This window comes from Stutzerimonas sp. C6.4V, assembly GCF_058536345.1.
This window is the reverse complement of sequence record NZ_JBZUBM010000001.1, coordinates 1-229,825: the sequence shown is the minus strand read 5'-3', so window position 1 is coordinate 229,825 and position 229,825 is coordinate 1. Positions and strand designations below refer to the sequence as shown.

Sequence of the window (229,825 nt, the reverse complement as noted above, 5' to 3'; positions counted from 1 at the left end):
CGTTCTCCGGCAGGTAACCGAGCTGACGGCGTACCTCAGGGTCGGCGGGCTGACGGCCCAGCACGCGCACCCGACCTTCGCTCGGCGCGAGCAGGCCGAGAATCAACTTCATGCTGGTGGTCTTGCCGGCGCCGTTATGGCCGAACAGGCCCAGCACCTCGCCTTCACCCAGCTTCAGGTCTAGATCGTGGAGTACGGTCATGCTGCCGTAACGCTGGTTCACGCCCTGGATTTCGACAGCGCTCATGGCGTTGGCTCCTGCGTTTTGCTTATCGATGGTTTGGCTGACGGCTTCATCAGCGGGTGGCTGTCCTGCACGCCGGGCGACTTGATGACCGGAAAGGCCCGTTGAACCCAGCGCAACACCTCGATGCTCGGACTGTTCATCAACAGCCTTACCTGTGGATAGAGCCATAGCAGCCGGTCAACGTTGTCGTTTGGCTCATACGCCACATCGCCCAGGCCGTCGCTATTGCGATCCCAGCCAAGGTAGTCGCTCCAATAGTTGCCACGACCATCTATCGACCACTCCTGGGTGCGGTTGGCGACGTACTTGACCTGCTGCCTGTTGTCGATGAAGGCGTTGCCCGCGATGCGGTTGTCTTCCGAGCCAGCGGTCAGGTGAATGCCCAGCGCGCTTTTCTCGAAACGGTTGCCCTCGATGGTGTTGAACAGGGAGTTGTAGATGAACAGCGCCTTGCCCTCGGCACCCGAGATCATGCTGTCGCCGGTCGAGCCGCTGCGCACGTCGCTGACCAGGTTGTCGCGGATGGTCGAGTAGGTGATGTAGTTCATCAGGATGCCGTAGTTCTCATCCCCTTCGGAGCGGTTGCCGATAACCTCCAGCTTGCGGCTCTGCATCAGCGCATAACCGGTGCGGGTGCGGCGGGTGACGTTGCCGACCACGCTATTGTCGTTGGCGAACATGTAGTGCACCCCGTAACGCAGGTCCTCCAGCACGTTGCCTTCGATGTGATTGCCGTTGGAAGTATCGATGTAGATGCCGTCGCGGGTGTTGCGCACCTGGTTGTCGATGATGCGCGCGCCACTCACGGCGTAGAGATGGATGCCGTTGCCGCGGTCCTGGGAACGAATGCTCGTGTCGCCTTCGATCCTGTTGCCGATCAGGCTCACCTCTTTGGAGCCGTCGACCCAGACGCCGAAACCGGCGCCACGCAGCTGGTTGTCGCGAATCACCACGCGCTGCGCCTTCGGCTGGATAAAGATGGCGGCGTTCATCGCGGTGAGATCGCGCCCCCAGTCGAGCACTGTGCAGCCCTCGACCGTGACATCCGACGCCTCGATCAACAGACCATTGCCCTCGCCCTGCGCCTGCAACACGGCGCCGGGCTCGCAGATCAGCTGCATGGGCTGGTCGATGCTGAACTGGCCGGTGTATTCGCCGGCAGGCAGGCGCCAGCGGTTGCCCTCTTCCGCCTCGAGCGGCAGGGTCGAAATGGATTGCGGGGCCGCCATGACCACCCCGCAGAACAGGGCCAGCAGCAGCGCTGCCAGCGGTTGAAACCTTGATATCGCCTGAGATCTGAGCACTGCGTTGTTCCTCTTCAGCTTCCAGGCAGGTGAAAGGCGGGAGCGATCGCTCCCGCCCGGTGGCGTCACGCCGGTTCGACCAACATGCGGCCGACCATTTCCATGTGCAGCGCGTGGCAGAACCAGCTGCAGTAGTACCAATGCAGGCCGGGCTTATCGGCCGTAAAGGTGATGGATGAGGTCTGCTGCGGGCTGATTTCCATGCTCGCGCCGTGGTTGGTCATGACGAACCCGTGGGACACGTCCTCGATCTGGTCGATGTTGGTGATGGTCACTGTGACTTCGTCGCCCTGCTTGACCGTGAACTCGGTCAGCCCGTAGGTCGGCGCCATCGAGGTCATGTACACCCGTACCTTGTTGCCGTCACGGATGACCTTGTTGTCGGTCTCCAGATTGATGCCATCCTTTTTCGCGCGCTCTACGGTTGGGGCAAAGAACGGATCGTTGCGGTCCCAGATCTTCTTCGGCTTGATCTGGTCGCGACGCGCCAGGATGCAATCGTGGGGTTCGGCGTAGGTCGGGCCGTCGTGCACCAGCTTCATTTCCTCTCCGGAGATGTCGATCAGCTGGTCGTTTTCCGGATGCAGCGGGCCGGTCGGCAGGAAGCGGTCCTTGGAGAACTTGCACAGCGCCACCAGCCACTTGCCATCGGCTTCGCTGGTTTCGGTCAGGGAGGCATGCAGGTGACCCGGCTGGTACTGCACATCCAGCTTCTGCCTGATGTAGTTGACCTTCTCGCCCTTGTAGGCGCGCACCGCATCGGCCATGTTCCACTTCACCACCTGGCTGTCGATGAACAGCGTGGTGTAGGCGTTGCCGCGGCCGTCGAAGGTGGTGTGCAGCGGGCCAAGGCCCAGCTCAGGCTCGGCGGCGACTACGTCACGCGGGTCCTTCAGCTTGCCGTCGAATAGGTCATCGAGCTTGGCGATCTCGATCATGGTCACGGTCGGCGACAGCTTGCCGGCGGAGATGAAGTACTTGCCGTCGGATGAGGTGTTGCAGCCGTGCGGGTTCTTTGGCACCGGAATGTAGCGGGTGAATTCGGACCCGGCGCGACCATCGACTACCGGCACTTTCGAGTCACCAATGGTGGTGAACTTGCCGGCCTTGATCGCCGCCTCGATGCGCGGGATGTTGTAGACCACCACCCAGTCGCGCTCGTTGCGCATCATGCCGCCCAGGTCATAGGCCTTCTCCGAGTTGTAGCAGGTGGAGGCGGCGTACTTGCCGGAATAGTCGGCGTCGGTGTTATCCAGGTTGCCATCGACGATGACCTGGAAGGCCATTTCCATCTTCTCGGCGTCGATGACGTTGAACATGGTGTAGCTGTTCTCGGCCTGGAGATCGAATGTGGTGCCATCGTTCGGATGCGGGATGACGAATTCGGCGTTGGCGAACACGTACTTGGTGTGCGGCACCTTCTGCAAGCGCAAGCCGTGGATGGCCTGGACGTTAGGAATGGTGAGCATCTTGTCGCACTTCATGATGTCGAGGCGGATGCGCGCGACGCGGCTGTTGGCCTTGTCGTTGATGAACAGGTACTTGCCGTCGTACTTGCCGTCGGTCATCGAGATGTGCGGGTGATGGCAGTCGCCGTTCAGGAACTTGGCGCTGTCGCCCATGATGTGACGGCTTTCGTTAGTCAGGCCCCAGCCGGTGGCCGAATCCACGTTGAACACCGGGATGCGCATCAGCTCGCGCATCGAGGGGATGCCGATCACGCGCACTTCGCCCTGGTGGCCGCCGCTCCAGAAGCCGTAGTAGTCGTCCAGCTCCCCCGGCGCGACATGTATCTTCTGCTGCGCATCCTTGACCGCTGCCGCCCAGCTCTCGCGAGTCATGACCGCTCCGCCGAATGCGGTGGCAGCCACGGCGGCGCCGGTCAGGGCGCTGGCACCGAGGAAGCCGCGGCGACTCAGGCCGCCCTTCGCCAGTGCTTGCGGGTTCTTGGTTTCTTTGTCGCTCATGTGATTGCTCCTTGTGGACAACATCAGTCAGTCAAACGATCGGTTGCGAGCGCTCGCGGTCAGGCGTATCGCTCTGTGGGTCCATTAGCTGCACCACCGGGATCAGCGCAGGGCCGGCCGGGGCTTTCTTGCCGCGCTTGGCGCGCTTGTTCTTCACGATCAGCGGCGGGCACTTGTTTTCGTTGTGATAGGTCATCTGGCAGTCGAGGCAGTAGTGGCACTCGTTGTGATTGATGTGCCCATCGGGATGGATTGCCTGCACTTCGCATTCGTTGGCGCACACCTGGCAGGGGTTGCCGCACTCCTTGCGCCGCTTGAGCCAGTCGAACAGGCGGAAGCGGCCTGTGATCGCCAGCCCCGCGCCCAGCGGGCAGACGTAGCGGCAGTACACCTTGCGGGTGAAGATGTTGATCGCCAGCAGGAACACGGCGTAGGCCACGAACCACCACTGGCGGTCGAACTTGAGGGTGATGGCGGTCTTGAACGGCTCCACTTCGGCGGCCTTCTCGGCCATCGTCATGGATTCCAGTGAGATGCCGAACAGCACCAGCAGCACGATGTACTTGATCGCCCAGAGCCGCTCATGGACCGCGAAGGGCACCTCGTACTGGCGGATCCTGAGCTTGCGCGCGGCCTCGTTGATCAGCTCCTGCAGCGCACCGAAGGGGCACAGCCAGCCGCAGAAGACCCCGCGCCCCCAGAGCAGGATGCTGGCCGCGGTGAAGGTCCAGAGAATGAAGATCACCGGGTCGGTGAGGAACAGCTCCCAGCGGAAGTCCTGCACCAGCGCATGCACGAAGGTCAGCACGTTGACCACCGACAGCTGGCCCAGGGCATACCAGCCGATGAACACGACAGTGAAGATCAGGTAGCCGTGGCGCAGCTTCTTCAGGAAGTTGGGGTGCTGGGTGAGCTTGTCCTGCATGAAGAGGATGACGGTCAGCAGAAGCAGCGCGGCGAGGATGACGCCAATCTGGAAGCTCTGCTGGTACCAGATGGTGACCCACATCGGCCGGTTGGCTTCCTCGATGGCAGCCAGCTCCTCAGCGGTCGGTTGCGGCCGCTCGATGTAGTCTTCGGGCATCTGGTAGGGCAGCTCGAAGCTGGTAAAAATGCCGCTGATAGGGCCGGTCTGGCGGCGCACCAGCAATTCCAGGGTCCAGACCGAGCCGGGGTCGAAGGCCGCGTGCTCACGAACGATGAATATCGCCATTTCGCTGAAGTCCGGCATGCCTTCGGCGTACACGTCGTCCAGGCGCTGGAAGTCCATGTCGCGAAAGCTGATGACGTTGCCGAACTGGCGCAACTGCACCCGATCGAAGATGCCACCACGCACGTAGCCCGACCCCTTGAACGAGTATTCACCACTGGCCATCACTGCGACGGCGTGCTCGCCTGGCTTGAGCGCCCCCATCAGGACGGCGTAGTGATCGTCGCCAAGTAGGGTCCGTCCGATGGTGGGCGGGTTCAGGTGGGTGGCGTAGAGATCGATAAAGGTCTCGCCGGCTTCTTCCGGTGAAGCTTCGTCAACGCCCTCGGCTTCGGTGCCTTTGAAGGCCTGGTTGATATCGCCCTTGGTCAGGTGCAGGCGGCGAATCGCGCCATTGCCGGTCAGCTCGTTCCAGTTGGCGGGCTCGTAGTAATCCTCACGAACGGTGGCAGGCTTTTGCGCCGCACCGGCCTTGTCTTCAACCAGCCCGAGCGAGACCGCTACATCGTGGGCGGCGCGCATGACGATCTCATTGACCACCATGACGGTGACGGTAGCCCCGGTGACCGCGTCGATGGTGACCGCCTTTTCGTCGCTGGAACGGCCGACCACGACCCGCTGATCGACCTTGATGCCCTGATATTTAGCGGTGAACGCGTGCAGCTGCTCGACCGGAATGCCCACCAGCAGGATCGGCTCATGATGCTCAAGCACATAGGCATCGACGATCACGCCCTTGGGATCGAGCAGCACCTGCAGGTTGATCGGCTTGCCGGAATAGGCAGGAATATCCACCACGTTGATGGTCTGGAAGGCATAGCCCAGCACGTCGTCGTTCTTGGAAAGCGTGCGGACCTGATAGGCGCCCGCTGGGGCCGACACCTCTGCGCCGGGGAAGAACTGATCGATGCGTTGCTGCTCGAGCGGGTACTCCTTGGCCTGCAGGGCAAAGACACCGAGCACCAGAGTCAGCAGCAGGATAAAGCCATGTCCCCAGGTGCGCTTGATGCCAGCTGCGAGAGAGAAAGGGGACTTCATAACCAACCTACTGCATCCGCTGAATGTGGAGCCGATGGTAGGGAGGGGACCGGGGCGTTCCCTTGACAACTATCAAGTTTGATCGCAGCAGTAATATCAATAGGCCATGCCGCACCCAATGCATGCCAATGCCCCTTCGCCAGGTCGGCTGGCGGTGCCTGGCATGGCTCAAGCGCCACAGCGCGGCGAACGCTGCGCCGTGGCAGTCAGGAATGGGAGCGGACCTGTGGTGATCTGCCTGTCATAGACGGTCAGGCCGCGTTTCACGCGGCCTGACGAAAACCCACAGTGATTTTTAAAGCAGTCCTACCCCAGCCGTCTCGGCGGGGTCAGATAGGCGGCCGTTGCGCCACGCCTGGCTTCGCTGGCCTTGATTTCCATCTTCGCGATGCTGCGCAGATGAACCTGGTCGGGGCCGTCGGCAAAGCGCAGGGCACGCCCGCCGGTCCACATGTCCGCCAGCGGTGTGTCAGGTGTCAGGCCCATCGCGCCGTAAGCCTGCATGGCTCGATCGGCCACGTTGGTGAGCATTTTCGGGACCAGCGCCTTGATCATCGAGATTTCCTTTCGCGCCGCCTTGGCGCCTACTTCATCGATCATCCAGGCGGTCTTGAGCACCAGCAGGCGCGCCTGTTCGATCTCGATGCGCGACTCGGCAATCCAGTCGCCGATGTTCGAGTATTGCTGCAGATACTTGCCAAATGCCTTGCGTTCCTGGCAGCGCTCGACCATCAGTTCCAGCGCCAGCTCGGCCATGCCGATCGAGCGCATGCAGTGATGAATACGACCCGGCCCGAGTCGCGCCTGGGCCATCATGAAACCATCGCCCTCCTTGCCCAGCAGATTGACCACCGGCACCCGCACGTTCCGCAGTACCAGCTCGCTGTGCCCTTCCGGCGCGAGGTGATTCATCACCGGAATGTTACGTACCAGCTCGACGCCGGGCGTGTTAAACGGCACCAAAATCATGCTCTGCTGCTGGTGGGTCTCCGCGTCCGGGTCGGTCTTACCCATGACGATCAAGAGCTTGCAGTTGGGGTGCGAGGCGTTGGTGATAAACCACTTGCGACCATTGATCAGGTAGTCATCGCCATCACGGCGGATCAGCGTCTGGATATTGGTGGCGTCGGAGGACGGAACGTCCGGTTCGGTCATGGCAAAGGCCGAGCGGATCTCGCCTTCAAGCAAGGGCTTCAACCAGCGCTCGCGCTGCTCCGGCGTGGCGAACAGGTGCAGCAGCTCCATATTCCCCGTATCCGGCGCGTTGCAGTTGAACACCTCCGAGGCCCAATGTACGCGGCCCATGATCTCGGCCAGCGGGGCGTACTCGAGGTTGCTCAGGCCCATGCCCGGCTCATCTTCGCGTAGAGACGGCAGGAACAGATTCCACAAGCCTTCGGAACGCGCCAGGGCCTTCAGGTCTTCCATGAACGACACGGGATAGTGCCCGGCCGCCACCTCCTCATGCCTGGCGCCTACCCGCGGCACGATGTACTGGTCCATGAAGGCGAGCAGTTGCTGACGCAGCGCTTCTACGCGCGGGCTGTAGGCGAAATGCATGATGGGCCTCGGCTGAACGGACTGGGCTGGATGCGCGCAAGATAGCCTGCGGCAGGCGCCGGGCAAACCACCCTCATGCCGATGAATCAGCCACAATCAGCAGGCCATCGAAACCCCCGCCGGTTGACCGGGATCATCGCCAGCAACGCGCCAATGGACTAGGCGCGGGCAACGGGCAATGGGACGCTACCAGTGGATGTAGAACATCCCCTTTGCCAGCAGCACGATGCCAACCATCTGCAGGAAGATTGCCCAATGGATGCGCCGATAGCGCGCCGGGGTCATCCGACCCGAGCGCAGCAGCATCGCAACCATGCCAAAGGTGAAGAACACGGCAATCGCCAGCAGAATCTTCAACGAGAGCAAGGCCCCGAAACTGCTGGCGAAGGGGTTCGCCAGCGCCTGGCGGTGATACCAGGCCAGGCCGATGCCGGCGCCGTAGACGAACACCACGACCCAATGCAGAACCACGCGCAAACGGGCGCCGACCGCCTTGTCAACCTTGGCCATCAGCGCCGGCTCCATCTGCTGGCGCACCCGGCTGAGCACGGCTACCTCGACGAACAACGTTCCGATAAAGAAAATCGCCGCCAGCAGATGGGTGACATGCAACAGGGAATAACTCATCTCCAGTCCTCTACAAAACGGTGATCCGCACAGCGGCGGTTGCGCCACAACGAGGCCATTGAGCTCGATGGGTCAATGGGCGCAGAGGTGCGAGTCGCGCCCCGGCTGATTCGGGCAGCTTGCCACGCTTGGTCGCACAGGCAAACCAGGCAAACCAGGCAAGCCGGAGCGACATGCTGCTGCCTGGCAACGACTCGCAGCGCCGGGCCCCAGCCGCAGGAAGCGCGGCTATGGTTCAATGCGATCGATAGAGTTCCGCCAGGAGGCCCCCATGCAGGTCGAACTGATCGAAATACGCGACCACCTGAGTCGTTTCGCCCCTTTCGACGGTCTGCCGGACGATACCCTCGACGAAATAGCCCGTCAGATCGAAGTCGGCTACTTCAAGGCCGGCAGTGAAATTCTTCGCTATGGAGAACCGATCCAGGACCTGCACTACATCCGCAGCGGCGCCGTGGATATCTACCGGCGCAACGGTGAACTGTACAACCGCCTGTCCGAAGGTGAGGTGTTTGGCCAGTTCGGCCTGCTGCGCGGCCACAAGGTGCGACTGCCGGCGCAGGCGATCGAGGACAGCCTGATCTACTTCATTCCCGGAGCACTGTTCGAGCAGCTGTGCGAGGCAAATGATGCCTTCGCCGACTTCGTCGAGGCCGAAGGTCAATCACGCCTGAAAGCGGAGGAACCCCAGGGAAAGGCCAGCGAGCTGATGAAGATCAAGGTGCGCAAGCTGGTCACCCGGCGCACCGTGAGCGTGCCGCTGGGCACCAGCGTGCAGGAGGCCGCCCAAGTGATGAGCGAGCATGGCGTGTCCTCGCTGGTGATCTTCGGCCCGCCCGCCGATGCCGCCCAGGCCTCACAGGGACTGGTCATGGCCGGCATTACCACCGACCGCGACCTGCGAATACGGGTACTGGCTGAAGGCCTGCCGCTGGACACACCCGTGGATCAGGTGATGTCGCCCAACCCGATCACCATCCAGGCCGACGACTCGGTTTTCGAAGCGATGCTGTGCATGTTACGCAACAACATTCATCATCTTCCGGTAGTGCATCGTCAGCGCCCGGTGGGGGTAATCAACCTCTCGGACATCATCAAGTATGAGTCGCAGAGCAGCCTTTATCTGGTCAACAGCATCTTCAACAAACAGTCAGTGGCCGAGCTGCAGGCCTTGCTGCCAGATCTGCGCGCGACCTTCCTGCGCATGGTCAACGAAGAAGCGACCGCACACATGATCGGCAGCGCCATGGCCGGAATCGGCCGCAGCCTGACCCATCGCCTGCTGGAGCTGGCGGAGCAGCGGCTGGGCCCTCCCCCAGTGCCTTACTGCTACATGGTGCTGGGATCGATGGCACGTGACGAGCAACTGATCGTCACCGACCAGGACAATGCGCTGGTGATCGACAACCGCTTTGACCCGCGAATCCATGATGAGTATTTCCGCCAATTGGCAAGCTTTGTCAGCGACGGTCTGGCGGCGTGTGGCTACACCTACTGCAAAGGCGGGATCATGGGCAGCAATCCCAAATGGCGCCAGCCGTTACGGGTCTGGCGAAGCTATTTCACCCAATGGATAGAGCAGCCCAACCCGGAAACCCTGCTCAACGCCTGCATCTTCTTCGACCTGGACAGCGTCTACGGCGAGACCGAGCTGGTGGAGAACCTCAAGGATCTGATCGCGCAGAAAGCCAGCAGCAACCCGTTGTTTCTCGCCAACCTGGCACGCAATGCGCTCAATCGCACGCCGCCGCTGGGCTTTTTCCGCACCTTCGTGATGGAGAAGGATGGCCAGCAGAACAACATCATCAACCTCAAGGGTCGAGGCACCGCGCCACTGACCGATCTAATCCGAGTGCACGCTCTCGCCGCTGGCTCGAAGGCCCAGAACTCACTGGAGCGTCTGGATGCCATCGCCGCAACCAAGCTGCTGACCGAAGATGCCATCGCCCAGTTGCGAAATGCCCTGGAGTTCCTTTCCATCGTGCGCATTCGCCACCAGGCCATGGACATACTCGAAGGGCGCGAACCGGATAACTACATAGAACCGGAAAAGATTTCCTCCAACGAGCGGCACAACCTCAAATCGGCCTTCCAGGTGTTGAGCAATGCGCAGCAGTTCCTGCGTTTCCGCTACCCGGGTCAGCTGCAGAACCGACCACTATGAGGCGAAACAGGCCTTTGGCAGCACCGGACTGGCCGGCCGTCTTTGCCCAGCTGGCGCAGACGGCGCGTGATCCGCGCCTGGTACGGTTTTACCAGGCCGGCACGGTTAGCGCCGACACGCCGCTAGAGCAGGCGCCATTGCTGGCCCTCGATGTCGAAACCACTGGTCTCGATAGCCGCAAGGACTCGATCGTCAGCGTTGGCCTGGTGCCGTTCGACCTGCACCGCATCCGCTGTCGCGAGGCCAGTTACTGGGTAGTCAAGCCGATTTGCGAGCTAAGCAGCCAATCGGTCACCTTTCACCACATTACCCACTCGGATGTCAGCGATGCGCCCCGCCTGGCCAGCGTGCTCAACGAGCTGCTCACGATCATGGCCGGCAAAATCATAGTGGTGCACTACCGTAACATCGAACGGATGTTTCTCGACCAGGCGGTGCGTCACCTGCTCGGGGAAGGATTGCAATTTCCTGTGATCGACACCATGCAGCTGGAAGCCCGTCTGCATCCGCGCAGGCACCGGCCTGGCTGGCTGCGGCAGATGCTGGGCAGACAACAACCGGTATCCATACGCCTTGCCGACAGCCGTCTGCGCTATGGTTTGCCGTTGTATCAAGCCCACCATGCGCTGACCGATGCCCTGGCTACCGCCGAGCTGCTACAAGCGCAATCGGCCCAGCACTACCCACCCGCTACGGCAGTGGGCGATCTCTGGAATTGAAAAGGCGCGACCGCTAACGGCCGCGCCTCGTTCGATAGCCTGCCAGGCTGATGGTTGGTTGCGGCGCTGCCGATGACGGCATACGCCCCAACCATCAGAGCATGCGCCTAACCCACCCTACCGCGGCTCGCTCATCAAGCCTTTGACGATGGACACGCAGCCCACCAGCAGCACGATGGTGAATGGCAGGCCGGTGGACACCGCCATGGCCTGTAGCGCAACCAGGCCGCCGCCAAGCAGCAGCGAAATCGCTACCACGCCCTGCAGGATCGCCCAGAAGGCCCGCTGTGGCACCGGCGCGTTGACCTTACCGCCAGCGGTGATGGTGTCGATCACCAGGGAACCGGAGTCCGATGAAGTCACGAAGAACACCACGACCAGCAGAATGCCGACAAAGGAGCTGATCTGCGCCAGCGGCAACTCGCCGAGCATGGCGAACAGCTTCAGCTCCAGCGCCGCATCCTGCGCGCCGGTAAACCCATCGGTGACGAACTGGCCGAGGGCGGTGCCACCGAAGGCTGTCATCCACAGCACCGAAACCAGCGAAGGCACCAGCAGCACGGCGATCAGGAATTCACGCACGGTACGGCCACGGCTGACACGGGCGATGAACATGCCAACGAAGGGTGACCAGCTGATCCACCAGGCCCAGTAGAACGCGGTCCATCCCTGGCTGAAGTTCGCGTCCTCACGGCCGATCGGGTTGGACAATGCCGGCAGGTTAGCCAGGTAGCTGCCCAGGTTGCTGAAAAAGCCGGTGAGGATCGCCACGGTCGGCCCAACGATGATGATGAACAACAGCAGCAACAGGGCCAGAACCATATTGATTTCAGAGAGGCGCTTGACTCCCTTGTCCAGCCCCGCCAGCACCGACATCAGCGCGATTACCGTGATACCGATGACCAGCAGGACCTTGCTGACGTCGGTGTTGGGCATGCCGAACAGGACCTCGAGCCCACCCGCAGCTTGCTGAGCCCCCAGGCCAAGCGAGGTGGCCAAGCCAAACAGCGTCGCGAATACCGCAAGGATATCGATGATGTGCCCAGGCCAGCCCCAGACCCGCTCACCCAATAATGGGTAGAAGATCGAGCGAATGCTCAATGGCAAGCCCTTGTTGAAGGAGAACAGCGCCAGGGCCAGGGCCACGATGGCGTAGATCGCCCAGGGATGAAGGCCCCAGTGGAAGATGGTCGCGGCCATACTCAGGCTCGCAGCAGCCTGAGCATCACCGGCGGCTGCGCCCAGGGGAGCCCAGTCGGTACGCACACCATTCTCTACCGTGGTGCCGCCCATTGCCGTGGAGAAGTGCGACATGGGTTCCGCAACACCGTAGAACATCAGACCGATCCCCATGCCCGCAGCGAACAGCATGGAAAACCATCCCGTGTAGGAATAGTCCGGCGTCGCCTCCCTGCCGCCCAGGCGCACCCTGCCCAGAGGTGACAGAATCAGGCCCACGCACAGCAGAACGAAAATGTTCGCTGCACCCAGGAAGAACCAGGCGAGATTCGTGGTTAACCAGTCGCGAATAGCAGTAAACAGCGGCTCGACATCGCTGCGCAGGGCGAGCGTGATGATCACGAACAGGACGATGGTTACCGCTGAGATGCTGAAAACCTTGCTGTGAATATCGAGAAACTTGCGTTTGATGTTGTCCTGACCGATGACATAGTCGGTGTCGATCAGATTGGCCGCCCCTGTTGGGGCGGGGATACTCTCCACGGAATTTTCCGCGTGTTTTTTCCCAGGGTTATTTGCCACCTGTTGTTCTCCTTGTTATTCGCTGACGGATCTAAACACTGGCAGCAGGACGGTCGACCGGTTAAAACCGGGCGACTTCCGCTCTGCTTGATGATCCTAACAGCCAAGTTTCAAGGCACGCAGGTCAGGGACCGGCATCGACAATCTCACGCCCGTCACTATTGCGAACCGGGACTTGACGACCTGCGGACCCTTTGTTGCGGGGATTTACGCTGACTGCGGCTTACAGGAGGAACAAATAACGACGTGGCCAAGTCACGCGGGTACGAACATCAGCCGCAGCCGGGATGGAGTTTTGTGCCGCCTCGGCAGTGGCCAGCTAGCTAGACATCCCGTGGGGCGAGCTGAAAAGGCAGTTCGGCAGCGCTTGGAATGTGAGCACTGCTCTCGACCGTGGCCGAACGGCTTGGTCGAAGCAGGCGCGACGCGGCCTTGATCTCTTGCCGCCTGACAAGTCAGCGATCAGTGTCATGACGCCGGGATCAGCCCCAGCGCCACTGCGACAGTCGGGCGGGCGAAGGGGGGGTTAGCGTTTGCGATTGACCGTGAGTGCGGCACGAATGACGTCAGCACCGATTTCCGACTCATAGGACTGCCATACAGGCATCATCCTTTCGCGCCACGCCTGACGCTGTTCCGGTGTGAGAGTAATCAGCTTGCTGGTGCCGCTGGCCGCGATTCGATCACGGTCGCGCTGGTTCAGTGCTGCGGCTTCCCTGTTCACCGCCTCGGTGACCTCCATCACGATACCTTCGAGTTCCGAGCGCACCGCGAACGGCATGCTCATCCAGAACTTCGAGGTGGTCACCAGCATGTAGTTGAGCACGCCGTGGTTGCTCTCGGTAATGAAGGGCTGGACCGTATTCATCTTCTGGCTGGCGATGTTCGACCAGGGGTTTTCAGCCCCTTGCACCGTACCGTTCTGCAGGGACTTGTAGACGTCGGCAAATGGCAGTCGTACCGCCTGGGCGCCCACGGCACCGAACTGGGCTTCGAGCACAGCAGAGGGCTGGATACGAAACGCCAGCCCAGCGGCATCTTCCGGCTTGACCAGCGCGCGAGTGGCTGAAAGCTGCTTCAGGCCATTGTTCCAATAGGCCAGGCCATAGATTCCGGAATCAGCCATGGAGCGCAGCAGCTCGCGACTCATCTCACGCTTCTGGAACCGCTGCACCGCCGCTTCGTCATCGAAGAGGAACGGAAGGTCGAATACCTGAAGCTTCCTGGTGTACTTGTCGAATTTCGACAGCGATGGGGCAAGCATCTGTACCTTGCCGTCCAGCAACGCCTGCATCTCATCGGCGTCGCCCACTAGCGTCGAGTTCGGATAGACCTCGACTTTCACTTTGCCAGCAAGGCGCTCCTGAACCAGTTTCTGAAACATCAGGGCGCCCTTCCCCTTGGGCGTATCGTCGGCCACCACGTGCGCAAACTTGATGACGATAGGCTCGTCTTCGGCCGCCAGGGCCGGCGAGCTCAACCAATAAAGGGCTGCGACCAGCGCAGCGATACAAGGCTTGTACATCTGACCCCCAAACGGAGAACCGAAAGCGCCTCGTGAGCGCCTTTCGAGAGATTGATCGATGATATGGAAGGCTCACGCAACGGCGTGAACCTTCCACCAGTTCGAGTTAGCCAGAACATTCCGACTGCGGCGGTCGGTGGCTGGCCTTTATTGAAATGAGGTTGACTCGGAGCCGTACGCCGGAGCCGATGCCAACCCCGAGGAAGTCTTCGTGATCACCGAGAGGGGCACAAGGCTGGAAAACCCCAACCAGGTCTCAAAACGGCACATTGTCGAACGCGCAAGCCATGCGCTCTCGCCCCCGGATCTGCCTGCCATGTGAGGGTGCTCCGCATGGCACCGGAGCAGAAGATCATCATCGGCGGTTGACGGTCAGCGCCGCACGCATCACATCGGCGCCGATTTCCGCTTCGAACGTTTTCCAGACCGGCCGCATCTTGTCGCGCCAGGCCTGGCGCTGCTCCGGGGTGAGCGTGACCAGAGTGCTGCCACTGGCAAGGATGCGTTCGCGTTCGCGCTGATTGATCGCAGCCGCTTCGGCGTTAACCGCCTGGGTGACTTCGAGCAGGATGTTGTCAAGCTCCGAACGCACCGCGAAGGGGATGCCCGCCCAGAACTTGGCGTTGGTCACCAGCATGTAGTTGAGCACCCCATGATTGGTCTCCGTCACGTAGCTCCGACTGGCCCCGGCATACTGGCTGCGGATGTTCGACCATGGCCCCTCTGTGCCCTGTACCGTGCCGTTCTGCATGGCCTTGGCCACCTCGGCGAACGGTAAGCGTACGGGCTTGGCACCCACTGCGGTGAACTGGGCTTCAAGCACTGGCGAAGGCTGGATGCGAAACGCGAGCCCTGCCGCGTCGGCCGGATTGCGCAGCGGCTGGCTAGCCGTCAACTGCTTGAGACCGTTATTCCAGTAGGCCAGTCCGTAGATGCCGCGACTAGCCATCGATCGCAGCAGCTCCCGGCTTGTCTCGCGCTTCTGGAAGCGCGCCACTGCAGCCTCGTCATCGAACAGGAACGGCAGGTCGAAGACTTCCAGCTTTGGCGAGTAGTCAGTGAACTTGGACAGCGACGGCGCCAGCATCTGCACCTTGTTGTCCAACAACGCCTGGATCTCATCGGCGTCGCCAACCAGCGTCGAGTTCGGGTAGACCTCGACTTCCACCGTGCCCGCCAGGCGTTCACGTACCAGCTTCTGGAACAGCAGGGCGCCCTTGCCCTTGGGGGTGTCCTCCGCCACTACGTGGGCGAACTTGATGATGATGGGTTGCGCGGCGTTCGCCAGTGGCGTGAACAACAGCAACAACGCAGCACATGGCACAACGATGAAAGACTTGAACATTTTTACCCCCACGGGAAACAGGCTCGATGCGACACCTTGTGAGCATCGTTCGAGTGGTGAATTGCGATTCGGTATGGTTCAGCCGGCACCTGGTATGGCGCGCCTGAAGAGGTACAGCGAGGTGACCACGGCTCGGTGACGCAAGTCACTGGCTGGTCTTTATTGGAATGGCGGTGACCCATCAGTGCGGGTTAGCCCTGACGGGTCAAAAGCGCGGGCAGTGTTGGCCATCGGCGGCTCTGGCACAAGGCTTGAAGGGCAAACCAGCTCTCAAAACAGCGCATTGCGCTCATCGGATAAGCCGAACTTTCAAACCGGGCCTCATTTCTACTGGGGACGTCCTCGACCGATCCTACCTGCCATGAACGATATCCCGACCCAGCAGAGCCCGAATACCACTGTGATCGACTGCCTGATCGTCGGAGGAGGCCCAGGCGGGCTTACCGCTGCGCTCTATCTCGCCCGGTTCCGCCGCAGCTGCCTGGTGGTGGACGCCGGCTCCAGCCGCGCTTCATGGATTCCGCGTTCGCATAACTATCCGGGGTTCCCGCCTGGCATCAACGGCAACGAGCTTTTGGCTCGCTTGCGCGAACAGGCCAGCGGTTACGGCGCGCGCCTGGAGCATGGGCGTATCGAGCAGATAGAACCCCACGCAGAAGGCTTCAGCGCACGTTACGGCGACAGCATATGCGTGACCCGGCGGATCATCCTGGCCACGGGCATCGAAGACACCCTGCCCGACATGCCCGATGTGGCGCAGGCCATCGGCGATGGCAAGGTCAGGCTCTGCGCGATCTGTGACGGTTACGAAGTGGACGGTCACAATGTCGCGGTCTACGGCGAGGCGGAAAACGCGATCAGCCACGCAGTGTTTCTGCGTACCTTCACCGACCGCGTGACCGTGGTCGTGCATGGCGAGCCCAACGCCTGCGACCAGGCCATCGCCCTGGCCGAACACTATGCGATCCGCGTGATCAGCGACCGTGTCGAGTCCCTGCACCCCTGCGAAACCGGCATCGAACTGCTGACCTGCGGTGGCGAACGGCACCACTTCGACATCATCTATCCCAACCTGGGGGCGCGCTTTCGCTCGGAGCTGGCGGTGCAGCTGGGCCTGGATTGTGACGAATGCGGCGGCATATGGGCCGACGACCACCTGCAGACGTCGATGCGCGGCTTGTACGCCATCGGCGATGTAACCATGGGCCTGAAGCAGATAAGCGTTGCCATCGGGCAAGCTGCACAAGCGGCCACCGCTGTGCACAACAGCCTTGAAGCCAACCCCTGGGGTGGCTCGGTAGCAGGCACGGTGCGATAGCCCGGCACTGACCGAGCGGAGACAGGCCAACTCGCCAGACAAACGCGACGAGGCCGCCATGCAATAGACGTGAACCGAGCGCGTGCCGGTCTCACCTGAGCTAGAGCGGTAATCCCCAACGCAAAGCTTTATCATCCATTCAGTGGTGTCATGGCCGAAGGGTGAATTCCCCCGTCCGGATTGCTGTCATCTTCTTACCGCCGAGCGGATAGTCTTCAAACGCCGAGGAATCAATGAGCACCAGCCCTGAGCCGTCCACACCCAAGAACCTGCCCCTGGCCCGGAGTAGGCTGCGGTTTCCTGTGGTTGGGATCGGTGCCTCGGCAGGCGGCCTCAAGGCGTTGCTGGCTTTTTTTGAAAACATGCCAGCCGATTGCGGCATGGCGTTTGTGGTCATCATGCATCTCTCGCCAAAGCATGAAAGCAACGCCGACAAGATTCTGCAAAAAGTCACCCGCATGCCTGTCCTGCAGGTCACACGGCCCGTACCTATCGAGCGGAAGCATGTCTATGTGATTCCACCGGCGATGGACCTGTCGATGAACGATGGCTATCTGCGCCTGCAGCAACCCGAGCGTGAGCGCGGCGCTCTGGTCGCCATCGACTTGTTCTTCCGCACGCTGGCCGACGTACATCACAACCACGCCGTGGGTGTCGTGCTAACCGGCACGGGGTCGGATGGCTCGGTCGGGCTTTCGCGCATCAAGGAGCAGGGCGGGGTCACCCTGGCTCAGGCACCGGATGACGCCGAATACGACTCGATGCCGCGCAGCGCCATCGAAACAGACATGGTCGATATCGTTTTGCCGGTCGCGGATATGCCGCAAAAGCTGGTAGAGCTGCGTCATAACCTGGAGGTGTTGCTGGCGCGGCAGTACCCGGTCGTGTCTGCAGGCGATAGCGAACAAGCCGGAGAGGCGCAGGGCGAGGTCGAATACGCTCAGGCCCATGCACAGTCCAAACCGAACGAGCTGGCGCTGCGCGAAATTCTCGCAGCGCTGCGAGCCCGCACCGGTCACGACTTTCGCCACTACAAGCAAGCCACGGTCCTGCGTCGCATCGAACGCCGGATGCAGGTCAACGCGCTGCGTGACATGCCCAGCTATGCACGGCATCTGCAAAATCATCCCGAAGAGACCCCTGCACTGCTCGCCGACATGCTCATCGGCGTGACCAACTTCTTTCGCGACCGCGAGGCGTTCGAAGCACTGGAGCGCGACATCCTCCCTTCGCTGTACGAGCAGAAGCTGAATAGCGACGACAAATCCGTGCGTGTCTGGGCTGCGGCGTGCTCGACCGGCGAAGAAGCCTACTCTCTGGCCATGCTGCTGGCCGATCAGGCCGGGGTCAGCGGCGTCAAGGGTGAAGTCCTGTTACAGGTGTTTGCCACCGATATCGACGACCGCGCGCTGGAAACTGCCCGCGCCGGACTCTACTCCGAGGCCATCGTCACCGATGTGCCTCCAGCACGGCTGCGGCAGTATTTCGTCAAGGAACAGAATCATTACCGGATGCAGAAGGACCTGCGCGAGCGGATTCTGTTTGCCCGTCACAACCTCCTGCGCGACCCTCCGTTTTCTCGGCTCGATCTGATTTCCTGCCGCAATCTGATGATCTACCTGGATCGCGACATCCAGATCGAAGTGCTGCGCATGTTTCACTTCGCCCTCAATCCAGGCGGCTACCTGTTCCTCGGCAGCTCGGAAACTGCCGATGCGTGCAGCCAGCTGTTCACGCCGGTGGACAAGAAAAACCGCATTTATCGGGCCAAGGAAGTGTCCAGCTCCTTGCGTCGCCCGCCTGCGGGTCCGTATCAGGGTTTCACGCTAGCCCCAGCCAGCCGCCCGCCCTTCAGCGAACCCTCCAGGCGCAACCGGAAGTTCTCCTTTGCTGACGTACATCAGCGCGCGCTCGAGCAGTACGCACCGCCCAGCGTCATCGTCAACCACGACGCTGAAATCGTGCACATGTCGGATCGGGCCGGTAACTTCCTGCGCTATGTGGGTGGCGAACCCTCGCTGAACCTGACCACGCTGGTGCACCCGCAGCTGCGTCTTGAGCTGCGCACGGCGCTCTATCAGGCCACGCACACCGGGAAAAGCGTGGAAGCACGGCGGGTGCGCCTGGAACGGGACGACCGCAGCTTTTACGTGAACATGGTGGTGCGTCCGTTTCGTGATAACGAAGCCGGCAGCGACTACATGCTGGTGATCTTCGACGAGGTCGAGGCCTGTATGGACCCCAGCACGCTGGCAGATCCAGACACCAAGGACAGTGTGCTGACCCAGCTCGAGGCGGAACTGCAGCAGACCAAGGAACGCTTGCAGATCACCATGGAGCATTCGGAGACCAGCACGGAGGAATTGCGGGCCTCCAACGAGGAACTGCAGGCCATCAATGAAGAGCTGCGCTCGGCCACCGAAGAGCTGGAAACCAGCAAGGAAGAGCTGCAGTCGATCAACGAGGAACTGACCACGGTCAACTTCGAGCTCAAGGCCAAGGTCGATGAGACCAGCAAGATCAACGATGACCTGCAGAACCTGATTTCCTCCACCGACATCGCCACGGTCTTTGTCGACCGCAAGATGCGCATCAAATGGTTCACGCCCCGCGCCCAGGACATCTTCAACGTGATCGGCAACGACGCCGGCCGGTCGCTGTTCGACATCACCCATCGCCTGGACTACCCGCAACTGCATACCGATGCCGCCAAGGCGTTCGAGGAGCTTCGCCTGGTCGAGCGCGAGATTGGCTCCAAGGGCGCCAATCGCTGGTATCTTGCGCGTTTCCTGCCCTACCGCACCCTGGACGACCGTATCCAGGGCGCCGTATTGACCTTCATCGACATCACTGACCGGCGCCGTGCCGAAGACCAGCTGCGTGCCGGTGAAGCCCATATGAAGCTCCTGGCGCAGAGCACCAAGGGCTACGCAATCATTACGCTGGACCGCGACGGCTACATCACCACCTGGAACACCGGCGCCGAGCACATCTTTGGCTACACCGAAAAGGAAGCCATCGGCCAGCACGTCGAAATGATCTACAACGAAGAAGACCGAAAGGCCGGTGTGCCGGAAGCCGAGCGCAAGCGTGCGCTGCAGCAGGGACAGGCAACCGATGAGCGCTGGCACTTGCGCAAGGATGGTTCGGCGTGTTTCTTCAGCGGCCTGGTCAACCCGCTGGTCGACAGCGATGGCAAGGTCACGGGCTTTGCCAAGATTGCCCGCGACCTCACCGAGGACCGTCAGCGCAACGCCGAGCAACAGAGCGAGCTGGCCAGCATCCAGGCCGCCAACATCCAGAAGGACCAGTTCTTCGCCGTGCTCTCCCATGAGCTCAAGCATCCGCTGAACCTGATCCAGCTGAACACGGATCTGGTCGCTCGATCCCAGGCTGCGAAGAATTTTCCAACCCTGCGCAAGGCCACCCAGTCGATCCAGAACGCGGTTCGCAGCCAGTCGCGGATCATCGACGACCTGATGGATGTGTCGCGCATTCGTACCGGCAAGCTCAAGCTGCAGTTTTCTACACTGCAGTATCAGGACGTACTGCGCGGCATCGAGGCCGTGTTTGCACCCCTGGCCCAGGCCGAGAACGTGACGTTCGAGGTTTACAAGCCAGAGCAGCCGATCTACGTCTTTGCCGATCCGACGCGGCTCGACCAGATGATCTGGAACCTGCTGAATAATGCCTGGAAATTCACCAAGGGCGGCGAGCACATCTGTCTCCAACTCGAACGCGAGGGAGACCTTGCGCGCCTCGACGTCATCGATACCGGCGAGGGCATCAGCGCCGACTTCCTGCCCAAGGTCTTCGACATGTTCGGCCAGGCCGAAATGCAGCACGCCCAACGCTCCAAACATGGACTGGGCATTGGTCTCGCGCTGGTCAAGCAGCTGGTCGAAGCGCACCACGGCCGCATCGAAGCCTTCTCCGAGGGCATTGGTCGTGGTGCGCGGTTCAGTATCTGGCTGCCTATCCATCTGCAGACCGAAATGGAGCTCAGCGGGCTGGTCGAGAGCAGCGAGGACGGCGGCCTCTCGGGTATCCGGATTCTGCTGGTGGATGACTCACCGGACATCCTCGAAACCATGTCCGAGCTTCTGCAAAGCGAAGGTGCCGAAGTGACCACCGCCGACGGTGGCGCACGGGGCATCGAACTGGCCCGGCAGGCTTCATTCGACGTGATCGTTTCGGACATCGGCATGCCTGAGATCGACGGCCACAAGATGATGACCGCGATCCGCCATAATGGACTGAACATGACCACGCCAAGCATTGCCCTGACCGGATACGGCACCCTGCGCGATGTGGAGAAGGCCAAAAGCGCCGGATTTACCCTTCACCTGCGTAAACCCATCGACCTGCAGGCGCTGATCGATGCGGTGACGCAAGCGGTGCAATAGCTTGTTGCGGGTTCCCACGTTCAGCCGTGGGCACCCTCTCCGACCTGATCGACGCAGTCGGCAGGCTCGCTGTTCGGCGCCAGATCAGCCTTCCTTCCCTATCCCGTACCCCCGCAGCTTGTTGGCCACGGTGGTGTGCGAAACGCCAAGCCGTTTGCCCAGCAGCCGGCTGCTGGGATGGCGTTGATACAACTCCTGCAGCACGGCCTTTTCGAAGCGGCCGACGATACTGTCCAGATCGCCGTCCAGCGAGAAGCCACCCAACGGCTGCGGTGAACCGTAGTCCGGCAGGCGGATATGCTCGGGCTTGATCACCCCGCCCTCGCACAGCGAAACCGCCTGGAACAGGGTGTTCTCCAGCTGCCTGACGTTGCCCGGCCAGTGATAGCCGGCCAGCCGCTCGAGGGCTGCCGATGACAGGCTCGGCAAGGCGCAGCCGATCTGCCGGCTGGCCTGGTCGAGAAAGTGCAGCGCCAGCGGCTCCAGCCCGTCCAGGCATTCACGCAGCGGCGGAATGTGCAGCGACAGCACGTTGAGGCGGTGATACAGATCCTGGCGAAACTCGCCCCTGGCGCAGAGTTCGGACAGATCCAGCTGCGTGGCGCAGATCACCCGCACATCCAGGTAGACCTCCTCATCGCTGCCGACCCTGCGAAAGCAGCCATCCTGCAGAAAGCGTACGAGCTTGGCCTGCAACCGCGTGCTCATCTCCCCCACACCGTCGAGAAACAGCGTGCCGCCGGCGGTCAGCTCGAGCAGGCCAAGCTTGCCTTCGGGCCGCGCGCCTTCGAACGCGCCAGGGCCGTAGCCGAACAGCTCCGTCTCGGCCATGGATTCCGGCAGGCCCGCGCAATTGAGCGCCATGAACGGCGATTGCCCGCGCGGGCTGGACAGGTGACAGGCGCGCGCCAGCAATTCCTTACCAGTACCGGTCTCGCCCTCGATCAGCAACGGCGCATCCAGCGGCGCCATGCGGCGTGCCTCGCGGACCACCGCAGCCATCACTTTCGAACTCTGGAAGATGCTGTCGAAGCCGCGCAGCTCCTGCTTGCGCACGTTGTAGATACGCTCGCCCACCCGATCGGCGCGATGCAGCGTGAGCACCGCACCGGCCAGGGCTTCGCTGTCATCGTGCTCCGACTGCAGCGGCGCAATGTCTGCAAGAAAGATGTCGCCCTTGACCGTCACGCGCAGGCCATTGATCCGCGCCTTATTTCTGCGCACCAGCTCCGGCAGGTCGAAATCCTCGGCGTAGCGCGACAGGCTCATGCCCGGCACCTCATCCACGCGAACCCCGAGCAACTGCGCCGCGGAACGGTTGGCCGCGACGATGGCGCCAGCCATGTCGATGGACAGCACCGGAAATTCCAGCGCGCCGAGCAACGCATTGAGCTCCAGCGAATGCCGTTCGCTGGGCATCAGCCCAACCTTGCGCACCTCGAACACGCCTTGCAGCGCCTCGATCTTCGGTCGCAAGGCCTGTAGCTGCAGGTTCATCAGGTTGGGGCAATGCAGGTACACAGCGTTGCCATGCTCGCCGCCCACTTCGCCACGCGCCACGTTGATGCCGTAGGCGACCAGCAGTTCGAGCATGTCACGGAGGATGCCAATGCGGTTCTGGCAGTGAATCTTGATACGCATGCAAGGGTGCCTTTGGCTTGTTGTTATAAGCGGCGCCGGGGATTTCTGCGAAGCGCCGTTGATTTTCGTCAAGATTATTTGACAGACACGACGGCGAGCAAGGCGATATTTGCCCTATGGCGCCGCATCGTAATCATTTCGTTACGCAAGAAAGGTATCTGGTCGCACCCTTCAAGCTGGCTACAGCCTCGCCAAGGCATGAAAGCCGAGGTCAGATGAGGCATCCATAACAACAAGACTCAGGCGGCCGCCCCGCTCAGGAGGTCAGATGAAAGCCACCAAATACGTTGCTCGCGAGCCGGATGCGTACGGTCACATCCACTACCCGGACAGTGAACACGCGGTTTGGCAAACGCTGATCGAACGCCAGCTGAAACTGCTCGACGGCCGCGCATGCCAGGAATACCTGGATGGAATCGAGCAGCTCTCCCTGCCCCACGACCGCATCCCCCAGCTGGGCGAAATCAACCGCGTGCTGGATGCGACCACCGGCTGGCAGGTCGCCCGGGTCCCAGCGCTGATTCCGTTCCAGACCTTCTTCGAGCTGCTGGCGAGCAAACGCTTTCCCGTCGCCACCTTTATCCGCACCCCGCAAGAACTGGACTACCTGCAGGAACCAGACATCTTCCACGAGATCTTCGGCCACTGCCCGCTGCTGACCAACCCCTGGTTTGCCGAGTTCACCCACACCTACGGCCAGCTCGGCCTCAAGGCGACCAAGGAAGAGCGCGTCTACCTGGCGCGACTGTACTGGATGACCATCGAGTTCGGTCTGGTGGAGACTTCAGCCGGTCGGCGCATCTATGGTGGCGGCATCCTCTCCTCGCCGAAGGAGACGCTTTACAGCCTTTCAGACGAACCCGAGCACCACGCATTCGACGTTGTCGAAGCCATGCGCACCCCTTATCGCATCGACATCCTGCAGCCGGTGTACTTCGTCCTGCCCGAGCTCAAGCGGCTGTTCGATGTGGCGCATGAAGACATCATGGCCCACGTCCGCACCGCCATGAACCTCGGCCTGCACCAGCCAAAGTTTCCGCCGAAAGCGGCGTAGGGTGGAAGACTGCGAAGCATCTTCCACGCGTGGGTTCGTCCCCAACGACGTCTCCCGGCGGCGCGGGTTGTTTCGACCGTTTGGTGGATGAGCCTCTGGCGTCATCCACCCTACGTTGCTCGGCAACGCGGCGGACCGAACCCCACGCGTGGACAAGCCTGCGGCGTTGTCCACCCTACGCTGCTCAACTCATATGCCCATCAACACAAGGACCCAACCATGACCGCCCTCACCCAAGCCCACTGCGAAGCCTGCCGCGCCGACGCGCCCAAGGTCTCCGATGACGAACTGGCCGAGCTGATCAAGCAGATCCCGGACTGGAACATCGAGACCCGCGACGGCCACATGGAGCTGGAGAAGGTCTTCCTGTTCAAGAACTTCAAGCACGCCCTGGCCTTCACCAATGCAGTCGGCGAGATCGCCGAAGCCGAGGGTCATCACCCGGGCCTGCTCACCGAATGGGGCAAGGTCACCGTGACCTGGTGGAGCCACTCGATCAAAGGGCTGCACCGCAACGACTTCATCATGGCCGCGCGTACCGACGAGGTTGCGAAAACCGCCGAGGGCCGCAAGTGAAACACTTCGCTGATGTCGCGCGGGTTCCAGGCGATCCGATTCTCGGCCTGCTGGATGCCTATCGCGCCGATCCCAATCCGGCCAAGCTCGACTTGGGCGTAGGCGTGTACAAGGACGCCTTGGGCCTGACGCCGATCCCCAAGGCGGTGAAGCTGGCCGAGCAGCGATTGATCGACAGCGAGCAGACCAAGAGCTACATCGGCGGGCATGGTGATCCGCTGTTCGGTGAGCAGCTGCTGAAACTGGTGCTCGGCGAGGGCTCGCCAGCGCTGGTCGCAAACCGAGCCGGCTGCACCCAGACCCCGGGCGGCACCGGCGCCCTTCGGCTGGTCGGCGACTTCATCGCCAAGTGCCTGCCGGGTCGCAGCCTCTGGCTCAGCGATCCGACCTGGCCGATCCACGAAACCCTGTTCGCCGCCGCCCGCTTGAAGGTCGAGCACTACCCCTATGTCGATGCGCAGAACCGCCTCGACGTGCCGGGCATGCTCGCCGCGCTGGAGCAGATTCCGTCGGGCGACGTGGTGCTGCTGCACGCCTGCTGCCACAACCCCACCGGCTATGACCTCAGTCAGAATGACTGGCGCCAGGTGCTGGAGATCGTGCGTCAGCGCGAGCTGTTGCCGCTGTTCGATTTCGCTTACCAGGGCTTCGGCGATGGACTGGACGCAGACGCCTGGGCGGTACGGCTGTTTGTCGAAGCGCTGCCGGAAGTGCTGATCACCAGTTCCTGTTCGAAGAACTTCGGCCTGTATCGCGAGCGCACCGGCGCGCTGATCGTGGTAGCCGCCGACGGTGAATCGCTGATCGACGTGCGCAGCCAGTTCGCCTCGGTGGCGCGCAACCTCTGGTCCACGCCGCCTTCGCATGGCGCGGCCGTTGTGGCGACGATCCTGGCCAACCCCGAGCTGCGTCAGCTCTGGCAGCAAGAGGTCGCCGCCAAACGCGAGCGCATCGCCGGGCTTCGTCAGGGGCTGGTGGAGGCGCTGGCGCCTCATGGCCTGGCCGAGCGTTTTGCACACATTGCCCGGCAGCGCGGCATGTTCTCCTACACGGGGCTGACCGCCGAGCAGGTGCTGCGTCTGCGGCGTGAGGATGCGGTCTATCTGGTGGAAAGCGGACGGGCGAACATCGCCGGACTGGACGCCGCACGACTCGACCAGCTGGCCGCCTCGATCGCCCGAGTCGTGGCCTGAGCTACCGACATCAGGGGCTGGGTCTATCCCGCCCCGTCTCCCATCTGACCAAACAACAACTTCAGGGTGCGCCCAGGTCGCGGTCTGTCGCGCGCTGGGGCGACCTCAAGCTGAAGCTGCCGCAGCAACCTGGCCAGCGATAGAAAGACGCCGTGGCCGCGATGTGCAGAATCCATTGGTCTCCCCCCTTTCCTTGAAGGCCAAATGCGCGTGCCAACCTCGCGCGGGCCTGATGTCGAGGCCAGGCACAGGTCCCGCTTTTTGCCACCGCGTAGTGGAACTCGACCTCACCGGCCCTGTCATAGCACTATGACATCACCCATCGAGTCAGCTGTCTCCAATCTGCATCCGCATCCGAAACGGGTGACCAGCTGGTCAGGTGACCAACGGGCTGCAACTTGAGCCAGACGAGCCGCTATCTTCAGTAACAGGTTTCGAACGAGCCCCCCGATGAATCATTGCAATGCCGCCAGCAACCCTGCTCCGAATCAATACGCCTGTCACTCCGCCAACGAGCATGGAGCCTGCCCGAGCTGTGCCAGTGGCGAGCGCCTGGGATTTCGCTTCAGCTACGCTTACCAGCCGATTGTCGATCTCGCCAGCCGAGAGATATTCGCCCACGAAGCACTGGTGCGTGGCGTCAACGGTGAACCGGCGCCGAGCGTGCTGTCGCAGGTAACCGAAGAAAACCGCTTTCGCTTCGATCAGGCCTGCCGGGTCAAGGCCATCAAGACTGCCGCCAGGCTTGGGATGCAGAGCAAGCTGTCCATCAATTTCCTGCCCAACGCCATCTACCGCCCGGAGCTGTGCATTCGCTCGACCCTCGAGGCAGCACGCGCCCATGACTTTCCCATCGAGCAGATCATCTTCGAGACCGTCGAAGGCGAGCGCATCAGCGATGCCAAATGGCTGACCGAAGTTTTTCGGGAATACAAACGCATCGGCTTTCTCACCGCGATCGATGATTTTGGTGCCGGTTTTGCCGGGCTCAACCTGCTCGCTGACTTCCAGCCCGACCTGATCAAGCTGGACATGGACCTGATCCGAGGCATTGATCAGAGCCACCCGCGCCAGGCGATCGTCCGGGGGACCGTCGGGATGTGCAGGGAGCTTGGCATCAAGATCATCGCCGAAGGTGTGGAAACCCCGGACGAGTGCAGCGCCCTGCATGACCTGGGGATCAGCCTGATGCAGGGCTACCTGTTCAGCAAACCGCTGTTCGAAGCCTGCAGCCAGGCCAGCGCCCTGCCCTGGGCGGACGGACTGCCGAGCTGAGCGACGCTCAGCGGCATCGCATAGCCCGCCTTGCGCCTCCTCCTGTCATCCTCGCGTCGCCTGCCCTGACGCGTCGCACCCAGCGGTCAGGCGTTGCGCCCGGCCAGCGCCGGAAGCACCCGAGGCCGCAGGCCCTCGCCGAGGATGGTCAGCACGCCGATCGCACCGGCAATCCAGTACCAGCGCACCAGCGGGTCGAAGCCCAGCCAGCCTAGGGCATGCAGGAAGACCATGGTGATCAGAACCGGGCAGACGTAGCGGACCATGAACAGCCACAGCGCATAGCCCAGCGGTGGAAGATCCAGCTCGTCACGCATGATCTCGCTGCGCAGGGCATAGCCGGCAAAGATCACGATGAAGATCCCTCCCAGCGGCATCATCCAGCGCGAGGTCAGGTAGTCGAGCCAGTCGAAGAAGTTCTTGCCCAGCGGCGTCCAGCCGGCCATCAGGTTGAACGAGAGCATCGCCAGCAGGCTGATCACCAGCAGCACCGCACCGGCGCCAATGGCGGCCTTGAGGCGGCTGATGCCGTGCTTTTCGTTGAGGTAGGCGACGGTGGCTTCGATCATGGAAATGGCCGAAGTCAGCGCAGCGATCGATACCATGGCAAAGAACAGCGTGCCGAAGACGGTGCCGAACGGCATCTGCCCGAAGGCCAACGGCAGGCTCATGAAGATCAAACCAGGGCCCGCGGTCGGGTCCATGCCGTTGGCAAAGATGATCGGGAAGATTGCCAGCCCCGCCAGCAGCGCCACGCACGTATCGGCAATCGCGACCATGAAAGTGGTCCGCGCGATGGATTGTCCGTCAGGGATGTAAGAGCCGTAGGTCAGAATCGCCCCGGAGGCCAGGCTGAGGGTGAAGAACGCGTGGCCCAGTGCGGCCAGTAGCGCTTCACCGGTGAGCTTGGAGGTGTCGAAACTGAACAGGAAGGCGAAGCCCTGATCGAAGCCGCCGCTGGTGACGGCATAGCCGACCAGGATCAGCAGCATCACCGCCAGGCCCGGCATCATCCAGCGCACCGCGCTTTCGATGCCCGCTTGGACACCCTTGGCCACGATCCACAGCGTCAGCAGCGCCACCAGTACGCTCCAGCCACCGAGCTGCCAGGGATTGGCGTTGTGCGCCTCGAACACCTGTGCCAGTCCATCCACCGAGCTGGCTGCCAGCGAGCCGTCGAGCATTTTCACCGTATAGGCGAACGCCCAGCCGGCCACGACCACGTAGAAGCAAAGAATCAGGAAGCCGGCCGCCATGGCCATGCCGCCGACGCCTTTCCAGAGCGGGCTGCTGCCGTTTTCGCGGACCGCTCGCCCGATCGCATCGATGGGGCTGCCACGGCCGCGACGGCCGATGGCGATCTCGGTCATCATCACCGGAATACCAATGGCGAGGATGCACGCCAGGTACATCAATACGAAGGCGCCGCCGCCGTATTCACCGGTGATGTAGGGAAATTTCCAGATGTTGCCCAAGCCGACTGCAGAGCCGGTCGCGGCGAGGATAAAGCCCCAGCGGGAGAGCCAGAGGTTCTTGGGTTTTTCACGGGTCATGCGTCACCTGTTTGTTGTTATCTGTGACGGAATCGAACCCGCCGCGCTCGTGACGCGACGGAGTGGCAAGGCGGATAAACCTTTATTGAGCGTCGGGCTGCACCTCCGGAGCTGCGTTGGCAAAAGCTTCGAGGGATTCGCACTGCTCGGTCATCTGCAGAATGCGCGGGTACTGGCTTAGGTCACAGGCAAAACGGCGCGCATTGTATACCTGCGGAATCAGGCATGCCTCCAGATAGCCCGGCCGTCTGCCGAGTGACAGCTTGCCATCGAACGTGGCCAACCCCTCTTCGACGCTAGCGAGGCCAGTGTGAATCCAATGCTGGATCCACTGCTGCTTCGCCTCATCCTCGATGCCCAGCGGGCAGCTGAGGTACTGCAATACGCGCAGGTTGTTCAGCGGGTGCAGGTCGCAGGCAATATGAAGCGCCAATGAGCGCACCCGCGCGCGGTCGGCCGGATCGTCCGGCAGCAAAGCCGGAAGCGGAAAGACCTCCTCCAGGTATTCGACAATCGCCAGCGATTGGCTGATGCGCTCGTCGCCGTCCACCAGCAAAGGCACCAGCCCCTGCGGATTGAGTGCCTTGTAGTCGGCCGAACGCTGCTGGCCGCCGTCCTTGACCAGATGCACGGGCAGGTTCTCGAAGGCGAGGCCTTTGAGGTTCAACGCGATGCGTACCCGGTAGGCGGCGCTGGATCGCCAGTAACCGTAGAGCTTGAGCGGGGATGAGCCAGCTGTTTCGTTTATCTCGGTGCCGTTCATGGCGCTCCCTGATTCTTCTTATCTAGACCGCAGCGGTTATCACAAACCACCCAGCGGTACCCTACAAGCCCGCGATCAGGCGGACAGCATCCATATTCAAAGGGCAGACGGAAGGTTTTCGTTACAGCCTCTGGACCAGCGTGGACACATGCACCTTTCCTTGAGTTGCGTAACGAAAAGCTGCCAAGCATGTGCGACGTAGCGCCGCACCGCGTACCCAAGGGGTAGATCCGATGGCCCGGATCGTGAAGCACAACAAGTAACCGGCGAGCGCCCAACGAGCCGCCTATTCGGATGGCAAGGGCGAAGCCGCTTCTTGCTAGGCATGCAGACGCTGCTCGGCAGGCTGCACCCTGTTGCCGGTCTGCAGGCGCTCCTGCGCCAAACGATCGGCGACGATCGAAGTGGACTCGCCACTGCTGGCAGCCCGCTCGAAGATTTCGCGAAGGGTTTCTGCGATGCCTCTGATGTGCGCATCGCTTTGCGCCGCGCTGCCACCGACGCGCTGGTAGTAGACGTCAATGATGCCGCCGGCATTGATCGCATAATCCGGCGCGTAAAGGTGGTTGCGACGCTGCAACTCGACGCCGATCTCCGGGCTGGCCAGCTGGTTGTTCGCCGCCCCGGCGATCACCGGCGCACGCAGCGTCTGCAGGGTTTCCGCGTTGAGGATGCCGCCCATGGCGCAGGGCGCGAACACGTCCACGTCCAGGCCATAGATGTCGTGCGGGCGCACCGCGTTGGCACCCAGCTCCTCCATGGCCTGACGCACGTTGTCATCGAAAATGTCGCAGACCCACAGCTCGGCACCGGCCTGTTTCAAGTGCCGGGCCAGCCCCAGACCGACATGCCCAACGCCCTGGATCGCAACCTTCAGGCCAGTCAGGTCATCGCGACCAAGACGCTGACGCACCGCCTCGCGCAGACCGACGAATACACCAAGCGCGGTGGACGGTGAGGGATCGCCGCTGGCGATGCTGCCGTCCAGCGTGGTGCGCGGCGTCGCACCGATGACGTGGCGGGTGCGCTGGGCGAACGCCTGCATTTCCGGCTCGCCGGTGCCCGAATCGGCCGCCGTAATGTAGCGCCCGCCGAGGCTGTCAACGAAATCGCCCATGGCATGCAGCAGCGCCTGGCTCTTGCCGGTATGCGGGTCACCAATGATCACTGCCTTGCCGCCGCCGAGCTTGAGCCGGGCCAGGGAAGACTTCAGCGTCATGCCGCGAGACAGACGCAGCACATCGCGCAGGGCGTCGTCGTCACTGGCGTAGGGGAACATCCGACAGCCGCCCAGCGCCGGGCCGAGCGTAGTGTCGTGGATGGCGATGATGGCGCGCAGCCCTGATGCCTTGTCGTGGCAGAAGACCACCTGTTCGTGATCATCGAAATCAGGATGGGTGAAGACGGACATGTGCGGATTCCTCTGTTCTTGTTCTGATCGAGAGCCTGCTGCGCAGGCTCCTTTAATGTTCTGCGCTGCGTATGGGGCAGCTTTTGTTAGGGTGACCGGGCGGCCACCCTACAAATCTCGCGAAGCGCTTTGCAGCAGCCTACGCCGCCGGCTCGAACAGCCGCACGGTCTGCACCTCGTCGCCGCGGGTCAGTTGCTCCTTGAGCAACTTCTCCTGCTGGCGCGCCTTGGCGATGGAGCGCTCCTTCACCGGGCCGTAGCCGCGGATCTGTTCCGGAAGCGCGGCAATAGCCACCGCGGTGCGGTAGTTGCTCGGCTTGAGTTGCGCCAGCAGCCAGTCGAGGTTGCGTTCGTATTCGCTGATCAGCTCGCGCTCCACACGACGGTCATAGCCGTAGCCGAAGACGTCCAAGGGCGTGCCGCGCAGGAACTTCAGCTTGGCCAGCACGTTGAAGGCGTTCAGCACCCAAGGCCCGAGTTCACGCTTGCGCGGCTCGCTAGTGGTGCTGTCGCGCTTGGCCAGCCAGGCCGGTGCCAGGTGGAACTGCAGCTTGTAGTCGCCTTCGAACTGCGCCTCGAGCTGCTGGCGAAACTCCGGTTCGCTGTACAGCCGCGCCACTTCGTACTCGTCTTTATAGGCAAGAAGCTTGAAGTAGTAGCGCGCTACGGCCTTGGACAGCGCCAGGTCATCAGCGGTATCCACCGCCCGTACGCGCTCGACCATCGAGCGATAGCGCTTGGCATAGGCCGCGTTCTGGTACTTGGTAAGGAAGTCCACCCGCCAGTCGACGATCTCTTCCAGGGTCTGGCAAATCGGTTGGACCGTTTCAGCCGGTCGTGCCAGCTTTTCGACCGCCTCGCGCTCCAGTGCCGCACGACGGCCCCAGCGGAACGCTTGCTGGTTCAGCTCTGCGGCGACGCCGTTGATGCTGATGGCCTTTTCGATGGCCTCGGCGGACAGCGGCAACAACCCCTGCTGATAGGCAAAGCCCAGCAGGAACAGGTTGGTGGCGATGCTATCGCCCAGCAGTCGAGTGGCCAGGAAGGTCGCGTCGATGAAGTGGGTTTTCTCGGCGCCCACCGCATCCATCAGCGCTTCGCGCATGGCCTTGCCCGGTACCTGGGCATCAGGGTTGCGGGTGAATTCGGCAGTTGCCGATTCGTGGCTGTTGACCACCGCGTGACTGATCTGATCGTTGAGGCGGGTCAGGGAATCTTCGCCGGCAGCCACCACCAGATCGCAGCCCAGCAGCAGATCGGTTTCGCCGGCGGCAATGCGCACGGCATAGATATCGTCCTGCCTGGCGGCGATACGGATGTGCGTCACCACCGGGCCGAACTTCTGCGCCAGCCCGGCCTGGTCGAGCACGGTGCAGCCCTTGCCTTCCAGATGCGCGGCCATGCCCAGCAGCGCGCCGAGGGTGGTCACGCCGCTGCCGCCAACACCTGGGATCAGCACGTTCCAGGGGCGATCCAGTGTCGGATGCTGCGGTTCGGGCAGCTGGTCGTCGGCGATGCCACCGGCCATGGCCTCCGGTTTGCGCAGCCCGCCTCCGTGCACCGTGACAAAGCTCGGGCAGAAGCCTTCGACGCAGGAGAAATCCTTGTTGCAGGCGTTCTGGTCGATCTCGCGCTTGCGCCCCAGCTCGGTTTCCAGCGGCATGACGGCCAGGCAGTTGGACTTCTCGCTACAGTCGCCGCAGCCCTCGCACACCGCGGGGTTGATGAAGGCGCGCTTGGCCGGGTCTGCCAGCTTGCCGCGCTTGCGCCGACGACGCTTTTCGGTGGCGCAGGTCTGATCATAGATGATCACCGAGACACCCTTGAATTCGCGCAGCTCGCGCTGCACGGCATCCAGGTCGCGGCGGTGATGGAAGCTGGTGATCGGCGCGAAGGTATCGCGGGTCGGGTACTTGTCCGGCTCATCGCTGACCAGGGCGATGCGTTTGACGCCCTCATCGGCCACCTGACGGCTGAGCTGATCCACGCGCAGCTCGCCGTCGATGGGCTGGCCACCGGTCATGGCCACGGCATCGTTGTAGAGAATCTTGAAGGTGATGTTGACGCCGGCTGCCACTGCCGCACGCACCGCGAGGCTGCCGGAGTGGAAGTAGGTGCCATCGCCCAGGTTCTGGAATATGTGCGGGGTGTCGGTGAACGGCGCCTGGCCGATCCAGTTGACGCCCTCGCCGCCCATCTGGGTAAAGGTCTCGGTGCGCCGGTCCATCCACTGCACCATGTAGTGACAGCCGATGCCGGCCGAGGCGCGGCTGCCTTCCGGTACCTTGGTCGAGCTGTTGTGCGGGCAGCCGGAGCAGTAATGCGGCGTGCGCACGGTGTCGTAGCTGCGTGCGGCCAGCGCTTTTTCCTTCGCTGACAGAAACGCCAGGCGCGCCTGGATGCTGTCGCTGGTGTAGATCGGCGCGAGGCGCTTGGCGATCACTCGCGCGATCATCGCTGGGGTCAGCTCGCTTAGGTTCGGCAGCAGCGAGGTGCCGTGTTCATCAAACTCGCCGACTACCCTTGGGCGCTTGCTGACGGGCCAGTTGTAGAGCTGTCCGGTGAGCTGGTCCTCGATGATGCTGCGCTTCTCCTCGACCACCAGAATCTCGTCCAGCCCCTGGGCGAACTCGTGCACCGAGACCGGCTCCAACGGCCAGCTCATGCCGACTTTGAGCACGCGCAGACCGACCGAGGCGCACAGCGCTTCGTCGAGACCGAGATCATCCAGCGCCTGACGCACGTCGAGATAGGACTTGCCGGTGGTGATGATGCCCAAACGAGGGTTCGGCGAATCGAGCATCACCTGGTTCAGGTTATTGGCCCGGGCGAAGGCGCGTGCGGCGTAAATTTTGTAGAGGTTGAGACGTTTTTCCTGTGCCAATGGCGGGTCCGGCCAGCGGATGTGCACGCCGTCTTCGGGCAGTTCGAAGTCATCGGGAATGCGCGTCTTGACGCGTAGCGGATCGACTTCCACCACGGCGGAGGAGTCGACGTTTTCGGCGATGGTCTTGAGCGCCACCCAGCAACCGGAATAGCGCGACAGCTCCCAGCCGATGATGCCGTAATCGAGGATTTCCTGGACGTTGGCCGGGTTCAGCACCGGGATCGAGGCGGCAATGAACGCATGTTCACTCTGGTGCGGCAATGTCGATGATTTGCAGCCGTGATCGTCACCGGCCAGCAGCAGGACGCCGCCATGGGGCGAGACGCCCGCGGCGTTGCCGTGCTTGAACACATCACCGGAACGGTCGACGCCCGGCCCCTTGCCGTACCACATGGCGAACACGCCGTCGTACTTGGCACCGGGGAACAGGTTGGTCTGCTGACTGCCCCAGACTGCCGTAGCCGCCAGTTCCTCGTTGAGGCCCGGCTGGAAATGGATGGCGTTCTGCTTGAGGAAATCGCGCGCTTCCCAGAGGCTCTTGTCCAGCATGCCAAGCGGCGAGCCGCGGTAGCCGGAGATAAAGCAACCGGTATTCAGGTTCTGAGCCTGGTCGCGCTGATGCTGCAGCATGGGCAGGCGGGTCAGCGCCTGGGTGCCGGTGAGGTACAGATGTCCGGTTGCGAGCCGGTACTTGTCATCCAGGCGGATCTCGGCCAGTGACATGTGGCGCTCCTGTTTGTTTTTATCGGAGTCTGGACAGCGTTGTTCACTGTCCGCCTAACAGGTCGTGGGCAGCCGCACGTAAAAGCCGTCCCACGCCAGCGAGCGGCAGGGGATCACCCCACCGTTGCGCGTTGGATAAAAGTCTGGCCGTGACAGGGAGAGATTTTCTTTCTACTTTTGCGGTGTAAGTGCGATCCCGTGCATGATCCATCCACCAACAACAACAAAAAGAGCACAACCATGCAGACCCCGTTGAGCAGCATCGATCGCAAGATCCTGCTGCTGCTGCAACACAACGCCGACCTGTCCGCCGCCGAGATCGCGGAAAAGGTCAAGCTGTCGCAATCGCCGTGCTGGCGCCGCATCCATCGCATGCAGGAAGAAGGGCTGATCGAGCGCAAGGTCGCGCTGCTCAATCCGAAGAAGCTCGGGCTGAACATGACGGTATTCGTCAACATCAAGTTGTCCGCTCACGGACGCAGCAACCTCGACGAATTCGAGCGCGCCGTTGTCGGTTATCCCGAAGTGCTGGAATGCCACACCATGGCCGGCGAATCGGATTACCTGCTCAAGGTGGTAGCCAAAGACATCGATACCTATGAACGCTTCCTGCGCGACCAGCTCCTGCAAAGACCGCACGTGCAGGAGGCGCATTCGCATATCGCGATGAGCGAGGTGAAGCGGACGACGGAGCTGCCGCTGGATTGAGCCTTCAGACCGGGGCCGAGGCAGGCGGTGGATAAGGCGGAGCCGTTATCCACCCTACCGACGCAGTGCCGTGAACGTAGGGTGGAAAACGGCCACAGCCTTTTCCACCGGCGATCCATCGGTCGATGACGGAGTCACAAGGCCGCAGCGGCACGATCGATTATTCGCCCGGTATCCCCCGAACCCGCTCGCCTATTTCAATCGCGTTGCGTTCGAACCAACCCTGATTGACCTCCAACGCATAACGGGCCGGCTCCTGCGAGCAGCGAATCGATGTGTCCAAAGGTTGCAGATCGATAATGTCGACGATGCGCCCCTCCTCGTCCATGAAGGCCGCCGACAGCGGTAGCGGCGTGTTCTTCATCCACAGGCAGTGGCGGCGAAAGTCATCGAAGCGAAACAGCATGCCGTGGTCTGCCGGCATCTCGGTGCGCTCCATCAGGCCGCGCTCACGCTCAGCGGGAGAGCGGGCGTACTCGGCCACGACCCTGGCGCCTCCAATTTGAAGTTCCAGCAGCGGCTCGCTGGCATGGACGCTGGCTGGCCCGACCAAGAAGACGAGAAATGGCAACAAAGCGGTACGCATCGATGTTTGGACTCTGTGGGTCAAGGGCAGCGTGACAAGTCGGCGAAGCATACAACGCCGGCTTGTCATTCGTTGTCCGCCGGCGCTTCGACCGCGACCTGATCGCTGTCGCCGTAGCGCTTCTGACATCGCTCGCAATAGAAAGCGCGGCGCTTGCTGCGACCCAGCGACTTGGCCTTGACGAAGGGAATCCTGCAGCGCGGACAGGTGGATTTGGTATGCGCGAGCCAGTGCGCTTTAAGCGTGCCCTCGCGCTTCCACTGCAGGAACTCGAAACTGTAGGTCCTGACCTCACGCGTCAGCTCCCTGAGCTTGGGCGCGGGCAGATCGCCGATCAGCGACAGCGGATGGATGCGGGCGCGAAACAGCACTTCGTTCTTGATGATGTTGCCGGAGCCGGAAAACAGCGTCTGATCCAGCAGCGCATCGCAGGCCAGCAGCCGGGGCCGTGCACGCAGCTTCTTGAGCGTGGTGCGGTTGTCCCACGCATCGCTCATGACATCCGCGCCCCAGTCATACGCCTCGTCCAGCGGGCCTTCGATGAATTGCACCGAGCAGCCATAGAAATTCAGCTCACCATTGGGAAATCCCAGGCTCAGCCGAGGCGTCGACTCCTTGCGCTCGTTGATCCGGTAGCTGCCGAACAGCAGCAGATGAATGCGCAGCGAGACGTTGTCCAGCTCGATCAGGAAGTGCTTGCCCCAGCTGCGAAACGACCGAACCCTCTGGTCCACCAACAGCACCTTGTCGAGCGTGGCACTGCCTTCCGCGCGCTCGATGGGCTTGCCCGTGAACTCGGCGACTTCTTCACGAAGGATGACGATCGAAGGACCTTCAGGCATGGCGATAGGGCTTCAGCTGGACTGTTTCCATATCGACTGGAAGCTGCCGCGATGGTGCGATCAGCGTTACCAATCCAGCTGCAGGCGACTCTCGAAACGGCGCAGCTCGCCGCTCAGCGGATCCGTAAACGCCAGCCCGCGCGCCAGCAGCTTGAGCGGCCGCGAGTAGTCATCCTGCTCGCGCCGGCCGCGGTCGATCAGCTCGGGATAGAAAGGATCGTTACAGATGCCGGCGCCCAGCGAAGCCATCTGCAGGCGCAGCTGATGCTTGCGGCCGGTGACCGGATAGAGCGCATAGCGCCATAACGCATCGCGACGTTCGAGCACCTCGATGCGCGTCTCGCTGTTGGGTTCGCCGTCGCCCCTTTTCATCAGGAAAAAGGGTTCGCCATCGACCATGTGGAGGCGCTCATCGCGGGGAAAATCCAGTTCGGGCAACGCCGGGCAGATCGCTTCGTAGCGCTTGTCGATCTTGCGTTGGCGAAACAGCGCCTGGTAAAGACCGCGGCTGGCTGGATTGGTCGAGAACAGCACCAAGCCGGCGGTCAGTCGATCGATGCGATGGATTGGCACCAGACTGGCGTTGCCAACACGCTTGCTCAGGCGTGCCAGCAGGGTCTCGTTGACGTATTCCCCAGCCGGCATCACCGGCAGAAAGTGCGGCTTGTCCGCCACTAGCAGGTGATCGTCGAGATGCAGGATCCGCTCCTCGAACGGGATCGGCTTCTCGTCCGGCACCTCGCGGAAGTAATGGACCTTCAACCCGACCTGATAGGGATGCTCAGCTGCGAGCGGCTGGCCGTGAGCGTCAAGCACACGACCTCGCGCGAAGCGATCGACCCAGGTGTCGCGACCGATCGCCTGGAAGTGCGCGCACAGACAATCGAGTACTGTCGCCCAGTCGCCTTGGGGCAGGTGCAGGGTGCTGCGGGCATTGGCGGGCGCCATACAAGACAAATCCCGTGGCAAAGCGGAGCGCGATGATACCTGAGCTCGGCGCGCCTATGGCTCCCCCGGACAGAGGAGCCAGTCCGCCGAGCGCATCTGCGCTGGATCAGTCGATTTCGTCGAGGGTGATCTTTCCGGTCTTGCCTTCCATCTGGAATTCATACTTCTTGCCGTCTGCCTTCAAGCCTTTTCCTTCCCAGCTCTTGTCGTCCGCTTCAAGGCTGTGCAGCTCGGTATAGCCGGCGGCCTTGGCCTTTTCGACGGCCTGACCGAAGGTGATCCAGTCGGCGCCGGGCGAATCCGCCAGAGCAACGCTACTGGCGGAGCCCAGAACGGCGATGGCAAGGGCGGCAGTCAGTTTCTTGTGATACATGGTCGATCCTCTTGATGAATGAACGTCGGGCGTATGACAGCCCTGTTACATACGAGCGACTTCGTTCATCCAGGGTTCACCCGATTCGTCTGCAAAGCGGCTTTCAGCGCTTCTCGATGGAGACCAGCGCCGCTTCGTCGCCCTCGCTTTGAAAACTGATGCGTACCTCGTCACCGACCGACAGGCCTTCGAGCTGCTCACGGCGGGCCTGGAACTCCATGGTCGCTGCCGGCCAGCGCAGCGCCGGCACCGCGTCGTGATCGATGGTGACCACCCCCTCGTCACGGTCTATCACTTCGATCCGGCCGCTCGCATGCACAACGGGCTCGGACGCAACCTCAGTGGCCGGGCCGCCATTGATCGAGGGTGAGCCGGCCGAGGTCGGCGGTTTCAGCAGGTCTTGCGCGAAGACCGGTTGGACGAGCAGTGACAGGGTAAGGGTGACGCAATGGAGCAGCTTCATGGCAGGCCTCCGGAACCGGTGGACGTACCTCGTATTGGACAATCCCTGCGCAGCAAATGCTGGTGAGCGCGTAGATTTGTACCGGTGTGCGCCGTTCAGGTTCGTGTAAGCCAGGGGCCGTAACCTGTGAATCGTCGAAACCCAAACAGGAAAACGAAACCATGAAAACACTGACCACCCTGATCACTGCCGCCACCCTCGCCCTTGGCGCCAACCTGGCCATGGCCCGCGACCTTGGGCCGGACGAAGCACTGAAGCTGCGTGACGCGGGCACCATCCAGTCCTTCGAAAAGCTCAACGAAGCCGCGTTGGCCAAGCATCCAGGCGCCACGGTAGAGGAAACCGAGCTGGAAGAAGAATACGGACGACATGTCTATCAGCTTGAATTGCGCGACAGCAAAGGTGTGCAATGGGACATGGAGCTGGACGCCAAGACCGGCGAAGTGCTCAAGGACCATCAGGACGACTAATGCGGCCCGCCACTCTTCTCCTCCTTCCGCTCGCTCTGCTGCTCGTCGCCACCCCGGCGGCGAGCCGTGACCTGGACCAGGACGAAGCCCTGCGGCTGCGCCACGAGGGATTGATCCAGCCATTGGAAACCCTTCTGCGGGGCGCCCTGGAGCGTTATCCAGGTGCCCGGCTGCTGGAGGCGGAACTGGAAGAAGAGGATGGCCTCTACGTCTACGAGATCGAATTGATCACCGTCGACGGCGTTGCCCGGGAAATCGAGCTCGACGCCCACGACGGCCGTGTACTGAAGGACGAAGAAGACTGATGCGCCTGCTGCTGGTGGAAGACAACGTCTCTCTGGCCGACGAACTGGTTGCGGGCCTCAGCCGTCACGGCTATGCCACCGACTGGCTGGCCGATGGCCGCGACGCCGATTACCAGGGCAGCAGCGAACCCTACGACCTCATCGTTCTCGACCTCGGTCTGCCCGGCAAACCGGGGCTCGAGGTGTTGCGCGCCTGGCGTGAGCGCGGTCTGGCCACACCGGTGCTGATCCTGACTGCGCGCGACTCCTGGGCCGAACGCATCGAGGGCCTGAAGGCCGGTGCCGACGACTACCTGACCAAACCCTTCCACCCGGAAGAATTGCTCTTGCGTATCCAGGGGCTGCTGCGCCGTGCCCATGGCGTGGCCAATAACCTGCTGCTGGAGGCGGGCGGCCTGACCCTGGACGAGGCCCGTCAGCGTTGCAACAAGGACGGCCAGGACATCGAACTCACCGCCGGCGAGTTCCGCCTGCTGCGCTATTTCATGCTGCATCCAGGCCAGCTGCTGTCGAAGACCCAGCTGGCCGAACACCTGTATGACGGCGAGACCGAGCGCGACTCCAATGTCATCGAAGTGCAGGTGAATCGGCTGCGCGGCAAGCTCGGCCGCAGCCTCATCGAAACTCGCCGCGGCCAGGGCTATCGTTTCGGCGGCGCGTCTTGAAGTCGATCCAGCGCAGCCTCAGCCTGGGGTTGATCGCCGTACTGCTACTGGTCAGCCTGTTGCTGGTGCAGACCAGCCTCTGGCTGTTCGAGGCGGGACTGCGCCAGAGCCTGGAAACCGATCTGCGCCAAGAAACCGAAGGCCTGCTGATCGCCGTTGTAAAGGGACAGGATGGTTTCAAGCTGGATTCAGGACGGCTGAACCCTCGCTACCAGCGGCCTTTTTCCGGTCACTACTTCCGGATCGACCTGCCCGAGCGCAACTGGCGCTCGCGATCGCTGTGGGACACCGAGCCCGAGTGGCCCCTCGCCAGTGGCCTGAGCGCAGAGCTGGCCGACGGTCCGCAGGATCAACGCCTGCTGATGTACCGCGCTGAATACCGTCGCGACGGGCAGCGCATCGACATCAGTGTCGCCCGCGACTACACACCTATCCTCAAGAGCTTCGACCAGGTCCGTCTGGGCGGCCTCGGCCTGGTGGGCGTGGTGCTGCTGATGTTTCTGCTGTTGCAACGCTATGCGGTGAAGCTTGCGCTGCGGCCGCTGGAGCGGGCTCGCCAGCAGATCTCCCAGCTGCAGCAGGGCCAGCGCCAGCAGCTGGACATCCAGGTGCCGCTGGAGCTCGAACCCCTGGTGGAGCAGATCAACCACCTCCTGGCGCATACGGACGACACGCTCAAGCGTTCACGTCATGCCCTGGGCAACCTTGGCCACGCCTTGAAAACGCCGTTGGCGGTGCTCGGCAGCCTCGCCCAGCGCGACGAAATTGCCGCACACCCGGCGCTGCGGGCGGCTCTTTGCGAGCAGCTTGGCCAGATCCAGCAACGCGTCTCACGCGAACTGGGGCGCGCACGCCTGGCTGGTGATGTGCTGCCAGGCGGTTATTTCGACTGTGCGGATGAATTGCCACCGCTGTTCGAGACGCTGCGGATGATCCATCGCCGTGAGCTCGACCTGAGCTGGCATACCCACGAGAACTGCCGGTTGCCATGGGATCGCGAAGACATGCTCGAATTGCTCGGCAACCTGCTCGACAACGCCTGCAAGTGGGCAGGCTCGAAGGTGCGGCTGACGATCGAGCCGACAATCTACGGCTATCTGATCCTGGTTGAAGATGACGGCCCGGGCATCCCGGCGGATTGCCGTGAAGCGGTACTGGAGCGTGGTGCTCGGCTCGACGAGCGCGCCGAAGGGCATGGGCTGGGGCTCGGGATCGTGCGGGATATCCTGGCAGCCTGGAACGGCAGTCTGAAGCTGGACGACAGCGCCCTCGGCGGGCTGCAGGTCAGCGTTCGCCTATCGGCGCCAAAGTGGGCCGGTGGCTCGAAGGGGGCAGACAGTCAGGCAGGGTGATGCGAGAGGTGACCTGTTACTGAGCGCGGGCCAGTTCGTTGCGCATGTCTTCGAGAATGGTCTCGACCAGCAGGCCGTTCTCCACATGGCGGCCAGCAACCATACGAGTGGCTTCGGTGCCATTGATCGGATAACCGACGCGCACCACCAGGTAACCATCGTCCTGTGGCTCTACGCGGGTTTTATAATCGGCCGGAAAGTTGTCGGCCAGGTGACGGGACAGGGTTTTCATCAAACGTCTCATGCGCTGGGTCTGTGACAAAGACCCAGCAGGGCGCCCGGTGATTCATACCGCTCATCGGATGACCGCTCATCAACGACAAACTGTAACCCTGCGCTGCTCTTTCCGCCTCATCGCTGGCTGTCATTACCGTATGCCAGCCACGCCAGAACTCCCATCCCGGCAAAGGCCGCCACGGAAACTAGCAACGCATTCAGTAACAGGCTCATAAGGCGTTTCCTCGTTCCGCTCGCTTGAACTAAGGCCCGAATATATGTAGCTTCGCGCGACACGTCGAGCGAGCCGATAGTGGCCCGTAAAGTTTCCAAGCAGATGAGGCATGCATGAAACGCAAGCAATCGATCAGTCATATCCGTTGGGATCTGGCGCTGCGCTACCGCCTGATCGAGACGATCGCCTGGTGGGAAGGCCGCCTGACCACGGGCCACCTGATGCAGAGCTTCGGCATCAGCCGGCAGCAGGCCTCAAAGGACATCAACACCTACCTGAACGAGCATGCGCCGAAAAACCTTACATATGACCGCCATCTGAAAGGCTACAAGCCGAGCAAAGGGTTCGAGCCGCTATTCATCGACGGCAGCGCCAGCGCCTACCTGCACCTGCTGGACCAGAACCGCGACCGCGCCCCGCACATCGAAGGCCTAGCATTGGCCTACGCGCACACCGAGGTGTTGCACATGCCCGACCGCAGCATCCGACCCGAGGTGCTGCGACCGATCCTAAAAGCCTGCCGCGAAGGGCTGCGGCTGGAAACCGAATACGTCTCCCTCGCCCACCCGGATGTGGAAATTCGCGTGATGGCGCCGCATACCCTGGTGTTTACCGGCACCCGTTGGCACGTGCGCGCCTACTGCGAGAAAAATCGCGGCTTCCGCGACTTCGTCCTCAGCCGCTTTCGCGGCGAGCCGGACCTGATGGATGAAAGCGATAACACGCAGGACAAGGACGAGGCCTGGAACACGCCGGTGGATGTGGTCATCGAGCCGGATGCGCGGCTCAGTGCAGAGCAGAAGGCAATCATCGAAACCGATTACGGCATGCAGGATGGCGAGCTGCGCATCGCCACCCGCGGGGCCTTGGTGCAGTACGTGTTGCAGCGCTACCAGATCGATCCGAATACGGTGCAGGCGAATGCCGCGGCGCAGCAGATTCAGGTGAGGAATCTGCAGGGGTTGAAGGGGTGGTTGTACGCATGAGGCTTAGACGGAACCTGGCCACTCGCAGGAGCGAGATTGCGCACGATCAGGTGCAGGCGCAGACCTGCATGCGCGACGCCGCGCTTTCCTCGGCCCGACCTGCAGTTTGCGCCTTGGATGGCGCGTCACTTTTTCTTGTGTGGACAAGAAGAAGTAACCAAAAAGAAGGCCACCCCTGCATCCGGGTTTTGCTTCGCAAAACTCCCCTCACTCCGGCGCTGCTCCGGGTGTCGTCGCGAAGGGACATCCATGCCGACGGCGGCCCCGACCCATCACTCCTCGCTCGGCATCCATGCCTCGCGTCCCCCCACGCAACGTCTACGCTCGGCCTCCTGAAGGGGACCTGGGCCCGAGTCGTCTGCAAGCTTCTTAATTGCAAAGACCATGAAGCGCTTCGCTCATTTGTGAGCAAAAAAACTATAGGGCGACACCGAACGCCCCTTTCAGGAGGCCGAATGGAATCGCTGCGCAGAGGGGCGAGCGGCATGGATGCCGCGAGAGCCGTGAAGGGCCATGGATGGCCCTTGCGCGGCGACCCTCGGAGCAGCGATGGAATGAGGGAAGTCGAGCGCAGCGAGACCCGGATGCAGGGGCAAGACCTTTTGGTTCCTTTTGGGGCGACTGCCAAAAGGGACTCGCCCAGCAGGGCGAAACCAATGCCTCAACCCACATCGCCAATAGGCTACACCCCGCGAATCCTCGGCCAAAAAGCTTCGCAAGCAAGAACGCTGCGCCTCCCTCGCGGCTATAAAAGCACCTTGCAAACTCTGCGCTCAGACTCACATCCAGTCGCGCCCCGTCGCGACACCAACGAAGAAAACTCCCTCGTATGCGCCTGATCCACACCTCCGACTGGCACCTCGGCCAGACCCTCCACGGCCAGGACCGCGACCACGAACACACCCAGTTCCTCGCCTGGCTGCTCGACCAGCTCAGCCTGCATCAGCCCGACGCCCTGCTCATCGCCGGCGATATCTTCGACACGGTCAACCCGCCATTAAAAGCTCAGGAACGCCTCTACGACTTCATCGTTCGCGCCCACGAAAAGCTCCCGCAGCTGGACATCGTGATGATCGCCGGCAACCACGATTCCGGCGGGCGCATCGAACTGCCCGGGCCGCTGATGAAGCGACTCAACGCCCATGCCATCGGTCGCATCAGCTGGATCGCGGAAAACCAGCTCGACCACAAGCGCCTGCTGGTCCCGCTGCACGATGCCAAGGGCGAAGTTGCGGGCTGGTGCCTGGCCCTGCCCTTTCTGCGCCCGGCGGAAGTCACTGGCGGTGAGGCCGGTGAGGACTACATGGCCGGCATCCGCCACGTCCATCAACACCTGATCGCCGCCGCCGAAGCCCAACGCCAGCCGGGCCAGGCGCTGATCGCCATGAGCCACGCGCATATGGCCGGCGGAGCGGTATCGGAGGATTCGGAGCGCAACATCGTCATCGGCAATGCCGAGGCGTTGCCGGCCAGCCTTTTCCCAGAGCCCATCGCCTACGTCGCCCTCGGCCACCTGCACAAGCCGCAGAAGGTCGCCGGGCAGGAGCGCATCCGCTACAGCGGGTCACCCTTGCCGCTTTCGTTCGGCGAGATCAGCTATCCGCATCAGGTGCTGCTGGTCGGCTTCGAGGGCGACCGGCTCGACACCGTCGAAGCGCTGCCCGTGCCCCGCGCCGTGGAGATGATCCGCATCGGCCGCGCGCCGCTGGCGGAGGTGATCGGCCAACTCGAGGCCCTGCCCCCGGTCGGCCTGTTCGCCGAACACCTGCCCTGGCTGGAAGTGCGCGTGCAGCTCGACGAACCCCTGCCGGACCTGCGCCAGCGCATAGAAACCGCCATTTCCGGCAAGGCCTGCCGGCTGGTGCGCATCGCCAGTGAATACGCCGGCAAGCGCGGCGAGGCCGAATCGGAGGTACTGCTCGGCCTCGACCAGATCACCCCGCAGGAACTCTTTGCCCGCGCCTGGGAAGCCCAGTTCGGCAACCCGCCCGACGAACAGGCACTGGATGACTTCGCCAGCCTCCTGCAGGACGTCGAGCTTGCCGGCGAAGGAGACACGAAATGAATATCCTCGCCATCCGGCTGAAAAACCTCGCCTCGCTCGCCGGCGAACAGGTCATTGACTTCACCGCCGAACCCCTGGCCAGCGCCGGCCTGTTTGCTATCACGGGACCTACAGGTGCCGGCAAGAGCACCATTCTCGATGCGCTGTGCCTGGCACTGTTCGGCAGTACGCCACGGCTCGATGGCGCCTCGCTGCTTAGCAAGGTGCCGGATGGCAGCGACGAGATCGGCAGCGGCGACGAGCGCAACCTGCTGCGCCGCGGCTGTGGCAGCGGCTACGCGGAGGTGGATTTCGTTGGCGTCGACGGCCATAGCTACCGCGCCCGCTGGGAGGTCAAGCGCGCCCGGGAAAAGATCGACGGTCGCCTGCAAGCCAGCAGCCAAAGCCTGCTCGATCTGGACAGCAATCAGCTCCTGGCCAGCGGCAAGAAGCGCGAGTTCAGGGAGCTGCTCGAAGCCAAGCTGGGCCTGACCCTGCCGCAGTTCACCCGCGCCGTGTTGCTGGCGCAAAGCGAGTTCTCGGCGTTTCTCAAGGCCGACGACAACGACCGCGGCACCCTGCTGGAAAAGCTCACCGATACCGGTCTCTACAGCCGCCTCGGCCAGGCCGCCTTCGAAGCAGCCAAGCGCGCCCGCGAAGCACTCGCCACGCTGCAACAACAGGCTGGCGGTGTGCAGCCCCTTGAACCCGAAGCGCGCCAATCGCTGGAAGCCCAGCACCAGACGCAACTGGCCGAGCTCAAGGCGCTGCAGCAGCAGCTCGAGACGCTGAAACAGCAGAGTCAATGGTTACAGGACCTGGCCCGCTTGCAAGGCGAGCTCGACAGCGCGAGGCAGCAGCTGACCGACGCTGAAACCGAACACGAAAACCTGGCCGATGCCCGCCGCATTCTCGGGCTGTTCGAACTGCTGGCACCGCAACGGCATCGTTTCTTGCGCGAGGGGGAACTGGCGCCGCTGCTGGCGAAGGTTGAAGAGAACCTGGCTCGCCATGGTCGCGAGCACAGCGCGGTGCAGCAGCGCCTCGACGAGCTGGAGCAGCTCTGCAAGGCATCGACCGAGGCGTTGAAGGCGGCCGAGCAGGCGCTCAAATCGGCCGAGCCTCAGCTGGCTCAGGCGCGCCGCGAAGAGGAACGCCTGAGCGATCTGGCCACAGACCTGAGTGACGCGCGCCGGCAAGCCGAACAGGCCGAGGCCGCGAGCAAGTCCGGCGAACAGACCCTCGCGCAACTGCGACAGCAACAGGAACAGGCCGCCACCCAACTGGCGTCCCTGACCGAAGGGCTTGCCCGCAGCGCCGAGCTGCATCCGTTATGCGCGGCCTGGAATGGCTACCGGCCGCGCCTGCAACAGGCCGTGCAGATAGCCGCTCGCTTGCAAAAGGGCCGTCTGGAACTCCCCGCCCTGGAAACTGCGGCCAAGACCGCCGAGGCCGCACAGCTACAGGCGCGCCAGGCGCTGGACGCGCTGCAGGCCAGGATCGGCGGTGAAACGAGCCTGGCCGATCAGCTTGCGCAACTGAACACAGGGCTCGACGCCTGGCGTGAAGCCCAGCGCGAAGCCGAAACCCTGCTCGGGTTCTGGTCTCGCCATCAGCAGCTAACAGATCAGCAGCGGACGTTACGCGATGAACGGAGCCGCCAGCAGCAGGAACTCGACGCCCTGACGCAGGCAGGCAAGCTCGCTCGCAGCGAGCGGGACGACGCGGAAAAGGCGCTCAAGGTGGTGCAAGCCCTGCTGGAGCGCCAGCGTCTGGCCCGCAGCGCCAATGTCGAGGCCTTGCGCGCGGCGCTGGTCCCCGGCGAGCCATGCAGCGTCTGTGGCAGCCTCGAGCACCCCTGGCATGACGGCAAGGCGCTGCTCGCTGCCCTCGACCAGGGCGATGAGCGCGAAGCCGAGCAGGCCCAGCTGCTGCTGAAAAGTCACGACGAAAAACTCCAGGCGCTGCGCGACCAGCACATCGCCCTGAGCACGGGCATCAAACAGAACGAGCAACGACAAGCCGAGATCACCGACGAGCTGGCAACGCTGGAGGCGCAACTGGCCGCCCTGCCCCTCTATGCCGAGCTGCTGAAGGAGCCGGAAACAGGGCGCCAATTCTGGCTGGACAGGAAACTCGCCACACTCAAAACCGAGATCACCACGGCCAACGCCCGCCAGCGCGAGCTGCTGGCGCTGCAGCAGCGCAGCGAAGCTCTGCAGACCGCTTGGCAAAGTGCACGCGACGCCTGCGTCCAGGCGACTCAGGCCCTTACCGGACAGCGCGACGCCATCAGCCGCGACGAGGAGCGCCTGGATGAAGAACTGGCCGAGTTCGGCAGTCTGTTGCCCGCCACCCTGCTCAGCCAGTGGCGCGAGGCACCGGCGGCAACCTTTATGCAGCTCGACAGCCAGGTCGAGGCGCGGCGCCAGCAGATCGAGCAACAAACAGAGGTCGCTGAGGAGCAGCAACAGCGCCAGAGCGCACTGGAACGTGAGCAGCTGCAGCAACAGAATCGTCTCGATCAGCACAAGGCGTGCGCCGCCCGCCTCAGTGAACTCGAAGCTCGCGAACTGGCCTGTCGCCAGAGCCTGCGTGACAGCCTGGGTGAGCAGCCCAGCGCCCAAGGCTGGCAGCAGCAGTTAGAGATCGCCATCCAGAACGCTCGTCAGCAACAGGCCGACATCGACCGGCAGCTGAACGAAGCGCGCGTCGAGCTCACTCGCCTCGCGGGCGAGCAGCAGAACTGCGCCGGGCGCCGCGACGAGCTGCTGGCCGAACGCAAATCCCTTGGCGAAGAGCTCAACGCCTGGCGCGCCGCCCATCCCGACCTGGACGATGCGACCCTGACGCAGTTGCTGCAACTGGACGACGCCTTGCTCGCTGAAGCCCGCGAGCGGCTGCGCGCCAACACCGAACAGCTCGCCCGCAGCCGTGAGCGGCTGGACGGCTGCACGCAGCGGCTGGCCGCGCACCAGGCCGGGCAACCCGATGCGCCGGATGGCGAAACCCTGAAGCGCCAGTACGCGGAGCAGGAAGTCAGCTGCAACGCGGCCGAGCAACGCTGCGCCGAAACCCGCGCCGCGCTGCTCGACGACGACCGCAGGCGCAACCAGAGCCAGTCCCTGCTCCAGCAGATCGCCGAGGCGACGACGGAAAGCCAGCGCTGGGGTCGTCTCGCGGCGCTGATCGGTTCCAGCGACGGTGGCGCCTTCCGCAAGATCGCCCAGGCCTACAACCTCGACCTCCTGGTGCAGCACGCCAACGTGCAGCTGCGCCAGCTGGCCCGGCGCTATCGGCTCAAGCGCGGCGGGAGCCCGCTGGGGTTGCTGGTGATGGACACGGAAATGGGCGACGAGCTGCGCTCGGTGCATTCACTGTCGGGTGGCGAGACCTTTCTCGTCTCGCTGGCGCTGGCACTGGGGCTGGCCTCCATGGCCTCGAGCAAACTGAAGATCGAGTCGCTGTTCATCGACGAAGGCTTCGGCAGTCTCGATCCGGAGTCGTTGCAAATCGCCATGGATGCGCTGGACTCGCTGCAGGCCCAGGGCCGCAAGGTGGCGGTGATCTCACACGTGGCGGAAATGCACGAGCGCATTCCGGTGCAGATACAGGTGCAGCGACAGGGCAACGGTCAGAGCGGGCTGAGGATCATCGGCGCGGCAGGGTTCTAAGCCAGGGGGCAAGCACGACATCGGCTGCCGTGCTTGCCCTGCCATCAGCCCATTGCGGCCCCGTAGCGCCGCTGTACTTCCGGCCAGTTGATCACCTGGTAGAACGCGTTGATGTATTCCGGCCGGCGGTTCTGGTAGCGCAGGTAATAGGCGTGTTCCCAGACGTCCAGTCCGAGGATCGGCGTGTTGCCGTTCATCAGGGGGCTGTCCTGATTGCCGGTGTGTTCCACGACCAGCTTCTTTTCAGGTGTGACACTGAGCCAGGCCCAGCCACTGCCGAAGCGCGACACGGCCGCTTTGGTAAAGGCTTCCTTGAATTTATCGAAGCCGCCCAGCTGCTCAACGATGGCCTTGGCGAGCTCGCCTTCCGGCGTTCCGCCGGCGTTGACGGCCATGACTGTCCAGAACAGCGAGTGGTTGGCGTGACCGCCACCCTGGTTGATCACCGCAGCCTGCTTATCGGACGGCAGCTGCTGGATCATCGTCAGCAGTTTTTCTACCGGAATCTCAGCCCACTCGGTGCCTTCCAGTGCCGCGTTGAGGTTGTTGATGTAGGTTTGGTGGTGCTTGGTGTGGTGGATTTCCATGGTCTGGGCGTCGATATGAGGCTCCAGCGCGTCGTAGGCATAGGGAAGCTCGGGAAGGGTGTGGGGCATGTCAGTGAACTCCGTGAAATGGGCTTTCATGCAGGAGCGCCTGCTGTTGCAGCATTGATACAGGCTGGTTGGCGCTGCGCTTGAGCACGCGGCGGATGCGCGGGGTGTCGCCATGGGCGGTGGTGAACTGCAAAAGCTCGACATAGCTATGCCGGCTGTGCCGTAGGCAAGCCTCGCGTAGCTCTGCTTGGAGGCGCAGATCCATGAGGCACTTGAGCAGGTGCTCATGGATGGCGCAGAGGTATTCGGCGCTCTCCTCCGGCTGTTTCAACCGCAGGTGCACATCGGCAAGGTTGTGGTGGGAGATGACATAGGCAGCGACCGCTTCATCGGCGTCGTGCCAACGCTCGAACAGCACCCGGCTTAGCGCCAGCGCCTGCAGATAATGCTCTCGGGCATCGATGTATTCGCCTTGGCTGAAAAGCCGGTTGGCCAGTTCGATGGTCCGTTTCCAGTGCTCCATGATGGATCTCCTTGAAGCGAGGCTTCAGCGGATGGGAGGTGCACAACAGGCAAAGCGCAGCGGAGAAGGACGCGCCGAACGCCTTGCGCTAATGAGTTTAATTATCATTTAGCGAAGGGGCGGGCAAGCATTCTCTCTATCGCACCGACAGACGTGCAGCGCCACAGGACAGCTCCGGGCTACTTGAAAGACATGCAGTCGCTAGGTCGGCGCTGAAGCGAAGCGAGGCGAGAAGGCTCAACGCTGAACCGAGAGTGATACCAGGCAGCGGGTTCGCTTGGCAGGATGCATTGGAAGCGAACCGGCAGACGCCGCTTGTGGCCACGCCGCCGGGATTCGCACGAGAGAGGGTGTCACGGGCGCGCCGCTTGTGGCCGTACGCCTGCCGGACCGATACGGATCAGCCACGAGCGGGGCGAGCTTACGAACTCAAGCTTTCAGTCAGCTGTCGACCCTTCACGCCTAGCCGAGTCATCAGCATGAGCCAGACCACGATCTCCGAGCAGCTGCATGCCATGCATGAGCAAGGCTTCGTTCTGCTGCGCCAGGTCCTGCAGCCGCAGCAGATCGAGGTCGTCCGCGCCGCCATCGATCGCCTCGAACCCATTCACTGGGACTACCAGGGACTGGTGGACGACCATTACAAATGCGTCTTCAACCGGGACCCGTTCTGGCTGCCCCTGCTCGATCCTCCTGGTGTGATCGAGTTGGCCGAAGCCTGTCTTGGAAGGGATTGCCACCTGATCGGCCAGACCGCCTGGCGCAGCCATCCGGGCTTCGTTGGCGGCGAGCTGCATGCCGATTACCTCGTCATGGAGCTGCCCGAGCACCTGTTGGCGGATTCCGCTTTCAAGCTGCCGATGCAGATCTGCACGGCACATATCTACCTCGACCGGATCGATTCCGACCTCTGCCCTACCCTGGTGATACCCGGCAGCCACCGGGCCGGCCGCAAACCGCGCCCGGGTGAAACCCACTGGCAGGGCCACGAGCCACATCCGGTGCTCTGCGAAGCCGGTGACGTGCTGCTGTTTCGCAGCGACCTCTGGCACGCAGGCAGCCGCAACCGCACGGTCGACCGCAGCCGTTATCTGCTGCAGGTGCACTACGGGCGGCGGATGGTGGCGCAGAAGTTTTCGCCCTATCTGCAGTGGCAGTTCAACCCGGACGTCATCGCCGCCGCCACGCCAAGGCAGCGTCGTCTGCTCGGTGAACACGAGGCGTCGGAGTACGACTGATCATGGCTCTCGGGTAGCGATCGGCCCTGCTCGCGTCTTCTCCGCACCTTCCGGGGTGGGCTGTTGTGCACTTTCGAGATCAATCGATGCCAGGCCGACCGAACCCTCGCGCTTCCCCCCCTTCTAAGCAGTCATCGACTAGAGGAGGTTGCCATGACCAAACTACCCTTCACTGCGCTCGGCTTTGCGCTCCTGGCCCCGGCCGTGTTCGCCCAGACGCCGAAGCCAGAGGTGATCACCCATCTCAATGGGCTGGACATTGAAGTCAGCGCCATGGGTGTACCGACCTCGACAACCGAAGCCGGCGGTGAACTGGTCGGGATACGTGCCGTCAAGGTCATGAACAACACAGGCGATACGGTGACCTGCGAATTTCACGTGCCTGCCGATGCGCGCGCGGACACCTCCGCCCCGCCCGTCTTTTCCGTAAGCCCCAATACCCAGCGCGTGGAGCGCGTGCCTGGCAATTACTCGCCGGACCAGCCGTTCGCTGAACTGACCTGCCGCGGAGCCGCCGAGAGCGTTGGCACCCCGACGGTCATCCCTTCCAGCGAGCCGGATGCCGAGCCCGCCGCCGATACCCAGCCTCACACTGAATCCGCCACCGAGACGGGCACCGGCATTCCTGCCGACTCGACGCGTTCGCGAGAAGGCAACAGCCGCGATCGGTGACTCAACCCTATACCTGGCCCGGCCTGCCGAGGTCCGGGCTTTTAACGCCGTTCCTCTCGAATGAACGGAATCCCCAATGCGCCAGGCTGGGTGCCGGTGACATTCCTGCCGCTGGCGACCCAGATCATCACGGCAAGCGTCACCGCGTAAGGGGTCATCAGCACGAAGTACTGCGGCAGGCGCACCCCGGCGGCGGCCAGTTGCGGGATCAACGCTTCGATACAGCCGAACAGCAGCGCACCAGCCAACGCCTTCCAAGGCGACCACCGGGCGAAGATCACCAACGCCACGGCAATCCAGCCGCGGCCGCCGGTCATGTCGGCGATCCACAGCTTGGTACTGAGCACCGAAATATAGCCGCCCGCCAGTCCGATCAGCGCTGAACCGGCCAGGATGGCGGCCAGCCGATAACCGAGCACGGAAATGCCCGCCGCATCCGCCGCCTGCGGATTCTCTCCAACGGCGCGCATCCGCAGGCCAGTGGTGGTCCGTGTCAGAAAGGCGACCACGGCGAGAAAGATCAGCGGCGTCATGAACACCAGCGGGTTCTGCACGAAGAGCTTGCCCAGCAGTGGCAGCTCCGACAGCGGCCAGAGCTCAATGGCGCCCAGCCCCTTCACCGGCTTGTTGGTCCAGTCCAGCAGCGTGCCTAGCAAGCCGGTCAGCCCCTGGCAGAAGAACACCAGCGCCAGGCCGGCGATGACCTGATTGATGCGCAGCATCAGCACCATCAGCGCGAACAGCAGCGACACCACCGCCGCCGCGCCCATGGCCAGCAGGAGCGATATCCCCGGCATGCCATAGGCCAACTGCGCGCCGATCCCGGCCAGGGCACCGACGAGCATCAGTCCCTCGGCACCGAGGGCCAGCACGCCAGCACGTTCGGTGAGGATCAAGCCCAGCGCCGCGAGGGCGAAGGGCACGGCGAAGTCCGGCGTGTTGCCGAGCCAGTTGGCGATCATGTCCATCAGCTTTCGCCTCCCTGAACGCGGCGGATACGGTGGCGGATAAAGAAATCCGAGGAGGCGACGCAGATCACCAGGATCGCCTGGATCAGCTGCACCATGGAAAAGGGGATCTGGTAGAACACCTGCAGGCTGCGTCCGGCAACGAACAGCATCGCCATCAAGAGCGCCACCACCAGTGCAGCCACCGGGTTGTTGCGGGCGAGAAAGGCGATGAGGATGCCGGAGAAGCCGTAGCCCTGGTAGAACGACTGGGTCAACCGCCCCTCCTGCCCGGCCGTGACGAGAAACCCGGCGATCCCGGCCATGGCGCCGGAAACCAGCACCGTGCCGATGATCATCTTCTGCACCGGCACGCCCACCGCGCCGGCCACTCGCGGGTTGGCATCGACAAAGCGCAGGTACAGCCCGGCGCGGGAGATGCCGAGAAACCACAGCGCCAGCAGCGCGACGATCACCGCCAGCGGCACCGCCGCACTGAAGCCCTCGAACAATTCGGGCAAGCGCTCGAACGACTGGAACTGCGGCGAATAGGGGAACGAGCTCCTCGGGTCCTTCCAGCTGCCGTACAGTAGGTGCAGCAGGAAGTTGATCGCCAGGTAATTGAGCATCAGCGTCGAGATGATCTCGTTGACCTTCAGCCGCAGCTTGAGCAACACCGGCGCCAGCGCCCAGGCGAGGCCGCAGAAGATGGCCGCTACCAGCATCAACGGCAGACGCAGCGCCGGAGGGCCAACCTCGAACAGCGAGATCGCCGTGGCACCGATGGCGCCCCAGATCATCTGGCCCTCCAGCCCGAGGTTCCAGAACTTGGCGCGAAACGCCATGCAGCCGGCCAGACCGACCAGGATCATCGGCGAAGCCTGAAACAGCACGGCGGTCAGACTCTGCGCATCGAATACCGTGAGAATGACGAACTCGTTGAGCAGCTCGCCGACCGGTACGCCAGCGGCGACGAGGATCGCGGCGGAAATGCCCAACCCCAGCAACAGCGCGAGGCCGATGATCACAGCCTGCCAATGCCAGGCCAGTTGCTGGCGGATCTCCAGGGCGTAGCGTCGCGACAGCAGCGGCGGCTTGGGCTGCTTCGCGGCCTGCGTAGCCTGCTCGAGCATCACCGGGCGTACCTGCTCATTCATGTCTTGCCCCTTCGGTAGTGAGTTCTCCATGACTGACCATGGCCCTGCCGATGGCCTGGCGATCCGCTGGCCTGTCGAATTCGGCGACGATGCGTCCGCCGCTCATCACGCCGATGCGATCGGCCAGGGCCAGCACCTCATCGAGGTCTTCGCTGATTACCAGCACCGCTGCGCCGGCCTCGCGGGCGGCGCGCAGGCGGGCATGCACCGCGGCGGTGGCGCGCACGTCGAGGCCGCGGCTGGGGCTGTGCACCAGCACCAGCTGCGGGTCGCGGGAGAACTCCCGGGCGATCACCAGCTTCTGCGCGTTACCGCCGGAGAGCAGCGCGGCCTTCTGTTTCAGCGAGCGCACGCCCTGCACATCGAAACCCGCGACTGCCTCGGCAGCCTCCGCCTCCAGACGCTTACGCCGCAGCTTGAAGAAGGAGCCGTAGCGCCCGCTATGGACCTGGCCGACACCGAAGTTCTCGGCTACCGAAAGCTCCCCCGCCAGCGCGGCGCCGTAGCGATCCGCCGGGATTGCGGCGATGCGCAGCTCGCGCCGTTGCTCGGCGCTGGCCCGGCGCAGATCGCCGAAGCCGGTTAGCTCCAGCGTGCCATCGCAGGGCTCGGGCAGACCCATCAGCACGTTGGCCAGTTCGCTCTGGCCGTTGCCGCCGACGCCGGCGATGCCGTAGATCTCGCCGGCTCGCAGGCTCAGGTTCACGCCATTGAGCACGCCCTGGCCGCCCGCGCCAGACGACCTGAGGTCACGCACCTGCAACCGCACCTCGCCCGGTATCGCCGGCTGGTACTCGCTGGCCGGCGCGGATTCGCCCACGGTTAGGCGCACCAGCTCGGGCACCGAGACCGTCCGCGGGTCGAGGGTCTGGATGGTACGACCGCCCCGCATCACGGTGACGCGGTCGGCAAAGCGTTTCACGTCGCTCATCTTGTGGGTGACCAGGATCACCGCCGCGCCCTGGCGGGCAAAGGTGCGCACCGTTTCTAGCAGGCGCTCGGCTTCCCCATCGGTCAGTACCGCCGTCGGCTCGTCGAGGATCAGGATGCGCGCACCGGCCAGCAGCACCTTGAGAATCTCCACCCGCTGCTGCTCGGCCACCGAAAGCGACTCGGTGATCTTGCGCGGGTCGATGCTGAAACCCAGCTCGGCCGCCTTGTCGCTGATCCGCTGCTCCAAAGCCGCCAGACGCTGGCGATGGCTGCCCGAGAAGGCGTGGTTGCCCGGCCCCTCGGGCAGCGCCAGCTGGATGTTCTCGGCCACGGTGAAGGGCTTCACCAGCTTGAAGTGCTGATGAACCATGCCGATGTGGTAGCGGCTGGCATCCCGCGGGCCGCTGAGCCGCACCGCATTGTCGTTGATCAACAGCGATCCGCTCTTCGGTGCGTAGAGGCCGGCGGCGATGTTCATCAGCGACGACTTGCCTGCGCCGTTCTCACCGAGCAGCGCGTGCACCTCGCCCCATTTGGCGGTGAAGTCCGCCTGGGACAGGGCCATGAAGCCGTCGAACGACTTGCTGACCCCGGAAAGCTGGATCGCGTTGAGGTTGCTCATTGCTGGGTGGTCACTCCCTTGACGAACCAGTCCATCTGCCACAGCGCTGGGTCGGCCATCACCTCACCGGCGGCGATGCGCTCGGTGCCGTCACGGTCGAGCATCGGGCCGGCGTAGATCTGCATCTCGCCTTTGAGCAGCGCTTCGCGGGCGGCCATGATCTTCGCCTTGTCCGCTTCGGAGACCGCCGGGCCACAGCAGGCTGCATCGGTACCGCCTTCGGCCATGGACAGCAGCGCGCCGTTCTCCGGCGGCGTCCAGTTGCCGGCGCTGATCTTCTTCAGCTCCGGCGCGAGGAACTTGTCCCACACCCAGACCGACGAGCAGACGGTGGCGTCCGGGGCAAATTCGCGCATGTCGCGGTGGTGACCGGTCCCATGCACACCGCGCTCCTGGGCGACGATCTGCGGCGTCGGGCTGTCGACGTGCTGGCCGAGCACGTCGGCGCCGGCATCGATCAGCGCCATCGCCGCAGCGCGCTCCTTGACCGGATCGTTCCAGGCGCCGGTGTAGACCACGGTGACGGTGGCGTCGGGGTTGATCTGCTGAGCGCCGAGGGCGAAGGCGTTGACCGTCCAGTTCACCTGACCGAAGGGGTTGGCCGCGACAAAGCCGAGCTTGCCGGTCTTCGACGCCGCGCCGGCAGCCATGCCGCACAGATACTGGCTCTCGTAGGTGCGGCCGTAGAAGGATTCGAGGTTGGCGCTATTGGTGGTGCCCGAGCCGTTGAGGAAGGCCACGTCCGGGTACTTGGCGGCCAGCTCCTTGAAGGTGTCGGAATAGCCGAAGGCGGTGCCGATGATGACGTTGGCGCCGCGCTGGATCAGCCGGTCCACTGCCGGGCGGATCGAGGAAGCGTTCTCCGGCACGCTTTCGACGTACTGGATCTTGGTGTCCAGCTCGGTTTCGAGCTTCTGCCGCGCCTCGTCGAAGGCCTGGGTCCAGCCACCGTCATTGCGTGGGCTAATGTAGAGCATGGCGATCTTCGCCGGTTTATCGAGGGTCAGCCCTTCCTGCGCCGAAGCGACGCCAACAGTCGTTGCCAGGCCGAGAGCCACCGCCGCACACAAGGTCCGTTTCATCTTTTTGAGCATTTCTGGTCTTCCTGAGGTTGGCACGTCAAAGCATGTGGTTGATGCGAAACACGTTGTCTTCCGGGTCCAGCAGCACCGCCTGATACCAGTGGTAATAGGTCTCGTAGGGCGCCTTGATCAGCCGCGCGCCCATGGCGACGGCGATGGGTACCAGCCGCTCGACCTCGTCTTTCGAATCGACGTCGATGTTCAGCAGGAACTTGCAGCCGCGGGTGTCGGCGAATTCGTCCAGCTGCAGCAGCTCGTAGGCTTCCGGCGCGTTGAAGCCGATGCAGCTCTTGCCGGTATCCAGCCCGCGAAAGATCGGCGAGGCGATTTCGGGAATGTTCCTGAAGCCGAACAGCTCGCGGTAGAAGCCGCTCAGCGCCTCGATGTCCCGGGCGAAGACGTTGACGTAGGACAGCGTGCTCATGCGACCTCCAGGCCTTTGCCGAAGGTGGTCTGCTTGACGAACTTGGAGAGCAGGTTGTCGCCGGAGGTGACCGGCGCATGACGTGGCGGATTGGTCGCGCTGCAGCAGCCCGGCAGGCATTCGATCAAGGCGTCGTAGTTGGGCTGGTGGAAGAACACCAGTGACTGCCGTCCGTTGTCGGCAGGGCTGTCGGCCGGCGGGTTGACCACCCGATGCAGCGTGGAAATCCACTGGTCGTTGGTCCACTGCATCATCAGGTCGCCGATGTTCACGGCGAAGCCGCCCTCCACGTAGGGCACGTCCACCCACTCGCCCTGGCGGTTGCGCGCCTGCAGGCCGCCGAGGGCGTTGTCCGGCTTGACGATGGTCAGGCTGCCGTAATCGGTGTGGGCACCGGCGCGCATCTGCCCCGGCTCCACCGCGCCCTTCAGGTCCGGGTAGCTGAGGCTGCGGAACATGCTGATGTGCTTGTCGATCTTGTCGTCGAAGAAGGTCTCCGGCAGATCCAGCGCCAGGGCGAAGATGCGCATCAGCGACTGCGCCAGCGTGCTCATGGCGGCGAAGTACTCGCGATAGGCCTGTTCGAAGCCCGCGATGCCGCTGGGCCAGACGTTCGGTGCGAAATGTGGGCCGGCGGCGGTGCAGCGGTAGTAGGGCTCGTCCGGTACGTCGCTGGGGCCGATGGAAAACGACTCCTTCAGGTCACCCGGGGCCGCCTCTTCGAGCGAATAGGACAGGCTCTCCTCGGCCACCGCGCTGTAGCCGCGCACCATGTCCGGGCTGGGCCGGTCGACCTTGCGCTTCTCGGCCAGCGGCAGGGCGAAGAACTGCCGTGTCAGCCGCGACACCCGCTCGACCAATTCGGTAGGAATCTGATGGTTGGTAATGACCAGAAAGCCGATGTCGCGACAGGCCTGGTCCACGGCGCGGGCGACCTGCAGCTTGCCCTCCGGCGTGCCGGCGAAATACGGCGCCAGGTCGATGATGGGAACGTATTGCAGAGTCATGGGTGACGCACTCCTCTGACGCAAGGCGGGTAACGAGCGCGTCGCCGATAGCGCGGGCGCTTCTTTGTATGCGTGACGCCGCCGCCCGCGTGCACGCCGGGCGACGGGGAGAAGAGAGCAGAAAGCGTGCCACTCAGCCGATTCGCTTAAGGATCAGAGACTTAGCTTTTTCGACGGATACAAATGGATCAAATGGTCCGGTTCGGAGCACTTGGTTTGTGCGCATGGCACGAAAAGCGGGCGCCATGGCGTCAGGTCACGATCAGGCCGCATGCGTCTTCCGACCCACCAGCAATCGATTATTGATAATAGTTATCAATTGGCTATAGCATCTGCCCCTCTGTTCGAAGCCCTCAAAGGAAATGCCTCAATGCGTCGACTTCTCGTGCCTGTGCTGTCGCTACAGGCGCTCGCCGCCACCGCTTACGCCGCTGAACAACCGGAACCAAACGACGAGCCCATCGCGCTTGAACAGATGGAAGTCACCGCCACTGGGGCCGAGCGCGGCGATGGGCCGGTAGACGGCTATCGAGCAACCCGCTCGGTCAGCGCGACGCGCACCGACACGCCGATTCACGAAATTCCGCAGTCGATCAGCGTGGTGCCGGGACAGGTAGTAACAGACATTGGCGCAACCCGGCTGGAGGACGCGCTGGATTACGCCGGCGGCGTAGAGCGGGGCAATAACTTCGGCGGCCAGGGCCTGACCGAATTTCTGGTCCGCGGCTTCAGCTCACAGGAGTTCTACCGCAACGGATTCGCTATCAACCGCGGCTACCCCAACATGCCGGACGCCGCCACCCTGGAGCGCATCGAAGTGCTGCGCGGCCCGGCTTCGATGCTGTATGGGCGCGGTGACCCCGGCGGCACCTTCAACATCGTCAGCAAGCAACCACAGGTTGAACAACGGACCGTACTGGGGACCCAGTTCAACACCGAAGGGCTGCGTCGCGGCACGCTGGACACCACCGGCGCCCTGGACGAGCAGGCCGAATTCACCTATCGCCTGAACCTGGTGGCCGAAGGCGCCGACAGCTTCCGCGACCATGTCGAAAGCGAGCGCTACAACATCGCCCCGGTGCTGCGCTGGGATCTCAGCGATGCTACGGCGATCATTCTGGAGGGCGACTACCTGCACAACCGTCACCCACTCGACCGCGGCGTGACGCGTTACGCCGGCCAGCAAGGCCAGCTGCCGCGTGACCGCTTCCTCGGGGAAGAAAGCGCCGGCAAGTTTACCAACGAAAACGCCATGACCCAGCTGCGGATCGAGCACTTGCTGAATGATCAGTGGACGCTGCGCGGCGGCGTGCAATACCTCGACGGCAGCCTGGATGGCGGCGCGGTCGAGAACAACGGACTGGCCGCTGACGGCCGCACCGTAGGCCGTAATTACAGTGAACGCTGGCTGGAATGGAACGACTTCGCCCTCCAGGCCAATGCCGAAGGCCGCTTCAGCGCGCTGGGCTTCATGCATACGCTGCTGACCGGCGTCGAGTACGACGATTTCAACTACAACTCACGAATTGATCGTTCCGCTGCCGGCAACGGCGCCTTCCCGCTCGACATCTACGAACCGGTCTACGGTCAGCCGCTGCCAGCCATCACCCGCACCACCACCTTCGACGACGAGGACCTGAAATCCTATGCGTTTTATATGCAGGACCAGGTCGAGCTGACCGAGCGTCTCACCCTGCAACTGGGTGCGCGTCTGGAGCGCTTCGAGCAGAACTACATCAACAAGCTATCGCCCGCCGGCAGCTGGGACCAGGCGCATAACGCCGTCTCGCCGCGCATCGGCGCCATCTACGACCTGACCGAAGCGCTGGCCGTCTACGCCAACGCCTCCCGCTCGTTCAAGCCCAACCGTGGCGCCGACCGCAGCAGCCAGGCATTCGACCCCGAGGAAGGTGTCGCCTACGAGACAGGCATCAAGTACGAGCTGCCGGAACACAACCTGAGCGTGACGGCCGCGCTGTTCCACATCACCAAGGAAAACGTGCTGACGGCTGACCCGGCCAACGTTGGCTCGCAGTCCTTCCAGGTGGCCGCAGGCGAGGTCCGCAGCCGCGGCTTCGACCTCAGTATCGCCGGTAACATCACGCCGCAATGGCGCGTGATCGGCGGCTACGCCTACGTTGACGCCGAAGTCACCGAAAGCAACAGCGCCGCCATGCTAGTAGGCAGTCGCCTGGCCAACGTGCCGGAGCACAGCTTCAACCTGCTGGACACCTACGAGTTCGACAACGGCGCGCTGGACGGGCTGGGCCTCGGAGTCGGCGTGAAGTACGTCAGTTCGCGCAAGGGCAGCACCTCGAACACCGCTTTCGACATGGGCGCCTACACCGTGGTTGATCTGCTGGCCTACTACCCGCTCACCGACCGCGTTCGCCTCAACCTCAACCTCGACAACGTCTTTGACGAGGAATACGACGAGCGCGCCTGGGGCAATATCTGGGCCTATCCAGGTGCTCCCCGCACGCTGCAGGCCGGTATCTCCATCGAGTTGTAACCACCCGCCGTCTCTCGGAAAGCGGACTGCCGCTTTCCGAGACGACACAAGGCCCGCCTCTCCCCTTGCCGATGGCGCTCAGCGCGCATTATTAATCGCAGGAGAGGCCGCTCTATCCGCCATGCAGCCACCGCGGCGCCATTGCGGGAACGCCAGCCCGAATTCAGCCTCGCTGTATACGATCAAGCGGGCTCAGTACGGCCAGGCCACATCGATTTAGCACACCCGCAGTCCCGCAGTCGCAAGGCCTCCATCAAGCGAAGCCCGGCTCCATACAGGAGTTGAGTGACAAGGCCGACCTCACCCTCAAGCAGGCTGAGGGTCTTCTGCACTTCTTGAATAGACAGCACGACCGGCAGGTGCGCGGGTTTCTTGGCGCGCACCACCTCGCCAAGCCAGGGTGAATCCTGTTTGAGCACCTGCTTATAAAGAAACAGCAGCGCAGCAAGCGCTTGGTTCTGCGTAGAAGCAGAAACGTCGCCGCGAACCGCAAGGTCAGAAAGAAAAACTTCGACTTCCGCAGCCCCATCTCAAGCGGGTGCTTATAGTTTTGAAACCGTACGTAGAGCTTGATCCACTCGCAATAGACACGTTCAGTTCTAATCGGGTAGTGTTTCAGCCTGATCTGATCGCGAACCTGATCGAGCAATCGCGGCTTTCCGTCCATGGTGTATAACTCCCTTATACCGTCATCATCCCTTTGGAAGGCCCACCCTAGACAAGGAAAGCAACTGTGGCAAGGAACGTTGTCCACCAGTCCCGTCCGGCGTCTTATACACCACTTGGTGTCTAATTATAGTTATGTACTCATCTGGCAACGGAGTAGCCATTGAAAATTTATTACGTCGACGCTGAAAATATCGGCCTCAGTATGCTGGATGAGCCAACAATCTCCATACTTGATAGAGTTTTCGTTTTCAAATTCAGAAAGCCTAAAATCTGCATGCAGTAATGCGCTATTAACCTGTGTAAGCGGTTATCCTTCGGGGCAAAATCAAGCAGATTTCTACATAATTGCTCATCTATCAAACGTTTTATCGCATCTCTCAAAACATGAGAAAAAAGCAATAGAGTTCAAGCTTTGCTCCAAAGACCAAAATCTTTGGAAAGCATTTGAATTTCAATGTTCACTTGCCGGCGTGAAATCTAGCGCGCCACATATCGCCATAGAAATCGAGCCAAATAACGTTGTAGTCGCAATTGACACATCCATTGAGACAAAAATTCTCAAGCTAATGTCTCAACCCATCACGTCAATTGAAATACAACATAAGCTCAAGGTCCCGCAGTCCGAGTTCACAACATCATTCAATCAGCTTATAAAAACTGGCAAAATCAAACGTCAGGAAAACTCAAAAAAACATTGGCTACGAGTTAAGGGCACATAACAAATGGCTCAAACCGTTCGCTTCGCTCACTGGGACGGGCTAAAGCCCGCCCCTTAACCAAACGCTAGGTGTCAATCACGAAATGGATCTCAATGACCTCGCAATAAACTACTATCACGACTCTCTTGTTCTCGCTCAAAAGGCGATGTTCTCTGGGATTATCGTGTCAGGTATTGCATATCTGTCTGCCATTATCGGCATAGGTAAAGCCTCTTATACCATCCCCTTTATTGGTATCGAAGTTGAGTCATTGAGCTATTTTTCAATCTCACTTTTGTGCTTATATTTTGCATGCGGCATGTTGTGCTTGCACGGCATGAATAAAGCGCTCTACAACTGGGAATTAATTTCGGATCACGAACTTTCCTCACGCCTTCTTCATACGCCTAACATATTAATGTCGAGCATCATATTTAAAGCATTGTTATATGGCTCACTATTTACTGTCGGCTCAAGCCTGTCAGCTCAAATTCTTAGCATATCTGGCTGGAAGGTGTACCTGGTAGGCAGCATCGTTTGCTTCCCTTATTTTTACGCGCTAAGGCTTCAATCATATTTCGAAAAGCCGGCACGAACCAAATCCGCGGACAACCCTAACTAGTGGTTGAAGTCGCTCGCTGCGCTCACTCGAGAAGGGCTAAACGGCCCCTTAACCAAACGTTAGACATCGGGAGTACTCATGATTCCTGCACCGTCGATTAAATCTATCCAAGCCGCACTCGACCGGGGCCTTGGTATCAAGGTACGTCGCGTGACCAAGCGGGTACCGCAGATAAATTTCGGTTTGATTGTTGCTGGTCGGCCACCACCACCTCAGTACAAGACCGAATTGATTGAAGAAAGAACTGAACAATGGTCAAAGCTTGTCGGCTTGCTCTTCTGCATGCCGACTAGTAAGCCCGGGAGGGACGAAATTCTTCCCAATCTTGACTATTTCCACCATCGCTCAGCACTTTTCGTTGACTTTTTTTGCATCGGCTATGGTACGGAACCTAACGGTGATGCAGACCGCAGCAGTCCCCGACCCGCAGCCATCGTCGATAATGCACAGTGGAGGTTCACTCCGTCCGAATTCAATGCCTGCCGAGCAGAGATTGAGAGTCACACGAAATGGCGGTTTAGTGGAGAAACCGATCTTCTCCTTGCCGTCGCGAGGAAGCCAAAAAACGGGGGTGCGACTCTCGACTATTCGTCAGTCATAGCCTGCAATCTCGAGGAGATGATCCGTGACAACGCGATACCGAGCGTGCGCGGCTTCTTTGAGAAGATCTTTCAGTTCGGCGAACAATACAAGGGCGCGGACCCAGTTTGGGAGCTGAGCGACCAATTCGGGCTAGCGGGCGGCGGGAAACTTCTTGAGGAGAGCGTGCTTTCACTCTTGCCGGAAGTTGTCAAGAAGCAATACAAGGCCACAAAGCACCTTGCAATCTCCGACGTATCGCGCTGAAGTCTAACATTCCCGTCCAGAGGGACGCTCCGCCAGCAAGCTTCGCTTGCTTTATCCGCGCCCCCGGGCTTGCACATTAGATGCATGAAATGAAGAAGCGTCTCGAGGGCCCTTTGGGTTAAAGAACATGGCTTTTTCCGCTGGGATTTTACGTATCCACCAAAGCTATAACGGGTTGCGCCATGCCTAACTAGTGGTGCAAACCGTTCGCTACGCTCACTGGGCCGGGCCAAAGCCCGCCCTTTAACCAAACGTTAGGGATGCTTTGAAGTAGCCCTGTAATTCCGGCCAACTTCAGCCCCCTCCGATTTTGAAAGCGATATACCGTTCAAGAAATGATCAGATCGCTCGCTTATATCTGAGCTTTAGCCGCCGCGAGCTTCTCCGGACAGCGATTTATTGCACTACAGGCGCACCTCTCCTGTATCCGCCAGTAAATGCCGGCGCGCCATCCACAGGTTCGACCGGGCCAACAGCGTCACCGAGGCTGTGCTGATGCGGTCCGATTCACTTCCCTGTGAACAAGCGACTCGTCGAAACGAGTGAACTTCCCCCCCAGCGGCATGATCCCCTTTTAAGCACAGTCAGAGCGATCCGGACTGCCAGCGCATTCGCGCCGGGCATCAGGTCCGGGTCGCCCAGCGATGAGGATGCTTCCGTGACCGTTATCACCCACAGCACGCACCACACCACACACAGTATTTCCCGTCATGTACCAAACCCGATTCACGCAACGTTGCTTGGGGGAACCGTTCCGCTGTTTCTTGGCGGCCTGTTAAGCGATATCGCGTATTTCCAGACCTATGAGATTCAGTGGACCAACTTCGCGTCCTGGCTGATCGCCGGGGGACTGGTCTTCTGCGGGTTGGCCATCCTGTTCGCGCTGGTCAACCTGGTTAAAGCCACCCATAAGAAAGGGCGGCCGCTGATCTATCTGTTGCTCCTGGCCGCTAGCTGGGTGCTGGGCTTTTTGAATGCGCTCGTGCACGCCAGAGATGCCTGGGCGAGCATGCCATCAGGCCTGATCCTTTCGGTGATCGTGACCCTCTTGGCCTGTGCGGCGACCTGGATCGGCTTTAGCAATCTGCGCGCTGGAGGTGAAGCATGAAATACGCAGGCCCACTAAGCGCCCTGAGCGTGGCGTTGTTATTGAGCGCATGCGGCGGCGCGGATCAGGATATCGCGTTGGTAAAAGGTGAAAACCCCAAACTCGACGAGCCTCAGCGGGGGCTGCTGCCCAGCATGACGATTGCCGACCCGGTCGGCTGGGGTGACAAAACGCCAACGGTCCCCGAGGGATTCACGGTAAGCGCAATCGCGACCGACCTGCAGATCCCGCGGCAAACCCTCGTGCTGCCGAACGGGGACATCATCGTGGCCGAAGGCAAAGGCGGCAACGCGCCCAAGCTGAAACCGAAGGATGTCATCGCCGGCTACATCAAGGCAAAGGGCAACAGCTCGGTCAAAAGCGGTAACCGTCTGACCTTGCTTCGCGATGCCGATGGTGACGGCGTGTACGAACTGCAGAAGGTCTTTGCGGACGACCTTAACGCGCCGTATGGCCTGGCGCTGGCTAACGGGAACATCTACGTGGCCAACCAGGACTCGCTGGTGCGCTTCGAGTATCAGGAAGGTCAGACCGAGGCCAGTGGCGAGCCGGTAAAGGTCACCGACCTGCCGTCGCAGATCAACCATCACTGGACCAAGGCGTTGACGGTCAGCCCGGATGGGCGCTTCCTGTATGTCGGCATCGGCTCGAACAGCAACATCACCGAGCGCGGAATGGAGGCTGAAGTCGACCGGGCGATGATCTGGCAGATCGACGCAGAAACCGGCGCGCACAAGCCCTACGCAACGGGCCTGCGCAACCCAACGGCACTGACGATACGTCCCGACACGGACCAGCTATGGGCGGTGGTGAACGAGCGGGACGAACTTGGTCCGAATCTGGTCCCTGACTACCTCACCTCGGTACAAGAAGGCGGCTTCTATGGCTGGCCCTACAGTTACTGGGGGCAACATGTCGACGAGCGCGTTCGGCCGCAGAACCCCGATCTGGTCGCCGCCGCGATCAAACCGGACTATGCGCTGGGCCCACACGTCGCAGCGCTCGGCGTGGATTTCTCCTCGCCTGTGATGGGCGAGCAGTTTGCCGAGGGCGTTTTCGTTGGCGAGCATGGCAGCTGGAATCGCGAGAATCCGTCCGGCTATCAGGTGGTCTTCGTCCCGTTCAGAAACGGAAAACCTTCGGGCGAGCCGGTTGATTTCGTGACTGGCTTCCGCACCGCCGAAGGGACGCACGGCCGCCCGGTGGGTGTGACGGTCGACCCGCGCGGTGCTCTCATCGTGGCTGACGACCTGGCCAACATCGTATGGCGGGTGACCCGAACGCAGTAAGGCCACCGGGTGATACGTCCAGCATCAGAGCCCTGATCGCGAGGCCCCACCGCAGGTGCGCTGGGGCCCGACTTTTGGAGAAAAAAAGATGGTGATGAAGCGACTCTCCCTGCACCTCGTCAGCGCCATGGCCCTGGGTACGGCTTCGCTCGCAACCGCTGCGCCTGACGCCGTTGAACAGGATCAATGGCCGTTCACCGCAACGCCACGCGCCAGTTTCTCCGAGCCCTGGGCCATGACCTTTCTGCCGGACGGGACGGCATTGGTCACGGAAAAGCGCGGCGTGCTCAAGCATGTCGACATAGCGACGGGAAAGGCGAAGGAGATCGATGGCGTGCCGGAGGTTGCCTACGGCGGCCAGGGCGGGCTGGGTGATGTGATCTTTCACCCGGACTATGCACAAAACAAACGGATTTATCTCAGCTATGCAGAGAGGGGCAAAGGCGGCGATCGCGGTGCTGCGGTCGCTCAGGCGACGCTTTCTCTGAATGGCAACGGCGGCTCGCTTTCCGATGTGCAGGTAATCTGGCGGCAAGAGCCCAAGGTGTCTGGCGGCGGGCATTACGGCCATCGCCTCGCATTCGGGCCGGACGGCAAGCTGTGGATCTCGTCCGGCGAGCGGCAGAAGTTCAAGCCTGCACAGGACATGGACGCCAACCTGGGCAAGATCATCCGTCTGAACGAGGACGGCAGTGTGCCGCAAGACAATCCCTTCGCGGACCAGGGAGGCGTAACGGCACAGATCTGGTCGCTGGGCCACCGCAACCCGCTCGGGATCGCCTTCGATGCGCAGGGCCGCCTGTGGGAACAGGAAATGGGCCCCGAAGGCGGCGACGAATTCAACCTGATCCAGAAAGGCGGCAATTACGGGTATCCGGAAGTCTCCAACGGCAATCACTACGGCGGAAGCCCCATCCCGGATCACAGCACACGCCCGGAATTCATCGAGCCCAAAATAAGCTGGAACCCGGTCATCTCCCCTGCCGGCCTGATCATCTACAACGGCGACCGCTTTGCCGACTGGAAAGGAAATGCGTTCGTTGGTGGGCTGTCGTCCGAGGCCCTGGTTCGCATCACCCTGAACGGCGAAGAAGCCAGCGAGGCCGCACGCTATGACATGGGTGCGCGCATCCGCGAAGTCGAACAAGGTCCCGATGGCAGCATCTGGCTGCTGGAAGACGGGGATGGCGGACGCTTGCTGGAGCTTAAGCCGAAATAGGCTGATGCATCGGCTGGCTGCGTGCGGCAAGGCGCAGCCAGACCGGGACTGCATCGGGACTGGTGAGGCAGGTGCCCCGCCCCTCGGGCCTTTCCCCTCGCCTATCCATCAAAGGATTGAATCGCCGCAACAAGCGCAACCCCGTCACGGTCTCGTAACACACCCGGCCTAGCGTGCTTTGGCTAACCCCAATCCCCGAAGCCGAGGCCCGCATGAAAGCTCCGACCCGCCTGACCCGCACCGCGCTCTCCACCGCGTTGACACTGGCCCTGCTGCCGCTGGCCTCGCAGGCCGCTCCCTCTCGTGCTGCGGAGTATTTCGAGCGGGTCGCGACCTTTCCGGTGTACCGCAACCTGGGCGCCGATGAAGACGCTTCAAAGCAGACAGTCGCCGAAATCACTGCCGTCAGCCGCGATGGCCGCACGCTGATCTACACCGACAGCCCCGGCAAGCGGATTGGCCTGGTGGACATTCGCGACCCGAAATCGCCCGAGCCGGCCGGATTCGTCCAGCTCGAAGGCGAGCCGACCTCAGTCGCCGTGCATCAGCACTACGTACTCGTCGCGGTGAACACCTCGCTCAGCTTTGCCCAGCCCGACGGCGTGCTGGCGGTGTTCGATATCCGCAACCCCGCGCAGCCCAAGCGCGTCGCCACGCTGCCCATGGGCGGCCAGCCGGACTCCATCGCCATCAGCCCGAGGGGGCGCTATGCCGCGGTAGCCATCGAGAACGAGCGTGACGAGGACCTGAACGACGGCTTGATTCCGCAGCTGCCTGCCGGTTTCCTGCGCATCGTCGATCTCAAGGGTCAGCCATCGCGCTGGAGCACACGCGACGTGGACCTGACCGGCCTGGCCGAGGTCGCGCCAAACGATCCTGAGCCTGAATACGTCAGCATCAACGACCAGGACGTCGCTGCCGTCACCCTGCAGGAAAACAACCACATCGTGCTGGTCGATTTGCGCCGTGGCAGCGTGCTGCGCCATTTCAGCGCCGGCCAGGTCGATCTGGACGGCGTGGACGTGGAAGAGAACGACCGCATCGAGCCGGTAGGCGTGCTCACGAGTAAACGCCGCGAGCCGGATGCGATCGCCTGGGTTGGCCCGCTGCTGGCGACCGCAAACGAGGGTGACTACGAGGACGTCAACGGCGAGGAAGGCGGCAGCCGCAGCTTCACGCTGTTCGACTTCAACGGCCGTGTCTGGTACGAAGCCGGCGCCTCGATGGAACACGCCTTCATCCGCGCCGGGCACTACCCGGAAAGCCGCTCGGAAAACAAGGGCATCGAGCCTGAGGGCATCGCCTCGGCTAGCTTCCGCAAGCAGGACTTCCTGTTCGTCGGCAGCGAGCGCGGCAATGCCGTAGCCGTCTACGACGTGGCCCGGCCATGGGCACCGGTCATGCACCAGTTGCTGCCGGCCGGAATGGGGCCGGAAGGCATCCTGCCGATCCCAGCGCGCAATCTGCTAGTGGTCAGCAGTGAGGAAGATTCAGCCGAAGACGGCTATCGCTCGACGATCTCGATCTATCAGTACGGGGCTAAAACCTCGTCGTACCCGGAGATCCGTTCCACCGACAGTGCCCTGATCCCGTGGGGCGCATTGAGCGGCATGGTCGCGGACCGTACGCAGGCCAACCGTCTCTATGCCGTGCCGGACAGCTACTACAAGGCCTCGCGCATCTTCAAGATCGACACGAGCAAAACACCGGCAATCATCGATGGACTGACCGAACTGCGCAAAGCCGGCGAGACCGTCATCTATGACCTGGAAGGTATCGCCCAGGCCGCAAATGGGGACTTCTGGCTGGCATCGGAAGGCAACGGCAAGACCAGGCCGAACCTGCTGATACGGGCCAACGCCACCGGTGAGGTGCTTCAGGAATACACCCTACCTGCCAATGTCGCGACGCAGCAGACCAGCAGCGGTTTCGAAGGCGTCTCGGTGGTCGGCGAAGGCGCCAGCACTCGCGTGTACGTCGTGTTCCAGCGCGAGTGGAAGAACGATCCGGCCGGCAAGGCGCGCATCGGCGTGCTGGATCCGGAGAGCGGCGAGTGGGGCTTCTACCATTACCCGCTCGACCCGGCGGTCGAAGGCGGCTGGGTCGGGCTGTCCGAACTCACCTCGCTCGGCAGTGGCCAGTTCCTGGTCATCGAGCGAGACAACCAGCAGGGGCCAGCCGCCGAGGTCAAGCGCCTATACCGCATCGACCTGAGTGGCCTGCAGCCCGCCACCGAAGGCCAGACATTCCCGCTGGTGACCAAGCGCCTGGAACGCGACCTGCTGCCGAAGCTGAAGAGCACCGGCGGCTGGGTACTGGACAAGGTCGAAGGCGCCGCGGTGGACAAGCAAGGCCGCCTGTTCATCGTGACCGACAACGATGGCGTGGAAGACGCCAGCGGCGAGACGCGCTTCATGCGGCTCGGGACGGTCAAGCGCTAGGTCACCTACGGGCCGAAAGGCTCCAGAACCAGCCTTGCCTGCGCGCGCCTGCGAGCAGGCAAGCGCAGCGCTTGTGCGCCATGGGCAATCAGAAGCTCAGCCCTGGCACCCGCCGAGATCGCAACCCGCGACCTCACCCAACCCACACAGTATGGGGCGAACCGACCCCCTACTCAGGCTGGTAGCTGCCCGGTACCGGCGCGAAGGACACACCGAAGCGATTCCACGCGTTGATGGTCGCGATGGCCAGTGTGAGATTGGTGAGCTGGGCCTCGGAAAAGTACTGGCGCACCTCCTCGAACAGCTGTTGCGAAACGCCCTGGGGCAGCAGCGTATTGGCCTCGGCCCACGCCAGCGCGGCACGTTCGCGATCGCTGAAGAACGGCGTCTCCCGCCAGGCGCTCAGCGCGTAGATGCGTTGTTCGCTCTCGCCCAGTGCACGGGCGTCTTTGGTGTGCATGTCGATGCAGAAGGCGCACTGATTGATCTGCGAGATGCGAATCTTCACCAGTTCCATCAGCGGTTTGTCGATGCCCTCCTCGGTTCGACTCTGGCGCGCCAGACAGGTCTCGAGCCCCATCATCGCCTTGATGACCTCGGGTGCGGCGGCTTGATAGTTCATGCGCATGATCGTCACTCCTCTGTTTGATGTGGAGCCAAGGCTACGCACCCGCCAACCTGCGCTATTGTAGATTTTCGACATCTTCGTACGCCGACCACCATGTCTTCATTGCACGAGCGCCTGCCGCGCCTCCAGGGCTTCATCGCACGGCCTCCCACCCCTGCGCTGGCCGCTCACGTCCAGCGGTTCTGGTGGATCGATGGCGACATCGCCGGTGCTCAGGATGCACAGCTGTTGCACCCGGACGGTGGCAGCGGCGTGATCTTCAATTTCGCCGACCCACCGATCTTCGATGGCAGCACCTATCGCCCCCGCGCCATCGTTGCAGGGCCGCAGCTTGCCAGCGCGCGCTTGCAGCTGGTCGGTCGGGTAGAGCTGATGGGCGTGCGCTTTCGCCCCGGTATGGGCGCTGCTTTCTTCGGTGCGGGCCTGGATGAACTGGAAGGCTTCCACGGCTTCGACTGGCCCGGTTCGGAGTTGTCGGGTCTGGTGGATCAGCTCGCCGGACTCGATTGGTTCGCCCAGCAGGCGCTGGTAGAAGAGGTGCTGCTGAGGCGTTTGGGCGGCGCCCTTGAACGTCGCACGCCGGTGCAACAGATGCTGGAGCGGATCGCCGCCAGCGGTGGCCGTGCGCGGCTCAGCGATATGCTCGAGACCTTGCCACTGGGGCAGCGCCAACTGGAGCGGCTGTTTCGCTACCAGGTGGGGCTTACGCCCAAGCAGTACAGCCGCATCCAGCGAGTCGCGCTGGGGCGCCAGGAGCTGCGCTCCGACGAGACGCTGCTGAACACCGCGCTGGCATGCGGCTACAGCGACCAGGCCCACTTCATTCACGATTTCAAAGGCGTCGTCGGTATGACGCCGGGGCAGTATCGGTTACGGATCAAGAGCAGCCGATCACCTGGCTGATCCAGCGCCATGGCCACAGGGTGGGTTTTCTCCCTGGCTCCTGACGCCCAGCACCAGGTCCCTTCACGCATCTGGCTTGGCTCATAGCTGTTCAAGCAGAAGAATGAGCCACTCGCGCTTTTTCAACGACCTTCCATTCGCCGTCAGCGCGGCCGAACTCCGTCGAGTATCAACGCCTGCAGGCTCGCCAGCGCTTCTTCGAAAAACGCAGGGTCATCGAGCGTCTTGCCGGCCACGGCCTGGATCTGCACGCGGAAGTCGGCGTAGTGCTGGGTGGTCGCCCAGAGGGAAAAGATAAGGTGATGTGGTTCGATCGGGGCCAGCTTTCCGGCGTCGATCCAGCCCTGGATCACCTCGACCTTGGCCTCGACAAGTTGCCGCAGGGGTTCTTCCAGCTCGCCAAGCATGAGCGGCGCACCCTGCATGATTTCCATGCAGAACAGCCGCGACTCGGCCGGATGGTCCCGAGAAAGCTCGAGCTTGGCGCGCAGGTAGCCCTTGATCGCCTCGACCGGGTCCTGGTCGGCAGTAAACGCCTGCAACGGCCGCAGCCAGACCTCGAGGAGCTGGCGTAGCACGCTGACGTAGAGCTCTTCCTTGTTGCCGAAGTAGTACAACAGATTGGTCTTGGACACATCGGCCTGGGTTGCGATCTGATCCAGGCTGGTGCCATGCAGGCCAAAGCGGGAGAAGAGGCCAAGGGCTGCATCGATGATGCTGGTCCGCTTGCTTTCGATCATGCGCGTACGGCGATCGACTGCGCTGGCGCTGGGTTCGCGGGTGGCGCCTTTCAGCTTGGCGGTCTTGCTGGCGGTCAGGCGCCGGCGTGGTGGTGTCGGGGTCTGGTCTGTCACTGCGTTACCGAACGGGCTCAAACGGGTCGCTACTGTAGCGCGCGGCGCAGCAACTATGCGAATGGGCTACCAACGGGCGACTGCGCATTTATTGCGCGCAGCCTGTGCATCACGCACAAACCAGGTGCTCCGATTCGGACCAAATGGTCCACATGCATCCAATAGAATCCGCTAACCATCTGAATCTAATTAGAAAACATGGGTTGGCCTGCATCCTGCTAAAGCTCCACTGACAGCCCGTCATGTTCGGGCAACGCTTTTTCAGCCACGGCTTACAGAGGTGCTTCCCATGGATGTTGGTGTTTTCATTCCGATCGGCAACAACGGCTGGCTCATCTCAGAAAATGCGCCGCAGTACATGCCCTCCTTCGAACTGAACAAGGCCATCGTGCAAAAGGCCGAGGGCTATGGCTTCGATTTCGCGCTGTCGATGATCAAGCTGCGCGGCTTCGGCGGTAAGACCGAGTTCTGGGAGCACAACCTGGAATCCTTCACGCTGATGGCGGGCCTCGCCGCGGTGACCAGCAAGATCCAGCTGTTCGCCACCGCCGCCACCCTGACCTTGCCGCCAGCTATCGTCGCGCGCATGGCCTCGACCATCGATTCGATCTCCGGTGGCCGCTTTGGCGTGAATCTGGTGACCGGCTGGCAGAAGCCCGAATACAGCCAGATGGGCATGTGGCCGGGCGATGAATTCTTTGGCACCCGCTATCAGTATCTCGGCGAATACGCCCAGGTGCTGCGCGACCTCTGGGAAACCGGTCGCAGCGACTTCAAGGGCGAGCACTTCCAGATGGAAGACTGCCGCGTCAGCCCCAAGCCACAGGCGGACATGAAGATCATCTGCGCCGGCTCCAGCGATGCCGGCATGGCGTTCTCGGCGCAGTACGCCGATTACAACTTCTGCTTCGGCAAGGGCGTGAACACCCCGACCGCCTTTGCGCCGGCTACCGAACGGTTGCTCAAGGCCACCGAAAAGACCGGCCGCAGCGTGACCTCCTGCGTGCTGTTCATGGTCATCGCCGATGAGACCGACGAAGCCGCCCGGGCCAAGTGGGAGCACTACAAGGCGGGCGCGGATCAGGAGGCCATCGCCTGGCTGGGTGAACAAGGCTCGGCGGACAAGACCTCTGGCAACGACACCAACGTGCGGCAGATGGCCGACCCGACCTCGGCGGTGAATATCAATATGGGCACGCTGGTCGGCTCCTACGCCAATGTCGCCAGGATGCTCGACGAGATCGCCACGGTGCCCGGCATGCAGGGCGTGATGCTGACCTTCGATGACTTCCTCCAGGGCATCGAGGCTTTCGGCCAGAAGATCCAGCCGCTGATGCAGAGCCGCCGCCATATCGAGCCGCTGAAGGAGAGCGCCTGATGAACGCCATTGAATCGTTTTCCGGCTATGGCCTGGAGGCGCCGGGCGAGGCGCTGAAGTTGCCGGCGCGCCCCGAGCCGCTGGCGATGAAAGCGAGCGAGACCGCGCTGATCGTGGTGGATATGCAGAACGCCTATTCAACCAAGGGCGGCTACCTGGATCTGGCGGGCTTCGATGTGTCGAGCACGGGGCCGGTGATCGAGAAGATCCGCCAGTCGCTGGCCACTGCACGTGCCGCCGGCATTCAGGTGATCTTTCTGCAGAACGGCTGGGACAACGGGTACGTCGAGGCCGGCGGCCCGGGTTCGCCCAACTGGCACAAGTCCAACGCGCTGAAGACCATGCGCAAGCGCCCGGAACTGGCCGGCACGCTGTTGGCCAAGGGCGGCTGGGACTACCAACTGGTGGACGAACTCACGCCGCAGCCCGGCGACATCGTGGTGCCCAAGCCGCGCTACAGCGGCTTCTTCAACTCGCACCTGGACAGCACCCTGCGCGCCCGCGGCATCCGCAACCTGGTGTTCACCGGCATCGCCACCAACGTATGCGTGGAATCGACCCTGCGTGACGGCTTCCACCTGGAGTATTTCGGCGTGGTGCTGGCCGACGCGACGCATCAGGCCGGGCCAGAATTCGCCCAGCAGGCCGCGCTGTACAACATCGAGACGTTCTTTGGCTGGGTCTCGAACGTAGAAGATTTCTGCAGCACCTTTGCATCCGCCGAGGCCACTGCCGACGCGCTCTAGATCCGAACAACACGCCGCCCCGCAGCGGCCGCATCCAATCGCCTTGCAAGAGATCATCGACATGCCCAAGCAATCCGTCATCCCCGCCGGCTCCGGCAAACCACTCGCCCCTTTCGTTCCCGGCTCCATGGCCGACGGCGTGGTCTACGTCTCGGGCACCCTGCCCTTCGACAAGGACAACAACGTCGTCCACATCGGCGATGCCGCTGCTCAGACCCGCCACGTGCTGGAAATCATCAAAGGCGTCGTCGAGGCCGCTGGCGGCAACATGGACGACGTCACCTTCAACATGATCATGCTCACCGACTGGGCCAACTACGCGAAGGTCAACGAGGTGTACGCCGAATACTTCCCCGGCGAAAAGCCCGCGCGCTACTGCATCCAGTGCGGTTTGGTGAAGCCCGATGCATTGATCGAGATCGCCAGCATCGCCCACGTCGGCAAGTGATCCAGCGCCGTAGGGCAGCTGCAGCCCGCCGGTAAGGCTTCGCACCGTCACCACTCGGGTTTCACCCGCCCTACGCCAGCTCAACGTTGGAGGTATGACATGCACTACGAAATCCACGGCCGCCTGGACGCCGACGCACCGACGCTGGTGCTCAGCTCCGGGCTCGGCGGCGCCGGTGCCTTCTGGACACCACAACTGCCACTTCTGGCGCAGGACTATCGCGTACTGGTCTATGACCAGCTGGGCACCAACAAGAGCCAGGCCTCGCTCCCGGAGGGTTACTCGATCGAATCCATGGCGCTCGAGCTGCTGGATCTGCTCGACAGCCTGGACATTCGCCAGTGCCATTTCATTGGCCATGCGCTTGGCGGGCTGGTCGGACTGCAAATGGCCCTGTTGCGCCCGCAACTGCTGCACAGCCAGGTGCTGATCAACGCCTGGAGCAGCCCGAACCCGCACAGCGCCCGCTGCTTCGCGGTCCGCAAGAACCTGCTGCGCGACAGCGGCCCGGCCGCCTATGTACAGGCGCAGTCCCTGTTCCTTTACCCGCCGGACTGGATCGCCGCCAACAGTGAACGATTGGCCAGGGACGATGAGCACGCGCTGGCGCATTTCCCGGCCCCGGTTACCCTGCTGCGCCGAATCGAAGCGCTGCTGAATTTCGATATCGAGGCCGAACTGGCAAACATCCAGACGCCGACATTGCTGATCGCCAACCGCGACGACATGCTGGTGCCCTGGAACCGCTCGCAGCACATGGCACAGCTGCTGCCCCATGCGCGTCTGGAGTTGCTGGAATACGGCGGCCACGCCTCCAGCGTCAGCGATAGCGAACCCTTTAACCGAGTCCTGCTGAGCTATCTGGCCGAACAATGCGGCCAGGTCGAGGCAGCCTGAGGAAACCCGAACATGTCCACCCCCATCGATTCCCAAGCCCTCGCCACGCTGTTCAGCGAGGGCCGCACGCACAGCGCCTGGCTGGACAAGCCGGTGCCGGACGCCCTGCTCGAACAGCTCTATGCACAGGTCAGCCTTGGCCCGACCGCCGTCAACAGCTGCCCGGGCCGCTTCGTCTTCGTGCGCACGCCCGAGGGCAAGCAGAAGCTCGCGCCCTGCCTGTCCAAAGGCAACCTGGAAAAGACCATGAGCGCGCCGGTCACGGTTATCGTGGCTTACGACGAAGACTTCCCGGAAACCCTGCCGGAGCTGTTCCCCTTCGCCGACGCCCGTAGCTGGTACGCGGGGCAACCGGCACTGATCACCGAGAATGCCCTGCGCAACAGCTCGCTGCAGGCGGGCTACCTGATCCTCGCCGCCCGTGCGCTGGGGCTGGATACCGGGCCGATGTCAGGCTTCGACGCCAAGGCGCTGGACGAGGCCTTTTTCGCCGGTACGACCTGGAAATCCAACCTCCTGATCAACCTCGGCTACGGCGACGCCAGCAAACTGCGCGACCGCCTGCCACGCCTGCCCTTCGACCGGGCCTGCGTCCTCGCCTGATGGAGAATTGACATGAATCTGGCTGAGCTCGACCCCATGAATCTCACCGCGCCCGCTGTGATCAAGCAGGATTACCGCGACGCCATGGCGCGCCTGGCCGCCGCGGTCAACGTGATCACCACCGACGGACCGAGCGGATGTGCCGGCTTCACTGCGACTGCGGTGTGCAGCGTGACTGACGACCCGCCTACCCTGCTGATCTGCCTGAACCGTACCGCATCGGCCCATCCCATCGTCACGGCCAATGCGCAGCTGTGCGTCAACACCCTCGCCAGTAGTCAGCGCGAACTGTCGAACCTGTTTGGCGGCAAGACGCCCATGGCTGAGCGCTTCGCCGCTGCCAGCTGGACCACCTGGCTGACCGGCTCTCCTGTGCTGGAAGGCGCTGCGGTGTCCTTTGATTGCCGGGTCAGCCACAGCACCAGCGTAGGCACCCATGACATCCTGTTCTGCGAAGTACTGGCGTTGAAGCGTCAGAACGATGCCGACGGACTGGTCTATTTCGATCGCGCCTATCACGGCTTGCAAGGCAGCCACTGAACCTGGCCTGTCCCACGCTTTACCTGCGCCCGACCTGGCGCAGGTCTTGATCAAGCACGCTCGATCACCAAGCTGCTGATTGAGCCGGCATCCGCAGCCCTGAAGGGTCGACAGTTTCCTGCGCGACCCTCATCTGAGCGACATCTGGTCAAGCCGCCATCTTTTCGCACTCTTCGGCACACTTGCGGCAGGCTTCGGCGCAGGCCTGGCAATGGTCCATCTGATGCTTGGCACACTCCTCACCGCACTCGCGGCAGGCCTGGGCACAGATGCGGCACATCTCCTTTGCCAGGGCGCTGTCACGGGTCATCAGCGTGGCAGCGAGGGCGCAGAGGTCAGCGCAGTCGCGGTCCAGTTCAATGCAGCGAGCCATCATTTTCACGTCGTCTTCCCGTAGGCAGGATGCCGCACAGGTTTCGCAGACGATGGCGCAGTTGGAGCAAGCCTGGATACAGGCCTCGTATTGGGAATTGAGCATGGCGATTCCTCCATTTTCGAGTTTCGGAAAATCGGGGGCCTTGAAGACCCGTCATGGAATTCGTGGGCCGCGCAGGATGCAAAGTTCACCCGGATCGACCAAATGCCCGTCCCTCTACCGGGCAACTGCCCAGACGCGCTCAGCGGCCGCTACACTACCGAGCCCCAAGGAAAACCTCTTCGATCATGCCCTTTACGCTCGCCGCGCCTTGCGAATATCAGGAAACCATTCGCAAGAGCCGCTTTCTTGCCAAGGCTGTACCGGTATCCACTGCGGAAGACGCTCAGGCGTTCATCCAGGCGGTCAGTGACCCCAGCGCCACACACAACTGCTGGGCCTGGAAAATCGGCGACCACTATCGTTTCAGTGACGACGGCGAGCCCGGCGGAACGGCCGGTCGCCCCATGCTCACCGCCATCGAAGGACAGGACTGCGACCAGGTGGCAGTGGTAGTGATTCGCTGGTTTGGCGGCATCCAGCTGGGCACTGGCGGCCTGGCCCGTGCCTATGGCGGCTCCGCTGCAAAATGCCTGCAGGCGGGCGAGCGCGTCGAACTGGTGGCCCGGGTCCGCTGCAGTTGTCATTGCCGTTTCGCCGAGCTCGCACTGTTCAAGGCGCGCCTGGATGAATACGACGCGCAGATAGACCGCGAAACCTTCGATGCCGAGGGCGCCGAACTGCAGCTGGCCCTGCCCGCCGAGCAGCAGCCTCGCTTGCAACAGCTTCTGGCCGACATCACCCGCGGCCGTTCGGCGCTGCACCCGTTGACCCCATGAGCATCGCTGCTGGTTGAACTGCGCGGTATAGGCGAAGTCCCTATATCAGCGGCACTTGCCGTTGGGTCGGCGCTCCCATGCGCATGTGCCCCAACACATTTGAGTGGAAGTGCCGAAACACGCATTCCGCTGTGAAAGAGGAGTTCAACGATGAAAAGCAAATACAAGTGGCTGATCCCGGGCGCCGTCCTGCTGACAACGCTGGGAATGGCCGGCTGTGATGTCGAGAAAACCGAAGAAGGCTCGCTTCCGGACGTTGAAGTCGAAGGCGGCAACATGCCCGAATATGACGTGGATGCGCCTGAAGTGGATGTCGGCACCAAGGAAAAGACCGTCACAGTACCCGACGTTGACGTGACCATGCCCGACGATGACGAGCCGGATGTTGGCGAGCCGGTCCAGCCGCGCGAACCTGCGCCAGCCCAACAGAACTGATCAGGCGTCCAGGCGTACCGTTACCGGTGCGCCAACGCCCCAAAGCCGCGCTTGTTGCAACGAAGCGTGGCTTTTTTTCGCCGCCCGTTTTTCCACCATTTGTGTGTACTGATCTGTGGATAACCCTGGGACCAACCAGCCAGACCCAACAGCGGCGCGGCCTCCCAACTATTGCTCACTTTTTAACCAAAACGTTTTTTGATGCCATCATCGAAGGGAAAACCATTGATTTACAGACAGTTTTTCTCGTAAGCCGCGGCGCTGAACGGCGATTTCAAAATGCCATACAAGCGTTCTGAGGTTATGCTCAGAACCCGTGGACAAAACTGTGGATAACAGTTGAGCTGATGGCGCCCGGCCCCGTCCGGCCTCGCTTGTGGCAATGTGCTCGTTTTTTGCACAGTTCGGACAGGATCCAGGGGAGGGTCAGCAACCGGCAACCTGCTGTGCAGGTCGCGCTGACTCTGGGGTCAATTCGACTGGCGTGATTAAATGCGCCTTTTCCAGACGGGGTTTCCTATGTACGACTGGCTCAACGCCTTGCCCAAAGCCGAGCTGCACCTGCATCTTGAAGGCTCCCTCGAACCCGAGCTGTTGTTCCGCCTGGCCGAACGCAACAAGATCGCCCTGCCCTGGGGTGACGTAGACGCACTGCGCAGCGCCTACAATTTCGGCAACCTGCAGGAGTTTCTCGATCTCTACTACGCCGGCGCCGACGTACTGCGAACCGAGCAGGATTTCTACGACCTGACCTGGGCCTATCTGCAGAAATGCGAAGAGCAGAACGTCGTCCACACCGAGCCCTTCTATGATCCGCAGACCCACACCGAGCGCGGCATTCCGTTCGAAGTGGCCCTGCGCGGAATCAGCGGCGCGCTGGCGGACGGCCGCGAGCTGCTCGGCATCAGCAGCGGGCTGATCCTGAGCTTCCTGCGTCATCTGCCGGAAGAGGAAGCCTTCAAGACACTCGAACAGGCGATGCCCTTCCGCGACGCCTTCTTCGCGGTCGGCCTGGACAGCTCAGAAATGGGACACCCACCGAGCAAGTTCGAGCGGGTCTTTGCCAAGGCCCGCGCCGAAGGCTTTCTTGCCGTGGCCCATGCCGGCGAAGAAGGCCCGCCGCAATACATCTGGGAAGCGCTGGACCTGCTCAAGGTCAGCCGCATCGACCACGGCGTGCGTGCATCCGAGGACCCGAAACTGATCGAGCGGCTGATCGACGAGCAGATTCCGCTTACGGTCTGCCCGCTGTCCAACACCAAGCTCTGCGTGTTCGACGACATGAGCCAGCACAACATCCTGCAGATGCTGGAACAGGGGGTGAAGGTGACGGTGAACTCGGACGATCCGGCCTACTTCGGCGGTTACGTCACCGAGAACTTCATGGCCCTGCAAGAAAGCCTGGGCATGACTGAGGAACAGGCACGCCGTCTGGCCCAGAACAGCCTCGACGCGCGCCTGGCCAAGTGAGCGATAAGGGCCGCCATGTGCGGCCCGTCAAGGGGCGAACGGCGCCAGCTGGATCAGCCGCTGGCATCGCTCGACCAGGTGCTCACGCAGAAGCCTCACCCGCTCGCCCAAATGTGCACGATGGGCACAGATCAGGTTCAGCGGCGTCGGCTCGCCCAGCAGCTCCGGCAACAGCACCACCAGTCGCCCCGACTGCACATCCTGAGCGACGTCCAGCCAGGATTTGTACACCACCCCCTGTCCCGCCAACGCCCATCGGCGCACCACGTCGGCATCGTCGCTGATGCGGTCACCGCTCACCGCCTGTTGCAGCTCACGTCGACCGTCGTAGAAGCACCAGCGCTCATGCACCCGCCCCGCCAACATGAAACGCAGGCAGTTATGGTCGGCGAGTTCGACAAGCGAGTGCGGCGATCCGTGCGCCTCGAGGTAACCCGGCGCGGCACAGAGCACGCGCCTATTGGATGCTGCCACCGGTAGCGCCACCAGGCTGGAGTCTTCCGGCTGGCCGTAGCGCAGCGCGATATCGACCGGTTGCCGGAACAGATCGGCATTGCGATCGGCCAGCAACAACCGAAGGCTCAGCAGCGGATGTTGCATCTGGAACTCGTCCAGCCAGGGCATGAGGACATTGCGGCCGAAGTCGGACGGCGCCGACAACTGCAACGTGCCACTGATGGTCGCCTTGCCGCCTGCCAGCAGTTGCTGGCCCTCGACAAGACTCTGCAAGGCCGAGCGCGCATGGGGCAGATACAGCTCGCCCTCGCCGGTGAGCCGCAGGCTACGGGTCGAACGCGCCAGCAAGCGGCAGCCCAGTTGTCCTTCCAGTCGCTTGAGCGCCGCACTGGCAACGGCGGGCGACAACTCCAACCGCCTGGCGGCGGCAGACAGACTGCCTAGCTCAGCGGTCAGCACAAACACTTGCAGGTCATCGCTACGCAGCATTTTCAATAATCCGTTGAAAGAGCCTCAGTGCAATATGAGGTTTTTCTTCTGGACGCGAAAGCCGAACATGACAGCCTTCAATGTCCAGCCAAGAAGGAGACCTACGATGAAAGCCATCGGTTACCAGCAATCCCTGCCGGTCGAAGACGCGCATTCGCTGATCGATATCGAACTGCCTGATCCCACGCCCGGCCCGCGCGACCTGCTGGTCGAGGTCCGCGCCATCTCGGTGAATCCGGTGGACACCAAGATCCGCATGCGTGTACAGCCGGAAGGCGGCCAGCATCAGGTGCTCGGCTGGGATGTGGCCGGCGTGGTTCGCTCGGTGGGCAGCGAGGTCAGCCTGTTCAAGCCCGGCGATGAGGTGTTCTACGCCGGCGCGCTGGACCGCCCCGGGGCGAACAGCGAGCTGCATCTGGTGGATGAGCGTATCGTTGGCCGCAAGCCGGCCAGCCTCGATTTCGCTGCGGCGGCGGCGCTCCCGCTGACCTCGATCACCGCCTGGGAACTGCTGTTCGAACGTCTGCAGATTAGCGAAGGAGAGGCAGATCGCGACCAGCGTCTGCTTATCGTCGGTGCGGCGGGAGGTGTGGGTTCGATCCTGACACAGCTGGCGCGTCAGCTGACCGGGCTCAGGGTTATCGGCACGGCCTCGCGCAGCGAAACCCGGGACTGGGTGCGCGAGCTGGGCGCCCACGAGGTGATCGATCACAGCCAGCCGCTGGCCGCCGAACTGCAGCGGCTGGGCATCGCCGATGTCACCCATGTAGCCAGCCTGACCCACACCGACATGCACCTGGCGCAAATCGTCGAAGCATTACGGCCACAGGGTCGCCTGGCGCTGATCGATGACCCCGCAAGCCTCGACATCAGCCTGCTCAAGCGCAAAAGCCTGTCGTTGCACTGGGAGTTCATGTACACCCGTTCGCTGTACCAGACGCCGGACATGATCGCCCAGCACCAGTTACTCAACCGCGTCGCCGAGCTGATCGACAGCGGTGTGCTGAAGACCACCCTGGGTGAGCATTACGGCACGATCAACGCTGGGAATCTGCGTCGCGCCCATGGCTTTATCGAAAGCGGCAAGGCCAAGGGCAAGATCGTGCTCGAAGGGTTCTGAAGCCCAGAGTCCGCCTCAGGACGAGGCGGCCTCCCGCCTACGCTGCGAGCTGCCTATCTGACCGGTGTACCAGGCCAGGCACGCCGCCAGCAGCGCGCAGACCGCGATCACCAATGCCATCGGCACCGCCGTGCCGTTGTGCAACCAGCCCACAGCAGCCGACGCAACGGCAGCGACACAGAACTGCAGACTGCCCATGAGCGCCGATGCCAGCCCCGCCTGCCTGCCCTGCTGGGCCATGGCACAGGCCGTGGCGTTTGGCAGGATGCTGCCGAGGCTCGCAAGGCCTGCGAACAGCGGGATCAGCAGCGGCCAGAGCACTTCCGGCTGATTCAGAGCGATCACAAGCAAGGTCGCACCGCAGGCGAAGTAGAACCAGACCAGACGCCGCAGCCAGAAGCCCGGGCCGCGCAGTCGCAGCAGCCGGGCGTTGATCTGCGAAACGATGATGAAGCCCGCCGCATTGCTGCCGAACAGCCAGCCGTAATGCTCGGCCGGGATGCCATACAGCTCGATGAATACGAATGGCGAACCGGCGATGTAGCCGAACATCCCCGCCATGGCCACGCCACCGGCGAGGGCGAAGGCAATGAATTCACGGTCGCGGAACAAGCCGATATAACGCCCCAAGGTGCCGCTCAATGGGTGTTTCGGGGCGTCCGCCGGCAAGGTCTCAGGTAACCGCAGCGCGACCGCGACGCCACACAGCGCACTGAAGAGGGTCAGCGAGACGAATATCGCCTGCCACCCGAAGCTATTGAGCAGCAATCCGCCTGCCAGCGGCGCGAGAATCGGCGCCACGCCCATGACCAGCATCAGCTGGGAAAACACTTTTGCGCCTTGCACCGGATCGCAGCTGTCGCGGACCACGGCACGGGTCACCACCATACCCGCGCAGCCCCCCAGCGCCTGCACAAAACGCGCTGCGATAAGCCAGTCCAGCGATGGCGCGAAGGCGCAGGCCAGCGAGGCCAGGGTAAACAAGGTGACACCGCCCAGCAGCGGCCAGCGCCGCCCGTAACGATCCGCCAGCGGCCCGTAGATCAACTGACCCAGCGCCAGGCCGACGAAGTAGGCAGCGAGCGACAGCTGAACGTGTTCCACATCCGTGGCAAAAGCGCGCGCCATCGCCGGAAATGCTGGTAGATAGAAATCGATGGCCAGAGGGCCAAAGGCGCTGAGCGCGCCCAGGATGAGCAGAATCGGCAGGGGCATGGGTAAAAACTCGGGCAGCGGAAAAAGCCGACGCATCGACACGCAGCAGAGCTGCCGCCGACATCGAACGTTTACAGAGAAGCTGAGATGCTGTTACATACACAGACGATTGTAAACATCCAAAGTTGCAGATGTTGAAGGATGAACTCCGCATAGCCCGCCCGTAGGGGCCATTCTCAATGCAGCGCGAGGCTGCCGTAGCTCACTCATGCGAAGAACCAAAGAAGACGCCGAAAAAACCCGTGTCGCCCTGCTCGCGTCCGCCGAGCGACTGTTTCTCGACAGGGGTGTGGCGCATACCAGCCTTGACCAGATCGCGCGCGATGCCGGCGTCACGCGCGGAGCCGTGTACTGGCACTTCCAGAACAAGGCGCATCTGTTTCATGAAATGCTCAACCAGGTTCGCCTGCCTCCCGAACAGATGACCGAACGGCTTTGCAGTTGCACTCAGCAGCAACCCTTGCGGACCCTCTACGACCTGTGTCTCGAGGGCATCAGCGCGCTTGGCCGGGACGAACAGAAGCGTCGCGTCATGACCATTCTCCTGCACCGCTGCGAGTTCACCGACGAGCTGCGCGAGGCCGAAGAACGGCACCACGCGTTCATCAATCTCTTTATAGAGCTCTGCGAGAAACTGCTCGAAAACGCCGCGGGCAGCCTGCAGCCCGGCGTCACCCCGCGGCTGGCGGCGCGCACATTGCACGCCTTGATCGTCGGGCTGTTCAGCGACTGGACACGCGATCAGTCGCTGTTCGACCCCCAGGTCGATACCGCCGCGCTGATCGACCCGGTGTTCCGCGGCCTGGTGAAAGACTGGGACAACAGCGCCAACCCTTGAGTGGCTATGCGGCAGCAGATGCTGCCGCTTGCCTGGTCACTGCACTTGATAACCCTCTTCCTCGATCGCTTCCCGGATCTCGGCCTCGTCCAGGCTACCGTCCACGCGCACGATGCCCGCCTCGAGATCCACGTCTACCTTGGCCCCGGCATCACGAGACTGAATAGCCTGGGTCACGGCTCGCTCGCAATGACTGCAGGTCATGCCTTTCACATTCAAGGTTTGCATTTGAAGCCTCCTGTCGATTGGTTGCCATCAGGAACATGCTCAACCTTGCCACACTGGCAGGGTCAATAGACAAGCTGCGACATCCTGTAGCTAGACTTGACCTTCCCACGAGGTAAAGGTTGAGCATCTACCGACACCCGCCGCTTCAGGAGCGAACCATGACGAGCGCAACCTACACCTTGCCGATCACGGGCATGACCTGCGCCAGCTGTGCCGGTCGGGTCGAGCGCGCCCTGCTGAAGGTGCCCGGAGTCGACACCGCGGCCGTGAACCTTGCCGCCGAGCAGGTCCGGGTCGAAGCCAGCGATGCCGATCTTGCCGGGCTGGTAGAGGCGGTCGAAAAGGCAGGCTACGGCGTGCCGGTACAGAGCCTGGAATTGGCCATCGAAGGAATGACCTGCGCCAGCTGCGTTGGCCGCGTCGAACGAGCGCTACTGAAAGTGCCGGGTGTACGCAGCGCATCGGTGAACCTGGCCAACGAGCGCGCCCGTATCGAGGTTCTCGGCGCGGTGGACTCGGCGGTACTGGTCGAGGCAGTCGAGGCTGCGGGCTATGGAGCGCAAGCCAGCAGCGGCAGCGAGCCCGCCGTTGATGGAAGCGAAAGCCGTCTGCGCCGTGAACGCTGGGCAGTGATTGCCGCGTTGCTGCTGGCCGCGCCGCTGGTGATCCCGATGTTTGGCGACCTTCTTGGCCAGCACTGGATGCTGCCAGCCTGGGTGCAGTTTCTGCTCGCCACGCCCGTACAGTTCATCCTCGGTGCACGCTTCTACGTGGCCGGCTGGAAAGCCGTGCGTGCCGGTGCCGGCAACATGGACCTGCTAGTCGCCATCGGCACCAGCGCCGGCTATGGCCTGAGCCTCTATCAGTGGTGGATTGCAGCGCCGGGCAGCACGCCGCACCTGTATTTCGAAGCGTCCGCGGTGGTGATCGCCCTGGTCCTGCTGGGCAAGTATCTGGAAAGCCGCGCCAAGCGCCAGACCAGCGCTGCCATCCGCGCACTGGAAGCGCTCAGGCCCGATCGCGCCGTGCGCGTGGTCGAAGGCCGCGAAGAAGACGTCGCCATCGCCGCCCTGCGCATGGGCGATCTGGTGCTGGTCAAGCCTGGCGAACGTTTCCCGGTGGATGGCGAAGTGGTCGAAGGTGAGAGCCAGGCCGACGAAGCCCTGATCAGCGGTGAAAGCCTGCCGGTAAGCAAGGGGCCGGGCGACCGCATCACCGGCGGCGCGATCAACGGCGAAGGTCGGTTGCTGGTCCGCACCACGGCCCTGGGCGGCGAAACGGTACTGGCGCGCATCATCCGGCTGGTCGAAGACGCCCAGGCGGCCAAGGCACCCATCCAGAAGCTGGTGGACAAGGTCAGCCAGGTGTTTGTCCCGGCGGTGCTGGTCGTTGCCCTGCTGACCCTTGCCGGTTGGCTGGTTGCTGGTGCTCCGGCTGAAGTCGCACTGATCAACGCGGTTGCCGTACTGGTGATCGCCTGCCCTTGCGCCCTGGGCCTCGCCACACCCGCGGCGATCATGGCCGGCACCGGCGTCGCCGCACGCCACGGCATTCTGATCAAGGACGCCGAGGCGCTGGAGGTCGCCCATGCCGTCACCGCCGTCGCCTTCGACAAGACCGGCACACTCACCTCCGGCCAGCCACGTATCGTCCATCTGCACGCCGTCGATGGTGACGAATCCAGACTGTTGCAACAGGCCGGCGCACTGCAACGCGGCAGCGAACATCCACTCGCCCAAGCGGTGCTCGACCGCTGCGCGGAACAGGGCGTCAGCGTTGCCGACGTCGAGCGCAGCCAGTCATTGACGGGTCGCGGCATCTCGGGTGAACTCGATGGCCGCGCGCTGGCGCTGGGTAATCGCAGACTGCTGGATGACAGCGGCCTGCAACCGGGCGAGCTGGCCGATAAAGCCGAAGCCTGGGAACGCGAAGGCCGCACCCTCTCCTGGCTGATCGAGACCGCACCGCAGCCTCGCGTGCTCGGCCTGTTCGCCTTTGGCGACCGTCTCAAGGACGGCGCCGCCGAAGCCATCGCAGCCCTCAACGCGCGGCATATCAGCAGCCATCTGATCACGGGTGACAACCGCGGCAGTGCCCGGGTGGTTGCCGAGGCGCTGCAGATTGACAGCGTTCACGCCGAAGTGCTGCCGGCCGACAAGGCCGCCACGGTTGCTGAACTGAAGAAGAACGGCGCGGTGGTGGCCATGGTCGGCGACGGCATCAACGATGCGCCAGCGCTTGCCGCCGCCGATGTAGGCATCGCCATGGGTGGCGGGACCGATGTGGCAATGCATGCCGCCGGCATCACGCTGATGCGCGGCGATCCCCGCCTGGTGCCCGCCGCCCTGGAGATCAGCCGCCGCACCTACCGCAAGATCCAGCAGAACCTGTTCTGGGCCTTCATCTACAACCTGGTGGGCATTCCGTTGGCGGCCTTCGGCTTTCTCAGCCCGGTTTTCGCAGGCGCGGCGATGGCGCTTTCCAGCGTCAGCGTGGTCAGCAACGCGCTCTTGCTCAAGCGTTGGAAGCCAAAGGAATAAGGAGCGTAGCGATGCCCACCGATCTGTTAGCAATCAGCCTCGAACATCGCTGGTATCCGTTATGAACATTGGCCAAGCGGCAAAGAAAAGCGGATTGTCGGCCAAGATGATTCGCTACTACGAGTCCATCGACCTGATCTCCCCCGCCGGACGCAGCGCCAATGGTTACCGCCACTATGGCGAAGAAGACCTGCACCGCCTCGCCTTCATCAAACGGTCGCGGGACATGGGCTTCTCGTTGGAGGAAGTGAGCAAGTTGCTCACGCTCTGGCAGGACCGCCACCGCGCCAGCGCTGACGTAAAGGCCCTGGCCGGTGCGCACATCGATGAACTCAATCAGAAAATTGCCGAACTGGTCGGCCTGCGCGACACGCTCCAGGAACTGGTCGATACCTGCCACGGCGATGACCGCCCGGACTGCCCGATCCTCAAGGACCTCGAGTCTGGCGGCTGTTGCACTTCATCCAAGCCAGCCACATCAATCCCTGACGCCCTTTAACGCAACAAGCATAACGCCCCCCGGCATTTCGCGTTGCCAGATGCTTTGCCGTTGAGCTCATGGTTGGCTCGATTGATCGCAGGTTCGAACACATTTCACGTTGCAAAACGCTTCGGTATCGGCGATCACAACTGCGACTGACACTAGGCTGCAAATGGCTCGCAGCCGTTCGTCGGTTTTATGGCGTCATAGCTTCAACACACTTAACTGCTTGAAAGACCTGCCGATAAATGGACGCTCAGCTGACGACGGACCGTCGCAGCCTTCCTCTCGTCCTTCAAGTGGAACCTGAATGAATAACTGGTTTGGCAACATTGGCGTCAGCCGAAAGCTGTCCTTGGGCTTCGGCGCGGTTCTCATCCTCACCCTGATCCTGGCCTGGAACGGCTGGGGTAGCCTGGGCAGCGTAATCCAGCGCAGCGGCTGGATGACCGAAATCTCACTCCTCAACAACACCCTCACCGGCCTTCGCATCGCACGCCTGCAGTTCATGTTGGCCAATGGTGATACCGAATCCACCGAGCGACTGGACAAGAACCTGGGCATCTACCTTGCCCAGCAGACCAAGCTGCTTAATAGCTTCAAGAATCCAGTCAACGTGGCGATGCTCAAGGAGCAGGCAGGCTATAACGAGCAGTACCAGCACTCGCTCAACGATATGCGTCAGGCCTATGTGGTCGCCAACGGATCCCAACGTTCCATTGATGCCGCAGCGGTAAGGTTGGGCGACCTGACCGGAGCCATCAATGCGCGAGTACTGCAATTGCCCGAGTACGACGAAAGCCGCTTCGAGCAATTTCAGGCCATCACCAGCATTCGGGAAGAAGTGAAGCAGGCACAGTATCTGTTACGCATCTACCTCGCCTCCGCCAGTACCGAAAATGTAAAGGCTGTCTACAGCCAACTCGACGCTGCCATGGCTACGCTTGAGCGAAACGGGAGCGTTCTGGATGCCGGTGAACGCGATGCTATAAGCCAGATTCGGACCGAGCTTGGTCAATACCGCACCGCCATCGAAGCGTTGGTCACCGCCACCCAGGCAATCGCCAAGGCACGCCAGGAGATGACTGATCAGCAGAAGGAGATCGTGCGCATCAGCGACGCCCTGTATCAGTTCCAGCTGGATCGCTTGAATATTGAAAGCGGCAAAGCAGGCAACCGCCTGATCATCAGCACCGTGCTCGCCTTGCTGCTCGGCATCGTCGCGGCCTGGCTGATCACACGCCAGATCATTCTCCCGCTGCGCACCACTCTGGCTGACATCGAGCGCATCGCTTCCGGCGATCTGACCGCCACCACGGCCGTGACACGACGCGACGAACTGGGCGCCCTGCAGAAGGGCATCCAGCAGATGGGCACCACCCTACGTGAGCTGATCGGCGGCATTCGGGACGGTGTCAGCCAGATCAGCAGCGCAGCCGAGGAGCTTTCTGCGGTCACCATGCAGACCAGCGCCGGAGTGAATAGCCAGAAGGAAGAAACTGATCAGGTCGCCACCGCTATGCATGAAATGTCCGCGACCGTTCAGGAGGTGGCGCGCAACGCTGAACTAGCAGCACAAGCTGCCACCGACGCAGACCGTGAAGCGCGCGAGGGTGATCGCGTGGTGGCCGAAGTGGTCGCGCAGATCGAGCGCATGGCCAGCGAAGTGATCCGATCTTCCGAGGCGATGACGGCACTGCAGAGCGACAGTGACAAGATTGGCAGCGTTATGAACGTAATTCGCGCAGTGGCCGAACAGACCAATCTCCTGGCCCTTAATGCGGCCATCGAAGCGGCACGCGCGGGCGAAGCTGGACGGGGGTTCGCTGTGGTCGCTGACGAGGTTCGCGGGCTGGCCCAACGCACGCAAAAATCGACGGAGGAGATCGAAGGGCTGGTCACGGCCCTGCAGAACGGTACACAGCAGGTATCGGCAATCATGCAGAACAGCCGCAGCCTTACCGAAAGTAGCGTCGAGCTGACGCGCAGCGCCGGCACCTCGCTTGCGCGCATCACCAGCACGGTATCGAACATCCAGGCCATGAATCAGCAGATTGCCACTGCCGCTGAAGAGCAGAGTGCGGTTGCCGAGGAAATCAGCCGGAGCGTAGTGAACGTGCGGGACGTGTCAGAGCAAACAGCCGCGGCCAGCGAAGAGACCGCTGCGTCGAGCGTGGAGCTGGCAAGTCTGGGTAGTCATCTGCAAACCATGGTCAGCCGCTTCCGCATCTGACCGGTGCCATGAAACAACGAGGCCAGGCATTGCGCCTGGCCTCTTGCTGTCAGCCAGCCTGCGACTGCAGATAATTCTGCAAGCCGATGCGGTCGATCATGCCGAGCTGCTGCTCCAGCCAGTAGGCGTGATCTTCTTCGGTGTCCATCAGCTGCAGCGCGAGGATGTCCCGCGTCTGATAGTCCTTGTGCTGCTCGGCCAGGGTGATGCCCTTCGCCAAGGCTTCACGGACCTTGTATTCGAGCGCCAGATCGCTACGCAGCATCTCGGGGACGGTATGGCCGGGATGCATCGCTTCCGGCGTCATGTCCGGGGTGCCTTCCAGGAACAGGATGCGTTTGAGCAGCGCGTCGGCGTGCTGGGTTTCCTCTTCCATCTCGTGATTGATGCGCTCGTAGAGCTTGGTGAAGCCCCAATCGGCATACATCCGCGAGTGCAGGAAATACTGATCGCGCGCCGCCAGCTCCCCACGCAGCAGTTCTTTCAGATATTCGATGACCTGTGGCTGACCTTGCATTGCGACTCTCTCCTGCACTGACATTTTGAACGCCGGGCAATGATACGCCCAATCGGCAGCAGATTGACCGCAGCCCCGTTGCCGCAGGCAAAACCGGCTGACCAGCGGGTCACTTCAGCATAGGCCGAACTCCCGAGCCGGAGCGGGGTTCTATTGAATCTGTCGCAGCATTTCGCACCGTCGCGCGACGCCCTACTCGTCCTTATCGCCCAGGAGAATGGATGCCGCTTTTATCGTCGAAAGGCCATTCACGGTCTTTCTGTATTACTGCATCGATGTGCCTATTGCTGGTCCTGTCTGGCTGCTCGGAGGACAAGGAGCCTGCGCAAGTCCCGCCACGCGTCGCCTTTGTCGAGCCGCTGCAGCGCATCCATAACGGCCCCGAGGCGCTGCGTTTTCCCGGCGTGGTCGAAAGCGTAACCAGCACGCAGCTGGCGTTTCAGGTGCCGGGCCGTGTCGAGCGCATCCTGGTTGACGAGGGCGAACGCGTTGAGAAAGGTCAGCCGGTGGCCAAGCTCGACGACACCGACTACGAGCTGCAACTGCGCGAAGCAGAAGCGCGACTGCGCCAGCTGGAGGCGGATCTCACCCGCAAGCGCGCCCTTTTGGCCGAAGGGATTCTCGCTCCCGCCGCGGTCGAGCCGCTGCAGGCCAATGTGGTGGCGGCGCGGGTCGCCCGTGACAGCGCCCTCCGCGATATCAATCACAGCACGCTGGAGGCACCGTTCGACGGTGTGGTCGCGCGCCGGCTGGTCGAGCCGGACATGGTGGTTGCCACGGGCTCGCCCGTGCTGGAACTGCAGAACAATCAGCACATCGAGGTCACGGTCGACCTGCCAGAGAGCGCGGCGCTGAGCATTCCCCTGAACAGCACATTGGAGGCCGAAGGCGAACTGGTGATTGCCGACCTGACGCTGCCGCTGGCCTACAAGGAACACAGCACCCAGCCTCGCGAAGGCTCGCGCACCTACAATCTGACCCTGCAGGGCGAGCCGCCGGCGGACTACAACCTGCTGCCAGGAATGGCCATGCGGGTTCGCCTGCAGCGCCCGCCTGCTCCGCAAGACCATCCGCGGCAGCGCTTTCGTCTGCCGCTCAACGCCGTGCAGACAGCGCCGAACGGCAGCCATTACCTCTGGTTGGCGGTGGACGGCCATGCCCAGCGCCAGGACTTGCAGCTCGAGCGCATCGAAAACAATCACGCAGTGGTCAGCGGCGAGCTGAACAACGACATGCTGGTGGTGGTGGCGGGCGGCAGCAAGCTGTCGGAAGGCCAGCCGATCAAAGCCGAACGGCGGAAGTAAACGGATGGATCTAGCGCGTTACGCCATCTGCAAGCCGGTCAATATCTGGGTACTGGTGCTGATCTGCCTGGTCGGAGGCGTACTTGCGTTCTTCGAAATGGGCCGCCTGGAAGACCCGGAATTCACCATCAAGGAAGCCATCGTCACGGTGCAGTATCCCGGCGCGACGGCGCTCGAGGTCGAGCAGGAAGTGACCGAACCCTTGGAAAGCGCCATTCAGGAGCTTTCCGAGGTCAAGGAAATCCGCTCGCGCTCGATGATCGGCCTCGCGGAAATCCGCGTCGAGATTCAGGACCGTTACTCGGGTGAGCAGCTCGATCAGATCTGGGATCAGCTGCGCAGCAAGGTCGAGGATGCTCGGCAGCAGCTGCCTCCCGGCCTGGACCCACCGCTGGTCAACGACGATTTTGGCGATGTCTACGGCATCTTCTTTGCCCTGACCGGTGACGGCCTGACGCTGGAAGAGCTGCACGAAGTCGCCAAGGACCTGCGCCGCGGATTGATCACGGCGGACGGCGTTGGCCAGGTCGAACTGGCTGGCGTGCGTGAAGAACGGATCCTGGTGGAAGTCGATCAGGCGCGCCTGGCGGCACTACGCCTATCGCCGCAAGAACTGGTCGCTGCACTGGCCGATGCCGACGCGGCGGTGGAAGCCGGCGGCGTGCGCGCTGGCGAATTTTTCGTCCACATCCGTCCGACCGGCGCGTTCGACTCCCTGGATGCCCTGCGTGCATTGCCAGTGGGCCAAGGCCAGCAAAGCGTCGACCTGGGCTCCATCGCCACCTTGAAACGCGAATACGCCGAGCGCCCACGCCAGATCATCCGCCATAACGGTGAGCCCGCCCTGACGATAGGCATCAGCGGCGTGTCGGGCAGCAACATCGTTGAAGTCGGTCGTAGCGTCGAGGCAGAGCTGGAATCCATGCAGCACCTGATGCCGCTGGGTGCCGAACTGCATCCGTTGTATCAGCAGCACAGCATCGTCAACGAGTCGGTCAACAGCTTCGCGCTCAATGTCTTCCTGTCGGTGGCCATTGTCGTCGGCGTGCTGTGCCTGGCCATGGGGGTACGCGCCGGCGCGATCATCGGCGCCGTGCTGTTTCTAACCGTGCTCGGCACGCTGCTGCTGATGTGGATCGGTGGGATCGAGCTGGAACGCATCTCCCTCGGCGCGCTGATCATCGCCATGGGTATGCTGGTGGACAATGCCGTAGTGGTCTGCGACGGCATGCTGATCGAGAAGCAGCGCGGCAAAAGTATTCTCGAGGCCTCGCGCAAGACGCTGCAGCAGACGCAGTGGTCGCTGCTGGGCGCAACCATCATCGGCATCCTGGCCTTTGCCGGGATCGGGCTGTCGCAGGACACCACAGGCGAATTCCTCTTCTCGCTGTTCTTCGTCATCGCCGCGTCGCTGCTGCTCAGCTGGTTGCTGGCGCTGCTGGTGGTGCCGCTGTTCGGGCACTACCTGCTCGAGCGCAAGGGCGACAAGGGCGACAAGGGCGACAATGACACCGACCCGGACGATGCCTACAGCGGGCCGATCTACAACCGCTACCGGCGTATCGCCGGTGTGGTGCTGGGTCGCCCCTGGCTGACGCTGGGCATATTAGTTGTGCTGACGGTCCTCAGCGTGCTGGGCTTCAGCCGCGTGCCACAGAGCTTCTTTCCGCCGTCGAGCACACCGATCTTCTATGTGAACCTGTTCCTGCCGCAGGGCACGCATATCCTCGAAACAAGCCGCACCGCTGAAGATGTCGAGGGTTATCTGAAGCAGCTGGACGGCGTAACCGATGTGTCGACCTTTGTCGGCGCGGGCGCGTCGCGCTTCATGCTCACCTATGCCCCGGAACAGCCCAACCCGGCGCTGATGCACTTTCTGGTGCGCACCGAAAATGCCGAGGTGATCGCCGATCTGGTCCGCCAGGTGAACCAGACACTGCCTGGCCGCTACCCGTCTGCCGATGTCGCCGCCGCGCAATTCATGTTCGGCCCTAACGCCGAAGCCAAGCTCGAAGCGCGGGTCAGCGGCCCCGACATTGACGAGCTGCGCAGGCTTTCGGCCGAAGGTCAGCGAATCCTTCAGGAGCAGGGCCAGGTCTTCAACATCCGCGATGACTGGCGCTCGCCCGTTCCGGTGCTGCGCCCGCGGCTGGCCCTGGACCGCCTGGCCGATGCCGGGCTGACCCGCCAACAGGTGGCGCAGGCGCTGTCGGTGGCCAGCGAGGGCCAGCAGGTCAGCGTTTTCCGCGATCAGGACGAGCTGATCCCAATCCTCCTGCGCGCTACGCCAGAGGATCGCGTCGAGCCGGGCGATCTCCTGCAACGTCTGATCTGGAGCCCGGCCACCCGCAGCTATGTGCCGCTGGCCCAGGTTGCGGATGGCGTCGAGGCTACGACCGAGGAATCGATGATTCGCCGTTACGGCCGCGAGCGGACCATCGCGGTCCGTGCCGAACCGCGCGACGGCGAGAACACCAACGTCGCCTTCGAGCGCATTCGTCCGCTGATCGAGAGCATCGAACTGCCGATCGGCTATTCGCTGGAGTGGGGCGGCGACCACGAACAGTCATCCGATGCCCAGCAGGCGCTGGCCAGCACGCTCGCGGTGCCCTATCTGGCGATGGTGCTGGTCACGGTGCTGCTTTTTGCCAAGGTCCGTCAGCCACTGATGATCTGGCTGGTGGTGCCGATGGCGCTGTGCGGCGTCACGCTCGGGCTGCTGCTGACCGGCCAGCCGTTCGGCTTCATGGCCCTGCTCGGCCTGCTTAGCCTGACGGGCATGTTGATCAAGAACGCCGTGGTGCTGGTGGACGAGATCGACCGGCAGATTACCGACGAGGTCCCGCGGCTGACGGCCATTGTCGAAGCCTCCGCTTCGCGCCTGCGACCGGTGATGATGGCGGCCGGTACCACGGTGCTGGGCATGGTACCGCTGCTGTTCGACCCCTTCTTCGCCAACATGGCTGTAACCATCATGGGCGGGCTGGGCTTTGCCACCTTGCTCACCCTGCTGGCGGTGCCATGCCTGTACCTGCTGTTCATGCGCGTCAAACCGGAGGAAACCTGATGCCGAGCCGATTGCCCCGCACGCCCCTGGTTTGGGCGCTGGCGTTAGCCCTAGGCGCCTGCTCCAGCGTGCCGGAACGCCCGGCACCCGATGTGCCGGAGAGCTGGTTCCATGCGGTGCGCCAGCAGCCAGCCGATGCCGAGGCGCTCGCCGACTGGTGGCAGCAGTTCGATGACCCCGTGCTGACGCGGCTGGTGCACCAGGCGTTGGAGAATAACCGCGACATCCGCCTGGCCATGCTGCGCGTCGATACCGCGCGTGCGCAGTTGCGGCAGGCCCGCGCCGGTCTCTTCCCCACCTTCGATCTGCCCGGTTCGGCCAGCCGCCAGTGGATCGAGAATAACAACGAACAGAACCCCAACAGCCCCATCGGTCAGTTCATTCCCGATGAAGATGTAATCACCTTCGATAACTGGGAGCTGGCACTGCAAGCCAGTTGGGAGCTGGATATCTTCGGCGCTACCCGCGCGCGCACCGACAGCGCACGGCAGCAGATCCGCTCCGCCCAAGCCCAGGCCATTGCGGCACGGCTGGCGGTCGCCTCGAACATGGCGCAGGGCTACATGCAGCTACGCGCCCTTGAGGGGCAACGCGCGCTGCTGGTCGAGGGGATCGAGCTGGCAAGAGGCCTCGAACATATTGCCACCCGACTGTTCGAGGCGGGCGAGGTCACCCGGCTGGATGTCGAGGCCAGCACCGCTGAGCGCGCTTCACTGCAGGCGGATCTGGATGAGCTGGACATCAACCTGGCCGAAGCGCGGCTGGCGCTGGACACGCTGCTCGCCGAGCCACCGGGAAGCATCGCCCGGCGGCTAACAGCCGATGCCAAGGTTCCCCTGGCCGACAAGCCCATCCCGCCCGGACAACCGCTGGACCTGCTGCGAAGACGCCCGGACCTGATCGCTGAAGCGGCGCAACTGCAAGCGGCCCAATTGCAATCGCTGGCCGCCCGCCGCGACCTGTTCCCGACGCTTGCCGTGCAGGCGGCAGTCGGGCGCTCGGGGCTGGCATTGGGTGATGCCTTTTCCACTGCATCGAATTTCGCCCGCCTCGGTGCGACCTTCGGCCTGCCCTTTCTCGACTACCGCCGGCGCGGTGCGGCGATCGACCTGGCAGATGTCGAGGGCGAAAGTGCCTACCTTGGCTTCCAGCAGGCACTGGCTCAGGCGCTGGAAGAAGTGGAGCGCTCATTGGTGCGCATCGACGGGCAGAAACGCCGCCTGGACTCGCTGCGCACCACCCTCCGCCATCGCGCCTATGCCTATGAGCTGGCGCAGAAGCGCTATCGACTCGGCGAAGCGAACCTCAACGAGGTACTCGATGCCCAGCGCGGCTCGCTGCAGGCAAGACAGCAAGCGCTGCAAGGCCGCACGGCGTTGGCGACGGCCCAGGTCGCGCTGTTCGTCGCGCTGGGCGGCGGCTGGGAAATGGACCCGAGTGCGGTGCAGGATGCCGAGCCGGCGTCGGAAACGTCGACGTCGGACCGCGCGGAATGAGGGCGTTGGGCTGCGTGCTGCTCAGCAGCATCAAAACAGCGTTCTGGGACAGCCGGGCAATCCGGATCCCTAGAGGGGATGCGCTACTGCACCCAGATCGCGGGCAAGCTCGCACCTACAAACAAACAACGCCAGGCGGCCCGTTTGCGTGCAGGGTGGCGCACCAACGCCACCCTGCATTCCTTCAGTTACGCATCCAGGGCGGTGTGGGCGGCTCGTCGCTGGGTTCGTCCATTGCGTTGCGCAGGGCTTCCTTGCGCGCCTGATCGGCCAGGGTCGCCTTGATTTCCCGCATCACGGCATCCAGGTCCGCCGCGTCTTCCGGCTCGGCGAATTCCCCGGTCAGCTCCGAATCCGGTGTCAGCTTGCCGTCTTCATACAGCGCCCACATTTCCTTGGCGTAGCGGGTGAACTTGAGCTCGGGCGCGAACTGCCCAAAATAGGCGGACATGTTGCCCACGTCCCGTTCGAGCATCTCGAAGGCGTGGTTGTTTCCCGCCGCATCGACCGCCTGGGGCAAGTCGATGATCACCGGCCCGTGCTCATCAAGCAGCACGTTAAACTCGGACAGGTCGCCATGCACCAGCCCGGCGCAGAGCATCTTCACCACCTCTTGAATCATGAAGGCATGAAATTCCCGCGCGTCATCGGGATGCAGGTCGACGTCATTGAGACGCGGCGCAGCATCACCGTCTTCGCCTGAAATCATCTCCATCAGCAGCACGCCATCGAGGAAGTCGTACGGCTTGGGCACACGCACGCCGGCATCCGCCAGCCTGAACAGGGCGGCAACTTCGGCGTTCTGCCAGTTCTCTTCCTTTTCCTTGCGCCCGTGCTTGGAACCCTTGGCCATGGCGCGGGCATCGCGGCTGCTACGGACCTTGCGGCCTTCTTGGTATTTGACGGCCTGCCGGAAGCTGCGGTTGTTGGCTTCTTTGTACACTTTGGCGCAACGCAGCTCATCACCACAGCGCACTACATAAACCGCTGCTTCCTTGCCGCTCATCAGCGGGCGCAGCACTTCGTCGATCAGCCCATCCTCGACCAACGGTTCGAGTCGTTTTGGCGTTTTCATCAGCGGCTTACAGACCCTATTTGGCTATGCAGATCTGCAGGTTACGGCAATCACGAACCGGCTTCCATGCTAGTCCGCAAGTTTGAAAGCGTACTGTGGATTGGCATCGGGGCCGACCAGGGCCGACAATCGAAGTCCTTTACCCAGGGAGCACTGCGATGCTCGATTTCGATCACTGCTGGCAAGCGCTCTGCAATCGCGATCCGAGCTTCGATGGCCGCTTCGTGTTTGCCGTGCACTCGACCCGGATCTTCTGCCGCCCGAGCTGCCCGGCACGTCGCCCCCGGCGTGAAGGCGTCAGCTTCTTCAGCCACATCCACGAGGCCGAGGCCGCCGGATTTCGGGCGTGCAGACGTTGTTCGCCTCGAGGCAAGAGCCTTGCCGAACAGCTCGATGAGTTGGTGGTAGCGGCCTGCCGCCTGTTGGACGAAAGTCCTGAGCCGATGACCCTGGAACAGCTGGCTGCCCGTATCGGCCTGTCTCCGTCACATCTGGCGCGCGCATTCAAGACACGAACCGGCCTGACGCCGCGGGCCTGGGCCGCAGCACGCCGACGAGAGCGACTGGAGATGCAGCTGCCGGATGCCGAGTCAGTGCTTGGCGCAGCCTTGGGCGCCGGTTACGGCAGCACGCGCGGCGCCTATCAGCACACCGCGGCGATCAGCCCGGCCCAGCGCCGACGCAAAGGTGCCGGCGAAATCCTGCGCTATGCCACCAGCGCGTGCCCCTTGGGGCTGCTGCTGGTAGCGGCCAGCGAAAAAGGCATCTGCGCCCTGCTGTTCGGCGATGACCGGCAATCGCTGCTCGACGAGCTGCATTCACGTTTCGCCGCAGCGGAACTGCTACCCGATGAGCCCGGGCTCGGCGAATGGCTGCGCTCGATCATCATTCAACTGGAAGAGCCCACCCGCGCCGCGCAGTTGCCGCTGGACCTGCGTGGCACCGCATTCCAGCAAAAGGTCTGGCAGGCGTTGCAGCGCATACCGCCGGGCGAGACGCGACGTTACGGCGAGTTGGCAGCAAGCCTTGGCAGTCATGCGCGCGCTGTAGCCCGTGCCTGCGCCAGCAACCCGGTGGGATTGTTGGTGCCTTGCCATCGGGTGATCGGGGCCAACCAGGCGCTGACCGGCTACCGCTGGGGTATCGAGCGAAAAGCCGCCCTGCTCGAGTCGGAGCGTGATGAATCGGGAGCCTGAGCCTGTTTCAGCGGTCGGATGCTCTACATGCCACCGCAAAGAGCCCAGCCATGACTGAACTGAAACGCTACCGCATCCATTACCTGATCAATGGCGAACCCGCCTCGCTGACAATGAGCGCCTTTGAAGAGCCATCAATGGAGCAGGCCGAGCTGGAGATACTGTTGCACCACGTCAAGGAGCCTCGTGCCACTACCGATGCACCCTGGGAGATCCCGGAACGCGCCAGCGAGCACAGCCGCATGGCCGAACTGGGCGTCAGCGATATCCAGATCGAAGAAGAAGCGCACCGCTGAACCACGCCGCTGCTAACTGCTGAAAACAAGGAGATGACCGCCGTGCCCCTGATCGACACCCACACCCACCTCGACTTCGACCCCTTCGATGCCGACCGCGGTGAGGTACTGGCCCGCTGCGCCAGTGCCGGTGTCGAGCGGATCCTTGTGCTCGGCGTTCACCAAGCGAACTGGGAGAGGGTCTGGCAGTTGGCACTGGACGAGCCAGCCGTCTATGCCGCGCTGGGCCTGCACCCGGTGTTCCTGCAGGACCACCGACCGGAGCATATCGACGCGCTGCGCCACTGGCTGCAGCGGTTGCGAGGCGAGGACAAGCTCTGCGCCATCGGCGAGATCGGCCTCGACTACTACATCGAAAACCCGGACAAGAACCGCCAGCAAGAGCTGCTCGAAGCACAGTTCGACCTGGCCAATGAGTTCGAACTGCCGGTGCTGCTGCATGTTCGCCGCGCCCACGCGCCGATGATCGCCACCTTGAAGCGCTACAAACTCAAGCGCACTGGCATCGCTCACGCGTTCAGCGGCAGCTGGGAAGAAGCCCGCGAGTACATTAAGTTGGGCTACAAGCTCGGCCTGGGCGGCGCTGGCACCTGGCCCCAGGCCCATCGTATGCACCGTGTGCTGCAACAACTGCCGCTCGAGAGCATCGTGCTGGAAACCGACGCCCCGGACATCACGCCCCACAGCCACGCCGGCCAACGCAACAGCCCGGAATTCCTCCCGGACATCTGCCGGGAGCTGGCCGAACTGCGCGGCATCAGCCCCGAGGAGCTGGCCGACGCCAGCTATCGCAACAGCTGCGAGTTGTTTGGCTGGGGCTGATTACAGCCCGTACGTAAACCCGCCCCAGCGTTGTTGGTCAGACGCGAAACGCCCCGATCAACTGCTGCAGCCGGGCGACCAGCTCGGTGAGTTCACGACTCGCCTGCTCGGTATGGCCTGCGCCCTCGGCGGTTCGCTGGCCGGCCTCGTTGATCGCGACAATGTTGCGATCGATATCGTGGGCGACGGCGGTCTGCTGTTCGGCGGCGGCCGCGATCTGCTGGTTCTGATCGACGATGATGCCGACCGCGTTGAGGATGTTTTCAAGTGCCTGCTGGACCTGGGATGACTGACCGACGGTTTCCTCGGCCATCACATGGCTGGCGTGCATGGTTTTCACCGCAGCGCCAACACCGCCCTGCAGCTTGGCGATCATCTGCTCGATTTCCGCAGTGGACTGCTGGGTGCGCTTGGCCAGGCTGCGCACCTCATCGGCCACCACAGCGAAGCCGCGCCCTTGTTCGCCCGCTCGCGCCGCCTCGATTGCGGCATTGAGCGCCAGCAGATTGGTCTGCTCGGCCACACCCTTGATGACATCCAGCACCTGGCTGATGGCCTTGCTGTCGCCTGCCAGCTGGTTGATCACCTGGACCGACTGTTCGATCTCCGCAGCCAGGCGCTCAATGCCGCCCACCTGCGCCTGGACCAGATGCCGGCCGCTGAGGGTTTCCTCATTGACACTCTGGGCGCTGCCCACTGCGGCTTCAGCACTGGTGGCCACTTCCTGCGCGGTCGCCGACATCTCGTTCATTGCCGTGGCGACCTGCTCGATCTGCCCGCGCTGCTCCGACACCGTCTGGTTGCTCTCGCCAGAGACGGTTTCCACGCGCGAAGCCTGACGCTCTACTTCACCCACTGTATGCCCGACGCGCTCGATGAGTTCGCGGATTCTCGACACCGTCTCGTTGAACACCTGCCCCAGCTCACCCAGCTCGTCGCGGCTTTGCACCTTGAAACGCGCGGTCATATCCCCTGCCGCCACTCGGTCCATGGTCGCGCCGAGGCTGCGCAACGATGCACGGGTAGACATATAGAACGCGCTGTAGAGGTAGACGATCAGTACAAACACCACTGCCAGTGCGGCCAGCAGCAGCACCATCAGTAATCGCTTCTGTTCCAGGCGCTGCTCGAGCTGGTCATCCAGGAAGGCGAGGATGGCGTCGTTGAGCGCATAGGTTTTCGCCATCTCGGTGCTGATCAGGTCGTAGAAATTTTCCCAGGGCTGATCCAGCGCCTCGGCCATGATCACCTGATCCTGAAAGATGTCGCTGCTCGACTGCAGAGAGCCGCGACTGGCAGTGGCGTGGCTCTCGAGCTGGCTCTGCGCGGCGGGGCTACTGCCCAGCACATCCTGCAGTTGGGCACCGTATTGCGCTTGCTGCTTTTCAAGCTCCAGCAGCAGATCGTCCAGCTTGTTGCTGGCGTCGGAATTGAGATATCCCTGGCCGAAGGTATAAGAGCCAACCGCACGGCCCTCGCCCAAGGTTGCCGTGATAGCCGGTGTTACCGACGAGAGGAGTTCGGCGAGCATGCGGACGTCGCGTTGACTGTCCTGGCTGAGCCCGGACTGGCCAGCGACCAGCTTGATCAAGACCTGCGCCTTACCCAGCAGCGCTCGGGCCATGGCGGCCTTCGCCTGTAGCGATTGCTGCGCCTGGGCCTCACGCAGGGCCGCGTCGATCTCATCGCGGCGGCTTGTGAATTCCGCCACCTGCTCGGAGTTTTCGCTGACGGGGGCGAGGCTCTGTATGCGCGACGTCAGCTCGCGCTCGGCGTTGGCCAGACGAGTGGCGAGCGCCTGGACTTCACCGCTCTGGCCGATGATGCCCTCGATCTCGACCAGGTCCTTCCAATCTTCCATTTCGCGTCGCAACTGCAAGGTTGCGCCCAGCAACTCGAGGCTCTGCAGCTCCGTACGCGTACCGACGAACTCCCGATACGAATCACGTACCAGGTAAAAATTGGTAAGCAACATGGGAACGAAGAAAAGCACGCTGATCAGGCTGAACTTCATGCCGAAGCTCAGGCGGTTCATCAACGCGATAGCGGGATGCAGCAGGCTTTTCAAAAGACGTCTCCCTGATTCTTGTTGTAATACCGACGGCATCGAAGCTGTCGCAGCGTGCCCAAGCAGAGGCCGAGCGGACACTCGTATGAGATATCGGAAGGGCCACGCGCAACTTAAGATAGTGGCAGGGTGATATCTCCACAATTGGCAGAAGGCCCGCCGATTCCGGCATATCCACCGCGCTTATCGGCGCAAGCGCCGAGGGCTCACCGGAACAGAAGGCCCGCAAAGGAAGCGGACCTGGCGAACATCAGATCACAATGATCCAGAGCGCGATGGCCGCATACCAGAGCATCCGGGTGCGCACCAGCAGCGCGGCGATGCTGTCGAGCCGAGCGATACCCGCATCACCCTCGAGAGGCTCGCGGAGGTCCGCGGCAGCCGGGCCGACATCTGCCAGCAGTTGCCGCGCAGGGATGTCCCAGTGCAGCAGCTCGGGCAGCAGGGCGCGATTGGCCGCGACGAAATTGCCAACCAGGCCGCAGCTGGCCAGCAGCACCCGCACCGGCAGCCAGTCGAAGGCGTGCAACAACTGGCTCGCACGCTCAGCCAGGTCATCACGCTGCGAATGGGCAACCGTCAGCGACAGCAGTCGGTAAGCCAGCGCCGCCACGGGGCCGAGTAATACGTACCAGAAGATCACCGCAAAAAAGCCTTGATGACTGCGCCACAACCGTTGTGCCTCGACAGCGCGCAACAGGCTAGGCGCATCTGCAGCACTCAACCCCAGATCTCGCTCGGCGACCAACGCTGCCGCTTCGTCGTCACCCCGGCGCCAGGCGTCTCTAAAGGTCCCAAGCTCACGTTTGTCGTGGCCGCGGCCAAGGCTGTACAGCACCACCAGCAGGTGCAGCGGCAAGCTGAGCCAGCCGTAAGCCAAGGGCTGCAGGGCCATCAGCAGCAAACCGAGCACCAGCACCGGCAACAGCACGGCCACCATCAGGCTCAGCCAAGGATGGGCCATCAGGCCTGAATGCTGTTCAACCCGCCGTAGCAGGTTCAGCCAGGGCCCATCCTGCTGTACGTCGCTGCGCCAGTCAGTGAGTTTGTCAATCAGCAACACCAGCAGAAGCACGAGAAAAATCATTTATCGAATCCTTTGGAAACGGGCTCAAGCGACGATCGAGACTGCCCGCAGGCGTTGCCACTCGAAAGCAGGACCCGGGTCGGTCTTGCGCCCGGGAGCTATGTCGCTGTGCCCGCATACGCGTTCAGGGGTGATTGCCGGATAGGCTTGCTGTAGCACCGAGCAGAGGCGGATCAGGCTGGCGTACTGCTCTTCACTGAAGGGTTGGTCATCGGTGCCCTCCAGCTCGATTCCCAGTGAAAAATCATTGCAGCCTTCCCGTTCGCCAAAACGGGAAATGCCCGCATGCCATGCACGATCAAGGCAAGAGACGAACTGGGTGATCGCCCCATCACGCTCGATGAGGAAGTGCGCGGACACTTGCAGGCTGGATATCTGTTCGAAGAACGGATGTTCAGCGGTGGGCAAACAGTTCTGGAAGAACTGCTGAACCTTGCCCGTCCCGAAGCACCCCGGCGGCAGGCTGATGTTGTGGATCACCAGCAGCGAGATCTCACCATCGGGGCGTTGATTGAAGTTGGGCGAGGGGCAATGGCGAATGCCTCGGCACCAGCCAGTCGCATGATCCAACTGCATCGCAGATCAACCTGGGTGAATATGGGGGCTTGAAGGCTAGCGCCTGCCGCTGGATGGCCGCAAGTCACGCTAGCCCCGTTCGGCTGAAGCCCTCGGCCCGCCGCGTTTCTCATCGCGACGCGAAGCGAGACGATCGGCCAGTCGAGTCGGTTCGGGAAGGCGGTAACGGGTAACGAAACGCATCACCAGCCCTGGCGCAGTCGCCAAGCTGACACGATTGCCCGGCGAGATGATCAGGGGCCTGACCTTGTCCTTGCTGCGCAGCACGGTGCCGATCACCCGCTCCTGCTTGTCCAGCAGATCGACCAGGGCACCGCGACCTTCACCCAATGGCTCATGGTGGCCGGTAAGTATCTTCTTCGCCACGCCGATGGTCGGCAGCCCCGTGATCGCACCGAGGTGCGCAGCGATTCCCAGGCCGCGCGGGTGGGCGATGCCGTGCCCATCCGAGAAAACCAGATCAGGCCGCAGCTTCAGCGAATCGAGTGCCTGCAACACGGCAGGCAATTCACGGAACGAAAGCAGACCGGGAATATAGGGCATGCAGGTCGGAATCCGCGCCACTGCCTGTTCCAGCAGCTCGAGGGTCTCGGCATCGAGCAGCACCACTGCGGCGCGGGTGATGGCGCCACCCTCTTCGAAACCCACGTCCACGCCCGCAATGATTCGCAGCGGGCCGAAATCATCCTCCAACCGCACGCGCCCGGCCAGCCTCTGCTGGGTTTCCCGCGCTGCGGCAGTATTGCCGTCCCAGCTGACGAAGGCTTCGGGACGATCTTCAGGTTGATCTGTAGTCATCTCATTCCTCATTGAGCGAGAGGGTGCCCTGGACGTTTCCGGCGCAGCGAGCCGATTGCGACTGGACAGACAGGCAGAAAAATAAGACGCTCCTGCCGTACAGCGGCAGATTCACCCTGCTTTGCCCTTATAAAAACAATCAGGCTGCTTAGAAGACAACGCATGCGCACCGCCCAATCATTGAAACGCATCAGTATTCTTGCCACCGAAGGGGTGTTCGGATCCACCCTCCTGCACGCCAAGGATTTCTTTCACATGGCCAGCTTGCGTTACGGCAAGCAGCTGGGGCTGGAACTGAAGCCTGCTTTCGAGACCCTGCTGGTCAGTCCCGACGGACAGCCCGTCACCACCTTCAGTGGCACCCTCATGGCCGTGGACGGCGCACTGGGTGAAGCGGATGCGGTCATTCTCCCTGCATTCTGGGGCGATTTCGATGGGCTCGGCCGTCGATATCCAGAGGTGACGCCCTGGCTACAGGAGCGCCACGCCGCCGGTAGCGCCATTTGTGGCGAAGCCACAGGGGCGTTCTGGATGGCTGCGGCCGGTTTGCTGGACGAACGCGAAGCCACCACCCACTGGCGCTTCGCGCGGGAATTCACCGAGCGCTTTCCGCGGGTCATCTTCACGCCCGAGAAGCATCTGACCGACAGCGACAACCTCTACTGCGCCGGCGGCACCACCTCAGCCTGCGACCTGTATATCCATCTGGTGGAGCGATTCTGCGGTGCGCACATCGCCCAGGGCATGGCACGGGACATCCTGTTCGAGGTTCAGCGTAGCTACAGCCCCGGCCGTATCGGCTTCGGCGGGCAGAAGCTTCATCTGGATACCCGCATTCTCCAGATTCAGGAGTGGCTGGAAGAGCATTTCGCCGACAAGTTCCGCTTCGAGGACGTGGCGAGGGATCACGGCATGAGCATCCGCAACTTCATGCGCCGGTTCCAGAGCGCCACCGGGGACAAACCACTGCATTACCTGCAGCGGCTGCGGATCGAAACCGCCAAAAGCCTGCTGTCTACCACTCGCAAGAGCATCAAGACTATCAGTTATGAAGTCGGCTATGACGATGCCAGCTTCTTTGCCCGGCTGTTCAGGCAGCACACCGAACTGTCGCCGAATCAGTATCGGCAGCAGTATCGGCATAAGAGCGGTTAGGGCTGGAAGCTGGAAGCTGGAAGCTGGAAGCTGGAAGCTGGAAGCTGGAAGCTGGAAGCTGGAAGCTGGAAGCTGGAAGCGTGGCCGCAGTCGCGATACTGACAAGCTTTTCGCTCTTGCTTCATGCCTCCAGCTTCAGGCTTCCAGCTGCATCTCTAGGGCTTATGCGGTCGCGCCAGGTACTCGTGGGACTGCATCTCGAGCAAACGACTCAGGGTTCGCTGAAACTCGAATTCGAGTCGCCCGCCGGCATACAGGTCCTTCAGTTCCACCTCGGCAGACAGGATCAGCTTGACGTTGCGGTCGTAGAATTCGTCCACCATGTTGATGAAGCGCCGTGCCATGTCGTCCTTGGCCACATCCATCCGCTCGATGTTGGAAACCAGCACCGCATCGAAGATCTTGCCCAGTTCGATGTAATCGTTCTGGCTGCGCGGGCCGTCACACAGCACCCGGAATTCGAACCAGGCGACACCGCAGGCAACCTTGCGCGCCACGATCTCACGGTTCTCGATCGTCAGGGCTTCGTTTTCCTGAACCTTGCATTTTTCCGGCAGCAGGCTGCGGAAGCTCTTCTCCAGGCTCTGCTCCGCCTCGGCATCAAGCGGGAAGTGATAGAGCTCGGCTTGTTCGAGCGCTCGCAGACGATAATCGATGCCGCTGTCGACGTTGACGATCTCGGTATGCTTTTTCAGCAACTCGATGGCAGGCAGGAAGCGAGCGCGTTGCAGGCCGTCCTTGTACAGGCCATCCGGCACGATGTTGGATGTGGCCACCAGACTGACACCGTTCTTGAACAGCTCTTCAAGCAGCGTTGCAAGGATCATCGCGTCGGTGATGTCCGACACGAAGAACTCGTCGAAACAGATCACCCTCGATTCGTCGGCGAATCGCTTGCCAATGATGGTCAGCGGGTTCTTCTCGCCCTTGAGCGTGCGCATTTCCTCGTGCACACGCTTCATGAAGCGGTGGAAATGCGTACGCGTCTTTTGTTCGAACGGCAATGCATCGAAAAAGGTATCGACCAGATAGGTCTTGCCGCGGCCAACGCCGCCCCAGAAATACAGCCCTTTCACAGGCTCCTGGTGCTTCTTGCCGAACAGCTTGCCCAGCAGTCCGGATTTCGTGCGGTCATCTGCCACCAGATCGTCATACAGACGCTGCAGGTGACGCACAGCAGTTTCCTGGGCAGCGTCGTGAAAGAAGTCAGGACGTTTCAGGTCTGCCTGATAGCGCTCAAGAGGGGTCATGGCGGGGTCTGGGTAGTGAAACGGGGCCGACACTTTAGCCGCGCCTTCAGTGCTTGGCAATTTAGGCAGATCGTTCAAGCGCTCGAGCCTCGGATGAATAGGGAGAACCTGGAGACAGCCGACCGCTTAGCGGTCGGCGAGCTCCGTCAGGATCAGGCGATTAATGTCGCCAAGGCCTGGCGCACACGCAGCATGGCCGCTTCGAGCGCCTGCTCATCGGCATGGCAGGGACTGTCGGCCAGGCATTCACCGTCCAGCCACAAGGTGAACTGGTTGTCTTCGTCGGCACGAAGCTCCAGGGCGTCGACTCCTTGCGCAATCAGGCGCTGGGTAACGATGCCAATGGCCTTGGGATCGCTGAATCCACGCGACAGGAGCAACTCCTCTCCGTCAGCCGCGAAGAATCGAAAGCGGAAACTGCCATCCGTCTCGCGGAAGCTGGCGAAACGAGCTGTCTTGCCTCCCTTCTTTTTGGCTGGGGCAGTGCTCTTCACGTCGCTGCGGAAGTTGCGCAGGCCTACAGCCTCGCGCAGCTCGCCGAGAAAGGGCGTCGCCACCTTGCGAGCCTTCGCTGCGCCGGCCTGGAGAATGTCTTCCAGCTCACCGGGACGGGTCATGAGAGCCTGATAGCGTTCACGCGCTTCGCCAAGCTCGCTGTCCAGCAGCTCGAACAGACGCTGCTTCGCCTCGCCCCAGGCAAGCCCATCCAGCAGTTCGGTACGGAAAGCTGCCAATTGGTCCGGAGTGGCGAATGCCTGGTAGAGAGTGAACAGATGCGAGTCGTCAGGATTCTTGGCTTCGCCTGGGAGCCGAGAATCCGTGACGATGCGCGCAATGGTGCTTTTAAGCTGCTTCGCACTGGCGAACAGCGGGATGGTGTTGTCGTAGCTCTTCGACATCTTGCGGCCATCGAGGCCTGGCAAGGTCGCCACGCTCTCTTCGATCACTGCCTCAGGGGGCGTGAACAGTTCCCTGCCGTTGCCAAACAGGTGGTTGAAGCGCTGGCCGATGTCGCGCGCCATTTCGACGTGCTGGATCTGATCACGGCCGACCGGCACCTTGTGGGCGTTGAACATGAGAATGTCCGCGGCCATCAGCACGGGATAACTGAACAGGCCCATGGTGATGCCGGCATCCGGGTCGTCGCCCTTCTCCAGATTCTTGTCCACGGATGCCTTGTAGGCATGCGCACGGTTGAGCAAGCCCTTGCCGGCTACGCAGGTCAATAGCCACGTCAGCTCGGGTATTTCAGGGATATCCGACTGGCGATAGAAGGTGACGCGCTCGGCATCCAGGCCGCACGCCAACCAAGTGGCCGCGATCTCCAGGCGCGACTGCTGAATGCGCTGCGGATCGTCACACTTGATCAGGGCGTGGTAGTCGGCAAGGAAATAGAAGGAATCGGCATCGGCTTCGCGGCTGGCCACAATGGCCGGTCGGATGGCTCCGGCATAATTGCCCAGATGCGGGGTGCCCGTAGTGGTGATACCGGTGAGAATTCGGGTTTTCATACAGTCGTCTCGATGGGTCAGCGCGGCCTGGCGAAACTAACCCAGCCGCGGCGAGACCAGGTCCTTGAGCTCCACCAGCTTGCCGTGGAAAAAGTGGCCGCATTCTGCCACTTTCAGCAGTTCGTGGGGGCGTTGAAGCTCGGCTGAGAAGCTGTGCACCGAGGCAGGATCTATCACCTCGTCATCGTCCGGCTGGATGATGGTGAGGGCGCAGCGCTCAGCCAGCGGTTGATCCGCCAGCCGCGATACAGCCGGCGCTACCATGAACAGCCGTTCCAGCGACTCACCACGAGCCTCGATACGGCCGGCCAGGGCGGCCGCGACGAAGCCACCGAACGAAAACCCAAGGAGGGTCAGCGGCAAATCCGGGTATCGTGCCCTCAGCCAACCCAGTGCCGCCTCGGCGTCATCGACTTCACCAGAGTTCATGTCATGGCTGCCTGCGCTGCCGCCCACACCGCGAAAATTGAAACGCAACGTGACATACCCGGCATCCCTCGCGGTGCGCTGCAACGTCGACACAACCTTGTTGAGCATGGTGCCGCCCTTGACCGGATTAGGGTGGCAGATCAGCGCCAGCCCGCGCGCATCGGGTTGATCGAAACAGAGGCCTTCCAGCACACCGGCCGGCCCCTCGATGGAAATGGGAGTTTCGCGTTTCAACAAAGTGGCTCCGTGACCTTGAGATAAGTCGACTCGTCTTGCTTTAAGCCTGGCTGAAACCGCCGCATCGCGCTGCGGTATACAGAGCAGGTACGAGACGTTAACGTATCAGGCCGTGGAAAAACCACCGCACCGGGTAATGCAGACCGGATTTCTGCCGCACCGCGGCGCGACAGTCAGGCTGACAGACCAATTGCACATGGCGATTTCACGGTTAGAACAGCACAGCCGTTTATTTAGAGGAAGGACTCGTGGAACAGACCCTCGCGACCTGGTTGCTCCCGATCGTTGGCGTGATTGCCGGCATCGCCATTGGTTATCTGATTGCCCGTAACAGCTCACCGAACAGCACACAGCGTCAGGTGGATGAGCTGCAGGAGCGCCTGGACACCTATCAAAGCGAAGTGGTTACCCATTTCAACACGACGGCAAGTCTGCTGCGCAAGCTGACCAACAGCTACAAGGACATGCAGGAGCACCTCTCCGAAGGCGCCGACAAGCTCGCGCTGGATGAGCAAACCCGGCAGCGTTTGCTTGCAGCGCTTCACGCCCAGGAAAGCCATAGCCCGCGCGAACGCCTCAACCCGCCCAGCTTCACAGAGCCGCCGAAGGATTACGCGCCAAAGGATTCGGACGTTCCCGGCACACTGCACGAAAACTTTGGTCTCAAGAGCAAGCACTAACCTGCTTTGGCGGCCCACTCAGGGCCGCCTTGGCGGCTAATGCTTCAGACGCATCGACAGGTCGATCGCCCGCACATGCTTGGTAAGGGCACCGATCGAAATATAGTCGACGCCAGTCGCGGCGACCTCTCGTAACGTCTGCTCGTCGATCCCGCCAGACGCCTCCAGTTTTGCTCGCCCGGCGGCGAGACCGACCGCAGTGCGCATTTCCTCCAGGCTTAATTCGTCAAGCATCACGATATCCGCGCCGGCCCTCAGCGCCTGCTCCAGCTCGTCGAGACTCTCGACCTCGACCTCCACCGGTTTTCCGGGTGCGATCCGGTGCGCGGCAGCCACCGCCTCGGCGATCCCGCCGCACGCTGCGATGTGGTTTTCCTTGATCAGAAATGCGTCGTACAGACCGATGCGATGGTTGTAGCAGCCTCCGCAGGTGGTCGCGTACTTCTGCGCCAGGCGCAATCCCGGAAGGGTCTTGCGGGTGTCGAGCAGGCGCACGCCTGTTCCCTCTACCAGATCGGCATAGTAGCGGCAGCGGGTAGCGACCCCGGACAAGGTCTGTAGAAAATTCAAAGCAGTGCGCTCACCAGTGAGCAAAGCACGCGCCGGCCCTTCGAGCTGGAACAGCACCTGATTGGCGGCAACCCGCTCACCATCAGTCACCAGCCAATGCACTGCTACTCTTGGGTCCAGCTGCCTGAACACGGCGTCGACCCAGGCGCTGCCGCTGACCACTGCCGCCTCGCGTGTGATGACCGAAGCATGAGCAAGCCGCTCCGCCGGAATCAGCTGCGCAGTGATATCACCACTGCCCACGTCTTCGGCCAGGGCCCGGCGTACGTTGGTTTCGATTTCAGCGGAAATGTCCGCAATAGTGAGGTTGGTCACGACGGGCTCCCTTGTAGTTCGGCGAGAGTATAAAGCCTGCCTTGAAGATGTCGCAGCGCTCGTCGTAACTGAGTCCACACCGTCACGATGGTATTCACATGCGGATTTCAGACCGCCTGTAGGATTAGTTCTGAGTATCTGTGAGCTGGATCATGTCCAACAAAAATCCGCGCGGGCTGACTGACAAAAAAGCCTATAATCGATTTGAAATTGACGCCACCGAAATGGCGGTTTGCCACTATTCACTAGCCGTTGCCCTACCCCATCAGCGGCATGCTACGTGTTGTTGAGCGCCCGAAGCAGGCGACCGGAGAGTCTCGATGCGAACCGATGCGAAAGTGGTGCACCTCAAGGCTGCCCCTGAGCAAAAACAGTCCACGCCGGCCGGCAGGCTACCTGTCGCGCTTATCAGCGTGCGCGACAAGGCTGCCCAACAGCTGCGCCTGGCACTGCAGACCCTGTTCGATAACGCCGACGACTCCCTGTTCGAAATCGCCGACCGCGCCACCAGCAACGCTGAACAGAACGCATTCTTCGAGGCCATGCGCGACCTGCGCATGAAGCGCCGCAGCATCGAGCGCGGCTTTTTGCAGCAGGTCTTCGAATCGTTTGCCAGGCTCAACCAGTACGAGATCGGCAAACCTGCGCAACAGGACGCCTCCTTTGAAAGCCTGGCCCTGGTGCAGAACGACGAGCTGGAAGAAACGGTTGCAGTCGACACCATGGTTGCCAAGGTCAAGAGTCGCGCCGCTCAACCGCTCAGCCACCTGACCACGCGCATGAACGCGATGGTCAGCAGAAAGCTCGACGACAAGTCCAACCCGCTCGGCCCGCAGCAACTCTGCGAGTCCTTTCTGGAGGCGTGCAGCACCCTAGGCGTTGACATCAAGGTCAAGCTGATCATCCTCAAGCTCTTCGAGCGCTATGTACTGGCAGACCTCGACCAACTCTATGCCGAGTCGAACCAGGCTCTGGTGGCCGCCGGCGTCTTGCCTGAACTGCAGTCCTCGCCACCCCGCCGCGCTCCGAACCGCCAGGGCGCACCGGGCACCAATTCGACCACGATGGGCTACAGCGGCCATGCTATGCATGCCGACGAAGAGAGCCTGCAGGAAGCATTCGGCGCCCTGCAGAGCCTGCTATCAGAGCTACGCGGAAGCGCCCTTCCTGCACGCAACACTCCCAGCGATGCCGTGCCGATAACCAGTAACGACCTGATGCGCCTGCTGTCGCACCTGCAGACACGGGCCCCGCTACGAGTCGAAGATTTAGACCTTCAGGGGCAGCTGGAGCAGCTACTTCATCGCATCAGTGCCAAAAGCGGCAAGTCACGTGTGGTCGGGGAAATGGACGAAGACGTCATCAACCTGGTCTCCATGCTGTTCGAGTTCATTCTCGATGACCGCACACTACCCGACTCCCTGAAAGCACTCATCGGCCGCCTGCAGATACCGGTGCTCAAGGTGGCCGTACTGGACAAGACCTTCTTCAGCCGTGGCAGCCATCCAGCCCGCCGGCTGCTCAACGAAATCGCGTCGGCAGCCATGGGCTGGGGTGACCAGGACGAAGCTCAGCGAGACACCCTCTATCAGAAGATCGAACAGGTCGTGGCGCGCCTGCTCAACGATTTCGTTGATGATCCCTCGATATTTTCCGAGCTGCTTGCCGACTTTCTCGCATTTACCGGCGACGAACGCCGCCGTAGCGAGCTTCTCGAACAGCGCACCCGGGACGCCGAGGAAGGCCGCGCCAAGGCCGAGATGGCACGCCAGAAGGTTGAGCACGCCCTGAATCAGCGCCTGCTGGGCAAAACGCTTCCAGAAGTAGTGGTACGCCTGCTACAGGAGGCCTGGAGCAAGGTGCTGCTGCTGACCTGCCTGAAGCATGACACCGAGTCCGAGCAATGGCAGTCCGCACTGGTCACCATGGATGACCTGATATGGAGCGTCGAGCCCCATGACGATCCAGCGTCCAGGGCCCGCCTGTTGCAGCTAGTGCCGAGCCTGCTAAGGAAGCTACGCGAAGGCCTGGTCAGCGCGGCTTTCGATCCGTTCTCCACGAGCCAATTCTTTACTCAGCTCGAAGCCCTGCATGTTCAGACGCTGGAACAGTACAAACGCCCCGTGACGGTGGCGCCGGGGGCTGCGCACAGCGACACTGAAACCGGCCCTGAACAGAAGCTGGTGCTGCCGCCACGCGAAGCGGCTGACGAGGAAGCCCCAGGCAAGTCCGCGATGGTCGAAGTCGTCGAGGAAATCGTTCTGCTGGCGCCCGGCGAGAGCCGTGAACAGGAGCCTGAGATCAATCTTGCCGATAACGACGAGGCACTGACTCAGGTTGACAACCTGCGAGTCGGCAGCTGGGTCGAATTTCAGGAAGACGAGGAACACAAGCTGCGCTGCAAGCTGGCGGCAGTTATCAAACCCACCGGCAAGTACATTTTCGTCAACCGCACCGGCATGAAAGTTCTGGAAAAGACCCGTATGGGGCTCGCCATCGAGTTTCGCCGCGGCGCAATTCGCCTGCTCAACGACGCGCTGCTGTTCGATCGCGCCCTGGAGTCGGTTATTGGCAACCTGCGCAGCCTGAAAAACAACGGCCGATAACGCCTCGATCAGCGAAACCACCGCTCACTCCCGCACCGGCTCTGCCCCGCTCCGTCCTGGCGGACACGCCCGGAACCGGCGGCGCTTGGCTTTTAGCGTCGCACCGCTAGAATGAATCCATTCTTTTCGAGGTGCGTATGCCCAGCCGCCTGAATCCTGAAGACCAGAAACGCGTTGACCAATACCTCAGCGCACCCCAGCACCAAGTCGAGCGCCGGCCTTTTCGTCCATGGCTGCTCCTGGTACTGGTACTGGCAGTCGTGATCGGCCTGGGACTGTTGAGCCGCCTCCTCAGCCGCCTGGTGCTATGAAGCCCAACCTCTTCAATCCGGTGCGCCTCCTGTATTCCCAGAAGCCTTATGAGTTCATGTCATGACACATCGCATCGTAATCGTCGGCGGCGGCGCCGGCGGCCTGGAGCTTGCTACCCGCCTGGGTAGAACCCTGGGCAGACGCGGCAAGGCCCGCGTCACGCTGATAGACGCCAATCTCACGCACATCTGGAAGCCCTTGCTGCACGAAGTCGCCGCGGGCTCGCTGAATTCATCAGCCGATGAGCTCAACTATGTTGCACAGGCCAAATGGAACCATTTCGAGTTCCAAATGGGCCGCATGAGCGCCCTTGAGCGCGAGCGCAAGTGCGTACACCTTGCCGCCTCGTTCGACGAGCACGGCGTCGAACTCGTACCCGCTCGCTTGCTTAGCTATGACACTCTGGTGATCTCGGTTGGCAGCATGACAAACGACTTCGGCACCAAGGGTGCGGCCGAACACTGCATATTTCTCGATACCCGCGCCCAGGCCGAGCGTTTTCACCGGGACCTGTTGAGCCACTACATGCGGGCACATGCCAGCGAAGGCCGACACAGCGTTATAGACATGGCAATCGTCGGGGCAGGCGCGACGGGCGTAGAACTTGCTGCAGAACTGCATCATGCCGCGCGTGAGCTGGCGGCCTACGGCCTGGACGGCATCAAGCCCGAAGATGTGCATATCACCTTGATAGAGGCAGGCCCAAGGGTACTACCGGCATTGCCGGAGCGAATCAGCCAGCCCGTCCACCAGACACTGAAAGATCTGGGTGTCACCGTGCTCACCGACGCAGCAGTCAGCGAAGTGACCGCCGAGGGCCTGCACACCAAAAACGGGCATTTTGTCCCAGCCAGCCTCAAGGTCTGGGCTGCAGGCATCAGGGCGCCCGCCTTTCTTCACGAGATCGACGGCCTGGAGACCAATCGCATCAACCAGCTGGTGGTGCGCCCAACGCTGCAAACCACACGCGACGACAATATCTTTGCCTTTGGGGACTGCGCAGCCTGCCCGCAGCCGGACAGCGATCGCAACGTCCCGCCACGCGCCCAGGCCGCCCATCAGCAGGCGTCGATGCTGGCCAAATCCATCGCCTTGCGCCTGCAAGGCAAGGAGCTACCCAGCTATCGCTACCGGGATTACGGCTCACTCATTTCGCTGTCGAGCTTTTCTGCTGTAGGCAACCTGATGGGCAATCTCACCGGCAACGTGATGCTGGAAGGCTGGCTGGCGCGAATGTTCTACATCTCGCTGTATCGGATGCACCAGATCGCACTGTACGGAATGGCCCGCACTGCGCTGATGATGATCGGCGACAAGCTCAGCACCAGCACCGTCCCACGCCTGAAGCTGCACTGACCGATGAGCATCGCCGGCGCCTTCATCTGGCAGCGCCGGCGCCTGCAACGGCCATGAGTAAAGAGCCGGCATTGCACCGAAACTCCCGCGGAGGGAGCGAATCCCAGACAATAAAAAAACCGGGAGATCCGCATGGGACCTCCCGGTTTTTTTGGGTCTCTAGCGAGACCGTTTGGTGGGTCGTGTAGGATTCGAACCTACGACCAATTGGTTAAAAGCCAACTGCTCTACCAACTGAGCTAACGACCCAAAATTGGTCGGGGTAGGGGGATTCGAACTCCCGACATCCTGCTCCCAAAGCAGGCGCGCTACCGGACTGCGCTATACCCCGATAGGAATTTGGCTCCGCGACCAGGACTCGAACCTGGGACCCAATGATTAACAGTCATTTGCTCTACCGACTGAGCTATCGCGGAACTGCAACTTCCAGCTCTTCAGGTGGCCTGCTTTACCGCTTTGCATTCCGCCCTTAGAGGCGCGCCATTTTACGGTTCTCGGCGCTGCTGTCAACACAAAAAATACGATTTACTACAATGTCTTGCACGATACCCGGGTTCCGCTGCGCTTGGCTTGCCATGGCACCGCTGGCACCGCTCCAGAGAGCAGTGCCAGCCCACCTCCTATCAGGCAAAAACGATTTCATCGCCCGCCACCTTGCCCGAGATGCTCCTTCCAGGCTCGAATTCGCCGGACAGTATCTGTTGCGCCAACGGGTTTTCGATCCAGCGCTGAATGGCTCGCTTCAGCGGCCGCGCGCCATAGACGGGGTCATAGCCAACCGCAACCAGCTTGTCCATCGCCTCGTCACTCAGCTCCAGGCTCAGCTCACGCTCGGCCAGGCGCTGACGCAAGCGACCAAGTTGTATCCGCGCAATGCCGGCAATCTGATCGCGAGCCAGCGGGTCGAATACCACAACCTCGTCGATACGGTTGATGAACTCGGGACGGAAGTGGCTGCTTACTGCATCCATCACCGCGGCACGCTGCGCATCGGGATCCCCCACCAGCTCCTGTATCTGGCTTGAGCCCAGATTCGATGTCATCACGATCACGGTGTTACGGAAGTCGACCGTCCGCCCATGGCTGTCCGTCAGACGCCCATCCTCCAGTACCTGCAGCAGGATGTTGAATACGTCAGGATGTGCCTTTTCGACCTCATCGAGCAGGACCACGGAATAAGGCTTGCGACGGACAGCCTCGGTCAGGTACCCGCCTTCCTCGTAACCGACGTAGCCCGGCGGAGCCCCGATCAGGCGAGCAACCGAATGCTTCTCCATGAATTCGGACATGTCGATGCGGATCATGGCCTCTTCCGTATCGAAGAGAAATTCTGCCAGTGCCTTGCACAGCTCGGTTTTGCCGACGCCAGTCGGGCCCAGGAACAGGAAGGAACCACTCGGACGATTCGGATCGGCCAACCCGGCGCGCGATCGACGCACTGCATTGGCGACCGATACGACCGCCTCGTGCTGTCCGATCACACGCTGGTGCAGCAGGTCTTCCATTTTAAGTAGCTTCTCGCGCTCGCCTTCGAGCATCTTGGACACTGGGATGCCGGTCCACTTCGAGACCACCTCGGCGATTTCCTCGTCGGTCACCTTGTTGCGCAATAGCTGGTTCTCGGTCTTGCCGTGCTGGTCGACCATCTGCAGGCTGCGCTCCAGATCGGGAATGATGCCGTACTGCAACTCGGCCATCCGCGACAGATCGCCCTTACGACGAGCAGCCTCCAAGTCGGCCTTGGCCTGCTCGATCCGCTGCTGCATCTGAGCCGACCCCTGCACTTCGGCCTTTTCGGACTTCCAGATTTCCTCAAGGTCGGCGTATTCGCGCTCCAGCTTGACAATTTCTTCGTCCAGCTTGGCCAAGCGCTTCCTGGTTGCGTCATCGTCTTCGTTCTTCAACGCCTCCCGCTCGATCTTCAGCTGAATCAGGCGCCTATCGAGACGATCCAGCTCTTCCGGCTTGGAGTCGATCTCCATCCGGATTCGACTGGCCGCTTCGTCGATCAGGTCGATCGCCTTGTCGGGCAATTGGCGGTCGGTGATGTAACGATGAGACAGCTTGGCCGCCGCGATGATTGCGCCATCGGTGATCGAAACGCCGTGGTGCACTTCGTAGCGCTCCTTGAGGCCGCGAAGGATGGCAATGGTGTCTTCCTCGCTAGGCTCATCCACCTGCACCCTCTGAAAGCGCCGCTCAAGGGCGGCGTCCTTTTCGATGTACTGGCGGTACTCATCCAGGGTTGTGGCGCCGACACAATGCAGCTCGCCACGCGCCAATGCCGGCTTGAGCATGTTGCCGGCATCCATGGCGCCTTCGGCCTTGCCGGCGCCGACCATGGTGTGCAATTCGTCGATGAAGAGTATGACGCGGCCCTCCTGCTTGCCGAGCTCATTGAGCACCGCCTTGAGCCGCTCTTCGAACTCGCCGCGGAACTTCGCGCCAGCAATCAGCGATCCCATGTCCAGCGCGAGCAGGCGTTTGTCCTTGAGTCCGTCCGGCACTTCGCCATTGACGATGCGCTGGGCAAGCCCTTCGACGATAGCGGTCTTGCCCACACCAGGCTCACCGATGAGTACCGGGTTATTCTTGGTGCGCCGTTGCAGCACCTGTATGGTCCGGCGGATCTCGTCGTCGCGACCGATCACTGGGTCGAGCTTGCCGTCCTCGGCGCGCTTGGTCATGTCTACGGTGTACTTGTCCAGCGCTTGGCGCGATTCCTCGGCATTGGGATCATTGACTGCGTCGCCGCCGCGCAGATTGCTGATGGCGTTTTCCAGCGCCTTCTTGCTCACCCCCTGCGCCAGCAGCAGCTTGCCCAGACGGGTATTGCTGTCCAGCGCGGCGAGCAATACCAGCTCGCTGGAGATGTACTGGTCACCCTTCTGCTGCGCCAGCCGGTCGGCCTGGTTGAGCAGGCGAGCCAGGTCCTGCGACATGTTCATGTCGCCAGTGGGGTTCTGCAGCTTGGGCAGCTGGTCCAGTTCCTTGGTCAGCGCCTGGCGCAAGCCATTGATGTCAAAGCCGACCTGCATAAGCAGCGGCCTGATCGACCCACCCTGCTGATCGAGCAGCGCCTGCATCAGATGCAACGGCTCGATGGAGGGATGATCAAGACCAACGGCGACGGATTGGGCATCGGAGAGCGCAAGCTGAAGCTTGCTGGTAAGACGATCGATACGCATGTAATCACCTTTCTAGTAAGGCAGGCCGGCGCGCACAATCGCACCTCGAACGAAGCCTGCGAGATGAAACATAGATAAGGCTGTTTGTTGGATATTCAAGCAGGATCGCATTGATCCAGGTCATCTCCGTACCCGGCCGCACGGCAGCGCGTCAGGAACCGCAGAAGTGTTCAGGCAAGCCAGATCAGGCTGGCAAAGCGCCCAGTGCTCGGAGCACGGCGGTAGGAGTAGAAGCGGGGATCGTTGAAGGTACAGAATCCACCACCAGAGACGGCCGTGACCCCGCATGCAGCGAGGCGGATACGGGCCAGGTGGTAAATATCCGCCATGTAGCGGCCGGCGTTGCGACTGGGAATGAAGGCAGCGGTCGCGGCCCCATGCTGTGATACGAACGCCTCGCGCACCTCCCCGCCGACTTCGAAGGCGTCGGGACCGATTGCAGGTCCCAGCCAGGCCATCAGCTCGTTCCCTGGGACGCCCATGGCCGCCACGGTAGCTTCCAGCATCCCCGCTGACAGCCCGCGCCACCCGGCATGCGCAGCGGCCACACGGGTTCCCGCCAGATCGCAAAACAGCACAGGAAGACAATCTGCGGTCAGCACCGCACAGGCGACGCCTGATGCATCCGTCCAGCTGGCGTCTGCGACGGGACAGTGTTGCGGGTCGGCCTTTACCGCACGATTGGAATGCACCTGTTTCATCCAGGCCGGCTGACACCCGAGCGCCCGTTCCAGCTGCTGTCTATTCGCCACTACCGCAGCCGCGGTGTCGCCGACATGATCACCCAGATTGAAGCTATCAAAGGGAGGCGTACTTTCACCGCTGCTGCGCGTGGTGACGCAGGCCTTGACCCATGAGGGCGCCGGCCAGTCGGGAATAAGCCAATCGTCAGGCCAGTCGCTCACCCGACGAATGCCTCGCGGTCCTGCTGCAACAAGGTCAGCAGCCAGACGAAATCGTCCGGCAATGGCGATTCCCATTTAAGGCGCTCACCAGTCAACGGGTGATCCAGCTCCAGGAAACGTGCGTGCAGAGCCTGGCGAGGGAAGTCGCGCAGGGTTTGCACCATTGTCGGATTCGCTGCGGGCGGAATGCGGAACCGTCCGCTATAGAGCGGATCACCCACCAGCGGGTAGCCAAGATGCGTCATGTGCACACGAATCTGGTGCGTGCGACCGGTCTCAAGCTTGACTCGCACATGCGTATGCGAACGGAAGCGCTCGAGCACCCGGTAATGACTGACGGCAGGCTTGCCGCTTTCGACGACAGCCATGCGCTGGCGCTGCTGGCCATGCCGGCCGATCGGCGCATCTACCGTGCCGCCGGTAATGATCACGCCGATGACGATGGCCTCGTAGATCCGGCTGACGCTGCGTGCCTGCAATTGTTCGACCAGACGCGTTTGCGCCTGCAGCGTCTTGGCCACCACCATCAGCCCGGTGGTGTCCTTGTCCAGCCTGTGCACGATACCCGCACGCGGCACGTTGATCAGATCAGGAACATGATGCAAAAGAGCGTTGAGCAACGTGCCGTCGGCATGGCCAGCGGCGGGATGCACCACCAAGCCGGCGGGCTTGTTCAGCACGAGGATGTGGTCATCTTCGAACACGATGTCCAGCGGTATATCCTGCGCTACCCATTCGCCCTGGGCCTGCTGCTCCGCAGAGAGCTCCAGAATGGCGCCGGCATGTACAGTATCGCGCGGCCGCAACGAGGCGCCGTCGACAGTAAGCTGGCCATCCTTGATCCACGCAGCCAGGCGCGAGCGGGAATGTTCGGAAAACAGCTGCGCCGCAACCTGATCGAGGCGCTGCCCGCCGAGATCGAACGGCACCTCAGCGCGTAGTTGGATGGCCTGCGTTGAGATTGTCGACATAGATTGAGAGCACTTCAAAGTAGAGAAAGGAGGCTTGGGGTCATGACGTGACCAAAACGAGCCCTTGCGCCGAAAGCCCGCCTGGCCGCGCTCGCAGGTTGTGTCAATGCACAATCGCAACCGGATCAACGGCGTCCAGCAATCGCAAGCGTGATCCGCCAGGGGTTAGCCTTTTGGTTTCGTCATCAGGCTTGTGGTTAAATACGGCGTCTTTGCCCCGGTCAACCGGGGCGCTCATCATAACAGGACGGCTCCGCGCGAGACAGCCAGCCGTCACAGGGACGCAAGCCGCCATGCACGTGAAACACCTGCTGCTGATCGCCATTTTCGCCCTTACAGCTGCCTGCTCCTCGAATGAGAGCATCAGCGAAAATCTCGGCGAGACGGAACTGTACCGGCAGGCGCAGGCCGACCTGGACAATGACAGCTATACCAGCGCCATCAACAAGCTCAAGGCACTGGAATCGCGCTACCCCTTCGGCCGCTTTGCCGAACAGGCGCAGCTGGAGCTGATCTACGCCTACTACCGCAACAGCGAACCAGAAGCGACCCGCTCGGCTGCGGAGCGTTTCATTCGCCTTCATCCGCAGCATCCGAGTGTCGACTATGCCTATTACCTGAAAGGGCTGGCCTCGTTTGACCAGGACCGCGGCCTGCTTGCACGCTTCCTGCCGCTGGACATGACCAAGCGGGACCCCGGCGCTGCACGTGACTCCTTCAACGAGTTCGCACAGCTGACCAGCCGCTTCCCCAACAGCCGCTACGCACCGGACGCCAAGGCCCGCATGGTCTACCTGCGCAACCTGCTGGCCGCCAACGAGATCCACGTAGCCGACTACTACCTGCGCCGCCAGGCCTACGTAGCTGCGGCGAACCGTGGTCGCTATGTAGTAGAAAACTTCCAGGGCACACCGGCCGTGGGCGACGGCCTGGCTGTCATGACCGAGGCTTATCAGCGCCTTGGTCTCGACGAGCTGGCCAATACGAGTCTGGACACACTGAAGCTTAATTACCCAGAGCATCCGAGCCTGCAGGACGGGCAGTTCGTTCCCAGGGAGCAGGAAGCCGACAACCGCAGCTGGCTGTCTCGTGCAACGCTCGGCCTGATCGAAACCGAAAACGCAGCCCCGGATAGTTCTCAAGCTAACCGCGACGTCGTACGTCAATATGAAACCGCGGCTCAGGACCTTCCCGATGAACTGCGTCCGGTGCTCCGGGAAGCCGAAAAAGAATCTGACGACGAGCAGCGCCAGGGGCGCTCCTGGTGGAGCTACATGACCTTCGGCCTGTTCGACTAAGCATACCGACACTCACCGGCGGCGACCTTGCCGCCCTGAACAGCGCGATGCAGGGCACCTGCCTACAGGCGGCCCATGGCTTTGCCGGGAAGATAGAAATGGGTCTGTTTCGTCTGTTGTTCTGGATCATCCTTATCGCCGCGGCGTTCTGGCTATGGCGACGCTTCACCGACAAGCCCGGCGCTGCGAGCAAACCGAAGCCGGAACAGACCACACTGAGCATGGTGCGTTGCGCGCAATGCGGTGTGCATGTGCCGCAGGAACAAGCACTGCCAGACCGCGGCCTGTGGTACTGCAGCCAGGCGCACCTGGAACAAGGCAGCAAGTCGGGTGGGCATTGAACGCCTGACTTTCCTGGGTTATCAGGGCCGGCGCATTCTTCGGCTCTATCACCTGTATCGCGTCGCAATCGGCCTGGTGCTGGTGCTGCTTATCAGCAGCGACCTGCACAGCGACCTGATGCGCATGATCAACCCGGCTGCCTTTCATTACGGTGCCTGGCTGTATCTGATTCTCAACATTCTGATCGCCGTCCTGATACAGAACCCCAAGCGCGAGCTACCAGTGCTCGCCCTTGCACTTCTGGACGTCACGCTGCTCGCTGCGCTGTTCTACTTTGCCGGCGGCACGCCCAGTGGAATAGGCAACCTGCTGATCGTCGCGGTTGCCATTGCCAATATCCTGCTGCGGGGCCGCGTCGGCTTTTTCATTGCAGCTGTCGCGGCTACAGGGCTGATTTACCTCACCTTCTATCTCAGCCTCCACGATACCGCGGCAAGCAGCCAGTACGTACAGGCCGCTGCGCTCGGCACGCTGTGCTTTGCTTCGGCCCTACTGGTTCAAGGACTGACGCAACGACTGCAGGTCAGCGAGACACTGGCTCGCCAACGAGCAGAGGAAGTAGCCAACCTTGAAGCGCTGAACGCCCAGATTCTGCAACGCATGCGTACCGGCATCCTCGTGCTTGATCCGCAACAACGCGTACTGCTGGCCAACCAGGGTGCGCTGGAGCTGCTTGGTCAGGAGTCGTTAGCCGGTGAACGCTTGGCGCCACGCTGCCCCGAGCTGATCAGGGGCCTTCAGCAATGGCGCGACAATCCCACCCTGCGACCGCGACATTTCAAGGCGACCCCAGACGGTGCCACGCTGCAGCCCAGCTTTGCCACGCTCCAGCATGGCGTGGCGCAGGATACGCTGGTGTTCCTTGAGGACACCTCGCAAATCGCACAGAAGGCCCAGCAACTGAAGCTGGCTTCGCTCGGCCGACTGACCGCGAGCATTGCCCACGAGATCCGCAACCCCCTGGGGGCCATTAGCCATGCGGCGCAGCTGCTACAGGAGTCCGAAGCGCTGGATCCTGCCGACCAGCGCCTGGCACAGATCATCCAGGATCATTCACGGCGCATGAATCTGGTCATCGAAAACGTTCTGCAGCTGTCCCGTAGACGCCAGGCCGAGCCGCAGTTGCTGGATCTGAAATACTGGGCGCACCGCTTCGCCAGCGAATTGCGCACCACACTTCCAGCGGGCCAGCAGGTGCATGTCGAGACTCAGGGCAGCTCGCTACAGACGCGCATGGACCCCAACCAGCTTATCCAGGTGCTGACCAACCTGGTCCAGAACGGGTTGCGCTATAGCGGTCAGACACACGACCAGGCACAGGTCTGGCTGCGACTGTTTCGCGACGAAGCAAGCGATCTTCCGGTTCTTGAAGTGCTCGACGATGGTCCGGGCGTTGCGGATGAGGACGTGCAGAACATCTTCGAACCCTTTTTCACCACCGAGAGCAAAGGCACCGGACTGGGCTTGTACATCTCTCGCGAGCTATGCGAAAGCAACCAGGCCCGGCTCGACTACCGGACACGGGACGAAGGCGGCAGCTGCTTTCGTATTGTCTTTGCTCATCCGCGAAAACAAGGCTAGAGCGAGCAGAGGCTGCAGCCAGTCACACATCGGTCAGGGCCGCAGTACAAAGGGGGCGTTGTAGCGTTAACATTGTTGCCCTCGCCTTTGGCATCCACCGCTGCAGTTGAAAGATCGAAACCATGACCGTCCGCCAGAAAGCGTTGATCATTGACGATGAACCCGACATCCGGGAACTCCTGGAGATCACCCTCGGCAGGATGAAGCTCGACACCCGTAGCGCCCGCAACCTCAAGGAAGCCCGCGACTGCCTGGCGCGCGAGCACTACGATCTCTGCCTTACCGACATGCGGCTGCCGGACGGGAGCGGCCTGGAACTGGTGCAGTTCATCCAGCAGCGGTACCCGCAGCTACCGGTGGCGATGATCACCGCCTATGGCAGCCTGGACACCGCCATAGGCGCACTCAAGGCTGGCGCCTTCGACTTCCTGACCAAACCGGTCGATCTTTCGCGTCTGCGCGAGCTGGTCAACACCGCGCTTCGACTGCGCGCACCGAACCTCGAGGACTCCACAGTCGATAGCCGATTGCTGGGGGCCTCGCCACCAATGAACATGCTCCGCAAGCAGATCGGCAAACTGGCCCGAAGCCAGGCACCGGTCTATATCAGCGGCGAGTCGGGCAGCGGCAAGGAACTGGTGGCGCGATTGATACATGAGCAAGGACCCCGCCATGAGCATCCATTCGTTCCGGTCAATTGTGGTGCCATACCGTCAGAACTGATGGAAAACGAATTCTTTGGCCATAAAAAGGGTAGCTTCACCGGCGCGATAGAAGACAAGCTCGGACTGTTCCAGGCAGCGAACGGCGGAACGCTATTTCTCGACGAGGTCGCCGACCTCCCCTTGCCGATGCAGGTCAAGCTGCTGCGCGCGATACAGGAAAAGGCAGTTCGGTCCGTCGGGGGCGCCAAGGAAGTGGTGGTAGACGTGCGGATTCTCTGCGCCACCCACAAGGATCTCGCCAGCGAGGTGGCGGCAGGGCGCTTTCGCCAGGACCTCTATTACCGCCTGAACGTTATCGAACTGCGCGTTCCCCCCTTGCGCGAGCGTCGCGAAGACATCGCCCAGCTGGCCGACGCCATGCTCGTCCGCCTTGCGCAGGAATGCGGCGATACTCCTGCGCATCTGCACCCTGATGCCTTGGCCAAGCTGCAAAGCTATCGGTTCCCGGGCAACGTCCGCGAACTGGAAAACATGCTGGAGCGCGCCTATACCCTCTGCGAAGGCGAGCAGATCAAGGCGAGCGACCTGCGCCTGTCGGACGCACCGAGCAGTTCTGACACGGGGGAAGCCAGCCTGGCACAGATCGATAACCTCGAAGACCATCTCGAGGAGGTCGAGCGAAAACTGATCATGCAGGCGCTGGAAGAAACCCGCTGGAACCGTACCGCGGCGGCCCAGCGACTGGGCCTTTCGTTCCGCTCCATGCGCTATCGCCTGAAAAAGCTCGGTCTTGATTAGGCCGCAGCAAGCCGGCGCTGAGATCATGCCAGCCTGCCAACACCCGTTCCCGCCCGGTCTGTGACTGCGCTTATCCCTGCGACAGCAGGTTGCGCAGGTCCAAGATCGCCGCGTTGGCACGAGAGATGTAATTGGCCATCACCAGCGAATGGTTGGCAAGCACACCGTATCCGCTGCCGTTGAGCACCATCGGACTCCACAACGGCTCCTGGGCCGCTTCGAGTTCACGGATGATCTGCCGGACGCTGACCGTCGCATTCTTCTTTGCCAGCACGTCGGCAAAATCGACTTCGATAGCACGAAGCAGGTGGGACAATGCCCATGCCTGGCCCCGTGCTTCGTAAAAGACGTTATCAATCTGCATCCAGGACGTTTCGACCCGCTGCTCCTCCACCTCGGGCACCACGCCCTGGCGCTCGAGTTCCGGGGCCAGGGTGGAATCCAGCCGGACGCGACCGACACTGGCCGATAGACGCTGGGAAAGCGATCCCAGGCGGGTGCCCGCATCGCCCAGCCAGTTATTCAGGTTATCGGCACGTGAGTAGAACTGGGCCTTTGGCACCGGATCGCTCAAGCGCGCCAGATAGCGATCCAGATAACGAATGCCGTTGCGGTATTCGGACTCGGTAGCAGGCAGGGCCCAGCTGCGGTTGTCGAAGTTGAACAGCGGTTCGCCCTTGGATAGGTCGGCATCCTCGGTCGACTGCGACTGCGAACGAGCGAAATCCTTGCGAAGGGCACGGGAAAGATCACGGACCTGCACCAGCACGCCATATTCCCAGCTCGGCATGTTGTCGAGCCAGAGTCCGGGAGGCGCAATGTCATTGGTCAGATAGCCGCCCGGCTTGTCCAGCAAGGTGCTGGCGACCTGCTTGAGGGTCTCGACAGTGGTATAACCGTTGACGATCTGCCGCTGCGACGCCTCTGCAGCCTGCCGAACGTGCTGCTGAACCGGAAAACGATCCGGCTCGAGACTCCAGTACCAGCCGAGAACCATCGCCACAAGCAGGTACAGTCCGATCGCTACGGCCAGAGCAAGCAGTAACGGATTGCGGCGCGATCCAGCTGCAGTCGCGTTATCTCCCGCTGAGCCGAGGCGGCCGAAGCGGTTTCTCCAATCCAACATGGGCATCTTGTCCTTCTCTCGATTTCAGAGGTTCGATAGCCGGACGCCAGAGACGTTGCGGCAGGTGGCTCACTATAACGCAGCTGCTCCTGGCTGATCGCACAATGAGAACCAGCGCGCCCATGCAGGCTCCTTTGCTTGGCTGGATCAGTGGTAGCATGCAGCCACCATCGCGCCTTGGCGGAACGAGCGTAGCGGGCCAGGAATCGGGAATGTCGGAACAGGAAAATCTCAAAAAGCACTTCGCGCAACGAGTCATCCATCAGGCGCGGGAAGTCCTTGAAGTCTGGCAGCAGCTTCAGCGCAGCGAGTGGAGCGACGCCTATCGCGCCGCTCTCAGCGACGCGAACCAGCGCCTACGGCGTTTTGCCGAGCGCTTCGGCCAGACCGAGCATCAGCAGCTTGCGCTGAGTATCGATGAATGCCTGAACGACATCCGCGATAACCGCGGGCGGCTCTCGAGCGACTCCATAGCCACGCTTAGCCAGCTGATCTACCGACTGGCCCGCACCGGTCTGCGCCATGGCGATCCGCGTGGCCAGTCAGCCTATGTCCCGCCACTGAGCAAGCCCGTCTATATTGCGCTGGACAATCACGAGCGAGCCCGCCATGTAGTGCGCCAACTGGAATTCTTCAGCATGACAGCCCAGGCGTTCGTCGATGATCGCCAGTTTCTTGCGGCAATGCATGAGCGGCACCCAGCCGCCATCGTCATGGATGTGGATTTCAACGGTGCAGGAGAAGGCCTGAGGCTTGCCGAGCGAATCCAGCAAAAGCTTGAGGAAAAACTGCCCCTGATCTTCTTTAGCCATCAGGAAACCGATACGCCGATGCGGCTGGCTGCGGTCCGGGCCGGCGGACTGGATTTCTTTACCGGCAGCATCGATGCGTCCAGCCTGCTTGAGCGCATCGAGATTTTTACCCGGACGGCCCATTACGAACCGTTCCGGGTGCTCATCATCGATGACTCCCGGGCCCAGGCAACCCATACCGAGCGGGTACTGAACAACGCGGGCATCATCACCCGCACACTCAACGAGCCCATACAGGCGATTACCCACTTGGCCGAGTTCCAGCCGGACCTTATCATTCTGGATATGTACATGCCCGACTGCATGGGCACCGAACTGGCAAAGGTCATCCGCCAACATGAGCGCTATGTCAGCGTGCCGATCATCTACCTGTCCGCCGAGGATGATCTGGACAAACAGCTAGATGCGATGAGCGAGGGCGGCGACGATTTTCTCACCAAACCCATCAAACCAAGCCACCTTATCGCCACCGTCCGCACCCGCGCAGAGCGCGCTCGCAACCTCAAAGCCCGGATTGTTCGCGACAGCCTCACCGGACTCTACAACCACACCCACAGCCTGCAGCTGCTCGAAGACGCCAGCTCGCGGGCGCGCCGCGATAACCGGCCGCTGTGTTTCGCGATGATCGACATCGACCATTTCAAGAAGGTCAACGATACCTACGGCCATCCCATGGGCGACCGCGTGATCAAGAGTCTGGCGTTGTTTCTCAAGCAGCGCCTGCGCAAGACCGATCACATCGGCCGCTATGGCGGGGAGGAGTTTGCGGTGGTACTGCCCGATACCTGCGCGAGCGATGCGGTCAAGGTACTGGACGACATACGCCAACGCTTTGCCGAGATCCGCTTTCCGGCGCAGCCAGCCGACCTGAGCTGCACCTTCAGCTGCGGCATCAGCGAACTGACTGCAACGACGGATACGAAGATGCTCACCCAGCAGGCGGACGAAGCCCTCTACAACGCCAAGAAAGGCGGCCGAAACAGGGTCGAAAGATTCACCGCTGTCACCTGAGTGAAATCATTTCGCCATAAAGTCCTAGCCTCCCGCCTCGTTGGAAGCCAGGATGCGCCTGAAATCGCTTACCACACTCAATACCCTGCTTCTTGTGGCCATCTGCCTGGCACTTGGGGCCACGCTATGGTGGTCGGAGCAGGCGCTGGAGCGCCCCTACCAGCTGATGGGCCGCTATCTGAGCCTTTCCCAGCGTTTTCAGCACCAGGTGGCCAGCAATGTCCACCAGTACCTGAGTAGTGGCGACGCCCTGCGTCACAAGTCCGCTTTGACCGAACTGGAAGGCTTGGCAACGGATGTCGGTGCCCTGCCCGGTCCCTTCGCCAGTCGCCTGCAGCCGAGCCTGGAACAGCTTCACCAGTTCACTGCCACCGAGCTGCTGGCAGCAGGAAAACTGGCGGGTGATCCACAGGGCTTGCTGCTCCAGGCTGAGCGTGAAATGGCGGGAACCCTGGAACAGCTTCATCGCTATGCCGCTCAGGACCAACACACCGCTGCCGCGCAGTATCAGGCGCCGCTGTTCGAGGCAAGCAGGCAGCTGATCCGCCTCAGCCACGCGCGCGCCAAGCTGACCACCAGCGGCCAGGACGAGTTGGTGGCCGATGTTGAGCAGGCCTTGCAAGCCGTCAGAAAAGAAGCAGACAAACTGGAAGCGCTGCCCCTGCTCGGTGTCGCGAGCGAGCAACAGTCCGGCGCAAGCGCCTTTGCTGCCCTGCTGGATCTCGACGAACAAGCCCAGGCGCAACCCGCCGAGGATCAGGGCATTGCGCTGAAGCGCGAGCTAACCAGCCTGCTCTCGCGTTATCCAGGCGAGCTGCAACGCACGCGCGAACTGATCGAGCAACGTGTCAGGCTCAGGGATAGTGCCGAGAAGAAGGTCAGCATGCTGCAAACGGCACTGGATGATCTGGAACCGGAAATCCGTGCAGAGCGTGATCGTATCCAGGGGGAAGTGCGGCTTATTCAGGGCGCCATCATCGCCCTGATTCTTCTGGTTGCACTTGCCATCGATCGACTGCAGCGCAGGCTGACCTGGTCGCTGGGACAACTGGCACCTGCGCTTCGCGCATGGGCCGGCGGCGACTTTCAAAGGCCCGTCGAACTTCGCTCCAAGACGGTGGAGATGGTAGAAATCGGTGCGTCACTCAACCAGTTGCGCAGCTATCTGCTCACATTGGTCGGCACGCTGCGTCAGCATGCCCAGGAAGTCACCGGCAACAGCCGTAGCCTGGCTGAGATGAGCAATGACCTGCACCAGGGCGCCAGCCGCCAGAGCAGCGACACGGCGCAGATTCGAGACGCACTGGAAGAGCTGGAGGCGACCATCCATGACGTGGCGACAGGTGCGGATCAGACGGCGCAGGCCGGGCGCGACGCAGGCCAGGCGGTCTGCGAAGGCCAGGCGGTCATCAGCCGGAGCCTGACCGGCCTGCGCGGCCTGGTCAGTGAAGTGCAGGGCAACGCCCTGGCCATCGAACGGCTGGCCGACGAAACCAGCACCATCGGCACGGTGTTGACGGTAATTCGCTCGATTGCCGAGCAAACCAACCTGCTCGCGCTGAACGCTGCGATCGAAGCAGCCAGAGCGGGCGCACAGGGCCGTGGGTTCGCCGTGGTCGCCGACGAGGTACGTACGCTGGCGCAACGCACCAGCGGTGCGACCGAGGAGATCCAGCTGCTGATCAGGAGCCTGCAGACCGCCGCGCATCAATCGGTACAGGCGATGCGGATCCAGGTCGATCATGCCGAAGAGACCGCACAGCTGGCCGAAACCGCCGACTCGGCGCTGAACCGGATCGTCGCCACCATCGGATCGATCGAGCAGATGGCGGCGCAGATCGCACTGGCCACTGCGCAGCAGAGCGATGCGGTCAGCGAGATCCGCAGCCACAGCGAACGAATTCACCAGCTCGGCGACAGCAACCTGGCGCACATCAGCCGAGGCCGTGAGCAGAGCAAACAGATGTTGCGCCTGGCCGTCGAGCTGGACCAGGCCACGCAGGCTTTCAGAGGCTGACATGGCAACCGGCGCGACACGTGCGCCGGCCCATGGATCAGCGTGGCACGGCGGGACGCTGGGAAGGTTTGCGACCCTTTCCGGCAGGCTTGCCCGTGCTGCCCGCCGCCTTGCGCCGCGCTTCGGCAGCCGCTTTCGCCTGCTCGCGCTTGTCCCAGGCATTGCCATCATGGCTACGTGGAGGCAAGCCGTTGTGCTGGGTGAGGATCTTGCCTCCCTGCCCCGCTTTCTTGCTACCCACCGGGGTCGAGTTCTTGCGCCGTGCGCTCTGATAGCCCTCGGTGGCAGGCTGATGGGCCGGGATCAGCTGATGCTTGCCACTGCCGATCAGGTCTGCACGGCCCATACGTTGCAGGGCCTCGCGTAGCATCGGCCAGCCCTTGGGATCGTGGTAACGCAGGAATGCCTTGTGCAAGCGGCGCTGTTCCTCGCTCTTGACGATGGTGACGCCTTCGCTCTTGTAGGTGACCTTGCGCAGCGGGTTCTTGCCGCTGTGGTACATCGCCGTGGCGCTGGCCATTGGTGATGGGTAGAACGCCTGGACCTGGTCGGCGCGGAAGCCGTTGGCCTTGAGCCACAGCGCGAGGTTCATCATGTCCTCGTCAGTGGTGCCGGGATGTGCGGCAATAAAGTAGGGAATCAGGTACTGCTCCTTGCCTGCCTCCTTCGAATACTTGTCGAACATCCGCTTGAACTTGTCGTAGCTGCCGATCCCCGGCTTCATCATCTTGTCCAGCGGGCCGCGCTCGGTGTGCTCCGGGGCAATTTTCAGATAGCCGCCCACGTGGTGAGTGACCAGCTCCTTGACGTACTCCGGGGACTCGACCGCCAGGTCGTAACGCAGCCCGGATGCGATCAGGATCTTCTTCACGCCAGGCAACGCACGCGCCTTGCGATACAGCTCGATCAACGAACTGTGGTCAGTGTTGAGGTTCTCGCAGATACCCGGATACACGCACGAGGGCTTGCGGCAGTGCTTCTCGATCTCAGGACTCTTGCAGGCAATGCGGTACATGTTTGCCGTCGGCCCGCCAAGATCAGACACCACGCCGGTAAATCCGGGCAGCTTCTTCATCTCCTCGATCTCATGGAGAATCGATTCGTGCGAGCGGTTCTGGATGATCCGGCCCTCATGCTCGGTGATCGAGCAGAAGGTGCAGCCACCAAAGCAACCACGCATGATGTTCACCGAGAAACGGATCATGTCGTAAGCGGGGATCTTCGCGCCGCCGTAGGACGGATGCGGCACGCGCGCATACGGCGAAGCAAAGACGTAATCCATCTCCTCGGTGGTCAGCGGAATCGGCGGAGGATTCAGCCAGATGTCGTGGTCGCCATGGCGTTGCACCAGCGCTCGGGCGTTGCCCGGGTTGGTTTCCAGGTGCAGCACGCGGTTGGCATGGGCATAGAGCGCCGGATCGTTGCGCACTTTCTCGAAGGACGGGAGCCTGATGACGGTCCGGTCGCGCTCGATCTTCGGGCTCGGCAGCAGCTGGACGACCTTGGCCTCGTTCGGGTCATCGGCGGGGCCCGTGCCCTTCTCCTGCTCGATGGCACAGGCTTGCAGATCCTGGGTGTTGACGTAGGGGTTGATGATCTTGTCGACCTTGCCCGGCCGATCGATACGGGTCGAATCGACCTCGAACCAACCTTCCGGCGCGTCCCGCCGAATGAATGCAGTACCGCGCACATCGGTGATCTGCTCGATCGCTTCTCCACGCGACAGACGCTGCGCCACCTCTACGATCGCCCGCTCGGCATTGCCGTACAGCAGAATGTCCGCCGTGGCGTCCATCAGAATCGAGCGACGCACCTTGTCCTGCCAGTAGTCGTAATGTGCGATGCGGCGCAGGGACGCTTCGATGCCACCCAGAACGACCGGCGTATCCTTGAATGCCTCCTTGCAGCGCTGGCTATAGACAAGGCTGGCACGGTCCGGGCGCTTGCCGGCCAAACCACCCGCGGTGTAGGCATCATCCGAGCGCACCTTGCGGTCGGCGGTATAGCGATTGATCATCGAGTCCATGTTGCCCGCCGCGATACCGAAGAACAGATTCGGCTGGCCAAGCTTCATGAAGTCGTCTTTGCTCTGCCAGTCGGGCTGGCTGATGATGCCGACGCGGAAACCCTGGGCTTCCAGCAGGCGCCCGATGATCGCCATGCCGAACGACGGATGGTCAACGTAGGCGTCTCCGGTCACGATGATGACATCGCAGGAATCCCAGCCAAGCTGATCCATCTCCTCCCTGCTCATAGGCAGGAACGGCGCCGGGCCGAAACACTCGGCCCAGTACTTGGGATAGTCGAATAGGGGCTTGGCTGCGTGCATGGCGAGGAACCGGGGCAACAGAAACGGGCGCGGAATATAGCACAAAAAATGATCAGGAAGGCCGACCATGATGGTCGGCTTTTATCAATCTTGCACAGGCGAACCGGCGCTCACCCGTTGATATAACGCCGCGGCACGCGTTGGGTCACCTTGGTCAGCAACTCGTAGCCGATGGTCCCGCACGCGTGGGCCAATTCGTCGATAGCGATCGACTTACCCCAAAGCTCCACGGCATCGCCGAGGGCCGCCTGCGGCAGATCGGTGATATCCACGGCAAGCATGTCCATCGAGACCCGGCCAGCGAGAGGCATTCGCTGCCCACGTACCGCAACTGAGGTGCCAGGCGGCGCCGTACGTGGATAGCCATCGGCATAACCACAGCTGACCGTGGCGATACGCGAAGGCCGCTGAGCAACCCAACTTGCGCCATAACCCACACTCTCGCCGACCGGAACCTCACGAATCGCGATAATCGAAGCGGTCAGTGTCATGACTGGTTTAAGGCCCAGCGTTTCAGCGCTCAGCTCGGCGAAAGGCGAAGCACCGTAGAGCATGATCCCGGGACGCAGCCAGTCCATGTGCGCAGCAGGCATCGTCAGCACAGCGGCGGAATTGGCGAATGAGCGATTACCGAATGCGAGATCCGTCAGACCGGAAAACTGCTCCAGCTGCGTCTCGTTAAGAGGATGCCCACGCTCATCGGCACAGGCGAAATGGCTCATCAGGTTGAGTTCTGCAACCTGCGTTGCACCTTGCAAACGAGCATGGGCGCGGCGCAAAGCATCGACGCTGAAGCCTAGCCGATGCATGCCGGAGTCGAGCTTCAGCCAGAGATTCAGAGGCCTCTCGATTGTTGCAGCCAGGAGCGCGTCCAGCTGAGCTTCGCCTTGAACTGCAACGTCTAACCCAAGCGCCGCCGCTACGGCATATTCATCCGGCTCGAAACAGCCTTCGAGCAGCAGCAGCCTCGTGTTCGTATCGACGGACCGGACCTGCTCCGCCTCTTCCAACGATGCCACGGCAAAGCCGTCAGCCAATCCGCGAAGGCATTCAACTGCCATGGGCGCACCGTGCCCGTAGGCGTTGGCTTTGACAACCGCAAAGGCTTTACGCCCCGGCGCGCACTGCTTGGCCAGCTGATAATTGTGGCGAAGGGCAGCGAGATCGACGGTGGCGACGAGGGGGCGCATAGGACCATTCCTTCAGGCGACAGAAGCGGCACATTCTCAAGCCCCGCACGTTGTCCGGCAAGGGCCAACCCGACTTGCCACGGCCTTCCAAGCTCTTTTTAGCTTCCAGCTTCCAGCTCAGACTGCCTTACTCATCATCGAACTGGTAGCTACCCGGCGCCAGGTTCTCGAAGCGCGAATATTTGCCGAGAAACGCCAGGCGTGTCGTACCGATCGGGCCGTTCCGCTGCTTGCCGATGATGATCTCGGCGACGCCCTTGTACTCGGTTTCCGGGTGGTACACCTCATCCCGGTAAACGAACATGATGATGTCAGCGTCCTGCTCGATAGCGCCCGATTCGCGAAGGTCGGAGTTGACCGGACGCTTGTTGGGCCGCTGCTCCAGGGAGCGGTTGAGCTGGGACAGGGCGATTACCGGGCAATTGAATTCCTTCGCCAGGCCCTTCAGCGAGCGGGAGATCTCGGAGATCTCGTTGGTCCGGTTGTCGCCACTGGAGCCGGGGATCTGCATCAGCTGCAGGTAGTCGACCATGATCATGCCGATCTCCCCGTGCTCACGGGCCAGACGGCGTGTCCGGGCGCGCATCTCGGAAGGAGAGATGCCAGCGGTGTCGTCGATAAACAGCTTGCGGTCGTTGAGCAGGTTCACCGCAGAGGTCAGGCGCGGCCAGTCGTCATCACTGAGCTTGCCGGTCCTGACCTTGGTCTGGTCGATACGACCAAGGGAGGCAAGCATACGAATGACGATGGAATCGGCCGGCATTTCCAGCGAGAACACCAGAATCGCCTTGTCGGAGCGCAGTACGGCGTTTTCGACGAGGTTCATCGCAAAGGTGGTCTTACCCATGGATGGACGACCGGCAACGATGATCAGGTCGGCCGCCTGCAAGCCACTGGTGGCTTCATCCAAATCGGTAAAACCGGTGGATAGGCCGGTGATCGCCTCACCGGCGTTGAACAGCGAATCGATCCGGTCGATCGCCTTGACCAGGATGTCGTTGATGCCTATTGGCCCGCCTGTCTTGGGGCGTGCTTCGGCGATCTGAAAGATCAGGCGCTCGGCTTCGTCGAGGATTTCTTCCCCCGTACGCCCTTGCGGCGCATAGGCGCTACCGGCGATGTCGTTGCTGATGCCGATCAGCTGGCGCAGCGTTGCTCGTTCACGAATGATCTGCGCATAGGCCTTGATGTTCGCCACCGACGGCGTGTTCTTCGCCAGCTCGCCGAGATAGGCCAGGCCGCCGACCTGGGACAGATGCCCTTCCTTGTCTAGCTGCTCGGACAGGGTCACCACGTCGAATGGCGAGTTGCGCTCGGCCAGGGTAAAGATGGCTCGGAAGATCAACCGATGATCATGGCGATAGAAATCGCCATCCGAGACCTGATCAAGCACCCGCTCCCAGGCGTTATTGTCCAGCATCAGGCCGCCCAGTACGGCCTGCTCGGCCTCGATGGAATGTGGCGGCACCTTGAGCGCTGCGGTTTCCAGGTCGTACTGCTGGGGCACACTGATGTCGTTCATGGCACTCGAGATTCTTTAGCGTTCAGAAAAACAAAGGGCACGTTCCACTCGCGTGGAAACGTGCCCGATGGTACTCGTCAGGCACCAGAGGTGCCAGACGATGGCCTGTATCAGCCAGCGATCACGATCAGCTTCACGGTCGCTTCAACATCGGTGTGCAGGTGCACAGCGACGTCGTACTCACCAACCTGACGGATGGTGCCGTTTGGCAGACGGATCTCGCTTTTCGCGACTTCCACGCCAGAGGCGGTCAGCGCATCGGCGATGTCATGAGTACCGATGGAACCGAACAGCTTGCCCTCATCGCCCGCAGTAGCGGTGATGGTGACTTCCAGTTCAGCCAGCTGAGCTGCGCGAGTTTCGGCAGACGCCTTACGATCGGCAGCAGCCTTTTCCAGGTCAGCACGGCGAGCTTCGAACTCGGCGATGTTTGCAGCAGTCGCTGCAGTGGCCTTGCGCTGCGGCAGCAGATAGTTGCGCCCGTAGCCAGACTTGACGTTTACCTTGTCGCCCAGGTTGCCCAGGTTTGCGACTTTTTCCAGCAGGATGACTTCCATTTGAGTCTTACCTCTTAACTTTTAACCTTCACCGTCCGCAGGTCCTGCATCGTCATCACGAGATGCGCGACCGCGGAAATCAAACAAGCTGTCGACAACGGCCATTACGGCCAATAACGGATAAAGCAACTGCATGAACAGCACCAGCGTGACATAGAGCCCCACCAGCCAGAACCGTGACATCCGACCCTGCGCCACCAGCCCGTGTATGAGTGCGACCCCGGCAAACACCAGCGGAACACTGCACAAAGGAGCCAGCAACGCCATCTGTACCCCGAGGCTCGGACTCAGCAACACGCCCATCAGCAGCAGCATTGCCAGCACTGGGGGAAAGCGCAGCGCCCGAAACTCGAGGCCAAAGCCACCTGGGTTGTACAACGACGCTTGCCAGTACCGCCCGAGCATCAGACTGAGCAAGGTGGCTATCTGCAGCAGCGCTGCCAGCAAACCGGTCAAAACCGGTGTCAGCAGCGCCCCCAGTCGCGCCTGCTCCTCCACTGACAGTTGCTGGTAGGCATCCGACAGCATGTCGGGGAGCACTTTCTGCAACTCAGTGGCGAGCGCCGCAATCGGCTCGCCGAAAACCATTCCAAGCACCCAGGCATACAACAACCCGAGCCCCACACTGCACAGCATCACACGGACCCAGGAACGCTGGTTGCGCAGCAGCAGCGCCAACCCGAACGAACCCAGCAGTACCAGCAGCGTGCGCGGATCACCGAAATACCACCAGACGAGTGCGGGCAATACAGCCCATACCAACACGCCCAGAGCATCATTCAGACCACGACGCAACAACACCAGACTGCCTGCAGCAGCGCACAACCAGAACAGCATCGGCAGCGCAGCAGAGCCAGCCACAACAACAATCGCCTGCATACGGCCGCGCATGATGAAGTCAGCCAGGGCGCGCATGCGATTTATCCTTTACTTCTGTCGAACAGTTCGATCAACGGCCGTGGCTGTCGGTGTAGGGCAGCAGGGCCAGGAAGCGGGCGCGCTTGATAGCGGTGGCCAGCTGGCGCTGATAGCGTGCTTTGGTTCCGGTAATACGGCTAGGAACGATCTTGCCGGTTTCGGAAATGTAGGCTTTCAGTGTGTTGAGATCCTTGTAATCGATCTCTTTCACGTCTTCAGCGGTGAAACGGCAGAACTTACGACGACGGAAAAAACGTGCCATGAAATAGGCTCCTCAATAGGTCCGTGGATTACTCGTCAGCGTTGTTGTCGCGGCTGTCACTGTCATTGTCGTTTTCATTGACATTGTCAGATTCAGGGCGATCACGACGCTCGCGGCGCTCGCTACGGTTTTCCTCAGCCTTGAGCATCTCGGACTGTTCAGTCACGGCTTCGTCGCGACGGATGACCAGGTTACGGATGACGGCGTCGTTGTAGCGGAAGTTGTCTTCCAGCTCAGCCAGTGCCTTGCCGCTGCACTCGACGTTCAGCATCACGTAGTGAGCCTTGTGCACGTTGTTGATGGCGTAAGCCAGCTGACGACGGCCCCAGTCTTCCAGACGATGGATCTTGCCACCGTCTTCTTCGATCAGCTTGGTGTAACGCTCCACCATGCCGCCGACCTGCTCGCTCTGGTCGGGGTGGACCAGAAAGATGATTTCGTAATGACGCATTGTTGCTCCTTACGGGTTGCAGCCTGCCGCACAACGCGGATCAGGCAAGGAGTGGATCAGTGATGTTGACTTGCCAGCCAGAGAGGCGCGCAAACGCCTGCCATCCGGGCAAGGGGCGCAATTCTAGAGAAGCCCGGACGACCGCGCAAGGCGATTTGGTGAATATTTGACCAGCCTAGCCGCGCCCGGCAATGGTTCGCTCGGCCTGAATGCTTTCAAGCAGAGACCTGACCTGATGGATGTCGTAAGGCTTGAGCATGGAGCGCAGGTCTGGCAATCCGACTTCGCGAGCGTCAACTGCATAACCTGAGGCAATGACGACGCTCAGGTCGGCGTCGCACGCCTTGGCCTGACGCACCAGCTCGATGCCGCTCATGCCGGCGAGACCGACATCGGTGAGCAACACGTCGAAGGACTGTCTGGCCAGTTGATCCAATGCTGCCTCGGCCGATTCGCAAAGGCTGACCTCATGCCCCAGCTCTTCCATGACTTCTCCGGTTAGCATGCGCAGGGTCGGGTCATCCTCGACAAACAGGATGTTCAGGCCGGAAGATTCCGTCACGCCAGTCTGCTCAGGCGAAGGCCAGGCGGATTCCAGCTGGGCGGGGCCTGCGGCTACCCGTCCGGCTTGCTCACCCAACGCGACGCGACTCGGCAGATATACACGAACCGATGTGCCACGCCCCTGTTCGCTTTCCAGCTCGACGAACCCCCCGCTCTGCTTGACGAAACCGTAGACCATGCTCAGACCGAGGCCTGACGCATTGCTGTCCTTTCGGGTAGTGAAAAATGGCTCGAACGCACGCTGAAGCGTATCCGGGGCCATGCCCTCACCCTCGTCAATCACAGCGAGCTCTACGTAAGGCCCGGCTTCGGCACCCGGATGGCCGGCGGTCCGAGCCACATCCAGAACGCAGTTGCGCAACCGCAGAGACAGCAGACCGCCACTGGCCATTGCATCACGCGCATTGACAGCCAGATTGAGAATGGCCGCCTGAAGATTGCCGACATCGGCAAACACGGGCCACAGACCGGAAGCGACATCGACATCAACCTGAACCGCACGCCCCAGGGCACCATTGAGCAGCTCGCTCATCTGCCCAAGCAGATCGCCGACATCAACCGATTGGGGCTGCAGCGGTTGCCGGCTGGCAAAGGCCAGCAACTGGGATGCCAGGCGAGCCCCTTTTTCCACTCCGCCCACCGCGGACTCCAGCCGCCTCTGAGCGGTCTCGTCCGCGCTCAGGTTGCGGCGCAGCAACTGCAGATTGCCACCGATGACCTGCAGCATGTTGTTGAAGTCGTGCGCGATACCCCCCGTCAGTTTGCCGACCGCCTCAAGCTTCTGCGCCTGCAGCAATGCCGCCTGAGCGGCACGGCGCTCGGATTCGCTGTCGAGCAATTCGCGGGTGCGCTCGCGCACCAACTCCTCGAGGCGTTCGCGATGCTCGCGCAGCTCCTGCTGACTGCGATGCTGCTCGGTAACGTCACTGCCGAGCACAAAAATCCCGGAAGGCTGGCCCTCGCGTTCGATGATCGGCTGGAAGACGAAATCGACGAAGACCTCCTCCGGCTCGGCTTCCGGTCGGCGCTGCAACAGCGCCCGCATGTCCCTGCCAATGTAGGGCTCACCGGAACGGTAAACCTCGTCGAGCAACGCGACAAATGCCTGGCCTTCAAGCTCGGGCAGCCCCTCACGCACCGACTTGCCCACGAGATGACGGTGCCCTGTAAGCTGCTGGTAGGCTTCGTTGACGAGCTCGAACACGTGCTCCGGCCCGCGGAGAAAACAGACGAACCCAGGCGCTTGCGCAAACAACTGGCGCAACTGATTTCCTTCGTCCTGAATCGATCGGGCGCGAGAGATGATCGCGGCCTCGATCTGCTGTACTGGCTGAGCAGAAGGTTCAGCAGAACGCAACGAATCCTTCAGCGACTGAAGCTCAGTGATATCAACGGTGTGCTGGAGGATTGCCAGAACTTCTCCCCGCTCATCCAGCAACGGAGTATGAGTGGCGCTCCAATAACGATCTTCATAGGCGGCGTCACGCTCGGAGCTGACAGCAATCGAATAGCGAATCACAGGCAGGGTATCGGGAGCCTTGGTGCGCAGCACTCTGCCAAACGACGCCAGCAACTCATCAACATGGGTCGACTCAGGAAACTGCGGATCGGCAGCAAACGCGTCCTGAATGCGACGCCCGGCAATCTCACTGATATTCCGCGCGGTGAGTTTCAGGTAAGCCGCATTGGCATCCAGGATCACCAGATCAGGGTCCAACAACAGGTAGGCGTTTGGTGAAACCTGGAAAAGAGCCTCGAAAGACGGGCGTTGCGGCATACCACCTCCATGATGCGAGCCTGGCGCTGGCTATATCAAGGCTGGCGCCGGACAGCCGCCCGACGCTCAACCGAACCAAAGATTTAAGTGAAGGCTTGAGTGCCAGATTCAGATCGGATTATTGACCGCGACAAGTACGATCCGTTTCCGAAGCAAAAACACCTTTGCGGATGGAGATCAACGAGGCGCCCTAACCTGCCCGCATGGCCGAGCGGCGCTGGCGCAGCGCCTCGAACAGACAGACGCCAGTGGCAACGGAAACATTGAGACTGCTCACGCTGCCGCCCATGGGCAAGCGCACCAGAAAATCGCAATGCTCGCGGGTCAGGCGACGCATCCCCTTGCCCTCAGCCCCCATCACCATGACGATCGGCCCGCTAAGATCCTGATCATAGATCTCCTGCTCGGCTTCTCCGGCCGTACCGACGATCCAGAGACCGCGCTGTTGCAGCTTTTCGAGCGTCCGAGCCAGGTTGGTGACCGCTACCAGCGGAATGACTTCAGCAGCACCACATGCCACCTTGCGCACCGTGGCGTTCAACGTGGCGGACTTATCCTTCGGAACGATTACCGCCAGAGCGCCCGCGGCATCGGCGGTACGCAGGCAGGCCCCCAGATTATGCGGGTCCGTTACGCCATCGAGCACCAGCAACAGCGGCGCGCCCTCGGTACGATCAAGCAGCTCCTCGAGCATGGCATCACCCCAGACCTGGCTGGGGCTGACTTCAGCGATCACGCCCTGGTGGACACCCTCGACCCACGCATCCATCTCGCGACGCTCGCACTGACCGATGCGAACCTTTGCTTGCGCCGCGAGGGTCAGGATCGCCTGGATCCGCGGGTCGTCGCGCCCTTCTGCCAGCCAGATCTGCTTGACCCGCTTTGGATGATGGCGAAGCAGAGCCTCGACGGCATGCACACCGTAGACCTTTTCCAGATCACTCATGACTTGGCCTTACGCTTACGCGGCGCAGCTCCCTCGGGCCTTGATGCCGCCTTGTCGACCGACTTCGATTTGGAGCCACTGCGCCTGGGCTTGCTCTTGGCAGCACCGCCTCCCTTCGCATCGCTCAGGAGCGCCTTTTTGATCTCGCGGCTTTTGAGTACGTCAGGACTGGCCGAGTCCTTGCCATTGCTCGCCGATACAGCAGCGCCCTTTTTGCCCTTGCCGTCTTTCCGGGGAGCTCGACTATCCGAAGAGGCGCGCTCACCTATGCCGGTCTTGCTGCCGCCGCCAATCAGTTCGAAGTCGATCTTGCGCTCATCAAGGTCGACCCGCATCACGCGCACTTCAACACTGTCGCCAAGGCGGAAGCTGCGACCACTTCGCTCGCCAGAGAGGCGGTGGTGCAACGGATCGAAGTGGTAGTAATCGCCTGGCATCGCCGTTACGTGCACCAGGCCCTCGACATAGATGTCCGTCAGCTCGACGAACAGCCCGAACCCGGTGACCGCCGTGATCACGCCCGGGAAGTTCTCGCCGACCCGGTCCTTCATGAACTCGCATTTGAGCCAGTTCACCACGTCGCGGGTCGCCTCGTCAGCGCGCCGCTCGGTCATCGAGCACTGCTCGCCAAGCTGCTCCAGCGCCGCTTCATCGTAGGGATAGATGCGGGCCTTGGGCATGCTGGTCGCACCCGCACGACGCACATGCGAGGTGTCACGTCTGGAGCGGATAACGCTGCGGATCGCACGGTGAATCAGCAGGTCGGGGTACCGGCGAATCGGTGAGGTGAAGTGCGCATAGGCCTCGTAATTGAGACCGAAATGTCCGTTGTTATCAGGGCTGTACACCGCCTGGCTCAGCGAACGCAGCATTACCGTCTGGATTACGTGGAAGTCGGGACGCCCCTGGATATGCTCCAGCAGGGCCTGATAATCCTTGGGCGTAGGACCTTCCTTGCCCTTGTGCAGCGTCAGCCCCAGCTCCCCGAGGAACGCCCGAAGCTTTTCCTGGCGCTCCAGTGGCGGGCCGTCATGTACTCGGTACAAACCGGGGATGTCGTGATCCTGCAGGAAGCGTGCAGTGGCCACGTTGGCGCACAGCATGCATTCCTCGATCAACTTGTGCGCATCGTTGCGCTCGGTCGGCTTGATTTCGGCAATCTTGCGCCCTGCGCCAAAGACGATGCGGGTCTCCTGCGTCTCGAAGTCGATGGCGCCACGGGTATGCCGCGCCTTGAGCAGGATCTTGTATAGCGCGTACAGCTGCTTGAGATGCGGCAGCACCTCGGAATACTCACCCGTCAGGCGCTTGCCTTCAGCTGATCCTGGCTCCTGCAGCATGCTGCTGACCTTGTTATAGGTCAGCCGGGCATGGGAATGTATGACAGCTTCATAGAACTGGTAGTCCGTCATCTTCCCTGACTTGCTCAGGGTGATTTCGCAGACCATCGCCAACCGATCGACATGAGGGTTCAAAGAGCAGAGCCCGTTGGACAGCTCCTCAGGGAGCATCGGCACCACCCGTTCAGGAAAGTACACCGAAGTGCCGCGCACCTCGGCTTCCTGATCCAGCGCGGACCCGACCTTCACATAATGCGAGACGTCTGCGATAGCGACATACAGACGATAGCCGCCGGAAAACAGCTTCCAGCCACTGAGCTTCTCGCAGAATACGGCGTCGTCGAAGTCACGCGCGTCCTCACCGTCGATCGTGACGAACGGAAGATGGCGGAGGTCGACACGCTTTTGCTTGTCCTTCTCCTCCACTTCAGGCTTGAGCTTGGCCGCCTCGCGCTTCACGGCTTCAGGCCAGACGTGGGGAATGTCGAAGCTGCGCAGCGCGACGTCGATCTCCATCCCCGGCGCCATGTAGTTGCCGATCACTTCGACGATATCGCCCTGCGGCTGGAAGCGTTGAGTAGGCCAATGAGTGATCTTGATTTCCACGAACTGCCCCGGCTTGGCACCCATGGATCGCCCAGGAGTCACCAGCACTTCCTGCTGGATCTTGGGGTTGTCGGCCATGACGAAACCGATATCGCTTTCTTCCTGATAGCGGCCAACGATGGTTTCGTGAGCACGGCTGATGATCTCGACGATGGCACCTTCGCGCCGACCACGCCGATCGAGCCCGGCGACTCGGGCCAGGCAGCGATCGCCATCGAATACCAGGCGCATCTGCGCCGGACTGAGAAACAGATCGTCACTTCGATCATCGGGGATCAGAAAGCCGAAGCCATCGCGATGACCGCTTACACGGCCGCAAACCAGGTCCAGCTTGTCTACCGGGGCATAGGTGCCACGCCGGGTATAGATCAACTGACCATCACGCTCCATCGCACGCAAACGGCGGCGCAGAGCCTCGATGTCCTCTTCGGAGGACAATCCGAATTCCTCGACCAGTTGCTCGCGCGCGGCCGGCGAGCCGCGCTCGCTCAGGTGCTGCAGGATCAGCTCGCGGCTGGGAATAGGGTTTTCGTACTTTTCCGCTTCACGTGCGGCCTCGGGGTCGAGGGATTGCCAATCGGCCATTAAGAGATGTCACCTTTCATTCATTTATAGGGGCAGAAACGCCCTATATCTATTGAAGCGCGAAACGCATGCCCAGGGCAGCTTTCACGCGAATTATTTTTCCTGAGCGGGGCTTTACAAGGCATAACCCCAGCCGTATAGTTCGCGCCCACAATGTCTGGTAGACGTTGTAACACGGAAACGACGAAGTATCATCGTTTGCAGTGCCCAGGTGGCGGAATTGGTAGACGCACTAGGTTCAGGTCCTAGCGGTGGCAACACCGTGGAAGTTCGAGTCTTCTCCTGGGCACCATTATTCGATGAGACCCCTGCACCCGCGGGAGTTTCATAGACACAAGGTTTGTCGGCCTTGACCAGCAATCGACAATCAAGTCGATGAGCAATCATCGCAATGTGCCCAGGTGGCGGAATTGGTAGACGCACTAGGTTCAGGTCCTAGCGATGGCAACATCGTGGAAGTTCGAGTCTTCTCCTGGGCACCACTCTTCAGAAAAAACCGAGCCAATGGCTCGGTTTTTTCGTTCAGGCCATCCGGCAGCGTGCGCCTGACCTCATCTCGCAAGCGAAGCACCCTAGAAACAAAGAAGGCCGCCAATGGCGACCTCCTTTCACGCAGCAGCGCGATCAGGCGTAGGGGTGACGCAGCACGATAGTCTCGTTACGGTCAGGACCGGTGGAGATGATATCGATTGGCGCATCGACCAGCTCTTCAAGGCGCTTAATATAGGCACGAGCATTAGCCGGCAGTTCGTCTAGCGACTTCAAGCCAACCGTGGACTCAGCCCAACCCGGCACCTCTTCATAGACCGGCTGAAGCCCCTGATAGCTGTCCGCATCGGTAGGCGCATCGACCAGTACGTCGCCGTTGCGATCCTTGTAGGCCACGCAGATACGGATTGTCTCCAGACCATCAAGGACATCCAGCTTGGTCAGGCAGATACCCGAGACACTGTTGATCTCGATCGCACGACGCAGGACAACAGCATCGAACCAGCCACAGCGACGAGCGCGCCCGGTCGTCGAACCGAACTCATGCCCCCGCTCTGCCAGCCGCGCACCGACCTCATCGAACAGCTCGGTAGGGAACGGTCCCGAGCCGACCCGAGTGGTGTATGCCTTGGTAATTCCCAGAATGTAGTCCAGGTACAAGGGGCCAAAGCCGGAACCGGTCGCTGTACCGCCAGCCGTGGTGCTGGAACTGGTGACGTACGGATAGGTGCCATGATCGATGTCGAGCAGCGAACCCTGCGCACCCTCGAACATGATGCGAGCGCCCTGCTTACGCAACTCATGCAGCCGAGCAGATACGTCGGTGATCATCGGCTTGAGGATTTCCGCGTACTCCAGCGCTTCGTCTAGCGTCTTCTGGAAGTCGACAGGCTCGACCTTGTAGAAATTCTGCAAGATGAAGTTGTGATACTCGAGCAACTCGCGCAGCTTGACGGCAAATCGCTCCGGATTGAACAGATCACCGATACGCAGCCCGCGTCGCGCGACCTTGTCTTCGTAGGCTGGGCCTATGCCGCGCCCGGTAGTACCGATCTTGCCCTCGGAACGCGAGGCTTCACGCGCCTGATCCAGCGCCACGTGGTACGGCAGGATCAATGTACAGGCAGGGCTGATGCGCAAGCGCTCGCGAACCGGCACGCCTTTCTCTTCCAGCTTGGTGATTTCGCGCATCAGCGCATCCGGAGCAACCACCACGCCATTGCCGATCAGGCATTGCACGTTCTCGCGCAGGATCCCGGACGGAATCAGATGCAGCACGGTTTTTTCGCCGTCGATAACCAGCGTGTGACCGGCATTGTGACCGCCCTGGAATCGAACCACGGCAGCTGCCTGATCGGTCAGCAGATCGACGATCTTGCCCTTGCCCTCATCACCCCACTGGGTGCCCAGGACCACGACATTCTTACCCATAAACCTTTGTCCTCTTCGGCGAAGCATACCGGCCACAACCGGCGAAAAAACACGAAAACCAGCCTAGCGCATCCCACCGGGTTCTTCAGCGGACCAACGGAACCACAACCCAGGAATCATCTATGAGCGATAGCTGCCGGTCGCACCCAGCCTCTGACGCCGCATCAGCCTGCTGACCATCCAGCGCCTGCACGACGCGCTCTCCTTGCTCGCGCAGCTGGCTGATCACCTGCCACACTGCCAGATCGGTGCTGCATGGCGCCCAGATACCGACGGTCGGGGAAGTCAGCTCGGCGTTGCCCAGGCTGACCAGCGTCTTCAGATCGGTCGAGAACCCGGTCGCCGGACGCGCACGACCAAAATCGGCACCAATGTCATCGTAGCGACCGCCCTGCGCAATCGACTGACCCATGCCTGGCACGAAGGCAGCAAACACCACACCGGTGTGATAGTGATAACCCCGTAGTTCGCCCAGGTCGAAATACAACGGTAGCGCCGGATATCTCTCGGCCAATTGATTAGCAATCTCAACCAGCCCATCGAGCGCATCCCGCACGGCCTGCGGCGCGTCGGCCAGCACGGCCCTTGCGGTATCCAGCGTCTCGCGACCCCCACACAGGCGCGCCAACGCTCGCAGCATTTCTGCCAGGGCTGGCTCCACAGCATTCGTCAGCTCGGCTATTTCATCCATGGCCTTGCGCTGCAGCGCGTCGAACAGCTGCTGCTCTGCCGCCCCCGACAATCCCGCCGCACGAGCAAGACCGCGATAGATGCCTACGTGCCCGAGATCCATGTGCAAATCAGGCACATCGGCGAGACCAAGCGTCTCGAGCATCAGGCTGATCACCTCCACATCGCTGGATGTGCTGCTATCGCCATACAGCTCGGCCCCAAGCTGAATGGGGCTGCGTGAGGTGGACAGGGCCTGCGCCTTTGCATGCAGGACGCTGCCTGCATAACAAAGGCGGCTCGGACCCTCGCGACGCAGGGTATGCGCATCGACCCGGGCAACCTGAGGCGTGATGTCTGCACGCAAGCCCATCTGCCGGCCCGATAACGGGTCGATTACCTTGAAGGTCTTCAGATCGAGATCCTGCCCGGCACCGGTCAGCAGCGACTCGAGAAATTCGACATGCGGGGTGATGACCAACTCGTAGCCCCAGCGCTGAAACAGATCCAGCACACGACGCCGTGCGGTTTCGATACGCGCCGCCTCGGGCGGCAGCACCTCTTCGATGCCATCTGGCAGCAGCCAGCGGTCTACCGTTGCCATTTCGCCAATCACCTCTCGATACGGCAAGCCAATTCAAGCAGACGAACACCGGGGCTGCAGCCGAAGCCAGCCCACGGTCGCGTGCGATTTGTTCGAACCATGGCACAGCGCCATGCCCCGCAAGGGGATATGCATGGCAAACCATGCTCGGAACTGCCTGCAACCACAGGGTTGCAGACGCAAAAAAGCCGGGTTTTCCCCGGCTGGCGGATCATAGCAACCTTTTGCCAAGGGGTCACCCGGAGGACCGAATCGTCCTGCCGGGCGGACCATTAGGATTTAGCGAACGGAGCCTGATCCCAGGTAGCGGAAGAAGTCACTATCGGGATCAAGTACCAACACATCGTCCTTGCTGGCAAAGCTGTCGCGATAGGCCTGGAGACTGCGATGAAAGGAATAGAACTCAGGATCCTGGCCGTAGGCTGCCGCATAGATTGCAGCCGCCTGCGCATCACCATCACCGCGCAACTCCTCGGCCTCACGGAAAGCCTCGGCGAGCAGGACCCGACGCTGGCGATCCGCATCTGCACGGATACCTTCAGCCAATTCCTGACCTTTGGCCCGATGCTCGCGCGCCTCGCGCTCGCGCTCAGAACTCATGCGTTCGAACACGCTGCGGTTGACTTCGCGAGGCAGGTCGATGCCCTTCACACGAACGTCCACCACCTCAATGCCAAGCTCCTGCTGTGCCGCACGATTCAAGCTGTTGGTTACCAGCCCCATCAGCTCGTCGCGCTGACCGGAGACGGATTCATGAAGGGTCCGCTTACCGAACTGATCTCGCAATGCCGCTTCCAGCCGGCGCGCCAGTCGTTCATCGGCGATCTGCTTCATGCCGGACGTCGCCGTGTAGAAGCGCTCTGCATCATCGACCCGCCACTTTGCGTAGGAGTCGACCATCAGCGCTTTCTTTTCCAGGGTCAGGAAGCGTGACGTTGTCGTATCAAGGGTCATCAAGCGCGCATCGAACTTACGCACGCTGTTCACGTAAGGGATCTTCACATGGATGCCCGGCTTGACGTCAGGCTCGACGATCCGCCCGAAACGCAGCAATACCGCTCGCTCGGTTTGCGAGACGATATAGAAGCTGTTCCAGGCCACGATCGCCAACACCACGCCCACGATCAGGGCGGTCAGGGATTTATTGCTCATTTAGCGGACCTCCCTTGTACGCACTTCGCGAGGATCAAGCTCTGGCGGAATCCGTGTCGTCTGGGTCGAAGCGCCTGACGCCGAGACTGCTGACGAACGCTCCGGGCTCTCGCTGCGGCTATTGATCATCTTGTCCAGCGGTAGATAAAGCAGATTGTTCTGCCCCTTGTCTCCGGTCACCAGCACTTTGCTGGTATTGCTCATCACTTCCTGCATGGTCTCCAGGTACAAGCGCTCACGCGTTACGTCCGGCGCCTTGCGGTACTCGGTGACCAGCTTGGAGAAACGATCCGCCTCACCCTGAGCTCGCGAAATAACCGCATCGCGGTAACCGCTGGCTTCTTCCAGCATCCGCTGGGCCTGACCGCGCGCTTCGGGTATCACGCCATTGGCGTAGGACTCCGCCTGGTTCTTCTCACGCTGCTCGTCCTCACGGGCCCGGATCACGTCATCGAAGGCTTCCTGGACTTCGCGAGGCGCCGCAGCACTTTGCAGGTTCACCTGAGTGACGACTATGCCGGTGCCGTAGTTGTCCAGGAACCGCTGCAGACGTTCCTTGACCTCACCAGCCATGGCCTCCCGCCCCTCGGTCAGTACCTGGTCCATTGCCGTCGAACCCACCACGTGCCGCACCGCACTGTCAGTTGCATGCTGCAACGAGGCCTCGGGGTCTTCCACATTCAGAACGAAGGCCTGCAGATCGCTGATCTTGTACTGGACGGTCAGCGGGACTTCGATGATGTTCTCGTCCTCGGTCAGCATTTGCCCCTGCTTGCTATAGGAGCGCTCGCGCGTGACGTTCGCCTGGAACTTGCGATCGAAGGGTGGGAAATAGATGTTCAGACCCGGCCCGACCGTCTCGTGATACTTGCCGAAGCGCAGCACCACCGCCTGTTCCTGCTCATCGACAATGTAGATGGCGTTGAACAGCCAGACAGCCAATAGCACGACCAGGCCAACCCAGACGAGCCCGAATCCTCCACGCTTGCCACCTCCGCCTCCCGACGAACCACCGCCTCGCTTCTTGCCACCGAACATGCCGTTAAGGCTGTTTTGCAATTTGCGGAAAGCCTCATCCAGATCCGGTGGACCCTTCTGATCGCCGCCACCGCGACGACCACCGCCACCGCTACCCCAGGGATCCTGGTTGTTCGAGTTGCCACCCGGCTCATTCCAAGCCATAGCGCTCTCCATTCAGATAAAGCTAAAGGCGCGCCAACGGCGCGCCCGCCAATGCTACCGAAAGCCCGAAACAAACGGCCTAATTGCCTGCCGAGCTTTATTGCAAAGTGTGTTGCTCGAAGAACTGCTCCACATCGAAGCCTTCTCGACTGATCAGCCGATGCAGTTCGACCCGCTGCAAACGCACCTCGAGCAGGCTTCCGCCCTCTTCGTCATGAGCCTCGGACTGGACCGCACCCCACTCGAACAACTGCGCACGCAACCGACCCAGGCTCTGCGGAAGCCGAACCGTTCCTACAAACAGATCATCACCAAGCAGCTCAGCTATCGCCTGCTGCAGAAGGTCCAGGCCAAGCCCCTGCTGGGCCGACACCCAGACCCGCTGCGGCACGCCGTCCGCGTTACGCTGAATCTGCGGCTCGATGCCTTCCAGCAGATCGACCTTGTTGTACACCTCGAGAATCGGCAGCTCATGTGCACCAATCTCGGTCAGCACAGCCAGCACCTGCTCGATCTGCTGGTCACGCTCTGGTTCGTGCGCGTCGATCACATGCAGCAACAGATCCGCGTTACTCGATTCCTCGAGCGTCGCCCGGAACGACTCGACGAGCTTGTGCGGAAGATGACGTATGAACCCCACGGTATCGGCCAGCACCACCGGACCAAGGTCATCCAGGTGAAGTCGACGCAAGGTGGGGTCAAGCGTTGCGAACAATTGATTGGCCGCGTAGACCGATGACTCGGTCAGGGCATTGAACAGGGTGGATTTGCCCGCGTTGGTGTAGCCCACCAACGAAACCAGCGGAACGTCAGCGCGACGGCGGCCACGACGTGCCTGCTCGCGCTGACCCCGAACCTTCTCGAGCCGCTGCTTGATCTGACGGATGCGCACCCGCAACAGGCGGCGGTCCGTTTCGAGCTGCGTCTCACCCGGGCCACGCAGTCCGATCCCGCCCTTCTGACGCTCCAGGTGAGTCCAGCCACGCACCAAGCGCGTGCTCATGTGCTCGAGCTGAGCCAGCTCCACCTGAAGCTTGCCTTCATGGGTACGCGCCCGCTGGGCGAAGATATCGAGGATCAGTCCGGTTCGATCAAGCACCCGGCATTCCAGGGCCCTCTCGAGGTTGCGCTCCTGGCTTGGCGTCAGGGTGTGGTTGAAGATCACCAGCTCGACCTCGCCCTCTTTGACGAGATCGTGCAGCTCATCGACCTTGCCGCTGCCGATCAGGAACTTGGCAGAAGGCTGATGCCGGGCAACATTGACGAAACCAACGGTTTCGGCGCCAGCTGACCGGGCAAGCTCCTGAAATTCATTAGGGTCTTCACGTGCCGCTGGGTCCTGGCCATCCAGATGAACCAGAATAGCCCGCTCACCGCCACCGGGACGCTCGAAGAACAATGAAGACCCCCTTTATTCGTTACCCGACTCGGACTGCTCGGCATCACCTGTAGCCGGCAGGCGCACCGGACGACCGGGGACGACTGTCGAAATGGCGTGCTTGTAGACCATCTGGCTGACGGTATTCTTGAGAAGAATGACGAACTGGTCGAAAGATTCGATTTGGCCCTGAAGCTTGATGCCATTGACCAGGTAGATGGAAACCGGAACGCGTTCCTTACGCAGGGTGTTCAGGTAAGGGTCTTGTAGCGAATGCCCTTTTGACATGTGCCGCACTCCTTAGAGGATCTTTTCATTTAGTTTTTAGAATCAAACACAGCCGATCCAGTGATCTGAGGATAGCCGGTCAAATCGCAGTGTCAGCTCAATATGGAGAGCGACTCCAAGTATTTCAATGCTCGTGGCAGATTGTCGCAGGCCGACGTCTCCAGCCAGTGAACCCCCTCCCATCCGCGCAACCAGGTCATCTGTCGCTTGGCCAATTGACGAGTGGCAATCACGCCACGCTCGACCATTTCGGACGCCGAATATTCACCGTCCAGATGGAGCCAGACCTGTCGATAGCCGACTGCTCGCATCGATGGCAAGTCGGCATGCAGATCACCTCGCCTTCGCAGCGATTCGACCTCCTCGACAAAGCCCTGTTCAACCATCTGCACAAAACGCTGTTCGATGCGTTGATGCAAGACCTGCCGTTGCGCGGGCGCAATTGACAACTGCGCGACAGTATAAGGCAAGACGCCGCCCTCTGGCGTGCCTGCTCTGGCTTTTTGCGCGGCCTGCCGGGCCCGATGCTCGGTCATGCTGATACCGCTGACCCGGTAGACCTCCAACGCCCGGATAAGCCGCTGCGGATCGTTCGGATGGATGCGCGCAGCGGATTCCGGATCGACCTCGGCGAGCAACCGATGCAACGCTGCCAGACCTTCCGCCTGAGCCTGCTCTTCAAGCACGGCACGCACCCCGGCATCGGCGGCAGGCATGTCTGCCAGCCCGTCGATCAGAGCCTTGAAATAGAGCATCGTGCCCCCCACCAGCAGCGGCACACGCCCCGCCGCTACGCTCTGCGCCATGGCTGCCAGGGCATCGTCGACAAACTCGGCGGCCGAGTAGGTCTGGAGAGGGTCCCGGATATCAATCAGCCTATGTGGGAAGGCTTGCAGCAGCGCCGATGGCGGCTTGGCAGTGCCGATATCCATGCCGCGATACACCAGTGCCGAATCGACGCTGATCAGGTCGCACGGCAAGGTCCGAGCAAGCTCGACGGCCAGATCGGTCTTTCCGGCAGCCGTGGGGCCCATGAGAAAGATGGCGGGAGGTAATCGTGACATCAGACGCTCGATGATGTGAGCCCGGGCGATTGCTCGACCCATGGCCAGGTGAGACGGCTAGCGCCCCCGAAGGAACAGCTTGTCCAGGTCGCCCATGCCCAATTGGGTCCAGGTCGGGCGACCATGGTTGCACTGGCCGCTGCGCTCGGTCTGTTCCATATCCCGCAACAGGCCGTTCATCTCCGGGAGGGTCAGCCTCCGGTTGGCACGCACAGCTCCGTGACAGGCCATGGTACCGAGCAGTTCATTGAGATGAGCCTGGATGCGGTCACTGGTCCCGTACTCCAGCAGGTCAGCGAGCACATCCTGCACCAGCCGCGGGGCCTCGGCCTGCTTGAGCAGAGCTGGAATCTGGCGGATGGCGAGGCTTTCAGGACCCAGCCGCTGCAACTCGAAACCGAGCATGTGGAACAGCTGCGCATGCTCTTCGGCGCAGTCCGCCTCGCGCTGGCTGACCGCAATGGATTCCGGCACCAGCAAGGGTTGTCCGCGCAGCCCTTCGCTGGCCATCGCCTTCTTCAGTCGTTCGTACATGATTCGCTCATGGGCGGCGTGCATGTCGACCAGCACCAGGCCATGGGCATTTTCCGACAGCACATAGACACCCTTGAGCTGCGCCAATGCATAGCCGAGCGGCGGAACGTCGTCCTGGCTCTCTGGCAGGGCCGCCGGGCGAGCCTCGGCCAACGGCGAGAAGAACTCCCGATAGGCGCCTTGCGCATCTGCGACAGCTCCCGGCGAGGTCGACCGGGGCGCCTGATAGCCAGCCCCGGCCCCGCGCCAGGCAGGCTGGGCTGCTTGTGGCTGTTCCAACACACTTGCCGCAAGGCTCATCTCGCTCTGCCCGGCAAACTCGCCCGCCGCGATACCGCTGATCTGAGTCAGGGGCGTCACGCCCGCCGGCGCAGCCAGCTGATCTTCCGGACGCACATCGCCAAGCGCTCGATGCAGCGTGCCGTAGAGAAAGTCATGCACCATGCGGTTATCACGGAAGCGTACTTCGTGCTTGGTCGGATGGACGTTGACGTCGACCACCGATGGATCCACGTCAAGGAACAGCACGAAGGTTGGATGACGGCCATTGAACAGCACATCACGATAGGCCTGCCGCACGGCATGCGCGACCAGCTTGTCGCGCACCATACGCCCGTTGACGTAGAAATATTGCAGGTCCGCCTGGCTGCGGGAAAACGTCGGCAGGCCAACCCAGCCCCAGAGGTGCAAGCCGTTGCGCTCGATCTCCACCGGCAGCGCCTGCTCAAGAAAGGCCGACCCGCATACCGAGGCCACACGGCGCCCCCGCGAAACCGGATCATTGGCCGGATGCAGCGCCTGAACCACCTTGCCGTTATGTCGCAGGTGAAACGCCACATCAAAGCGCGCCAGGGCCAGACGCTTGATCACCTCCTGAAGGTGGTCGAACTCGGTCTTCTCGGTACGCAGGAACTTGCGTCGTGCTGGCGTATTGAAAAACAGGTCCCGCACCTCCACCGAGGTCCCGACCGGATGCGCAGCCGGCTGGACCCGTGCCTCCATGTCTCGCCCCTCGGTCTCGACCTGCCAGGCTTCGGCGGCATCGGCAGTGCGCGAAGTGAGCGTCAGGCGCGATACCGAGCTGATCGATGCCAGGGCTTCACCGCGAAAGCCAAGGCTCAGAACACGCTCGAGATCTTCGAGGTCTCGAATCTTGCTCGTGGCATGCCGGGCGAGGGCGAGTGGCAGATCGTCCGCCGCGATACCGCACCCATCGTCGCGTACGCGCAGAAGCTTGACACCACCCTGCTCGACATCGACTTCGATGCGCGAGGCGCCCGAATCGAGACTGTTTTCCAGCAGCTCCTTGACCACCGAAGCCGGGCGTTCAACCACTTCCCCCGCTGCAATCTGGTTGGCCAGCCGCGGACTCAGCAGCTGGATGCGCGCCGCCTCGGTCATGGCTGGGCGGCCAGGGTGGTCGCTGGAATATTCAAGGTCTGGCCGACCTTGATCACATCACCTTTCAGACTGTTGACGCTGCGCAACTGCGCCAGGCTGACCTGATACCGCTCAGCCAGCATCGCCAGGCTTTCTCCGGATCGCACCACGTGCTCATGCGGCCCGCTGACGATCTTGCCGGAGTCCCGCAGCCAGGCGATGTAGCTACCGGGCGGCGGATTCTGCTGGAAGAACTGCTTCACACCGCTGTTGATCGAGCGCGCCAGGGATTGCTGATGGCTGGACGACTGCAGCTTGCGCGCCTCGGATGGATTGGAAATGAACCCTGTTTCCACCAGGATCGAAGGGATATCCGGCGATTTCAACACCATGAACCCCGCCTGCTCCACCCGCGACTTGTGCAACGGGGTGATCCGCCCCATGTTGCTCAGCACTTTCTGCCCGACATTCAGGCTCGATGACAGCGAGGCGGTCATCGACAGGTCCAGCAGCACACCGGCCAGCATCTGGTCCTTGTCACCGAGACTGACGTTGCCAGCGCCGCCGATCAGGTCGGAACGGTTCTCGCTGTCTGCGAGCCAGCGCGCGGTCTCCGAGGTAGCACCACGGTCCGACAATGCAAAGACCGAAGCGCCATAGGCCGACGAGCGTGGCGCGGCGTCCGCATGGATGGAGACGAAAAGGTCGGCGCCCTTCCTGCGAGCAATCTCGGTACGTTTGCGCAAAGGAATGAAGTAATCACCGGTACGCACCAGCTCGGCGCGAAACCCCTTCTCGGCATTGACCTGACGCTGCAGTTCCTTGGCGATGGCCAGCACCACGGTCTTTTCATATACCTTGCCCGGCCCGATGGCACCCGGGTCCTCGCCGCCATGTCCGGCGTCGATCGCGATCACGATGTCACGCTTGCTGCTCGGCAAGGGCGGCAGCTTGATGGCTGGCAGCGTGGGTGAAACCGGTGCGGCCGGCCGGCCTGGCGTAACGGTAGCCGGCACATCCGGAGTCGACGCCGCCGAGGCGTCCGCGGCGTCGTCGTACAGGTCCACCACCAACCGATGGCCGTATTGCTGGTTCGGCGCAAGGGTAAAACTCTTGGGCGACACCTGGGCGGTCAGATCGATGACCACACGCAGGGTATCGGCGTCGTGCTTCGCCGCGCGCAGACCGGAAATCGGCGTGTTCTGCAGCGGAAGCTGCTCGAACGGCCTCGGCAGGTCCGCGCCATCGACATCGATGACGATCCGATCGGGTGCCGTCAGGGTAAAGACATTGTGCTGGACCGGGCCGGAGAGATCGAAGACCAGCCGCGTATTGTCGGGGGCCCGCCAAAGACGCACGCTTTGAACGTCGGAGGCAGCCCATGCCTGAAACGCCATGAGCATTAACGCCAAACCACTTGCCAGCGCGCGCATGCGCATACCCAACCCCATGATGTTCATTGATTGCCAACGGTCAGGATGGAACACCAGCCTCTACCGCGCTCGCCTCGTGGCGTCAGGCGCAGCATACGACCGGCCCCGTGTGGCGTAATGGTAATGTCCAGGTCAGCCTTTGGCAAAATGCCGGCGCCACGTTCCGGCCATTCGACCAGACACAGCGCATCCCCTTCGAAGTAGTCGCGTATGCCGAGAAATTCCAGCTCCTCAGGATCGACCAGGCGATACAGGTCGAAATGAAAGACCCGTGCCAGCGGCGTTTCGTAAGGCTCAACCAGGGTAAAGGTCGGACTCTTGACCTTGCCGACATGCCCAAGGCCGCGGATCAGCCCCCGCGACAAGGTGGTTTTGCCAGCGCCCAGGTCACCATGCAGGTAGATCACGCCCCGACCGCCGGTCGCCTGGGCGATGCGAGCGCCAAGCGTGAGCATTGCCTCTTCATCGTCCGCAATCATCGTCATTTCAGGCATGGCGACTGCTCCTCGAGCAACTGACGGATCGCAGGAATCAGATCGGCGGCTGCAAGCCCCCTGCCCTGCAGCCCGAGGCGCTCACCCGCTGCCGCATGCAGCCAGACCGAGAGACATGCGGCTTCATAGGGCTTCAATCCTTGCGCCAGCAACGCGCCAGCGACACCCGCCAGCACGTCGCCCAGGCCCGCGCTGGCCATGGCCGGATGTCCACGATCGCAGAGCGCCAGCCGGCCATCGCGGTCGGCGATCAGGGTCCCGGCCCCCTTTAGCAACACGGCACAATCGAAACGCGTTGCCAGGGTACGCGCTGCGGCTGGTCGGTCGGCCTGGATGTCGGCTACCGACACCCTCAGCAGCCTCGCCGCCTCGCCAGGATGCGGTGTCAGCAGACAATTGCCCGGCAGTTCGACGGCACCTGTCGCCAGCAGGTTCAAGGCATCAGCGTCCCACACCTGGGGGACACTGCACTGCGGTGCCAGCGACAGCAAGCTGCGCCCCCAGGGCGCCTGGCCAAGGCCGGGCCCGATCACCAGCACATCGGCGCGCCCGGTCAGAGCCGTCAGCGCGTAGGTGGACTCCACGCCGCTGCACATGATCTCCGGGCGCCGCACCAGCGAAGCGGTAACGTGCTCGGGGCGGGTCGCCAGGGTCACCATGCCGGCGCCGCAGCGCAGCGCCGCTTCCGCGCTCAACAATGCAGCGCCGCCCGTACCAAGATCGCCACCGATGACCAGTACCTGGCCAAAGCTACCTTTGTGGGCGGCTGGCGAACGGGGCGCAAGCTTCGGCAGATTTGCCGCGTTCAAACGCTGCGCGGAAGGCTCGTTCTGCGCAACGATCGCCGGATTGGCCTGCAGGTCGTCGAACACCAGCGCACCGACCCGATCCGGCCCCTGTCCGGTAAACAGACCGAGCTTGAGCCCGACAAAGGTGACCGTCAGCTCGGCGCATACCGTTTCACCCAGAAGATTTCCGGTATCGGCGCACAGCCCCGACGGCAGGTCAACGGCGAGAACAGGAAGGCCGCTCGCGTTCATTGCATGGATCACGCTGGCATAGGGCTCACGCACGTCACCGCTGACACCCGTGCCGAGCAGTGCGTCGACAAGAATTCCAGCGAGCTCGTTGCCGGAGGTCCAGGGCAGAACATGAACGCCCGCTGCCTGCGCTTCAGCGAAGGCGCGGGCAGCATCCCCCTGCAATTGCCCAGGGTCGCCCACTGCGAGCACCTTGACCCGACGGCCGGCACGCAGCGCCAGCGCGGCGATCAGATAGCCATCTCCGGCATTGTTGCCGCGTCCGGCCAACACCGTGATGTCGTCGGCATCCGGCCAGCGGCGGCGCAAGGCGCGCCAGGCCGCATGGGCGGCGCGCTGCATCAATTCGAACCCAGGCGTGCCGGCCGCGATCAGGCGAGCGTCGAGCTCACGCACCTGAGCGGCTGAGTAAAGAGGGCTGGGAAGTGTATCGGTGGTCTGGGACATGAATCACCCGAGCGAATATCTGGCAGAATTATACGCACGCGCCTGCCGAGCCGCCTGCAGGGCGTCGAGATTCTTCGCCGTTTCTGGCGCATAGCCGCAATCGACCGACACGACTCGCTGAATCGACACAGACCCCGCTTTTCAACGCTACAAAGCCCGACGACCCCAAACCATGTCCAGCCAGACTCTAGACCCCGCCGCGCTTGCTGACGCCATCAAGGCGTGGAGTCGCGAGCTCGGCTTCCAGCAGGTCGGTATCACCGGTGTCGATATCGGTGAGCATGAAGCACACCTCGAGCGCTGGCTGGCGGCCGGCTACCACGGCGAAATGGACTATATGGCTGCCCACGGCAGCAAACGATCCCATCCGGAGCAACTGGTGCCAGGCACGTTGCGGGTCATTTCACTGCGCATGGATTACCTGCCGGGCGACACCCGCATGGCCGAGCAACTGGCGAGACCGGAAAAAGCCTATGTGTCGCGTTACGCGCTGGGCCGCGACTATCACAAGCTGATCCGCAAGCGTCTGCAACAACTGGCCGAACGCATTCAGCAGGTGATCGGCCCCTTCGGCTTCCGTGCCTTTGTCGATAGCGCACCGGTACTGGAAAAGGCCGTCGCGCAACAGGCCGGCCTCGGCTGGATCGGCAAGAACACCCTGGTCCTCAACCGCAAGGCCGGCAGCTGGTTCTTTCTTGGCGAACTCTTTGTCGATATCGAGCTTCCGGTCGACGAGCCGACCGTGCGCGACCACTGCGGTAGCTGTCATGCCTGCCTGGATATCTGCCCGACGGAAGCCTTCGTCGGCGAGCGCGTGCTGGATGCGCGGCGCTGCATCTCCTATCTGACTATCGAACTCAAAGGCCCGATCCCGGTGGAGCTGCGATCAAAGATCGGCAACCGCGTGTTCGGCTGCGACGACTGCCAGATCGTCTGCCCCTGGAACCGCTTCGCCCGCCCGACCGAGCAGGCTGACTTCAAGCCGCGCCATAGCCTGGATAACGCCGAGCTGGTGACCCTGTTCCGCTGGACGGAAGAGGAGTTTCTCAGCCGCACCGAGGGTTCTCCGCTGCGTCGAACCGGCTACCACAATTGGCTGCGCAACCTGGCGGTCGGGCTGGGCAATGCGCCATCCAGCATTCCCGTGCTTGAAGCGCTTCAGGCGCGCCGAGATGACCCATCGGATCTTGTTCGTGAGCACGTCGAGTGGGCACTGGCGCAGCATGCGGCCCGCCAGCCGGCTGATCGGATCACGGCCTTGCTCTAGAGACCACCCTGCACGTTCAGCCCAAGCCCCAGCACGGTAGCCAGGGAGAGTGGCAACAGAAGGGTATCGAGCAAGACGCTGGCCGGCAGGTCGAGTGCTGCGTGCTTCGGCGCCTCTGCGCCAAACCGGTCCTGGGGGCAGCAGCCGCCGTTAAGGCTGTACCAGTCCAGCCGAGTACCTGAATAGACGATGGGCGCACCGGGCTTGGCGGCGTCCAACGTGCGCACCGTGGCGCAACCGGGTAGCAGCAGGACAAGCGCCAGGGTCGAGCCGAGCCGGATAGTCGATCGTTTAATGGGCGCCTCCTCAGGTATTGGTCGAATTCAGGCGCGGCCGTGCTCAGTCGTCGCTGACGATATGGTGCTCGCCCCAACGCGGCAGCATGTCCTGGGGAATGTTGAGCAGGTTGAGGATGCGCGCGACGACGAAATCCACCAGGTCGTCGAGGGTCTGCGGCTGGTGGTAGAAGCCCGGTGACGCAGGCAGGATGGTCACGCCAAGGTTGGACAGCTTGAGCATGTTCTCCAGATGAATGCTCGAATACGGTGCTTCGCGGGGCACCAGAATCAGCTGGCGACGCTCCTTGAGGGCGACATCAGCGGCGCGTTCGATCAGGTTGTTGCAGGCCCCTGTGGCGATCGCCGACAGGGTCCCGGTCGAGCACGGCACCACCACCATGGCGGTCGGTGCGCCGGAACCGGACGCGGGAGGCGCCATCCAGTCCTCTTTGGCGAACACACGGATCTGCCCGGCGGCGGCACCGGTGTACTCGGAGAGGAAGGCCTGCATGGCCTGCGGCTTGGCGGGCAGCACCACGTCGGTCTCGGTGGCCATCACCAGTTGCGCCGCCTTGGAGATCAGGAAGTGCACCTCGCGGTCTTCCTGTATCAGGCAATCGAGCAGGCGCAAGCCATATTGCGCGCCTGATGCGCCGGTCATGGCCAGGGTGATGCGTTCCGGTCCGTTCATTCAATCTGCTCCTGATGCCATACGCGTGGAAAAGCCTGCGGGATTTCACCCTACCGACAGTCAATCGTAGGGTGGAAAACCGCGAAGCGTTTTCCACCGTTACATGGCGTTGGCGCTTTCGCGGCCGCCACCATACGCGTGGAAAAGCCTTCGGCGTTTTCCACCCTACGCCAACGCCTCGGCCAATTTCTTGTGCAACCCACCGAAACCACCATTGCTCATCACCACCACCTGTGTACCCGGCGTGGCGTCGGCCTTGACCTTGGCGATGATCGCCTCCAGCGAATCGCAGACCGTGGTTTCGACCGGCGACCCGGCGACCGTAGCGGCCAGGTCCCAGCCGAGATTCGGCGGCGCGTACCAGATCGCCTGATCCGCCAGCGCGACCGATTCGGCCAGGCCCTCGCGGTGCGCGCCGAGCTTCATCGAGTTAGAGCGCGGCTCGACCACCGCAATGATTGGCGTATCGCCGACGCGCTTGCGCAGGCCGTCGAGGGTGGTGGCGATGGCGGTCGGGTGATGGGCGAAGTCGTCATAGATGGTTACGCCATTGACTTCGTCGACCTTCTCCATGCGCCGCTTGACGCTGCGGAACTCGCTCAGCGCCTCGGCGCCCTGCTTCGGCAAAACGCCAACGTGGCGGGCCGCAGCCAGGGTCGCCAGCGCGTTGTTCACGTTGTGCTGGCCGGTCAGCTCCCAATCGACCACGCCCTGTACGGCACCGTCGAAGATCACTTCGAAGCGCGAACCGTCAGCGCTGAGCAGGTTGGCCTGCCATTGCCCGCCTTCGCCCGTAGTCTGCACCGGCGTCCAGCAACCCATACCGATCACGCGCTTAAGGGCTTCTTCCGACTCGGGATGAATGACCAGGCCTTCGCCCGGCACGGTGCGCACCAGATGGTGGAATTGTCTTTCGATCGCGGCGAGGTCCGGGAAGATGTCAGCATGATCAAATTCCAGATTGTTCAGAATTGCGGTGCGCGGGCGGTAGTGAACGAACTTGCTGCGCTTGTCGAAGAAGGCGCTGTCGTACTCGTCCGCCTCGACCACGAAGAACGGCGTACCACCCAGCCGGGCGGAGATACCGAAGTTCTGCGGCACGCCGCCAATAAGAAAGCCCGGGCTCATGCCGGCATGTTCAAGCACCCAGGCCAGCATGCTGCTGGTGGTGGTCTTGCCATGGGTGCCGGCCGCAGCCAGCACCCAGCGACCCTGCAACACGTGGTCAGCCAGCCACTGCGGGCCGGAGACATAGGGCAGGCCCTTGTTCAACACGTATTCGACTGCCGGGTTGCCGCGCGACATGGCGTTGCCAATCACCACCAGATCCGGTGCTGGTTCGAGCTGGCTGGGCTCATAGCCCTGGGTCAGTTCGATGCCCTGAGCCTCGAGCTGAGTGCTCATGGGCGGATAGACGTTGGCATCGGAGCCGGTGACGCGGTGGCCAAGCTCTTTGGCGAGCACTGCCAGCGAACCCATGAAGGTGCCGCAGATGCCGAGAATATGGATATGCATGAATGACCTCTGAAAAACGCCGCGCCGGGCAAAACGGATCAGGCGGCACAGCCGCGCCTGTCAGCGCCGAAAACTGCGGGGCAGATTAGCACAGCACCCCTGCTACCAATGACCGACCAGCGGTACACCGCACGTCGCCTCGTCTGCCGACGAACGGAGCCTGTTCTACGCTGTGAGACAGCAGTCATCACTCTTACAAGACCGGAGACTCACCATGCGTTACGCCCATCCCGGCAGCGAAGGCGCTGTCGTTTCCTTCAAGTCCCGCTATGGCAATTTCATCAACGGCGAGTTCGTTGAGCCGGTAGGCGGCCAGTACTTCACCAACCTGTCCCCGGTTAACGGCCAGCCCATTGCGGAGTTTCCGCGCTCCGACGCAGCGGACATCGAAAAGGCGCTGGACGCCGCTCACGCCGCGGCTGATACCTGGGGCAAAACCAGCGTGCAGGCGCGTTCACTGATCCTGTTGAAAATTGCCGACCGCATCGAGCAGAACCTCGAGATGCTCGCCATCACCGAGACCTGGGACAACGGCAAGGCCGTGCGTGAAACCCTGAACGCGGACATCCCTTTGGCCGCCGACCACTTCCGCTACTTCGCCGGCTGCATCCGCGCCCAGGAAGGCACCAGCGCCGAGATCGACGAACACACCGCGGCATACCATTTCCACGAGCCGCTGGGCGTAGTCGGGCAGATCATCCCGTGGAATTTTCCGATCCTGATGGCGGCCTGGAAGCTCGCCCCGGCACTGGCCGCGGGCAACTGCGTGGTCCTGAAGCCCGCCGAGCAGACACCGCTGGGCATCGCCGTGCTGATGGAAGTCATCGGCGACCTGCTGCCGCCGGGCGTGCTTAACGTGGTGCAAGGCTACGGGCGCGAAGCCGGCGAGGCGCTGGCGAGCAGCAAGCGCATCGCCAAGATTGCCTTTACCGGCTCCACCCCGGTGGGGTCGCACATCATGAAGCGCGCTGCTGAAAGCATCATCCCGAGCACCGTAGAGCTGGGCGGCAAGAGCCCGAACATCTACTTCGAAGACATCATGCAGGCCGAGCCGACCTTCATTGAGAAGGCTGCCGAAGGGCTGGTGCTGGGCTTCTTCAACCAGGGCGAGGTGTGCACCTGCCCGTCGCGCGCCCTGGTGCAGGAGTCGATCTATGCACCCTTCATGGAAGCGGTGATGAAGAAGGTTTCGCAGATCAAGCGCGGCGACCCGCTGGATACCGACACCATGGTCGGCGCCCAGGCCAGCCAGCAGCAGTTCGACAAGATCATGTCCTACCTGGAAATCGCCAAGCAGGAAGGCGCCGAAGTGCTGACTGGCGGCAGCGCCGAGAAGCTCGAAGGCTCCCTCGCGACCGGCTATTACATCCAGCCGACCCTGCTCAAGGGCACCAACCAGATGCGCGTGTTTCAGGAGGAAATCTTCGGTCCGGTGATCGGCGTCACCACCTTCAAGGACGAGGCCGAGGCGCTGGCCATCGCCAACGACACCGAGTACGGCCTCGGCGCCGGCGTCTGGACCCGCGACATCAACCGCGCCTACCGCATGGGCCGGGCGATCAAGGCCGGGCGCGTCTGGACCAACTGCTACCACCTCTACCCCGCCCATGCCGCATTCGGCGGCTACAAGAAGTCCGGCGTCGGTCGCGAGACCCACAAGATGATCCTCGACAGCTACCAGCAGACCAAAAATTTGCTGATCAGCTACGACATCAATCCACTGGGGTTTTTCTAGCTCATAACTTCTAGCCCATAAAGAGTGCCCGCCCGCGCCGCAAGGCGTCGGGCTGGTGCGTTCCTGGCTGCGTTTACACTCAGGAGGCCCCCAAACATCGTAGATACAGCACAGGCACAGCGCTTGCTTTAACGATCCTGCCGTACCCGAACCCATCAGAGGATGATCTTCATGGCTCTCGAACACAGCAGTGCGACACCCCCGAACCACGCTATCGATTTCGAAGCAGTTGGCAGTGCCTATTTCAAGGAACGCGAACTGAAGAAAGGCGCCGCTGGTTGGGTGCTGTTGGTGGGCCTTGGCGTCGCCTATGTCATCTCGGGCGACTACGCCGGCTGGAACTTCGGCCTGGCTCAGGGCGGCTGGGGTGGGCTGTTCATCGCCACGCTGCTGATGGCGACCATGTACCTGTGCATGTGCTTTTCGCTGGCTGAACTGTCCTCGATGATCCCCACAGCGGGCGGCGGCTATGGCTTTGCCCGCAGCGCGTTCGGCCCGTTGGGGGGCTTTCTCACGGGCACGGCGATCCTCATCGAATACGCCATCGCGCCGGCGGCGATCGCCGTGTTCATCGGCGCCTATTGCGAGTCGCTGTTCGGCATCGGCGGCTGGATGATCTATCTGGCCTTCTACATCGTCTTTATCGGCATCCATATCTTCGGCGTCGGCGAGGCCTTGAAGCTGATGTTCATCATCACCGCCGTCGCCGCCCTGGCTCTGGCGGTGTTTATCGTCGCCATGGTGCCGCACTTCTCGGTGGACAAGCTGCTCGATATCGCGCCGACCGCCGCCGCTGGCGCCAGCAGCTTTCTGCCTTATGGCTACGTAGGCATCTGGGCGGCGATCCCCTACGCCATCTGGTTTTTCCTTGCCGTCGAAGGCGTGCCGCTGGCCGCCGAGGAAACCAAGAACCCACAGCGCGACATGCCGCGCGGGTTGATCGGCGCCATGCTGATTCTGGTGGCCTTCGCCGGCCTGATCCTGCTGGTCGGCCCCGGCGGTGCGGGTTCGAGCACCCTGGTGGCATCCGGCAATCCACTGGTTGAAGCGCTGACCACCGCCTACGGGTCGTCGACCTGGATGAGCGGCTTCGTCAACCTGGTCGGCCTGGCCGGGCTGATCGCAAGTTTCTTCTCGATCATCTACGCCTACTCGCGGCAGATCTTCGCGCTGTCGCGTGCCGGTTACTTGCCTCGCAAATTGTCGCTGACCAACAAGAACAAGGCGCCGGTCATGGCCTTGATCATCCCAGGGGTGATCGGCTTCCTGCTCTCACTCACAGGCCAGGGCGACCTGCTGATTCTCGTCGCGGTGTTCGGCGCGACCATCTCTTACGTGCTGATGATGTCCTCGCACATCGTCCTGCGGATGCGCCGGCCGGATCTGCATCGCCCCTATAAGACCCCCGGCGGCGTACTGACCTCTGGCGTCGCGCTCGTACTGGCCTGCCTTGCGGTGGTCGCGGGATTCCTCGTCGACACCCGCGTCGTGATCGCTGCGGCGGTGATCTATGGAATCTTCATCGCTTATTTCGCCCTCTACAGTCGGCACCACTTGGTGGCCGGCACGCCGGAAGAGGAATTTGCGGCGATCGAGAAGGCTGAAGCCGCGTTACACAAATAGGGGGCGTTATGGCGGGATACACGCACAGCGTAGGCGGCACCAACTGGCGCTTCGACAGCCTGCGAGAGGTCATGGCCAAGGCCAGCCCGGCACGCTCCGGCGACTTTCTCGCCGAAATCGCGGCGGGCAGCGATGCCGAGCGAGTCGCCGCGCAGATGTGCCTGGCGCAGATCCCGCTCAAGCGTTTTCTCGATGAAGCGCTGATCCCCTACGAGACCGACGAAGTCACACGGCTGATCATCGACAGCCACGACGCCGATGCCTTCGCCCCGATCAGTCACCTGAGCGTAGGCGACTTTCGCAACTGGTTGCTGGGCAATGATGCCGACGAGGCGGCATTGAAAGCCCTGGCGCCGGGGCTGACGCCGGAGATGGTCGCCGCGGTGTCGAAGATCATGCGTGTGCAGGACCTGATTCTGGTGGCACAGAAGGTTCGCGTGGTGACCCGCTTTCGCAACACCATCGGCCTGCGGGGGCGCATGTCCACCCGGCTGCAACCCAACCACCCCACCGATGAGGCCGCCGGCATCGCCGCGAGCATTGTTGACGGCTTGCTCTACGGCAACGGCGATGCGGTGATCGGCATCAACCCGGCCACCGACAGCACCAGCGGCATTTGCGAACTGCTGAAGATGCTCGATGCAATCATCCAGCGCTACGAGATCCCGACCCAGGCCTGCATCCTCACCCACGTCACCACCTCCATCGAGGCGATCAACCGTGGCGCGCCGCTGGACCTGGTGTTCCAGTCCATCGCCGGCACCGAAGCGGCCAACGCGAGCTTCGGCATCAACCTGGCGGTATTGCAGGAGGGCTACGAGGCCGGTCTGTCGCAGAAACGCGGCACGGTTGGCGACAACCTGATGTATTTCGAGACCGGCCAGGGCAGCGCGCTTTCGGCCAACGCCCATCACGGCGTCGATCAGCAGACCTGCGAAGCCCGCGCCTACGCCGTCGCGCGCACATTCAAACCGCTACTGGTCAATACCGTGGTCGGCTTCATCGGCCCGGAATATCTGTACAACGGCAAGCAGATCATCCGCGCCGGGCTCGAAGACCACTTCTGCGCCAAGCTGCTCGGCGTGCCCATGGGCTGCGACATCTGCTACACCAACCATGCCGAAGCCGATCAGGACGACATGGATGTGCTGCTGACCCTGCTTGGCACCGCCGGCATCAACTTCATCATGGGCATCCCGGGCTCGGACGACGTGATGCTCAACTACCAGACCACCTCCTTCCACGACGCGCTCTATCTACGCCAGAGCCTCGGGCTCAGGCCCGCGCCGGAGTTCGAGGATTGGCTGGCGAAAATGGACATCCTGCGTCAGGACGGCGGACGGCTGCAGATGGGGGAGCAGCTCCCGCCCGCCTTTCGCCAGGCACTGGAGCGGATGGCATGAGAATGTTCATTAGCAGGACCGCTGTTCGTAGGGCGGAATCGCCACAGGCGCTTCCGCCGTTTACCGCGAGCCGGCGCATCCTCGCATTTACCTGGTATCCGGTCGCCATCGGCGGATGTCGCCATCTGCTAATCCAACTTACGTGTACGCCTCGGACAAAACGACCGCAGGTCTTTTCCACGGGAGCGCCACTGCTTGAACGATAACCCGAGGTAGCCATGTCCGACCGCTCGCCCGCCATCACCAACCCCTGGAGTCACTTGCGCCAGCTCACCCCGGCGCGCATCGCCTTGGGCCGTGCGGGCACAAGTCTGCCCACCGATGCCCAGCTGGATTTCCAGTTCGCTCATGCGCAGGCACGCGACGCCGTGCATTTATCCCTCGACACCGAGGAACTGGCTCGTCAGCTTCAGGAAAAAGGCTTCAGCACCCTGCAACTGCACTCTGCAGCCGTTGACCGCTACATCTACCTGCAGCGCCCCGACCTGGGCCGCCGGCTGGATGAAGAATCGGCCCAACGGCTGAATGACCATGCGCAGCAACACGAAGCGGGCTACGACCTGGCGATCGTCATCGCCGATGGGCTGTCGGCCTTGGCAGTCCAGCGCCACGCCCTGCCCCTGCTGCAGCGCATCGAAGAGCAGATAGGGAAGGACGGCTGGAGCCTTGCGCCGATCTGCCTGGTGCAACAGGGCCGTGTCGCGCTGGGCGACGAAGTCGGCGAGCGGCTCAAGGCGCGGATGGTGGTCATGCTCGTGGGCGAACGCCCGGGCCTGAGTTCGCCGGACAGCCTCGGCCTGTACTTCACCTACGATCCGAAAGTCGGCCGTACCGATGCCGATCGCAACTGCATCTCCAACATCCGCCTGGAAGGCCTGAGCTACAACCTCGCCGCGCACCGGCTGATCCACCTGATGCGCGAGGCCTGTCGACGCCAGCTTTCAGGTGTGAAGCTGAAAGACGAGGCGGAAATGCTCAGCCTCGACGATGACAAGCCGAAGACTGGCAACTTCCTGCTGAGCTGATAGGTGGGAGCGGTATTAACTGCGAAAAGCAAGCTGCAAACCTTGCCCCAGCCTCTTCGCTCTTCACGGCACTTGCCGGTGCCCGACGCCCCGCTTAAGGTGGACGGCCCCTGGCTGGAAACTCTTTCATGTGGTCTTTTCGCGATTGGCGCCGCAAGCGCATCCTCGCCCGTCTCGCCATCGAACCCGCCCTCTGGCAAAGCGTACTGGACAGCCTGCCGATTCTCGACGGATTGACCCTGGAGGAAACCGAGCGGTTACGTGAGCGCAGCCTCTTGTTTCTGCATGCCAAGCGCCTGACTGCCCTGCCCGGCGTTGAACTGGACCCGGCAGATCGGCTGCGTCTGGCCGCGCAGGCCGAGCTGCCATTGCTGCATCTGGCCGATCTGGACTGGTATCAGGGCTTCCATGAAATCGTGATCTACCCGGATGACTTCCACAGCCCGCAAAAGCACCGTGACTCGGCCGGCGTCGTGCACGAATGGGATGGCGAGCATAGCGGCGAGGCCTGGCTGCAGGGCCCGGTAATCCTGGCCTGGCCCGGGGTCAGGGAAAGCGGCAGCTGGGAAGGTTACAACCTGGTGATCCACGAGCTTGCCCACAAGCTGGACATGCTCAACGGCGACGCCAACGGCCTGCCGCCACTGCACGCCAACATGCGTATCGAAAGCTGGGCGACGGCGATGCAAGGGGCCTACGACAGGCTCAACCGGACGCTGGACGGCAACCCGGACGCCCATGCCGCGATCGATCCTTATGCCGCGGAGAATCCGGCCGAGTTCTTTGCCGTCACCAGCGAGTACTTCTTCAGCGCGCCGGATCTGCTGCACCAGGCCTATCCAGACGTCTACGCCCAGCTCCAGGCCTTTTACCGCCAGGACCCGCTGACGCGCCTTCGAGACCTGCAACAGCGCCATCCCGACTACGCGGAACCTCACTGAGCTGGGGCCGTCGAATGCGCGCATGAACCAGCCAGCCGTGGGTTCCACGCCCGGCATGGCAAAACGCCTGACAGTGCGCCTATAATCGCGCCCACTTTTTTCGCCCCAGGCCGCTTGGCCGACCACGGAGCAATGTCCATGAGCTACAGCAAAGTCCCGGCCGGCAAAGACCTGCCCAACGATATCTACGTTGCCATCGAGATCCCGGCCAACCACGCGCCGATCAAGTACGAGATCGATCACGACACCGACTGCCTGTTCGTCGACCGCTTCATGGCCACGCCGATGTTCTACCCGGCCAACTACGGCTTCATCCCGCACACCCTGGCCGATGACGGCGACCCCCTCGACGTGCTGGTCGTGACCCCCTACCCGGTTGCCCCGGGCTCGGTCATCCGTGCCCGCCCGGTCGGCGTGCTGCACATGACCGACGAAGCCGGTGGCGACGCCAAGCTTATCGCCGTCCCGCACGACAAGCTCTCCCAGCTGTACGTCGACGTGAAGGAATACACCGACCTGCCGCCGCTGCTGCTCGAGCAGATCAAGCACTTCTTCGAGAACTACAAGGATCTGGAGAAGGGCAAGTGGGTCAAGGTCGAAGGCTGGGGCGACGCCGAAGCCGCCCGCGCTGAGATCACCAAGGCAGTGGCGGCTTACCAGAAGTAAGCCAAAACCGCTAAAGGAAAGCCGGCCCACGAGGCCGGCTTTTTAATTTTCCCGGCAAGCTTGGCTTCCGACAGCATTGTTAGTAGCCAACCGAATAGCAACGGCTGATTCAAATACGGTTATCTACAAATTTTGGCGACGTCATAGTCAACAGGGGGCTGAATGCAGGAACCACCCCCAATCGCCGAAAGTTTTTTCGTCGTTCCCGTTTTCACGCTGGCCCCGCGCCAAGCGCAGGCTTGACCAGGGCGTCACGCCCGGGCGATGTGCCGGCCGCGCTCAACTCTATCTTCGATGTTTCCGGCAGCAACAGCGCCCCCGCCAGGCCCAGGATCGCTATAGCCATCAAATAGACCGCGGGCGCCATATTGTTGCCGGTGCTCTCGATCAGCCAGGTCGCGATGAAGGGTGCCGTTCCACCAAAGATCGTGTACGCGATGTTGTAAGTGATCGCGGACGCGGTGTAGCGGGTACGCGTGGGGAATATTTCGCTCAGTAGCGGCGCCGTGACAACGTTGCAGACGACTGCCCCAAACCCCAGCAGCAGACTGCCTAGCAGTGCCATGGCGAACAGGCCGGACTCAGCCAGCATCAAGGCTGGATAGATGCCTATCGCCAGCACGCCTGCCGCGCTGCACATGGTGGCCTTACGGCCAATACGGTCCGTCAGGATGCCCACGAAAGGGCACGCAGCTGCGGCGAAAAACAGCGTCAACAGGCTGATCAGCAACGCAGCAGCGCGGCTGAACCCGCCGGCCTGTTGCAGATAGGTGGAGAAATACGTGGTGAAGGTATAGAACGACAGCGCTGTCAGGGAAATGAAGGCGCCCAGTTTGCACATCGAGCGCCCCTGCAAACGCAGCGTCTCACGCAGAGGCGAATGCGGAACCTGGTGGTTTTCCTCCAGCGCCTGGAAGGCGGGCGTTTCATCCAGGCGCATGCGCAGGTACAAGCCGATCAGGCCCAATGGCGCTGCAATGATGAATGGCACCCGCCAGCCCCAGGCCGCCAAGGCTTCTGCTGACAATGCCGTGTTGAACAGATAGGCCAGCATCGCAGCGCTGGCAAACGCCAGAAACGTCGAGACCGGAACGTAGCTGCCCAGGCGTCCACGCTTGTCATGGGGCGAATGCTCCATGACGTAGGCGCAGGCACCGGCATATTCCCCACCGGCAGAAAATCCCTGGGCGCAGCGGACTATCGTCAGCAGCAGAGGCGCCCAGATGCCGGCAGTGGCGTAGGTCGGCAGCAGACCGATCAATGTCGTCGCACCGGCCATGATGAATATCGTCAAGGCCAGGGTGCGCTTGCGACCGATCCGGTCTCCCAGTTGACCAAAGAACACACCGCCCAGCGGGCGGAAGGCGAACGCGACAGCAAAGACCGCGAAGGTTTTCAACAAAGCCGTGCCTGCGCTTTCGCTGGGAAAGAACAGCTCGGCAATCAGGGTGGCGAAAAAACCATAGAGTGCGAAGTCGAACCACTCGACGAAATTGCCGACAGACGCAGCGACGATCACGCGGCGTAAGGTTTTTGGTTCTACAGCGGCTGAGGAAGTGGCATGGGTCATAAGTGGGCTCTGCTCATTTGGCTGAAGGGCGTGCAAGGCAGTAGAGGGCGCAACCTAGGCCAGACCGGGTAATGCGGATTTTTTATTGTTGAGCTGATGGGTCAAACCAGCCCGAAATAGCCTGTAGCCAAACTAGACCTGGACCGGATGGGAGAGCGGCTGAAACACGACCTTCAGGATTCACAAACCGACACGCCGCGGTTAATACGACGGAATTCTGTCGCCACACGAAGCCGGGCTGGACTGCATCCGTCGAGAAAGGATGCGCAGCGCCGGGAGGCCAAACGCCGACCCTGGATAATGGTATGCAAAACAGCCAGGGGCGAGTCTTCAGCCTCTGGTGGTCGATGCGATCACCCGTCCATGGCGTCACCGATAGGAGCGGCGTGACCAAAGCTCTTGAGAACTTCTGAGGAAGATTAGATAGCCGTCATGCTGGGCCAGTTACCGATAACGAGCAGTCCCCGGGACCGCCGTGTATCAACCGTCCGGGGTGTCGAGGGTATATCCCATCCCGCGTACCGTCTGGATCAGCTTTGTCTGGAATGGCTCGTCGACTTTGGCACGCAGACGCCTGATCGCCACCTCGATTACATTCGTATCGCTGTCGAAGTTCATGTCCCATACCTGAGATGCGATAAGCGACTTGGACAGGATCTCCCCTTTTCGGCGCATCAGAAGTTCAAGCAGTGAAAATTCCTTGGCCGTCAGGTCAATTCTTTTCCCGGCACGGCTCGCGCGGCGTTTGAGCACGTCCAGCTCGAGGTCGGCAACGGTTAACGCGGCTTCGCAGGAGGACTGGCTTCCCCGGCGCAGCAGGGTCCGCACCCTTGCAAGCAGCTCGGAAAACGCGAACGGCTTGACTAGATAATCATCCGCTCCGAGTTCAAGCCCCTTGACGCGGTCGTCCACACCATCACGGGCAGTCAAAAACAGAACCGGCAAATCATGGCCAGCCAAGCGAATGCGCCTGAGCACTTCCCAGCCATCGAGCTGCGGCATCATGACGTCCAGAACAAGCAAGTCGTAAGGCTCGCCAGATATCTGCTGCAGCGCATCAGCACCATTCAGTACGTGATCCACGACAAATCCGGCCTCGGTGAGACCTTTTTGCAGGTACGCCCCCGACTTGGGCTCGTCCTCGGCAACCAATAGCTTCATATATTCCTCTTGGACCAGCCGTATCCGGCTCCCGCCTGGCTCCGCTGGTTGGCCGACCATCCGTCTTTCACGTAAACATCATCCAATGGAGCTGGCCCGAGCATCAGGCACGCTTTCGAAATCTTCCGGCAGACGAATCTCGAATGTTGTCAGCCTGCCAGAGGACCGGCAGTCGATCCGGCCTCCATGTGCCTGAACGATAGATCGGGTAATCGCCATACCCAGGCCTACATTATTCGATCCACCCTCTCGCCTGGCACCATCGGCCCGGTAGAAACGATCGAATATACGAGCAACAGCAGCTTCCGGTATGTTCTCGCCCCTGTTGCTTATCGCCATGGATGAAAAGCCATTGCCGGATTCGATTTCCACATCGATGGTACTTCCCGGGTCGGCATATCGAAGCGCGTTTGAAACAATATTCGATATAGCTCTTCGCATCATAGCGACATCGACAAGCACGCTAGCACTGCCGACAAGGTTCAGTTTGATCCCTTTGTCCTCGGCCAGATATTCGTAGTACTCCAGCACGCTCGCGGCCACTGCAGCAAGATCCGTACTTTCCCGACGGGGAACAACCAGGTGATTATCCGACTTGGCCAGAAACAGCATGTCATCAATCATGCGTGACATCTGCCGAAGCTCTTCAAGGGAGGAGAAAAGCATCTCCTTGTATTCCGCCTTGTCCCGATCCTTGATCAGCCACACTTCGAACTGAGTAAGCATGCTATTCAACGGCGTTCTCAGTTCATGAGCGATGTCGGCTGAAAATCCTGACAGCCTGACAAATGATTCATCCAGCCTGACGAGCATCTGGTTGAAATTATCGACCAGCTCGTGCAGTTCTCGAGGCGTGGATTCTGTCGACATTCTTGTATCGAGGCGATTGGCGGTAATCGTAGTGGTGGTCTTCGACAGAGACCTTATCGGTTCGAGCCCTTTTCGGATAAGAAAGAATCCCAGAGCGCCACTGAGCAGCGCACTTGAGATCAAGGTATAAACAAACCACTCCATGACCATGTCGAAAAACTGAACTCGATGCGTGACGTCAGCGGCCACGTACGCCACGAACTCTTGCGGGCCCGACGGCGCATTCAGAACTTTCGTGATTCCGGAGTAATGCCTCCCGTCGATCTCGGCGTTCCAGCGGCCCTCGAGGGGGCTGTCCAGAGACTGTAGAAAACCCGTTAGAACATCGCCTGACGAGTACAGAATCTGTCCCTCTTGCTGGAGGACAGCCGAGACGGCAAATGAATTGCCGATGATATTGCCCATATACGCAGCGTACTGATCAACAGGTAAATCCGCTGATGCGATGACATGTTGGATAGCCGATATCTTGCTGTCGAGTAACTGGGCATCTTTTCGCTCGAAATGAAGGCGGCAGAAATAATTGAAGCTTATTGCAGCCACAACCAGTACAACCGTAACGACTATTGTGAAGACAGTTGCAATACGAGCTGTCAGTGACATTTTGTTCATGTTTCCTCTGACCCGCCAGATGATTGCTGCCCGCAACGCAATAAAAGGCAGCTGCCTCAGACAGCTGCCTTTTTTCTAACTTGAAACCATTGGATGCCTGGCCAGGCCCCTGATGTTCAGATGCTGGTACCTTCTGCTCGGGCAGGCGCCTTGTCAGCCATGTCTTTCATCATGTCGCGGCATCTGCCCATCATCTCCCGCATATCCTCCATCATCTGCATGTGAGTACCATCACCCATCATGCCAGACTCCGTTTTACCCTGGCTGTCAGGGTCTGCCGCTGCGAAGCTCAGCCCGCTGGCCAGAGCGATTGCTATTGCTGTTGCTGGAACGATATTTCGCATAACCAACCTCCACGTTGAACTAGGCAGAATCACCTTTGCCTGTTGTTACGCCTTCAGCACCCGACGCTTCGTTCTTGTCACACTTGCCGCTAGTCATGTGCTTCATACAAACGACCATCATCAACAGGCACGGCAACAGGTAAAGCAAACCAGGCAAGGCTGTCTCGAAAGCCTCTGTACCCTGGTTCAGTAGCAGGTAGCCAACCACGGCTGCACCGAGACCGGTCACGATCGGATTGCGTTGAAGCATGTTCCTGGTCTTCGAATATAGGCTGCTCATTTGCTGACCCTCAGGGATAGATAATCAACCGTTATTGACGCCGACGGGGGCGCTCAAAAACTCAACCGTGTGGACCTGACCGTCAGGCGTTCTGACCTTCATCTCGTAGGTCTGAATGGTGTTTCGGGAGTCGTAGTTCCGAATCATCCCGGTCGTGCCGGCTGTTCCAGCGGGCGCAATGCTCAGCACGTCGCCATCCTTGAGCAGGGCTTTCAACGTAGGTTTTGCATCCGATGTATCGCTCGAGTGCTGAAGCGTTCGCTCGCTACCACCTTCGGCCATTGCAAGCGAAGATGCGACGGTCAGAATGAATGGGACGATTAGCTTGGTCGTGCGGTTCATGAGGCACCCTCTTGGTTAGTTGATGCCTGCAGGTTACGGGCACCTCACTTACCGGAAGCTGTTCCCCACATTACAAAGCTGTAATCAATGCGCACGGCGTGGCATGGCCGAAACCTGCAGGCGAACGCCTCTGGAGATAGCGAGAGATTCGCAGGCGCTGCAGGGTGCGACGATAAAATCGTTGTCTTGACGGCCATTTCTGCCGCATCGCCGTGCCTGCCCATGCCGTGCGCCTATCCGCGTTGCGGTGCCGCACTCACACCCAGCAAAAGCCATCGTAGCCAATGGTCCAGACAGGCAGAGCGAAGCGGGCAAGCGCCTGTTCAAGCTGTAGCGGCAAGAGCGGTCGCGCCAATCAGTCGAACGTCACCTTGACGCCCGCATACAGGGTCCGCCCCGGCGCCGGTTCGTAGTAGCGACCGAAGTTGTCGTTGATTCGGAGGTTGTCGTAGTAGTCACGGCCGAAGAGGTTGTCGACTCCAAGATAAGGCTCCCAGCGCTGATCACCGTTGGCCAGGCGCCAGCCGACACGCGCGTTGGTGACGGCGTAACCGGCGATGCGGCTTTCATTAGCGTTGTCGGCGTATTGGTGGCCGTTCGCCGTGAGATTGAGCCGTGCGTACCAGGCCTCCCGGTCATAGGTCAGCTCGGCGAAGAGACTCTGGCGAGGGATGCCGGCGATTCGATTGCCGTCATAGCTGTCGAAACGATCGAAGCGGTAGTCGTTGTAGCTCCAGGCCCCGGTGAGCCGCCAGAACTGGCCGGCCAGCCATTGGGCGCTCAGCTCGATGCCGTCCCGACTGGATCTGCCGGCGTTGGTGTAGAAGGTCCGTCCGTCAACGAAGGGCACCAGTTCGTCTTCGATGCGCATGCTGTAGACCACCGCCTCGTAGCGCAGCCCGGGATGCTCGCCCTTGAAGCCGATTTCCCGGTTGGTGGCCTGCGCCGGGCCCAGCGAGGGGTTGAAGCCGCCACCCGTCGGGTTCGCCAGTTCGTTGATGGTCGGCGTCTCGAAGGAGGTGGCGTAACGGGCATAGACCACATGATGGGCATCGAGCTGGCGACTCAGGCCCAGGCTGTAATTCCAGTCGTCCAGCGTCTGACCGCCCGAAGCATCGCCATCCGTCAGGAAACGATCCTTGGCTTCCAGCCGCACGCTGTCATAACGCACACCGGTGGTCAGCAGCCAGGCGTCGCCCAGGCTGAGCTGGTTTTCCAGAAACACGCCGCGACTGTCGGCCGCTTCGCGCTGGCGCTGCGTCAGGGCCCCGGTGGTGCCTCCAATCAGGTTGTCATGCCGACTGCGCTCATCGCGCTGGCTTTCCAGATCAATGCCCAGGGTCAGCTGGTTGGGCAAGCCCAACCACTCACGGCGGAACGTGCGCTGGGCACCCACGCCCGCGAACCAGCGGTCGTAGCTGGTCTGTCCGTTGGCAAACAGTGGCAACTGATTGCCAAACTCACGGCGGCCGTAATAGCTGCGCAGCTGGTAGCTGTCGTCTCCTGCCGCCTGGCCGTCCCAGACCAGTGACAGGCGCTGCTGCCTGATCCACTCGTCGTTGTCGTACAGCAGGCTCTGCGGGCGCGCCTGCGAGCGATCCTGGCGAACCTGCGCCAGCGTCAGCCCACCGGAATCCTCGGCGCGGTTGTCGATGGCATGCAGCGTTGCCGCCAGGGTGCCGTTCTCCCCCTGCCAGCGCAGCTTGCCGGTGAGGTTGTTGGTTTCCGCGGCCCCCTGCGGGCGGTAGCCGTCCAGCTGCGTCCTGCTCACGGCGAGCAAGCCGCCCAGGGACCCGACCGTCCCGCTGGTTTCCGCCCGCGCTCGTCGATAACCAAGCTCGCCGCCAGTGATTTCAAGCTGGGTACGCGGCGTTTCGCTCGGCTGACGGGTCTCGATCGACAACACCCCACCTGCCGCATTGCCGTGAATCGTCGAGGAGGGGCCGCGAATCACTTCGATCCGCTCGACGAGCGAGGCGTCCAGCCCATCCATCTCGGTCTGCCCGTCGGGCATGGTCAGCGGGACGCCATCGACCAGCACCCGCACCCCACGCACCCCGAAGCTTGAGCGGGCACCAAAGCCGCGGATGGACAAGCGCATGCCCTGCGCCAGGTTGTAGCGGCTCTGCGACACCACGCCGGGCACCGGTCCCAGCAGACTGTCGAGGGTCAGCAATTGCTCGCCAGGCTGGTCCAGCGCGGAGCGAGTACTTACGGCCATGGGCAGGGTCAGCCAGTCGCTCTCGCTGCGCGGCGAGGTCACCAGCAGCGGGTCCAGGATCAAGGCGTCAGTGGTTTGGGCTGTGACGGAACCGGAGGCGGCAACCATCGTGCCGACAAGTAGCCTCTTGAGCATGGGAAATCCTTGTTGGCCGAAACAGGGCCATGAACGCAACGGATGAGATACAGAATGGCAGGGACGTTACGGTCATAAGCACCACTCGTCCACACGGCGATAGTAGACAAGACCAGGGCGAGGCCGTGCAGGTTCAGCTGCGGCAGCGCCAGGTCGCTCCTTCCACAGACTAAAGGTGGAGACGGGCAACGATGGCACCGGAACGAAACCTGGCGTCTGCCAATACCGCCCCAGGGCGGCAGGGACCTGGCCGCTTTTGCGATAGGCAGTGCTTTAATGCGGTTCAAAGACGATCCGTGCCGCTCCGTGGAGGATGCAAGCACCGGCACGCTTGTGCCCCGGGCTGCAAAGCGGCGAAACAATGTGCAGGGCATCCGCTGCGTGTGGACCGGACTGGAGGTCTACCCTGTACAGGAGAGCGACGTCTTGATGGGCCCGATAATCCGATGACCAGCTATCAACGCAGGCCAGACCGGACGACGACAGGTGCCAGGGGGCGCTGCCGGTAACTGTCCAAGACACAACGGAAAAGGGCTCCGGGGCTCGTTGACGACTCGTCTACCACATAGGGCGACAGCCTTGAACGTCTGGATGGATCTTGTATGCCCACCACCTACAACGTCGCATTGGTCAGCCTGTCCATCCTGATTGCGATCGCAGGCTCCTTCACCGCGCTTGACCTGGCCAGTCGCGCACGTGCTGCGACCGGCTGGATGGGGTACGCCTGGACATGCGCGGCAGCCACTTGCATGGGCGGCAGCATCTGGTCGATGCACTTCGTCGGCATGCTGGCGTTCGGCATGCCCGGCATGCAGATCCAGTACGACCTAGGTCTTACCCTCTGGTCTCTGGTGGTGCCTATTGCGGTTACGGCGATCAGCTTTCTGGCCGTCAGTGCCCGTGGTCCGGGCCGCACCACGCTCTGGGCCGGTGGCCTTGTCATGGGGCTGGGAATCGGGTCGATGCACTACATGGGCATGGCCGCCATGACAATGCATGCAGATCTTTCATATGACCCAATGTGGGTAGCCGTTTCCTTTTTCATCGCTTTCGCCGCGGCCACCATATCGCTGTGGCTATCCGCTCGCAGCCAAAGGCTGCTGCTTCAGGCTGTCGCCGCCATTGCCATGGGGTTCGCCGTGGCCGGCATGCATTATTCGGCCATGGCTGGGGCGCGTTTCACCCCGCTGGACGATGCAATGCCCGCTCCCACCGGCAGCAGCCTGGATCTGCTGACCCTGGCAATGGCTGTCGCGGGTTCGACTTTTGTTGTGCTCTTCCTGGGACTGGCCGCCTCGATGTATGACCGGCGCATGGCGATCATCAGTGAGCGTGAAGCAATGGCCCTGCGCCAGAGCGAAGAGCGCTTTCGCGAGCTGTACAGCAAGACGCCGTTGCCCCTGCATTCGCTGGACGAACAAGGCCGGCTGGAATCGGTCAGCGATGCCTGGCTGGTGCTGATGGGTCACCGGCGCGAGGACGTGATCGGCCGGCCGCTGATCAACTTCATGACCGAGCGCTCGGCACGCCAGATGCTCAATCAGGACTGGCCGGTGTTGCTGGACACCGGTGAATGTCTGAATGCCGAATATCGCCTGGTTGGCCGGGCCGGAGCCTTCATCGATGTGCTGGCCTCCACGCGTCTCGAGCAGACTGCCCGCGGGCCGCTGATCATTGGCGGTCTGGTGAACATCACCGAGCGCCGCAACGCCGAGGCAGCCCTGCGCCAGGCGCAGAAGATGGAAGCCATCGGCAAGCTTACAGGCGGTATTGCCCATGACTTCAACAATCTGCTCGCCGTGGTCGGCGGCAATCTCGAGCTGTTACGCAAGCGACTGCCGCACGACACCGCCCGCGCTGGCACCCTGATCGAGAACGCGCTGCTGGCAACGCAGCGTGGCGCGAGCCTGGTCCAGCGCATGCTGGCCTTTGCCCGCAAGCAGGAGCTCAACCCCGGCTCGGTCGTGCTGCAGGATCTGGTGCTGAATATGCGCGAGCTGCTGCAGCGCTCGGTTGCCGCCAATATCAACATCGACACGCGCTTTCCCCTGAGTTTGCCGCCTGCATACGTGGATGCGAATCAGCTGGAGATGGTTTTGATCAATCTGGTAGTCAACGCACGCGATGCCATGCCGGACGGCGGAACGATCTGCATCGAAGGCCAGCTGCGCACGGCCAGGCAACAGACCCAGGAATACGTCGCCCTGATCGTGCGCGACACTGGCACCGGCATGAGCCAGGACACGCTGGCGCGAGCCACCGAACCCTTTTTCACCACCAAGGGACCCGGCAAGGGGACCGGGCTTGGATTGTCGATGGCGCACGGCCTCGTCGAGCAATCAGGCGGCAGCCTCGAGATCGAAAGCACCCTGGGCAAGGGAACGACCATCGAGCTGTGGTTACCGATAGGTATCTCCTCCCAGGCGGCAGCACCGGCACCGGAACAGACAAACGAACCCATGGCAGCGTCGATACCTGTCTTGTCGATCCTGGTCGTTGACGATGATCCCCTTGTGCTGGCCAACACCGCTGCGCTGCTCGAGGATCTCGGTCATCGCGTTACCGCTGTGGACGGAGGTGACGCAGCACTCGGCCTCCTTCGCCAGAACGCCAGCTTCGATATCCTCATCACCGATCAGATGATGCCCGGCATGACCGGCACGCAGCTGACCCGCATCGTCAGGAGCGAAAGGCCTGAGCTGCCCGTGCTACTGGTCAGCGGCTATGCGGAACTGGCCGAGGAAGGGCGCCCGTTGCACACCCTGGCCAAGCCGTTCACCCAGCAAACCCTCAGCGTTGCGATCAGCGAAGCACTGGGTCGCCCGAGCTCAGGGACGGTCGTACCGCTGCTGAGCCGGCGTTGAGCCAGACGAAGAAAGCCGGCTCTTGGCCGGCTTCCAATGCTGCAATAGATGGAAACGATGCGCCTGAGCAGGCGCACCGGCTCCACAGGCAACCGTCAGGCGTTGCCTTTCCTGATCGCCTCGCCCGAGCCGAGGTCGGCACCGGTCATGGGATCAATGGACACATCGGACTGCGTGCGCACCGCCATTTGCTGCACGACCTTCAGTTGATCCTTGCTCAGATCGACCGACGCCATGCCATCCCCGCCATCCACTGCCGGTTGCGGCGTTTCGACGAACTCCCACTCCGGCCCCTGGTTCCAGGGCCCGCGCAGATCGCCTTCGCCTTGCGACAGGTTGTAGTAGACGTTGGAGTACTCCGGCACACCCGGCAGCTTGCCCTGGGGGAAGTTGGGCTGCATCGCGTGCAAGGCCTTCTCGAACGATTTCTGGTGAGCGATTTCGCGCGTCATCAGGAACTTCAGCGCATCCTTGATCCCCGGATCATCGGTCACATTGATCAGACGCTCGTAAACGATCTTGGCACGTGCCTCGGCCGCGATGTTGGAGCGCATGTCCGCGGTGGGCTCACCGATGGAGTCGACATACGCCGCCGTCCAGGGCACACCGGCGGAATTGATCAATGCCGGACCACCGCCGTACAGCAGCGAGGTCGTGTGGGAATCGTTACCGCCCCCTGTCAGCGAACGGTATAGATCAGCTTCCTTCTCCACACCTTCGGCCAGCTCGCCTTTGGCGCCTTTGTTGAGCATGCCGATGATGGAACCAATAATTTCAAGGTGGCTCAGCTCCTCGGTGGAGATATCCATCAGCATGTCCTTACGTCCTGGATCGTCCTCCGACAGGCCCTGGACGAAGTAACGCATGGCGGCCGCCAGCTCGCCCTGAGGCCCGCCGAATTGTTCAAGCATCAGGTTGGCCAGCCCCGGGTTCGGAGCGGCTACACGCACGGTGTATTGAAGTCGTTTGTTATGGACGAACATGGTTCACCTCTCGATTCTGTTGACTTCCCTTGGAAACAACCTCCTTTTGGTCAAAATGCGGCCGCGGACGATACTGAATGCAAGCGGCCCTATTGGTGGAGTGCAAAACGCCACAGCCGTCCGATTGTTTTTATCAATGACGGCGATGCAGTTTGCCAATGAACCAGACGCGGACAGCGGCAGATCGCAAGCTGCCGTTTCGCTCAACCGTCACGGCCTTTATGAACCGATCAGCTTGGCGCGACTCTCATCGAGACTGTAGCCATTGCTTGCTGACCGAGGTGACAGATGCACCGCCAACCAGGCTCTAACCACAATCGATTCGCCCCGCTGAAGCTCGCCGCACTGATCGTTTCGCTGTGCAGCGCTACAGCCTTCGCCGGCTCGCCACAGGTGCTTGGGTGGGTCGAGGAAGGCCTGATCTTTCCGGAAAAGGTGGCGGTGAAATTCAAGCTCGACACGGGCGCGCTGACCTCGTCCATGCATGCCGAAAACATCGAGCGTTTCGAGAAGGACGGCGATGAATGGGTGCGTTTCACGGTAGAACTCGAGGACATTGATACCGAAAAAAAGGTGAGGACTCGCCTGGAGCGCAAGATGGTGCGTGACATCAAGGTGCGAGGCGCAGGCGGAGCGGAGGAACGCCCGGTGGTGCTGATGAAAGTCTGTCTCGGCAACCAGATATACGAAGAACAGTTCTCGCTGAATGATCGGGACAAGATGAATTACCCGGTCCTGATCGGCCGCCGCACGTTGGAAAAGGTCGGTCTGGTCGATTCCTCCAAGACCTTCACGACCGAACCGAATTGCTCCGATGCTGATGGCTGAAGCCTGACCGCCCGGGGCTATCTGCGCTACTGCCCCCCTTAGTCCCGATCCGCAGGTTATCGCCCCAGTGCAACTCGCCTTTCCTCACCGGGTCAATCAAGCAGCTTCCCCCGGCGTCCTGGTGGTTACCGCAAGCGGTCGACACAGGCATGGCGGTGAATCCGGTCAGCCTGAAGCGCCGACTTACAGCGGCAGGTGACGCAACCTCTCCCGCCGCTTCTTCCTTCTACGAGCACAGGAGCCCGCGTCATGAGCAACCGCGATCAAACCGCTGTCATCTGCGGCGGAACCGCCGGCGTCGGCCGCGCCACCGCCCATGCCTTGGCCCAGGCGGGCTTCCGGGTCGCCGTGATTGCGCGGGGCGAAAGAGGCCTGGCCGAAACATGCCAGGCACTGGAAGCGTACGGAGTGAAGGTCCTGGGTATCTCTGCGGACGTTGCCGACGCCGAGGCGATCGACCGCGCCGCCGAGCGGATCGAGGCCGAACTGGGGCCAATCGAAATCTGGATCAATGCCGCCATGGCCACGGTGTTCGGCCCGGCCGAGCGGATCACCGCCGCGGAATACAAGCGGGTCACCGACGTCACCTACCTGGGCTTCGTTCATGGCACGCTGGCTGCGCTGCGGCACATGCAGCCGCGCGACCGCGGGACCATCGTGCAGGTGGGCTCGGCCCTGTCCTACCGGGCGATCCCGCTGCAATCAGCCTACTGTGCGGCGAAATTCGCCATTCGCGGCTTCACCGACTCGCTGCGTTGCGAGCTCATCCATAGCAAGAGCCGGGTTCGCCTGACCATGGTCCAGCTGCCGGCACACAACACACCGCAGTTCGACTGGTCGCGCAACAAGATGAGCAAACGCCCGCAGCCGGTGCCCCCGATCCACACACCCGAGGTAGCTGCACGTGCCATCCTTCGGGCCGCTAGCGAGGCGCCACGCGAGCTGTGGCTGGGTCGTGCATCGTTCCAGGCGATCATCGGCAATATGTTCATGCCGGGTCTGCTGGATCGAATGATGGCCAAGCAGGCCTGGAGCGGCCAGCTGACCGACGAGCCGGCCGACCCTGAACGGCCGGACAACCTCTTCGAGCCGGTGGAGGGTTTGCACCGCATCGAGGGCCGCTTCGATGATGGGGTCAAGGACCATGCCGTTGCCCTGAGCAGCGAGACAGTGGGCAAGCTGGCCGTGGCCGGGCTCGCTGCTGTGACCGTGGGCGCCGTGGCACTGGTCGCATCGATCGCCTCTGGGCGCCGGCGTTAGTGTGCCGAGCTCAGCTCCTGCCGGGCCTGTCGAACCACCGAGAACCCGGCGGATAATGCAAGCCCGGCCATGACCAGCGCGACGGCCAGATCAGGCCAGCCGGACCCGGTGCCAAAGACCCCGGCGGCCGCAATCATCACGGCAATGTTGCCGATCGCATCGTTCCGGCTGCACAACCAGACCGAACGCATGTTCGAATCCCCTTCTCGAAAGGCGTAGAGCATCACTGCAACGGCGACGTTGGCGATCAGCGCCAGCGTGCCGATGACGCCCATGGTCAGCGGTTCGGGTACCACATCGGCATAGATCGCCCATCCCGCCCGGCCCAGCACGAACACCCCGAACGCCAGCATCGTCAGGCCTTTGACCATGGCGGCCCGTGAGCGCCAGACCAGCCCCATCGACAGCACCACCAGGGTGATGCCGTAGTTGGCAGCATCGCCGGCAAAGTCGATGGCGTCGGCCAGCAGCGACACCGAGCCTGAACGCAGCCCACTGATGATCTCAACGACAAACATGACCAGGTTGATGGCCAGGGCGACCCACAGGGCCTTGCGAAAGCCCGGCGTTACCGCCGGAGTGGTGCAACCGGAATCACAGCATCTCGACGACATGGAGTGTCTCCTGATCTATAGTCGGAGCCATTGCACACCCTGGAGCAACTCCAGGGTCAAGCCATTTTTTGACATAAATATCAGCGAACGAACCAGGAGGCCAGGTTGCGCATAGGCGAGCTAAGCACAGCGGCGGATGTGGATATCGAGACCATTCGCTATTACGAAAAGATAGGCTTGATGCCCGCCCCGGAGCGCGGCGCCAACGGCTATCGGTCCTATTCATCCAAACAGCTGGCGCAGTTGACCTTTATCCGCCACTGCCGAGCGCTGGATATCGGCCTGGCAGATATCCGCCGGCTGCTGGAATTCTCCAACCATCCGGACGCCAGCTGTGGCGACATCAATCAGCTTATCGACGAACAGCTCGAACGCGTCCGCTCACGGCTGAACAGCCTCCATGCTCTGGAACGTCAGCTTCAGGAATTGCGCAGCTGCTGCACCGGCAACCGCGCCATGCATGGCTGCGGCATCCTCAACGAGCTCACCAGTACGCCACTGGTGGACAACGCCAACAGCGCCCAACCCTAGCGAAAGCCACGGCAATCTCACCATCGGAGCAGGGCCCGGAGACCACCCTGCCCGCCCTGAAAATGACCGCGCAGGTTGCCGACACGGCGCCGGCATGAGCGCCGGCTGCCAAACCTTCGGTTTGCATGCTTGGCGCAACAGAGCGACGGCGATAACCTGCGTCTCTTTTGCCGCGAGCCTTTCCGATGCCCCTGTTCGATATGCTGCTGTTGATCGCTGCCGGCTTTGCCGCAGGAGGCATGAACGCACTCGCAGGCGGCGGTACCTTCTTTTCGTTTCCGGCGTTGCTTGCCACTGGCCTGCCGCCAATTACTGCCAACGCAACCAACGCGGTTGCGCTCTGGCCCGCCAGCCTCGCCGGCGCCTGGGCCGCACGCTCGGCGTTACGCCCCCTTGGCCGCTACCTGATCCCCCTGCTGCTGGCAGGCCTGATTGGTGGTCTGCTCGGCGGTCTGTTGCTCTTGGCCAGCGGTGACGACGTCTTTAGCCTGCTGATTCCCTGGCTGCTGTTGCTCGCCACCGGGCTGTTTGCCGCCAGTCCCTGGCTGAGCCGCTGGCTGGCGGCACGCCGCAAGGACCATAACGCTGTGCCGCCGCACGCGCCTGCATCGCTGGCCGCTCATGGGCTGGTTTCGATCTACGGCGGCTATTTCGGCGCGGGCATGGGCATCCTGCAGCTGGCGGCGTTCTCCATCGAAGGTCATCAGCTGGTTCGCGCCAATGCCCTGAAAAACCTGATCTCTGCTGTGATCTATAGCGTGGCCACAGCGACCTTCGTGATTGCCGGACGAGTAAGCGGCTACGAGCTGGCGATCCTCTTGGTGGGCACTACCCTTGGCGGCTACGCTGGTGGCGCGCTGAGCAAGACACTCCCCGCAACCTGGTTGCGCCTGTTCGTGATCCTGGTGGGCAGCGTCATGACCCTTTACTACTTCAAAGCCACATACTGGCCCTGACCGGCAGCCGCCTAGCCCGCTCGACTTATGGCTTATGCCGGCCAGCTCTGCTAGTGTCGCGCCCGTTTCGGAGCAGCCGCAGAGAAAAGGTTTAGCCATGGCCCGCAAGAAAGTCGCCCTCGATTTCGAACAATCCCTCGCCGAATTGCAGCAGCTTGTCGAGCGTCTGGAAAGCGGTGAGCTGTCGCTGGAGGACTCGCTGACCTGCTTCGAGCAGGGCATCGGCCTGACCCGTGATTGCCAGGCAGCCTTGAGCCAGGCCGAGCAGAAAGTGCAGATCCTGCTCGAGCGCGACGGCAAACTGCAGGAAGCGCCGTTCGAGGCGGACCCCGAAGCATGATCGGCGACTACCAGAAACGCTGCCAGCAACGCGTCGACAGCTGCCTCGACACGCTCTTCACCCCGCCCCGCACGCAACTCGATCGTCTCTACCAGGCCATGCGCTACAGCGTGATGAATGGTGGCAAGCGCGTCCGTCCCCTGCTGGTCTACGCCGCCTGCGAAGCCCTTGAGGGTGACGTGGCCCAAGCGGATGGCGCAGCCTGTGCCGTCGAACTGATTCATGCCTATTCGCTGGTACATGACGATCTGCCAGCCATGGACGACGATGACCTGCGCCGTGGCCAGCCCACCACCCACAAGGCGTTCGACGAGGCCTGCGCGATTCTCGCCGGTGATGGCCTGCAAAGCCTCGCGTTCGAAGCATTGGCCATCGGCAGATTCAATCCCACGGACCCGACGCTGCGCCTGGAGATGATTGCCAGCCTGGCGCGCGCCGCTGGCCCCGCTGGCATGGTCGGCGGCCAGGCGATCGATCTGGGATCGGTTGGCCTGAAGCTCGACCGCAACGCGCTGGAATCGATGCATCGGCACAAGACCGGTGCGCTGATCGAAGTCAGCGTACGCCTCGGCGCCCTCGCCAGCGGCCGCGCCGACGAAGAGGACCTGGCTGCACTGCAACAGTACGCGCAAGCGGTGGGCCTCGCGTTCCAGGTACAGGACGACATTCTCGACGTGGAAAGCGACACCGCCACCCTTGGCAAGCATCAGGGTGCTGACATTGCGCGTGACAAACCCACCTACCCCGCGCTGTTGGGGATGGACAGCGCCAAGGCCTATGCGCTGGAGCTGTGTGACCTGGCGCTCGACGCCGTCGCCCCGTTCGGACCCAGCGCCGAGCCGCTGCGCCAGCTGGCTCGTTTCATCGTCGAACGCCGCAGCTGACGGGCCCAGGCCGCTCCGCAGGAAGGGACCGCAGTGACCGTTGATGCCCGAACCGTTCTTATCGTAGTAACCATCGGGTAAACTGCGGCTCTTTTTTCAGCCAAAACGATTCGCCCGATGCCCAAGACGTTTCATGAGATTCCTCGGGTCCGCCCAGCGACGCCCGTCCTAGATCGCGCGGCCAGCCCCGAGCAACTACGCCGGCTGGGCGAAGCGGAACTCGAAGAACTCGCCAACGAGCTGCGTCAGGACCTCCTATACAGCGTGGGCCGGACGGGCGGGCACTTCGGCGCCGGTCTTGGCGTCATCGAGCTGACCATTGCGCTGCACTACGTCTACGACACCCCGAAGGACCGTCTGGTCTGGGATGTGGGTCATCAGGCCTATCCGCACAAGATTCTCACCGGGCGCCGCGAACGCATGGACAGCCTGCGCCAGAAGGATGGCCTTGCCGCCTTTCCGCGCCGCAGCGAGAGCGAGTACGACACCTTTGGCGTCGGCCACTCAAGTACTTCCATCAGCGCCGCGCTGGGCATGGCCATCGCGGCCCGCCTGCAGGGCAAGAAGCGCAAGTCCATCGCCGTGATCGGCGACGGTGCACTTACTGCGGGTATGGCCTTCGAGGCGCTGAACCATGCGCCGGAAGTCGGTGCAGACATGCTCGTGGTGCTGAACGATAACGACATGTCCATCTCGCGCAACGTGGGCGGCCTGTCCAACTACCTGGCCAAGATACTTTCCAGCCGCACCTACTCGAGCATGCGCGAAGGCAGCAAGAAGGTCCTGTCGCGCCTGCCCGGCGCCTGGGAAATTGCCCGCCGCACCGAAGAATACGCCAAGGGCATGCTGGTCCCCGGCACCCTGTTCGAAGAGCTCGGCTGGAACTACATCGGCCCCATCGACGGCCATGATCTGCCAACCTTGATCGCCACCCTGCGCAACATGCGGGACCTCCCAGGCCCGCAGTTCCTGCATGTGGTCACCAAGAAAGGCAAAGGCTTCGCCCCGGCGGAAATCGATCCGATTACCTGGCACGCCATCAGTAAGCTGGAACCAATCGGTGGCCCGGTGGCGCCGAAAAAGCCCAGCGGCCCGAAGTATTCCAGCGTCTTCGGCCAATGGCTGTGCGATATGGCCGCAGCCGATCCGCGCCTGACCGGCATCACCCCGGCGATGAAGGAAGGCTCCGACCTGGTCGCTTTCAGCGAGCGTTATCCCGACCGCTATTTCGACGTCGCCATTGCCGAACAGCATGCCGTGACGCTGGCAGCCGGGATGGCGTGCGAAGGTGCCAAGCCGGTGGTGGCGATCTACTCGACGTTCCTGCAACGCGCATACGATCAGTTGATCCACGATGTGGCGGTCCAGAATCTGGACGTGCTCTTTGCCATCGATCGCGCCGGCCTGGTCGGCGAAGACGGCCCGACCCACGCCGGCAGCTTCGACCTGACCTACCTGCGCTGTATCCCCGGCATGCTGATCATGACGCCCAGCGACGAAAACGAGATGCGCCGGATGCTCACCACCGGCTACCACTTCCCGGGCCCCGCCGCAGTGCGTTATCCCCGCGGCACCGGTCCTGATGCGTCTCTCGAACCGGGCCTGGAACCCCTGGAACTCGGCAAGGGGGTGGTACGCCGTGAGGGCAAAAAGGTCGCTCTGCTGGTATTCGGTGTGCAACTGCCGCAAGCCCTGCAAGTCGCTGAAACGCTGGATGCCACCGTGGTCGACATGCGCTTCGTCAAACCTCTGGATGAAGCGCTGGTTCGCCAGATGGCAAACAGTCACGAGCTGCTTGTGACCATCGAGGAGAACAGCGTGATGGGCGGCGCTGGCAGCGCAGTCGGCGAATTCCTTGCCTCCGAGAATCTGCAAAAGCCGATCCTCCATCTCGGCCTTCCGGACTATTACGTCGAACACGCCAAGCCCAGCGAGATGCTCGGGGAGTGCGGTCTGGACGCTGCGGGCATCGAGGCTGCTGTGCAGGCGCGACTGGCCAGCTTGAGCATTCGGCGCTAGGGTCCATCCACCGAACCAAAGAACGAACCGAGTCACGGTGGATGTAAAAAGCGACATCCACCCTACGGCAGCGGCGGTGCTAGGGAGGTGGTCGCTGTTTCGGCTCGTGCTTGACCGTTTCAGACCGTAGGGTGGATCACGCTTCATCGATCCACCGAACCAAACCAAGTCACGGTGGGTGTAAAAGCGACATCCACGCGACTGACGAGAACCGCTAACCCATCGCCGTTGTGCTGTTGTCAGGCTGATAGCCCGATACGCGCTGGCGGAATTCACCCATTCGCTTGTCTTTCCCCATTTCAGATCGTAAGGTTCGCGCGATTTTCCTATCCGCCCAGGTGTGCGCGACCCCAGGTCCGCATTAAACGGGAAGCCGGTGCGCTCGCAGAGCAAGGCCGGCGCTGCCCCCGCAACGGTAATCGACCGTGATCAAGGATCACCGCCCGCTCAACCGCCACTGTGCCAGGCACGGGAAGGCGAGCCGGGTGCGCGTCGAAAGCCCGGAGACCGGCCTGACGGATTCGACTGGTGTTGCGGAGGGCATCACCGTCAAGCGCGGCTGCGTGCCCCTGCGCTTGCTCCTGCCCTCCTCGAAAGCGCTGAACTTTTGAGGATTCGATGTGAAACTGTCTCGTTCTATATTTGCGCTGGCCATGCTGCCAGGCGCTGCGGCTGCCTTGGAACCGTATCAGGCACCGCCAATGGTCATCACCCGAGCGACCGCGCTGGAAAAACCTGCACCTGCCAGTACCCGAGTGATCGACCGAGACGAAATCGAGCGGAGTGCAGCCAGCAGCCTGATCGAAGTGCTGAATGGCAAAGCTGGTATCCAGATCCGTGACACGCTCGGCGACGGCAACCATGCCTCCATCAGCTTGCGGGGTTTCGGGGATAACGCGACTAATAACGTGCTCGTCCTGGTCGATGGCCGAAGGCTGAACAATCCCAGCCTCAGCGGCCCGGACCTAAACAGCGTGCCACTTGCCAATATCGAGCGGATCGAAGTCCTGCGCGGTGCCGGAACCGTCCTGTATGGCGACCAAGCTGTCGGCGGGGTGGTCAACATCGTTACCCGGCGACCGACCGGCAACGAAGCCTATATCGAAACCACCCAAGGCAGTCATGACCTGGAGGCATACCGAGGCCACGTATCTCAGGTATTCGGTGGTGGTCTTTCGGCATATATCAGCGGCGAGACCCGGAATACCGACAACTATCGCGACCACAACGACGCCAGCTACCGTGACCTGTTCGGACGCCTCCGTTATGACCATGACAGCGGCTGGCTTCTGTACGAATACCAGAATATCGACGATGAGCTGCTCTACCCGCGCAGCCTCACCCTCGCACAACGCCGAGCCGACCGCAGAGCAAGCACCTCGAACGAATGGAACAACAGCAAGACGGACGTGCATCGCATTGCGGGCGAACAGGCGTTAGGTCGCCATTGGACCGCGAACCTGGACTACAGCATCAGAGACAGCGATGGCGCGGGCCTGATTTCAGGTAGTCCGTTCACAGAAGGGACCCGCGTCGAAACCATCAGCCCTCGCCTCGCCGCCAATTGGGATAGCACGTCCGGCCGCGGCGAGTGGCTGTTGGGCTTCGATTACCTGAAGGCTGATTACCAGGCAGCGTACGCGTTCTTCCCGTCGTTCAGCAGCGACGCCGAGCAAACGCAGCGAGACTGGTACACGCAAGTCAACCAACCGCTAAGCGAGCGCCTGACACTGAGCCTCGGCTATCGCATCAGTGAAGTGAATGACAGGCACAACGGCCGTACGCGCAGCGACAGCGAAGACAGCTCGAGCGTTGCGCTAAGCTGGCAGGTGACTGACCACACTCACGCATTTATAAAACGCGAGGATGCTCTGCGCTGGGCCAACGTCAACGAGAATGCGCTCGTCGAGCCTGGCATCGAATTTCTCAAACCGCAGACGGGTGAGTCATGGGAAGCGGGAATCGCCTGGCAAGACGCTACCCAACTCTATCAGGCCAGCCTCTACCGGCTCGATCTCGACGATGAGTTGCTCTATGCGCCTTATGCCTTTGGAGGCTGGGGCGCCAATGTAAACCTGGACCAGACTCGCCGCGAAGGCCTGCTGCTCGAGGCTGAGCGTGAACTGACCGATCGACTTCGCGTCGGAGGCCAGTACAGCTTCACGGATACGGAGCTGCGTGCCGGTGCCAACAAGGGCAATGAAATCCCCTGGGTATCGCGCCACAGTGCCGCCATGCATCTGGACTACCAAATCATTACGAACCTGTACGGCTATCTGGAGGCCATCTATACAGGTCCGCGATACCTGGCCAACGATGACGGTAAGGTGCTACCCAAAGAAGGCGGCTATACGCTGTTCAATGCAGCCGTCCGGTATGAATACCAAGACCTCAACGTCAAGCTGCGCATCAACAACCTGACCGGTAAACGCTACGACAGCTACGCCAGCTATAGCAGCTGGCAAGCAGGCAACAAGGGCTTGTACCCCGCACCTGAAGAAGATATGCGCTTAAGTGTGGGTTACCGCTTCTGACGAAAGCCGCCGGGTGGGCCTGCTAGCCCATCTCGGCAAACCGGTGCCCAGCTGCATCCGGCACGCCCGCTTCCGGTCAGTCAGCCGCTTGCCCCATCACCTCGCAGAGCTTCCCGATTGCGCCAAGCATCTGGAAGCTCGGCCGCTCGAGCCCCTTGTCCGGGATTTCCCACAGCTGCCCCTTACGCACCGCCTCGAGCTGCGGCCAGGTGCTCCACTCCGCAAGCTGCGCGCCGCTGCCGGCTAGAATCACCTCGGGATTACGCGACAGGACCGCCTCGACACTGACCTGCGGCGCCGGCAGCTGGAGGTCGGCAAAGACGTTGCGCCCACCGCACACGCCTATTGCATCGCTGATGATCTGACGTCCGCCCAGGGTATACAGCGGGCGATTCCAGATCTGGTAGAAAACCGACACCGGCTGGTCGCGCCGGTACCGCTGGCGTAGCCGATCCAGGCCCTGCTCAAACTGCTCCTGGAGCGCCAGTCCCTGTCGCTCCCTTCCGACTCGCTTGCCAATCACAGCGAATTGCTCCGCCAGTTGCGCCAATGACAAGGGCTGGGCGACGAGCACAGGAATATCGAACTGAACCAGTTGGGCGCGTTGCGCAGAGGTGATGCTGTCCGGCCAGAGCAGCACCAGCGTCGGTTGCAACGCGAGCAGTCGCTCCATTTCGAGCTGCCCGATGCGCCCCACCGAGGGGAGATCGACCAAGGCCTTTGGCCGTTCGCCTCCGTCCAGCACGCCGACCAGCAGGTCGCCTGCATCCAGTTCCAGGATAATTTCGCTGAGCGACGGCGCCAGGCTGACCACGCGCTGCGCAGCCGACACCAGCGGCGACGTCAGTAACACAAGGCACAGCAGCAGTGTGCGCATCACTGCAGCTGACGCGGGATGCGATAGAGAACAAGCAGCGTCAGGCTGCCACAGACCAATAGCAGTTGGGCCACCGGCTCCAACCCGAGCGGCGCGCCGATTGCAGCAACCCAGGCGGGAAGCCCGGCAATACGCAAGGCGCGCAGACGAACATCGCGCAACGTGGCCCAGGCCAGGGGCTCCGCATCGCTGCCGAATGAATGTTCGGTGTCGATCAAGGCGTGTTTGTAAGAGGTGAAGCGCGGCAAGCTGAGAAACAACAGGCCCAGGCCAGCGAAGAACAATGGCAACGCGATGACTTCTTCATGGTGACCGGTCAGCTCGGGAAGCTGGTTGGCGGCAAGTACCGGTACCACCATCAGCAAGCATTGCAGCCAGCCATCCCATGACAGCTGACGACGGGCAGCTGCGCGGTTCACGACTGCTCGGCTTCGCCCTGATGGATTTCGCCTAGCATATGGCCGAGCTTGCCGGCCTTGGTGGCCAGGTACTTCCTGTTGTGCGGGTTGTGCGCGATTTCCAGCGGCATACGCTGAGCGACACGGATGCCAAAGCCCTGCAACGCCTTGACCTTGCGCGGGTTGTTGGTCATCAGCTTGATCTCGGCGATGCCGAGATGTTCGAGCATGGGCAGGCAGATGGCGTAGTCACGCATGTCCGGCGCGAAGCCCAGACGTTCGTTGGCCTCGACGGTATCGGCACCCGCATCTTGCAACTCATAGGCACGTATCTTGTTCAGCAGACCGATGCCGCGACCTTCCTGACGCAGATACAGCAGCGCGCCACGGCCCTCTTCGGAGATCGCCCGAAGCGCAGCTTCGAGCTGGAAGCCGCAATCGCAGCGAAGGCTGAACAGCGCGTCACCAGTAAGACACTCGGAGTGAAGACGGCCCAATACGGGCTTGCCGTCGGCCACGTCACCCAGGGTCAGTACGACATGTTCCTTGCCCGTATCCTGATCGAGGAAACCATGCATGGTAAACACGCCGAAAGGCGTCGGCAGTTTGGAAGCGGCGACGAACACGACAGACACCGGAGAAACTCCAGAAGGCAGAAAAGCGGATAGTGTAACAGCTTGGAAGCTGGAAGCTGGAAGCCAGAAGCCAGAAGCCAGAAGCCAGAAGCCAGAAGCCAGAAGCCAGAAGCCAGAAGCCAGAAGCCAGAAGCCAGAAGCCAGAAGCCAGAAGCCAGAAGCCAGAAGCCAGAAGCCAGAAGCCAGAAGCCAGAAGCCAGTATGCGTCGGCGATGCCCACGCCGTCACTTATGCTTTTACTTCTAGCTTCAGGCTTCAAGCTGCTTCTCTCATATCTTCGATTCAAGCTTCAACAGGCCCTGTTCCTCCCGCCAACTGACTCGGTTGAGGAAGCTCATGCCGAGCAGGGCATCGGTCGGCGAGCCGCCTTCCACCACAACGGCTTCAACGCCGAGCACATCGATCGCACCGACCTTCACGCTGTTGAGATTGACCCTCCAGGCCTTGGCCGTGCCGCTTGCAGTGCCTAGGACAATCTGCCGGCCGTCGACGCGATAGTCGATGCCGAGACGCCGCGCCTGGATTTCGTTGATCGCCACCGAGGTGGCACCGGTATCGACGAGGAACTGCACAGGCTGTCCGTTGATCGAGCCGGCTATCCAGTAGTGACCGCCCTGTCCCTGAGCGATGCTCAGCTGCCGGCGGTCAGGTTCGGCAAAGCCGGAACTCAGCTCGCGAGAAAGGCCATAGCTACGCTCAACGCCGTCTACCCGCAGAACCGCGCCTTTCGAATCAGCGCTCAGGACCTCAACACCGCCCGGCCCCACCTGCCCGACCCGAACGAGCTTACGTTGCCCATCGACATTCAACACGGCAGCACCTGGAAAAAGCCCCACCACTTGAACCATTGGAGCAGCCATGGTGCTCGATGACAGCACCGTCAGGGCACTGGCTAAAATCAGGAAAAGTGAACGCATCCGCGGAGGCTTCCTTGGCTAACGGCGATGCCGGCATTGTCCATCAGCGATGCCGGGATTGCAGCGACCCGACGCACAGCTCGTCCTAGGCCAGCCAGATTACGGCTAAGTGCATCAGGCCACAGGCGGCGAAGCCGGCGAGGATGTCATCAAGCATGATGCCCAGCCCACCGTGAACCTGGCGATCAACCCAACTTATCGGCCAAGGCTTGAGGATATCCAACAGGCGGAACACGACGAAGCCGAGCAGTAGCCAGTACCAACCGGCAGGCACCAGCCAGAAGGTGATCCAGATTCCGGCAAACTCGTCCCAGACGATGCCTTCATGATCGTGCACACCCAGATCCTGAGCCACCTTTCCGCATAGCCAGATGCCGAACAGCATGCTGGCGAGAATCAGCGCACCGTAGCCCCACGCTGGCAGCATCTGCCACATGGGCACGAACGCCAACGCCACAAGGGATCCCCAGGTGCCCGGTGCCTTAGGCAGCGTACCGGAGCCGAAACCAAAGGCCAGGTTGTGCCAGGGATTACTCCATACCGAATGCGGGATCGGCTCGGCGGCAGGCTGCAGGGAATCGGTCAAACGGTTGTCCTCATGTTCTAGTCGAGCGGCAACGACTCAGCTCGTGAAGTGGTTGTAGCCCAGATGGTTGATGGCCACAGAGTTTCCATCAGCGTCCACCAACCGAACGCCCTCACCCTCTGCCACATGGCCGATTGCATGGATAGGCCATCCTTCAGCCTGCATGTTAGGTAACGCATCGGCTGGCAAGGTAAACGCCAAAAGGTAGTCATCACCTCCCGCCAAGGCGCATTTCAGGGCCTGATCCGGACCGGCAAAGCGCAGCAGAGAGTTCGACAGCGGCACCCTGGCTTTCTCGATTACCAGTGAAACGGAGGATGCCGTGGCGATATGCGAGCAATCGGCCAGGAGGCCATCGGAGACATCCAACGCAGCGGTAGCCTTGCCACGCAGCGCCTGGCCCAATGCAAGCTGAGGCTGCGGTGACCAGTACCGCCGGAGCAGCGCTGACGCCTCGACGCTGTTCTCCTCCCGCTCGCCAAGCACAATCGGAAGAACCCCGGCGGCATCGCCAAGCCATCCACCCACACAGAGCAGATCACCTGGTTGCGCACCGCTGCGCAACAACGCCTTGCCTACCGGCACCCGCCCCAATACCGTCAGGGTCATGCTCAGCGGACCGCGTGTGGTGTCGCCGCCGATCAGACGCATGTCACAACCAGCCGCCATCGCATCGAGGCCACGGGAAAATTCGGCCAGCCAGCCGGGTTCGACAGAGGGAAGCGTCAGCGCCAGGGTAAAACCGACGGGCGTGGCACCCATGGCAGCGAGGTCGCTGGTGGAAACGGCCAACGCGCGCTGGCCGAGCAGATAAGGGTCGCACGGATCGGGGAAATGCACGCCAGCCACCAGCGTGTCTGTGGAAACAGCCAGCTGCTCGCCGACCGCAACGGTCAGCAAAGCGCAATCATCGCCGATGCCCAATGCGACATCGCCGCCAGCCCTGGCACAAGCGGCGGCGGCGAAGTAATGGCGAATCAGTTCGAACTCACCCATCAGGCCAAACACTCAGCGCTTGTGGGCGCCGACCTCGGCACTGCGCAGGCTGGGCGCCAGCTTGTCCAGCACGCCATTGACGAACTTATGCCCGTCAGTGGCGCCGAACACCTTGGCCAGTTCGATGCCCTCGTTGATCACCACGCGGTACGGGACGTCGATGCGATGCATCAGCTCGTAGGTGGACAGGCGCAGGACGGCCAGTTCGACCGGGTCCAACTCGTCCAGCGGCCGATCCAGGTGCGGCACGATGGCACCGTCGACTTCCGTCTTGGCGCGCGCGACACCCGTCAACAGTTCATGGAAGTAGTTGCCATCGACGCCGGAGAAATCGTTGTCGACGCGAAACTGCGCCTCGATTTCGTTAAGGCTCTGACCCGCCATGTGCCACTGATACAGCGCCTGCATCGCCAGGCTACGCGCGACACGGCGCGTTGCGATCTTGCCCTTGGCTTTTGGCTGCGGAGCGTCCTGGCTGTCGTCGTGATTAAGGCTCACTTGGCCTCCAGCTGCGCCAGCAGACTTACCATCTCAAGCGCGGACAGTGCAGCTTCGGCGCCCTTGTTGCCGGCCTTGGTGCCGGAGCGCTCGATGGCCTGCTCGATGGAATCGACGGTCAGCACGCCAAATGCGACCGGCACGCCGAACTCCATGGAAACCTGCGACAGGCCCTTGGTGCATTCACCCGCAACGTATTCGAAGTGCGGGGTGCCGCCACGAATGACCGCGCCGAGGGCGATGATGGCGTCGTATTCGCCTTGCTGCGCGACCTTCTGCGCGACCAGCGGAATCTCGAAGGCACCCGGGGCGCGGATGATGGTGATGGCGTCCTCAGCGATGCCGTGGCGCACCAGCGCATCGACGGCGCCGCTCACCAGGCTCTCGACAACGAAGCTGTTGAAGCGGCCAACGACGAGGGCAAACTTGCCCTGCGGGGCGATGAAGGTACCTTCGATGGTCTTCAGTGTCATAGGTGGTTTCTCATCTCTTTAAAGAACGAAGGCGCCGCGTTTCGTCGCGGCGCCCTGGCATCACTTATTCGGCGGGCAAGTATTCTACAACTTCCAGGTCGAAGCCGGATATCGCGTTGAACTTCATTGGCGAACTCATCAGGCGCATCTTGCGTACTCCGAGGTCGCGAAGAATCTGCGAGCCTGCACCCACGGTGCTGTAGGTCGCGGGCGTCGGCGACTGCTGGCGGTTGAGCTGAGCCAGCAACTGCGGTCCTGTCAGCGGATTGCCGAGCAACAACACCACGCCGCTGCCGGCCTTCGCCACTTCGCTCATTGCGGCACGCAGGCTCCAGCGACCCGGCACCGTGACCATCAGCAGGTCGCGCAGTGGCTCCATGTTGTGTACGCGAACCAGGGTTGGCTCTTCCGGCGAAATCTCGCCGCGAGTCAGGGCCATGTGCACGGTGTCTTCCACGCCATCGCGGTAGGTGACCAGGCTGAACTGGCCCAGCTCGGTTTCCAGCGGCTGTTCTGATACACGCTCGACCGTGCGCTCGTGGATCATCCGGTAGTGGATCAGGTCGGCGATGGTGCCGATCTTCAACCCGTGCTGTTCAGCGAAGAGTTCAAGTTCCGGGCGGCGCGCCATGGTGCCGTCGTCATTCATGATTTCGCAGATCACCCCAGACGGCTCGAAACCGGCCATTCGGGCCAGGTCGCAGGCCGCTTCGGTGTGCCCGGCGCGCGCCAGGACGCCGCCAGGTTGCGCCATGAGCGGAAAGATATGACCGGGACTGACGATATCTTCGGCGACGGCATTCTTAGCCACGGCGGCCTGCACGGTACGCGCGCGGTCGGCGGCGGAGATGCCGGTGGTGACACCTTCGGCTGCCTCGATGGAAACGGTGAACTTGGTGCCGAAGCCGGAGCCGTTGCGCGGCGCCATCAGCGGCAACTGCAAGGTTTCACAGCGCTCGCGCGTTATCGGCATGCAGATCAGGCCGCGGGCGAAGCGGGCCATGAAGTTGATGTGCTCGGCGGTCACGCATTCAGAGGCGACGATGATATCGCCTTCGTTCTCGCGGTCCTCGTCATCCATGAGGATGACCATCTTGCCGGCGCGGATGTCTTCGATCAGTTCTTCAGCGGTGTTCAGGGCCATTTGGCAATCCTTCTATTCTTTTACCGAGCAGGGTGCAGATAGCCGTGTTCGGCGAGAAAGCTTTCCGTCAGACCGGAGGCATCAGGCTCGGCCGCCTTGTCGCCCATCAGCAGGCGCTCCAGGTAACGCGCCAGCAGGTCCACTTCCAGATTCACCTTCCGCCCGGGGCGGTAGTCGACCATGATGGTTTCGGCCAGGGTGTGCGGCACGATGGTGAGCTCGAACTCGGCGCCATTGACCGCGTTGACCGTCAGACTCGTACCGTCGACCGTTATCGAGCCCTTGAGCGCGATGTACTTGGCCAACTCGCGTGGCGCGCGGATGCGGAACTGCACGGCGCGGGCGTTCTCTTCCCGCGATACGACTTCGCCGACCCCATCTACGTGGCCACTGACCAGGTGCCCGCCGAGGCGGCTGGTCGGCGTCAGCGCCTTTTCCAGATTTACCCGGCTGCCGGTCTTGAGGTCAACGAAGGCCGTGCGCGCCAGTGTCTCGCGGCTGACATCGGCCCAGAAGCCGTTGCCCGGCAGTCCGACCGCTGTCAGACAAACGCCGTTGACCGCGATGCTGTCGCCCAGCTTGACGTCGGCCAGATCCAGCTTGCCGGTCTCGACCAGCACGCGAACGTCGCCGCCCTTGGGCGTCATGGCTCCGATGGTGCCGATGGATTCGATTATTCCTGTGAACATACGGCCTCCCGCGGAAGGCTGTTGAAACGATGCATATGACGAACTCCTGTTTTGGATAAAACAGGGCGCTGCAGATCGATAGAGGGAGTAGACGTGCGCACGAAAGGCGCCCGTCGAGGCATCCCGCTCTCTCTCATCCGGACTATACCGTCGGCCCCGGGATCACACCGGGTCTGCTGACCTTGTCGAAGACAAGCGCTCGCGGGCTAGGCACATAACGGCACCATTACCGCCGGTGGGGAATCGCACCCCGCCCTGAGAACGTGGGCCTTTCAGGCCCGGCGCAGTTTTTACCACAGATGGGGCGGTTCTGCAGCCGGCAAAGATCCGTTTGATCGTGAGCGGACCGGAGAAACATTTTTTTACATCACTGCAACTCCCGTTACGCTTGTTTGTCCATACGCATCGCATCGCCCCTCGGCACCAGATCGGCTGTCACAGCGTGGCGATGCAGCGCAAGACGATCAGGATGGAACGTCACTCCGCATTTCTTCGTACCGACACGCCGAATCAGGGTCAGCTCGCCGTTTCGCCGACTCCGCGCCGATCAGGAAACGATCAGGACGAACGCTCCGAACCTTAACTGTGCCGAGAGGGATGGGTATGTCAGGGTTTACGGCTATGGATACCTCGGCTGCCGCGCAGGCGGCCGATATTGACCGCAACGGCTTTGCAGTCATCGAACACTATATTTCGCCCGAGGAGCTTGACCGGGCTCGCGCCTACGTCGAGCTGCAGGCTGCCAGCCGTGGCGGCGAGTATTTCTGCATCCATGGCATCGAAGCGCTACAGGACAGCCTGGCGGGTTCGCTGGCCCTGGCCGCGCCATTCAAGGAGCGTCTGAGCGAGCTCTATCGAATCCAGGCGGGACGCGAGCCTGTCGCGACGGAGCAGATCTTTCCGGTGATTCGCTGTCTGCAGGGCCGAAGCGGGCTCAAGCAATCGCACTTCTACCACTTCGATGCCACGGCCGTCACTGCGCTGCTTCCGCTGATCATTCCGACCGAGGGCGAGCACTGCGGCGATCTGCTGATTTTCCCCAACCTGCGGCGCATCCGCTTCAATGCGCTGCGCAACGTGATCGAGAAGGCCATCCTGCATAACACCGTCAGCCAGAAGCTGGTCGCGCTGGCGGTGCGACGTGGCTGGCTCAAGCCGATTCGCCTGAAGCTGGTGCCGGGAAATCTCTACCTGTTCTCCGGTTACCGGAGCCTGCATGCCAATGATGAATGCGATCCGGCAATGCTGCGCGCCACCATCCTGCTGCACTTTGGCAATCCCCATCACGAAAGCCTGATGGCACGTGCGCTGCTGGGCGCCAACAAACGTCGCGCCAAGCTGGACCACAACGGCTTAAGGCCCGTGAACTAGCCAGCAAGGGTCATGGCGGGATGCTGCGTCCGGACAGGCTATGGCGCAGAGAGCGGAACAGGTCAGGCGCGCGGTACGACGATGATTTTCCAGTCAGCGCCGACCGCGCGCATGTCCTTGATCACAAGCTCAGGCGCCTCGCTCATGCGCTCAAGCGGCAGATCGAGCAGCGGTCGGGCCGAGGAACCGAGAAACTTGGCGGCAACGAATATCTGGTATTCATCGATGAGCCCGAGGGCGGCAAAGGCGCCGGCCAGCCGCGGGCCCGCCTCGAGCAGCACCTCGTTGGCACCGCGAGCCGCAAGCTCGCGTAGCAAACCGTGCAAATCCACACGCCCCGCTTCGTTCATGGATGTCAGCAATTCGTGGCCCGCTGCTTCGTAAGCCGCAGCCTGGTCAGAACGGCTGCTTGCCACCCATGCCGGACCCGCCTGGAAGAACGGCGCATCCAGTGGCACGCGCAGTTGACCATCGACCAGCACCCGCAGCGGCTGGCGTCCCATGGCGAGCGCGGTCAGTTCCTCATTGAGCCCTAGTTCCGCGGCACGCACGGTCAGCCGGGCGTTGTCCATCAACACCGTGTCCGCGCCGGTCAGGACCAGGCTCGACCTCGCGCGCAGCCGCTGGACCTCGGCACGCGCGGCGGGTCCGGTGATCCACTGGCTTTCTCCGCTGGCCATGGCGGTGCGGCCGTCCAGGCTCATGGCGAGCTTTGCCCGCAGGTATGGCAGGCCGGTTTCCATGCGCTTGATGAAGCCGACGTTCAGTGCTCGGGCCTCGCTTTCCAGCACCCCGCTTGCCACCTCGATACCAACGCTGCGCAAGCGTTCGAGCCCACGCCCGGCCACCTGGGGGTTGGGGTCCTGCATGGCCGCGACGACACGACCGACGCCGGCCTTGACCAGGGCGTCGGCACAGGGCGGCGTGCGTCCATGATGGCTGCAGGGCTCAAGAGTGACGTAGGCGGTTGCGCCACGAGCGCGCTCGCCGGCCTGGCGCAACGCATGGACTTCCGCATGTGGCTCGCCGGCACGCACATGCCAGCCCTCGCCAATCAATTCATCATCCTTGACGATGACGCAGCCGACCCGGGGATTGGGGTGCGTGGAGTACAGCCCCCGGCGCGCCAGCTGCAGCGCCAGGGCCATCCAGGCGTGGTCGTTGGTACTCATTCGGTTTTGGCGGGTTCGCGTGACAGGCGCTCGATTTCCTCGCGGAACTCGTTGAGATCCTGAAAACGGCGATAAACCGACGCGAAGCGGATATAGGCGACCTCGTCGAGCTTCTGCAACTCGACCATCACCAGCTCGCCCAGCACCCGCGACTTTATCTCCCGTTCGCCAGTAGCCCGCAGGCGATGCTTGATATGGGCGATGGCTTCTTCGAGGCGCTCGACGCTAACCGGGCGCTTTTCCAGGGCGCGCTGCATGCCGGCACGCAGCTTTTCCTCGTCGAACGGCTGCCGGCTGCCGTCCTGCTTGATCAGCCTGGGCATCACCAATTCGGCGGTCTCGAAGGTGGTGAAACGCTCACCGCAGGCGAGGCATTCACGGCGACGGCGCACCTGATCGCCCTCGGCCACCAGGCGCGAGTCGATGACTTTGGTGTCATGTGCACCACAGAAGGGACAATGCATGGGCTAGAGCTGTCAGACGTCGGGACGGCCATGGTAGCGCATCCCGCCGGCAAGACAAATCGAGCGGATTGTTGCTATACAGGCGCGCATCAACCTTATTTCTGGAGCCGTCCGTGCAGTTACGCCCCTTTGTCCTGCCCGCCCTGCTGCTGTTGGTCGCTGGTTGTTCAAGCGAGCAATCCCAGCGCCCAACCGCCCCCGTCACATTCGAGGAGCCACCGCTGGAGGTTTCCCCAATGCATGAACTGCATGGCAGCCTTCTTGGCGTACCGGCGGACAGCCAGGTCGAGCTGGCACTGCTGGAGGTCAACCGACGCGACCAGCCGGACCGGCTGCTGAGCAATGTACAGCTGCAGGGCCGGGGCACCGAGCTGCCCTTCATCCTCAGGTTCAATGCCGAGAAATTCCCCAAGGCCCAGGATGTCGAGCTGCGCGGACGCGTGACCCGCTCTGGGCAGTTGATCATGCGCCTGCCGGCAGTGCGCGTGGCCAGCCCGGCCAGCCAGTCCCTGGGCCCGCTGCATCTGGTACCTGCGCCTTGAATGCCCCCGCAGTCCTGCAGCAGGCGCTTACCGAGCTGCTCGGCGACGCATCCCTCAATGCCGAGGCGCTACCAGGCACCGATATCCGGCTATGGCTGATCGACGCGGCCAACATGGACCGCGCATTCAGCCCGGAGGAAACCCGGCGGATTCTCGAGGAGCCACCCTACTGGTGCTTCTGCTGGGCCAGCGGCCTGGTGCTGGCCCGCTGGCTGGCCGACCGACCGGAGTGGGTGCGCGGCAAGCGCGTGCTGGATTTCGGCGCGGGATCGGGCGTTGCCGCCATCGCCGCTGCCAGGGCCGGCGCGGCCGAAGTGGTTGCCTGTGACCTCGATCCGCTGGCGCTTGCCGCCTGCCGTGCGAATGCGGAGCTCAATGGTGTTCAGCTCAACTATTCGGATGATTTCTTCGCCGAGACCGACCGCTACGACCTCGTCGTCGTGGCCGACGTGCTCTACGACCGCGCCAACCTGCCCTTGCTGGATCAGTTCCTGAGCCGCGGTCAGGTGGCGCTGGTCGCTGACTCCCGTGTCCGTGACTTCAACCATCCGCTGTATCAACGGCTGGATATCCTCGACGCCTGCACCTGGCCGGATCTGGCCGAGCCAGCGGAGTTTCGTCGGGTCAGCCTCTACCACGCCAGACGTGCAGCTGCCGAGGGGCTGGCTGCAATGTGCTGATATGCGCCGGCCCGATCGATCAGGCCGCCCGCTGCAGGAGCACGACATGTCGACCGGAAAACCAATGCGCCTGTTCTTCGCCCTGCACTGTCCAGCCCAGCTGGCCGAAGCGATCGGCTGCTGGCGCGACAGTGTCGGCATCGAAGGGCGCCCCGTTGCGCAGGCGAACCTGCACCTGACCCTCGCCTTTCTCGGCAACCAGCCCCAAGACGCCCTGGAAAGCTTGAAGCAGCTCGCGGCTGAACTAAGCATCGATGCCTTTGCCCTGCAGCTCGACCGGCTTCAGATGATTGGCAAGGACTACGCCTGCCTGGTTCCGGGGCGACACCCCTCACAACTGGATCAACTCGTCGCGCAGCTGCATGCAGGTCTGGCTGCGCGCGGTGTGGCGCTGGACGCGCGGCCGTTCCTGCCTCACGTGACCTTGTCGCGCCACGTTCGGGCCTTGCCCGATGCGCTGCCCCCGCCCCTCGATTGGCCTGTGGACCGCTTCGGCCTCTATCAGTCCGAAAACACGCCGCGCGGCGTCCGCTACCGGGAACTGGCGAGCTGGGCCCTGGGCGCCAATCGCTGATAGGCGACACTGCTCGGGCTTGCTTCCGAATCGGATCGCCTCCACTTAACATGCACGCCTCTTCCGTACGTGCCCATCCCGAGAATGCCAATGAGCCAGACACCCCACATCTTCGACGTCACCGGCGCCAACTTCGAGCAGCTGGTGCTGGAAAACTCCTTTCACAAACCCGTGCTGGTAGACTTCTGGGCCGAGTGGTGCGCGCCGTGCAAGGCGCTGATGCCGCTGCTGGCAAAGATCACCGAGGAGTACCAGGGTGAGCTGCTGCTGGCCAAGGTCAACTGCGACATCGAACAGGACGTCGTGGCCCGTTTCGGCGTACGCAGCCTGCCGACCGTGGTGCTGTTCAAGGATGGCCAGCCAGTCGACGGCTTTGCCGGTGCCCAGCCGGAATCGGCTATTCGCGCCATGCTCGAGCCCCATGTGCAGGCACCCGCTGCGCCGGAAGCCGATTTGCTGGAGACTGCGCAGAGCCTGTTTGCGGAGGGACGCATCAGCGAAGCGGAACACCTGCTCCAGCAATTGCTTACCGAAGACAACGAGAATGCTGCCGCGTTGATCCTTTACGCCCGCTGCCTGGCCGAGCGCGGCGAACTGGGCGAGGCGGAAGTGGTGCTCGACGCAGTCAAGGGCGACCAGCACAAACAGGCACTGGCCGGCGCCCGGGCACAACTGGCCTTCCTGCGCCAGGCCAGTGACCTGCCTGAGGTCGCCGACCTCAAGAGCCGCCTCGCGCAGAACGCCGACGACGATGAAGCCGCGTATCAGCTGGCTGTCCAGCAACTGGCACGTCAGCAACACGAAGCTGCGCTGGACGGTTTGTTGAAATTGTTCATGCGTAACCGCGGCTATGCCGAAGGGCTGCCGCACAAGACGTTGCTGCAAGTGTTCGATCTGCTGGGCAGCGATCATCCGCTGGTTACCACCTACCGTCGCAAGCTGTACCAGGCTCTTTATTGAAGAGTGTCGCGGCTGGACGACGGAAGCGCCTTCGGCGGTTCCATCCTACGGATTCCACGGGCTCGATCTGTCGTAGGCTGGGTTAGCCGAAGGCGTAATCCGACAACCCTCATCCTGTAAGCATTCGGCTCAGCTCCCGGCAATCACGGGCATGCAGGTCCGTCAGCTCGGGCCATGGGTTGTCCGGCACGTTGACCAGCACGCCGCGAGCGCCCGCCGCTTTGGCGCACTCCAGGTCGAAGCGGAAGTCACCCACCATCACCAGCGCCTGTGGCTCGACATCCCATTTCGCTGCCAGATGCAGCAGGCCACCCGGGTCGGGCTTGGGTGGCGCCTCGTCGCGGCCGAGGATGTCGTCGCGGGCAAAGCAGTCACCCATCCCCACCGCCTGCAAGGTAACCAGCGCCAGCTCATGGGCATTGCGTGTGAGCACGCCGAGCCTACAACCACGGTCGCGCAGGTCATGCAGAAGCTCGCGGGCGCCCGGCGCGGGGGTTGCGGCATAGGCCAGCTCGCGCTCGTGTTCAAGCAACCAGGCGCGCTTCCCGGCGGCTTCCTCAGCAGGCAGCGCGGCCAGGTGATGCAGGATGTCGTCCTCTTCTGGGATGTCCAGCGCCCGCTTGATAGCCAGGAAATCGTGCACGGCCATGGTCAGGGTGCCATCCATGTCGAACACCCAGTGCCGAGCCTCGGCCAGGCTCACTTCCAGTCCTCACGCACACGGATCAGGCCTTCCTGTGCCACCGACGCAACCAGTTGGCCGGCCCGGTTGAAGATGCTGCCACGGGCGAAGCCGCGCGCATTGCCGGCCCAGGGGCTGTCCATCGAGTACAGCAGCCACTCGTCCGCGCGCACTTCGCGGTGGAACCAGATGGCATGGTCGAGGCTCGCCAGTTGGATGAACTTGCTCCAGGAGCTGACGCCGTGGGGTTGCAGCGCGGTGCCGATAAAGCTGAAGTCCGAGGCGTAGGCCATCAGGTACTTGTGCAGTGCAGGGTTGTCCGGCAACGAGCCGTCAGCACGAAACCAGATGTGCCGAACCGGTTCGATCGGCTCTGGATTGATCGGATCCTGCAGCGTGACCGGGCGGATCTCTATCGGCTTGGGCCGGCGCAGCTTCTCTGCCACACGCGGCGGCACCAGGGGCGTCAGCTTGTGCATCAGCTCCCATTCGCTGAGCAGGTTTTCCGGCCCCTCGACTTCCGGCATCGGCAGCTGATGCTCGTAGCCGGTTTCATCGGCCTGGAAAGACGCGCTGCAGGTAAAGATGGTCTGGCCTTTCTGGATCGCACTGACCCGACGGGTGGTGAAACTGCCGCCGTCACGGACGCGGTCGACATCGTAGACCACCGGTTGGTGGGAGTCGCCGGGGCGCAGGAAATAGCCGTGCATCGAATGCACGTGGCGCTCCGGTGCGACCGTCTGGCTGGCTGCGGACAATGCCTGACCGACCACCTGACCACCAAATAGCTGTGGAAAGCCCAGGTCCTGGCTGGCGCCGCGAAAAAGGTTTTCCTCGATGCGTTCCAGCGACAGCAGATTGACCAGCGTGTCTAGGGTGTCGGTCATGGTGTTGTTTTCCTTGATTTATGCGGGCACGGCAGGCGCGCAATCTTACGGATTCCACCGACATCGCTCCACTGATTGCGCTTATCGCCGGCTATCGGCCCAGTTATCTCGCGTTATTCGATACAAGAGGTGCGCCCGCAGGGGGTGCCCCTCGGCGATGTCCGGATGAGCGAAGTCATCCTGCTCATGCATGCCAAGCGCTTGCATCAACCCCAGCGAGGGCTCGTTGACCGCCGCGGTATAGGCCACCACTTCCGGCAGCTGTAGCTGTTCGAACGCGCAGGCCAGCGATGCCTCGGCGGCCTCGCGTGCCAGGCCCTGCCCCCAGCAGTGCTGTGCGAGACGCCAGCCGATTTCCACCGCTGGACAGAACGGCAGCTGCAAGCGGCTCCAGGCCAAGCCGGCCATTCCGATGAAACACCCGTCCGCCTTGAGCTCAAGCGCCCAGAAACCGAAACCGAACCGGGCGAAATGGATCCGGCAGCGTGCCATCACAGCAGCACAGTCATCGCGTGAGAGCGTCCCCGGGAAATAGCGCATCACCTGCGGATCGGCGCACATCTCTGCCAACGGATCGAGGTCGGCGTCATGCCAGGCACGCAGGCGCAGCCGAGGGGTGTCCAGTTCAATGCGTTCCATCGGTTCGCCCACGCTGTCTCCTTGATGTATCAAATCTCTGCTCTGCATACTGGCTGCTGTTTTCAACGGCTGCCACCCGATGCCCCTGCCGCTGGTATTCCACGACGACTACAGCCCGGCATTGCCGCCTGGGCATCGCTTTCCGATGGAGAAGTTCCGGCTGCTGCGCGACTACCTGGTCGACAGCGGTATGACCACCGATCGGGCACTTTTGCGCCCAGCCCTCTGCCCGCATGAGGTGCTCGCGCTGGCCCACGACAGGGACTACGTCGAGCGCTACTGCAGCGGCGACATGAGCCGCGACGAGTTGCGCCGGCTCGGGCTGCCGTGGAGCCCGCAACTGGCGCAACGCACCGTACGGGCCGTGGGTGGCTCCCTGTTGGCCGCCGACCTCGCCCTGCAGCACGGCCTGGCCTGCCATCTGGCAGGCGGGACCCACCATGCCCACTACGATCACGCCTCGGGATTCTGTATTTTCAACGATCTGGCGGTCATGGCCCTTTCACTGCTGGAAAGCGGGCGCGTCGGCCGCGTGCTGATCTTCGACTGCGACGTGCATCAGGGTGACGGCACGGCGCGCATCCTCGATCAGGTGCCGGACGCCGTTACCGTCTCATTGCACTGCGAAAAGAACTTCCCCACGCGCAAGGCGCGCAGCGACTGGGACATCGGCCTGGCGCCCGGCACGGGTGACGAGGCGTATCTGAAGGTGGTGGACAACACCCTGGGTTACCTGTTGCCCCTGTACCAGCCGGATCTGGTGATCTACGACGCCGGCGTCGATGTGCATCGCGATGATGCGCTGGGCCTGCTCAACCTCAGCGACAGAGGCCTGGCGATGCGCGACAGCGCGGTGATCGAGCATTGCCTGGGGCGTGACATCCCGGTCGTTGGCGTCATTGGTGGCGGCTACGACAAGGATCGCGCCCTGCTTGCCCGCCGCCACGCGCAGCTGCATTTCAGCGCGGCCGAGGCGTGGCAGCGCCATGGGCTGCGCTGATCGGCCACCGCTGGTCATACCAACCGCTGCATGATGGAACTTCAATCGGCTTCGGGCCCCCTTACCTCTATGTACTGATCCTGTACAGACGTCTGGCCGCCGTACGCGAGCACCGACTACAAAACAACGAGGAAGACCCATGCTCGAAACCGACACCACCACCACTGCCTATCGCAACAGCCGCCGCCGCACTTTGCCCCACACATCCTGGAGTGCGGTGTTTGCCGGCATCGCCCTCGCGTTGGTCGTCTCGTTGCTGATGCACCTGCTTGGCACTGCCATCGGCACCTCCACCATTGATCCGGCCACCGAATCCAACCCTGTCGCCGGTCTCGGAAAAGGCGCAATCATCTGGATGGTGCTTGCCGGAGTCGTTTCGCTGGCCATCGGTGGTTATATCGCGGGCCGCATGGCCCCCCGTCACGGCATGTTGCACGGCCTGCTGGTGTGGGCCGTCACTACGCTGGTCACGGTGTACCTGATTGCCAGTCTTGTGGGTTCGGCGGTTTCGGGCACAGCCAGCATGGCAGGCTCGACCGTGCAGGCAGTCGGCTCCAGTGTTGCGTCCATGGCACCGGCCATTGGCGGCCAGATCAAGGAGCAGGTCCAACAGGCAGATATAGATCTGGACCTGAGCGACATCCAGGCCGAAATCAAGCAGGCGCTGCGCCAGACCGGCAAGCCGCAACTGGCTCCGGAGAACCTCGAGCAAGACGCCCAGCAGGTTCAGCAGCAGGCGCAGAATCGCGCCGAGCAAGCCCAGCAGAACCCACAGCAGGCTGACGAGCAACTGTCGCAACTGATCGACCGTATCCGGCAGAAGGGCGAGGAAACGCTGAGCGCTGCCGATCGCGAAGCGATGGTCAACCTGATGCAGGAGCGCGGCAACATGAGCCAGCAGGAAGCCGAGCAGATGGTCAGCCAGATCGAGCAGCAATATCAGGAAGCCTATGCCAAGTTCCAGGAATTGCAGGCACAGGCCGAGCAGAAGGCCCGGGAAATCGCCGACCAGGCCGCCAAGCGCGTATCACAAGCCAGCTGGGCATTGCTGATCATGCTGTTGATCACTGGCGCCATTGCCGGTTTTGCCGGCATGTTCGGCTATCGCAGCCAGCCCAAACAGAACGACGCGATTTAAGCGATATCTCCCCGGCGCTTGACGCGCCGGGGTTCGTTCCTGGTCACGCGGCAAGACATCCTTCGACAGTCAACACTCGACTCCTCCCGTGAATCGGTAGAATGGTCGCCTTTGCACCAGGCGCACCGATCATGCCAACCCCTCCCCCTCCTGCTCGTGTCGCCATTATCGGCGGCGGCCCTGCCGGCCTGATGGCAGCCGAAGTGCTGAGCCAGGCGGGTGTTTCGGTGGACCTCTACGACGCCATGCCCTCGGTCGGACGCAAGTTCCTGCTGGCCGGCGTCGGCGGGATGAACATCACCCATTCCGAACCCTTCGAGCCGTTCATCGCGCGCTACCGTGAACGCGCAACGGCGCTTCGCCCGCAGCTTGAGGCGTTCCCGCCCGAGCAGCTGCGCGACTGGATACACGGGCTGGGTATAGACACCTTTGTCGGCAGCTCCGGCCGCGTTTTCCCCACCGACATGAAAGCCGCACCGCTGCTGCGGGCCTGGTTGCGCCGCCTGCGCGACGCCGGGGTGCAGATTCATACACGACATCGTTGGCTGGGCTGGAATGCCGACGGCAGCCTCAAACTGCATGGCCCCGATGGCAACATCAGCGTCACCGCCAACGCCGTGCTGCTCGCCCTTGGTGGCGGCAGTTGGGCACGCCTGGGATCCGACGGTGCCTGGGTTGCGCTGCTGGAAAAACAGGGCATCGCCATCCGCCCGCTGCGGCCAGCGAACTGCGGCTTCGAAGTGGCCGGCTGGAGCAGGCATCTGCAAGAGAGATTTGCCGGCGCCCCGCTGAAAACCGTGAGCCTCGCGCTCGCCGGCAGCGCAGCACGCAAAGGTGAGTTCGTGCTCACCGCCAGCGGCATCGAAGGCAGCCTGGTGTATGCGCTGTCTGCCGAGATCCGCCAGGCCATCGAGAGGGACGGCAAGGCTACCGTCATGCTCGACCTGCTACCCGACCACTCGTTGGACAAGGTCATCCGCGCCCTCGGCAAGCCGCGCGGGTCGCAATCCATGGCCAAGCACCTCAAGCGCCAGCTCGGCCTCGATGGCGTCAAGGCCGGCTTATTACGCGAACTCACGCCCGCTGACGCCTTCGACGACCCGCTGCGGCTGGCGAACGCGATCAAAACCCTGCCAATCGAACTGCTACGGCCACGCCCGCTGGACGAAGCAATCAGCAGCGCCGGCGGCGTACCCTTCGAAATGCTGGACGACGGCCTGATGCTGCGCCGGTTGCCCGGCGTGTTCTGTGCAGGAGAAATGCTTGACTGGGAAGCCCCCACCGGTGGCTACCTGCTCACCGCCTGCTTCGCCAGCGGCCGCCAAGCCGCCCGCGGCATGTTGCGCTGGCTGGATGAGCGGCAGGTTCCGCGGCCCTAGCGTTTTTTGGCGGGCTTGCTGCCACCCAGGCTCGGCACCTTGCGGATCGGCTTGGCGTTGGGCTTCTCGCTTTCATCGAACCAGTTACCCAGATGCACGCGGCCCTTGCCGGCCGACTCCTTGGGTTTCTTGGGTTTTTTCGGCTTCTTGATGATCTGCCCGCCCGGCTGGGTAGTCGGGACGCGGTGATCGGGGACGAAGCCTGGCTCGTCGTGACGCGGCAGCACCCGCTGGATCAGCGTTTCGATGGCAGCGAGCTGATCGACCTCGTCGGCAGCGACCAGCGACACGGCCTCACCCGTTGCACCCGCCCGGCCGGTGCGGCCGATACGGTGCACATAGTCCTCGGCGACTGTCGGCAGGTCGAAATTGACCACCTGTGGCAGGTCGTGGATGTCCAGACCACGCGCGGCCACGTCGGTGGCTACCAGCACCTGCACTTCCCCGGCCTTGAAGCGTTCCAGCGCACGCAGTCGTGACGCCTGCGGTTTGTCGCCGTGGATCGCATCGCTGCTGATGCCCTGCGCCTGCAAGTCGTCCACCAGCTGGTCGACACCCTTGCGGGTCTTGACGAAGACCAGCACCTGGCCCCAGCGCTTCTGCGCCAGCAGATGCAGGAACAGCTCGGACTTGCGCTTCTTGTCCACCGGCACCAGCCACTGCCTGACCGTCTTGGCGGCGGCATTGCGCGGGCTGACTTCGATGGACAGCGGATCGCGCAGCAGCTCTTGCGCCATCTGCCGAATCGCATCGGAGAAGGTTGCGGAAAACAGCAGGGTCTGGCGCTTCTTCGGCAGCGCACTGAACAGCGCGTCGAGTTCTTCGGAAAAGCCGAGGTCGAGCATGCGATCGGCCTCATCCAGCACCAGCGCCTGTACCTGGCTGAACTTCACCGCGTTCTGCCGGTACAGGTCGAGCAACCGACCCGGTGTCGCCACCAGCACATCGATGCCTTTGCGCAGGGCCATCATCTGCGGGTTGATGCTGACGCCACCGTAGACCGCATAGGTCCGCAGCGGCAGGTCTCTCCCATAAGTCCTGAATGACTCGTGCACCTGCTCGGCCAGCTCACGGGTCGGCACCAGCACCAGTGCCCGAACGGAGTTGCTCGACACCTGCGGCCCTTCGTGCAGCAGCCGTTGCAGCAGCGGCAAGGCGAAACCCGCGGTCTTGCCGGTGCCGGTCTGCGCGGCGGCCATCAGGTCGCGGCCCTTGAGCACAGCCGGAATCGCCTCTGCCTGGACCGGCGTCGGCTGGGTGTATTCAAGCGATTCGAGGGTGCGCAGCAGCTGATCGATCAGGCCGAGTGAGGCGAAGGTCATGACGGTAACCGGGAGGATGAAAACGGGGTGAGAAGTTTACTCGGAATGGAAGCTGGAAGCTGGAAGCCAGCGTAGGTGGATATCGCCTTCTACATTCACCGTTGGTCGCCGAATGAAACATGCGGCACCGGCAGCCCCAGGAGTGACGGGCCGACACCGCTATCGCAATAGCAACCTGCCCTCGATAGGTACATAACGGGACGCGGCGCGAATCAGCGAATTGGCGGTCAGCCCCGGCGCGCCGTAGGCCGTCGCTTCCGCACCACCTGCCCGTACGCGTTCGAGCAGCAGATCGAAGTCGCCATCGCCGGACGCCAGCACCACTTCATCGACTCGCGGGATCACATCCAGCACATCGATGGTGATGCCGACATCCCAGTCGCCCTTGGCCGAGCCATCGCTGCGCTGGATGTAAGGCTTGAGCTTCACCGTGAAACCCAGGTTGCGCAGGATCTGCTGAAACTGTTGCTGCTTGGCGTCGCCCCGGTCGATGGCGTAGGCATAGGCCTCGACGATATCGCCGCGCTCGCTGACGTCTGCCCACAACGCGGCGTAATTGAAATGGCAGCCATGGGCCTGGCGCACGGTGTAATACAGGTTCTGCACATCGGCAAACAGGGCGATTTTCTTCACGCGGTGACCTGGTATCGGAAGGGTCGGTCAGTATGGATGGCAATGGCACGCATGTCGCTGCCCAGTCCCTTGGGCTAAAGTGCGCGCCTGTTTCACATGACAGTAGCCACTGCAATGACCCTACTCCAGATATTGCGCGACGCCTGGTTTTTCTACTCTCGCAACCTGGGCACCATCGCCCGCCTTTGCCTGCCGCTGATCGTGCTGGAGAGCTGCACCACGATTGCCGTCGAGCATCTGTTCGGAACGGACGCCCTGCCGGTACAGAGCGTGCTGATCGGCATGATCTTCTACCCGCTCTACATCGGCGCGCTGATCCTCTTTCTCGACGCGCGCAGCCGCGGCTATTCGCCGTCCGTACGGGAGGTCTGGGCGCGCGCTTTGCCGCTCTGGCCGTCATTGGCCGTGCTGGCGGGCCTCGGCACCCTGCTGATCATGCTGGGCGCCTCGTTGTTCGTGCTGCCGGGGCTCTGGGTGATGGTCAAGATCGCCTTTGCCGAGTACCTGCTGGTGCTGCGGGGCATGACACCCCTGACGGCATTGAAGGAAAGCTTCCTGCAGACGAGGGGGCATTTTCTGCTGATATTTGGCTGCATTCTCGCCGTGCTCGTGCCGCTGTGGCTGCTTGAGGCCTGGCTTGCCCAGCACCTGTGGGCCGACGATACCGCTCGCGGCGCGCTTGCCGTGGTGATCGACAGCGCAGTCGGCCTGGTGCAGCTGTTGGCCACGGTCGTGCTGTTTCGCTGCTTCATGCTCTGTACTGCGCCGGCCATCGTTCACGACGACCAAAGTTGACGCAACCAGCAGCAGAGTGCTGCAGCCGGGTCTAGGCTTGGTTTCCACCCTTGTGGAGGCCCTTCCATGAGCGATCAGAACCCCAGCATCCTTTCCCACGTGTCCCTGGGCAGCAACCGCTTCGATGAAGCGGCTGCCTTCTACGATCAGGCCCTCGCCACCCTCGGCTGCACGCGCATCATGGCCCATCCGGGCGCCATCGCCTGGGGCCGCGAATATCCTGAGTTCTGGCTGCAGACGCCAATCGACGGCCAGTCGGCCACGGTAGGCAATGGCACACATATCGGATTCTTCGCGCCAGACAAGGCATCCGTCGATGCCTTTCACCGGGCAGCGCTGGCCGCCGGGGCTACCGATGAAGGCGCTCCGGGACCGCGTAAAGACTATGGTGAGCCCTATTACGGGTGTTTCGTGCGAGATCTGGATGGGCACAAGATCGAAGCGGCCTTCTGGGACGTCGAGCTGATGCAGCGCCACTACGACGGTGCGCCGGCTGCCTAGCCCGCGCCGGGCGAGTTTCGGGCAGCTGCCAAGCGCGGCAGGAGCAGCTGCTCGAACATCCGCGGAAAGCAGCGCGCCACCAGCCTGGCGCGCCAGTCCAGATTGGACAGCACCAGCAAGCGGCGCCGTTTCAGCGCGCCTTGATAGATGGATTCGGCCACGTCCTGCGGCGACGCCACACGCCCGACAGCTAACACCGGCTGCGGCGCGGTGGAGCCATCGCCGATCAATACGTTCTTGCGCAGATCGGTCGCGGTATAACCGGGACAGACCAGCATCACGTTGACAGCCGTATCGGCCAACTCGCTGCGCAGCGTCTCGAACAGCCCATGCAGCGCATGCTTGCTGGCGTTATAGGCGCCGCGATCGGACACGGGCGCGTATTGGGAAAGCGAACTGAGCACGATGATCTGGCCGTCGCGGGCAATCAGGCTCGGCAAAGCGGCCTGGGTGCAGTGCAGCGCGCCATAGAAGTTGACCGCCATGACCCGCTCGAACACCGCCAGGCTGGTCTCGGCAACACGGCTGCGATGGGTGATTCCGGCGTTGTTGACCAGCACATCGATGCCGCCGAAGCGCTCCAGCACCAGGGCCACCGCCTGCTGCACCGCGGCAACATCCGACACATCACAGCACAGGCCCAGTGCATCGGCATTGTGATGATCGACCAGGTGCTGCACGAGGGCGTCGATGGCGTTCTGATCGAGATCGAAAATCACCACCCTCGCACCCGCCTGGGCCATTCGCTCGGCCAGGGCGCGACCGATGCCGGCGCAGCCGCCAGTGATCAGCGCCACCTTGCGGTCGAATACCTTGTTGATGAATACCTTGCGATACATGGAGTACTCCGTCCCAAGCTGAACAGCGGCGACGTGCAAGGCACGGAGCGCTGGGTTTCAGCATAGTCAGGCTGGCGCGAACCCGCGCCCGGCGATGACCTTGCATTGGTGGGAGGCCGCGCCCGCAGAGAGTCGACCAGGCACGGTAGAGGCCACCTGCTGGCCGGGCGCGTCCGCGCATTGATCGCGAGCCGGTCAGACGCCTTGCCTGGCTACTGATCCGGCATGAGCAATTCAGGCACCTCTCGACCGGCGACGAACAGCTCGTCTACCAGCCGGGACACCTCTTCCTCGTTGCGCACCCGGTACCACTTGCCGGCCGGATAGACGCTCAGTGTCGGGCCCTGGTCGCAGGGAAACTGGCACTGGGTGCGGGTGATGTGCACACCGCCCTCACATTCAAGCCTGCCGGCGGCCTTGAGCTTTTCCCGCAGCCCTTTCCAGAGCGGCAAGGCACCGCGGCGCGTACAGCGAGGGCCATTGCACAGCAATACCCGGTGCTCGTGCAGCGGGATCTTGGACCACGGGTGCACGGCGGGAAGTGGCGCAACGTCGGTGCACGGCAGATGCAGTTCAGGTCGCTCGATCAGGGCGCAGGCCGCTTCGACGGGCAGCGCCTCGGCAGTGCCCATCGCACTCGCCACGAAAATTTGCTCAGCCTGTTCAAGCTGCATCAGTTCGCTGCGCAGCCAGTCAAGATGCGCGCTGCTGGTTTGCGGCTCGAGGTCGATCACCAGAAGCGGCCGGCCGCTGTCGCGAACCGTCTGCCAGACCGGTCCGTAGCCCGCGCCCGTATCTATCACGTCGCGCAGTGCCTGTTCGCCACGCAGCGTGGCAAGACGCGAGCGGAATAGCTCGGCGAACGAGCCTTCGGACAGGTCGGGGCCTACGAACAGGACCCGGGCGTAGGGTGAATCAGCGGTAGTCATTGGCTCTCTCCTCAGCGGCGCGCAGTCTAGCAGCGACGGCTTGGAGTGAGTGATCACATGCCGGTCACAACGCCGACGGCGATTAACGCCGAAAGCAAGTCATCGCGGTGTGCGAATTCCCGAGCTACCGCCGGCAGCACCGGACGCCGCAGCAGCAACACCGGCAGGCCCCGCTCGCGCGCCACCTGCAGTTTCGGTTCGGTGGAATCGCCGCCGCTGTTCTTGCTGATCAACGCATCGCAATTCAGCCGTTCGAACAGCTGGCGCTCGGCTTCCAGATTGAAGGGGCCGCGATCGCCGATGATCTCCGCTCGTTCAGTTGAACGCAGAGCGTCCAGGCAGCGAACCGTCCAATGCTGGTGTTCCGGAATCTCGTGAAGATGCGCCAGGGGCTCACGCCCAAGTGTGAAAAAGGGGCGCCGGAAAGGGCTGATGGCCTCGACCAGCTCAGCCCAGTCGCCCACCTCGCGCCAGTCATCCCCGTTCCCGGCCTGCCATGCCGGACGCCGCAACGCCCAGCACGGGATGCCGACCTGTTCCGCCGCGATGGCAGCATTGGCACTGATCTGGGCCGCGTAGGGGTGCGTGGCGTCGACCAGCAGATCGATGCGTTCGGCCGTGATGAAGGCTGCCAGCCCCTGCGCGCCGCCGAAGCCGCCGACGCGAACCTGGCATTGGAGATCGCCCGGCACCCGGCCCAGCCCGGCCAGACTGTAGACGTGCGCCGGACCGAGGCCGCGAGCGAGTCGCAGGGCATCGCCCGTGCCGCCAAGCAGCAGGACGCGCTTCATCGCGGTTTCTCGACCTGGAGCAGCGTGATCGGCAAGGCACCGCGCCAGGTGTCGAAGCCGCCGAGGGGCTGTGCGTGCGCAACCGATATCCGGGTCAGCTCGCCGCCGATGCGCTCGCGCCAGCTCATCAGCATCGCCTCGCTCTGGAGGGTCACGGCGTTGGCCAGCAAGCGCCCGCCTGGCTTCAGGCTGGCCCAGCACTGCTCCATCACGCCCGCAACCGTGACGCCGCCGCCAATGAAGATCGCATCCGGTGTGGGAAGGCCTGCCAGTGCTTCCGGCGCGCGACCGGCCACCAGCCTCAACGCAGGAACGCCCAGCGCGTCGCGGTTGTGTTCGATATGGGCCTGACGCCCCGCATCCGCCTCTACCGCGATGGCCCAGCAGCTTGGATGCGCCCGCATCCATTCAATGCCGATGGAGCCGCAGCCCGCGCCCACGTCCCAGAGCAATTCGCCGGGCATCGGCGCAAGACGGGCCAGGGTCACCGCCCGCACATCCCGTTTGGTCAGCTGGCCATCGTGCCGGTAGAAGTGGTCGGCCAGGCCCGGCGTCAGCGGCACGCACGCAGCATCCGAATCAGCGACGCATTCGACGGCGAGCAGATTCAGATCGGCAATGGCACCGAATGACCACTCCGCGGCGAGCGAATCCACCCGGCGCTCCCTTTCGCCGCCCAGGTGCTCCAGGGCGGTCAAACGACTCGCGCCAAAACCACGGTTCGTCATCAACTGCGCCACCTGAGCGGGGCTGGTTCCGTCATTGCTGAGGATCAACAGGCGCGTGCCGCGAAATATCTTGGCGTTCAATGCCGCAAGCGGCCTTGCCACAAGCGAAACGACCTCCGTTTCCTGCAGTGGCCAGCCAAGGCGTGCTGCGGCCAGAGAAACGGACGACGGCGATGAGAACACGCACATCTCATCCGCATCCAGCTGCCGTGCGAGCGTGGCGCCGATGCCATAGAGCATGGGGTCGCCGCTCGCCAACACGCACAGCGGCGTACCCCGGCGTGACATGACGGGTTGCAGACTGAACGGGCTCGGCCAGGCCTCTCCCCGGCTCTGCAGCTGATCGGGCAGCAACGCCAGCTGTCGCTCGCCGCCGATGATGCGTGACGCTTCACCAAGCGCCTGCCGAGCCGCTTCGCCAAGCCCGGCCCAGCCGTCTTCGCCGATCCCCACCACCGTCAACCAGGGTGTCATCCCGCCTCTCCATCACAATGCCAAGCCAACGCCCGGCGACAGGCTTGGCTGTCGCCGCGACGGGCAAAGCGGGCATAATAGCGCCTTCGTCGGTGCCCGCCGCGACTACGCCAAGGGCCTAAGAGGGAATACGGAGCGATCTCCAGATCGTGACCGAGCTGCCCCCGCAACTGTAAACAGCGAATCGCCGCACACATGCCACTGGGAAACCGGGAAGGCCGCGGACGATGAAGACCTGTCAGCCAGGAGACCTGCCGACGACGCTGGTCGCGAGTGCCAACATCGGGCGGGGTGTACCGATGCCAATGGAGTTCAACGAACTCTGCCGGTCTGGTCGCCGCGTCTTTTCGTTTCAGGTGACACCGTGCGCGACCCTGCTTTCCAGACTGAACTTCCCGTTCCACGGCCCAGCCCGTGCCCTGGCCTGCTGCGCATCGTGCAGGCGTTGGACGGTGGCATCAGCCGTATCAAGCTGCCCGGTGGCGTTCTTGCCGCGAGTCAGGCTCGCTCCATTGCCGAAGCGGCTGAGCGCCATGCCAGCGGCGTGCTGGAGCTGACCAACCGCAGCAATCTGCAGATACGCGGCATAGGTGCCGGATCGGAGCAAGACCTGATCCGCGCGCTGCTGGATGCAGGACTCGGACCCTCGGTGCCCGACGCCGACGATGTACGCAACCTCATGCTCAGCCCCGCGGCTGGCCTGGACCCTGAGCAGCACATGGATACCCGGCCGCTGGCTGCAGAGATCCTGGCGCTGTTGCAGGACAATCCCGCGCTGCACGTACTCTCCGCCAAGTTCGCCATTCAGCTCGATGGCGGCGAAGCGCTGTGCATGCTCGAACATGCCCATGACCTCTGGCTGCGCGCCCTCCCCGACGAGCCGCAGCATCTGGTGTTCGGGCTGGCCGGCTGTCCGACCGACCAGCCTCTGGGAATGATCACTGCAGCGAACGCCGTGCAGCTGGTCGAGGCGATTCTGCTGACGTTTTTGGACTGCGCCGAGCCACCGCAGAACCGTATGCGCCAGCTGCTCGAATCCATCCCGGCCGATGAAGTGTTGCGACGGGTCCAGGCCCGCTTGCCATTTCCCGTGTCACCCGTGCCGGTTGAATGCCGACGCCAGATCCCGGCGGCTGCCCCGCCGATTGGCATCATCGCCCAACGCCAGGAAGGGCTTTCGATGTTGGCCGCCAGCGCCCCGCTTGGGCGCATCGAAACCCGCCAGCTCCTTGCCGCCGCCGAACTGGCCGAGCTGCATGGCGACGGCAACCTGCGACTCACGCCCTGGCAGGGCCTGCTGATCCCGAATGTCCCGGCTGACGAGGCCGAGCCCGTGCTCGCAGCCCTTGGGCAGGCCGGGCTGCTCACTGACGGCAACGCGCCCCTGGCCAATCTGATCGCCTGCACCGGTTCTGCCGGGTGCGCGCGCGGGCTGGCCGATACCAAAGGCGATGCCCTGACATTGGCGGCCTGCCTGCAGCGAACCGATGCCCGTCCGCAGGTGCACCTCAGCGGTTGCTCGCGATCCTGCGCGGCCGCGCATGTCGCGCCGTTCACGCTGCTTGCCATAGGCGACAACCGATACCAGCTGTTCGAGCGCACGGGCAAGGCCGGTTTCGGCCAACCAATGGCGCCACCCATGACCATCGACCAAGCGGGCGCATGGTTCGCCCAGCACCACGCAACGGGACGCTCCCATGCTTGATTACATCCGCGACGGCCAGGAAATCTACCGGCGCTCCTTCGCTACCATTCGCGCCGAAGCCGACCTCAGCGCAATCCCGCCGGACATGGAAAAGCTCGCCGTACGGGTGATTCACGCCTGCGGCATGGTCGACATCGTCAGCGATCTCGCCTTCTCCCCTGGCGCCGGTGCGGCCGGCCGCGCAGCCCTGCAGGGCGGCGCGCCGATCCTCTGCGATGCACGCATGGTGGCCGAAGGCATCACCCGGCCACGCTTGCCGCAGAACAACCGGGTCATCTGCACCCTCCACGACGACGGCGTGCCGGACCTCGCCAAGTCGCTCGGCAATACCCGATCGGCGGCGGCGCTGGAGCATTGGCGCGAGCATCTGGAAGGCAGCGTGGTGGTGATCGGCAACGCGCCGACCGCGCTCTTCTATCTCCTGGAAATGCTCGATGCCGGCGCACCGAAGCCGGCGCTCATCATCGGCATGCCGGTCGGTTTCATCGGCGCGGCGGAATCCAAGGACGCATTGGCAGCCGACAGCCGCGGCGTGCCCTACGTAGTGGTGCGCGGCCGGCGCGGCGGAAGTGCGATGGCGGTGGCGGCGGTCAACGCCCTTGCCACGGAGGTGGAATGATGGAAGGCAAAGGACGGCTGATCGGGCTGGGCGTAGGGCCCGGCGATCCTGAACTCATCACGCTGAAAGCCCTGCGCCTGCTGCAGAGCGCGGAAGTGGTCGGTTATTTCGTGGCCAAGGCAAAAGCCAGCAAGGGCCAGGGCGGCAACGCCTTCGGCATCATCGAGCAGCACTTGACGGAACATCAGCAGCGCATGCCGCTGGTCTATCCGGTCACCACCGAGAAGCTCGCGCCGCCGCTCTCCTACGAGGATGTCATCGCCGACTTCTACGACACCTGCGCGGTGCAGATTGCCGCCGAGCTCGACGCCGGGCGCGACGTGGCGGTGATCTGCGAGGGCGATCCGTTCTTCTACGGCTCCTACATGTACCTGCACGACCGCCTGGCGGCGGACTATCCGGTCGAGGTCGTGCCCGGCGTCTGCTCCATGCTCGGCTGCACCTCGGTGCTCGGCACGCCGCTGGTCTATCGCAACCAGAGCCTGTCGGTGCTGTCCGGCGTGCTGCCGGAAGCGGAACTCAAGCAAAGGCTGCGCGATGCCGAGGCGGCTGTGATCATGAAGCTCGGGCGAAACTTCGAAAAGGTGCGTCGCGTGCTTCAGGAGCTGGGACTCGAGAAACGCGCGCACTACGTCGAACGCGCCACCATGGCCAACCAGAAGATCGTTCCGCTGGATGAGGTCGAGCCGATGTCGTCGCCTTATTTCTCGATGATCCTCGTTCCCGGCGAGAAATGGCGCGGCTAGAAGCCGTATCCATCCAACCGTCTCCCTGACTTAACGGATACCTATGCCCGCCGCTACCGCCCCCGCCATCGTCGTACTTGGCGCCTCCGCCATCGATACCGCCAGACGGTTACAGCGCCTCTACCCTGAAGGGCGCATTCACGGCTTGCGCGGGCGTGCTGATGAAGCCGACACACTGTACGAAAACTTCGGCGAGCACTTGCGCTCGCTGTACCAAGCCAACACACCGATCATCGCGCTATGCGCGGCGGGCATCGTGATTCGCAGTCTTGCACCAGTTCTTGGCGACAAGGACAACGAGCCTCCGGTGCTGGTCATCGGCGAAGACGGCAGCGCCGTGGTGCCGCTACTCGGCGGCCTGGCAGGCGTCAACCGGATGGCACGGGAGATCGCCGCTGTGCTGGAGGTCAGCCCCGCGATCACCACCAGCGGCGAGCTGCGCTTCGGCGCCTGCCTGCTCTCCCCGCCTCCCGGTTACGTGCTGGGGGATCTGGAACTGGGCAAGCATTTCGTCAGCGACCTGCTGGCCGGTGCGCCGGTGCGGATCGAAGGTCCGGCGCCCTGGCTGGACGAACTCAAGCTGCCGCTCGACCCGAATGCGACGCACCGGGTTTCGGTCAGCCCGCTGAAGCAGGAGGGCGACTCCACGCTGAGCATCCACCCCCGCCAAGTCGCGATTCACGTCGAACGCGGCGGCCCGGAGCTGCCTGCCGAGGTGCAGCAGCTGATCGACGAGTCCGGCTTTTCCCCGCTCAGCCTGGCCTGCCTGATCGCGCCGCCTGAGCTGATGACGGACGTCGCGCTGCAACAAGTCGCCAGCCAGCTGGCCCTGCCGATCCGCTATTGCGACAACGCAGACCAGCTGCCACCACAGCACAGCCGCAGCGAGCGGGTGCGCCTGTTATTGGCAGCGCAACCAATCGACATCGCTCGGATCGGCCAACCACGTGGCACCCTGACGGTGATCGGCCTCGGCCCGGGCGCCCCTGAGTTCATGGTGCCTGCGGCGCGCCAGGCGCTGGACGAGGCGCAGGATCTGCTCGGCTACGAGACCTACATCAGGATGGCCGGCCCGCTGAAGCCAGGCCAGGTCAGCCACAGCAGCGACAACCGCGAGGAGCTGCAACGGGCCGCCCACGCCTTCCAGCTGGCCGCCAGCGGCCGCCGGGTGGTGGTGATCTCATCCGGTGACCCCGGCGTGTTCGCCATGGCTGCGGCCGTTCTTGAAGCGCTGCACGCCTCCAGCGATCCGCGCTGGCATGCGGTCGATCTGCAAATCCTGCCAGGCGTCTCGGCAGCCCTGGCCACCGCCGCAAGAGCTGGCGCGCCGCTGGGTCACGACTTCTGCATGCTCTCGCTCTCGGACAACCTCAAGCCCTGGGCGCTGATCGAGAAACGCCTTGAGCACGCGGCAGCCGCCGATCTGGTCATGGCCTTCTACAACCCCATCTCCAGGGCGCGGCCCTGGCAGCTCGGGCGGGCTCTGGAGATACTTCGCCATTACCGCACACCGGAAACACTGGTTGTGCTTGGCCGCGACATCGGGCGACCCGCCGAAGCCCTGACCGTCACCACGCTGGGCGAGCTCACACCCGAACAGGTGGACATGCGCACCCTCGTCATTATCGGCTCGTCGCAGACCTGCCGGTTCGCCAAGCCGGACAGAAGCGACTGGGTCTACACGCCCAGAAGCTACCCCGCCGATTGAACGCAAAACCTCGTTTTAGACGTGCCGAATGCAGCTAAACCCATTACCCTAGCGGCGCTCGATGGTTCTGCCCCAAAGGCAGAGGAAAGAGGGAAGCAGGTACGCCCACGGGCCATTCCTGCGCTGCCCCCGCAACTGTGAACGGCGAGTTCACCTGCAATGAAGTCACTGGCCTGACCGGCTGGGAAGACGCAGGTGCACATTGACCCGTGAGCCAGGAGACCTGCCATCAGCGTGCCGATCCCGGCGCCTTTCAACCCGCATCCCTCGGAGGGAGAACGATGCACATCGAACCTGGCGTACTCAACGCCGCGAAAATCCTGTTTGCCAATGCTGCTGCTGTTTCCACACTGGCCGTGTTCCTGCCCAAGCTGATGTGGCGCCCGGACATCTGGATCAAGACCCTGCTCGCCGCGCTGTTCTTCTCCATCTTCATGGAGGTCTTCCACATGCCAGTCGGCGCCTCGGAGCTGCACTTCGTGGGGGCGTCGGCGGTGTATGTGATCTTCGGCTTCGTGCCGACCCTGTTCGGCTTCGCCATCGGTCTGCTGCTGCAAGGGCTGCTGTTCGAGCCGACCGACCTGGTGCATCTGGCGGTCAATTCGCTGTCGCTGATCCTGCCGCTGATCGCCGCCCATGGCCTGCTCGGCCGGCATTTCTTCGCCGAAGGCGGGCGCGTGATTCGCTGGGCCGAAGTGGTCAAGTTCGACGCCGCCTTCTACGGCGGCGTGGTGCTGATGGTGGGCTTCTGGCTGTCGCTGGGTAACGAGCCCACACCGCTGCAGAATTGGGCGATGTTCGCCGTGTCCTACCTGCCGCTGGTACTGCTCGAGCCGCTGTTCACCTGCGTGGTCGTGCGCACGCTCAAGCGCTACGCGGACAAGCCGCTGATCAGCCGCTTCACCACGGTTAAAAACCTCGCCACCGCCTGATTCAAAACTGCCCGGCGCTGACGATCAAAGCTCGTCAGCGCTGCGGCGACGCAACAAATAGCTGTCCATGATCCAGCCATGCCGCTCGCGCAGTTCGGCGCGGGTCTGGCGGATCTGCTCTGCCACCTCCCCGATTCTTCCCGCGATCAGCACTTCATCCGGGGTGCCGACGTATGCGCCCCAGTAGATATCCATGGGCTGATCGGCGAAACGCATCCAGGTGTCCTGCGCATCGAGCATCACCAGCACGCTGTCCAGCCCGGCGGGGAAACCCTCGGCCAGGCGCCGCGCGGGGGTGACCTGAAACGCCTGGCCGATGCTGTTGAAGCAGACCTTATGCCGGGCCGCCAGCGCCTGCAGGCTGGTGATGCCGGGAATCACTTCATAGCTGATCGGCTCCGGGCTGGCCTGCACGATGTCCTCGACGATTCGCAGCGTGCTGTCGTACAGGGCGGGATCGCCCCAGACCAAGAAGCCGCCCACCTCACCCGCGGCCAGCTCGTGGTGAATCATCTGCTCGAACACCCGCTGCTTGTCCTGATTGAGGTCGACGACGCTGGCCCGGTAGTCGGCGACACCCCGAGCGCGCTCGGGGCACTCGGCTTCGACGAAGCGATACCCCGGCTTTTCGATGAAGCGCTCGCAAATGTGCTTGCGCAGATGGATGAGCGAATCCTTGGAGGCGCCCTTGTCCATCAGGAAAAACACGTCGACGCGGTTCAGCGCCTTGATCGCCTGCACCGTCATGAAATCGGGGTCGCCCGCGCCTATGCCGATGATCAATAGGGTCTTCATGGGTTTGGCTCCATTGCGCTTGTTTTAGTCCAGAGTCGCGAGTGTATCGATGTGCCGATACTCCGCGCCCAGTTGTTCAGCCAGCTGACGTGCGCGACCCAGGCGGATCGGCGCGCTTTCGATGTCCACCAGCACGGCCGGGCAGAGACTGAGTTCCAGCGCTATCGACTCACGCAGACGGCCATCGGTGAGGATCAGCAGTCGGTGCTCCTCGGCGGGTTTGTGCCGCTTGCGGCGGCGCTGCCAGTCGGCCGCCTGCTGCAGTGCATCCAGCAGCGGCGTGCCGCCGCCAGCCCCAAGCTCGGCCAACCATTGCTGCTGTGCCGTCGCGACCTTGCGCCCCGGCCACACCCAATCGGCATGCATTCCGTTGGCCTGCAACAGCGCCAGACGCACACGTTGCCGCCGGGCCTGTTCGAACAGCTCACCGAGCAGCCCCTTGGCCTTGCTCAGCGCGCCATGGCGGCGGGTCGAGCCCGAGGCATCGACGATGACCAGCCACAGTTCGCTTGCCCGCCGGCTGCGCGGCCTCAGGACGAGCTCATCCCGGCGCTGCGGCCGGCCATTGAGCAGGAAGGTAGCCGCCCAGTCGACCCGCCCAGATGCGCCGCTGCGACTGGCGCCCTGCCGGCCACCGTTCAGGCTACCCGGTACTGCTCGTGCATCCGCGCCGGAGGCGCCGCGTGGGCGGATGCTCAGGGCTTTTTTGCCCAGCGAGGCGGTTCACGCCGAGCACCCACAGGTTGAGTCTGAGGCGGCAGCTGCCCCCAGTCGCCCGCACCCTGATCATTCTGAGCAGCACCAGCGTCTTCCTTGGCTTGTGGCTGCTGTGACGGCTGCTGCGGCAGTGAAGGCGGCGTTGCCTGCTGCTGCCGGTGACGCAGCACAAACGCGGCCACCGCATCGATGTCCTCGGCCTCGATGCGTACCGAGCCACGCCAGGCGGCATGGGCGCGACTGGCGCGCAGCCAGACCAGGTCCGCTCGCAGTCCATCTACGTGTGCATCAAAGCAACGTTGACTGATCTGCTCCAGCGCCGCCTCGTCCAGCGGGATATCGCCCAGCCTCGCCCGCGCTTGCTGACAACGCGCCCGCAATGCGCCCTGCTCCTCCGACCAAGTGGCCATAAAGCGTTGGGGGTCGGCATCAAAGTCCAGCCGGCGGCGCATGATTTCTGCGCGCTGTTCAGGCTGTGGCCGCGCATCCAGCGCAACATTGAAGCCGAAGCGGTCGAGCAGCTGCGGACGCAGCTCCCCCTCCTCGATGTTCATGGTGCCGATAAGCACGAAGCGCGACGCGTGCCGATGGGAAACACCGTCCCGCTCCACATGGTTGACACCGCTGGCCGCCGCATCGAGCAATAGGTCGACCAGGTGATCCGGCAACAGATTGACCTCGTCGACATAGAGCACTCCCCCATCGGCCTTGGCCAGTAAGCCCGGGGAGAACTCGGCGCGCCCTTCACCCAGAGCTGCATCGAGATCCAGCGAGCCGACGATGCGTTCCTCATTGGCGCCCAAAGGCAAGGTGACGAACTGGCCGCTCGGCAACAGGTCCGCCAGCCCCCGCGCCAGGGTCGATTTGGCCATGCCGCGCGGGCCTTCGATCAGTACGCCGCCAATCGCCGGATCGATTGCCGCCAGGCACAGGGCCAGCTTGAGATCGTCGGCGCCTACGATGGCAGCAAGGGGGAAATGGCTATCGTGCATGGCAGGCATCCGTAGGGGTGTAGAGCAGTACGTAGGGTGGGTTAGCGGCGCAGGACGCCGAACGACGACAACCTGGCGATTGTGGCGCGCCGCGTAACCCACCAAACGAGGGAACGCGCCGCACCGATGGCAGGTTACGCCACGTCGATTTCATGGTGGCGAAGGGCAACCGAGACTCGCGGCTGACCCACTCCAGTTCGTCGAAGGAAATGCGCCTTCTCATGATTCCTCGCTGTCGATCAGCAGGTTTTCCAGCGCTTCCTGATAGTCACCGGGCTCTTGCCACAGTCCGCGCTGCTGAGCTTCCAGCAGGCGCTCGAGGATGTCCCGCAGGGCCTCGGGGTTGTGCTGCTGGATGAACTCACGGGTGTCGCTGTCCAGCACGTAGGCATCGGCCAACAGGGCGTATTGGTGATCATCGATCAGCCCGGTGGTGGCGTCGAAGGCGAACAGGTAATCCACCGTGGCCGCCAGTTCGAAGGCGCCCTTGTAGCCGTGCCGTTTCATGCCGGTGATCCACTTCGGGTTGGCCGCACGCGAACGCACCACGCGTCCAAGCTCCTCCTTGAGGCTGCGAATCCGCGGGTTGTCCGGCTGGCTGTTGTCGCCGTGGTAGCTCGCGACCGAGCCGCTACGCAGAGTTTCGGCGGCGGCCAGCATGCCGCCCTGGAACTGGTAGTAGTCGTTGGAATCGAGAATGTCGTGCTCGCGATTGTCCTGGTTCTGCAGCACCGCTTGGACCTGTTGCAGCCTCTCGGCGAAGCGCGCCCGTGCCGGTACGCCTTCGTCATCCTTGCCGTAGGCATAGCCGCCCCAGTTCAGATAGACCTCGGCCAGATCCTCACGGCTCTGCCAGCGGCGGTCGTCGATGACGTTCTGCACGCCTGCGCCGTAGGCACCGGGCATCGAGCCGAACACTCGCCAACCGGCCTGACGCCGCGCCTCGGCCTCGTCGAGGCCGCTGTCTTCCAATTGGAGCGATTCGCGCCAGACCCGCGCAGAAAGCGGGTTCATGTCTTCCGGCTCGTCGAGATCGGCCACCGCCTGCACCGCCTCGTCGAAGAGGCGGATCAGGTTGGCGAAGGCGTCGCGGAAAAAACCGGAAACCCGCAGCGTGACGTCCACCCGTGGCCGACCCAACTCTTCGAGCGGCACGATTTCCAAGCGCTCCAGACGGCCGCTTCCTGACTGCCAGACCGGGCGTACGCCAAGCAATGCCATCGCCTGCGCCATGTCGTCACCGCCGGTGCGCATGGTCGCGGTGCCCCACATCGACAGTCCGAGTTGCCGCAGGTAATCGCCGTGATCCTGCATATGCCGTTCGAGCAAGCGCTCGGTGGCTTGCAACCCGATGCGCCAGGCGGTGGGGGTGGGCAGGTTGCGCACGTCGACGGTGAAGAAGTTGCGGCCCGTGGGCAACACATCGAGGCGTCCGCGACTCGGCGCGCCGCTGGGGCCGGCAGAGACGAAGCGGCCTTGCAGCGCGGCCAGCAAACCGGTCATTTCGCCCATGCCACAGCCATCGAGCAAGGGCGCGACATGCTCACGAAGCTGCTGCAGCACCGCTCGGCTGGCGGACCCGACGCCCGCGGATTCGCTTTCGATCAGCTTCAGCGCCAGCAGCTCGAGCCGCTCACGCGTATCGCCCGCGGTGCGCCAGAGGCTGGCATCGCAGCGCTGTAGCACCTCGGGCCGCGGCCCCAGCCAGGACGCGGCCATGTCACAGTTGATGGGGTCGAAATCCAATCCCAGATCATCGGCCAGTGCCCGCAACAGGCTGGCGTTGGCCCCTATCCCGTTGCCTCGGGGAATGCGCAGCAGCGCAAGCAGGGTGTCGCGCCGCAGCTGTCCTTCGGGCGACTCGCCGAACACATGCAGGCCATCGCGGATCTGCGACTCCTTCAGATCACAGAGATAGGCATCGAGCTGTGGCAGCCAGCTGTTGGGGTCGTCACTCAACTGCAGCCCCAGCTCGCGATCCAGATTGGCCTCGCGCACCAGCACCAGGATCTCGCTGCGCAGCTCGGCCGCCCGGCGCAAATCGAGCTGGCTGGCTTCGTAGTACTCGTCGGCCAGGCGCTCGATGTCACGCAGCGGGCCGTAACTTTCGGCACGGGTCAACGGCGGCATCAGGTGGTCGATGATCACCGCCTGGGTACGCCGCTTGGCCTGGGCCCCTTCGCCCGGATCGTTGACGATGAAGGGGTAAATATTCGGCAGCGGGCCGAGCACCACGTCCGGCCAGCATTCATTGGAGAGGCCGACGCTCTTGCCCGGCAGCCATTCGAGATTGCCGTGCTTGCCGACATGGATTACTGCATCGGCGGCGTAGCGCGTGCGCAGCCAGGCGTAGAACGCGAGGTAGCCGTGGGGCGGTACCAGATCGGGATCGTGGTACATCGCCGCCACGTCCAACTGATAGCCGCGCGCCGGTTGGATGCCAACGAAGGTCGAACCGAAGCGCAGCCCGGCGATCATCAGCCGACCGGCACGATACATTGGGTCCAGCTCGGGCGTGCCCCAGCGCTCGGTCACGGCCTGCTGGTTGGCGACAGGCAACCGTTCGAAGAACGCCCGGTATTCCTCGAGCGCCAGGCTTTGGGCACAGGGCCGCATATCCAGGTTGTCGAGGTCGTTGGTGACGCCGCCCAGCAGCTGATGAATCAGCGCGGTGCCGCTCTCGGGCAGATCGGCCACCGGATAGCCCTGCGCCTGCAGCGCGCGGAGGATGTTCAGCGCAGCGGCTGGCGTATCCAACCCGACCCCATTGCCGATCCGGCCATCGCGGGTCGGATAGTTGGCGAGGATGAGGGCGACTCGCTTGTCAGCATTTGGCAGGCGCGCCAGCCGCGCCCAGCGCCAGGCCAATTCGGCCACGTGGTCCATGCCTGGCAGATGCGGCTGGTAGCAGATCACGTCGCTCTGGCTGCGCTCGCTGCGCCAGGCCAGGCCCTTGAAGCTGATGGGCCGGGTAATCAGCCGGCCGTCCAGCTCCGGCAGCACGATATGCATCGCCAGGTCCCGAGAGCCCAGCCCCTGCGCGTTGGCCTGCCACTGCTCGTGGTTGTCCAGGGCGCAGATGGCTTGCAGCACTGGAATGTCCAGCCGGAAGGGTCGCAGGTTCGGCGCGTCCGGGCTGGACTGGGCAAAACCGGTGGTATTGATGATCACCGCGGCGCCGCTCTGCTCCAGCCAGTTTTCGACCTGCGCGAGGCACGCGGCCTCCTTCAGGCTGGCCACGGCGATGGGCAGCGGATTGAGCCCTTGCGCTTGCAACCGCTCGCAGAAGGTATCGATAAAGCCGGTGTTGGCCGCCTGAACCTGCGTGCGGTAGAAGATCAACCCGACCACCGGCGCATCCGTCTGCCAATCGCGCTGCCAGTCAGCCAGCGTCGCGGATGGACGATGCGGGTGATAGATCGCCACCCGCGCCAGCGCCTCGGGCTCGCGCCAGGCATAGTCACGACCCAGCCAGCGGCTGGCGATGCAGTGATAGAACTGGCGCGCATTGTCCACACCACCCTGGCGCAGGAACTGCCACAGCCGATGGCTATCCTCGGCCGGAACGTTGCCGAGCTCGCTCAGTTCGGGGTCAGGGCTGTCATCGCCCGGCACCATGATGATCTTCGCACCGCGCTCGCCCAGCTCCACCAATCGCTCGACCCCGTAGCGCCAGTAACTGACGCCACCGTGTACGGAAATCAGGATGACCTTGGCGTGCTGCAGCACCTGCTCGACGTAGAAATCGATCGAGGCGTTGTTGCCCAGCTGCGCCGGGCTCGCCAACCGCAGGCTGGGATAATCCTCGGGCAACTGCCCGGCCACCTCGGCCAGCAGCGACAGGTGCGAATCACCCGTGCACAGCACGACGATCTCGCCAGGCGTCTGGCCCAGGTCGGCGATGCTGTCGGCCGGCAATTGCTGGCCGGGCTGGGTGCGCAGCAGATGCACGGCCGGTCAGCCCGCCAATGCCGCGTTCAGTTCGGCGTCAATCAGCGATTGCTCGAGGGATTGCCCGATGATGACCAGCCTCGTGGTGCGCGCTTCCCCGGCCTGCCAGGGACGGTCGAAGTGCTTGTCGAAGCGCTGCCCCACGCCCTGCAGCAACAGGCGCATGGGCTTGCCGGGAATCGCGGCGAAGCCCTTGATGCGCAGGATGCCGTGCTTGACCACGGCCTCCTTAAGCGCCTGCAGCAGCTTGTCCTCGGCGACTTCCGGCAACTCGACCGCGAAGGAGTCGAAGACATCGTGGTCGTGTTCTTCGTGGTCTTCGAGATCGTGATGGGTCTTGCGCCCGTCGATGTGCAGCTCGGTTTCGCAATCCAGGCCAAGCAGCACACCGAGTGGCAGCTCGCCGCCGTGGGCCTCGATGACCTTGACCGCTTCGGGCAATTCCTCGGCCACTTCAGCCCGGACGGCGGCCAAGGCGTCTCGTGACAGCAGGTCAGCCTTGTTGAGTATCACCAGGTCGGCGCTGGCCAGCTGGTCGGCGAACAGTTCGTGCAGCGGTGATTCGTGATCGAGATTGGGATCGAGCTTGCGCTGGGCATCGACCTGCTCGGGGAAGGCGGCAAAGGTGCCGGCCGCCACAGCGGGGCTGTCGACCACCGTGATTACCGCATCGACCGTGCAGGCGTTACGGATTTCCGGCCAGTTGAAGGCCTGCACCAGCGGCTTGGGCAGGGCCAGGCCCGAGGTTTCGATGAGGATATGGTCAAGGTCGCCCCGGCGCGCCACCAGCTCGCGCATGACTGGGAAGAACTCTTCCTGAACGGTGCAGCAGAGGCAGCCGTTGGCCAGTTCGAAAACGCGGCCGTTGGCCTCTTCTTCGCTGCAGCCGATGGAGCACTGCTTGAGGATCTCACCATCGATGCCCAGCTCGCCGAACTCGTTGACGATAACGGCGATCCGCCGCCCTTCGGCATTGGCCAGCATGTGACGCAGCAAGGTGGTTTTGCCGGCACCGAGAAAGCCGGTGACGATGGTGACGGGGAGTTTGGAAAGGGTTTTCATCGCGGCCCTGCAAGCATCGAAAAAAAGATGAGCAGGCAGGCGGACACTTTTGTGGCGACGTGCGCCATCAAGCACCACCGGAGCACCCCGCCCGGTTGCAAATGTGTAGCGAGGCAGGTCTCCTGGCTCACGACCGGGCGACGCACGATGCGTCGGCCAATTACCCTCGCCTTCCCGCGCCCTGCGCAGTGGCTGGTGTGCTCGACAACGCACACCCGGGGTCAAGTCGCTTACAGTTGCGGGGGCAGCCACGGCTTTTCCGTGTTCCCTCTTAGCTCTGGCAGCGCCAGAGAACCTCGACGCGTGAAGGCTACGCAGAGGCCGGGGGCGGGTCAATCGCCCGGTTGACGCTCGGGAAAGCACGTGATGTTCTTGCACCCCTTTTTCACCCGACCGCGAGCATTGCTTGCAGTCCCGGAAGCCGTCAGCTGTCATGCCGCCCGATAGCGCCCTACGCCCTCTCTCCCCGCTGCCAAGCCGAGCCCTGCATGTCGCAGGCCTGGGATGCCGCCGGGGTTGCAGCCGGGCTGAGCTCGAACAACTTCTCCACCGCGTGCTGCAGCAGCATGACCTTGCGCTCAGTGCAATCGACTGCCTGGCAAGCAGCGCCCATAAAGCAGCCGAAACGGGGCTGCTGGAACTGGCCGGGCACCTGCGATTGCCCCTGGTTTGGCTGTCAGCCGAGCAGCTCGCACCTTATGATGGCGCGCTCAGTGGCGCTTCATCGCTCAGCAAGCAGCTCACCGGCAGTGCCGGGGTTGCCGAGGCCAGCGCGCTTGCCCAGGCCGAGCGGACCGGCCAGAAAGCTCGACTGCTCGGCGCCAAGCTGCGTTCCGCCAGTGCGACCTGCGCGCTGGCTGTCGCCCGCCTTCCCTGATTGGAGTTTGCATGACCGTCTATTTCATCGGCGCCGGCCCTGGCGATCCCGAACTGATCACCGTCAAAGGCCAGCGTCTGGTGCGCAGCTGTCCGGTCATTCTCTACGCCGGCTCGCTGGTTCCTGCCGCCGTGCTCGAAGGACATAGCGCCGAGCAAGTCATCAACACGGCAGAGCTGCATCTGGATGAAATCATCGCGCTGATCCAACAGGCCGACGCCAAGGGCCAGGACGTTGCGCGCGTGCATTCGGGCGACCCGTCGCTTTACGGCGCTATCGGCGAGCAGATCCGTCATCTGCGCCGGCTCGGCATCGCCTTTCAGATCATCCCAGGTGTGACCGCGACGGCGGCCTGCGCCGCGCTGCTGGACGTCGAACTGACACTGCCGCAGGTCTCCCAGACACTGATCCTGACGCGCTACGCCACCAAGTCGGACATGCCGCCCGGCGAGGAACTGCATGACCTGGCCCGGCATGGCGCGACCATGGCCATTCACCTTGGCGTGCAGCATCTGTCGCGCATCGTGGCCGAGCTGTTGCCGCATTACGGCGCGGATTGCCCCATCGCCGTGGTGCACCGCGCCAGCTGGCCCGATCAGGACTGGGTGATGGGCACGCTGGCGGACATAGAGGCCAAGGTGGACGAGAAGGGATTTCGCCGGACTGCACTGATTCTCGTTGGCCGGGTGCTGACCGCCGAAGCCTTCGCCGATTCGGCGCTGTACAACGTGGACACCCGGCACCTCTACCGCGCGCCGAGAGACTGAGCGTTTCGTTCGCCGGCAAAACCCGGCGGGCTATTTGCGCGGCTTCACCCGCGCCGTCGGCTCGGCGACCAGGGGGTCGTCGGGCCAGTAATGCTTGGGATACCGACCTTTCAGGTCCTTCTTCACCTCGATGTAGGTGTTGGCCCAGAAGCTGGCCAGATCCTGTGTCACCTGCACCGGACGACGCGCGGGCGACAGCAGATGCAGCTTCACCACCTGGCGCCCGCCGGCGATGCGTGGCGTATCGGCCAGCCCGAACAGCTCCTGCAAGCGCACCGCCAGTACCGGTGGTGACTCACTGTAATCGAGCCGAATTCGAGAGCCGGACGGCACGGCGATGGCGACCGGCGCCAGCTCGTCGAGGCGCTGCGGCAGCGGCCAGGGCAATAGGGTCGCGAGCATGCCCTGCAGGTCGAGCCCGGCGAAGTGCGCCAGCCGCGAGACCTTGCCGAGATAGGGCAAAAGCCACTCTTCGAGTCGTTCCAGCAACGCCATGTCGCTGACGTCAGGCCATTCGCTCGATTCGCCCGTGCGCAGATCGAGCTGCCTGAGCAGGCCGATCCGCGCCTGCCATTGGCGCAGCTCCGGTGTCCATGGCAGCAACTCCAGCCCCTTGCGCCGCACCAGCCCGAGCAAGGCGCGGCCACGCGCTTCGTCATCCAACCCCGGCAAGGGCTCACGGCTGAGTATCAGCTCACCGACACGCCGCTGACGCTCGGCGCGCAGCACGCCCTCACGCTCGTCCCATTCCAGCTCGTCACGCTGGCTGACCTGCTCAGCCAGCACCTCGTCGAACAGCGCAGCGTCCAGCGCCGCAGCGCGGTAGATGCGTTCCTCGCGCTGGCCCTGACGGCTGCCCAGTTCGGCGATCACCAGCCAGGGTTCCTTCATCAAGGCATCCGGCTCACCGAATACCGCCGCGCGACCGTTGGCCAGGCGGTATTCGCCACCGCCATCACGGCGTTGCCGGGCAATCCGGTCGGGGTATGCGAACGCCAACAGCGCGCCGTGCCACCGGTGGTCGGACGCATCCACCGGGGCCGGCGCCGAAGGCCCACGCAGCAATCCTCGAAATTGCCGGGCGAGCTGGCGCACCCGTTGCGCACCGGCATGCCGGCCTGCGCTGCCGTCGAGCATTCCAAGTCGGGTAGAAATATCGGCGCCGCCCCGCTGGCCGCCGGACTGGATGTCACGCTCGACCAGCAGCGCGGCGAGATCGGCCGCCAACGGCGCGAGCCCCAACGCCTGACCGCGCAATAACAGATGGGCAATCCGCGGATGCGCGGGCAGTTCGGCCATGGCCTGGCCGTGAGCAGTCAGTTGCCAGCCGCCACGCGCACTGCGGCAGAGCGCACCCAGCCGTTCCAAAAGATCCTGCGCCTGCCGGTAAGCTGCAGCCGGTGGCATGTCCAGCCAGGCGAGTTCATCGGGCTCGGTTCCCCAGCGCGCCAGTTGCAAGGCCACGCCGGCGAGATCCGCCTGAAGGATTTCCGCATCGCCATAGGCGGCCAGTTGCGCGTGCTGGTCCTCCGACCACAGCCGATAGCACGCGCCCGGTTCCAGACGCCCGGCACGGCCGGCGCGCTGGGTTGCCGAGGCGCGGGAGATGCGACGGGTCTCCAGCCGCGTCATACCGCTGCCGGGATCAAAGCGCGGCACCCGCGCCAGCCCGGCGTCCACCACCACGCGCACGCCCTCGATGGTGAGGCTGGTCTCGGCAATGTTGGTTGCCAGCACCACCTTGCGCCTGCCGGCCGGCGCAGGGTCGATGGCCGCACGTTGGGCCTGCAAGTCCAGTTCACCGTGCAGCGGGCAGAGCATCACTTCACCCCGATCCGCCAGCTGCTCGGCGAGCATGTCATTCACTCGGCGGATTTCGGCCTGCCCCGGCAGGAAGACCAGCACGCTGCCTGGCTCCTCATCGAGCGCCTGCAGCACGGTCTGCACCACACGCGGCTCGATTCGCTCACCCGGCTGGAATGGGCGACCCCAGCGCTGAGCCACCGGATACATACGCCCTTCACTGCGCACCACGGGGGCGTCGCCGAGCAGGCTCGACAGGCGCGCGCCTTCGAGCGTGGCGGACATTAGCAATAACTTGAGCGGTTCATCGCGCAGCAGCTGACGGGCATTGAGCGTCAGCGCCAGCGCCAGATCGGCATCCAGGCTGCGCTCACGCATTTTG

General features: G+C 62.5%; 199 protein-coding genes, 5 tRNA genes, 2 pseudogenes and 5 riboswitches (1 of these 211 cut by a window edge). Of the genes and pseudogenes, 94 read left to right on the top strand and 112 right to left on the bottom strand.

Features of this window, described 5'->3' with window-relative positions:
• The 6 genes from AC4LFW_RS01030 to AC4LFW_RS01005 all read right to left on the bottom strand — a co-directional run.
• Positions 1-247, bottom strand: partial view of an ABC transporter ATP-binding protein gene (locus tag AC4LFW_RS01030; protein ID WP_491817024.1) — the 5' portion only. The gene continues 680 nt to the left of window position 1, outside the view; 247 of the gene's 927 nt are visible here — the first part of the coding sequence; its start codon is at positions 245-247; its stop codon lies off the left edge, out of view.
• A complete protein-coding gene (locus tag AC4LFW_RS01025; protein ID WP_491817022.1) occupies positions 244-1,551 on the bottom strand; it encodes a nitrous oxide reductase family maturation protein NosD in 1,308 nt (435 codons plus the stop codon). The genes AC4LFW_RS01030 and AC4LFW_RS01025 overlap by 4 nt, the downstream gene beginning before the upstream one ends.
• A gap of 65 nt (positions 1,552-1,616) precedes the next feature.
• Positions 1,617-3,518 carry a TAT-dependent nitrous-oxide reductase gene (gene nosZ / locus AC4LFW_RS01020; RefSeq protein ID WP_491817020.1) on the bottom strand — a complete coding sequence of 634 codons (1,902 nt, stop codon included), beginning with the start codon at positions 3,516-3,518 and terminating at the stop codon, positions 1,617-1,619.
• Between the two features lie 31 nt (positions 3,519-3,549).
• On the bottom strand, positions 3,550-5,766 hold the full coding sequence (gene nosR, locus AC4LFW_RS01015) for a transcriptional regulator NosR (protein WP_491817019.1): 2,217 nt from the start codon (positions 5,764-5,766) through the stop codon (positions 3,550-3,552).
• A 306-nt stretch (positions 5,767-6,072) separates the two neighbouring features.
• Positions 6,073-7,326, bottom strand: coding sequence for an acyl-CoA dehydrogenase family protein (locus tag AC4LFW_RS01010; protein WP_491817018.1), 1,254 nt, complete (start codon positions 7,324-7,326; stop codon positions 6,073-6,075).
• A 186-nt stretch (positions 7,327-7,512) separates the two neighbouring features.
• Positions 7,513-7,953, bottom strand: coding sequence for a CopD family copper resistance protein (locus tag AC4LFW_RS01005; RefSeq protein WP_491817017.1), 441 nt, complete (start codon positions 7,951-7,953; stop codon positions 7,513-7,515).
• Between the two features lie 271 nt (positions 7,954-8,224).
• On the opposite strand from AC4LFW_RS01005, the gene AC4LFW_RS01000 reads away from it, so the two are divergent.
• Together AC4LFW_RS01000 and AC4LFW_RS00995 are read left to right on the top strand one after the other, a co-directional pair.
• Positions 8,225-10,117, top strand: coding sequence for a DUF294 nucleotidyltransferase-like domain-containing protein (locus AC4LFW_RS01000; protein WP_491817015.1), 1,893 nt, complete (start codon positions 8,225-8,227; stop codon positions 10,115-10,117).
• On the top strand, positions 10,114-10,836 hold the full coding sequence (locus AC4LFW_RS00995) for a 3'-5' exonuclease (protein WP_491817013.1): 723 nt from the start codon (positions 10,114-10,116) through the stop codon (positions 10,834-10,836). The genes AC4LFW_RS01000 and AC4LFW_RS00995 overlap by 4 nt, the downstream gene beginning before the upstream one ends.
• Positions 10,837-10,953: 117 nt before the next feature.
• Here the strand turns inward: AC4LFW_RS00995 and AC4LFW_RS00990 are convergent, their stop codons facing one another.
• From AC4LFW_RS00990 to AC4LFW_RS00980, 3 genes are all read right to left on the bottom strand, one after another.
• The gene (locus tag AC4LFW_RS00990; protein WP_491817011.1) at positions 10,954-12,558 is read right to left on the bottom strand and encodes a BCCT family transporter; all 1,605 of its coding nucleotides are present in this window, start codon (positions 12,556-12,558) and stop codon (positions 10,954-10,956) included.
• Between the two features lie 565 nt (positions 12,559-13,123).
• Positions 13,124-14,122: a TRAP transporter substrate-binding protein gene (locus tag AC4LFW_RS00985; RefSeq protein ID WP_491817010.1), complete on the bottom strand. Its 999-nt coding sequence runs from the start codon at positions 14,120-14,122 to the stop codon at positions 13,124-13,126.
• Positions 14,123-14,477: 355 nt separating this feature from the next.
• On the bottom strand, positions 14,478-15,467 hold the full coding sequence (locus AC4LFW_RS00980) for a TRAP transporter substrate-binding protein (RefSeq protein WP_491817008.1): 990 nt from the start codon (positions 15,465-15,467) through the stop codon (positions 14,478-14,480).
• Positions 15,468-15,828: 361 nt separating this feature from the next.
• On the opposite strand from AC4LFW_RS00980, the gene AC4LFW_RS00975 reads away from it, so the two are divergent.
• Complete coding sequence (locus AC4LFW_RS00975; protein WP_491817006.1) at positions 15,829-16,785, top strand: NAD(P)/FAD-dependent oxidoreductase; 957 nt, start codon at positions 15,829-15,831, stop codon at positions 16,783-16,785.
• A gap of 233 nt (positions 16,786-17,018) precedes the next feature.
• On the top strand, positions 17,019-21,191 hold the full coding sequence (locus tag AC4LFW_RS00970) for a CheR family methyltransferase (RefSeq protein WP_491817004.1): 4,173 nt from the start codon (positions 17,019-17,021) through the stop codon (positions 21,189-21,191).
• Between the two features lie 84 nt (positions 21,192-21,275).
• On the opposite strand, the gene AC4LFW_RS00965 is transcribed toward AC4LFW_RS00970, so the two are convergent.
• The gene (locus AC4LFW_RS00965; protein WP_491817002.1) at positions 21,276-22,832 is read right to left on the bottom strand and encodes a sigma-54-dependent transcriptional regulator; all 1,557 of its coding nucleotides are present in this window, start codon (positions 22,830-22,832) and stop codon (positions 21,276-21,278) included.
• A gap of 268 nt (positions 22,833-23,100) precedes the next feature.
• Here AC4LFW_RS00965 and phhA point away from each other — a divergent pair, with 268 nt between their 5' ends.
• The 4 genes from phhA (at position 23,101) to rimA (ending at position 26,930) form a co-directional block, all read left to right on the top strand.
• Positions 23,101-23,886, top strand: coding sequence for a phenylalanine 4-monooxygenase (gene phhA / locus AC4LFW_RS00960; protein ID WP_491817000.1), 786 nt, complete (start codon positions 23,101-23,103; stop codon positions 23,884-23,886).
• A gap of 219 nt (positions 23,887-24,105) precedes the next feature.
• Complete coding sequence (locus AC4LFW_RS00955) at positions 24,106-24,462, top strand: 4a-hydroxytetrahydrobiopterin dehydratase (RefSeq protein ID WP_021207507.1); 357 nt, start codon at positions 24,106-24,108, stop codon at positions 24,460-24,462.
• Positions 24,459-25,655, top strand: a complete 1,197-nt coding sequence (locus AC4LFW_RS00950; RefSeq protein ID WP_491816998.1) for an amino acid aminotransferase — start codon at positions 24,459-24,461, stop codon at positions 25,653-25,655. The genes AC4LFW_RS00955 and AC4LFW_RS00950 overlap by 4 nt, the downstream gene beginning before the upstream one ends.
• 450 nt (positions 25,656-26,105) lie before the next feature.
• Complete coding sequence (rimA, locus tag AC4LFW_RS00945) at positions 26,106-26,930, top strand: S6 modification regulatory phosphodiesterase RimA (protein WP_491816996.1); 825 nt, start codon at positions 26,106-26,108, stop codon at positions 26,928-26,930.
• Between the two features lie 86 nt (positions 26,931-27,016).
• On the opposite strand, the gene AC4LFW_RS00940 is transcribed toward rimA, so the two are convergent.
• The 4 genes from AC4LFW_RS00940 to AC4LFW_RS00925 all read right to left on the bottom strand — a co-directional run bounded on the left by AC4LFW_RS00940 (position 27,017) and on the right by AC4LFW_RS00925 (position 34,267).
• On the bottom strand, positions 27,017-28,483 hold the full coding sequence (locus tag AC4LFW_RS00940; protein WP_491816994.1) for a sodium-dependent transporter: 1,467 nt from the start codon (positions 28,481-28,483) through the stop codon (positions 27,017-27,019).
• Positions 28,484-28,565: 82 nt separating this feature from the next.
• Positions 28,566-29,246 carry a maleylacetoacetate isomerase gene (gene maiA, locus AC4LFW_RS00935; protein ID WP_491816993.1) on the bottom strand — a complete coding sequence of 227 codons (681 nt, stop codon included), beginning with the start codon at positions 29,244-29,246 and terminating at the stop codon, positions 28,566-28,568.
• Positions 29,247-29,565: 319 nt separating this feature from the next.
• A complete protein-coding gene (locus AC4LFW_RS00930) occupies positions 29,566-30,657 on the bottom strand; it encodes a Glu/Leu/Phe/Val dehydrogenase dimerization domain-containing protein (protein WP_491816992.1) in 1,092 nt (363 codons plus the stop codon).
• Between the two features lie 139 nt (positions 30,658-30,796).
• The gene (locus AC4LFW_RS00925) at positions 30,797-34,267 is read right to left on the bottom strand and encodes an indolepyruvate ferredoxin oxidoreductase family protein (RefSeq protein WP_491816991.1); all 3,471 of its coding nucleotides are present in this window, start codon (positions 34,265-34,267) and stop codon (positions 30,797-30,799) included.
• A gap of 240 nt (positions 34,268-34,507) precedes the next feature.
• Between AC4LFW_RS00925 and AC4LFW_RS00920 the strand changes: the two genes are divergently transcribed.
• On the top strand, positions 34,508-34,975 hold the full coding sequence (locus tag AC4LFW_RS00920; protein WP_491816989.1) for an Lrp/AsnC family transcriptional regulator: 468 nt from the start codon (positions 34,508-34,510) through the stop codon (positions 34,973-34,975).
• Positions 34,976-35,135: 160 nt separating this feature from the next.
• Here the strand turns inward: AC4LFW_RS00920 and AC4LFW_RS00915 are convergent, their stop codons facing one another.
• The 5 genes from AC4LFW_RS00915 to AC4LFW_RS00895 all read right to left on the bottom strand — a co-directional run bounded on the left by AC4LFW_RS00915 (position 35,136) and on the right by AC4LFW_RS00895 (position 38,187).
• Positions 35,136-35,561 (bottom strand): DUF192 domain-containing protein, encoded by a 426-nt coding sequence (locus AC4LFW_RS00915; RefSeq protein ID WP_491816987.1) that lies wholly within the window; start codon positions 35,559-35,561, stop codon positions 35,136-35,138.
• Between the two features lie 65 nt (positions 35,562-35,626).
• Positions 35,627-36,403: a DNA-formamidopyrimidine glycosylase family protein gene (locus AC4LFW_RS00910; protein WP_491816985.1), complete on the bottom strand. Its 777-nt coding sequence runs from the start codon at positions 36,401-36,403 to the stop codon at positions 35,627-35,629.
• A 66-nt stretch (positions 36,404-36,469) separates the two neighbouring features.
• Positions 36,470-37,351, bottom strand: a complete 882-nt coding sequence (locus AC4LFW_RS00905; RefSeq protein WP_491816984.1) for a pseudouridine synthase — start codon at positions 37,349-37,351, stop codon at positions 36,470-36,472.
• A gap of 106 nt (positions 37,352-37,457) precedes the next feature.
• Complete coding sequence (locus AC4LFW_RS00900) at positions 37,458-37,724, bottom strand: PepSY domain-containing protein (RefSeq protein ID WP_491816982.1); 267 nt, start codon at positions 37,722-37,724, stop codon at positions 37,458-37,460.
• 103 nt (positions 37,725-37,827) lie between these two features.
• Positions 37,828-38,187 (bottom strand): copper-binding protein, encoded by a 360-nt coding sequence (locus AC4LFW_RS00895; protein WP_491816980.1) that lies wholly within the window; start codon positions 38,185-38,187, stop codon positions 37,828-37,830.
• A 161-nt stretch (positions 38,188-38,348) separates the two neighbouring features.
• On the opposite strand from AC4LFW_RS00895, the gene AC4LFW_RS00890 reads away from it, so the two are divergent.
• From AC4LFW_RS00890 to AC4LFW_RS00875, 4 genes are read left to right on the top strand one after another with little or no spacing between them, the layout of a single operon-like run.
• A complete protein-coding gene (locus tag AC4LFW_RS00890) occupies positions 38,349-38,657 on the top strand; it encodes a PepSY domain-containing protein (RefSeq protein WP_491816978.1) in 309 nt (102 codons plus the stop codon).
• On the top strand, positions 38,657-38,962 hold the full coding sequence (locus AC4LFW_RS00885; RefSeq protein ID WP_491816976.1) for a PepSY domain-containing protein: 306 nt from the start codon (positions 38,657-38,659) through the stop codon (positions 38,960-38,962). Before AC4LFW_RS00890 ends, AC4LFW_RS00885 begins: the two co-directional genes overlap by 1 nt.
• Positions 38,962-39,627: a response regulator transcription factor gene (locus AC4LFW_RS00880; protein ID WP_491816974.1), complete on the top strand. Its 666-nt coding sequence runs from the start codon at positions 38,962-38,964 to the stop codon at positions 39,625-39,627. Before AC4LFW_RS00885 ends, AC4LFW_RS00880 begins: the two co-directional genes overlap by 1 nt.
• A complete protein-coding gene (locus AC4LFW_RS00875; RefSeq protein WP_491816972.1) occupies positions 39,624-40,979 on the top strand; it encodes a sensor histidine kinase in 1,356 nt (451 codons plus the stop codon). Before AC4LFW_RS00880 ends, AC4LFW_RS00875 begins: the two co-directional genes overlap by 4 nt.
• Positions 40,980-40,995: 16 nt before the next feature.
• On the opposite strand, the gene AC4LFW_RS00870 is transcribed toward AC4LFW_RS00875, so the two are convergent.
• Positions 40,996-41,211: a hypothetical protein gene (locus AC4LFW_RS00870; protein WP_491816971.1), complete on the bottom strand. Its 216-nt coding sequence runs from the start codon at positions 41,209-41,211 to the stop codon at positions 40,996-40,998.
• A gap of 332 nt (positions 41,212-41,543) precedes the next feature.
• Here AC4LFW_RS00870 and AC4LFW_RS00865 point away from each other — a divergent pair, with 332 nt between their 5' ends.
• The 3 genes from AC4LFW_RS00865 (at position 41,544) to AC4LFW_RS00855 (ending at position 48,134) form a co-directional block, all read left to right on the top strand.
• On the top strand, positions 41,544-42,416 hold the full coding sequence (locus AC4LFW_RS00865) for a helix-turn-helix transcriptional regulator (RefSeq protein WP_491816969.1): 873 nt from the start codon (positions 41,544-41,546) through the stop codon (positions 42,414-42,416).
• A gap of 829 nt (positions 42,417-43,245) precedes the next feature.
• Positions 43,246-44,481 carry an exonuclease SbcCD subunit D C-terminal domain-containing protein gene (locus AC4LFW_RS00860; protein ID WP_491816967.1) on the top strand — a complete coding sequence of 412 codons (1,236 nt, stop codon included), beginning with the start codon at positions 43,246-43,248 and terminating at the stop codon, positions 44,479-44,481.
• Positions 44,478-48,134, top strand: coding sequence for an AAA family ATPase (locus tag AC4LFW_RS00855; RefSeq protein WP_491816965.1), 3,657 nt, complete (start codon positions 44,478-44,480; stop codon positions 48,132-48,134). The genes AC4LFW_RS00860 and AC4LFW_RS00855 overlap by 4 nt, the downstream gene beginning before the upstream one ends.
• Positions 48,135-48,178: 44 nt before the next feature.
• On the opposite strand, the gene AC4LFW_RS00850 is transcribed toward AC4LFW_RS00855, so the two are convergent.
• Both AC4LFW_RS00850 and AC4LFW_RS00845 read right to left on the bottom strand, forming a co-directional pair.
• The gene (locus tag AC4LFW_RS00850; RefSeq protein WP_491820080.1) at positions 48,179-48,790 is read right to left on the bottom strand and encodes a superoxide dismutase; all 612 of its coding nucleotides are present in this window, start codon (positions 48,788-48,790) and stop codon (positions 48,179-48,181) included.
• A gap of 1 nt (position 48,791) precedes the next feature.
• Positions 48,792-49,253, bottom strand: coding sequence for a DUF2753 family protein (locus AC4LFW_RS00845; RefSeq protein WP_491816963.1), 462 nt, complete (start codon positions 49,251-49,253; stop codon positions 48,792-48,794).
• 479 nt (positions 49,254-49,732) lie between these two features.
• Here AC4LFW_RS00845 and AC4LFW_RS00840 point away from each other — a divergent pair, with 479 nt between their 5' ends.
• Entirely contained in the window at positions 49,733-50,491 is a 759-nt protein-coding gene (locus AC4LFW_RS00840) for a phytanoyl-CoA dioxygenase family protein (protein WP_491816962.1), read from the top strand.
• Positions 50,492-50,644: 153 nt separating this feature from the next.
• Positions 50,645-51,013, top strand: a pseudogene (locus AC4LFW_RS00835) (hypothetical protein); the annotation flags it as partial.
• A gap of 191 nt (positions 51,014-51,204) precedes the next feature.
• Here AC4LFW_RS00835 and AC4LFW_RS00830 read toward each other — a convergent pair.
• The 6 genes from AC4LFW_RS00830 to AC4LFW_RS00805 are packed head-to-tail and all read right to left on the bottom strand — an operon-like array spanning position 51,205 to position 57,335.
• Positions 51,205-52,131 carry an ABC transporter permease gene (locus tag AC4LFW_RS00830; protein ID WP_491816960.1) on the bottom strand — a complete coding sequence of 309 codons (927 nt, stop codon included), beginning with the start codon at positions 52,129-52,131 and terminating at the stop codon, positions 51,205-51,207.
• Positions 52,131-53,267, bottom strand: a complete 1,137-nt coding sequence (locus AC4LFW_RS00825) for an ABC transporter permease (RefSeq protein WP_491816958.1) — start codon at positions 53,265-53,267, stop codon at positions 52,131-52,133. The genes AC4LFW_RS00830 and AC4LFW_RS00825 overlap by 1 nt, the downstream gene beginning before the upstream one ends.
• Positions 53,260-54,822, bottom strand: a complete 1,563-nt coding sequence (locus tag AC4LFW_RS00820; protein WP_491816956.1) for an ABC transporter ATP-binding protein — start codon at positions 54,820-54,822, stop codon at positions 53,260-53,262. The genes AC4LFW_RS00825 and AC4LFW_RS00820 overlap by 8 nt, the downstream gene beginning before the upstream one ends.
• On the bottom strand, positions 54,819-55,916 hold the full coding sequence (locus tag AC4LFW_RS00815; protein ID WP_491816955.1) for a BMP family ABC transporter substrate-binding protein: 1,098 nt from the start codon (positions 55,914-55,916) through the stop codon (positions 54,819-54,821). Before AC4LFW_RS00815 ends, AC4LFW_RS00820 begins: the two co-directional genes overlap by 4 nt.
• A 25-nt stretch (positions 55,917-55,941) precedes the next feature.
• Positions 55,942-56,328, bottom strand: coding sequence for a VOC family protein (locus AC4LFW_RS00810; protein ID WP_491816953.1), 387 nt, complete (start codon positions 56,326-56,328; stop codon positions 55,942-55,944).
• The gene (locus AC4LFW_RS00805) at positions 56,325-57,335 is read right to left on the bottom strand and encodes an isopenicillin N synthase family dioxygenase (RefSeq protein WP_491816951.1); all 1,011 of its coding nucleotides are present in this window, start codon (positions 57,333-57,335) and stop codon (positions 56,325-56,327) included. The genes AC4LFW_RS00810 and AC4LFW_RS00805 overlap by 4 nt, the downstream gene beginning before the upstream one ends.
• Before the next feature lie 370 nt (positions 57,336-57,705).
• Between AC4LFW_RS00805 and AC4LFW_RS00800 the strand changes: the two genes are divergently transcribed.
• Positions 57,706-59,847: a TonB-dependent siderophore receptor gene (locus AC4LFW_RS00800; protein WP_491816949.1), complete on the top strand. Its 2,142-nt coding sequence runs from the start codon at positions 57,706-57,708 to the stop codon at positions 59,845-59,847.
• Between the two features lie 182 nt (positions 59,848-60,029).
• On the opposite strand, the pseudogene AC4LFW_RS00795 reads toward AC4LFW_RS00800, so the two are convergent.
• Positions 60,030-60,514, bottom strand: a pseudogene (locus tag AC4LFW_RS00795) (phage integrase N-terminal SAM-like domain-containing protein).
• 211 nt (positions 60,515-60,725) lie between these two features.
• Between AC4LFW_RS00795 and AC4LFW_RS00790 the strand changes: the two are divergent.
• From AC4LFW_RS00790 to AC4LFW_RS00760, 7 genes are all read left to right on the top strand, one after another.
• A complete protein-coding gene (locus tag AC4LFW_RS00790; protein WP_491816947.1) occupies positions 60,726-61,235 on the top strand; it encodes a hypothetical protein in 510 nt (169 codons plus the stop codon).
• An 82-nt stretch (positions 61,236-61,317) separates the two neighbouring features.
• A complete protein-coding gene (locus AC4LFW_RS00785) occupies positions 61,318-61,836 on the top strand; it encodes a hypothetical protein (protein WP_491816945.1) in 519 nt (172 codons plus the stop codon).
• A gap of 78 nt (positions 61,837-61,914) precedes the next feature.
• Positions 61,915-62,682 carry a hypothetical protein gene (locus tag AC4LFW_RS00780; RefSeq protein WP_491816943.1) on the top strand — a complete coding sequence of 256 codons (768 nt, stop codon included), beginning with the start codon at positions 61,915-61,917 and terminating at the stop codon, positions 62,680-62,682.
• Between the two features lie 658 nt (positions 62,683-63,340).
• Complete coding sequence (locus AC4LFW_RS00775; RefSeq protein WP_491816941.1) at positions 63,341-63,790, top strand: DUF2231 domain-containing protein; 450 nt, start codon at positions 63,341-63,343, stop codon at positions 63,788-63,790.
• Positions 63,787-65,079 (top strand): PQQ-dependent sugar dehydrogenase, encoded by a 1,293-nt coding sequence (locus tag AC4LFW_RS00770; RefSeq protein ID WP_491816939.1) that lies wholly within the window; start codon positions 63,787-63,789, stop codon positions 65,077-65,079. The genes AC4LFW_RS00775 and AC4LFW_RS00770 overlap by 4 nt, the downstream gene beginning before the upstream one ends.
• A gap of 94 nt (positions 65,080-65,173) precedes the next feature.
• Positions 65,174-66,298 (top strand): PQQ-dependent sugar dehydrogenase, encoded by a 1,125-nt coding sequence (locus AC4LFW_RS00765; RefSeq protein WP_491816937.1) that lies wholly within the window; start codon positions 65,174-65,176, stop codon positions 66,296-66,298.
• A 212-nt stretch (positions 66,299-66,510) separates the two neighbouring features.
• Positions 66,511-68,739 carry an esterase-like activity of phytase family protein gene (locus AC4LFW_RS00760; protein ID WP_491816935.1) on the top strand — a complete coding sequence of 743 codons (2,229 nt, stop codon included), beginning with the start codon at positions 66,511-66,513 and terminating at the stop codon, positions 68,737-68,739.
• A gap of 169 nt (positions 68,740-68,908) precedes the next feature.
• Here AC4LFW_RS00760 and AC4LFW_RS00755 read toward each other — a convergent pair whose 3' ends face one another.
• Positions 68,909-69,367: a carboxymuconolactone decarboxylase family protein gene (locus AC4LFW_RS00755; RefSeq protein ID WP_491816933.1), complete on the bottom strand. Its 459-nt coding sequence runs from the start codon at positions 69,365-69,367 to the stop codon at positions 68,909-68,911.
• A 93-nt stretch (positions 69,368-69,460) separates the two neighbouring features.
• Here AC4LFW_RS00755 and AC4LFW_RS00750 point away from each other — a divergent pair, with 93 nt between their 5' ends.
• Positions 69,461-70,270: a helix-turn-helix domain-containing protein gene (locus tag AC4LFW_RS00750; RefSeq protein ID WP_491816932.1), complete on the top strand. Its 810-nt coding sequence runs from the start codon at positions 69,461-69,463 to the stop codon at positions 70,268-70,270.
• 143 nt (positions 70,271-70,413) lie between these two features.
• On the opposite strand, the gene rutR is transcribed toward AC4LFW_RS00750, so the two are convergent.
• Positions 70,414-71,088, bottom strand: a complete 675-nt coding sequence (gene rutR / locus AC4LFW_RS00745) for an HTH-type transcriptional regulator RutR (RefSeq protein WP_491820079.1) — start codon at positions 71,086-71,088, stop codon at positions 70,414-70,416.
• A 325-nt stretch (positions 71,089-71,413) separates the two neighbouring features.
• On the opposite strand from rutR, the gene rutA reads away from it, so the two are divergent.
• The 6 genes from rutA (at position 71,414) to rutF (ending at position 75,736) form a co-directional block, all read left to right on the top strand.
• Positions 71,414-72,502, top strand: coding sequence for a pyrimidine utilization protein A (rutA, locus tag AC4LFW_RS00740; protein WP_491816930.1), 1,089 nt, complete (start codon positions 71,414-71,416; stop codon positions 72,500-72,502).
• Positions 72,502-73,248, top strand: coding sequence for a pyrimidine utilization protein B (rutB, locus tag AC4LFW_RS00735; protein WP_491816928.1), 747 nt, complete (start codon positions 72,502-72,504; stop codon positions 73,246-73,248). Before rutA ends, rutB begins: the two co-directional genes overlap by 1 nt.
• 61 nt (positions 73,249-73,309) lie before the next feature.
• Positions 73,310-73,696 (top strand): pyrimidine utilization protein C, encoded by a 387-nt coding sequence (gene rutC / locus AC4LFW_RS00730; RefSeq protein ID WP_491816926.1) that lies wholly within the window; start codon positions 73,310-73,312, stop codon positions 73,694-73,696.
• 99 nt (positions 73,697-73,795) lie between these two features.
• The gene (gene rutD / locus AC4LFW_RS00725; protein ID WP_491816924.1) at positions 73,796-74,593 is read left to right on the top strand and encodes a pyrimidine utilization protein D; all 798 of its coding nucleotides are present in this window, start codon (positions 73,796-73,798) and stop codon (positions 74,591-74,593) included.
• Between the two features lie 12 nt (positions 74,594-74,605).
• Positions 74,606-75,196 (top strand): malonic semialdehyde reductase, encoded by a 591-nt coding sequence (locus AC4LFW_RS00720; RefSeq protein ID WP_491816922.1) that lies wholly within the window; start codon positions 74,606-74,608, stop codon positions 75,194-75,196.
• A 12-nt stretch (positions 75,197-75,208) separates the two neighbouring features.
• Positions 75,209-75,736: an NADH-dependent FMN reductase RutF gene (gene rutF / locus AC4LFW_RS00715; RefSeq protein ID WP_491816920.1), complete on the top strand. Its 528-nt coding sequence runs from the start codon at positions 75,209-75,211 to the stop codon at positions 75,734-75,736.
• A 148-nt stretch (positions 75,737-75,884) separates the two neighbouring features.
• On the opposite strand, the gene AC4LFW_RS00710 is transcribed toward rutF, so the two are convergent.
• A complete protein-coding gene (locus tag AC4LFW_RS00710) occupies positions 75,885-76,214 on the bottom strand; it encodes a four-helix bundle copper-binding protein (protein ID WP_491816918.1) in 330 nt (109 codons plus the stop codon).
• Between the two features lie 185 nt (positions 76,215-76,399).
• Here AC4LFW_RS00710 and AC4LFW_RS00705 point away from each other — a divergent pair, with 185 nt between their 5' ends.
• The 4 genes from AC4LFW_RS00705 to AC4LFW_RS00690 all read left to right on the top strand — a co-directional run bounded on the left by AC4LFW_RS00705 (position 76,400) and on the right by AC4LFW_RS00690 (position 78,895).
• On the top strand, positions 76,400-76,990 hold the full coding sequence (locus tag AC4LFW_RS00705; protein WP_491816917.1) for an IMPACT family protein: 591 nt from the start codon (positions 76,400-76,402) through the stop codon (positions 76,988-76,990).
• A gap of 150 nt (positions 76,991-77,140) precedes the next feature.
• Entirely contained in the window at positions 77,141-77,425 is a 285-nt protein-coding gene (locus tag AC4LFW_RS00700) for a hypothetical protein (RefSeq protein WP_491816916.1), read from the top strand.
• A gap of 26 nt (positions 77,426-77,451) precedes the next feature.
• Positions 77,452-77,724 carry a hypothetical protein gene (locus tag AC4LFW_RS00695; protein ID WP_491816915.1) on the top strand — a complete coding sequence of 91 codons (273 nt, stop codon included), beginning with the start codon at positions 77,452-77,454 and terminating at the stop codon, positions 77,722-77,724.
• 220 nt (positions 77,725-77,944) lie between these two features.
• Positions 77,945-78,895, top strand: coding sequence for an adenosine deaminase (locus AC4LFW_RS00690; protein WP_491816914.1), 951 nt, complete (start codon positions 77,945-77,947; stop codon positions 78,893-78,895).
• Between the two features lie 27 nt (positions 78,896-78,922).
• Here the strand turns inward: AC4LFW_RS00690 and AC4LFW_RS00685 are convergent, their stop codons facing one another.
• Positions 78,923-79,840 (bottom strand): LysR family transcriptional regulator, encoded by a 918-nt coding sequence (locus AC4LFW_RS00685; RefSeq protein ID WP_491816913.1) that lies wholly within the window; start codon positions 79,838-79,840, stop codon positions 78,923-78,925.
• Between the two features lie 106 nt (positions 79,841-79,946).
• On the opposite strand from AC4LFW_RS00685, the gene AC4LFW_RS00680 reads away from it, so the two are divergent.
• Entirely contained in the window at positions 79,947-80,960 is a 1,014-nt protein-coding gene (locus AC4LFW_RS00680; RefSeq protein WP_491816912.1) for a zinc-binding alcohol dehydrogenase family protein, read from the top strand.
• 15 nt (positions 80,961-80,975) lie between these two features.
• Here the strand turns inward: AC4LFW_RS00680 and AC4LFW_RS00675 are convergent, their stop codons facing one another.
• Positions 80,976-82,175, bottom strand: a complete 1,200-nt coding sequence (locus AC4LFW_RS00675) for a Bcr/CflA family multidrug efflux MFS transporter (RefSeq protein ID WP_491816911.1) — start codon at positions 82,173-82,175, stop codon at positions 80,976-80,978.
• A gap of 208 nt (positions 82,176-82,383) precedes the next feature.
• Here AC4LFW_RS00675 and AC4LFW_RS00670 point away from each other — a divergent pair, with 208 nt between their 5' ends.
• Entirely contained in the window at positions 82,384-83,013 is a 630-nt protein-coding gene (locus AC4LFW_RS00670; RefSeq protein WP_491816910.1) for a TetR family transcriptional regulator, read from the top strand.
• Between the two features lie 36 nt (positions 83,014-83,049).
• On the opposite strand, the gene AC4LFW_RS00665 is transcribed toward AC4LFW_RS00670, so the two are convergent.
• Positions 83,050-83,241, bottom strand: coding sequence for a heavy-metal-associated domain-containing protein (locus AC4LFW_RS00665; protein ID WP_491816909.1), 192 nt, complete (start codon positions 83,239-83,241; stop codon positions 83,050-83,052).
• A 158-nt stretch (positions 83,242-83,399) separates the two neighbouring features.
• Here AC4LFW_RS00665 and AC4LFW_RS00660 point away from each other — a divergent pair, with 158 nt between their 5' ends.
• The 3 genes from AC4LFW_RS00660 (at position 83,400) to AC4LFW_RS00650 (ending at position 88,495) form a co-directional block, all read left to right on the top strand.
• Positions 83,400-85,781 (top strand): heavy metal translocating P-type ATPase, encoded by a 2,382-nt coding sequence (locus AC4LFW_RS00660; protein WP_491816908.1) that lies wholly within the window; start codon positions 83,400-83,402, stop codon positions 85,779-85,781.
• A gap of 61 nt (positions 85,782-85,842) precedes the next feature.
• A complete protein-coding gene (gene cueR / locus AC4LFW_RS00655; protein ID WP_491816907.1) occupies positions 85,843-86,280 on the top strand; it encodes a Cu(I)-responsive transcriptional regulator in 438 nt (145 codons plus the stop codon).
• Positions 86,281-86,572: 292 nt separating this feature from the next.
• Complete coding sequence (locus AC4LFW_RS00650; protein ID WP_491816906.1) at positions 86,573-88,495, top strand: methyl-accepting chemotaxis protein; 1,923 nt, start codon at positions 86,573-86,575, stop codon at positions 88,493-88,495.
• 49 nt (positions 88,496-88,544) lie between these two features.
• Here the strand turns inward: AC4LFW_RS00650 and bfr are convergent, their stop codons facing one another.
• Positions 88,545-89,012, bottom strand: coding sequence for a bacterioferritin (gene bfr, locus AC4LFW_RS00645; RefSeq protein ID WP_491816905.1), 468 nt, complete (start codon positions 89,010-89,012; stop codon positions 88,545-88,547).
• Positions 89,013-89,287: 275 nt separating this feature from the next.
• On the opposite strand from bfr, the gene AC4LFW_RS00640 reads away from it, so the two are divergent.
• The 3 genes from AC4LFW_RS00640 to AC4LFW_RS00630 are packed head-to-tail and all read left to right on the top strand — an operon-like array spanning position 89,288 to position 94,879.
• Entirely contained in the window at positions 89,288-90,316 is a 1,029-nt protein-coding gene (locus tag AC4LFW_RS00640) for an efflux RND transporter periplasmic adaptor subunit (protein WP_491820078.1), read from the top strand.
• A 4-nt stretch (positions 90,317-90,320) separates the two neighbouring features.
• Entirely contained in the window at positions 90,321-93,383 is a 3,063-nt protein-coding gene (locus AC4LFW_RS00635; RefSeq protein WP_491816904.1) for an efflux RND transporter permease subunit, read from the top strand.
• On the top strand, positions 93,383-94,879 hold the full coding sequence (locus AC4LFW_RS00630) for an efflux transporter outer membrane subunit (protein ID WP_491816903.1): 1,497 nt from the start codon (positions 93,383-93,385) through the stop codon (positions 94,877-94,879). The genes AC4LFW_RS00635 and AC4LFW_RS00630 overlap by 1 nt, the downstream gene beginning before the upstream one ends.
• A 184-nt stretch (positions 94,880-95,063) precedes the next feature.
• Here the strand turns inward: AC4LFW_RS00630 and AC4LFW_RS00625 are convergent, their stop codons facing one another.
• Positions 95,064-95,954: a PA4780 family RIO1-like protein kinase gene (locus tag AC4LFW_RS00625; RefSeq protein WP_491816902.1), complete on the bottom strand. Its 891-nt coding sequence runs from the start codon at positions 95,952-95,954 to the stop codon at positions 95,064-95,066.
• A gap of 158 nt (positions 95,955-96,112) precedes the next feature.
• On the opposite strand from AC4LFW_RS00625, the gene ada reads away from it, so the two are divergent.
• From ada to AC4LFW_RS00610, 3 genes are read left to right on the top strand one after another with little or no spacing between them, the layout of a single operon-like run.
• Positions 96,113-97,150: a bifunctional DNA-binding transcriptional regulator/O6-methylguanine-DNA methyltransferase Ada gene (gene ada / locus AC4LFW_RS00620; RefSeq protein ID WP_491816901.1), complete on the top strand. Its 1,038-nt coding sequence runs from the start codon at positions 96,113-96,115 to the stop codon at positions 97,148-97,150.
• A gap of 50 nt (positions 97,151-97,200) precedes the next feature.
• Positions 97,201-97,446, top strand: coding sequence for a hypothetical protein (locus tag AC4LFW_RS00615; RefSeq protein ID WP_491816900.1), 246 nt, complete (start codon positions 97,201-97,203; stop codon positions 97,444-97,446).
• 42 nt (positions 97,447-97,488) lie between these two features.
• Positions 97,489-98,268: a TatD family hydrolase gene (locus AC4LFW_RS00610; protein WP_491816899.1), complete on the top strand. Its 780-nt coding sequence runs from the start codon at positions 97,489-97,491 to the stop codon at positions 98,266-98,268.
• A 37-nt stretch (positions 98,269-98,305) separates the two neighbouring features.
• Here the strand turns inward: AC4LFW_RS00610 and AC4LFW_RS00605 are convergent, their stop codons facing one another.
• The 4 genes from AC4LFW_RS00605 to nfi form a co-directional block, all read right to left on the bottom strand.
• Positions 98,306-100,336: a methyl-accepting chemotaxis protein gene (locus AC4LFW_RS00605; RefSeq protein ID WP_491816898.1), complete on the bottom strand. Its 2,031-nt coding sequence runs from the start codon at positions 100,334-100,336 to the stop codon at positions 98,306-98,308.
• Positions 100,337-100,586: 250 nt separating this feature from the next.
• Positions 100,587-101,423 carry a regulatory signaling modulator protein AmpE gene (ampE, locus tag AC4LFW_RS00600; protein ID WP_491816897.1) on the bottom strand — a complete coding sequence of 279 codons (837 nt, stop codon included), beginning with the start codon at positions 101,421-101,423 and terminating at the stop codon, positions 100,587-100,589.
• A 24-nt stretch (positions 101,424-101,447) separates the two neighbouring features.
• On the bottom strand, positions 101,448-101,999 hold the full coding sequence (gene ampD / locus AC4LFW_RS00595) for a 1,6-anhydro-N-acetylmuramyl-L-alanine amidase AmpD (protein WP_491816896.1): 552 nt from the start codon (positions 101,997-101,999) through the stop codon (positions 101,448-101,450).
• Positions 102,000-102,068: 69 nt separating this feature from the next.
• Positions 102,069-102,797, bottom strand: a complete 729-nt coding sequence (nfi, locus tag AC4LFW_RS00590) for a deoxyribonuclease V (protein WP_491816895.1) — start codon at positions 102,795-102,797, stop codon at positions 102,069-102,071.
• Between the two features lie 162 nt (positions 102,798-102,959).
• Here nfi and AC4LFW_RS00585 point away from each other — a divergent pair, with 162 nt between their 5' ends.
• On the top strand, positions 102,960-103,952 hold the full coding sequence (locus AC4LFW_RS00585; RefSeq protein WP_491816894.1) for a GlxA family transcriptional regulator: 993 nt from the start codon (positions 102,960-102,962) through the stop codon (positions 103,950-103,952).
• 155 nt (positions 103,953-104,107) lie between these two features.
• On the opposite strand, the gene zapE is transcribed toward AC4LFW_RS00585, so the two are convergent.
• From zapE to AC4LFW_RS00570, 3 genes are all read right to left on the bottom strand, one after another.
• The gene (gene zapE, locus AC4LFW_RS00580) at positions 104,108-105,202 is read right to left on the bottom strand and encodes a cell division protein ZapE (protein ID WP_491816893.1); all 1,095 of its coding nucleotides are present in this window, start codon (positions 105,200-105,202) and stop codon (positions 104,108-104,110) included.
• Between the two features lie 152 nt (positions 105,203-105,354).
• Entirely contained in the window at positions 105,355-106,713 is a 1,359-nt protein-coding gene (locus AC4LFW_RS00575) for a tryptophan--tRNA ligase (protein ID WP_491816892.1), read from the bottom strand.
• Between the two features lie 36 nt (positions 106,714-106,749).
• Entirely contained in the window at positions 106,750-107,379 is a 630-nt protein-coding gene (locus tag AC4LFW_RS00570; RefSeq protein ID WP_491816891.1) for an alpha/beta hydrolase, read from the bottom strand.
• Between the two features lie 248 nt (positions 107,380-107,627).
• Between AC4LFW_RS00570 and AC4LFW_RS00565 the strand changes: the two genes are divergently transcribed.
• A complete protein-coding gene (locus AC4LFW_RS00565) occupies positions 107,628-108,059 on the top strand; it encodes a Z-ring associated ZapG family protein (RefSeq protein ID WP_491816890.1) in 432 nt (143 codons plus the stop codon).
• A gap of 36 nt (positions 108,060-108,095) precedes the next feature.
• On the opposite strand, the gene nadC is transcribed toward AC4LFW_RS00565, so the two are convergent.
• Positions 108,096-108,944, bottom strand: coding sequence for a carboxylating nicotinate-nucleotide diphosphorylase (nadC, locus tag AC4LFW_RS00560; RefSeq protein ID WP_491816889.1), 849 nt, complete (start codon positions 108,942-108,944; stop codon positions 108,096-108,098).
• A gap of 320 nt (positions 108,945-109,264) precedes the next feature.
• Between nadC and AC4LFW_RS00555 the strand changes: the two genes are divergently transcribed.
• The 3 genes from AC4LFW_RS00555 to AC4LFW_RS00545 all read left to right on the top strand — a co-directional run bounded on the left by AC4LFW_RS00555 (position 109,265) and on the right by AC4LFW_RS00545 (position 113,218).
• Positions 109,265-111,550, top strand: coding sequence for a DUF1631 domain-containing protein (locus AC4LFW_RS00555; protein WP_491816888.1), 2,286 nt, complete (start codon positions 109,265-109,267; stop codon positions 111,548-111,550).
• A gap of 137 nt (positions 111,551-111,687) precedes the next feature.
• Positions 111,688-111,861, top strand: coding sequence for a DUF3094 family protein (locus AC4LFW_RS00550; RefSeq protein WP_491816887.1), 174 nt, complete (start codon positions 111,688-111,690; stop codon positions 111,859-111,861).
• 61 nt (positions 111,862-111,922) lie between these two features.
• Positions 111,923-113,218: an NAD(P)/FAD-dependent oxidoreductase gene (locus AC4LFW_RS00545; protein ID WP_491816886.1), complete on the top strand. Its 1,296-nt coding sequence runs from the start codon at positions 111,923-111,925 to the stop codon at positions 113,216-113,218.
• Positions 113,219-113,391: 173 nt separating this feature from the next.
• On the opposite strand, the gene AC4LFW_RS00540 is transcribed toward AC4LFW_RS00545, so the two are convergent.
• The 6 genes from AC4LFW_RS00540 to rluD all read right to left on the bottom strand — a co-directional run bounded on the left by AC4LFW_RS00540 (position 113,392) and on the right by rluD (position 118,282).
• Positions 113,392-113,467 (bottom strand) — tRNA-Lys (locus AC4LFW_RS00540).
• Between the two features lie 5 nt (positions 113,468-113,472).
• Positions 113,473-113,549: transfer RNA gene (locus AC4LFW_RS00535), tRNA-Pro, on the bottom strand.
• A 9-nt stretch (positions 113,550-113,558) separates the two neighbouring features.
• Positions 113,559-113,634: transfer RNA gene (locus AC4LFW_RS00530), tRNA-Asn, on the bottom strand.
• A gap of 207 nt (positions 113,635-113,841) precedes the next feature.
• Entirely contained in the window at positions 113,842-116,406 is a 2,565-nt protein-coding gene (gene clpB, locus AC4LFW_RS00525; protein WP_491816885.1) for an ATP-dependent chaperone ClpB, read from the bottom strand.
• 170 nt (positions 116,407-116,576) lie between these two features.
• On the bottom strand, positions 116,577-117,311 hold the full coding sequence (pgeF, locus tag AC4LFW_RS00520) for a peptidoglycan editing factor PgeF (RefSeq protein ID WP_491816884.1): 735 nt from the start codon (positions 117,309-117,311) through the stop codon (positions 116,577-116,579).
• The gene (rluD, locus tag AC4LFW_RS00515) at positions 117,308-118,282 is read right to left on the bottom strand and encodes a 23S rRNA pseudouridine(1911/1915/1917) synthase RluD (protein WP_491816883.1); all 975 of its coding nucleotides are present in this window, start codon (positions 118,280-118,282) and stop codon (positions 117,308-117,310) included. The genes pgeF and rluD overlap by 4 nt, the downstream gene beginning before the upstream one ends.
• Positions 118,283-118,575: 293 nt before the next feature.
• On the opposite strand from rluD, the gene AC4LFW_RS00510 reads away from it, so the two are divergent.
• The 4 genes from AC4LFW_RS00510 (at position 118,576) to AC4LFW_RS00495 (ending at position 122,966) form a co-directional block, all read left to right on the top strand.
• Positions 118,576-119,580, top strand: a complete 1,005-nt coding sequence (locus tag AC4LFW_RS00510; RefSeq protein WP_491816882.1) for an outer membrane protein assembly factor BamD — start codon at positions 118,576-118,578, stop codon at positions 119,578-119,580.
• Between the two features lie 98 nt (positions 119,581-119,678).
• Positions 119,679-119,921 carry a PP0621 family protein gene (locus tag AC4LFW_RS00505; protein ID WP_491816881.1) on the top strand — a complete coding sequence of 81 codons (243 nt, stop codon included), beginning with the start codon at positions 119,679-119,681 and terminating at the stop codon, positions 119,919-119,921.
• A complete protein-coding gene (locus tag AC4LFW_RS00500) occupies positions 119,911-121,503 on the top strand; it encodes a sensor histidine kinase (protein WP_491816880.1) in 1,593 nt (530 codons plus the stop codon). Before AC4LFW_RS00505 ends, AC4LFW_RS00500 begins: the two co-directional genes overlap by 11 nt.
• A gap of 122 nt (positions 121,504-121,625) precedes the next feature.
• Positions 121,626-122,966 carry a sigma-54-dependent transcriptional regulator gene (locus AC4LFW_RS00495; protein WP_491816879.1) on the top strand — a complete coding sequence of 447 codons (1,341 nt, stop codon included), beginning with the start codon at positions 121,626-121,628 and terminating at the stop codon, positions 122,964-122,966.
• A gap of 70 nt (positions 122,967-123,036) precedes the next feature.
• Here AC4LFW_RS00495 and AC4LFW_RS00490 read toward each other — a convergent pair whose 3' ends face one another.
• A complete protein-coding gene (locus AC4LFW_RS00490; RefSeq protein ID WP_491816878.1) occupies positions 123,037-124,092 on the bottom strand; it encodes a DUF2333 family protein in 1,056 nt (351 codons plus the stop codon).
• Positions 124,093-124,304: 212 nt separating this feature from the next.
• On the opposite strand from AC4LFW_RS00490, the gene AC4LFW_RS00485 reads away from it, so the two are divergent.
• The gene (locus AC4LFW_RS00485; protein ID WP_491816877.1) at positions 124,305-125,915 is read left to right on the top strand and encodes a diguanylate cyclase; all 1,611 of its coding nucleotides are present in this window, start codon (positions 124,305-124,307) and stop codon (positions 125,913-125,915) included.
• A gap of 52 nt (positions 125,916-125,967) precedes the next feature.
• Positions 125,968-127,932: a methyl-accepting chemotaxis protein gene (locus AC4LFW_RS00480; RefSeq protein ID WP_491816876.1), complete on the top strand. Its 1,965-nt coding sequence runs from the start codon at positions 125,968-125,970 to the stop codon at positions 127,930-127,932.
• 37 nt (positions 127,933-127,969) lie between these two features.
• Here AC4LFW_RS00480 and AC4LFW_RS00475 read toward each other — a convergent pair whose 3' ends face one another.
• The 10 genes from AC4LFW_RS00475 to rnr all read right to left on the bottom strand — a co-directional run bounded on the left by AC4LFW_RS00475 (position 127,970) and on the right by rnr (position 140,979).
• Positions 127,970-130,261, bottom strand: coding sequence for a YgiQ family radical SAM protein (locus AC4LFW_RS00475; protein ID WP_491816875.1), 2,292 nt, complete (start codon positions 130,259-130,261; stop codon positions 127,970-127,972).
• 110 nt (positions 130,262-130,371) lie between these two features.
• Entirely contained in the window at positions 130,372-131,451 is a 1,080-nt protein-coding gene (gene alr, locus AC4LFW_RS00470) for an alanine racemase (protein WP_491816874.1), read from the bottom strand.
• Positions 131,452-131,578: 127 nt separating this feature from the next.
• A complete protein-coding gene (dnaB, locus tag AC4LFW_RS00465; RefSeq protein WP_491816873.1) occupies positions 131,579-132,973 on the bottom strand; it encodes a replicative DNA helicase in 1,395 nt (464 codons plus the stop codon).
• A gap of 110 nt (positions 132,974-133,083) precedes the next feature.
• Positions 133,084-133,530: a 50S ribosomal protein L9 gene (rplI, locus tag AC4LFW_RS00460; RefSeq protein WP_491816872.1), complete on the bottom strand. Its 447-nt coding sequence runs from the start codon at positions 133,528-133,530 to the stop codon at positions 133,084-133,086.
• A 21-nt stretch (positions 133,531-133,551) separates the two neighbouring features.
• The gene (locus tag AC4LFW_RS00455; RefSeq protein WP_491816871.1) at positions 133,552-134,445 is read right to left on the bottom strand and encodes a hypothetical protein; all 894 of its coding nucleotides are present in this window, start codon (positions 134,443-134,445) and stop codon (positions 133,552-133,554) included.
• A gap of 34 nt (positions 134,446-134,479) precedes the next feature.
• A complete protein-coding gene (rpsR, locus tag AC4LFW_RS00450; RefSeq protein ID WP_181083052.1) occupies positions 134,480-134,710 on the bottom strand; it encodes a 30S ribosomal protein S18 in 231 nt (76 codons plus the stop codon).
• Between the two features lie 28 nt (positions 134,711-134,738).
• A complete protein-coding gene (gene rpsF / locus AC4LFW_RS00445) occupies positions 134,739-135,161 on the bottom strand; it encodes a 30S ribosomal protein S6 (RefSeq protein WP_021206772.1) in 423 nt (140 codons plus the stop codon).
• Between the two features lie 175 nt (positions 135,162-135,336).
• Positions 135,337-137,502: a PAS domain-containing protein gene (locus tag AC4LFW_RS00440; protein WP_491816870.1), complete on the bottom strand. Its 2,166-nt coding sequence runs from the start codon at positions 137,500-137,502 to the stop codon at positions 135,337-135,339.
• Positions 137,503-137,692: 190 nt separating this feature from the next.
• Positions 137,693-138,448: a 23S rRNA (guanosine(2251)-2'-O)-methyltransferase RlmB gene (gene rlmB / locus AC4LFW_RS00435; RefSeq protein WP_491816869.1), complete on the bottom strand. Its 756-nt coding sequence runs from the start codon at positions 138,446-138,448 to the stop codon at positions 137,693-137,695.
• On the bottom strand, positions 138,445-140,979 hold the full coding sequence (gene rnr / locus AC4LFW_RS00430) for a ribonuclease R (protein ID WP_491816868.1): 2,535 nt from the start codon (positions 140,977-140,979) through the stop codon (positions 138,445-138,447). Before rnr ends, rlmB begins: the two co-directional genes overlap by 4 nt.
• A gap of 205 nt (positions 140,980-141,184) precedes the next feature.
• Here rnr and AC4LFW_RS00425 point away from each other — a divergent pair.
• Positions 141,185-141,271, top strand: a tRNA-Leu gene (locus tag AC4LFW_RS00425).
• A gap of 103 nt (positions 141,272-141,374) precedes the next feature.
• A tRNA-Leu gene (locus tag AC4LFW_RS00420) sits at positions 141,375-141,461 on the top strand.
• 142 nt (positions 141,462-141,603) lie between these two features.
• Here AC4LFW_RS00420 and AC4LFW_RS00415 read toward each other — a convergent pair.
• The 11 genes from AC4LFW_RS00415 to AC4LFW_RS00365 all read right to left on the bottom strand — a co-directional run bounded on the left by AC4LFW_RS00415 (position 141,604) and on the right by AC4LFW_RS00365 (position 154,564).
• Positions 141,604-142,899 carry an adenylosuccinate synthase gene (locus AC4LFW_RS00415; protein WP_491816867.1) on the bottom strand — a complete coding sequence of 432 codons (1,296 nt, stop codon included), beginning with the start codon at positions 142,897-142,899 and terminating at the stop codon, positions 141,604-141,606.
• A gap of 85 nt (positions 142,900-142,984) precedes the next feature.
• Positions 142,985-144,172 carry an ATP phosphoribosyltransferase regulatory subunit gene (locus AC4LFW_RS00410; protein WP_491816866.1) on the bottom strand — a complete coding sequence of 396 codons (1,188 nt, stop codon included), beginning with the start codon at positions 144,170-144,172 and terminating at the stop codon, positions 142,985-142,987.
• Between the two features lie 279 nt (positions 144,173-144,451).
• Positions 144,452-145,324 carry a protease modulator HflC gene (hflC, locus tag AC4LFW_RS00405; protein ID WP_491816865.1) on the bottom strand — a complete coding sequence of 291 codons (873 nt, stop codon included), beginning with the start codon at positions 145,322-145,324 and terminating at the stop codon, positions 144,452-144,454.
• Positions 145,325-146,506, bottom strand: a complete 1,182-nt coding sequence (hflK, locus tag AC4LFW_RS00400; RefSeq protein ID WP_491816864.1) for an FtsH protease activity modulator HflK — start codon at positions 146,504-146,506, stop codon at positions 145,325-145,327.
• 97 nt (positions 146,507-146,603) lie between these two features.
• Entirely contained in the window at positions 146,604-147,905 is a 1,302-nt protein-coding gene (gene hflX, locus AC4LFW_RS00395; RefSeq protein WP_491816863.1) for a ribosome rescue GTPase HflX, read from the bottom strand.
• 12 nt (positions 147,906-147,917) lie between these two features.
• A complete protein-coding gene (gene hfq, locus AC4LFW_RS00390) occupies positions 147,918-148,172 on the bottom strand; it encodes an RNA chaperone Hfq (protein WP_407292501.1) in 255 nt (84 codons plus the stop codon).
• Positions 148,173-148,264: 92 nt separating this feature from the next.
• Positions 148,265-149,236, bottom strand: a complete 972-nt coding sequence (gene miaA, locus AC4LFW_RS00385) for a tRNA (adenosine(37)-N6)-dimethylallyltransferase MiaA (RefSeq protein WP_491816862.1) — start codon at positions 149,234-149,236, stop codon at positions 148,265-148,267.
• A gap of 57 nt (positions 149,237-149,293) precedes the next feature.
• Entirely contained in the window at positions 149,294-151,171 is a 1,878-nt protein-coding gene (mutL, locus tag AC4LFW_RS00380) for a DNA mismatch repair endonuclease MutL (protein WP_491816861.1), read from the bottom strand.
• Positions 151,168-152,601 carry an N-acetylmuramoyl-L-alanine amidase gene (locus tag AC4LFW_RS00375; protein ID WP_491820077.1) on the bottom strand — a complete coding sequence of 478 codons (1,434 nt, stop codon included), beginning with the start codon at positions 152,599-152,601 and terminating at the stop codon, positions 151,168-151,170. The genes mutL and AC4LFW_RS00375 overlap by 4 nt, the downstream gene beginning before the upstream one ends.
• Positions 152,602-152,606: 5 nt before the next feature.
• Entirely contained in the window at positions 152,607-153,077 is a 471-nt protein-coding gene (gene tsaE, locus AC4LFW_RS00370; RefSeq protein ID WP_491816860.1) for a tRNA (adenosine(37)-N6)-threonylcarbamoyltransferase complex ATPase subunit type 1 TsaE, read from the bottom strand.
• Entirely contained in the window at positions 153,065-154,564 is a 1,500-nt protein-coding gene (locus AC4LFW_RS00365) for an NAD(P)H-hydrate dehydratase (protein WP_491816859.1), read from the bottom strand. Before AC4LFW_RS00365 ends, tsaE begins: the two co-directional genes overlap by 13 nt.
• A gap of 172 nt (positions 154,565-154,736) precedes the next feature.
• Between AC4LFW_RS00365 and queG the strand changes: the two genes are divergently transcribed.
• Positions 154,737-155,831: a tRNA epoxyqueuosine(34) reductase QueG gene (gene queG / locus AC4LFW_RS00360; RefSeq protein ID WP_491816858.1), complete on the top strand. Its 1,095-nt coding sequence runs from the start codon at positions 154,737-154,739 to the stop codon at positions 155,829-155,831.
• On the opposite strand, the gene AC4LFW_RS00355 is transcribed toward queG, so the two are convergent.
• The 3 genes from AC4LFW_RS00355 to mpl all read right to left on the bottom strand — a co-directional run bounded on the left by AC4LFW_RS00355 (position 155,828) and on the right by mpl (position 158,315).
• A complete protein-coding gene (locus AC4LFW_RS00355; RefSeq protein WP_491820076.1) occupies positions 155,828-156,112 on the bottom strand; it encodes a YceK/YidQ family lipoprotein in 285 nt (94 codons plus the stop codon). The genes queG and AC4LFW_RS00355 overlap by 4 nt on opposite strands.
• Before the next feature lie 58 nt (positions 156,113-156,170).
• Positions 156,171-156,800, bottom strand: a complete 630-nt coding sequence (gene ubiX / locus AC4LFW_RS00350) for a flavin prenyltransferase UbiX (RefSeq protein ID WP_491816857.1) — start codon at positions 156,798-156,800, stop codon at positions 156,171-156,173.
• Between the two features lie 165 nt (positions 156,801-156,965).
• Positions 156,966-158,315 (bottom strand): UDP-N-acetylmuramate:L-alanyl-gamma-D-glutamyl-meso-diaminopimelate ligase, encoded by a 1,350-nt coding sequence (mpl, locus tag AC4LFW_RS00345; RefSeq protein ID WP_491816856.1) that lies wholly within the window; start codon positions 158,313-158,315, stop codon positions 156,966-156,968.
• Positions 158,316-158,529: 214 nt separating this feature from the next.
• Here mpl and exaC point away from each other — a divergent pair, with 214 nt between their 5' ends.
• The 6 genes from exaC to ppa all read left to right on the top strand — a co-directional run bounded on the left by exaC (position 158,530) and on the right by ppa (position 165,708).
• Positions 158,530-160,050, top strand: a complete 1,521-nt coding sequence (gene exaC / locus AC4LFW_RS00340; protein WP_491816855.1) for an acetaldehyde dehydrogenase ExaC — start codon at positions 158,530-158,532, stop codon at positions 160,048-160,050.
• Positions 160,051-160,221: 171 nt separating this feature from the next.
• Complete coding sequence (eat, locus tag AC4LFW_RS00335; RefSeq protein WP_491816854.1) at positions 160,222-161,673, top strand: ethanolamine permease; 1,452 nt, start codon at positions 160,222-160,224, stop codon at positions 161,671-161,673.
• An 8-nt stretch (positions 161,674-161,681) separates the two neighbouring features.
• Positions 161,682-163,076: an ethanolamine ammonia-lyase subunit EutB gene (locus AC4LFW_RS00330; RefSeq protein ID WP_491816853.1), complete on the top strand. Its 1,395-nt coding sequence runs from the start codon at positions 161,682-161,684 to the stop codon at positions 163,074-163,076.
• 218 nt (positions 163,077-163,294) lie between these two features.
• Positions 163,295-164,101 carry an ethanolamine ammonia-lyase subunit EutC gene (gene eutC, locus AC4LFW_RS00325; protein ID WP_491816852.1) on the top strand — a complete coding sequence of 269 codons (807 nt, stop codon included), beginning with the start codon at positions 163,295-163,297 and terminating at the stop codon, positions 164,099-164,101.
• A 128-nt stretch (positions 164,102-164,229) separates the two neighbouring features.
• Positions 164,230-165,042 carry a M90 family metallopeptidase gene (locus tag AC4LFW_RS00320; RefSeq protein WP_491816851.1) on the top strand — a complete coding sequence of 271 codons (813 nt, stop codon included), beginning with the start codon at positions 164,230-164,232 and terminating at the stop codon, positions 165,040-165,042.
• Positions 165,043-165,180: 138 nt separating this feature from the next.
• Positions 165,181-165,708, top strand: coding sequence for an inorganic diphosphatase (ppa, locus tag AC4LFW_RS00315; RefSeq protein ID WP_181298173.1), 528 nt, complete (start codon positions 165,181-165,183; stop codon positions 165,706-165,708).
• A 211-nt stretch (positions 165,709-165,919) separates the two neighbouring features.
• On the opposite strand, the gene AC4LFW_RS00310 is transcribed toward ppa, so the two are convergent.
• The 7 genes from AC4LFW_RS00310 to AC4LFW_RS00280 all read right to left on the bottom strand — a co-directional run bounded on the left by AC4LFW_RS00310 (position 165,920) and on the right by AC4LFW_RS00280 (position 173,243).
• A complete protein-coding gene (locus tag AC4LFW_RS00310; protein ID WP_491816850.1) occupies positions 165,920-167,278 on the bottom strand; it encodes an MFS transporter in 1,359 nt (452 codons plus the stop codon).
• A 480-nt stretch (positions 167,279-167,758) separates the two neighbouring features.
• Entirely contained in the window at positions 167,759-168,439 is a 681-nt protein-coding gene (locus tag AC4LFW_RS00305) for a heavy metal response regulator transcription factor (RefSeq protein WP_491816849.1), read from the bottom strand.
• Positions 168,440-168,517: 78 nt separating this feature from the next.
• Positions 168,518-169,921, bottom strand: coding sequence for a heavy metal sensor histidine kinase (locus AC4LFW_RS00300; RefSeq protein ID WP_491816848.1), 1,404 nt, complete (start codon positions 169,919-169,921; stop codon positions 168,518-168,520).
• Positions 169,922-170,037: 116 nt separating this feature from the next.
• On the bottom strand, positions 170,038-170,265 hold the full coding sequence (locus tag AC4LFW_RS00295; protein ID WP_491816847.1) for a hypothetical protein: 228 nt from the start codon (positions 170,263-170,265) through the stop codon (positions 170,038-170,040).
• Between the two features lie 19 nt (positions 170,266-170,284).
• Positions 170,285-170,515 (bottom strand): hypothetical protein, encoded by a 231-nt coding sequence (locus AC4LFW_RS00290; protein ID WP_491816846.1) that lies wholly within the window; start codon positions 170,513-170,515, stop codon positions 170,285-170,287.
• Between the two features lie 54 nt (positions 170,516-170,569).
• Entirely contained in the window at positions 170,570-170,887 is a 318-nt protein-coding gene (locus AC4LFW_RS00285; RefSeq protein WP_491816845.1) for a co-regulatory protein PtrA N-terminal domain-containing protein, read from the bottom strand.
• A gap of 355 nt (positions 170,888-171,242) precedes the next feature.
• Entirely contained in the window at positions 171,243-173,243 is a 2,001-nt protein-coding gene (locus AC4LFW_RS00280; protein ID WP_491816844.1) for a TonB-dependent receptor family protein, read from the bottom strand.
• Between the two features lie 602 nt (positions 173,244-173,845).
• On the opposite strand from AC4LFW_RS00280, the gene AC4LFW_RS00275 reads away from it, so the two are divergent.
• Positions 173,846-176,107 carry an MHYT domain-containing protein gene (locus AC4LFW_RS00275; RefSeq protein ID WP_491816843.1) on the top strand — a complete coding sequence of 754 codons (2,262 nt, stop codon included), beginning with the start codon at positions 173,846-173,848 and terminating at the stop codon, positions 176,105-176,107.
• A 95-nt stretch (positions 176,108-176,202) separates the two neighbouring features.
• On the opposite strand, the gene AC4LFW_RS00270 is transcribed toward AC4LFW_RS00275, so the two are convergent.
• Positions 176,203-177,090: a manganese catalase family protein gene (locus AC4LFW_RS00270; protein ID WP_491816842.1), complete on the bottom strand. Its 888-nt coding sequence runs from the start codon at positions 177,088-177,090 to the stop codon at positions 176,203-176,205.
• A 288-nt stretch (positions 177,091-177,378) separates the two neighbouring features.
• On the opposite strand from AC4LFW_RS00270, the gene rloA3 reads away from it, so the two are divergent.
• Entirely contained in the window at positions 177,379-177,918 is a 540-nt protein-coding gene (gene rloA3 / locus AC4LFW_RS00265) for a retropepsin-like aspartic peptidase RloA3 (RefSeq protein ID WP_491816841.1), read from the top strand.
• A 249-nt stretch (positions 177,919-178,167) separates the two neighbouring features.
• Positions 178,168-179,178 (top strand): SDR family oxidoreductase, encoded by a 1,011-nt coding sequence (locus AC4LFW_RS00260; RefSeq protein WP_491816840.1) that lies wholly within the window; start codon positions 178,168-178,170, stop codon positions 179,176-179,178.
• Here AC4LFW_RS00260 and AC4LFW_RS00255 read toward each other — a convergent pair.
• A complete protein-coding gene (locus AC4LFW_RS00255) occupies positions 179,175-179,792 on the bottom strand; it encodes a cation efflux transmembrane domain-containing protein (RefSeq protein ID WP_491816839.1) in 618 nt (205 codons plus the stop codon). The genes AC4LFW_RS00260 and AC4LFW_RS00255 overlap by 4 nt on opposite strands.
• 105 nt (positions 179,793-179,897) lie before the next feature.
• Here AC4LFW_RS00255 and cadR point away from each other — a divergent pair, with 105 nt between their 5' ends.
• From cadR to AC4LFW_RS00225, 6 genes are all read left to right on the top strand, one after another.
• Positions 179,898-180,323 (top strand): Cd(II)/Pb(II)-responsive transcriptional regulator, encoded by a 426-nt coding sequence (gene cadR, locus AC4LFW_RS00250; protein ID WP_491816838.1) that lies wholly within the window; start codon positions 179,898-179,900, stop codon positions 180,321-180,323.
• A gap of 185 nt (positions 180,324-180,508) precedes the next feature.
• Positions 180,509-181,279, top strand: a complete 771-nt coding sequence (locus tag AC4LFW_RS00245; protein ID WP_491816837.1) for a sulfite exporter TauE/SafE family protein — start codon at positions 180,509-180,511, stop codon at positions 181,277-181,279.
• A gap of 97 nt (positions 181,280-181,376) precedes the next feature.
• Positions 181,377-181,619, top strand: coding sequence for an exodeoxyribonuclease VII small subunit (locus AC4LFW_RS00240; RefSeq protein ID WP_407292578.1), 243 nt, complete (start codon positions 181,377-181,379; stop codon positions 181,617-181,619).
• Positions 181,616-182,503, top strand: a complete 888-nt coding sequence (locus tag AC4LFW_RS00235) for a polyprenyl synthetase family protein (protein WP_491816836.1) — start codon at positions 181,616-181,618, stop codon at positions 182,501-182,503. The genes AC4LFW_RS00240 and AC4LFW_RS00235 overlap by 4 nt, the downstream gene beginning before the upstream one ends.
• Positions 182,504-182,620: 117 nt before the next feature.
• Positions 182,621-184,522, top strand: coding sequence for a 1-deoxy-D-xylulose-5-phosphate synthase (dxs, locus tag AC4LFW_RS00230; protein ID WP_491816835.1), 1,902 nt, complete (start codon positions 182,621-182,623; stop codon positions 184,520-184,522).
• Between the two features lie 319 nt (positions 184,523-184,841).
• A riboswitch (cobalamin riboswitch) is annotated at positions 184,842-185,052 on the top strand.
• Between the two features lie 90 nt (positions 185,053-185,142).
• Positions 185,143-187,056 carry a TonB-dependent receptor gene (locus AC4LFW_RS00225; RefSeq protein WP_491816834.1) on the top strand — a complete coding sequence of 638 codons (1,914 nt, stop codon included), beginning with the start codon at positions 185,143-185,145 and terminating at the stop codon, positions 187,054-187,056.
• Positions 187,057-187,132: 76 nt separating this feature from the next.
• On the opposite strand, the gene AC4LFW_RS00220 is transcribed toward AC4LFW_RS00225, so the two are convergent.
• The 10 genes from AC4LFW_RS00220 to AC4LFW_RS00175 form a co-directional block, all read right to left on the bottom strand.
• Entirely contained in the window at positions 187,133-187,933 is an 801-nt protein-coding gene (locus AC4LFW_RS00220; protein ID WP_491816833.1) for a cobalamin-binding protein, read from the bottom strand.
• A complete protein-coding gene (locus AC4LFW_RS00215) occupies positions 187,933-188,352 on the bottom strand; it encodes a hypothetical protein (RefSeq protein ID WP_491816832.1) in 420 nt (139 codons plus the stop codon). Before AC4LFW_RS00215 ends, AC4LFW_RS00220 begins: the two co-directional genes overlap by 1 nt.
• The gene (ribA, locus tag AC4LFW_RS00210; RefSeq protein WP_491816831.1) at positions 188,349-188,966 is read right to left on the bottom strand and encodes a GTP cyclohydrolase II; all 618 of its coding nucleotides are present in this window, start codon (positions 188,964-188,966) and stop codon (positions 188,349-188,351) included. The genes AC4LFW_RS00215 and ribA overlap by 4 nt, the downstream gene beginning before the upstream one ends.
• 269 nt (positions 188,967-189,235) lie before the next feature.
• Positions 189,236-189,883, bottom strand: coding sequence for a retropepsin-like aspartic protease family protein (locus AC4LFW_RS00205; RefSeq protein ID WP_491816830.1), 648 nt, complete (start codon positions 189,881-189,883; stop codon positions 189,236-189,238).
• Between the two features lie 85 nt (positions 189,884-189,968).
• The gene (locus AC4LFW_RS00200; RefSeq protein WP_491816829.1) at positions 189,969-190,469 is read right to left on the bottom strand and encodes a phosphatidylglycerophosphatase A family protein; all 501 of its coding nucleotides are present in this window, start codon (positions 190,467-190,469) and stop codon (positions 189,969-189,971) included.
• 36 nt (positions 190,470-190,505) lie between these two features.
• Positions 190,506-191,465 carry a thiamine-phosphate kinase gene (gene thiL, locus AC4LFW_RS00195; protein WP_491816828.1) on the bottom strand — a complete coding sequence of 320 codons (960 nt, stop codon included), beginning with the start codon at positions 191,463-191,465 and terminating at the stop codon, positions 190,506-190,508.
• A 12-nt stretch (positions 191,466-191,477) separates the two neighbouring features.
• Positions 191,478-191,963 (bottom strand): transcription antitermination factor NusB, encoded by a 486-nt coding sequence (nusB, locus tag AC4LFW_RS00190; protein ID WP_491816827.1) that lies wholly within the window; start codon positions 191,961-191,963, stop codon positions 191,478-191,480.
• Entirely contained in the window at positions 191,960-192,436 is a 477-nt protein-coding gene (gene ribH, locus AC4LFW_RS00185) for a 6,7-dimethyl-8-ribityllumazine synthase (RefSeq protein WP_019340068.1), read from the bottom strand. The genes nusB and ribH overlap by 4 nt, the downstream gene beginning before the upstream one ends.
• 64 nt (positions 192,437-192,500) lie before the next feature.
• Positions 192,501-193,580 (bottom strand): bifunctional 3,4-dihydroxy-2-butanone-4-phosphate synthase/GTP cyclohydrolase II, encoded by a 1,080-nt coding sequence (gene ribBA, locus AC4LFW_RS00180; protein WP_491816826.1) that lies wholly within the window; start codon positions 193,578-193,580, stop codon positions 192,501-192,503.
• A 20-nt stretch (positions 193,581-193,600) separates the two neighbouring features.
• Entirely contained in the window at positions 193,601-194,269 is a 669-nt protein-coding gene (locus AC4LFW_RS00175; protein WP_491816825.1) for a riboflavin synthase, read from the bottom strand.
• A 121-nt stretch (positions 194,270-194,390) separates the two neighbouring features.
• A riboswitch (FMN riboswitch) is annotated at positions 194,391-194,536 on the bottom strand.
• A 354-nt stretch (positions 194,537-194,890) separates the two neighbouring features.
• Between AC4LFW_RS00175 and AC4LFW_RS00170 the strand changes: the two genes are divergently transcribed.
• On the top strand, positions 194,891-195,640 hold the full coding sequence (locus AC4LFW_RS00170; protein WP_491816824.1) for a hypothetical protein: 750 nt from the start codon (positions 194,891-194,893) through the stop codon (positions 195,638-195,640).
• Between the two features lie 62 nt (positions 195,641-195,702).
• On the opposite strand, the gene ribD is transcribed toward AC4LFW_RS00170, so the two are convergent.
• Positions 195,703-196,812: a bifunctional diaminohydroxyphosphoribosylaminopyrimidine deaminase/5-amino-6-(5-phosphoribosylamino)uracil reductase RibD gene (ribD, locus tag AC4LFW_RS00165; RefSeq protein WP_491816823.1), complete on the bottom strand. Its 1,110-nt coding sequence runs from the start codon at positions 196,810-196,812 to the stop codon at positions 195,703-195,705.
• Positions 196,809-197,276, bottom strand: a complete 468-nt coding sequence (gene nrdR / locus AC4LFW_RS00160; RefSeq protein WP_045424280.1) for a transcriptional regulator NrdR — start codon at positions 197,274-197,276, stop codon at positions 196,809-196,811. Before nrdR ends, ribD begins: the two co-directional genes overlap by 4 nt.
• Before the next feature lie 113 nt (positions 197,277-197,389).
• Here nrdR and AC4LFW_RS00155 point away from each other — a divergent pair, with 113 nt between their 5' ends.
• The 4 genes from AC4LFW_RS00155 (at position 197,390) to trxA (ending at position 200,032) form a co-directional block, all read left to right on the top strand.
• Complete coding sequence (locus AC4LFW_RS00155; RefSeq protein ID WP_491816822.1) at positions 197,390-197,818, top strand: YbaY family lipoprotein; 429 nt, start codon at positions 197,390-197,392, stop codon at positions 197,816-197,818.
• Positions 197,815-198,498: a class I SAM-dependent methyltransferase gene (locus AC4LFW_RS00150; RefSeq protein ID WP_491816821.1), complete on the top strand. Its 684-nt coding sequence runs from the start codon at positions 197,815-197,817 to the stop codon at positions 198,496-198,498. The genes AC4LFW_RS00155 and AC4LFW_RS00150 overlap by 4 nt, the downstream gene beginning before the upstream one ends.
• A 46-nt stretch (positions 198,499-198,544) precedes the next feature.
• The gene (gene thpR, locus AC4LFW_RS00145; protein ID WP_491816820.1) at positions 198,545-199,072 is read left to right on the top strand and encodes an RNA 2',3'-cyclic phosphodiesterase; all 528 of its coding nucleotides are present in this window, start codon (positions 198,545-198,547) and stop codon (positions 199,070-199,072) included.
• A 90-nt stretch (positions 199,073-199,162) separates the two neighbouring features.
• A complete protein-coding gene (trxA, locus tag AC4LFW_RS00140) occupies positions 199,163-200,032 on the top strand; it encodes a thioredoxin (protein ID WP_491816819.1) in 870 nt (289 codons plus the stop codon).
• Between the two features lie 109 nt (positions 200,033-200,141).
• On the opposite strand, the gene AC4LFW_RS00135 is transcribed toward trxA, so the two are convergent.
• The 3 genes from AC4LFW_RS00135 to AC4LFW_RS00125 form a co-directional block, all read right to left on the bottom strand.
• Complete coding sequence (locus AC4LFW_RS00135) at positions 200,142-200,735, bottom strand: HAD family hydrolase (protein WP_491816818.1); 594 nt, start codon at positions 200,733-200,735, stop codon at positions 200,142-200,144.
• On the bottom strand, positions 200,732-201,601 hold the full coding sequence (tesB, locus tag AC4LFW_RS00130; protein WP_491816817.1) for an acyl-CoA thioesterase II: 870 nt from the start codon (positions 201,599-201,601) through the stop codon (positions 200,732-200,734). Before tesB ends, AC4LFW_RS00135 begins: the two co-directional genes overlap by 4 nt.
• An 81-nt stretch (positions 201,602-201,682) precedes the next feature.
• Positions 201,683-202,240: a GNAT family N-acetyltransferase gene (locus tag AC4LFW_RS00125; RefSeq protein WP_491820074.1), complete on the bottom strand. Its 558-nt coding sequence runs from the start codon at positions 202,238-202,240 to the stop codon at positions 201,683-201,685.
• 79 nt (positions 202,241-202,319) lie between these two features.
• On the opposite strand from AC4LFW_RS00125, the gene AC4LFW_RS00120 reads away from it, so the two are divergent.
• From AC4LFW_RS00120 to AC4LFW_RS00110, 3 genes are all read left to right on the top strand, one after another.
• The gene (locus AC4LFW_RS00120) at positions 202,320-203,240 is read left to right on the top strand and encodes a histone deacetylase family protein (RefSeq protein WP_491816816.1); all 921 of its coding nucleotides are present in this window, start codon (positions 202,320-202,322) and stop codon (positions 203,238-203,240) included.
• A 139-nt stretch (positions 203,241-203,379) separates the two neighbouring features.
• Positions 203,380-204,378 carry a TIGR04086 family membrane protein gene (locus AC4LFW_RS00115; RefSeq protein WP_491816815.1) on the top strand — a complete coding sequence of 333 codons (999 nt, stop codon included), beginning with the start codon at positions 203,380-203,382 and terminating at the stop codon, positions 204,376-204,378.
• A 131-nt stretch (positions 204,379-204,509) separates the two neighbouring features.
• On the top strand, positions 204,510-205,757 hold the full coding sequence (locus tag AC4LFW_RS00110; protein ID WP_491816814.1) for a TIGR03862 family flavoprotein: 1,248 nt from the start codon (positions 204,510-204,512) through the stop codon (positions 205,755-205,757).
• Here the strand turns inward: AC4LFW_RS00110 and rhlE1 are convergent.
• Both rhlE1 and AC4LFW_RS00100 read right to left on the bottom strand, forming a co-directional pair.
• Positions 205,754-207,079, bottom strand: a complete 1,326-nt coding sequence (gene rhlE1 / locus AC4LFW_RS00105) for an RNA helicase RhlE1 (protein WP_491816813.1) — start codon at positions 207,077-207,079, stop codon at positions 205,754-205,756. The two genes, AC4LFW_RS00110 and rhlE1, sit on opposite strands and share 4 nt — an antisense overlap.
• Positions 207,080-207,238: 159 nt before the next feature.
• Complete coding sequence (locus AC4LFW_RS00100; protein WP_491816812.1) at positions 207,239-207,712, bottom strand: LabA-like NYN domain-containing protein; 474 nt, start codon at positions 207,710-207,712, stop codon at positions 207,239-207,241.
• 114 nt (positions 207,713-207,826) lie between these two features.
• Between AC4LFW_RS00100 and AC4LFW_RS00095 the strand changes: the two genes are divergently transcribed.
• Positions 207,827-208,507, top strand: coding sequence for a YciC family protein (locus tag AC4LFW_RS00095; RefSeq protein WP_491816811.1), 681 nt, complete (start codon positions 207,827-207,829; stop codon positions 208,505-208,507).
• A 66-nt stretch (positions 208,508-208,573) separates the two neighbouring features.
• Positions 208,574-209,008, top strand: coding sequence for a VOC family protein (locus tag AC4LFW_RS00090; protein WP_491816810.1), 435 nt, complete (start codon positions 208,574-208,576; stop codon positions 209,006-209,008).
• Here the strand turns inward: AC4LFW_RS00090 and AC4LFW_RS00085 are convergent.
• From AC4LFW_RS00085 to cbiE, 4 genes are all read right to left on the bottom strand, one after another.
• Positions 209,005-209,847, bottom strand: coding sequence for an SDR family oxidoreductase (locus AC4LFW_RS00085; protein WP_491816809.1), 843 nt, complete (start codon positions 209,845-209,847; stop codon positions 209,005-209,007). The two genes, AC4LFW_RS00090 and AC4LFW_RS00085, sit on opposite strands and share 4 nt — an antisense overlap.
• Positions 209,848-210,059: 212 nt before the next feature.
• Positions 210,060-210,776 carry a (2Fe-2S) ferredoxin domain-containing protein gene (locus AC4LFW_RS00080; protein ID WP_491816808.1) on the bottom strand — a complete coding sequence of 239 codons (717 nt, stop codon included), beginning with the start codon at positions 210,774-210,776 and terminating at the stop codon, positions 210,060-210,062.
• Positions 210,777-210,829: 53 nt separating this feature from the next.
• Positions 210,830-211,567 carry a cobalt-precorrin-6A reductase gene (locus tag AC4LFW_RS00075; protein WP_491816807.1) on the bottom strand — a complete coding sequence of 246 codons (738 nt, stop codon included), beginning with the start codon at positions 211,565-211,567 and terminating at the stop codon, positions 210,830-210,832.
• A complete protein-coding gene (gene cbiE / locus AC4LFW_RS00070; RefSeq protein WP_491816806.1) occupies positions 211,564-212,769 on the bottom strand; it encodes a precorrin-6y C5,15-methyltransferase (decarboxylating) subunit CbiE in 1,206 nt (401 codons plus the stop codon). Before cbiE ends, AC4LFW_RS00075 begins: the two co-directional genes overlap by 4 nt.
• Positions 212,770-212,842: 73 nt before the next feature.
• A riboswitch (cobalamin riboswitch) is annotated at positions 212,843-213,042 on the top strand.
• 91 nt (positions 213,043-213,133) lie between these two features.
• Here cbiE and cobG point away from each other — a divergent pair.
• The 5 genes from cobG (at position 213,134) to AC4LFW_RS00045 (ending at position 218,479) form a co-directional block, all read left to right on the top strand.
• On the top strand, positions 213,134-214,474 hold the full coding sequence (gene cobG, locus AC4LFW_RS00065; RefSeq protein WP_491816805.1) for a precorrin-3B synthase: 1,341 nt from the start codon (positions 213,134-213,136) through the stop codon (positions 214,472-214,474).
• A complete protein-coding gene (locus AC4LFW_RS00060) occupies positions 214,467-215,093 on the top strand; it encodes a precorrin-8X methylmutase (RefSeq protein ID WP_491816804.1) in 627 nt (208 codons plus the stop codon). The genes cobG and AC4LFW_RS00060 overlap by 8 nt, the downstream gene beginning before the upstream one ends.
• A complete protein-coding gene (locus AC4LFW_RS00055) occupies positions 215,090-215,839 on the top strand; it encodes a precorrin-2 C(20)-methyltransferase (RefSeq protein WP_491816803.1) in 750 nt (249 codons plus the stop codon). The genes AC4LFW_RS00060 and AC4LFW_RS00055 overlap by 4 nt, the downstream gene beginning before the upstream one ends.
• Positions 215,840-215,882: 43 nt before the next feature.
• Entirely contained in the window at positions 215,883-217,547 is a 1,665-nt protein-coding gene (cobJ, locus tag AC4LFW_RS00050) for a precorrin-3B C(17)-methyltransferase (protein WP_491816802.1), read from the top strand.
• A 46-nt stretch (positions 217,548-217,593) separates the two neighbouring features.
• Positions 217,594-217,792, top strand: a riboswitch (cobalamin riboswitch).
• Positions 217,793-217,828: 36 nt separating this feature from the next.
• Entirely contained in the window at positions 217,829-218,479 is a 651-nt protein-coding gene (locus tag AC4LFW_RS00045; protein WP_491816801.1) for an energy-coupling factor ABC transporter permease, read from the top strand.
• 24 nt (positions 218,480-218,503) lie between these two features.
• Here the strand turns inward: AC4LFW_RS00045 and cobF are convergent, their stop codons facing one another.
• From cobF to cobW, 5 genes are all read right to left on the bottom strand, one after another.
• Entirely contained in the window at positions 218,504-219,274 is a 771-nt protein-coding gene (gene cobF, locus AC4LFW_RS00040) for a precorrin-6A synthase (deacetylating) (RefSeq protein ID WP_491816800.1), read from the bottom strand.
• Positions 219,275-219,298: 24 nt separating this feature from the next.
• Positions 219,299-219,967 (bottom strand): vWA domain-containing protein, encoded by a 669-nt coding sequence (locus tag AC4LFW_RS00035; protein ID WP_491820073.1) that lies wholly within the window; start codon positions 219,965-219,967, stop codon positions 219,299-219,301.
• A gap of 2 nt (positions 219,968-219,969) precedes the next feature.
• The gene (locus AC4LFW_RS00030; RefSeq protein ID WP_491816799.1) at positions 219,970-220,983 is read right to left on the bottom strand and encodes a magnesium chelatase ATPase subunit I; all 1,014 of its coding nucleotides are present in this window, start codon (positions 220,981-220,983) and stop codon (positions 219,970-219,972) included.
• A gap of 219 nt (positions 220,984-221,202) precedes the next feature.
• Positions 221,203-224,934 (bottom strand): cobaltochelatase subunit CobN, encoded by a 3,732-nt coding sequence (gene cobN / locus AC4LFW_RS00025; protein WP_491816798.1) that lies wholly within the window; start codon positions 224,932-224,934, stop codon positions 221,203-221,205.
• Positions 224,935-224,940: 6 nt separating this feature from the next.
• Positions 224,941-225,996 (bottom strand): cobalamin biosynthesis protein CobW, encoded by a 1,056-nt coding sequence (cobW, locus tag AC4LFW_RS00020; RefSeq protein ID WP_491816797.1) that lies wholly within the window; start codon positions 225,994-225,996, stop codon positions 224,941-224,943.
• 95 nt (positions 225,997-226,091) lie between these two features.
• A riboswitch (cobalamin riboswitch) is annotated at positions 226,092-226,310 on the bottom strand.
• 119 nt (positions 226,311-226,429) lie between these two features.
• Between cobW and AC4LFW_RS00015 the strand changes: the two genes are divergently transcribed.
• Positions 226,430-226,873 (top strand): cobalamin biosynthesis protein, encoded by a 444-nt coding sequence (locus AC4LFW_RS00015; RefSeq protein WP_491816796.1) that lies wholly within the window; start codon positions 226,430-226,432, stop codon positions 226,871-226,873.
• Between the two features lie 11 nt (positions 226,874-226,884).
• Positions 226,885-227,640, top strand: a complete 756-nt coding sequence (gene cobM / locus AC4LFW_RS00010) for a precorrin-4 C(11)-methyltransferase (protein ID WP_491816795.1) — start codon at positions 226,885-226,887, stop codon at positions 227,638-227,640.
• 30 nt (positions 227,641-227,670) lie between these two features.
• Here cobM and hrpB read toward each other — a convergent pair.
• A partial coding sequence (gene hrpB, locus AC4LFW_RS00005) for an ATP-dependent helicase HrpB (protein ID WP_491816794.1) occupies positions 227,671-229,825 on the bottom strand: 2,155 nt, incomplete at its 5' end.

Excerpts from the sequence above, each read along its gene's own strand:
- nosZ (WP_491817020.1), bottom strand. The coding sequence starts at position 3,518 with ATGAGCGACAAAGAAACCAAGAACCCGCAAGCACTGGCGAAGGGCGGC.
- nosR (WP_491817019.1), bottom strand. The coding sequence starts at position 5,766 with ATGAAGTCCCCTTTCTCTCTCGCAGCTGGCATCAAGCGCACCTGGGGA.
- AC4LFW_RS01010 (WP_491817018.1), bottom strand. The coding sequence starts at position 7,326 with ATGCATTTCGCCTACAGCCCGCGCGTAGAAGCGCTGCGTCAGCAACTG.
- AC4LFW_RS01005 (WP_491817017.1), bottom strand. The coding sequence starts at position 7,953 with ATGAGTTATTCCCTGTTGCATGTCACCCATCTGCTGGCGGCGATTTTC.
- AC4LFW_RS01000 (WP_491817015.1), top strand. The coding sequence starts at position 8,225 with ATGCAGGTCGAACTGATCGAAATACGCGACCACCTGAGTCGTTTCGCC.
- AC4LFW_RS00995 (WP_491817013.1), top strand. The coding sequence starts at position 10,114 with ATGAGGCGAAACAGGCCTTTGGCAGCACCGGACTGGCCGGCCGTCTTT.
- AC4LFW_RS00985 (WP_491817010.1), bottom strand. The coding sequence starts at position 14,122 with ATGTACAAGCCTTGTATCGCTGCGCTGGTCGCAGCCCTTTATTGGTTG.
- AC4LFW_RS00980 (WP_491817008.1), bottom strand. The coding sequence starts at position 15,467 with ATGTTCAAGTCTTTCATCGTTGTGCCATGTGCTGCGTTGTTGCTGTTG.
- AC4LFW_RS00975 (WP_491817006.1), top strand. The coding sequence starts at position 15,829 with ATGAACGATATCCCGACCCAGCAGAGCCCGAATACCACTGTGATCGAC.
- AC4LFW_RS00970 (WP_491817004.1), top strand. The coding sequence starts at position 17,019 with ATGAGCACCAGCCCTGAGCCGTCCACACCCAAGAACCTGCCCCTGGCC.
- AC4LFW_RS00965 (WP_491817002.1), bottom strand. The coding sequence starts at position 22,832 with ATGCGTATCAAGATTCACTGCCAGAACCGCATTGGCATCCTCCGTGAC.
- phhA (WP_491817000.1), top strand. The coding sequence starts at position 23,101 with ATGAAAGCCACCAAATACGTTGCTCGCGAGCCGGATGCGTACGGTCAC.
- AC4LFW_RS00955 (WP_021207507.1), top strand. The coding sequence starts at position 24,106 with ATGACCGCCCTCACCCAAGCCCACTGCGAAGCCTGCCGCGCCGACGCG.
- rimA (WP_491816996.1), top strand. The coding sequence starts at position 26,106 with ATGAATCATTGCAATGCCGCCAGCAACCCTGCTCCGAATCAATACGCC.
- AC4LFW_RS00940 (WP_491816994.1), bottom strand. The coding sequence starts at position 28,483 with ATGACCCGTGAAAAACCCAAGAACCTCTGGCTCTCCCGCTGGGGCTTT.
- maiA (WP_491816993.1), bottom strand. The coding sequence starts at position 29,246 with ATGAACGGCACCGAGATAAACGAAACAGCTGGCTCATCCCCGCTCAAG.
- AC4LFW_RS00930 (WP_491816992.1), bottom strand. The coding sequence starts at position 30,657 with ATGTCCGTCTTCACCCATCCTGATTTCGATGATCACGAACAGGTGGTC.
- AC4LFW_RS00925 (WP_491816991.1), bottom strand. The coding sequence starts at position 34,267 with ATGTCACTGGCCGAGATCCGCCTGGATGACAAGTACCGGCTCGCAACC.
- AC4LFW_RS00920 (WP_491816989.1), top strand. The coding sequence starts at position 34,508 with ATGCAGACCCCGTTGAGCAGCATCGATCGCAAGATCCTGCTGCTGCTG.
- AC4LFW_RS00915 (WP_491816987.1), bottom strand. The coding sequence starts at position 35,561 with ATGCGTACCGCTTTGTTGCCATTTCTCGTCTTCTTGGTCGGGCCAGCC.
- AC4LFW_RS00910 (WP_491816985.1), bottom strand. The coding sequence starts at position 36,403 with ATGCCTGAAGGTCCTTCGATCGTCATCCTTCGTGAAGAAGTCGCCGAG.
- AC4LFW_RS00905 (WP_491816984.1), bottom strand. The coding sequence starts at position 37,351 with ATGGCGCCCGCCAATGCCCGCAGCACCCTGCACCTGCCCCAAGGCGAC.
- AC4LFW_RS00900 (WP_491816982.1), bottom strand. The coding sequence starts at position 37,724 with ATGTATCACAAGAAACTGACTGCCGCCCTTGCCATCGCCGTTCTGGGC.
- AC4LFW_RS00895 (WP_491816980.1), bottom strand. The coding sequence starts at position 38,187 with ATGAAGCTGCTCCATTGCGTCACCCTTACCCTGTCACTGCTCGTCCAA.
- AC4LFW_RS00890 (WP_491816978.1), top strand. The coding sequence starts at position 38,349 with ATGAAAACACTGACCACCCTGATCACTGCCGCCACCCTCGCCCTTGGC.
- AC4LFW_RS00885 (WP_491816976.1), top strand. The coding sequence starts at position 38,657 with ATGCGGCCCGCCACTCTTCTCCTCCTTCCGCTCGCTCTGCTGCTCGTC.
- AC4LFW_RS00880 (WP_491816974.1), top strand. The coding sequence starts at position 38,962 with ATGCGCCTGCTGCTGGTGGAAGACAACGTCTCTCTGGCCGACGAACTG.
- AC4LFW_RS00870 (WP_491816971.1), bottom strand. The coding sequence starts at position 41,211 with ATGAAAACCCTGTCCCGTCACCTGGCCGACAACTTTCCGGCCGATTAT.
- AC4LFW_RS00865 (WP_491816969.1), top strand. The coding sequence starts at position 41,544 with ATGAAACGCAAGCAATCGATCAGTCATATCCGTTGGGATCTGGCGCTG.
- AC4LFW_RS00860 (WP_491816967.1), top strand. The coding sequence starts at position 43,246 with ATGCGCCTGATCCACACCTCCGACTGGCACCTCGGCCAGACCCTCCAC.
- AC4LFW_RS00855 (WP_491816965.1), top strand. The coding sequence starts at position 44,478 with ATGAATATCCTCGCCATCCGGCTGAAAAACCTCGCCTCGCTCGCCGGC.
- AC4LFW_RS00850 (WP_491820080.1), bottom strand. The coding sequence starts at position 48,790 with ATGCCCCACACCCTTCCCGAGCTTCCCTATGCCTACGACGCGCTGGAG.
- AC4LFW_RS00845 (WP_491816963.1), bottom strand. The coding sequence starts at position 49,253 with ATGGAGCACTGGAAACGGACCATCGAACTGGCCAACCGGCTTTTCAGC.
- AC4LFW_RS00840 (WP_491816962.1), top strand. The coding sequence starts at position 49,733 with ATGAGCCAGACCACGATCTCCGAGCAGCTGCATGCCATGCATGAGCAA.
- AC4LFW_RS00830 (WP_491816960.1), bottom strand. The coding sequence starts at position 52,131 with ATGGACATGATCGCCAACTGGCTCGGCAACACGCCGGACTTCGCCGTG.
- AC4LFW_RS00825 (WP_491816958.1), bottom strand. The coding sequence starts at position 53,267 with ATGAATGAGCAGGTACGCCCGGTGATGCTCGAGCAGGCTACGCAGGCC.
- AC4LFW_RS00820 (WP_491816956.1), bottom strand. The coding sequence starts at position 54,822 with ATGAGCAACCTCAACGCGATCCAGCTTTCCGGGGTCAGCAAGTCGTTC.
- AC4LFW_RS00815 (WP_491816955.1), bottom strand. The coding sequence starts at position 55,916 with ATGCTCAAAAAGATGAAACGGACCTTGTGTGCGGCGGTGGCTCTCGGC.
- AC4LFW_RS00810 (WP_491816953.1), bottom strand. The coding sequence starts at position 56,328 with ATGAGCACGCTGTCCTACGTCAACGTCTTCGCCCGGGACATCGAGGCG.
- AC4LFW_RS00805 (WP_491816951.1), bottom strand. The coding sequence starts at position 57,335 with ATGACTCTGCAATACGTTCCCATCATCGACCTGGCGCCGTATTTCGCC.
- AC4LFW_RS00800 (WP_491816949.1), top strand. The coding sequence starts at position 57,706 with ATGCGTCGACTTCTCGTGCCTGTGCTGTCGCTACAGGCGCTCGCCGCC.
- AC4LFW_RS00790 (WP_491816947.1), top strand. The coding sequence starts at position 60,726 with ATGAGCCAACAATCTCCATACTTGATAGAGTTTTCGTTTTCAAATTCA.
- AC4LFW_RS00785 (WP_491816945.1), top strand. The coding sequence starts at position 61,318 with ATGGATCTCAATGACCTCGCAATAAACTACTATCACGACTCTCTTGTT.
- AC4LFW_RS00780 (WP_491816943.1), top strand. The coding sequence starts at position 61,915 with ATGATTCCTGCACCGTCGATTAAATCTATCCAAGCCGCACTCGACCGG.
- AC4LFW_RS00770 (WP_491816939.1), top strand. The coding sequence starts at position 63,787 with ATGAAATACGCAGGCCCACTAAGCGCCCTGAGCGTGGCGTTGTTATTG.
- AC4LFW_RS00765 (WP_491816937.1), top strand. The coding sequence starts at position 65,174 with ATGAAGCGACTCTCCCTGCACCTCGTCAGCGCCATGGCCCTGGGTACG.
- AC4LFW_RS00760 (WP_491816935.1), top strand. The coding sequence starts at position 66,511 with ATGAAAGCTCCGACCCGCCTGACCCGCACCGCGCTCTCCACCGCGTTG.
- AC4LFW_RS00755 (WP_491816933.1), bottom strand. The coding sequence starts at position 69,367 with ATGCGCATGAACTATCAAGCCGCCGCACCCGAGGTCATCAAGGCGATG.
- AC4LFW_RS00750 (WP_491816932.1), top strand. The coding sequence starts at position 69,461 with ATGTCTTCATTGCACGAGCGCCTGCCGCGCCTCCAGGGCTTCATCGCA.
- rutA (WP_491816930.1), top strand. The coding sequence starts at position 71,414 with ATGGATGTTGGTGTTTTCATTCCGATCGGCAACAACGGCTGGCTCATC.
- rutB (WP_491816928.1), top strand. The coding sequence starts at position 72,502 with ATGAACGCCATTGAATCGTTTTCCGGCTATGGCCTGGAGGCGCCGGGC.
- rutC (WP_491816926.1), top strand. The coding sequence starts at position 73,310 with ATGCCCAAGCAATCCGTCATCCCCGCCGGCTCCGGCAAACCACTCGCC.
- rutD (WP_491816924.1), top strand. The coding sequence starts at position 73,796 with ATGCACTACGAAATCCACGGCCGCCTGGACGCCGACGCACCGACGCTG.
- AC4LFW_RS00720 (WP_491816922.1), top strand. The coding sequence starts at position 74,606 with ATGTCCACCCCCATCGATTCCCAAGCCCTCGCCACGCTGTTCAGCGAG.
- rutF (WP_491816920.1), top strand. The coding sequence starts at position 75,209 with ATGAATCTGGCTGAGCTCGACCCCATGAATCTCACCGCGCCCGCTGTG.
- AC4LFW_RS00710 (WP_491816918.1), bottom strand. The coding sequence starts at position 76,214 with ATGCTCAATTCCCAATACGAGGCCTGTATCCAGGCTTGCTCCAACTGC.
- AC4LFW_RS00705 (WP_491816917.1), top strand. The coding sequence starts at position 76,400 with ATGCCCTTTACGCTCGCCGCGCCTTGCGAATATCAGGAAACCATTCGC.
- AC4LFW_RS00700 (WP_491816916.1), top strand. The coding sequence starts at position 77,141 with ATGAAAAGCAAATACAAGTGGCTGATCCCGGGCGCCGTCCTGCTGACA.
- AC4LFW_RS00690 (WP_491816914.1), top strand. The coding sequence starts at position 77,945 with ATGTACGACTGGCTCAACGCCTTGCCCAAAGCCGAGCTGCACCTGCAT.
- AC4LFW_RS00685 (WP_491816913.1), bottom strand. The coding sequence starts at position 79,840 with ATGCTGCGTAGCGATGACCTGCAAGTGTTTGTGCTGACCGCTGAGCTA.
- AC4LFW_RS00680 (WP_491816912.1), top strand. The coding sequence starts at position 79,947 with ATGAAAGCCATCGGTTACCAGCAATCCCTGCCGGTCGAAGACGCGCAT.
- AC4LFW_RS00675 (WP_491816911.1), bottom strand. The coding sequence starts at position 82,175 with ATGCCCCTGCCGATTCTGCTCATCCTGGGCGCGCTCAGCGCCTTTGGC.
- AC4LFW_RS00670 (WP_491816910.1), top strand. The coding sequence starts at position 82,384 with ATGCGAAGAACCAAAGAAGACGCCGAAAAAACCCGTGTCGCCCTGCTC.
- AC4LFW_RS00665 (WP_491816909.1), bottom strand. The coding sequence starts at position 83,241 with ATGCAAACCTTGAATGTGAAAGGCATGACCTGCAGTCATTGCGAGCGA.
- AC4LFW_RS00660 (WP_491816908.1), top strand. The coding sequence starts at position 83,400 with ATGACGAGCGCAACCTACACCTTGCCGATCACGGGCATGACCTGCGCC.
- cueR (WP_491816907.1), top strand. The coding sequence starts at position 85,843 with ATGAACATTGGCCAAGCGGCAAAGAAAAGCGGATTGTCGGCCAAGATG.
- AC4LFW_RS00650 (WP_491816906.1), top strand. The coding sequence starts at position 86,573 with ATGAATAACTGGTTTGGCAACATTGGCGTCAGCCGAAAGCTGTCCTTG.
- bfr (WP_491816905.1), bottom strand. The coding sequence starts at position 89,012 with ATGCAAGGTCAGCCACAGGTCATCGAATATCTGAAAGAACTGCTGCGT.
- AC4LFW_RS00640 (WP_491820078.1), top strand. The coding sequence starts at position 89,288 with ATGTGCCTATTGCTGGTCCTGTCTGGCTGCTCGGAGGACAAGGAGCCT.
- AC4LFW_RS00635 (WP_491816904.1), top strand. The coding sequence starts at position 90,321 with ATGGATCTAGCGCGTTACGCCATCTGCAAGCCGGTCAATATCTGGGTA.
- AC4LFW_RS00630 (WP_491816903.1), top strand. The coding sequence starts at position 93,383 with ATGCCGAGCCGATTGCCCCGCACGCCCCTGGTTTGGGCGCTGGCGTTA.
- AC4LFW_RS00625 (WP_491816902.1), bottom strand. The coding sequence starts at position 95,954 with ATGAAAACGCCAAAACGACTCGAACCGTTGGTCGAGGATGGGCTGATC.
- ada (WP_491816901.1), top strand. The coding sequence starts at position 96,113 with ATGCTCGATTTCGATCACTGCTGGCAAGCGCTCTGCAATCGCGATCCG.
- AC4LFW_RS00615 (WP_491816900.1), top strand. The coding sequence starts at position 97,201 with ATGACTGAACTGAAACGCTACCGCATCCATTACCTGATCAATGGCGAA.
- ampE (WP_491816897.1), bottom strand. The coding sequence starts at position 101,423 with ATGATTTTTCTCGTGCTTCTGCTGGTGTTGCTGATTGACAAACTCACT.
- ampD (WP_491816896.1), bottom strand. The coding sequence starts at position 101,999 with ATGCAGTTGGATCATGCGACTGGCTGGTGCCGAGGCATTCGCCATTGC.
- nfi (WP_491816895.1), bottom strand. The coding sequence starts at position 102,797 with ATGACTACAGATCAACCTGAAGATCGTCCCGAAGCCTTCGTCAGCTGG.
- AC4LFW_RS00585 (WP_491816894.1), top strand. The coding sequence starts at position 102,960 with ATGCGCACCGCCCAATCATTGAAACGCATCAGTATTCTTGCCACCGAA.
- zapE (WP_491816893.1), bottom strand. The coding sequence starts at position 105,202 with ATGACCCCTCTTGAGCGCTATCAGGCAGACCTGAAACGTCCTGACTTC.
- AC4LFW_RS00575 (WP_491816892.1), bottom strand. The coding sequence starts at position 106,713 with ATGAAAACCCGAATTCTCACCGGTATCACCACTACGGGCACCCCGCAT.
- AC4LFW_RS00555 (WP_491816888.1), top strand. The coding sequence starts at position 109,265 with ATGCGAACCGATGCGAAAGTGGTGCACCTCAAGGCTGCCCCTGAGCAA.
- AC4LFW_RS00550 (WP_491816887.1), top strand. The coding sequence starts at position 111,688 with ATGCCCAGCCGCCTGAATCCTGAAGACCAGAAACGCGTTGACCAATAC.
- AC4LFW_RS00545 (WP_491816886.1), top strand. The coding sequence starts at position 111,923 with ATGACACATCGCATCGTAATCGTCGGCGGCGGCGCCGGCGGCCTGGAG.
- clpB (WP_491816885.1), bottom strand. The coding sequence starts at position 116,406 with ATGCGTATCGATCGTCTTACCAGCAAGCTTCAGCTTGCGCTCTCCGAT.
- rluD (WP_491816883.1), bottom strand. The coding sequence starts at position 118,282 with ATGTCGACAATCTCAACGCAGGCCATCCAACTACGCGCTGAGGTGCCG.
- AC4LFW_RS00510 (WP_491816882.1), top strand. The coding sequence starts at position 118,576 with ATGCACGTGAAACACCTGCTGCTGATCGCCATTTTCGCCCTTACAGCT.
- AC4LFW_RS00505 (WP_491816881.1), top strand. The coding sequence starts at position 119,679 with ATGGGTCTGTTTCGTCTGTTGTTCTGGATCATCCTTATCGCCGCGGCG.
- AC4LFW_RS00495 (WP_491816879.1), top strand. The coding sequence starts at position 121,626 with ATGACCGTCCGCCAGAAAGCGTTGATCATTGACGATGAACCCGACATC.
- AC4LFW_RS00490 (WP_491816878.1), bottom strand. The coding sequence starts at position 124,092 with ATGTTGGATTGGAGAAACCGCTTCGGCCGCCTCGGCTCAGCGGGAGAT.
- AC4LFW_RS00485 (WP_491816877.1), top strand. The coding sequence starts at position 124,305 with ATGTCGGAACAGGAAAATCTCAAAAAGCACTTCGCGCAACGAGTCATC.
- AC4LFW_RS00480 (WP_491816876.1), top strand. The coding sequence starts at position 125,968 with ATGCGCCTGAAATCGCTTACCACACTCAATACCCTGCTTCTTGTGGCC.
- AC4LFW_RS00475 (WP_491816875.1), bottom strand. The coding sequence starts at position 130,261 with ATGCACGCAGCCAAGCCCCTATTCGACTATCCCAAGTACTGGGCCGAG.
- alr (WP_491816874.1), bottom strand. The coding sequence starts at position 131,451 with ATGCGCCCCCTCGTCGCCACCGTCGATCTCGCTGCCCTTCGCCACAAT.
- dnaB (WP_491816873.1), bottom strand. The coding sequence starts at position 132,973 with ATGAACGACATCAGTGTGCCCCAGCAGTACGACCTGGAAACCGCAGCG.
- rplI (WP_491816872.1), bottom strand. The coding sequence starts at position 133,530 with ATGGAAGTCATCCTGCTGGAAAAAGTCGCAAACCTGGGCAACCTGGGC.
- AC4LFW_RS00455 (WP_491816871.1), bottom strand. The coding sequence starts at position 134,445 with ATGCGCGCCCTGGCTGACTTCATCATGCGCGGCCGTATGCAGGCGATT.
- rpsR (WP_181083052.1), bottom strand. The coding sequence starts at position 134,710 with ATGGCACGTTTTTTCCGTCGTCGTAAGTTCTGCCGTTTCACCGCTGAA.
- rpsF (WP_021206772.1), bottom strand. The coding sequence starts at position 135,161 with ATGCGTCATTACGAAATCATCTTTCTGGTCCACCCCGACCAGAGCGAG.
- AC4LFW_RS00440 (WP_491816870.1), bottom strand. The coding sequence starts at position 137,502 with ATGCCGCAACGCCCGTCTTTCGAGGCTCTTTTCCAGGTTTCACCAAAC.
- rlmB (WP_491816869.1), bottom strand. The coding sequence starts at position 138,448 with ATGAGTGATCTGGAAAAGGTCTACGGTGTGCATGCCGTCGAGGCTCTG.
- rnr (WP_491816868.1), bottom strand. The coding sequence starts at position 140,979 with ATGGCCGATTGGCAATCCCTCGACCCCGAGGCCGCACGTGAAGCGGAA.
- AC4LFW_RS00415 (WP_491816867.1), bottom strand. The coding sequence starts at position 142,899 with ATGGGTAAGAATGTCGTGGTCCTGGGCACCCAGTGGGGTGATGAGGGC.
- AC4LFW_RS00410 (WP_491816866.1), bottom strand. The coding sequence starts at position 144,172 with ATGGCAACGGTAGACCGCTGGCTGCTGCCAGATGGCATCGAAGAGGTG.
- hflC (WP_491816865.1), bottom strand. The coding sequence starts at position 145,324 with ATGAGCAATAAATCCCTGACCGCCCTGATCGTGGGCGTGGTGTTGGCG.
- hflK (WP_491816864.1), bottom strand. The coding sequence starts at position 146,506 with ATGGCTTGGAATGAGCCGGGTGGCAACTCGAACAACCAGGATCCCTGG.
- hfq (WP_407292501.1), bottom strand. The coding sequence starts at position 148,172 with ATGTCAAAAGGGCATTCGCTACAAGACCCTTACCTGAACACCCTGCGT.
- miaA (WP_491816862.1), bottom strand. The coding sequence starts at position 149,236 with ATGTCACGATTACCTCCCGCCATCTTTCTCATGGGCCCCACGGCTGCC.
- mutL (WP_491816861.1), bottom strand. The coding sequence starts at position 151,171 with ATGACCGAGGCGGCGCGCATCCAGCTGCTGAGTCCGCGGCTGGCCAAC.
- AC4LFW_RS00375 (WP_491820077.1), bottom strand. The coding sequence starts at position 152,601 with ATGGGGTTGGGTATGCGCATGCGCGCGCTGGCAAGTGGTTTGGCGTTA.
- tsaE (WP_491816860.1), bottom strand. The coding sequence starts at position 153,077 with ATGCCTGAAATGACGATGATTGCGGACGATGAAGAGGCAATGCTCACG.
- AC4LFW_RS00365 (WP_491816859.1), bottom strand. The coding sequence starts at position 154,564 with ATGTCCCAGACCACCGATACACTTCCCAGCCCTCTTTACTCAGCCGCT.
- queG (WP_491816858.1), top strand. The coding sequence starts at position 154,737 with ATGTCCAGCCAGACTCTAGACCCCGCCGCGCTTGCTGACGCCATCAAG.
- ubiX (WP_491816857.1), bottom strand. The coding sequence starts at position 156,800 with ATGAACGGACCGGAACGCATCACCCTGGCCATGACCGGCGCATCAGGC.
- mpl (WP_491816856.1), bottom strand. The coding sequence starts at position 158,315 with ATGCATATCCATATTCTCGGCATCTGCGGCACCTTCATGGGTTCGCTG.
- exaC (WP_491816855.1), top strand. The coding sequence starts at position 158,530 with ATGCGTTACGCCCATCCCGGCAGCGAAGGCGCTGTCGTTTCCTTCAAG.
- eat (WP_491816854.1), top strand. The coding sequence starts at position 160,222 with ATGGCTCTCGAACACAGCAGTGCGACACCCCCGAACCACGCTATCGAT.
- AC4LFW_RS00330 (WP_491816853.1), top strand. The coding sequence starts at position 161,682 with ATGGCGGGATACACGCACAGCGTAGGCGGCACCAACTGGCGCTTCGAC.
- eutC (WP_491816852.1), top strand. The coding sequence starts at position 163,295 with ATGTCCGACCGCTCGCCCGCCATCACCAACCCCTGGAGTCACTTGCGC.
- AC4LFW_RS00320 (WP_491816851.1), top strand. The coding sequence starts at position 164,230 with ATGTGGTCTTTTCGCGATTGGCGCCGCAAGCGCATCCTCGCCCGTCTC.
- ppa (WP_181298173.1), top strand. The coding sequence starts at position 165,181 with ATGAGCTACAGCAAAGTCCCGGCCGGCAAAGACCTGCCCAACGATATC.
- AC4LFW_RS00310 (WP_491816850.1), bottom strand. The coding sequence starts at position 167,278 with ATGACCCATGCCACTTCCTCAGCCGCTGTAGAACCAAAAACCTTACGC.
- AC4LFW_RS00305 (WP_491816849.1), bottom strand. The coding sequence starts at position 168,439 with ATGAAGCTATTGGTTGCCGAGGACGAGCCCAAGTCGGGGGCGTACCTG.
- AC4LFW_RS00300 (WP_491816848.1), bottom strand. The coding sequence starts at position 169,921 with ATGAACAAAATGTCACTGACAGCTCGTATTGCAACTGTCTTCACAATA.
- AC4LFW_RS00295 (WP_491816847.1), bottom strand. The coding sequence starts at position 170,265 with ATGCGAAATATCGTTCCAGCAACAGCAATAGCAATCGCTCTGGCCAGC.
- AC4LFW_RS00290 (WP_491816846.1), bottom strand. The coding sequence starts at position 170,515 with ATGCTTCAACGCAATCCGATCGTGACCGGTCTCGGTGCAGCCGTGGTT.
- AC4LFW_RS00285 (WP_491816845.1), bottom strand. The coding sequence starts at position 170,887 with ATGAACCGCACGACCAAGCTAATCGTCCCATTCATTCTGACCGTCGCA.
- AC4LFW_RS00280 (WP_491816844.1), bottom strand. The coding sequence starts at position 173,243 with ATGCTCAAGAGGCTACTTGTCGGCACGATGGTTGCCGCCTCCGGTTCC.
- AC4LFW_RS00275 (WP_491816843.1), top strand. The coding sequence starts at position 173,846 with ATGCCCACCACCTACAACGTCGCATTGGTCAGCCTGTCCATCCTGATT.
- AC4LFW_RS00270 (WP_491816842.1), bottom strand. The coding sequence starts at position 177,090 with ATGTTCGTCCATAACAAACGACTTCAATACACCGTGCGTGTAGCCGCT.
- rloA3 (WP_491816841.1), top strand. The coding sequence starts at position 177,379 with ATGCACCGCCAACCAGGCTCTAACCACAATCGATTCGCCCCGCTGAAG.
- AC4LFW_RS00260 (WP_491816840.1), top strand. The coding sequence starts at position 178,168 with ATGAGCAACCGCGATCAAACCGCTGTCATCTGCGGCGGAACCGCCGGC.
- AC4LFW_RS00255 (WP_491816839.1), bottom strand. The coding sequence starts at position 179,792 with ATGTCGTCGAGATGCTGTGATTCCGGTTGCACCACTCCGGCGGTAACG.
- AC4LFW_RS00245 (WP_491816837.1), top strand. The coding sequence starts at position 180,509 with ATGCCCCTGTTCGATATGCTGCTGTTGATCGCTGCCGGCTTTGCCGCA.
- AC4LFW_RS00240 (WP_407292578.1), top strand. The coding sequence starts at position 181,377 with ATGGCCCGCAAGAAAGTCGCCCTCGATTTCGAACAATCCCTCGCCGAA.
- AC4LFW_RS00235 (WP_491816836.1), top strand. The coding sequence starts at position 181,616 with ATGATCGGCGACTACCAGAAACGCTGCCAGCAACGCGTCGACAGCTGC.
- dxs (WP_491816835.1), top strand. The coding sequence starts at position 182,621 with ATGCCCAAGACGTTTCATGAGATTCCTCGGGTCCGCCCAGCGACGCCC.
- AC4LFW_RS00220 (WP_491816833.1), bottom strand. The coding sequence starts at position 187,933 with ATGCGCACACTGCTGCTGTGCCTTGTGTTACTGACGTCGCCGCTGGTG.
- AC4LFW_RS00205 (WP_491816830.1), bottom strand. The coding sequence starts at position 189,883 with ATGCGTTCACTTTTCCTGATTTTAGCCAGTGCCCTGACGGTGCTGTCA.
- thiL (WP_491816828.1), bottom strand. The coding sequence starts at position 191,465 with ATGGGTGAGTTCGAACTGATTCGCCATTACTTCGCCGCCGCCGCTTGT.
- ribH (WP_019340068.1), bottom strand. The coding sequence starts at position 192,436 with ATGACACTGAAGACCATCGAAGGTACCTTCATCGCCCCGCAGGGCAAG.
- ribBA (WP_491816826.1), bottom strand. The coding sequence starts at position 193,580 with ATGGCCCTGAACACCGCTGAAGAACTGATCGAAGACATCCGCGCCGGC.
- AC4LFW_RS00175 (WP_491816825.1), bottom strand. The coding sequence starts at position 194,269 with ATGTTCACAGGAATAATCGAATCCATCGGCACCATCGGAGCCATGACG.
- AC4LFW_RS00170 (WP_491816824.1), top strand. The coding sequence starts at position 194,891 with ATGGATACCTCGGCTGCCGCGCAGGCGGCCGATATTGACCGCAACGGC.
- ribD (WP_491816823.1), bottom strand. The coding sequence starts at position 196,812 with ATGAGTACCAACGACCACGCCTGGATGGCCCTGGCGCTGCAGCTGGCG.
- nrdR (WP_045424280.1), bottom strand. The coding sequence starts at position 197,276 with ATGCATTGTCCCTTCTGTGGTGCACATGACACCAAAGTCATCGACTCG.
- thpR (WP_491816820.1), top strand. The coding sequence starts at position 198,545 with ATGTCGACCGGAAAACCAATGCGCCTGTTCTTCGCCCTGCACTGTCCA.
- trxA (WP_491816819.1), top strand. The coding sequence starts at position 199,163 with ATGAGCCAGACACCCCACATCTTCGACGTCACCGGCGCCAACTTCGAG.
- tesB (WP_491816817.1), bottom strand. The coding sequence starts at position 201,601 with ATGACCGACACCCTAGACACGCTGGTCAATCTGCTGTCGCTGGAACGC.
- AC4LFW_RS00125 (WP_491820074.1), bottom strand. The coding sequence starts at position 202,240 with ATGGAACGCATTGAACTGGACACCCCTCGGCTGCGCCTGCGTGCCTGG.
- AC4LFW_RS00120 (WP_491816816.1), top strand. The coding sequence starts at position 202,320 with ATGCCCCTGCCGCTGGTATTCCACGACGACTACAGCCCGGCATTGCCG.
- AC4LFW_RS00115 (WP_491816815.1), top strand. The coding sequence starts at position 203,380 with ATGCTCGAAACCGACACCACCACCACTGCCTATCGCAACAGCCGCCGC.
- AC4LFW_RS00110 (WP_491816814.1), top strand. The coding sequence starts at position 204,510 with ATGCCAACCCCTCCCCCTCCTGCTCGTGTCGCCATTATCGGCGGCGGC.
- rhlE1 (WP_491816813.1), bottom strand. The coding sequence starts at position 207,079 with ATGACCTTCGCCTCACTCGGCCTGATCGATCAGCTGCTGCGCACCCTC.
- AC4LFW_RS00095 (WP_491816811.1), top strand. The coding sequence starts at position 207,827 with ATGACCCTACTCCAGATATTGCGCGACGCCTGGTTTTTCTACTCTCGC.
- AC4LFW_RS00090 (WP_491816810.1), top strand. The coding sequence starts at position 208,574 with ATGAGCGATCAGAACCCCAGCATCCTTTCCCACGTGTCCCTGGGCAGC.
- AC4LFW_RS00085 (WP_491816809.1), bottom strand. The coding sequence starts at position 209,847 with ATGTATCGCAAGGTATTCATCAACAAGGTATTCGACCGCAAGGTGGCG.
- AC4LFW_RS00080 (WP_491816808.1), bottom strand. The coding sequence starts at position 210,776 with ATGACTACCGCTGATTCACCCTACGCCCGGGTCCTGTTCGTAGGCCCC.
- AC4LFW_RS00075 (WP_491816807.1), bottom strand. The coding sequence starts at position 211,567 with ATGAAGCGCGTCCTGCTGCTTGGCGGCACGGGCGATGCCCTGCGACTC.
- cbiE (WP_491816806.1), bottom strand. The coding sequence starts at position 212,769 with ATGACACCCTGGTTGACGGTGGTGGGGATCGGCGAAGACGGCTGGGCC.
- AC4LFW_RS00060 (WP_491816804.1), top strand. The coding sequence starts at position 214,467 with ATGCTTGATTACATCCGCGACGGCCAGGAAATCTACCGGCGCTCCTTC.
- AC4LFW_RS00055 (WP_491816803.1), top strand. The coding sequence starts at position 215,090 with ATGATGGAAGGCAAAGGACGGCTGATCGGGCTGGGCGTAGGGCCCGGC.
- cobJ (WP_491816802.1), top strand. The coding sequence starts at position 215,883 with ATGCCCGCCGCTACCGCCCCCGCCATCGTCGTACTTGGCGCCTCCGCC.
- AC4LFW_RS00045 (WP_491816801.1), top strand. The coding sequence starts at position 217,829 with ATGCACATCGAACCTGGCGTACTCAACGCCGCGAAAATCCTGTTTGCC.
- cobF (WP_491816800.1), bottom strand. The coding sequence starts at position 219,274 with ATGAAGACCCTATTGATCATCGGCATAGGCGCGGGCGACCCCGATTTC.
- AC4LFW_RS00030 (WP_491816799.1), bottom strand. The coding sequence starts at position 220,983 with ATGCACGATAGCCATTTCCCCCTTGCTGCCATCGTAGGCGCCGACGAT.
- cobW (WP_491816797.1), bottom strand. The coding sequence starts at position 225,996 with ATGAAAACCCTTTCCAAACTCCCCGTCACCATCGTCACCGGCTTTCTC.
- AC4LFW_RS00015 (WP_491816796.1), top strand. The coding sequence starts at position 226,430 with ATGCCGCCCGATAGCGCCCTACGCCCTCTCTCCCCGCTGCCAAGCCGA.
- cobM (WP_491816795.1), top strand. The coding sequence starts at position 226,885 with ATGACCGTCTATTTCATCGGCGCCGGCCCTGGCGATCCCGAACTGATC.